The 227,953-nt window shown below is 60.9% G+C and carries 214 protein-coding genes, 4 tRNA genes and 2 pseudogenes (2 of these 220 running past the window's edge); 100 read left to right on the top strand and 120 right to left on the bottom strand.

What is annotated here, in order from left to right:
* The 4 genes from ACS3QZ_RS02740 to ACS3QZ_RS02725 form a co-directional block, all read left to right on the top strand.
* Positions 1-136 carry the 3' portion of a tyrosine-type recombinase/integrase gene (locus ACS3QZ_RS02740; protein WP_456036457.1) on the top strand. It extends 896 nt beyond the left edge of the window, so the window shows 136 of its 1,032 coding nt (coding positions 897-1,032); the start codon falls outside the window, past its left edge; it ends in the stop codon at positions 134-136.
* Entirely contained in the window at positions 133-555 is a 423-nt protein-coding gene (locus ACS3QZ_RS02735; RefSeq protein WP_456036456.1) for a hypothetical protein, read from the top strand. The genes ACS3QZ_RS02740 and ACS3QZ_RS02735 overlap by 4 nt, the downstream gene beginning before the upstream one ends.
* 76 nt (positions 556-631) lie before the next feature.
* Complete coding sequence (locus tag ACS3QZ_RS02730) at positions 632-886, top strand: hypothetical protein (RefSeq protein WP_456036455.1); 255 nt, start codon at positions 632-634, stop codon at positions 884-886.
* A 31-nt stretch (positions 887-917) separates the two neighbouring features.
* Positions 918-2,077 (top strand): IS3 family transposase gene (locus ACS3QZ_RS02725; protein WP_456035993.1). Its coding sequence is split into 2 segments (ribosomal slippage): positions 918-1,167 and positions 1,167-2,077, totalling 1,161 coding nucleotides; the frame shifts between segments, so codons are not numbered across the junction.
* 417 nt (positions 2,078-2,494) lie between these two features.
* On the opposite strand, the gene ACS3QZ_RS02720 is transcribed toward ACS3QZ_RS02725, so the two are convergent.
* Together ACS3QZ_RS02720 and ACS3QZ_RS02715 are read right to left on the bottom strand one after the other, a co-directional pair.
* Positions 2,495-3,529, bottom strand: coding sequence for a sugar-transfer associated ATP-grasp domain-containing protein (locus ACS3QZ_RS02720; RefSeq protein WP_456036454.1), 1,035 nt, complete (start codon positions 3,527-3,529; stop codon positions 2,495-2,497).
* Positions 3,530-3,782: 253 nt separating this feature from the next.
* Complete coding sequence (locus ACS3QZ_RS02715) at positions 3,783-4,817, bottom strand: sugar-transfer associated ATP-grasp domain-containing protein (RefSeq protein ID WP_456036453.1); 1,035 nt, start codon at positions 4,815-4,817, stop codon at positions 3,783-3,785.
* A 279-nt stretch (positions 4,818-5,096) separates the two neighbouring features.
* On the opposite strand from ACS3QZ_RS02715, the pseudogene ACS3QZ_RS02710 reads away from it, so the two are divergent.
* Positions 5,097-5,429, top strand: a pseudogene (locus ACS3QZ_RS02710) (transposase); the annotation flags it as partial.
* Here the strand turns inward: ACS3QZ_RS02710 and ACS3QZ_RS02705 are convergent.
* The 3 genes and pseudogenes from ACS3QZ_RS02705 to ACS3QZ_RS02695 form a co-directional block, all read right to left on the bottom strand.
* Positions 5,413-6,170 (bottom strand): IS5 family transposase gene (locus ACS3QZ_RS02705; RefSeq protein ID WP_456036452.1). Its coding sequence is split into 2 segments (ribosomal slippage): positions 5,413-5,849 and positions 5,849-6,170, totalling 759 coding nucleotides; the frame shifts between segments, so codons are not numbered across the junction. The pseudogene ACS3QZ_RS02710 and the gene ACS3QZ_RS02705 overlap by 17 nt on opposite strands.
* A 98-nt stretch (positions 6,171-6,268) precedes the next feature.
* The gene (locus tag ACS3QZ_RS02700; protein WP_456036451.1) at positions 6,269-7,186 is read right to left on the bottom strand and encodes an ATP-grasp fold amidoligase family protein; all 918 of its coding nucleotides are present in this window, start codon (positions 7,184-7,186) and stop codon (positions 6,269-6,271) included.
* Positions 7,187-7,499: 313 nt separating this feature from the next.
* Positions 7,500-7,742, bottom strand: a pseudogene (locus ACS3QZ_RS02695) (IS3 family transposase); the annotation flags it as partial.
* Positions 7,743-7,880: 138 nt separating this feature from the next.
* Here ACS3QZ_RS02695 and ACS3QZ_RS02690 point away from each other — a divergent pair.
* The 3 genes from ACS3QZ_RS02690 (at position 7,881) to ACS3QZ_RS02680 (ending at position 9,208) form a co-directional block, all read left to right on the top strand.
* The gene (locus tag ACS3QZ_RS02690) at positions 7,881-8,069 is read left to right on the top strand and encodes a hypothetical protein (RefSeq protein ID WP_456036450.1); all 189 of its coding nucleotides are present in this window, start codon (positions 7,881-7,883) and stop codon (positions 8,067-8,069) included.
* Positions 8,066-8,560, top strand: coding sequence for a hypothetical protein (locus ACS3QZ_RS02685; protein ID WP_456036449.1), 495 nt, complete (start codon positions 8,066-8,068; stop codon positions 8,558-8,560). Before ACS3QZ_RS02690 ends, ACS3QZ_RS02685 begins: the two co-directional genes overlap by 4 nt.
* A gap of 285 nt (positions 8,561-8,845) precedes the next feature.
* Positions 8,846-9,208 carry a hypothetical protein gene (locus ACS3QZ_RS02680; protein WP_456036448.1) on the top strand — a complete coding sequence of 121 codons (363 nt, stop codon included), beginning with the start codon at positions 8,846-8,848 and terminating at the stop codon, positions 9,206-9,208.
* A gap of 349 nt (positions 9,209-9,557) precedes the next feature.
* On the opposite strand, the gene ACS3QZ_RS02675 is transcribed toward ACS3QZ_RS02680, so the two are convergent.
* Complete coding sequence (locus ACS3QZ_RS02675) at positions 9,558-10,433, bottom strand: aminoglycoside phosphotransferase family protein (protein WP_456036447.1); 876 nt, start codon at positions 10,431-10,433, stop codon at positions 9,558-9,560.
* Between the two features lie 527 nt (positions 10,434-10,960).
* On the opposite strand from ACS3QZ_RS02675, the gene acs reads away from it, so the two are divergent.
* The 11 genes from acs (at position 10,961) to ACS3QZ_RS02620 (ending at position 23,451) form a co-directional block, all read left to right on the top strand.
* Complete coding sequence (acs, locus tag ACS3QZ_RS02670; RefSeq protein ID WP_456036446.1) at positions 10,961-12,925, top strand: acetate--CoA ligase; 1,965 nt, start codon at positions 10,961-10,963, stop codon at positions 12,923-12,925.
* 6 nt (positions 12,926-12,931) lie between these two features.
* Positions 12,932-13,615 carry an adenylate kinase gene (locus ACS3QZ_RS02665; RefSeq protein ID WP_456036445.1) on the top strand — a complete coding sequence of 228 codons (684 nt, stop codon included), beginning with the start codon at positions 12,932-12,934 and terminating at the stop codon, positions 13,613-13,615.
* Between the two features lie 73 nt (positions 13,616-13,688).
* A complete protein-coding gene (locus ACS3QZ_RS02660; protein ID WP_093092696.1) occupies positions 13,689-13,949 on the top strand; it encodes a DUF4212 domain-containing protein in 261 nt (86 codons plus the stop codon).
* 15 nt (positions 13,950-13,964) lie between these two features.
* Positions 13,965-15,749 (top strand): sodium:solute symporter family protein, encoded by a 1,785-nt coding sequence (locus ACS3QZ_RS02655; protein ID WP_456036444.1) that lies wholly within the window; start codon positions 13,965-13,967, stop codon positions 15,747-15,749.
* A 103-nt stretch (positions 15,750-15,852) separates the two neighbouring features.
* On the top strand, positions 15,853-17,682 hold the full coding sequence (locus ACS3QZ_RS02650; protein ID WP_456036443.1) for a DUF294 nucleotidyltransferase-like domain-containing protein: 1,830 nt from the start codon (positions 15,853-15,855) through the stop codon (positions 17,680-17,682).
* 67 nt (positions 17,683-17,749) lie between these two features.
* The gene (locus tag ACS3QZ_RS02645) at positions 17,750-18,268 is read left to right on the top strand and encodes a hypothetical protein (protein ID WP_456036442.1); all 519 of its coding nucleotides are present in this window, start codon (positions 17,750-17,752) and stop codon (positions 18,266-18,268) included.
* A 3-nt stretch (positions 18,269-18,271) separates the two neighbouring features.
* A complete protein-coding gene (locus ACS3QZ_RS02640; protein ID WP_456036441.1) occupies positions 18,272-19,684 on the top strand; it encodes a 3'-5' exonuclease in 1,413 nt (470 codons plus the stop codon).
* A gap of 185 nt (positions 19,685-19,869) precedes the next feature.
* Entirely contained in the window at positions 19,870-20,373 is a 504-nt protein-coding gene (locus ACS3QZ_RS02635; RefSeq protein ID WP_456036440.1) for a flavin reductase family protein, read from the top strand.
* Positions 20,312-21,397, top strand: coding sequence for a bifunctional enoyl-CoA hydratase/phosphate acetyltransferase (locus ACS3QZ_RS02630; protein ID WP_456036439.1), 1,086 nt, complete (start codon positions 20,312-20,314; stop codon positions 21,395-21,397). The genes ACS3QZ_RS02635 and ACS3QZ_RS02630 overlap by 62 nt, the downstream gene beginning before the upstream one ends.
* Entirely contained in the window at positions 21,394-22,551 is a 1,158-nt protein-coding gene (locus ACS3QZ_RS02625; protein WP_456036438.1) for an acetate/propionate family kinase, read from the top strand. Before ACS3QZ_RS02630 ends, ACS3QZ_RS02625 begins: the two co-directional genes overlap by 4 nt.
* An 84-nt stretch (positions 22,552-22,635) precedes the next feature.
* Positions 22,636-23,451: a universal stress protein gene (locus tag ACS3QZ_RS02620; protein WP_456036437.1), complete on the top strand. Its 816-nt coding sequence runs from the start codon at positions 22,636-22,638 to the stop codon at positions 23,449-23,451.
* A 68-nt stretch (positions 23,452-23,519) separates the two neighbouring features.
* Here ACS3QZ_RS02620 and ACS3QZ_RS02615 read toward each other — a convergent pair whose 3' ends face one another.
* The 9 genes from ACS3QZ_RS02615 to ACS3QZ_RS02575 all read right to left on the bottom strand — a co-directional run bounded on the left by ACS3QZ_RS02615 (position 23,520) and on the right by ACS3QZ_RS02575 (position 34,920).
* Positions 23,520-26,726, bottom strand: a complete 3,207-nt coding sequence (locus ACS3QZ_RS02615) for a 2Fe-2S iron-sulfur cluster-binding protein (RefSeq protein ID WP_456036436.1) — start codon at positions 26,724-26,726, stop codon at positions 23,520-23,522.
* Between the two features lie 58 nt (positions 26,727-26,784).
* On the bottom strand, positions 26,785-27,654 hold the full coding sequence (locus ACS3QZ_RS02610; protein WP_093092715.1) for an amidohydrolase family protein: 870 nt from the start codon (positions 27,652-27,654) through the stop codon (positions 26,785-26,787).
* 57 nt (positions 27,655-27,711) lie between these two features.
* Positions 27,712-29,529 (bottom strand): feruloyl-CoA synthase, encoded by a 1,818-nt coding sequence (locus ACS3QZ_RS02605; protein WP_456036435.1) that lies wholly within the window; start codon positions 29,527-29,529, stop codon positions 27,712-27,714.
* Positions 29,522-30,007, bottom strand: coding sequence for a MarR family winged helix-turn-helix transcriptional regulator (locus tag ACS3QZ_RS02600; RefSeq protein WP_456036434.1), 486 nt, complete (start codon positions 30,005-30,007; stop codon positions 29,522-29,524). The genes ACS3QZ_RS02605 and ACS3QZ_RS02600 overlap by 8 nt, the downstream gene beginning before the upstream one ends.
* A 4-nt stretch (positions 30,008-30,011) precedes the next feature.
* A complete protein-coding gene (locus tag ACS3QZ_RS02595) occupies positions 30,012-30,782 on the bottom strand; it encodes a crotonase/enoyl-CoA hydratase family protein (protein WP_456036433.1) in 771 nt (256 codons plus the stop codon).
* Between the two features lie 101 nt (positions 30,783-30,883).
* Positions 30,884-32,197, bottom strand: coding sequence for a TRAP transporter large permease (locus tag ACS3QZ_RS02590; protein WP_093092723.1), 1,314 nt, complete (start codon positions 32,195-32,197; stop codon positions 30,884-30,886).
* Positions 32,194-32,778: a TRAP transporter small permease gene (locus ACS3QZ_RS02585; RefSeq protein ID WP_456036432.1), complete on the bottom strand. Its 585-nt coding sequence runs from the start codon at positions 32,776-32,778 to the stop codon at positions 32,194-32,196. The genes ACS3QZ_RS02590 and ACS3QZ_RS02585 overlap by 4 nt, the downstream gene beginning before the upstream one ends.
* A gap of 409 nt (positions 32,779-33,187) precedes the next feature.
* Positions 33,188-33,886, bottom strand: a complete 699-nt coding sequence (locus ACS3QZ_RS02580) for a fumarylacetoacetate hydrolase family protein (RefSeq protein WP_456036431.1) — start codon at positions 33,884-33,886, stop codon at positions 33,188-33,190.
* Positions 33,883-34,920, bottom strand: coding sequence for a cupin domain-containing protein (locus ACS3QZ_RS02575; RefSeq protein ID WP_456036430.1), 1,038 nt, complete (start codon positions 34,918-34,920; stop codon positions 33,883-33,885). The genes ACS3QZ_RS02580 and ACS3QZ_RS02575 overlap by 4 nt, the downstream gene beginning before the upstream one ends.
* Before the next feature lie 98 nt (positions 34,921-35,018).
* Here ACS3QZ_RS02575 and ACS3QZ_RS02570 point away from each other — a divergent pair, with 98 nt between their 5' ends.
* The gene (locus ACS3QZ_RS02570) at positions 35,019-35,477 is read left to right on the top strand and encodes a MarR family winged helix-turn-helix transcriptional regulator (RefSeq protein WP_456036429.1); all 459 of its coding nucleotides are present in this window, start codon (positions 35,019-35,021) and stop codon (positions 35,475-35,477) included.
* Positions 35,478-35,592: 115 nt separating this feature from the next.
* On the opposite strand, the gene ACS3QZ_RS02565 is transcribed toward ACS3QZ_RS02570, so the two are convergent.
* From ACS3QZ_RS02565 to glnE, 5 genes are all read right to left on the bottom strand, one after another.
* Entirely contained in the window at positions 35,593-36,138 is a 546-nt protein-coding gene (locus ACS3QZ_RS02565; protein WP_456036428.1) for an RSP_2648 family PIN domain-containing protein, read from the bottom strand.
* Positions 36,135-37,331: an RSP_2647 family RNA methyltransferase gene (locus ACS3QZ_RS02560; protein WP_456036427.1), complete on the bottom strand. Its 1,197-nt coding sequence runs from the start codon at positions 37,329-37,331 to the stop codon at positions 36,135-36,137. The genes ACS3QZ_RS02565 and ACS3QZ_RS02560 overlap by 4 nt, the downstream gene beginning before the upstream one ends.
* A gap of 37 nt (positions 37,332-37,368) precedes the next feature.
* A complete protein-coding gene (locus ACS3QZ_RS02555) occupies positions 37,369-38,031 on the bottom strand; it encodes a DUF6778 family protein (RefSeq protein ID WP_093092734.1) in 663 nt (220 codons plus the stop codon).
* 132 nt (positions 38,032-38,163) lie between these two features.
* Complete coding sequence (locus tag ACS3QZ_RS02550) at positions 38,164-38,448, bottom strand: hypothetical protein (RefSeq protein WP_456036426.1); 285 nt, start codon at positions 38,446-38,448, stop codon at positions 38,164-38,166.
* Positions 38,414-41,221, bottom strand: a complete 2,808-nt coding sequence (gene glnE, locus ACS3QZ_RS02545) for a bifunctional [glutamate--ammonia ligase]-adenylyl-L-tyrosine phosphorylase/[glutamate--ammonia-ligase] adenylyltransferase (protein WP_456036425.1) — start codon at positions 41,219-41,221, stop codon at positions 38,414-38,416. Before glnE ends, ACS3QZ_RS02550 begins: the two co-directional genes overlap by 35 nt.
* Before the next feature lie 218 nt (positions 41,222-41,439).
* Here glnE and ACS3QZ_RS02540 point away from each other — a divergent pair, with 218 nt between their 5' ends.
* Positions 41,440-41,907, top strand: coding sequence for a YbaK/EbsC family protein (locus tag ACS3QZ_RS02540; RefSeq protein ID WP_456036424.1), 468 nt, complete (start codon positions 41,440-41,442; stop codon positions 41,905-41,907).
* Here ACS3QZ_RS02540 and ACS3QZ_RS02535 read toward each other — a convergent pair whose 3' ends face one another.
* Positions 41,908-42,294, bottom strand: coding sequence for a DUF302 domain-containing protein (locus tag ACS3QZ_RS02535; RefSeq protein WP_456036423.1), 387 nt, complete (start codon positions 42,292-42,294; stop codon positions 41,908-41,910).
* A 206-nt stretch (positions 42,295-42,500) separates the two neighbouring features.
* On the opposite strand from ACS3QZ_RS02535, the gene ACS3QZ_RS02530 reads away from it, so the two are divergent.
* The 3 genes from ACS3QZ_RS02530 to ACS3QZ_RS02520 all read left to right on the top strand — a co-directional run bounded on the left by ACS3QZ_RS02530 (position 42,501) and on the right by ACS3QZ_RS02520 (position 44,363).
* On the top strand, positions 42,501-42,923 hold the full coding sequence (locus tag ACS3QZ_RS02530; protein ID WP_456036422.1) for a DUF2852 domain-containing protein: 423 nt from the start codon (positions 42,501-42,503) through the stop codon (positions 42,921-42,923).
* A 66-nt stretch (positions 42,924-42,989) separates the two neighbouring features.
* Positions 42,990-43,451, top strand: coding sequence for an RDD family protein (locus ACS3QZ_RS02525; RefSeq protein ID WP_456036421.1), 462 nt, complete (start codon positions 42,990-42,992; stop codon positions 43,449-43,451).
* Between the two features lie 90 nt (positions 43,452-43,541).
* Positions 43,542-44,363, top strand: coding sequence for an arginyltransferase (locus ACS3QZ_RS02520; protein WP_456036420.1), 822 nt, complete (start codon positions 43,542-43,544; stop codon positions 44,361-44,363).
* A 42-nt stretch (positions 44,364-44,405) separates the two neighbouring features.
* On the opposite strand, the gene ACS3QZ_RS02515 is transcribed toward ACS3QZ_RS02520, so the two are convergent.
* A complete protein-coding gene (locus tag ACS3QZ_RS02515; protein ID WP_456036419.1) occupies positions 44,406-45,218 on the bottom strand; it encodes a helix-turn-helix transcriptional regulator in 813 nt (270 codons plus the stop codon).
* Positions 45,219-45,332: 114 nt separating this feature from the next.
* On the opposite strand from ACS3QZ_RS02515, the gene ACS3QZ_RS02510 reads away from it, so the two are divergent.
* Positions 45,333-46,421, top strand: coding sequence for an extracellular solute-binding protein (locus ACS3QZ_RS02510; RefSeq protein WP_456036418.1), 1,089 nt, complete (start codon positions 45,333-45,335; stop codon positions 46,419-46,421).
* An 84-nt stretch (positions 46,422-46,505) separates the two neighbouring features.
* A complete protein-coding gene (speB, locus tag ACS3QZ_RS02505; protein WP_456036417.1) occupies positions 46,506-47,450 on the top strand; it encodes an agmatinase in 945 nt (314 codons plus the stop codon).
* Positions 47,451-47,514: 64 nt separating this feature from the next.
* Here speB and ACS3QZ_RS02500 read toward each other — a convergent pair whose 3' ends face one another.
* The 3 genes from ACS3QZ_RS02500 to ACS3QZ_RS02490 all read right to left on the bottom strand — a co-directional run bounded on the left by ACS3QZ_RS02500 (position 47,515) and on the right by ACS3QZ_RS02490 (position 52,006).
* The gene (locus tag ACS3QZ_RS02500) at positions 47,515-49,869 is read right to left on the bottom strand and encodes a TRAP transporter large permease (RefSeq protein WP_456036416.1); all 2,355 of its coding nucleotides are present in this window, start codon (positions 49,867-49,869) and stop codon (positions 47,515-47,517) included.
* A gap of 17 nt (positions 49,870-49,886) precedes the next feature.
* Entirely contained in the window at positions 49,887-50,801 is a 915-nt protein-coding gene (locus ACS3QZ_RS02495) for a TRAP transporter small permease subunit (RefSeq protein WP_456036415.1), read from the bottom strand.
* A gap of 119 nt (positions 50,802-50,920) precedes the next feature.
* The gene (locus ACS3QZ_RS02490; RefSeq protein ID WP_456036414.1) at positions 50,921-52,006 is read right to left on the bottom strand and encodes a TRAP transporter substrate-binding protein; all 1,086 of its coding nucleotides are present in this window, start codon (positions 52,004-52,006) and stop codon (positions 50,921-50,923) included.
* A gap of 246 nt (positions 52,007-52,252) precedes the next feature.
* On the opposite strand from ACS3QZ_RS02490, the gene ACS3QZ_RS02485 reads away from it, so the two are divergent.
* Positions 52,253-53,683, top strand: coding sequence for a cache domain-containing protein (locus ACS3QZ_RS02485; protein ID WP_456036413.1), 1,431 nt, complete (start codon positions 52,253-52,255; stop codon positions 53,681-53,683).
* Complete coding sequence (locus ACS3QZ_RS02480) at positions 53,680-54,324, top strand: response regulator transcription factor (RefSeq protein WP_456036412.1); 645 nt, start codon at positions 53,680-53,682, stop codon at positions 54,322-54,324. Before ACS3QZ_RS02485 ends, ACS3QZ_RS02480 begins: the two co-directional genes overlap by 4 nt.
* Before the next feature lie 237 nt (positions 54,325-54,561).
* Here the strand turns inward: ACS3QZ_RS02480 and ispG are convergent, their stop codons facing one another.
* The 3 genes from ispG to hemA form a co-directional block, all read right to left on the bottom strand.
* Positions 54,562-55,683, bottom strand: a complete 1,122-nt coding sequence (gene ispG, locus ACS3QZ_RS02475; protein ID WP_456036411.1) for a flavodoxin-dependent (E)-4-hydroxy-3-methylbut-2-enyl-diphosphate synthase — start codon at positions 55,681-55,683, stop codon at positions 54,562-54,564.
* 93 nt (positions 55,684-55,776) lie between these two features.
* On the bottom strand, positions 55,777-56,976 hold the full coding sequence (locus ACS3QZ_RS02470; protein WP_456036410.1) for a helix-turn-helix domain-containing protein: 1,200 nt from the start codon (positions 56,974-56,976) through the stop codon (positions 55,777-55,779).
* Between the two features lie 110 nt (positions 56,977-57,086).
* Entirely contained in the window at positions 57,087-58,310 is a 1,224-nt protein-coding gene (gene hemA / locus ACS3QZ_RS02465; protein WP_456036409.1) for a 5-aminolevulinate synthase, read from the bottom strand.
* A gap of 228 nt (positions 58,311-58,538) precedes the next feature.
* Between hemA and ACS3QZ_RS02460 the strand changes: the two genes are divergently transcribed.
* Positions 58,539-59,915, top strand: a complete 1,377-nt coding sequence (locus tag ACS3QZ_RS02460; protein ID WP_456036408.1) for a dipeptidase — start codon at positions 58,539-58,541, stop codon at positions 59,913-59,915.
* A 28-nt stretch (positions 59,916-59,943) separates the two neighbouring features.
* On the top strand, positions 59,944-60,825 hold the full coding sequence (locus tag ACS3QZ_RS02455; protein WP_456036407.1) for an alpha/beta fold hydrolase: 882 nt from the start codon (positions 59,944-59,946) through the stop codon (positions 60,823-60,825).
* Here ACS3QZ_RS02455 and ACS3QZ_RS02450 read toward each other — a convergent pair.
* The 3 genes from ACS3QZ_RS02450 to ACS3QZ_RS02440 all read right to left on the bottom strand — a co-directional run bounded on the left by ACS3QZ_RS02450 (position 60,791) and on the right by ACS3QZ_RS02440 (position 61,277).
* Positions 60,791-61,012 carry an RND transporter gene (locus tag ACS3QZ_RS02450; protein WP_456036406.1) on the bottom strand — a complete coding sequence of 74 codons (222 nt, stop codon included), beginning with the start codon at positions 61,010-61,012 and terminating at the stop codon, positions 60,791-60,793. The two genes, ACS3QZ_RS02455 and ACS3QZ_RS02450, sit on opposite strands and share 35 nt — an antisense overlap.
* Positions 61,013-61,047: 35 nt before the next feature.
* Positions 61,048-61,124, bottom strand: a tRNA-Asp gene (locus ACS3QZ_RS02445).
* Positions 61,125-61,200: 76 nt separating this feature from the next.
* A tRNA-Asp gene (locus tag ACS3QZ_RS02440) sits at positions 61,201-61,277 on the bottom strand.
* Between the two features lie 214 nt (positions 61,278-61,491).
* Between ACS3QZ_RS02440 and ACS3QZ_RS02435 the strand changes: the two genes are divergently transcribed.
* Entirely contained in the window at positions 61,492-61,677 is a 186-nt protein-coding gene (locus tag ACS3QZ_RS02435; protein WP_093093300.1) for a hypothetical protein, read from the top strand.
* A 165-nt stretch (positions 61,678-61,842) separates the two neighbouring features.
* Here the strand turns inward: ACS3QZ_RS02435 and ACS3QZ_RS02430 are convergent.
* Positions 61,843-61,918, bottom strand: a tRNA-Val gene (locus ACS3QZ_RS02430).
* A 121-nt stretch (positions 61,919-62,039) separates the two neighbouring features.
* Between ACS3QZ_RS02430 and ACS3QZ_RS02425 the strand changes: the two genes are divergently transcribed.
* Positions 62,040-63,041 (top strand): GlxA family transcriptional regulator, encoded by a 1,002-nt coding sequence (locus ACS3QZ_RS02425; RefSeq protein ID WP_456036405.1) that lies wholly within the window; start codon positions 62,040-62,042, stop codon positions 63,039-63,041.
* 131 nt (positions 63,042-63,172) lie between these two features.
* Here the strand turns inward: ACS3QZ_RS02425 and ACS3QZ_RS02420 are convergent, their stop codons facing one another.
* From ACS3QZ_RS02420 to tgt, 6 genes are all read right to left on the bottom strand, one after another.
* On the bottom strand, positions 63,173-65,959 hold the full coding sequence (locus ACS3QZ_RS02420; protein WP_456036404.1) for a bifunctional aconitate hydratase 2/2-methylisocitrate dehydratase: 2,787 nt from the start codon (positions 65,957-65,959) through the stop codon (positions 63,173-63,175).
* A gap of 316 nt (positions 65,960-66,275) precedes the next feature.
* Positions 66,276-66,350: transfer RNA gene (locus ACS3QZ_RS02415), tRNA-Val, on the bottom strand.
* A gap of 19 nt (positions 66,351-66,369) precedes the next feature.
* The gene (locus tag ACS3QZ_RS02410) at positions 66,370-66,813 is read right to left on the bottom strand and encodes an HU family DNA-binding protein (protein WP_456036403.1); all 444 of its coding nucleotides are present in this window, start codon (positions 66,811-66,813) and stop codon (positions 66,370-66,372) included.
* Between the two features lie 184 nt (positions 66,814-66,997).
* Positions 66,998-69,400: an endopeptidase La gene (lon, locus tag ACS3QZ_RS02405; RefSeq protein WP_456036402.1), complete on the bottom strand. Its 2,403-nt coding sequence runs from the start codon at positions 69,398-69,400 to the stop codon at positions 66,998-67,000.
* Between the two features lie 545 nt (positions 69,401-69,945).
* Complete coding sequence (locus tag ACS3QZ_RS02400; RefSeq protein WP_456036401.1) at positions 69,946-70,149, bottom strand: hypothetical protein; 204 nt, start codon at positions 70,147-70,149, stop codon at positions 69,946-69,948.
* A gap of 183 nt (positions 70,150-70,332) precedes the next feature.
* Entirely contained in the window at positions 70,333-71,463 is a 1,131-nt protein-coding gene (tgt, locus tag ACS3QZ_RS02395; RefSeq protein WP_456036400.1) for a tRNA guanosine(34) transglycosylase Tgt, read from the bottom strand.
* A gap of 153 nt (positions 71,464-71,616) precedes the next feature.
* Here tgt and ACS3QZ_RS02390 point away from each other — a divergent pair, with 153 nt between their 5' ends.
* From ACS3QZ_RS02390 to ACS3QZ_RS02350, 9 genes are all read left to right on the top strand, one after another.
* Positions 71,617-72,807 (top strand): MFS transporter, encoded by a 1,191-nt coding sequence (locus ACS3QZ_RS02390; protein WP_456036399.1) that lies wholly within the window; start codon positions 71,617-71,619, stop codon positions 72,805-72,807.
* A 131-nt stretch (positions 72,808-72,938) separates the two neighbouring features.
* Positions 72,939-73,832, top strand: coding sequence for an SPFH domain-containing protein (locus ACS3QZ_RS02385; RefSeq protein ID WP_456036398.1), 894 nt, complete (start codon positions 72,939-72,941; stop codon positions 73,830-73,832).
* Positions 73,829-74,104 (top strand): NfeD family protein, encoded by a 276-nt coding sequence (locus ACS3QZ_RS02380; RefSeq protein WP_456036397.1) that lies wholly within the window; start codon positions 73,829-73,831, stop codon positions 74,102-74,104. The genes ACS3QZ_RS02385 and ACS3QZ_RS02380 overlap by 4 nt, the downstream gene beginning before the upstream one ends.
* Before the next feature lie 85 nt (positions 74,105-74,189).
* The gene (gene rimK / locus ACS3QZ_RS02375; protein ID WP_456036396.1) at positions 74,190-75,632 is read left to right on the top strand and encodes a 30S ribosomal protein S6--L-glutamate ligase; all 1,443 of its coding nucleotides are present in this window, start codon (positions 74,190-74,192) and stop codon (positions 75,630-75,632) included.
* 123 nt (positions 75,633-75,755) lie between these two features.
* Positions 75,756-76,118, top strand: coding sequence for an SUF system Fe-S cluster assembly protein (locus ACS3QZ_RS02370; protein WP_093092792.1), 363 nt, complete (start codon positions 75,756-75,758; stop codon positions 76,116-76,118).
* 104 nt (positions 76,119-76,222) lie between these two features.
* Positions 76,223-77,431 carry a glycerophosphodiester phosphodiesterase family protein gene (locus tag ACS3QZ_RS02365; protein ID WP_456036395.1) on the top strand — a complete coding sequence of 403 codons (1,209 nt, stop codon included), beginning with the start codon at positions 76,223-76,225 and terminating at the stop codon, positions 77,429-77,431.
* A 104-nt stretch (positions 77,432-77,535) separates the two neighbouring features.
* Positions 77,536-77,958 carry a HesB/IscA family protein gene (locus ACS3QZ_RS02360; RefSeq protein ID WP_456036394.1) on the top strand — a complete coding sequence of 141 codons (423 nt, stop codon included), beginning with the start codon at positions 77,536-77,538 and terminating at the stop codon, positions 77,956-77,958.
* 72 nt (positions 77,959-78,030) lie between these two features.
* Positions 78,031-78,780, top strand: a complete 750-nt coding sequence (gene tpiA / locus ACS3QZ_RS02355; RefSeq protein ID WP_456036393.1) for a triose-phosphate isomerase — start codon at positions 78,031-78,033, stop codon at positions 78,778-78,780.
* 95 nt (positions 78,781-78,875) lie between these two features.
* Positions 78,876-79,304 (top strand): GFA family protein, encoded by a 429-nt coding sequence (locus ACS3QZ_RS02350; RefSeq protein ID WP_456036392.1) that lies wholly within the window; start codon positions 78,876-78,878, stop codon positions 79,302-79,304.
* Between the two features lie 138 nt (positions 79,305-79,442).
* Here the strand turns inward: ACS3QZ_RS02350 and ACS3QZ_RS02345 are convergent, their stop codons facing one another.
* From ACS3QZ_RS02345 to ACS3QZ_RS02335, 3 genes are all read right to left on the bottom strand, one after another.
* Positions 79,443-80,822 carry a TRAP transporter large permease gene (locus ACS3QZ_RS02345; protein WP_093092800.1) on the bottom strand — a complete coding sequence of 460 codons (1,380 nt, stop codon included), beginning with the start codon at positions 80,820-80,822 and terminating at the stop codon, positions 79,443-79,445.
* Complete coding sequence (locus tag ACS3QZ_RS02340) at positions 80,822-81,487, bottom strand: TRAP transporter small permease (RefSeq protein ID WP_456036391.1); 666 nt, start codon at positions 81,485-81,487, stop codon at positions 80,822-80,824. Before ACS3QZ_RS02340 ends, ACS3QZ_RS02345 begins: the two co-directional genes overlap by 1 nt.
* A gap of 164 nt (positions 81,488-81,651) precedes the next feature.
* Entirely contained in the window at positions 81,652-82,656 is a 1,005-nt protein-coding gene (locus tag ACS3QZ_RS02335) for a DctP family TRAP transporter solute-binding subunit (RefSeq protein ID WP_456036390.1), read from the bottom strand.
* A 360-nt stretch (positions 82,657-83,016) separates the two neighbouring features.
* Between ACS3QZ_RS02335 and ACS3QZ_RS02330 the strand changes: the two genes are divergently transcribed.
* Positions 83,017-84,099, top strand: coding sequence for a fatty acid desaturase (locus tag ACS3QZ_RS02330; RefSeq protein WP_456036389.1), 1,083 nt, complete (start codon positions 83,017-83,019; stop codon positions 84,097-84,099).
* Here the strand turns inward: ACS3QZ_RS02330 and ACS3QZ_RS02325 are convergent.
* On the bottom strand, positions 84,089-85,723 hold the full coding sequence (locus ACS3QZ_RS02325; protein WP_456036388.1) for a L,D-transpeptidase family protein: 1,635 nt from the start codon (positions 85,721-85,723) through the stop codon (positions 84,089-84,091). The genes ACS3QZ_RS02330 and ACS3QZ_RS02325 overlap by 11 nt on opposite strands.
* Before the next feature lie 215 nt (positions 85,724-85,938).
* Between ACS3QZ_RS02325 and ACS3QZ_RS02320 the strand changes: the two genes are divergently transcribed.
* A complete protein-coding gene (locus ACS3QZ_RS02320) occupies positions 85,939-87,717 on the top strand; it encodes an SLC13 family permease (protein ID WP_456036387.1) in 1,779 nt (592 codons plus the stop codon).
* On the opposite strand, the gene ACS3QZ_RS02315 is transcribed toward ACS3QZ_RS02320, so the two are convergent.
* Together ACS3QZ_RS02315 and ACS3QZ_RS02310 are read right to left on the bottom strand one after the other, a co-directional pair.
* Positions 87,714-88,940 carry a sigma-54-dependent transcriptional regulator gene (locus tag ACS3QZ_RS02315; protein ID WP_456036386.1) on the bottom strand — a complete coding sequence of 409 codons (1,227 nt, stop codon included), beginning with the start codon at positions 88,938-88,940 and terminating at the stop codon, positions 87,714-87,716. The genes ACS3QZ_RS02320 and ACS3QZ_RS02315 overlap by 4 nt on opposite strands.
* Entirely contained in the window at positions 88,937-90,703 is a 1,767-nt protein-coding gene (locus ACS3QZ_RS02310) for a sensor histidine kinase (RefSeq protein ID WP_456036385.1), read from the bottom strand. The genes ACS3QZ_RS02315 and ACS3QZ_RS02310 overlap by 4 nt, the downstream gene beginning before the upstream one ends.
* Before the next feature lie 155 nt (positions 90,704-90,858).
* Between ACS3QZ_RS02310 and ACS3QZ_RS02305 the strand changes: the two genes are divergently transcribed.
* Positions 90,859-92,040 carry a cytochrome P450 gene (locus tag ACS3QZ_RS02305; RefSeq protein ID WP_456036384.1) on the top strand — a complete coding sequence of 394 codons (1,182 nt, stop codon included), beginning with the start codon at positions 90,859-90,861 and terminating at the stop codon, positions 92,038-92,040.
* A gap of 65 nt (positions 92,041-92,105) precedes the next feature.
* On the opposite strand, the gene ACS3QZ_RS02300 is transcribed toward ACS3QZ_RS02305, so the two are convergent.
* Entirely contained in the window at positions 92,106-92,408 is a 303-nt protein-coding gene (locus tag ACS3QZ_RS02300) for a DUF2293 domain-containing protein (RefSeq protein WP_456036383.1), read from the bottom strand.
* Between the two features lie 115 nt (positions 92,409-92,523).
* A complete protein-coding gene (locus ACS3QZ_RS02295; protein ID WP_093092816.1) occupies positions 92,524-92,985 on the bottom strand; it encodes an Lrp/AsnC family transcriptional regulator in 462 nt (153 codons plus the stop codon).
* A 141-nt stretch (positions 92,986-93,126) separates the two neighbouring features.
* On the opposite strand from ACS3QZ_RS02295, the gene ACS3QZ_RS02290 reads away from it, so the two are divergent.
* From ACS3QZ_RS02290 to ACS3QZ_RS02270, 5 genes are all read left to right on the top strand, one after another.
* Positions 93,127-93,435: a DUF2849 domain-containing protein gene (locus ACS3QZ_RS02290; protein ID WP_456036382.1), complete on the top strand. Its 309-nt coding sequence runs from the start codon at positions 93,127-93,129 to the stop codon at positions 93,433-93,435.
* On the top strand, positions 93,428-95,095 hold the full coding sequence (locus ACS3QZ_RS02285; protein WP_456036381.1) for a nitrite/sulfite reductase: 1,668 nt from the start codon (positions 93,428-93,430) through the stop codon (positions 95,093-95,095). The genes ACS3QZ_RS02290 and ACS3QZ_RS02285 overlap by 8 nt, the downstream gene beginning before the upstream one ends.
* A complete protein-coding gene (locus ACS3QZ_RS02280) occupies positions 95,085-95,882 on the top strand; it encodes a phosphoadenylyl-sulfate reductase (RefSeq protein ID WP_456036380.1) in 798 nt (265 codons plus the stop codon). The genes ACS3QZ_RS02285 and ACS3QZ_RS02280 overlap by 11 nt, the downstream gene beginning before the upstream one ends.
* The gene (locus ACS3QZ_RS02275) at positions 95,879-96,292 is read left to right on the top strand and encodes a DUF934 domain-containing protein (RefSeq protein WP_456036379.1); all 414 of its coding nucleotides are present in this window, start codon (positions 95,879-95,881) and stop codon (positions 96,290-96,292) included. Before ACS3QZ_RS02280 ends, ACS3QZ_RS02275 begins: the two co-directional genes overlap by 4 nt.
* Before the next feature lie 122 nt (positions 96,293-96,414).
* Entirely contained in the window at positions 96,415-97,272 is an 858-nt protein-coding gene (locus ACS3QZ_RS02270) for a ferredoxin--NADP reductase (protein WP_093092826.1), read from the top strand.
* Between the two features lie 130 nt (positions 97,273-97,402).
* On the opposite strand, the gene ACS3QZ_RS02265 is transcribed toward ACS3QZ_RS02270, so the two are convergent.
* Complete coding sequence (locus tag ACS3QZ_RS02265; RefSeq protein WP_456036378.1) at positions 97,403-97,855, bottom strand: cupin domain-containing protein; 453 nt, start codon at positions 97,853-97,855, stop codon at positions 97,403-97,405.
* Between the two features lie 112 nt (positions 97,856-97,967).
* Between ACS3QZ_RS02265 and ACS3QZ_RS02260 the strand changes: the two genes are divergently transcribed.
* On the top strand, positions 97,968-98,876 hold the full coding sequence (locus ACS3QZ_RS02260) for a LysR family transcriptional regulator (RefSeq protein ID WP_456036377.1): 909 nt from the start codon (positions 97,968-97,970) through the stop codon (positions 98,874-98,876).
* A gap of 189 nt (positions 98,877-99,065) precedes the next feature.
* On the opposite strand, the gene ACS3QZ_RS02255 is transcribed toward ACS3QZ_RS02260, so the two are convergent.
* Positions 99,066-99,485 carry a GFA family protein gene (locus tag ACS3QZ_RS02255; protein WP_456036376.1) on the bottom strand — a complete coding sequence of 140 codons (420 nt, stop codon included), beginning with the start codon at positions 99,483-99,485 and terminating at the stop codon, positions 99,066-99,068.
* 133 nt (positions 99,486-99,618) lie between these two features.
* On the bottom strand, positions 99,619-100,143 hold the full coding sequence (locus ACS3QZ_RS02250; protein WP_456036375.1) for a hypothetical protein: 525 nt from the start codon (positions 100,141-100,143) through the stop codon (positions 99,619-99,621).
* Positions 100,144-100,340: 197 nt separating this feature from the next.
* On the opposite strand from ACS3QZ_RS02250, the gene infC reads away from it, so the two are divergent.
* Positions 100,341-100,886, top strand: a complete 546-nt coding sequence (gene infC, locus ACS3QZ_RS02245) for a translation initiation factor IF-3 (protein ID WP_456039298.1) — start codon at positions 100,341-100,343, stop codon at positions 100,884-100,886.
* Positions 100,887-100,985: 99 nt separating this feature from the next.
* Positions 100,986-101,585, top strand: a complete 600-nt coding sequence (locus ACS3QZ_RS02240; protein ID WP_456036374.1) for an SAM-dependent methyltransferase — start codon at positions 100,986-100,988, stop codon at positions 101,583-101,585.
* A gap of 75 nt (positions 101,586-101,660) precedes the next feature.
* Here the strand turns inward: ACS3QZ_RS02240 and ACS3QZ_RS02235 are convergent, their stop codons facing one another.
* From ACS3QZ_RS02235 to ACS3QZ_RS02195, 9 genes are all read right to left on the bottom strand, one after another.
* Positions 101,661-102,446, bottom strand: coding sequence for an FAD binding domain-containing protein (locus tag ACS3QZ_RS02235; RefSeq protein ID WP_456036373.1), 786 nt, complete (start codon positions 102,444-102,446; stop codon positions 101,661-101,663).
* Positions 102,447-102,550: 104 nt separating this feature from the next.
* Positions 102,551-104,914: a xanthine dehydrogenase family protein molybdopterin-binding subunit gene (locus ACS3QZ_RS02230; RefSeq protein WP_456036372.1), complete on the bottom strand. Its 2,364-nt coding sequence runs from the start codon at positions 104,912-104,914 to the stop codon at positions 102,551-102,553.
* A 95-nt stretch (positions 104,915-105,009) separates the two neighbouring features.
* Complete coding sequence (locus tag ACS3QZ_RS02225; RefSeq protein WP_093092844.1) at positions 105,010-105,495, bottom strand: (2Fe-2S)-binding protein; 486 nt, start codon at positions 105,493-105,495, stop codon at positions 105,010-105,012.
* A gap of 109 nt (positions 105,496-105,604) precedes the next feature.
* Entirely contained in the window at positions 105,605-106,615 is a 1,011-nt protein-coding gene (locus tag ACS3QZ_RS02220; protein ID WP_456036371.1) for a molybdopterin-binding protein, read from the bottom strand.
* Positions 106,612-107,580 carry an XdhC family protein gene (locus tag ACS3QZ_RS02215; protein ID WP_456036370.1) on the bottom strand — a complete coding sequence of 323 codons (969 nt, stop codon included), beginning with the start codon at positions 107,578-107,580 and terminating at the stop codon, positions 106,612-106,614. Before ACS3QZ_RS02215 ends, ACS3QZ_RS02220 begins: the two co-directional genes overlap by 4 nt.
* Positions 107,581-107,724: 144 nt before the next feature.
* Positions 107,725-108,312, bottom strand: a complete 588-nt coding sequence (locus ACS3QZ_RS02210) for a DUF6691 family protein (protein ID WP_456036369.1) — start codon at positions 108,310-108,312, stop codon at positions 107,725-107,727.
* 4 nt (positions 108,313-108,316) lie between these two features.
* Entirely contained in the window at positions 108,317-108,871 is a 555-nt protein-coding gene (locus ACS3QZ_RS02205) for a YeeE/YedE thiosulfate transporter family protein (RefSeq protein WP_456036368.1), read from the bottom strand.
* Between the two features lie 78 nt (positions 108,872-108,949).
* Positions 108,950-110,209, bottom strand: a complete 1,260-nt coding sequence (locus ACS3QZ_RS02200) for a vWA domain-containing protein (protein WP_456039297.1) — start codon at positions 110,207-110,209, stop codon at positions 108,950-108,952.
* An 87-nt stretch (positions 110,210-110,296) separates the two neighbouring features.
* The gene (locus tag ACS3QZ_RS02195; RefSeq protein WP_456036367.1) at positions 110,297-111,205 is read right to left on the bottom strand and encodes an AAA family ATPase; all 909 of its coding nucleotides are present in this window, start codon (positions 111,203-111,205) and stop codon (positions 110,297-110,299) included.
* A 185-nt stretch (positions 111,206-111,390) separates the two neighbouring features.
* Here ACS3QZ_RS02195 and ACS3QZ_RS02190 point away from each other — a divergent pair, with 185 nt between their 5' ends.
* The 4 genes from ACS3QZ_RS02190 to ACS3QZ_RS02175 all read left to right on the top strand — a co-directional run bounded on the left by ACS3QZ_RS02190 (position 111,391) and on the right by ACS3QZ_RS02175 (position 115,859).
* Positions 111,391-112,335, top strand: coding sequence for a phosphoadenosine phosphosulfate reductase (locus ACS3QZ_RS02190; RefSeq protein ID WP_456036366.1), 945 nt, complete (start codon positions 111,391-111,393; stop codon positions 112,333-112,335).
* Between the two features lie 41 nt (positions 112,336-112,376).
* Entirely contained in the window at positions 112,377-113,417 is a 1,041-nt protein-coding gene (pyrC, locus tag ACS3QZ_RS02185; protein ID WP_456036365.1) for a dihydroorotase, read from the top strand.
* A 75-nt stretch (positions 113,418-113,492) separates the two neighbouring features.
* Positions 113,493-114,173: an orotate phosphoribosyltransferase gene (locus ACS3QZ_RS02180; protein WP_456036364.1), complete on the top strand. Its 681-nt coding sequence runs from the start codon at positions 113,493-113,495 to the stop codon at positions 114,171-114,173.
* Between the two features lie 198 nt (positions 114,174-114,371).
* A complete protein-coding gene (locus ACS3QZ_RS02175) occupies positions 114,372-115,859 on the top strand; it encodes a replicative DNA helicase (protein WP_456036363.1) in 1,488 nt (495 codons plus the stop codon).
* Positions 115,860-115,941: 82 nt separating this feature from the next.
* On the opposite strand, the gene ACS3QZ_RS02170 is transcribed toward ACS3QZ_RS02175, so the two are convergent.
* A complete protein-coding gene (locus tag ACS3QZ_RS02170) occupies positions 115,942-116,829 on the bottom strand; it encodes a hypothetical protein (protein ID WP_456036362.1) in 888 nt (295 codons plus the stop codon).
* A 262-nt stretch (positions 116,830-117,091) separates the two neighbouring features.
* Here ACS3QZ_RS02170 and ACS3QZ_RS02165 point away from each other — a divergent pair, with 262 nt between their 5' ends.
* The 16 genes from ACS3QZ_RS02165 (at position 117,092) to ACS3QZ_RS02090 (ending at position 131,045) form a co-directional block, all read left to right on the top strand.
* The gene (locus ACS3QZ_RS02165) at positions 117,092-117,520 is read left to right on the top strand and encodes a nuclear transport factor 2 family protein (protein ID WP_456036361.1); all 429 of its coding nucleotides are present in this window, start codon (positions 117,092-117,094) and stop codon (positions 117,518-117,520) included.
* A 38-nt stretch (positions 117,521-117,558) separates the two neighbouring features.
* Complete coding sequence (locus tag ACS3QZ_RS02160) at positions 117,559-118,044, top strand: GNAT family N-acetyltransferase (protein WP_456036360.1); 486 nt, start codon at positions 117,559-117,561, stop codon at positions 118,042-118,044.
* Positions 118,045-118,105: 61 nt separating this feature from the next.
* Positions 118,106-119,143 (top strand): alanine racemase, encoded by a 1,038-nt coding sequence (gene alr, locus ACS3QZ_RS02155; RefSeq protein WP_456036359.1) that lies wholly within the window; start codon positions 118,106-118,108, stop codon positions 119,141-119,143.
* On the top strand, positions 119,143-119,925 hold the full coding sequence (locus ACS3QZ_RS02150; protein WP_456036358.1) for an MlaE family ABC transporter permease: 783 nt from the start codon (positions 119,143-119,145) through the stop codon (positions 119,923-119,925). Before alr ends, ACS3QZ_RS02150 begins: the two co-directional genes overlap by 1 nt.
* Positions 119,922-120,668 carry an ABC transporter ATP-binding protein gene (locus ACS3QZ_RS02145; protein ID WP_456036357.1) on the top strand — a complete coding sequence of 249 codons (747 nt, stop codon included), beginning with the start codon at positions 119,922-119,924 and terminating at the stop codon, positions 120,666-120,668. The genes ACS3QZ_RS02150 and ACS3QZ_RS02145 overlap by 4 nt, the downstream gene beginning before the upstream one ends.
* A 57-nt stretch (positions 120,669-120,725) precedes the next feature.
* Positions 120,726-121,049, top strand: a complete 324-nt coding sequence (locus tag ACS3QZ_RS02140) for a hypothetical protein (protein ID WP_456036356.1) — start codon at positions 120,726-120,728, stop codon at positions 121,047-121,049.
* Between the two features lie 401 nt (positions 121,050-121,450).
* Positions 121,451-121,879, top strand: a complete 429-nt coding sequence (locus ACS3QZ_RS02135) for a paraquat-inducible protein A (RefSeq protein WP_456036355.1) — start codon at positions 121,451-121,453, stop codon at positions 121,877-121,879.
* 17 nt (positions 121,880-121,896) lie between these two features.
* Complete coding sequence (gene radA, locus ACS3QZ_RS02130) at positions 121,897-123,264, top strand: DNA repair protein RadA (protein ID WP_456036354.1); 1,368 nt, start codon at positions 121,897-121,899, stop codon at positions 123,262-123,264.
* A gap of 44 nt (positions 123,265-123,308) precedes the next feature.
* The gene (locus ACS3QZ_RS02125; RefSeq protein WP_456036353.1) at positions 123,309-123,863 is read left to right on the top strand and encodes a CvpA family protein; all 555 of its coding nucleotides are present in this window, start codon (positions 123,309-123,311) and stop codon (positions 123,861-123,863) included.
* Positions 123,864-124,015: 152 nt separating this feature from the next.
* Complete coding sequence (locus ACS3QZ_RS02120) at positions 124,016-125,287, top strand: TAXI family TRAP transporter solute-binding subunit (protein ID WP_456036352.1); 1,272 nt, start codon at positions 124,016-124,018, stop codon at positions 125,285-125,287.
* Positions 125,288-125,458: 171 nt separating this feature from the next.
* Entirely contained in the window at positions 125,459-126,940 is a 1,482-nt protein-coding gene (gene purF, locus ACS3QZ_RS02115) for an amidophosphoribosyltransferase (RefSeq protein WP_093092880.1), read from the top strand.
* Between the two features lie 176 nt (positions 126,941-127,116).
* A complete protein-coding gene (locus tag ACS3QZ_RS02110) occupies positions 127,117-127,374 on the top strand; it encodes a hypothetical protein (RefSeq protein WP_456036351.1) in 258 nt (85 codons plus the stop codon).
* A 128-nt stretch (positions 127,375-127,502) separates the two neighbouring features.
* Positions 127,503-128,162 (top strand): SDR family NAD(P)-dependent oxidoreductase, encoded by a 660-nt coding sequence (locus ACS3QZ_RS02105; RefSeq protein WP_456039296.1) that lies wholly within the window; start codon positions 127,503-127,505, stop codon positions 128,160-128,162.
* 96 nt (positions 128,163-128,258) lie between these two features.
* On the top strand, positions 128,259-129,041 hold the full coding sequence (surE, locus tag ACS3QZ_RS02100; protein ID WP_456036350.1) for a 5'/3'-nucleotidase SurE: 783 nt from the start codon (positions 128,259-128,261) through the stop codon (positions 129,039-129,041).
* Positions 129,038-129,694, top strand: coding sequence for a protein-L-isoaspartate(D-aspartate) O-methyltransferase (locus ACS3QZ_RS02095; protein ID WP_456036349.1), 657 nt, complete (start codon positions 129,038-129,040; stop codon positions 129,692-129,694). The genes surE and ACS3QZ_RS02095 overlap by 4 nt, the downstream gene beginning before the upstream one ends.
* Before the next feature lie 121 nt (positions 129,695-129,815).
* On the top strand, positions 129,816-131,045 hold the full coding sequence (locus ACS3QZ_RS02090) for a LysM peptidoglycan-binding domain-containing protein (RefSeq protein WP_456036348.1): 1,230 nt from the start codon (positions 129,816-129,818) through the stop codon (positions 131,043-131,045).
* Positions 131,046-131,132: 87 nt separating this feature from the next.
* Here ACS3QZ_RS02090 and ACS3QZ_RS02085 read toward each other — a convergent pair whose 3' ends face one another.
* The 4 genes from ACS3QZ_RS02085 to ACS3QZ_RS02070 form a co-directional block, all read right to left on the bottom strand.
* Positions 131,133-131,972, bottom strand: a complete 840-nt coding sequence (locus tag ACS3QZ_RS02085; RefSeq protein WP_456036347.1) for an ATP-binding protein — start codon at positions 131,970-131,972, stop codon at positions 131,133-131,135.
* Between the two features lie 123 nt (positions 131,973-132,095).
* The gene (gene tatC / locus ACS3QZ_RS02080) at positions 132,096-132,989 is read right to left on the bottom strand and encodes a twin-arginine translocase subunit TatC (protein WP_093092892.1); all 894 of its coding nucleotides are present in this window, start codon (positions 132,987-132,989) and stop codon (positions 132,096-132,098) included.
* Complete coding sequence (gene tatB / locus ACS3QZ_RS02075; protein ID WP_456036346.1) at positions 132,986-133,489, bottom strand: Sec-independent protein translocase protein TatB; 504 nt, start codon at positions 133,487-133,489, stop codon at positions 132,986-132,988. Before tatB ends, tatC begins: the two co-directional genes overlap by 4 nt.
* 18 nt (positions 133,490-133,507) lie before the next feature.
* A complete protein-coding gene (locus ACS3QZ_RS02070; protein WP_093092896.1) occupies positions 133,508-133,723 on the bottom strand; it encodes a twin-arginine translocase TatA/TatE family subunit in 216 nt (71 codons plus the stop codon).
* Positions 133,724-133,915: 192 nt separating this feature from the next.
* Between ACS3QZ_RS02070 and ACS3QZ_RS02065 the strand changes: the two genes are divergently transcribed.
* Together ACS3QZ_RS02065 and ACS3QZ_RS02060 are read left to right on the top strand one after the other, a co-directional pair.
* Positions 133,916-134,578 carry a helix-turn-helix transcriptional regulator gene (locus tag ACS3QZ_RS02065; RefSeq protein WP_456036345.1) on the top strand — a complete coding sequence of 221 codons (663 nt, stop codon included), beginning with the start codon at positions 133,916-133,918 and terminating at the stop codon, positions 134,576-134,578.
* Positions 134,579-134,643: 65 nt separating this feature from the next.
* Positions 134,644-135,189, top strand: coding sequence for an NADase-type glycan-binding domain-containing protein (locus ACS3QZ_RS02060; protein ID WP_456036344.1), 546 nt, complete (start codon positions 134,644-134,646; stop codon positions 135,187-135,189).
* A 9-nt stretch (positions 135,190-135,198) separates the two neighbouring features.
* Here ACS3QZ_RS02060 and ACS3QZ_RS02055 read toward each other — a convergent pair whose 3' ends face one another.
* The 3 genes from ACS3QZ_RS02055 to ACS3QZ_RS02045 all read right to left on the bottom strand — a co-directional run bounded on the left by ACS3QZ_RS02055 (position 135,199) and on the right by ACS3QZ_RS02045 (position 138,315).
* On the bottom strand, positions 135,199-136,299 hold the full coding sequence (locus ACS3QZ_RS02055) for an ABC transporter ATP-binding protein (protein ID WP_456036343.1): 1,101 nt from the start codon (positions 136,297-136,299) through the stop codon (positions 135,199-135,201).
* 101 nt (positions 136,300-136,400) lie between these two features.
* Positions 136,401-137,564: a YhaZ family DNA alkylation repair protein gene (locus ACS3QZ_RS02050; protein WP_456036342.1), complete on the bottom strand. Its 1,164-nt coding sequence runs from the start codon at positions 137,562-137,564 to the stop codon at positions 136,401-136,403.
* Positions 137,536-138,315, bottom strand: coding sequence for an SDR family oxidoreductase (locus tag ACS3QZ_RS02045; RefSeq protein WP_456036341.1), 780 nt, complete (start codon positions 138,313-138,315; stop codon positions 137,536-137,538). Before ACS3QZ_RS02045 ends, ACS3QZ_RS02050 begins: the two co-directional genes overlap by 29 nt.
* A 140-nt stretch (positions 138,316-138,455) precedes the next feature.
* On the opposite strand from ACS3QZ_RS02045, the gene ACS3QZ_RS02040 reads away from it, so the two are divergent.
* The 5 genes from ACS3QZ_RS02040 to ACS3QZ_RS02020 all read left to right on the top strand — a co-directional run bounded on the left by ACS3QZ_RS02040 (position 138,456) and on the right by ACS3QZ_RS02020 (position 144,470).
* Complete coding sequence (locus ACS3QZ_RS02040) at positions 138,456-139,466, top strand: Hint domain-containing protein (RefSeq protein ID WP_456036340.1); 1,011 nt, start codon at positions 138,456-138,458, stop codon at positions 139,464-139,466.
* A gap of 52 nt (positions 139,467-139,518) precedes the next feature.
* Positions 139,519-141,126: a peptide chain release factor 3 gene (locus tag ACS3QZ_RS02035; protein ID WP_456036339.1), complete on the top strand. Its 1,608-nt coding sequence runs from the start codon at positions 139,519-139,521 to the stop codon at positions 141,124-141,126.
* Positions 141,127-141,173: 47 nt separating this feature from the next.
* Positions 141,174-141,929 (top strand): hypothetical protein, encoded by a 756-nt coding sequence (locus tag ACS3QZ_RS02030; RefSeq protein ID WP_456036338.1) that lies wholly within the window; start codon positions 141,174-141,176, stop codon positions 141,927-141,929.
* A complete protein-coding gene (locus ACS3QZ_RS02025) occupies positions 141,926-142,885 on the top strand; it encodes a glycosyltransferase family 2 protein (RefSeq protein WP_456036337.1) in 960 nt (319 codons plus the stop codon). Before ACS3QZ_RS02030 ends, ACS3QZ_RS02025 begins: the two co-directional genes overlap by 4 nt.
* A 175-nt stretch (positions 142,886-143,060) precedes the next feature.
* Positions 143,061-144,470, top strand: coding sequence for a DEAD/DEAH box helicase (locus ACS3QZ_RS02020; protein ID WP_456036336.1), 1,410 nt, complete (start codon positions 143,061-143,063; stop codon positions 144,468-144,470).
* A 37-nt stretch (positions 144,471-144,507) separates the two neighbouring features.
* Here the strand turns inward: ACS3QZ_RS02020 and ACS3QZ_RS02015 are convergent, their stop codons facing one another.
* The 30 genes from ACS3QZ_RS02015 to ACS3QZ_RS01870 form a co-directional block, all read right to left on the bottom strand.
* Positions 144,508-145,377 (bottom strand): HalD/BesD family halogenase, encoded by an 870-nt coding sequence (locus ACS3QZ_RS02015; RefSeq protein WP_456036335.1) that lies wholly within the window; start codon positions 145,375-145,377, stop codon positions 144,508-144,510.
* A gap of 63 nt (positions 145,378-145,440) precedes the next feature.
* Positions 145,441-147,108: a ribonuclease J gene (locus tag ACS3QZ_RS02010; RefSeq protein ID WP_456036334.1), complete on the bottom strand. Its 1,668-nt coding sequence runs from the start codon at positions 147,106-147,108 to the stop codon at positions 145,441-145,443.
* A complete protein-coding gene (locus ACS3QZ_RS02005; protein WP_093092916.1) occupies positions 147,105-147,881 on the bottom strand; it encodes a type III pantothenate kinase in 777 nt (258 codons plus the stop codon). The genes ACS3QZ_RS02010 and ACS3QZ_RS02005 overlap by 4 nt, the downstream gene beginning before the upstream one ends.
* 20 nt (positions 147,882-147,901) lie before the next feature.
* Complete coding sequence (locus ACS3QZ_RS02000) at positions 147,902-148,660, bottom strand: biotin--[acetyl-CoA-carboxylase] ligase (protein ID WP_456036333.1); 759 nt, start codon at positions 148,658-148,660, stop codon at positions 147,902-147,904.
* A 100-nt stretch (positions 148,661-148,760) separates the two neighbouring features.
* A complete protein-coding gene (gene nuoN / locus ACS3QZ_RS01995; RefSeq protein ID WP_456036332.1) occupies positions 148,761-150,200 on the bottom strand; it encodes an NADH-quinone oxidoreductase subunit NuoN in 1,440 nt (479 codons plus the stop codon).
* Between the two features lie 14 nt (positions 150,201-150,214).
* Positions 150,215-151,759: an NADH-quinone oxidoreductase subunit M gene (locus tag ACS3QZ_RS01990; protein ID WP_456036331.1), complete on the bottom strand. Its 1,545-nt coding sequence runs from the start codon at positions 151,757-151,759 to the stop codon at positions 150,215-150,217.
* A complete protein-coding gene (gene nuoL, locus ACS3QZ_RS01985; protein WP_456036330.1) occupies positions 151,759-153,876 on the bottom strand; it encodes an NADH-quinone oxidoreductase subunit L in 2,118 nt (705 codons plus the stop codon). Before nuoL ends, ACS3QZ_RS01990 begins: the two co-directional genes overlap by 1 nt.
* 6 nt (positions 153,877-153,882) lie before the next feature.
* Positions 153,883-154,188, bottom strand: coding sequence for an NADH-quinone oxidoreductase subunit NuoK (gene nuoK, locus ACS3QZ_RS01980; RefSeq protein WP_093092926.1), 306 nt, complete (start codon positions 154,186-154,188; stop codon positions 153,883-153,885).
* Between the two features lie 125 nt (positions 154,189-154,313).
* Positions 154,314-154,922 carry an NADH-quinone oxidoreductase subunit J gene (locus tag ACS3QZ_RS01975; protein WP_093092928.1) on the bottom strand — a complete coding sequence of 203 codons (609 nt, stop codon included), beginning with the start codon at positions 154,920-154,922 and terminating at the stop codon, positions 154,314-154,316.
* Entirely contained in the window at positions 154,919-155,326 is a 408-nt protein-coding gene (locus tag ACS3QZ_RS01970; RefSeq protein ID WP_093092930.1) for a carboxymuconolactone decarboxylase family protein, read from the bottom strand. Before ACS3QZ_RS01970 ends, ACS3QZ_RS01975 begins: the two co-directional genes overlap by 4 nt.
* Entirely contained in the window at positions 155,323-155,817 is a 495-nt protein-coding gene (gene nuoI / locus ACS3QZ_RS01965; protein WP_456036329.1) for an NADH-quinone oxidoreductase subunit NuoI, read from the bottom strand. The genes ACS3QZ_RS01970 and nuoI overlap by 4 nt, the downstream gene beginning before the upstream one ends.
* A gap of 1 nt (position 155,818) precedes the next feature.
* The gene (gene nuoH / locus ACS3QZ_RS01960; RefSeq protein WP_093092934.1) at positions 155,819-156,859 is read right to left on the bottom strand and encodes an NADH-quinone oxidoreductase subunit NuoH; all 1,041 of its coding nucleotides are present in this window, start codon (positions 156,857-156,859) and stop codon (positions 155,819-155,821) included.
* Between the two features lie 6 nt (positions 156,860-156,865).
* Entirely contained in the window at positions 156,866-157,282 is a 417-nt protein-coding gene (locus ACS3QZ_RS01955; RefSeq protein WP_456036328.1) for a YNQ4 family lipoprotein, read from the bottom strand.
* Between the two features lie 8 nt (positions 157,283-157,290).
* The gene (nuoG, locus tag ACS3QZ_RS01950; protein WP_456036327.1) at positions 157,291-159,303 is read right to left on the bottom strand and encodes an NADH-quinone oxidoreductase subunit NuoG; all 2,013 of its coding nucleotides are present in this window, start codon (positions 159,301-159,303) and stop codon (positions 157,291-157,293) included.
* Between the two features lie 3 nt (positions 159,304-159,306).
* Positions 159,307-159,717 carry a DUF5333 domain-containing protein gene (locus tag ACS3QZ_RS01945; RefSeq protein ID WP_456036326.1) on the bottom strand — a complete coding sequence of 137 codons (411 nt, stop codon included), beginning with the start codon at positions 159,715-159,717 and terminating at the stop codon, positions 159,307-159,309.
* Between the two features lie 103 nt (positions 159,718-159,820).
* On the bottom strand, positions 159,821-160,186 hold the full coding sequence (locus tag ACS3QZ_RS01940; RefSeq protein ID WP_456036325.1) for a hypothetical protein: 366 nt from the start codon (positions 160,184-160,186) through the stop codon (positions 159,821-159,823).
* 4 nt (positions 160,187-160,190) lie between these two features.
* Positions 160,191-161,486: an NADH-quinone oxidoreductase subunit NuoF gene (gene nuoF, locus ACS3QZ_RS01935; RefSeq protein WP_456036324.1), complete on the bottom strand. Its 1,296-nt coding sequence runs from the start codon at positions 161,484-161,486 to the stop codon at positions 160,191-160,193.
* A gap of 4 nt (positions 161,487-161,490) precedes the next feature.
* On the bottom strand, positions 161,491-161,718 hold the full coding sequence (locus ACS3QZ_RS01930) for a DUF5337 domain-containing protein (protein WP_456036323.1): 228 nt from the start codon (positions 161,716-161,718) through the stop codon (positions 161,491-161,493).
* A gap of 3 nt (positions 161,719-161,721) precedes the next feature.
* Positions 161,722-162,936, bottom strand: a complete 1,215-nt coding sequence (locus ACS3QZ_RS01925; protein ID WP_456036322.1) for an NADH-quinone oxidoreductase subunit E — start codon at positions 162,934-162,936, stop codon at positions 161,722-161,724.
* A complete protein-coding gene (locus ACS3QZ_RS01920) occupies positions 162,936-164,159 on the bottom strand; it encodes an NADH-quinone oxidoreductase subunit D (RefSeq protein ID WP_093093327.1) in 1,224 nt (407 codons plus the stop codon). Before ACS3QZ_RS01920 ends, ACS3QZ_RS01925 begins: the two co-directional genes overlap by 1 nt.
* Positions 164,159-164,764, bottom strand: a complete 606-nt coding sequence (locus ACS3QZ_RS01915) for an NADH-quinone oxidoreductase subunit C (protein WP_456036321.1) — start codon at positions 164,762-164,764, stop codon at positions 164,159-164,161. The genes ACS3QZ_RS01920 and ACS3QZ_RS01915 overlap by 1 nt, the downstream gene beginning before the upstream one ends.
* Complete coding sequence (locus tag ACS3QZ_RS01910; protein WP_278247135.1) at positions 164,761-165,294, bottom strand: NuoB/complex I 20 kDa subunit family protein; 534 nt, start codon at positions 165,292-165,294, stop codon at positions 164,761-164,763. The genes ACS3QZ_RS01915 and ACS3QZ_RS01910 overlap by 4 nt, the downstream gene beginning before the upstream one ends.
* The gene (locus ACS3QZ_RS01905; RefSeq protein WP_456036320.1) at positions 165,285-165,650 is read right to left on the bottom strand and encodes an NADH-quinone oxidoreductase subunit A; all 366 of its coding nucleotides are present in this window, start codon (positions 165,648-165,650) and stop codon (positions 165,285-165,287) included. The genes ACS3QZ_RS01910 and ACS3QZ_RS01905 overlap by 10 nt, the downstream gene beginning before the upstream one ends.
* Before the next feature lie 363 nt (positions 165,651-166,013).
* On the bottom strand, positions 166,014-166,793 hold the full coding sequence (locus ACS3QZ_RS01900) for a crotonase/enoyl-CoA hydratase family protein (RefSeq protein WP_456036319.1): 780 nt from the start codon (positions 166,791-166,793) through the stop codon (positions 166,014-166,016).
* A 29-nt stretch (positions 166,794-166,822) separates the two neighbouring features.
* On the bottom strand, positions 166,823-167,677 hold the full coding sequence (locus ACS3QZ_RS01895; protein WP_456036318.1) for a hydroxymethylglutaryl-CoA lyase: 855 nt from the start codon (positions 167,675-167,677) through the stop codon (positions 166,823-166,825).
* Positions 167,670-168,329, bottom strand: coding sequence for a glutathione S-transferase family protein (locus ACS3QZ_RS01890; protein ID WP_456036317.1), 660 nt, complete (start codon positions 168,327-168,329; stop codon positions 167,670-167,672). The genes ACS3QZ_RS01895 and ACS3QZ_RS01890 overlap by 8 nt, the downstream gene beginning before the upstream one ends.
* Complete coding sequence (locus ACS3QZ_RS01885) at positions 168,326-170,284, bottom strand: acetyl/propionyl/methylcrotonyl-CoA carboxylase subunit alpha (protein WP_456036316.1); 1,959 nt, start codon at positions 170,282-170,284, stop codon at positions 168,326-168,328. The genes ACS3QZ_RS01890 and ACS3QZ_RS01885 overlap by 4 nt, the downstream gene beginning before the upstream one ends.
* Before the next feature lie 102 nt (positions 170,285-170,386).
* Positions 170,387-171,994, bottom strand: a complete 1,608-nt coding sequence (locus ACS3QZ_RS01880) for a carboxyl transferase domain-containing protein (protein WP_456036315.1) — start codon at positions 171,992-171,994, stop codon at positions 170,387-170,389.
* Between the two features lie 15 nt (positions 171,995-172,009).
* Positions 172,010-172,507: a lysozyme inhibitor LprI family protein gene (locus ACS3QZ_RS01875; RefSeq protein WP_456036314.1), complete on the bottom strand. Its 498-nt coding sequence runs from the start codon at positions 172,505-172,507 to the stop codon at positions 172,010-172,012.
* On the bottom strand, positions 172,504-173,667 hold the full coding sequence (locus ACS3QZ_RS01870) for an isovaleryl-CoA dehydrogenase (protein ID WP_093092964.1): 1,164 nt from the start codon (positions 173,665-173,667) through the stop codon (positions 172,504-172,506). The genes ACS3QZ_RS01875 and ACS3QZ_RS01870 overlap by 4 nt, the downstream gene beginning before the upstream one ends.
* 102 nt (positions 173,668-173,769) lie before the next feature.
* Between ACS3QZ_RS01870 and ACS3QZ_RS01865 the strand changes: the two genes are divergently transcribed.
* Positions 173,770-175,071, top strand: a complete 1,302-nt coding sequence (locus ACS3QZ_RS01865; RefSeq protein WP_456036313.1) for an APC family permease — start codon at positions 173,770-173,772, stop codon at positions 175,069-175,071.
* 64 nt (positions 175,072-175,135) lie between these two features.
* Here ACS3QZ_RS01865 and ACS3QZ_RS01860 read toward each other — a convergent pair whose 3' ends face one another.
* Complete coding sequence (locus ACS3QZ_RS01860; protein WP_456039295.1) at positions 175,136-176,344, bottom strand: DegT/DnrJ/EryC1/StrS family aminotransferase; 1,209 nt, start codon at positions 176,342-176,344, stop codon at positions 175,136-175,138.
* 161 nt (positions 176,345-176,505) lie between these two features.
* On the opposite strand from ACS3QZ_RS01860, the gene ACS3QZ_RS01855 reads away from it, so the two are divergent.
* Positions 176,506-177,813 carry an MmgE/PrpD family protein gene (locus ACS3QZ_RS01855; protein WP_456036312.1) on the top strand — a complete coding sequence of 436 codons (1,308 nt, stop codon included), beginning with the start codon at positions 176,506-176,508 and terminating at the stop codon, positions 177,811-177,813.
* On the opposite strand, the gene ACS3QZ_RS01850 is transcribed toward ACS3QZ_RS01855, so the two are convergent.
* Positions 177,786-178,457 (bottom strand): HAD-IA family hydrolase, encoded by a 672-nt coding sequence (locus ACS3QZ_RS01850; protein WP_456036311.1) that lies wholly within the window; start codon positions 178,455-178,457, stop codon positions 177,786-177,788. The genes ACS3QZ_RS01855 and ACS3QZ_RS01850 overlap by 28 nt on opposite strands.
* Before the next feature lie 142 nt (positions 178,458-178,599).
* On the opposite strand from ACS3QZ_RS01850, the gene glmU reads away from it, so the two are divergent.
* Genes glmU through ACS3QZ_RS01835 form a run of 3 tightly spaced genes read left to right on the top strand, consistent with a single transcriptional unit; the run spans position 178,600 to position 182,472 of the window.
* Positions 178,600-179,952 carry a bifunctional UDP-N-acetylglucosamine diphosphorylase/glucosamine-1-phosphate N-acetyltransferase GlmU gene (glmU, locus tag ACS3QZ_RS01845; protein ID WP_456036310.1) on the top strand — a complete coding sequence of 451 codons (1,353 nt, stop codon included), beginning with the start codon at positions 178,600-178,602 and terminating at the stop codon, positions 179,950-179,952.
* A 1-nt stretch (position 179,953) separates the two neighbouring features.
* Positions 179,954-181,777: a glutamine--fructose-6-phosphate transaminase (isomerizing) gene (gene glmS / locus ACS3QZ_RS01840; protein WP_456036309.1), complete on the top strand. Its 1,824-nt coding sequence runs from the start codon at positions 179,954-179,956 to the stop codon at positions 181,775-181,777.
* Positions 181,777-182,472, top strand: a complete 696-nt coding sequence (locus tag ACS3QZ_RS01835) for a DNA alkylation repair protein (RefSeq protein ID WP_456036308.1) — start codon at positions 181,777-181,779, stop codon at positions 182,470-182,472. The genes glmS and ACS3QZ_RS01835 overlap by 1 nt, the downstream gene beginning before the upstream one ends.
* A 7-nt stretch (positions 182,473-182,479) precedes the next feature.
* On the opposite strand, the gene ACS3QZ_RS01830 is transcribed toward ACS3QZ_RS01835, so the two are convergent.
* A complete protein-coding gene (locus ACS3QZ_RS01830) occupies positions 182,480-182,890 on the bottom strand; it encodes a hypothetical protein (protein ID WP_456036307.1) in 411 nt (136 codons plus the stop codon).
* 110 nt (positions 182,891-183,000) lie between these two features.
* Between ACS3QZ_RS01830 and moaA the strand changes: the two genes are divergently transcribed.
* From moaA to ptsP, 3 genes are all read left to right on the top strand, one after another.
* Positions 183,001-184,008 carry a GTP 3',8-cyclase MoaA gene (gene moaA, locus ACS3QZ_RS01825; RefSeq protein WP_456036306.1) on the top strand — a complete coding sequence of 336 codons (1,008 nt, stop codon included), beginning with the start codon at positions 183,001-183,003 and terminating at the stop codon, positions 184,006-184,008.
* Between the two features lie 217 nt (positions 184,009-184,225).
* Positions 184,226-185,464 carry an aspartate kinase gene (locus ACS3QZ_RS01820; RefSeq protein ID WP_093092981.1) on the top strand — a complete coding sequence of 413 codons (1,239 nt, stop codon included), beginning with the start codon at positions 184,226-184,228 and terminating at the stop codon, positions 185,462-185,464.
* A gap of 215 nt (positions 185,465-185,679) precedes the next feature.
* The gene (gene ptsP / locus ACS3QZ_RS01815; RefSeq protein ID WP_456036305.1) at positions 185,680-187,923 is read left to right on the top strand and encodes a phosphoenolpyruvate--protein phosphotransferase; all 2,244 of its coding nucleotides are present in this window, start codon (positions 185,680-185,682) and stop codon (positions 187,921-187,923) included.
* 76 nt (positions 187,924-187,999) lie between these two features.
* Here the strand turns inward: ptsP and ACS3QZ_RS01810 are convergent, their stop codons facing one another.
* Both ACS3QZ_RS01810 and ACS3QZ_RS01805 read right to left on the bottom strand, forming a co-directional pair.
* A complete protein-coding gene (locus ACS3QZ_RS01810; RefSeq protein WP_456036304.1) occupies positions 188,000-188,776 on the bottom strand; it encodes an EcsC family protein in 777 nt (258 codons plus the stop codon).
* A 31-nt stretch (positions 188,777-188,807) separates the two neighbouring features.
* The gene (locus ACS3QZ_RS01805; RefSeq protein ID WP_456036303.1) at positions 188,808-189,311 is read right to left on the bottom strand and encodes a GNAT family N-acetyltransferase; all 504 of its coding nucleotides are present in this window, start codon (positions 189,309-189,311) and stop codon (positions 188,808-188,810) included.
* A gap of 88 nt (positions 189,312-189,399) precedes the next feature.
* On the opposite strand from ACS3QZ_RS01805, the gene ACS3QZ_RS01800 reads away from it, so the two are divergent.
* Complete coding sequence (locus ACS3QZ_RS01800; RefSeq protein WP_456036302.1) at positions 189,400-190,005, top strand: flavin reductase family protein; 606 nt, start codon at positions 189,400-189,402, stop codon at positions 190,003-190,005.
* Positions 190,005-190,649 (top strand): CatB-related O-acetyltransferase, encoded by a 645-nt coding sequence (locus tag ACS3QZ_RS01795; RefSeq protein ID WP_456036301.1) that lies wholly within the window; start codon positions 190,005-190,007, stop codon positions 190,647-190,649. Before ACS3QZ_RS01800 ends, ACS3QZ_RS01795 begins: the two co-directional genes overlap by 1 nt.
* Before the next feature lie 7 nt (positions 190,650-190,656).
* Here the strand turns inward: ACS3QZ_RS01795 and ACS3QZ_RS01790 are convergent, their stop codons facing one another.
* Both ACS3QZ_RS01790 and ACS3QZ_RS01785 read right to left on the bottom strand, forming a co-directional pair.
* Entirely contained in the window at positions 190,657-191,574 is a 918-nt protein-coding gene (locus ACS3QZ_RS01790; RefSeq protein ID WP_456036300.1) for an AEC family transporter, read from the bottom strand.
* 18 nt (positions 191,575-191,592) lie between these two features.
* Complete coding sequence (locus tag ACS3QZ_RS01785; RefSeq protein ID WP_456036299.1) at positions 191,593-193,227, bottom strand: SulP family inorganic anion transporter; 1,635 nt, start codon at positions 193,225-193,227, stop codon at positions 191,593-191,595.
* 204 nt (positions 193,228-193,431) lie between these two features.
* Between ACS3QZ_RS01785 and ACS3QZ_RS01780 the strand changes: the two genes are divergently transcribed.
* From ACS3QZ_RS01780 to ACS3QZ_RS01770, 3 genes are all read left to right on the top strand, one after another.
* Positions 193,432-193,989 (top strand): invasion associated locus B family protein, encoded by a 558-nt coding sequence (locus ACS3QZ_RS01780; protein WP_456036298.1) that lies wholly within the window; start codon positions 193,432-193,434, stop codon positions 193,987-193,989.
* A 246-nt stretch (positions 193,990-194,235) separates the two neighbouring features.
* Complete coding sequence (locus ACS3QZ_RS01775) at positions 194,236-195,114, top strand: S-methyl-5'-thioadenosine phosphorylase (protein ID WP_456036297.1); 879 nt, start codon at positions 194,236-194,238, stop codon at positions 195,112-195,114.
* Between the two features lie 18 nt (positions 195,115-195,132).
* Positions 195,133-195,762, top strand: coding sequence for a LysE family translocator (locus ACS3QZ_RS01770; protein WP_456036296.1), 630 nt, complete (start codon positions 195,133-195,135; stop codon positions 195,760-195,762).
* On the opposite strand, the gene ACS3QZ_RS01765 is transcribed toward ACS3QZ_RS01770, so the two are convergent.
* Positions 195,759-195,932, bottom strand: a complete 174-nt coding sequence (locus ACS3QZ_RS01765) for a hypothetical protein (protein ID WP_456036295.1) — start codon at positions 195,930-195,932, stop codon at positions 195,759-195,761. The genes ACS3QZ_RS01770 and ACS3QZ_RS01765 overlap by 4 nt on opposite strands.
* Before the next feature lie 334 nt (positions 195,933-196,266).
* On the opposite strand from ACS3QZ_RS01765, the gene ACS3QZ_RS01760 reads away from it, so the two are divergent.
* Positions 196,267-196,806 (top strand): adenine phosphoribosyltransferase, encoded by a 540-nt coding sequence (locus ACS3QZ_RS01760; protein ID WP_093093337.1) that lies wholly within the window; start codon positions 196,267-196,269, stop codon positions 196,804-196,806.
* Positions 196,807-196,860: 54 nt separating this feature from the next.
* Here ACS3QZ_RS01760 and ACS3QZ_RS01755 read toward each other — a convergent pair whose 3' ends face one another.
* From ACS3QZ_RS01755 to ACS3QZ_RS01725, 7 genes are all read right to left on the bottom strand, one after another.
* Positions 196,861-198,273 (bottom strand): FAD-binding oxidoreductase, encoded by a 1,413-nt coding sequence (locus tag ACS3QZ_RS01755; protein ID WP_456036294.1) that lies wholly within the window; start codon positions 198,271-198,273, stop codon positions 196,861-196,863.
* Between the two features lie 33 nt (positions 198,274-198,306).
* Positions 198,307-199,116 carry an MBL fold metallo-hydrolase gene (locus tag ACS3QZ_RS01750; RefSeq protein ID WP_456036293.1) on the bottom strand — a complete coding sequence of 270 codons (810 nt, stop codon included), beginning with the start codon at positions 199,114-199,116 and terminating at the stop codon, positions 198,307-198,309.
* Positions 199,117-199,343: 227 nt separating this feature from the next.
* Entirely contained in the window at positions 199,344-200,507 is a 1,164-nt protein-coding gene (locus ACS3QZ_RS01745; protein WP_456036292.1) for a M20 aminoacylase family protein, read from the bottom strand.
* Positions 200,508-200,533: 26 nt separating this feature from the next.
* Entirely contained in the window at positions 200,534-201,706 is a 1,173-nt protein-coding gene (locus tag ACS3QZ_RS01740; protein ID WP_456036291.1) for a M20 aminoacylase family protein, read from the bottom strand.
* A gap of 30 nt (positions 201,707-201,736) precedes the next feature.
* Entirely contained in the window at positions 201,737-203,083 is a 1,347-nt protein-coding gene (locus ACS3QZ_RS01735; RefSeq protein ID WP_456036290.1) for an NAD(P)/FAD-dependent oxidoreductase, read from the bottom strand.
* Between the two features lie 3 nt (positions 203,084-203,086).
* The gene (gene argE / locus ACS3QZ_RS01730) at positions 203,087-204,253 is read right to left on the bottom strand and encodes an acetylornithine deacetylase (RefSeq protein ID WP_456036289.1); all 1,167 of its coding nucleotides are present in this window, start codon (positions 204,251-204,253) and stop codon (positions 203,087-203,089) included.
* A 95-nt stretch (positions 204,254-204,348) separates the two neighbouring features.
* The gene (locus tag ACS3QZ_RS01725) at positions 204,349-206,169 is read right to left on the bottom strand and encodes an ABC transporter ATP-binding protein (protein WP_456036288.1); all 1,821 of its coding nucleotides are present in this window, start codon (positions 206,167-206,169) and stop codon (positions 204,349-204,351) included.
* Positions 206,170-206,470: 301 nt separating this feature from the next.
* On the opposite strand from ACS3QZ_RS01725, the gene ACS3QZ_RS01720 reads away from it, so the two are divergent.
* From ACS3QZ_RS01720 to ACS3QZ_RS01705, 4 genes are all read left to right on the top strand, one after another.
* Positions 206,471-208,171 (top strand): peptide ABC transporter substrate-binding protein, encoded by a 1,701-nt coding sequence (locus tag ACS3QZ_RS01720; protein ID WP_456036287.1) that lies wholly within the window; start codon positions 206,471-206,473, stop codon positions 208,169-208,171.
* A gap of 111 nt (positions 208,172-208,282) precedes the next feature.
* Positions 208,283-209,290 (top strand): ABC transporter permease, encoded by a 1,008-nt coding sequence (locus tag ACS3QZ_RS01715; protein WP_456036286.1) that lies wholly within the window; start codon positions 208,283-208,285, stop codon positions 209,288-209,290.
* The gene (locus ACS3QZ_RS01710; RefSeq protein ID WP_456036285.1) at positions 209,283-210,194 is read left to right on the top strand and encodes an ABC transporter permease; all 912 of its coding nucleotides are present in this window, start codon (positions 209,283-209,285) and stop codon (positions 210,192-210,194) included. Before ACS3QZ_RS01715 ends, ACS3QZ_RS01710 begins: the two co-directional genes overlap by 8 nt.
* Positions 210,195-210,397: 203 nt before the next feature.
* Complete coding sequence (locus tag ACS3QZ_RS01705) at positions 210,398-211,459, top strand: YeeE/YedE family protein (protein WP_456036284.1); 1,062 nt, start codon at positions 210,398-210,400, stop codon at positions 211,457-211,459.
* On the opposite strand, the gene ACS3QZ_RS01700 is transcribed toward ACS3QZ_RS01705, so the two are convergent.
* The 6 genes from ACS3QZ_RS01700 to ACS3QZ_RS01675 all read right to left on the bottom strand — a co-directional run bounded on the left by ACS3QZ_RS01700 (position 211,395) and on the right by ACS3QZ_RS01675 (position 218,175).
* On the bottom strand, positions 211,395-212,675 hold the full coding sequence (locus ACS3QZ_RS01700) for a DUF3422 family protein (RefSeq protein WP_456036283.1): 1,281 nt from the start codon (positions 212,673-212,675) through the stop codon (positions 211,395-211,397). The genes ACS3QZ_RS01705 and ACS3QZ_RS01700 overlap by 65 nt on opposite strands.
* Before the next feature lie 112 nt (positions 212,676-212,787).
* Positions 212,788-213,189, bottom strand: coding sequence for a PaaI family thioesterase (locus ACS3QZ_RS01695; RefSeq protein WP_456036282.1), 402 nt, complete (start codon positions 213,187-213,189; stop codon positions 212,788-212,790).
* Positions 213,190-213,432: 243 nt separating this feature from the next.
* Entirely contained in the window at positions 213,433-214,866 is a 1,434-nt protein-coding gene (locus tag ACS3QZ_RS01690; protein WP_456036281.1) for an NAD(P)(+) transhydrogenase (Re/Si-specific) subunit beta, read from the bottom strand.
* 13 nt (positions 214,867-214,879) lie between these two features.
* Positions 214,880-216,451 (bottom strand): Re/Si-specific NAD(P)(+) transhydrogenase subunit alpha, encoded by a 1,572-nt coding sequence (locus ACS3QZ_RS01685; RefSeq protein ID WP_456036280.1) that lies wholly within the window; start codon positions 216,449-216,451, stop codon positions 214,880-214,882.
* A 133-nt stretch (positions 216,452-216,584) separates the two neighbouring features.
* On the bottom strand, positions 216,585-217,037 hold the full coding sequence (locus tag ACS3QZ_RS01680; RefSeq protein ID WP_456036279.1) for a methyltransferase family protein: 453 nt from the start codon (positions 217,035-217,037) through the stop codon (positions 216,585-216,587).
* Positions 217,038-217,215: 178 nt separating this feature from the next.
* The gene (locus ACS3QZ_RS01675) at positions 217,216-218,175 is read right to left on the bottom strand and encodes an MBL fold metallo-hydrolase (RefSeq protein ID WP_456036278.1); all 960 of its coding nucleotides are present in this window, start codon (positions 218,173-218,175) and stop codon (positions 217,216-217,218) included.
* 151 nt (positions 218,176-218,326) lie between these two features.
* On the opposite strand from ACS3QZ_RS01675, the gene ACS3QZ_RS01670 reads away from it, so the two are divergent.
* Together ACS3QZ_RS01670 and ACS3QZ_RS01665 are read left to right on the top strand one after the other, a co-directional pair.
* The gene (locus ACS3QZ_RS01670) at positions 218,327-219,085 is read left to right on the top strand and encodes an SDR family NAD(P)-dependent oxidoreductase (RefSeq protein ID WP_456036277.1); all 759 of its coding nucleotides are present in this window, start codon (positions 218,327-218,329) and stop codon (positions 219,083-219,085) included.
* Positions 219,086-219,549: 464 nt separating this feature from the next.
* Complete coding sequence (locus ACS3QZ_RS01665; protein ID WP_456036276.1) at positions 219,550-221,847, top strand: Hint domain-containing protein; 2,298 nt, start codon at positions 219,550-219,552, stop codon at positions 221,845-221,847.
* Here the strand turns inward: ACS3QZ_RS01665 and ACS3QZ_RS01660 are convergent.
* The 3 genes from ACS3QZ_RS01660 to ACS3QZ_RS01650 form a co-directional block, all read right to left on the bottom strand.
* Positions 221,834-222,613, bottom strand: a complete 780-nt coding sequence (locus tag ACS3QZ_RS01660; protein ID WP_456036275.1) for a gamma-glutamyl-gamma-aminobutyrate hydrolase family protein — start codon at positions 222,611-222,613, stop codon at positions 221,834-221,836. The genes ACS3QZ_RS01665 and ACS3QZ_RS01660 overlap by 14 nt on opposite strands.
* A 69-nt stretch (positions 222,614-222,682) precedes the next feature.
* Positions 222,683-223,108 (bottom strand): GlcG/HbpS family heme-binding protein, encoded by a 426-nt coding sequence (locus ACS3QZ_RS01655; protein WP_456036274.1) that lies wholly within the window; start codon positions 223,106-223,108, stop codon positions 222,683-222,685.
* 71 nt (positions 223,109-223,179) lie between these two features.
* Positions 223,180-225,318: a malate synthase G gene (locus tag ACS3QZ_RS01650; protein ID WP_456036273.1), complete on the bottom strand. Its 2,139-nt coding sequence runs from the start codon at positions 225,316-225,318 to the stop codon at positions 223,180-223,182.
* 218 nt (positions 225,319-225,536) lie between these two features.
* On the opposite strand from ACS3QZ_RS01650, the gene pepN reads away from it, so the two are divergent.
* Positions 225,537-227,953: the 5' portion of an aminopeptidase N gene (pepN, locus tag ACS3QZ_RS01645; protein ID WP_456036272.1), read on the top strand. Its footprint extends 190 nt past the window's final position; 2,417 of the gene's 2,607 nt are visible here — the first part of the coding sequence; the start codon lies at positions 225,537-225,539; its stop codon lies off the right edge, out of view.

Raw genomic sequence — 227,953 nt, 5'->3', positions numbered from 1 at the left:
TCTGCGACACGACGGCGTGTCCCGGCTCTTTGAAGCCGGATACCGGATTGAACAGGTTTCCCTTGTTTCGGGTCATCAGGATTGGAGCATGTTGCGCAGATACACGCAGATCAAGCCGGAGACGTTGCACCGATGACTCCCGTCGTCTGGGGTCCGGTGTCGTGGTTGGTCGATCCCCCCGATCAGGAGACCGTTGACCACCTCATAGCTGAACATGCTCACCAGCTTTGGTTCGCCGACGTGTCCGCATACTGGGACGCCGTACAGGCCGGAAATCGGGCCGTTGATGGCGACGACATGGCCGCGCTTGCGATCCATTACATCGAACGTGATCGCGCCCGTGTGGCCCAGTCTCGGGCCGCTGCGGGCAGTGTGAGGCGTGGCAAGTGGGATGCGGTCCGGGGTGAGGCTTTGGACCTTGCCGTCAAGATCACGGCGCGCCGGCGCGATCTGACCTTGTCTGCAGTTGCCGATCTGGTCTTGGTGCGCCTATCCGATGATCACGACGAATTGCCCGACAAACGGACCGTTTTGCGCTGGATGAAGAAAGTCTGACACTAGCGCCGCTAGCGCGACGACTCGGGCCGAATCTGTGCATATGAGGGGAGTCACCAAACGAAAGGTGACTCCAATGTCAGAACCCAAATACATGACCGAAGCAGGTGCAGACCTGCCCGATTACAACGACGGAACCCATACCGCTTGGCAGGGTTTGAACGTCCAGACCCGCGCCGACCTGTTGTTGCAGGGTGTTCCCTTCCCGTCCGAAACGGCGACGGAAACCCGGTGCCGCTTGAAGCGCGATCTTCAACTCTACAACGACGACGATCTTGCCGCGCTCTTGGACAATGACCTGCCCCCCAAATTCTCCCTCGTTCTGATGTAGAGTTTGCTCAACCTTTCGAAGGAGCAAACAGATGCGAAAGAGCCGTTTCACGGAAGCGCAAATCATTGGGATGATCAAAGAGCAGGAAGCAGGCATGCCGACAGCGGAGGTGTGCCGCAAGCACGGTCTCAGCCAGGGCACGTTCTACAAGTACAAATCGAAGTATGGCGGCATGGAGGTGTCGGATGTCGCTAAGCTGAGGGCGATGGAAGACGAGAACGCCAGGCTCAAGCGCCTTCTGGCAGATACGATGCTGGACAATGCCGTTCTGAAAGACTTGCTGGGAAAGAACTGACGACGCCAACCGAACGGCGGGATGCAGCGCTCAAGGCGATGCGGGATCATGACATCTCGCAGCGCCGAGCGTGCAGGCTCGTTGGTGTCGATCCCAAAACTGTCAGGCGTGAACGCCCGCCCGACAATCCTGAGATCAGGGAGGAGATGAAAGCCGTCGCAGTCCAGCGGCGCCGGTTCGGCTATCGGCGGATCGGCGTTATGCTGGAGCGCAAGGGGATGATCATGAACCACAAGAAGCTGTACCGCCTCTACACGGAGGAGAAGCTGGGCGTCAGGCGACGAAGGGGTCGCAAACGGGCGCGGGGATCGCGGACGCCAATGCCCGAGGCTCTGAGGCCCGGCGAACGCTGGTCTCTGGACTTCCTGTCCGACACGTTCGGGGCATCGCGACGGTTCCGCATTCTGGCGGTGAACGATGATTGCTGCCGCGAGAACCTGTGTCTGATGGCCGATACCAGCATCTCGGGTGCCCGTGTGGCGCGGGAACTGGATGCGCTTGTCCGGGTCTATGGTAGGCCCGCCAGCATAGTCAGTGACAACGGCACCGAGTTCACCAGTCGGGCGATCCTGAAATGGGCGAACAACAACGGCGTCGATTGGCATTACATCGATCCGGGCAAGCCCCAGCAGAACGCCTTCATCGAGTCCTTCAACGGCAGCCTCCGGGACGAGTTGCTGAACGAGGAGATGTTCGACAGCTTGGAAGATGCACGGCGAATTCTGGCCCTCTGGCGCTACGACTACAACAACGTCAGGCCGCACTCATCGCTCGGCAATCAAACACCCGCGGAAGCGCGCCGGGCGCTTGAGCCAAATGAGGGCTCCGCGCCCGGCGCGCTTGCCCAAACCGAAACCGAAGAATATGAAAACCAGACCCGCAGACTCTCGTTTTGAATGAGGGACCATCGGGGGGCAGGTCAGGACCTTTGCCGCCATGGCCAGATGGCGACCCGGAACGCGCCGTTTTCTTCGCGTGTTGGATTTGCGAGCGACTTGAAGCGGCATATGGCTGGGAAAAGGTCTTCGGCGCGCAAATGATGGGCGGGTTTGGCGACCGGCAATTCAACGACCGAATGCAATCCGCACTGAAAAACCTCGCCCGCAACAATTCCCGGCAACTCGCATCCGGCGGGGAAACAGGACTTGCTCCCATCGTCCGCGAGGGACTGCATCCGTGAACCATTTCAGCGCCCGGTCATGCACGATAGCGCCGACCCGCGTTCAATCTTGAAGGCATTAGGATTGAATGAGGAGAAAGACCGATGGCAACAGACCAAGCCGGTTTCCTCTGACGACGCCAAAAGCTCCCATCTACCAGCCAAGCCCAATGAAACAAGGACCCTGCGTGGATTCTTGAAATTGGATACCGTTCAGGTGCCCATTCCATTCCATTATATTAATTTTCCCAGTGTTATCGAGAACAGCGTCCCAGCCTATGCATTTGATGAATGGCATACGCTCGTGCAGTCTGCTTACAGTTTCGACGGCTTCTTTGAACATCGGGTACTCAAATCCGGAGAATTTCTTCTTACTATCCGGATGTTCGGAAACTTCGACCCATTGATGGGTGAAGCCGGCATCATTGAGAAGACCGGTTCTTAAACATACTGGAACGCGAATTTGCGATGCGCCACTCACATGTTTATCTGCACCAGTTCCAAACCTCAAATTCGCGCTCCTAAGCTCCGCGTTGCCGCGTTCATTGATAACGGTGGTCAACCTTAATGTCGAAACGGCTGAAGAAAAAAATGATGCTAGACTTTCTTCCTGATCGACAAATCTTTGAAAGACACCGCTGCCAAATCCAAGCAACGCCTCTCTGTCAAAAGTATCTTTGTCGAATATCTTGATTCCCCTCCCCTGCCATGAATTATCTGGCTTGAAAATTATGCGGTCGCCTGAAGAAAACAGGGCATCTTTGACATGAGCGGCTTGGACCATATTACCGGTGGGGGTGATGAAAGTTCTGTTTGCGTACGATAGCAGATCAGGAAATGTGTCTGACCCAACCAGGAGGTAATTCATTGATTTAAATTCAGATACCCTACCATGCTCTCCCTGGATTTTGGGGACAACAAAACTACTCCAATAGTTCCAGGGGATCCATCCCTCATGGAAGCCGCCCCTCACCGCAGAATAAACATATAACCATGGCGCATAGCAGATGTCATTAAAAACACTTACCGCATAGTCATCACATTTCTTTTTTATATCGTCCGATAAAGGCCCTCTTTGTTTCTCCACAAAACCAAGCTGGCGAGCTGCCCTTCTGTTTTGGTCCAAATGATACCGGCGCGTTCTTCGTATCCTGTTCAGCTTGAACAGCGGTTCTAACAGACCTGTCATGGTAGACGATTTCCTTCCATCAAAAGTTCAAAAACATTATCAGCCAGTTTCTCTGCGCTCCAAACCTTTCAAAGAAACTCCGTTTTCCGTCGTCCACAACTGCTCTGCATCCAAGGACATCCGTCGCTATTGGTGGGCGTGCCATCGCCGCCGCGTCGATCGTCGGACGCACATCATCCACGCCCTAAGACATTCGATGTTGCCATCCTGTTTCCAGCTATTTTTAGATCAATAGCCGTTCGGTTCTCGATATCTACCAGCCGAGCCCAGTGTAGCACGGACCCTGCGTGGCTTCAGGGAATTGAATGTCGTTCTGTCGCCCATTCCATTCCATTATATTAATTTTCCCAGTGTTATCGAGAACAGCGTCCCAGCCTATGCATTTGATGAATGGCATACGCTCGTGCAGTCTGCTTACAGTTTCGACGGCTTCTTTGAACATCGGGTACTCAAATCCGGAGAATTTCTTCTTACTATCCGGATGCTTGGAAACTTCGGCCCATTGATAGGTGAAACCGGCATCATTGAGAAGACCGGTTCTTAAACATACTGGAACGCGAATTTGCGATGCGCTACTCACATGTTTATCTACACCAGTTCCAAACCTCAAATTCGCGCTCCTAAGCTCCGCGTTGCCGCGCTCATTGATAACGGTGTTCAACCTTAATGTCGAAACGGCTAAAGGAAAAAATGATGCTAGACTTTCTTCCTGATCGATAAATCTTTGAAAGACACCGCTGCCAAATCCAAGCAACGCCTCTCTGTCAAAAGTATCTTTGTCGAATATCTTGATTCCCTTTCCCTGCAATGAATTATCTGGCTTGAAAATGATACGGTCGCCTGAAGAAAACAGGGCATCTTTGACATGAGCGGCTTGGACCATATTACCGGTGGGGGTGAAGAAGGTGCTGTTTGCGTACGATAGCAGATCAGGAAATGTGTCAGATCCAACCATGAGGTAATTCATTGATTTAATTCCAGATACCCTACCGTGCTCTCCCTGGATTTTGGGGACAACAACACGGCCCCAATAATTCGAGGGGATCCATCCCTCATGGAAGCCGCCCCTCACTGCAGAATAAAAATATAACCATGGCGCATAGCAGATGTCATTCAAAACACTTACCGCATAGTCATCACATTTCTTTTTTACCTCAGCCGATAAAGGCCCTCTTTGTTTCTCCACCAAGCCGAGTTTGCGAGCAGCAGCTTTATTGCTGTTCAAATGATACTGGCGCGTTCTTCGGATTCTATTCAGCTTGAACAGTGGTTCTAACAGACCTGTCATGGTAGACGATGTCCCTTGTATAAAAAGCTAAAAAGCATAGCATGATCATGTATAGATCAGCTTAAATCGACATTCCCCAAGTGGCATGCCACTTGATGCCAAGATCACCTGATTTCGCTTGCAGATCAAGCGTTTTGGGTGCCTTGTTGCACAAATCGGGCAGGGGATTCACTGCATGAATATAGCATGATAGATGGTAGGGATGAGCAGTTGGGCCCCTACGAAGTACAAGACCACGAACTGGTCGGCTTACAATGACGCGTTGAAGCGGCGCGGATCGCCGACGGCTCCTACGACACCCGAAAGTGCCATGAAGCAATCGCCGCTCGAAACGCCGCCGCGGTCATCCCGCCCCGCAAGAACGCGAAACCCTGCAAGCTGACGAGCGCAGGCGCGGCGGCAAGGAAAGAAGCCGTGCGCGCCTCCAGATACCTCGGCCGCGCCATCTGGCGACGATGGTCTGGCTACCACCGCCGGTGCCGCGTCAAGAACAAGATGAATTTTATCAAACTGCTCGGCCAATCCCTGATGGCCCGCGACTTCGATCGCCAAGTTGCCGAGTTGCAGGTCCGTATCGCCGTCCTAGGGTCAGGACTCATAGCCAGAAAATGACGAGTGCCGCCAGCGCGATGGCTGACAGGAATACCTTTGGGGATCTGTCGTAACGGGTCGCGACCCGCCGCCAATCCTTGAGCCTGCCGAACATGATTTCTATGCGGTTGCGCCGTTTGTAGCGGCGCTTGTCGTACTTCACCGTTTTCTTCCGCTGTTTTCGACCGGGGATGCAGGCGCGTATCCCTTTGTCTTTCAAAGCTTCTCTGAACCAATCGGCGTCGTAACCACGATCTCCGAGCAGCCAATCTACTTTTGGCAGGCTGCCAACGAGAACCCGTGCGCCGGTGTAATCACTGACCTGACCGGCTGTCACAAAGAGGTTCAGAGGACGTCCTTGGCTGTCGCAAATGGCGTGCAGCTTTGTGTTCATGCCGCCCTTGGTGCGCCCAATCAGACGCCCACGCCCCCCTTTTTCACGCCCAGACTGGACGCCGTGCGATGAGCCTTCAGATAGGTGGCGTCGATCATGACCGTTTTCTCTTCACCATGATCAGCAGCCAAACCAATCAGCATCTCGGCGAAGATGCCCTTGTCGCTCCAACGCTTCCAGCGATTGTAGAGTGTCTTGTGCGGGCCGTATTCCTTGGGAGCATCACGCCATCGTAACCCGTTGCGATTGATGAAGATAATGCCGCTCAGCACCCGGCGATCATCCACACGAGGTTTGCCATGGGACTTGGGGAAGAAGGGCTCAAGGCGCGCCATCTGCGCGTCGCTCAACCAGAAAAGATCAGACATGTTTACCGCTCGTTTTTCGAGTCGTGAATCATGCCGCCAACCGGAAATCAATGGGTCCTGACCCTAGCTATCACTTTGGAAATATCGAACTCAGTCAATCAAGGGATATAAACCTCATCAACACTTTCAATTAGACGCGCTTCTGCTTCTTCCCACATTATTCCAAGCTTTTCATCCCACTCAGGATTAAATAGAGAAGACGCTTTCCTTTTCCAAAGACTCCCTGGCCGCAAAGTCGCTTCGCCGAAGTAAACCCCTTCGTCTGCCTCGTAAAGATCAACCCTAACAAACGGCGTCGTGATTCCGATTGAAATTTTTTTAGCTGCCTCCAATATTCCTGCCATATCCTTCGGCGGAGGCAAGGAGGAGTCATATCTTGCATCGTGACCATCGATTTTCCCCAAATCTTGACCATCCGGGGACCAAAACTTGTATCTCTTGTCCGGCTTATCGAGGTTCCGTTGCCCAAAGAATCCTACCTCGTCAATTTGCCTTATGAACGCCACTTCGCCATAAAACGCAAAAACCTTCCAGTTCATTGTCGGGGAACCGTCAAGTTCCAGCAACTCTTCCGTTATAAGTGGAACACCATCAAATCTGTCTAGGCCAGCTTTGCGAAGAACAGCCAGATCATTCGGATAAGCATCGCCGGTAAGGATGTTGAGGAGACCATCTTCTTGCTTCCTCAAAAAGAAAATCCCATTAACGCCAGAGCCTACTATTGGCTTCAGAACAAATTTTGACGGCAAGGCCTCCAAATCAAATTCAGAAATCGAGTCAACTGGCCCCTGAAGAACGCTTGCGGTCCTGACTCCACACTTCTCGGCGATGCGTTTGTGGCCGATTTTCGTTTCAATTTGATATATTGGTTCGTCGCCAATACCTCGAAGAGCACGAACACGGTCGGCTACTCGTTTTCTTTCCGCTAGCCTCCTGCGAAAGCTAGGTCGGCTAAGATTGCGAAGCCTGTAATCTTCCTTAACTCCGGCTATCCTATTTACAATTTTCGCATACATTATTGCTACTCTAGGCTTAAGATCGGACAAAATTGGTCGCTGCGCGGCACTTAGTGTACCGAACTGTTGTGGGTAAAACTTGCTCGGAAACGAAGTTGGAAACAAGTGATTTCTTTGTCATTTTGGCATCATCGTTAGAGCGATCACAGACAATAATGGCCTTGCCCCACAATCCGGACGCAGTCGCGTTTTTTGCCACTGACTTCTCCGAAAGGAAAGCCGCCGTTAGCATCGTGACCGGTCTATCGGTCCAGTGCACGAAAAAGTCAGCGGGCAGGGGCTGCTCATTTCTGCGCCTCCCCTTCTTCGGTTATTTTGCTGGAACCTTCAGCCCCTCTCGTCGCCAGAGCCGTTCGATACGACCATCACTGACAGACCAACCTGCATCTCTCAGCAACACCGCAATCCGGCGATAACCGTATCGACCGTACTGCCTGGCCAGCTCGACCATGTCAGCAACTAACCGGCCCTCATCTGCACGACCTCTCGGAGCATGCCTCTGTGTCGAACGATGTTGCCCCAACACGCGGCAGGCCTTGCGCCCAGATACTTTCAACTGCTACGCACATGGTCAGGCCAAGGTCGGCACGGATCGGCACTGCCTTGTCTGCGACACGACAATTCCAGCAACGACACACGCGCGCCGTAAATATTGCTCTACTCGCTGCCGGGTCGCGGCACATCGGGGAAAGAAATGACCGACAACGTCCATTACCTGCCCAACTACGAGCCGCCCCAGGAGCCGCCCGAGCTGCCCGTGGTCCGCGTGGTCCTCGTGCCAGCCCCTGCCCCGCCCGTGCCGCTGGTGACGCCCATGGGGCTTGTCGTGGCGGTGTTGTGCGGGGTGGTTTCGTTCGCGCTGGTATCGGCGGTGCTATCATGACCGATTGGAAAGAACTGTTGCCTCGCCCCTGTTACCAACGACCGTTTGTGTGCGATGGCTTTCCACAGGATCAGGATGTGATTGTAATCGGCGAAAACCCCGCAACGGTGATGGATGCGGACTGGTGGGGATATTGGGACGAAACTTCGGGATTTGATCGGGCGCGATTTATGGCTGACTATGCGCGCAAGCGGTCAATCTCGGGCACCCGCGCACGGCTGGAACGGATGCGGACCGTGCATGGCCTCAAGGTTCTGGAAGCGAACGTGGCTTCCAACGAAAAGATCGACGGCGCGGGGAGCGGTGCAATAGACAATTCCGCTTTGCTGCGTGTGCTGCTGGATTCCCGTCCGACGATCATCCACGGACGAAAGGCCGCTACGGCCCTAGATCGGCTTGGACTAAGACCAGATCACGCGATTGAAGTCGGTCACTTTTCCCGAATGTCTTATCGGACACTGGACGAACTGTGTCACCCGTATCGGCGCTGATCGGGTGAATGTACCAACACGCGCCGAACGACCATCAGGTCGAAAGCCCGCCCCCCTAGGTCATTGATATTGCAGGATAAACACCGAAATCCAAGTGGCCCGCTACGGCCCCTAAGTCATTGATATTGCATGATAAATTTGACGCCATGATCTAAGCGGGCCGTGTCGCCCGTATCGGGCCGGTGCGTGACGTAGGGTCAAGCGTGCTGTAACGATATTGTATCCGCCGTTTTTAGCGTTACATGCCGTCTTGTAACGGCAACTATCAACGGATGTTTTAGCGTAATGAACGACGACAACCAATTCGACCACATTGACTTCGGTAGCACGATTGCGTGGGCCATGATTTGCAGTGAAATCGAACTACGCGAACAGGGCAAAACAAACCTGTTCCTGACCGACGCGGAACTGCGCGACAAGATTGACGGCTTCGAGCGGGACGCCAAGGAAGCTATTCGCATCATGATGCAGTACACCCGACACCGGCTGGATATGGTCGCCGTGCAACCGACTTGCCAGCACTGTGGCGAACCGTTCGAACCGATACGCCGCACCGGCAAGTATTGCTCAACCCGCTGCCGTGTCGCGGCGCATCGGGTGAATGCAAACAAACCTGCAAACGCAAGCCCGACCGATTCGTCTAAGTAACTGAAAACGGGCCGCGATGTGCCGTTCCGTGCCTTCAATCCATCATGGGTGCCACGCTCAACCGGGCTGCCTTTTCTACGCTTTGTTTCAAGTGGCCAAACTCTCATGCCCCAAGGTTCCATGCCGCACGACGTTCCGGGTTTCACGTTGCTTCCGGGGAAATTCGAATCGCGCGCTCTAGGGTGTAACACATCCGGAAAGCGCAAACAGCGATCCGGGAAAGGGGCTATTGCACAGGTCCTTCGCATTGTTCAAGCAATTGACAACTCCGACACTGCCGCTCTGCGCGATCAGTTGCCACTGCACCATACGCAATCTGTTTGATTGATCCGTCAATGTGGCGACAGGGTTACTGCCACGAGATCAGTTGCGCCCCGCGCCCGTCGGCCATGGCGCGCGCCGTATAGAGAATACGGGACACCACATTCAGCTCCTCGACGATCAGGGCCCCCTTGTGCGCCCGTGAGAAGCCCGCCGAATATGCTTCGAGCACGGCCCCCGTGTTCTCGGGAAACTGTTCGATCAGCCCGATATATCCCAACACGTAGTCCCAGCCGCGCGGCCGCATCTGCGCCCGCTCGAAATCACAGCCCATCAGATGACCTTCCGCGCTGTCCAGGAAACTTGTCAGCGCGGTATCGTTGCGCGACATGGCCCGCCCGCAAAGCGGGATCTCGGACAGCATGTCCCGCGCAATGCGGATGCGTTCCATGTCAAACACGCCGCTGAACTGTTGCAGATAGGTGTACCAGTTGCCACAGGCATCCTCGCCCGGCACCACGCTGTCCAACTCTGCCAGCCAAACGCCGAGCTTTTCTGCGAACTGGGTCGGGCTGAGGGACGCGTTGCCTTCGGTCTCTGCCGCCGCGCCGGACCATTCGCACAAAAGGAACCGCGGCTTGTCCGCGTAGGCGAGAATGCGCGGCACGAGCCCGCTTTCCCGCAGGGCGCACAATGCGGCCTTTTCCCGCTGGTAGGCATAATCTGTATGGGCCGGATCAAACAGTTTTAGATAGGCGCGACGACCGCCCGCGCGCACTTCCAGCGACATCGCAGAGCTGCCATAGCGGATCAGGTCGAATTCAAGCGCCGCGCCAGATTTGCGCCCGGAAACGATCCGCGCGATGCCTTCGAACCGGCCCGCCAGGCGCGACCGCACGACCGCATGCCACTGCGCGCCCTGCGGTTTGACCCGCACTCCTGCCTTGTCCTGCATCAGTTCCAAAGCGCTGCCCTCCGGGACAGACGAAACCCTACACGTTCGCCTCAATCTTATAGTCACGATCGCCCCGACAGTTTTGGGGCTCAATGAACCGTATTCAGGCAATCGGGTCATCTTTGGGTAGAATCGCGATAAGATTGGGGCAACTCGGGGGCGCTCGGGGACAAGGATGGGCGGCGTTTCATCGTTTCGAATCCTGCCGCGACAAGACCGTGACGCGATTTGTCACACCTCACCAGTAGTGGGTATGAGCGCTAACAGCTTCCGCTTGGTAAACAGCCACGCCCATACGCCTCCTAAAGGCGCGTCACCAAACCATTGCAAATACAGTGAATTTTCATTGAAACGAAATATTTTTACAGATCTTCAGTGAAAAATGGAAAATACTTTACAAAAACTTTGTTATGTTTCCGTAGCTTATTCCCTTATTTTCAGTCTGCAATATGATCCTCTGGCAACTGGATAATGCTCTGCCACCTGTCAGGGCCCTTTTTCCAGATCCGCATTCTTGTACCGAGGGAGGAGCCTCTATGTCGTCTGAATCCACCGAAAACCGCACCTACCCGCCGTCATCTGCACTTGTTGCGCACGCGCATGCGGATGGGGCGACTTATGATGCGATGTATGCCGCGTCGATTGCCGATCCGGAGGCGTTCTGGGCCGAGCATGGCAAGCGGATCGACTGGATCAAGCCGTTCACCAAGGTCAAGAGCACGTCCTTCGCGCCCGGTGAGATCGACATCAAGTGGTTCGAGGACGGCACGCTGAATGTCAGCGCCAACTGCATCGACCGGCATCTGGAGACCCGCGCCGATCAGACCGCGATCATCTTTGAGCCCGACGATCCCAACGAGGCGGCGCAGCACATCACCTATAAACAGCTGCACACCCGCGTCTGCCGTTTTGCCAACATTCTCGAGGAACTGGGCGTGCGCAAGGGCGACCGCGTCGTCATTTACCTGCCGATGATCCCCGAGGCCGCCTATGCCATGCTGGCCTGTGCCCGCATCGGCGCGATCCATTCGATCGTGTTTGCCGGCTTCAGCCCGGACGCGCTCGCGGCCCGCATCAACGGCTGTGACGCCAAGGTCGTGATCACCGCCGACACCGCGCCGCGCGGCGGGCGCAAGACCGCGCTCAAATCCAATGCCGACGCGGCACTGCTGCACTGTAAGGACTCTGTTAAGTGCCTGGTGGTAAAACGGACCGGCGATCAGACCACGTGGATTGCCGATCGCGATTTTGACTATAACGAAATGGCGCTGGAGGCGAACGACTACTGCAAACCGGCCGAGATGAGTGCCGAGGATCCGCTCTTCATCCTCTACACCTCCGGCTCGACGGGACAGCCCAAGGGCGTGGTGCACTGCTCGGGCGGCTATCTTGTCTATGCGGCGATGACGCATCAATACACCTTCGATTATCACGAGGGCGACATCTTCTGGTGTACGGCGGATGTGGGCTGGGTCACGGGCCACAGCTACATCGTCTATGGCCCGCTCGCCAATGGCGCCACCACCGTAATGTTCGAAGGCGTGCCGACCTACCCGGATGCCTCGCGCTTCTGGCAGGTCTGCGAAAAGCACAAGGTGAACCAGTTCTACACCGCGCCGACCGCGATCCGCGCGCTGATGGGCCAGGGCAACGAGTTCGTCGAGAAATGCGATCTTTCCGATCTGCGCATCCTCGGCACCGTGGGCGAACCGATCAACCCCGAGGCCTGGAACTGGTACAATGACGTGGTTGGCAAGGGGCGCTGCCCGATCGTCGACACCTGGTGGCAGACCGAGACCGGCGGCCACATGATGACGCCCCTGCCCGGCGCCCATGCGACCAAACCCGGTTCGGCGATGAAGCCGTTCTTTGGCGTGCACCCGGTGGTGCTCGACCCGCAGTCGGGCGAGCGGATCGAGGGCAACGGGGTTGAGGGCGTGCTCTGCATCGCCGACAGCTGGCCGGGCCAGATGCGCACCGTCTGGGGCGATCACGAGCGCTTCGAGAAGACCTATTTCTCGGATTACAAGGGCTATTACTTTGCCGGTGACGGGTGTCGCCGCGACGCCGATGGCGATTACTGGATCACGGGACGCGTCGATGACGTGATCAACGTCTCGGGCCACCGCATGGGCACCGCCGAGGTCGAAAGCGCGCTGGTGGCGCATGCCGCCGTGGCCGAGGCCGCCGTGGTGGGCTATCCGCATGACATCAAGGGCCAGGGCATCTATTGCTACGTGACGCTCATGAACGACGTGGCGCCCTCGGACGAACTCATGAAAGAGCTGCGCACCTGGGTGCGCACCGAGATCGGCCCGATCGCCTCGCCCGACCTGATCCAGTGGGCCCCCGGCCTGCCGAAAACCCGCTCGGGCAAGATCATGCGCCGCATCCTGCGCAAGATCGCGGAAAACGACTACGGCGCATTGGGCGACACATCCACACTCGCTGACCCCTCCGTCGTCGACGACCTCATCGAAAACCGCATGAACAAGGGGTAAGGGCGGATGCTGGACACCAACAAAACCACCGCCCCCGTTCTGATCCTTCTCGGCCCTCCGGGCGCCGGGAAGGGCACACAAGCCCGCATGCTCGAAGAGAAATTCGGCCTTGTGCAGCTTTCGACCGGCGACCTTCTGCGCGCCGCCGTGGCCGCAGGAACCGAGGCAGGCAAGGCCGCCAAGGCCGTCATGGAGGCCGGTGATCTCGTCAGTGACGAGATCGTCATCGCCATCCTGCGTGACCGCCTTGGGGATGAAGACTGCGCGAAGGGCGTGATCCTCGACGGGTTCCCGCGCACCACGGTGCAGGCCGAGGCGTTGGACGCGCTGCTCGCGGAATCGGGCCAGAAAATCAACGCCGCCATCAGCCTTGATGTGGAAGACGCCGCCATGGTGACACGCATCTCGGGCCGCTACACCTGCGGCGCATGTGGCGAAGGTTATCACGACGAATTCAAGCAGCCCGCCAAGGATGGCGTCTGCGACAAATGCGGCGGCACGGAAATGAAACGCCGTGCCGACGACAATGCCGAAACCGTGGCCAGCAGACTTGAGGCTTACCACGCGCAGACGGCACCGCTCATTGCCTACTACGACGGCAAGGGCACCCTGCAACGGGTCGACGCCATGGGCGATATCGACGCGATCGCAGGAAATCTGAGCGCGATCGTCGCATCGGCGACCGCGTAAAGGGGAAGTGCAAGGGCGCGCGGGGGGACCCGCGCAAACTTGTGGAGGAAACGGAAACGAGGGAGGAGCCATAATGGCCGACAACTCATCCAACACTGCATACTGGTCCGCGAACGTGCGGATCATTCTGATCAGCCTCGTCATCTGGGCGCTGGTCTCTTTCGGGTTCGGCATCCTGCTGCGTCCGATGCTGTCCGGCATCGCCGTTGGCGGCACTGACCTGGGCTTCTGGTTTGCCCAGCAAGGGTCGATCCTGGTCTTCTTGGCGCTGATTTTCTTCTACGCCTGGCGGATGAACAAACTCGACGCCGAGCATGGCGTTGAGGAAGAGTAAAGGGACACACAAACAATGAGTCAGTTTGCAATCAACCTGCTGTTTGTTGGCGCGTCCTTTGCGCTCTACATCGGCATCGCGATCTGGGCCCGCGCGGGTTCCACATCTGAATTTTACGCTGCAGGCCGCGGCGTTCACCCTGTAACCAACGGTATGGCCACCGCCGCTGACTGGATGTCGGCTGCGTCGTTCATCTCGATGGCGGGCCTCATCGCCTTCACCGGCTATGACAACTCGTCCTTCCTGATGGGCTGGACCGGTGGTTACGTGCTTCTGGCACTGCTGCTCGCGCCCTACCTGCGCAAGTTCGGCAAGTTCACCGTGTCGGAATTCATCGGCGATCGTTTCTACAGCCAGACCGCACGTATCGTGGCGGTTGTCTGTCTGATCGTTGCCTCGACCACCTACGTGATCGGTCAGATGACCGGCGTGGGCGTGGCCTTTGGCCGCTTCCTCGAAGTCAGCAACACTGCTGGCCTGCTGATCGGCGCCTGTGTGGTGTTCGCCTATGCCGTTTTCGGCGGCATGAAGGGCGTGACCTACACCCAGGTGGCTCAGTACGTCGTGCTGATCATGGCCTACACCATCCCGGCCATCTTCATCTCGCTGCAGCTGACGGGCAACCCGATCCCTGCACTGGGTCTGTTTGGCGACCACGCTGCCTCGGGCGAACCACTGCTGGCCAAGCTGGACGCGATTGTTCAGGAACTGGGCTTCAACGAGTACACCGCACACCACGCCGACACCTTCAATATGGTGCTCTTCACCCTGTCGCTGATGATCGGTACCGCGGGTCTGCCCCACGTGATCATGCGCTTCTTCACCGTACCGCGCGTTGCTGACGCACGCTGGTCGGCTGGCTGGGCGCTGGTGTTCATTGCTCTGCTGTATCTGACTGCTCCGGCAGTGGGTGCCATGGCGCGTCTGAACATCACCGACATGATGTGGCCCAACGGCACCAACGGCGAAGCGGTTTCGGTTGAACAGATCGAAAACGAGGCCCGTTACGACTGGATGGCCACCTGGCAGAAAACCGGTCTGCTGGACTGGGAAGACAAGAACGGCGACGGCAAAATTCAGTATTACAACGATCAAAATGCTGAAATGCAGGCCAAAGCGGCTGAAAAAGGCTGGGAAGGCAACGAGCTGACCAAGTTCAACCGTGACATCCTGGTTCTGGCCAACCCTGAAATCGCCAACCTGCCCTCCTGGGTGATCGGTCTGGTGGCTGCGGGTGGTCTTGCTGCTGCTCTGTCGACGGCTGCCGGCCTTCTGCTGGCAATCTCCTCGGCCGTGTCGCACGACCTCATCAAGGGCGCCATCAACCCGAACATCTCGGAAAAAGGCGAACTTCTGTCGGCACGTGTAGCCATGGCTGTGGCCATCGCGGTTGCAACCTATCTCGGTCTGAACCCTCCGGGCTTCGCCGCGCAAACCGTGGCTCTGGCCTTCGGTCTGGCTGCTGCGTCGATCTTCCCGGCGCTGATGATGGGTATCTTCTCGACCAAGATCAACAACACCGGCGCCGTTGCTGGTATGCTGGCTGGTCTGAGTGTTACCCTCGTCTACATCTTCCTGCACAAAGGCTGGTTCTTTGTTCCCGGCACCAACAGCTTCACGGATGCTGATCCGCTGCTGGGCACCGTCAAGTCGACCTCGTTCGGCGCCATCGGTGCAGCCGTCAACTTTGCTGTCGCCTACCTCGTTGCAGGCGCCACCAAAGAGACCCCGCAGGAAATCAAGGACCTGGTGGAAAGCGTTCGTATCCCCAAAGGGGCCGGCGCGGCTCAGGACCACTGATAGCGGCTATGCGAGGGGTGCAACTGCGACCCCCCGCCCTCTTGCTAAACCTGTCCCGCCCGGTGCATTCCGGGCGGGACTTTTCTTTTCAAAGGTGTGCGCCATGCCGCTGACTCAGGACCAGATTTCCCGCTTTCTTCATTCGGTTCATCCCTATGACTCGCTGCCGCCCGAAGTGCTCCCCGAGCTTGCCACCAAGTTCGAGGCCTGGGAGGTCGAACAGGGGTTTTCGGTCTATGAACTGGGCGAAAAGCTGCGCGGCCTGTTCCTGATCTACGAGGGCGCCATCGAGGTGTCCGACGAAAATGGCGTGGTCGTCTCGCACCTTGGCCTGCGCAACTCGTTTGGCGAACGTGGGTTGATGCGCGACGGTGTTGCCGTCACCAGCGCCACGGCGGACGCCCATTCGATCCTGTTGATGCTCCCCGCAGAAGAATTCCACGCGCTCGTGGAAACCTACCCGTCTGCCAAGCGTTTCTTTGACCGTTCGCGCGGCTCTCGGAAAGAAGAACAAAACGACCTCGCCACCAGCCGCGTTGACACGCTCATGGCGCATGACCCGGTCACGATCGCGGCCAATGACACCGCCCAGCACGCGGCACAGATGATGCGCGAACACCGGATTTCTTCGCTCTGCATCGCACAGGACGGCGCGCTTCAGGGCATCGTGACCAACCGCGACCTGGTGTCCAAGGTCATGGCCCCAGCCCTGCCCTATGACACCGCCATCTCCGAGATCATGACCCGGTCTCCCCTGACGCTGCCGTCTTCGGCCATCGGCTCCGACGTATTGCACGCGATGATGGAACACCGCATCGGCCATGTGCCGATCGTTGATGCCGGGCAGCTTGTCGGCATCGTCACCCAGACCGACCTGACCCGTTTTCAGGCCGTGTCCTCTGCCGAACTCGTATCCGAAATCGCCCGTGCCGACACCGCCGAGGAAATGGCCGAAGTCACCGCCCGCATTCCCCAGCTTCTCGTGCAGCTTGTCGCGGGCGGCAACCGCCACGAGATCGTCACCCGCCTGATCACCGACATCGCCGATACCGCGACGCGGCGGTTGCTGGCGCTGGCCGAAGCAAAACTCGGCCCCGCACCCGTGCCCTACCTCTGGCTGGCCTGCGGTTCGCAAGGGCGTCAGGAACAGACCGGCGTTTCAGATCAGGACAATTGCCTGATCCTTGACGACAGCGTCACCGACGAGATGCGCACCGGCTATTTCGCAGAGCTTGCCAAATTCGTCTCGGATGGTCTGGATGTATGTGGCTATTTCTACTGCCCCGGCGACATGATGGCGACCAACCCGCGCTGGTGTCAGCCGGTCCGCGTCTGGAAAGACTATTTCAACGGCTGGATCAACAAACCCGATCCAGAAGCCCAGATGCTCGCCTCGGTGATGTTCGATCTGCGCCCCATCGGTGGCCATGTCGACCTGTTCGAAAACCTTCAGGAAAGCACGCTCGACGCGGCAGCCAGGAACTCGATCTTCGTGGCCCACATGGTATCGAACTCGCTCAAGCACCAGCCCCCGCTAAGCTTGTTGCGCGGCTTTGCCACGATCCGCTCCGGCGAGCACAAGAACCAGCTCGACCTCAAGGCCAACGGTGTCGTTCCCATCGTCGACCTCGGCCGAGTCTATGCGCTTCAAGGCCGCCTGACCGCCGTCAACACTCGCGCCCGCCTTGAAGCCGCCGAAAGCGCCGGCGTGCTCAGCAGCTCAGGCGCGGCCGATCTTCTGGATGCCTATGACCTGATTGCCGAAACCCGGCTCGAACATCAGGTGGCCCTCGTCAAAAAGGGCCAGAAACCCGACAATTATCTCAGCCCCTCGGACCTTTCCGATTTCGAACGCAGCCACCTGCGCGACGCCTTCGTCGTCGTGAAATCGCTGCAATCCGCCATCGGTCATGGCCGCGGCATGCTGAGCTGACACTTTCCGCGCGGCCCCGGTACGAGGAGACAACCGGGGCCGCGCCAACCCAAAAGGGAGGACGACCATGTTCCTGGAACTCGTCGCCACGTTCATCGCGGGTCTTGCCGGCGCTGGCCTGATGATGCTGATAAACCGCCTGACCGGGCGCCGCCTGCCCAAATGGCTGACCCCGGTCGCCGCCGGTGCCGCCATGATCGCAGCCACCATCTCGAGCGAATATGGCTGGTACGACCGCACCCGGGACACGCTGCCTGAAGGGTTCTCCGTGGTGCAAACCGTGGAAAGCAAGGCATTCTATCGCCCTTGGACCTATGCCTGGCCCTATACCGAACGCTTCGTCGCACTCGATACCGCCTCTGTCCGCACCAACCAGAACCTGCCTGACATGCGCATGGCAGACCTGTTCTTCTATGGCCGCTGGTCGCCGCTCAACCGCATGACCGTGATGGTCGACTGCGTCGAGAAACGCCGCGCGCCGCTTGTGGACGCCATCGAATTTACCGATACTGGCGAAGTCATCGGCGCGGACTGGATACCGGTGGCCGAAACCGACCCGTTGCTGACATCCATCTGCGAGGTCTGAGCCATGTTCCAGCACCTTTCCCTGCGCATTCGCATCCTGCTCTTCTTTGCCCTGATCGGGATCGGCGGAACGATAATCGTGGGCCTGGCGCTCTATTTCGGCTATCGCAGCGCCCTGAACGACGGGGTTGCCTCGGGGTTCCTGCTGGCCGGTATCCTTGCCGGGTTCGGGCTTCTGGGTCTCTCGGTGGGCATCTGGCTCCTGTTTGACGAAAACGTCGCCAAACCGATCGAACGGCTCGCCGCCGCCATGCGCACCCGCGCCCATGCCGGGGTCAACGCCGATATGGACAAGCACGCCGCCCGTTACCTTGGCGATCTCGCCCCCGCGGCCGAGGCGGTCTCGACCCAGCTCAACGAAACCGCGCTGAGCACGGCGCAGATGGTGGCGCTTGAAACCGAGCGGCTGACACTCGAGAAACAGCGCCTTACCGCCCTGTTGACCGAGGTGCCCGTGGCCATGATCCTGGTCAGCCCCACCAACCAGATCGTGCTTTACGACGGACAGGCCGCCGAGGTGCTGCGCCAGATCGCAACACCGCGTCTCAACGCGTCGATCTTTGACTATTTCAAACAGGAAACGCTGGAACGCGCCTACCAGAAACTGGTCAAGACAGGGATGGACGTGTCTTTCACCGCCGAAGGCGCCGCCAACAAGCTCACTTTCGATGCGCGGCTCAAACCGATGGGCGCGGCCAAGGGCTACATGATCCTGATCGACGACGAACACGCCAAGATCACACCGGATGCCGAGCGCCCGCTGGTCTATGATTTCGACCTGCTCGATCAGCAGCCCGCAGACGACATCATGGTCACGGCGATCACCGACATGACCTATGTCGTGTTCGACAGCGAAACCACGGGGTTGCTGCCGCACAAGGACGAGGTGGTGCAGCTGGGCGCGGTGCGCGTGGTCAAGGGGCGGATCGTGCCCGGTGAAAAGATCGACCAACTGGTCGATCCCGGCATCAAGATCCCGCCCGCCTCGACCAAGGTGCACCACATCACCGACGCCATGGTGGCCGGGGCACCCAACATCGAACAGGTCTCACGCGAGTTCCACCATTTTTCGCGCGGTGCGGTGATCGTCGCCCACAATGCCCCTTTCGACATGGCCTTCCTGCGCCGTCAGGCCAAGAGCATGGACATCGAATGGGACCACCCGATCCTCGACACCGTGCTTCTGTCGGCGGTCCTGTTCGGCGCCTCGGAAACCCACACTCTGGATGCGCTCTGCGACCGGCTCGGAGTGACCATCCCCGACCACCTGCGCCACACCGCCCTGGGGGATGCGCAGGCCACCGCCGAAGTGCTCTGCCGGATGCTGCCCATGCTGGCCTCGCGCGGCTATGACACGTTCGGCAAGGTCCTCGAACAGACCCGCAAACATGGCCGCCTGCTCGAAGACCTGAACTGACGCGGGACCGCCTCTTCATTTTGCCGGAAATACTCCGGGGGGAGTCGCCCCCGGGCGACGGGGGCAGCGCCCCCCGGTCCAAACCGCGCTCTTCGACCCACACCTGGCGACCGATTTTCCCCGCCCCCTTGCAACCCTGGCCAAATCGTCGCACATGAGGGTGAGAGGCGCGACGCAGGACAAACATGGATATGGCTCCCGAATTCGATCCCACGGCGGAAAACCAGCGCATTTATCGCGACGCGCTGGGGTGCTTTGCCACCGGTGTGACCGTGATCACCGCGCCGACCGCCTCGGGACCGATCGGCATGACGGCCAATTCCTTTTCCTCGATCTCGCTTGATCCGCCGCTGGTGCTCTGGTCGGCGGCCAAGAACTCGCAGCGATATCCGTTTTTTGCCGCCGCGACCCGTTTTGCCATCCACGTGATGCGCGACGACCAAAAGGCGCTGGCTCTGGAATTTGCTCGTCGCGGTGACGCGTTTGATCAGACCAAATGGCATTCCGGCGCCCATGACGTGCCGCTGATCGACAGCTGCCTTGCGCGGTTCGAATGCCGTACGCAGGCGGTGCATGACGGAGGCGATCACGCCATCGTGGTGGGCGAAGTCACCCATGTCACGTTGAATGACGGCGCACCGCTGGTTTTTGCCCAACGCGCCTTTGGCGGCTTCACCCCCGAAGCCTGAGCCGCCCCGATGTCATAGCGATGACACGGACCACCGGCACCTTGCCAGCAAGCGAACCCACAAATACAGCAGGAGAGACGTTTTGGACGATCTGAAAGCACAGAAAGACAGCTTCGCAAAGATGCTCGAAGCCACCGCTCCGCTTGATCCCATTGCCACCGCCGTCGTGCATCCCTGTGACTTGGCCTCCCTGACCGGCGCGCTCGCCGCCCGTGACAATGGGCTGATCACACCGATTCTCGTAGGCCCCTCCGAACGTATCAAGGCTGTCGCCGCAGAGGGAAATCTCTCCCTCGACGGGCTCGAAATTGTCCCGTCCAAACATAGCCATGACAGCGCCGAAAAGGCCGTTTGCCTCGTACGCGAGGGGCGCGCTCAGGCGCTGATGAAGGGCGCGCTGCACACGGACGAGGTCATGCAGGCCGCCATCGACAAGACCAAGGGGCTGCGTACCGAACGCCGCATGAGCCATGTCTTTGTGCTTGATGTGCCGAGCTATCCCAAGCCGCTGCTGATCTCGGACGCGGCAATCAACATCTTTCCCGACCTGCAGTGCAAGGCCGATATCGTGCAGAACGCCATCGAACTGGCCCATGCCATCGGCGTGGATCAGCCCAAGGTGGCGATCCTTTCGGCGCTGGAAACGGTCTATCCCAAGATCCCTTCCACGGTCGAAGCTGCCGCGCTCTGCAAGATGGCCGACCGGGGCCAGATCACTGGCGGTCTGCTCGACGGCCCGCTCGCCTTTGACAACGCAATTTCGAAACGCGCGGCCAAAGCCAAGGGCATCGTGTCCGACGTAGCCGGCGACGCCGACATCCTGATCGCCCCCGATCTCGAAGCCGGCAACATGATCGCCAAGCAGCTGATGTATCTGGCAGGGGCCGACAGTGCCGGACTGGTCCTAGGGGCGCGGGTGCCGATCATGCTAACCTCGCGTGCCGACGGCACGCTTTCGCGGCTGGTTTCGGCGGCACTGGCACAGCTTCTTGTGCATGATCGGCTTGGAAAGGACCTGATGTGAGCGACGCGATCCTCGTTCTCAACTCCGGAAGTTCATCCATAAAATACGCGCTCTACGGCACTTCGCCCAATCTGCCTCGCCTGCTGCATGGTCAGATCGACCGCATCGGCCTTGGGCCGGAACATGCCTGCAACGGGGTGGACACGCCCCTGCCCCTGCCGGGCGACGCCACCCATGCCGACATTCTCGACTGGTTACTGGCCCACCTTCAACAAGAACACGGCGCGCTCTCGATCATCGCGGCGGGCCATCGCGTGGTCCATGGCGGACGCGAATTCGCCGAACCGGCCCAGATCACCGAAGACGCGATCGCCCGAATGGAACGCTTGGCTCCACTGGCACCGGCCCATCAACCGCACAACCTTGCCGGCATTGCCGCCGTGGCCCGCCGCTGGTCAGAGGTTCCACAGGTTGCCTGTTTTGACACCGCCTTTCACCGCACCCAGTCTCGCATTGCCCAGCTCTTTGCGATTCCAAGACAATTCAGCGATGACGGCGTGCTGCGCTATGGCTTTCACGGGCTGAGCTATCACTATATCTCGACCCGCCTGCCCGACCTGCTGGACACGCCCGATGGCAAAGTAATCGTCGCACATCTGGGCAATGGCGCCTCGATGTGCGCCATGGAAAACCGCCAGAGCGTTGCCACCACCATGGGCTTCACCGCGCTGGACGGGCTGGTCATGGGGCGGCGCTGTGGCGAGCTTGATCCCGGCGTGATCTTTCACATGCTGCGCGACCGCGGCATGACCGTTGCCGAGGTCGAAGACATGCTGGGCTCGGACTCGGGCCTCATGGGTGTCTCGGGGATCAGCTCGGACATGCGCGACCTTCTCGGCTCCGACGCCCCCGCCGCCAGCGAGGCGATCGACCTTTTTGTCTACCAGGCCTGCAAGAAGATCGGCGCCCTTGCCGCCACGCTGGGCGGGCTGGACGCGCTCGTCTTTACCGGTGGCATCGGTGAAAACAGCGCCCAGATACGGGCCCGTATCCTTGAGGGCTGCACGTGGCTTGGGGCCGTGACGGACACAGGCGCCAATGCCGCCAATGCTTCCCGGATCACCACTCCCGACAGCCGCCTTGCAGCGCATGTGATCCCGACCGACGAAGAGGGCATCATCGCTATGGAAACCCGCAAATTGCTCCACAATTAGGTGCCCCAACGGCAAGTCCTGACTTGCAAGTTACATTTTCCGGTGCTTCCCTTTCCGGAACACCTACGCATTCGGGGAAAACTGATGAGCATCAAGAACATATTGGTCGCCTATGGCGGCGAGTCCACGCGCAGTGCCGCACTCAAATACGCCATCAACGTCACCAAGTATCACGACGGATTTTTGACGGGTGTCGTGCGCCACGGCACCCCCGCCATTCAGCGCCGCTTTGCCGGCCAGGTTCCACCGGACGTCATGGAGATGTTCGCCAAGGCTGATGCCGACCGCATGGCCGAAATCAACGAAGTCTTCACCACAAAGGCAGCGCAGGCCGGGCTTGAGGCGCGGGTTGATTTCATCGGCCTGGAAGCCGCCGACGGACAGTCGCTCTCGGCCTTTGCCCGCCATTTCGACCTGATCGTAACGGCCATCGCCCCCGAAACCGGCGAAGAGCACCTCGCCGCGGACCCGGATTCGCTTACGCTTTATTCGGGACGCCCGGTTCTCGCCGTGCCGGACGCGTTCGAGGCCAAGAAACTCTCCGATCACGCGCTGATCGCGTGGGACGGCAAACGCTGCGCCGCCCGCGCGCTTGGGGACGCGATGGATGTGCTCGAAGACAAGGCCCGCGTCAGCGTCCTTGAGGTGGGCAAGGAAGAGGTCCCGGGCACCGACATCCTGCTGCGCAACCTCAAGCGCCACGGCATCGACGCCGAACTCGTCCGCCGCCCCCGTCATCGCTCGATTGCGCAGACGGTTCTGGAAACCACAGAAGAGGTCGGCGCCCAGTTGATCGTCATGGGCGCATTTGAACATTCGCGGTTCCAGCACAACCTGATTGGTGGTGTGACCACAGACGTGATGGCGCAATCCAAGGTGCCGGTGTTCCTGTCGCACTGACCGGAAAACCGACACCGACGCGATACCGATAGAATACCGACGTTATACCGACGTCGGTATTTTCGTGTTCAAAGGTCGATTTCGATCACGCCGCCCGGTTCCGCTGCGCGACTCTGGCAAAGGATGATCGCACTTTCGCGCTGTTTCTTTGACAGCACGAAATCGCGGTGCTCAACCTCGCCTGACACCAGCCCGCACTTGCAGACACCGCAAATCCCGTCCGCGCATTTCACATCCACGTGGATGCCATTCTCCGCCAACACGTCCGTCGCGATTTTATCAGCAGGTACAACAAGGTCCCGGCCATCCTTCAGCCGAATCTTGAAATCATGGTTCTCATAATCGGGCTGTTCCGGTACGCTGAAATACTCCAGATGCCGCGCCTCTTCGGGAAAGCCCTGCCGCTCCGCCGCCGCCATCACCCCGTCCATGAACCGGTCCGGGCCACAGGTGTAGACATGCCATCCAGCTTGATACCCGCTCAGCACCGCGTCCAGATCGGCGCGAGTGCCCTTGTCAGAGAAGTGCAGATGCACTTTATCTTTCCACGGCATCTCATTGAGATCATTGAGATACCCAGCCCCATCTTCCCGGCTGGCGGAATAATGCAGTTCGAAATCCTTGCCCAGATCGTACAGGCGATGGGCAAAGGCGATCATCGGCGTGATCCCGATCCCGCCCCCCATCAGGAAGGTCTTTGTCGCACTTTCCTCCAGTTCGAAATGGTTGATCGGTTTGCTTACGAAAACTTTACGACCTTCGTTGAAAATGCGGTGCATCAACAACGACCCGCCGCGCCCTTCATCCTCGCGTAACACCCCGATCTGGTATTTGCTGCGGTCCTTGGGATCGCCCGACATCGAGTATTGACGCAGGAACTCCGGCGCAACCAACACGTCCAGATGTGCCCCCGCGGTCCATTGCGGCAGCGGCGCCCCGTCCAGCGAAGAGAACTCGAATTTGGTCACATCCGCCGTCATCTTCTCGACCTTGGAAAGCGTCACCCGCACCACCGGCGCATCCCCGGCCACTGCATAGCGATGCACGACAGTCATGTCGCCAGCGGCTATCCGCCTTTTATACTCTTCGGCGGAAACCATTGATTCATAGGCTTTAATCCCGGCCTCGCGATCCATCGGGAAAGGGTATGGCCACGGATGCGGCGCGATCGGCGCCGGATAAACGGCCAGCGTCTGATCCTCGTATTTCAGGTCCAGATCGGTCTGCAATCCGCGACGGTTCACCTCGTGCTGGGTCGGATGATACCCCCCGTCAGCGCCCAGTTCGAGGTCCCACCACCATTTTTTGACCTCGTTCAACCCGCCATTGCCCACCATGTCATCCAGCTTGGCCAAGGGGCGCGCCAATGATGGCATATGCGAGGCCGCCCAACGGAATGGCGCCTCGGCAAACAGCCCTTCAAGATTCCACGGGCAGGTTTTCATACACCGCCCGCACATCGCGCCCCCCTGGGTGGTGATCCGGTAGGTGGCGCATTTTTGGCTGTCCGATTTCCAGATCTCATAGCCGTTGAACATCAGTTTCGGCCCGGCGGTGATCGCCCCGCTCGGACACTCCCGCGCACACTTGTTGCAGTTTTCACAGAAGTTTTGCAGCCCAAAATCAATGGGTTGGTCGTGATCCATCGGCATGTCCGTGGTCACAACCCCCGATTTCAGCCGTGGCCCCAGATAGGGATTCAGGATGACCTCCCCGATCCGGCTTACCTCGCCCAGACCACTCAGCAGCAACAAGGGCGGCTGCAACACTTCGCCATCCATGACAGTGTGCGCCTTGGCCTTGTAGCCAAGGTTGCGGATCTGCTGCGCGATCACGCCACCAAGCAGCGAAAACCGCAGGTACGCGCGCATCGATTGTGCGACGGAAATCCAGTCATCCCCGCTGGCGCCTTCCATGGTCTCATAGCCCTGGTCGACGATCATGCTCACGGCCTGATCATGCGGCGGCGTGATCTCTTCGCCGGTCGCATCATGGCTGTACCACGCCCAGTCCGGACACCGGCTCAGCCCGACCGCATCCACACCTAGGAAATAGGTCGCCGCTTTGAGGTTCGCCGCGTTACGCTCTGAATCCGTTTGTTTTTTTACGTTCGTGCTCTCACCATCCTGCAACAAAACAAAGGCCCCGAGTGCCCGCCTCTGCGCGAAACTCGGCGCGGCCTTGCGGGCGTAATACCCGCCCTTGGCATTGTCCTGCAGCGTCTTGCCCATGTCGCCAAACTGCGCCCGGGCAAACATGTCCGCCCGCTTTGGTACCCGCGCCACGCGCGCCTCATCGATAAAAGTCGTGGGCTCCTCGACCCGCTTCAGCCGCTCAAACGGATGCGCCCCCTTTGCATAGTCACGATTACGGAACGGGTCATGGTTCAACGCCGACTTGGCAAAGCCCTTGCCGAGCCACCACGCCGGCCCCAACGTGCGAAACCATGGTTGTTCTGCCATCGGTTTCAGGGGCGCATCATGAGCCAGCGCCATGTCTGTCGTCACCACGGCCAGCCCGAAACGCCGCCCCAGCCAAGGCGCCACCAGCGCGTCGCCTTCGACGCTGAGCAACCCCGCTGCCACCCCCAAGCGCCCCAGGTCCACGTCGCTCGACGTGGCCGTATGCGCCTTGGCATTGAAGCCTAACAGCCTGATATAGTTGGCAATCACCACCGCTGTTTCCGTGGCCCGCAAACAGGCGCGATGATCCTGCGCATCCAGAATCCAATCGCTGCCCGGCTCACCACGTTCGGGGTCGCGCCAATGTTCGACAAGGAAAACGATGCAATTCTCCTGCCCCTCTATCCCCGAGGGCGGCGCCTCCATGCTGTCCTTGAGATCGGCCATGATCACGTCGATGCCGCTGGCCAGCGTTTTGGTCTGACGGGTTTTGAGCGCCTCGGCCAGCCGATCAATATCCGGGTTGCGGCGGGGCGTTTCCAACACCGCCGCAGACGGCACAGGCCCCACGCCCACCATCGACGTGTCGTTGAAATACCCAAAGGCTTTCAGATGGTTGGACCTTTCCACAGGATCGGACGGCACGCCGGATGGCACCGGATTGACCAGCCCGTCCCGGATGGCATCCATCATCGCCTGGAATTCCCCCATGGCGTTGACGATACTTTCTGGCTGCGCGGGGCGATGAAAGCTCAAAGGCGCGTCCAACGGCGCCGTCGCGAGGTCCGGCATCGTCCCTCGCGCCAAGCGTTCAAGCGGATACGGCCCCATATGCACGGGCCGCGCCTTGTCCGAGAAAAACCGTAACCCCATGTGCCCCTCCCCGTTTTGCCGCCATGATGCAGCCTTAACAGGTTAAGCACAAGGGCGCCTAGAACCCCAAGAGCCGCGCCGCGTTGCCCTTGATGATGTCGGGGCGGATCTCGTCCTTGATGTTGATTTTCTCAAAATCGCTCAGCCAGCGTTCGGGTGTGATCATCGGCCAGTCCGAGCCGAAAAGCACCTTCTTGCGCAGAATCGAGTTGCAGTAACGCACGAGAATTTCAGGGAAATACTTGGGCGACCAGCCCGAGAGGTCGATATAGACATTGGGCTTGTGCTGGGCCACGGCAAGCGCCTCTTCCTGCCAAGGGAAGCTGGGATGGGCGAGGATGATCTTAAGGTCCGGGAAATCCACGGCCACATCATCCATGTACATCGGGTTCGAGTATTTGAGCCGCATCCCGTTGCCCCCCGGCATGCCAGAACCGACACCCGTTTGGCCGGTATGGAACAGGGCAATGCCGCCCTCGTCCTGAATCGCCTCGTAAAGCGCATAGGCCATGCGATCGTTGGGATAAAACCCCTGCATCGTGGGATGGAACTTGAACCCCTTGATGCCGAATTCCCGCATCAGCCGCCGCGCCTCGCGTACGCCCATCTTGCCCTTCCACGGATCGATCGAGGCAAAGGGGATCAGCACGTCATCATTTTCCGCGGCCAGTTCCGCCACTTCTTCGTTGGCATAGCGGCGATAGCCGGTCTCGCGCTCGGCATCGACGGGAAAGATCACAGCAGCGATATTCTGTTCGCGGTAATGCTGGGCAGTTTCCGGCACCGTGGGCGGGTGTTTCCAGGGCGCGCCGAAATAGGACGCCATGGTGGACTGCAGATCGTCATAGCCGTCGTCAGGATGACAGCCACAGGGCTCTTCTGCATGGGTGTGAATGTCGATCGCGCGGACCTTGGTGATGTCGACCATGTTTTCTTTCCTTGTCTCTCGCGCAGGCACCCGTCCGGTCGGACAGGCGGCCCTGCCTCAAAGTCTCACAACAGCCGCGTCGTCGGCGGCATAGAGCCGATCAAGAAGCGCCTTGCGACGCTCCAGAACCCGGCGGTAATTCAGATTGCCCTTGGCGGTCATTTCGCTCTCGGCCATCGAGGCCGGTTCGGCCAGTACGATGGCGCGTGTGACCCGGCTCGAACTGCCCGACACTTCGCGGTCCCGTGCCGCCAGACGCCGCCGGCATTCACCCAGCAACAAGGCATCGGACAGCGCACCATCCGCCTCGGCCATGCCAAAGCCTTCGGCTTGCAGCTCGGCCAAATTGGGGAAAATCATCACGCCAATTTCGTCGCGATCCGCCCCCGTGATCACCAGATCGGCCGCCAGCGGTGCAAGGCAGGTCAGCATGTCCAGCCGCAATTGCGCGGCGCGCACCCATGTGCCGGTCGACAGTTTGAAGTCTTCCGAAATGCGCCCGTCAAACCGCATGCCTCGCGAGGGGTCCTCCGGGTCTACGAAACGCATTGCGTCTCCGGTTAGGAAAAATCCCTCTTCATCAAAGGCTTCCTGCGTCTTCTCAGTGTTGCGAAAGTAACCGGGCATCACGTTTGGCCCCTTCACCCGCACTTCACAGCGCATCTCTTCATCCGGCACGAGCTTGAGCGTCACCCCCGTCATCGGCACACCCACGACGCCGGAGCGTTCGGTCGGCTCGTGCTGGATCATGGTCGCCGGGGCGGTCTCGGTCAGGCCCCAAGACGAGGTCATCAACGGCACATCACCCCGCACCTCACGCGCCATGCCCTGCAACCCATCCCAGATGTCCTGCGGCAGCGACGCGCCGGCATAGAAAATCAGGTCAAGATCCTCGAAAAACCGTTGGCGCAGCCCGGCGTCGCCCTCCAGCGCCTTGAGCAAGAGGCCGAACCCGACCGGCACGTTGAAACTCAGCGTTCCGGTTTTCAGGCGTAGGTTCTCGACCGTGCGTTCAAACAGGCCCTTCACCGGCTTGCCTTCGTCGATATACAACGAGCCGCCGTTGGCCAGCATCATGTTGAAATTATGCGATCCGCCAAAGACGTGGTTCCACGGCAGCCAGTCCACGATCACCGGAGGACGTGTTTTGAGAAAGGGCAGCGCATCGGCAATCATCGCCTGATTGGCGCACATCATGCCATGTGTAGTCATCACCCCCTTGGGGGCCGAGGTTGACCCGCTGGTCATCAGAATCTTGACCACGCTCTCGGGCCTCAGCGCGTCAAACGCCCCGTCCACATCGACGCCACGATCCCCACGCAGCAGGTCGTCAAAGGCCGTGACACCGGGCCGGCCATGCGTGCGGCTGGCGACGATCTCGATCCCCTCGAACGCGTCCAGCGCCAGCGCCTCACCATATTGGTCCGCATCGACTGTATAGGCCATCTTTGGGCGGATCAGCTCGATCGCGTGGCGCAGTCGCCCATGTGCGCCATGGATCAGCGAATATTGCTCGGCCACCGGCACTGTAGGAATGCCCGCGTACTGCCCTGCCAAGGACAGCAACCCATGGTCAACGCCATTCCCCGACAGGATCAGGATCGGCGTCTCGGAGTTCAGCCCCCGCGCCAGGAGCGCCTCGGCAAGTGCGCGCACCTTGTCGAGCACGGCGCCATAGCGCTCCTCGCGCCAGCCGGCGCCGCTGCGTTCGGCAAGAAAGACACGCTCGGGCGCTTCCTTCGCCCAGCGATGCAGCCAGTCTCCCGTCCGGCGCACGCTGTCGCCCATGTCATATCCCGACCGATAGAGCATCGTCCCGTCGTCCCGGGTCTCCAGCGTGACCTTGTGGGGCTGGTATTTCGACAGCTCAGCCATGTTCCTCTCCTCCCTTGCCATGCCGGATCGCACCAAGCACGCGCAGCACGGCCGCGCGATCCTCTGCACTCACCCCGGCCAGCATCCGCGCTTCATGCGCCGCCACCGCCGCCGTGGCCTCCTCGTAGAGTGTGCGCCCCGCCAATGTCGGCATCAGCGCATAGGCCCGCCGGTCGGTGGGCACTCGATCCCGCGAGATCAACCCGCGTTCCTCCAGATCGTCCAGGATCACCACCAGGTTGGGCCGTTCGATCGCCAGCGCGTCCGCCAGATGGGATTGGCGCAAACCCGGGTTTTCCGCTACCATAGCCAATGCCGAATAGGTGATCATGCGCAGCCCCAGCGGGGCAATCGCGGCGTTCATGTCGCCCATCAACACCGTTTGCGCCCGTTTGAGATGATATCCAAGAAACCGTGCCAGCGCCGCATCTGACACTGCAACCGGTTCCGCCTCTTCCCTGACCTGCCGCTTTGCCATGGGACTATCCGAATTTCGGCGCGCGTTTTTGCAGGAAAGCCTGCAGTCCCTCCACCGCATCGGGGCTCGTATGGGTCAGCGCCGCACACAGGCTTTCGGTGAACAGCCCGCCCGCCTTGTCCATGTCCTCGATGCGGCTCAGCGCCTGGATCATGATATAATTCGACAGCGGCGCATTCCCGGCAATCTGGCGCGCCATGGCTTGCGCACGCGCCAGCGCTTCGCCTTCGCCCACAACATAATGGGTCAGCCCAAGCGCCTGCCCGTCCTCAGCGCCATATTTGCGCCCGGTCAACATCATCTCGATCATCCGGTCGGCGCCAAGAATTCGCCCCACCCGCACCGACGCGCCCCCGCCCACATAAATCCCGCGCCGCCCCTCGGGCAGTTGAAAGATCGTCGAAGGCTCGGCAAAGCGCACATGGGTCGAGGTGGCAATCTCCAGCCCGCCACCGATCACCGCACCCATCATGGCCGACACCACCGGCAGCCCGCCATATTGCACCTTGTCCAGAACTGTGTGCCAGTTGCGGGAATGGCGCATGGTCCCTTCGGCGTCCCGCGACACGTGTTCGCTCAGATCCAGCCCGGAACAGTAATGCCCCCCGCTCCCGGTCAGCACCACCGCCTTCACACCTTCGGGCACGTTGGAAAAGAACGCGTCAATCTCGCCAAAAAGCTGATCACACATAGCGTTGCGTTTCTCGGGCCGGTTCATAGTCAGCGTGGCGATGCCATCGTCACTGATCTCGACCTTCAGCATGTCCCCGGTCATATGCGGCTCCTCACTCGTGCTTTATTATAATAATTATACTTCATAACTAATATGTCAAAAAGAAAGAGAGGCAGCGCCTCTCTTTCCATGTTTTCAGCCTGTTACGGGATGAGGAACAACGTGATTGCCGGGAACAGTACCAGAATCACCACCCGCAGCAGGTCGCTTGTCACGAACCACATCACCGCCTTGTAGGTCTCGGACATGGGCGTCGTGCGATCCATGGCGTTGATGATGAACAGGTTCATCCCCACAGGTGGCGTGATTAGCCCCACCTCGACCACGATGAGTACAAGGATACCGAACCAGATCGCGACGTGTTCCGGCGTCATGCCAAAGTCCAGCGCGCTGATGATCGGGAAGAAGATCGGGATCGTCAGCAGGATCATCGACAGGCTGTCCATCAGGCACCCAAAGACAAGGTAGAAGGCCAGGATAATGACCAGCACCGTCCAGGGGGAAAGCCCCAGACCAACGATCCAGCCCGCCAGTTCCTGTGGGACTTGCGAAAGCGCGAGGAACGAGTTGTAGAACCCTGCCCCCAGCACGATGAAAAAGATCATCGCGGTGCTCATCGCCGTTGCGATGATGCTGTCGACAAAAACCTTCCAGCTCAGGTTGCCCGAGATCAGCGCAATCACGCCCGTGCCCGCCGCGCCAACAGCCGCGCCCTCGGTCGGGGTGAACCAGCCAAGATAGATCCCGCCAACGACCAGCCCAAAGACCAAAAGAACCGGCCACACATCAATCAGCGCCTTGATCCGCTCGGCATAAGGGATCGGTGCGCGGGTGCCAGCCGCCTTGGGATTGACACGTACATAGATCGAGATGGTGAGGATATAACCAATCGCCGCCAGGATACCCGGCACAAAGGCGGCCAGGAACAGCTTGGCGATGTTCTGCTCGGTCAGGATCGCATAGATCACGAGGATCACCGACGGCGGGATCAGGATGCCCAGCGTCCCCCCGGCGGCCAGCGTCGCGGTGGAAAAGCCCCCGGCATAGCCGTACTGACGCAGTTCCGGCAGCGCCACGCGGCTCATCGTGGCCGCGGTTGCCAATGACGAGCCACAGATTGCGCCAAACCCGGCACAGGCCCCGACCGAGGCCATCGCTACGCCGCCCTTCTTGTGCCCAAGCCAGCTTTCGGCGGCCTTGAACAACGACGAGGACATGCCCGACAGGGTCGCGAACTGGCCCATCAACAGGAACATCGGGATGATTGTCAGCGAATAGCTCGAAAAGGTTGAATAGGTTTCGCTTTTCAGCTTGGCCATGAACATGTTCGGCCCGCCCATGGCAAAGTAAAGCCCGCCAAGGCCACAAAGCATCATCGCAAGCCCGATGGGCGCGCGCAGGAAGATCATGACCAGCAGTACGGGGAAGGACATGTAGCCCAGTTCAAGCATACTCAATGGACCGCTCCTTCTGACATGGGCAGGTATTTGCGCCCGGTGACAAGTTCGAGAACCCGTGCAATGGCGCAGTAGATGGCTGTGATCGAGGCTACGACAGCCGCCGAAAAACTCAGCGCATAAGCCCACCAGACCGGAAACTGCAGCAGGAACGAGGTCTCGCCATAGCTCATCTTGTTCATCATGCCTTCATAAAGGCGTGCCGTGATCAGAATGATCACCGCACTCAGGATCACGTCCCAGAAGGTGATCAGAACCTTGTTGACCCTGCGCGACATCATCGATGTGAACACGTCCACCGTGGCGTGCCCGTTATAAAGCTGGCAGACCGGCAGGAAGGCAAAGATCGCAAATGCGACGCCCGCTTCGACCAGCTCGAAATCGCCATTGATCGGGCCCACGCCGGTTGCCAACAACCCGTCGGCAAGCCCTTGTGACAGGCCGGTCAACCAGTCGGAATGACCAATCGTGTTCAGGCTGCGCCCCAGAATGCTCAGGCATGTCAGGATCACCAGCGCCGTCAGCACGATCCCCCCGAATATCGCCATGAGCCGGGCCAGCCGCTCCATGAGTTTCAACATATCGTCTCCTCCACAACCGGGTCTCTGTCCCGGCGCCACTCCTGATTCCCAGGTTACCCACCCTTTTGGGGTCGGGGCGTCCGCGCAATTCCTATTTATGACCGACCAGTCGGTCAATGTCCTTTTTGTGCCGGAAGCATCCCTGCGTTCAAACGCCGCTACCCAGACCACGCTGCAATGGCGCCCGGTTTCATTCGCTCCGCGCAATGTCCCTTTCCGACCGGAAATGAACCGACACTTAACAATGCAATTAATTGCACTGCGCCCGAATTATTAGTTGATTTTGTAACTATCAAGCGCGTTTCCACGCTTTTTTGGATCGGCGCCTGCCGTTGCGGCCCGCGCTTAAGCCAAGGCGCGGGCGGGCGGCCACGGCTTGACCCGCCCCGCTCGCCCTCTTTGCCAAATTTTACTCAGGTGCGCTGATCTCAAGCCTGATCGGGTCCAGCCCATCGATCCCGCCCGTAATGGTCTGCCCGACCTCAACCGGGCCGACCCCGGCCGGTGTACCGGTCAGGATCACGTCGCCGGGACGCAGGTGGTAATAGCGCGACAGGTGCTTGACCACCTCGACACAGGACCAGACCATCTCGCTCAGACGCGCGTCCTGCCTGGTCTCGCCATCCACTTCGAGATGTATCCGCTGATCCGCCACGGCGCCAAAGTCGGCGGCGCGGGTCATGGGGGCGAACACGGCAGACCCCTCGACATCCTTGCCAAGATCCCAGGGGCGGCGGTTGTCCTTGCCATCCTGCTGGCGATCGCGCCGCGTCATGTCAAGCGCGCACCCATAAGCATAAATCGCCCTTTCAGCTTCTTGCGCGCTGGCCCGAAACACCGGCGCGCCAATGGCAAAGGCCAACTCCATCTCATAATGGAAATTGGACGTTCCCGGCGGATAGGGCACGCTGGCCCCGCTCAACACGCCATGTTGCGCCGCCTTTGTGAAATACCACGGCGCCTCGCGATCCACCTCGCCGCCCATCTCGGCGGCATGGGCGGCATAGTTGCGCCCCACGCAAAAAATGCGCCCAACCGGATAAGAAGCCGTTTCCTCGCGGACCGGGATCGAGAACACCCTTGCCGGGTCGAACAGATAGTCGCTCATTTCGCACGCTCCTCGAAATATCCAAGCTTTTCCTGCAGCGGACGATCATGCACCCGCACCATGTAACACGTCTCGCTCGCCACGATCCGAATATCGGCAAACACCGGCGCCGTGAACGTCGCCTTGGGTCCAAATTCAAAACGGGCCCCGTCGATCTCAGCCACGCCCTGCCCCGCGATGACATGATACGCGCTCGAAGATGAACGCAGGAGCGGGCTGTCCACCTGCCCGGCTTCGATCCGCATGGCCGTAAACCCCATCGTCGGCAAGACATCCGCGCCGGTTTCTGGGTTTACATAGTCCAGTTCGGCGATGCCTCCGTCGCCATGTGCCGCCATCGCGTCAAGCGCCGCCCTGGTGCGCCCCCACGGGTAGCGCATCATCGGATAACGCCGCACCGCGCCATCCGCCCTGCGGCTCGGCGCCAGCCCCGACGCAAGGTATTCCACCTGGCTGGCGTCCGGGCGATTCCGTTGCGCCTGCAAGGCGCCCTCGGTCGCATATGAGCCTTCAAGATAGTGGAACAGAGGCAGGTCCAGCGCATCAAGCCAGACCACGGGTCCGCTGTCGTCATGTCCATGGTCATGCCATTCGCCCCCCGGCGTCAGCACGAGATCGCCCTCCTCCATCGGCAGTTTTTCCCCGTCAACCACCGTATAGCCGCCCGTGCCCTCGATGACGATCCGCACCGCCGAAGGCGTGTGCACATGCGCAGGCGCCGTTTCCCCCGGCAAAAGAAGCTGCAGGCCAAGATAGATCGAAGCCGTGGCCTGCATCGCCCCCACGCCGCGCCCCGGATCGGAGAGGACCAGAACCCGGCGTTCGGCCTTTTCCACTGGGGTCAGTTCTCCGGCCTGTAACAGCAAGGGTCGGATCACGGTGTAATCCCAAAACCCCGGCTGGGTCACGGCATTGGGCCGCCCGTGTGGAAGCACATTGCGCATCATCGGCCAAAGCGGCGCCACCCCGGCTTCCGCCAATTCGCTACGATAATCCTCCGGCAGGTCTTCGAGCGTTCCAAGCGATTGCGGCATGTCTTCCTCCCCGGCTCTTTAATATGCATGCTGATTATTGGCATGCTTGTCAATCGCGTGGTTTTGGTGTCTCCTTTCGGAAAGAAGGAACCAACTCGATGGCGGAACTCTACAATATGGCCGGTCATCTGATCCGGCGCCTCAACCAGATATCCGTGGCCGTCTTCACCGATCATATGGCAGCCGCCGGGATCGACCTGACGCAGGTTCAATTCGCAGCCCTGTCCGCCATTGCCAGCCGGCCCGGGATGACTCAGGCAGAACTTGCCGGCGCTATCGCCTATGATGTCACGACACTTGGCGGCGTCGTGGACCGCCTTGCCTCCAAGGGGCACATCCGGCGTGATATCAGCCCCCGGGACCGCCGCGCGCGGGTGCTTTTTGTCACGCCCGACGGAGACCATCTGCTCGCCCGCGCCCGCCCCGTGGTACGCGCATTGCAGGACGACATCCTCGGCGGCCTCGACGCCGAAGAACGCGCGCAATTGCTTGGCCTGCTGCGCAAGACCACGGATGCGGGAAACAGCAAAAGCCGTGCCCCGCTGCGCACGCCCTGAAACGCCAGACAGGGGCAAGGGCATTTGTAACCCCCGAGAAGTGATTAAGGATTGGGCATTTCAACGGTCCCGAATACGCAGTCCCGGTATCCCGGCATTCGACCGCGCCGCCGGATCAGCGACTGACCGCCTTGGCCAGTCGCGGCAGGCGGGCCTTCTTGAGAAGCGAGCGCATCGGCCAATCTTCTCCGGATAGCCGTTCGGCCTCCTGACGCACCGCTTCGCACACGGCCTCGACCGCACCGGGTGCATCTTCCCAACAGGCGCGCAACAACGTGTCGGGGTCGATCCGCTCCAAACCCTCCTCGGCAAGGACATGGCGGGGAAAATCCTTGGCATTCATGGTCACGATCGCATCTGCCGATCCGGCAATAGCTGCCGCCAGCACATGGGCATCCGCCACGTCCGGCAACCAAAGGCGGTCTTCCAGCGACGGTTTCCACGTCACCTCGGCCTCGGGCCATGCCGCACGCACCAGCGCAATCTCGCCCCGCGCCTGTGCCTCTCCGGTCGGGCCCAGTTTGCGCGCCGCGCGTGCCCATTCTTCAAGGATGCGCGCCGACCACAGGGGGCGAAACGCGCCTGTGCGTGCCACCCCGAGCAACACTTCGCGCATCACCGTCGGATAGAGCACGCATGTATCCAGAAGCAGCCGTTTCACAGGCGGAAGAACAGGGATTTGAGATACCCGCTTTCCGCCAATTGCGGCATCAACGGGTGATCCGGCCCCGCAAAGCCGGTATGGATCAGCTGCGCCTGTCGACCAGCCCGCCCGATCCCGCGTACCGAGGCGCCGCGAAACCGCGCAAGGTCTGCCGCGTGCGAGCAGGAACACAGGCCAAGATAACCGCCCTCGGCCACGAGCGGCGCAGCAAGCCGCGCGACACGTTCATAGGCACGCAGCCCTTTTTCCAGAGCGGGTTTTGACGGTGCGAAGGCGGGCGGGTCACAGATCACGACATCGAATTCTGCGCCTTCCTCGCCAAGGGCCGTCAGCACGTCAAAGGCATCCCCGCGCCGTGTCGCAAAGCGATCCGCCACGCCTGCCGCTGCCGCCCCCGCTTCGGCCAGCTCCAGCGCCGCCGCCGATCCGTCCACCGCCAGTGCGTTTTTGGCGCCACCCGCCAGCGCGGCAAGGGAAAACCCGCCGACATGGCTGAACACGTCCAGCACGCGCGCCCCGTTGCAAAGCTGTGCCGCAAATCCGTGATTGGGGCGCTGATCGAAGAACAGCCCGGTTTTCTGACCCCCGGTGAGGTCCGCCATATAGGTCGCCCCGTTCATGACCACTGGTACCGGTGCTTCGGGGGCCTCGCCCACCAACACGGCGCTGTCCTCGTCCAGTCCCTCAAGCGCCCGCGCCCGGCCCGAGCCGTTCTTGATCACGCAGGACACGCCCGTCACCGCGACCAGCGCCGCCACCAAGGGTTCCAGAAGGGTTTCGGCCCACGCTGCGTTGGGCTGTATCACAGCCACCTCGCCGAACCGGTCCACCACCACACCGGGCAACCCGTCGGCCTCGGCATGGATCAGGCGGTAATACGGCGTCTCATAAAGACGTTCCCGCATCGCCAGCGCGCGCGCAAACTTGGTCTCGAACCATGCCAGGTCAATCACTGCCTCGGGATCACGGTCCAGCATCCGGCAGAAGATCCGCGAATTCGGGTTGGTTGCCACCACCCCCATCGGGCGGCGTTCGCCGTCTTCCAGCACCGCCAATGCGCCGGGGGTCAATCCCTTGGTGCGACGGTCCGTGACCAGTTCATTATCATAGACCCAAGGGAACCCGTGCCGAATGGCGCGGGCATTGGCTTTGGGTTTCAGGCGGACAAAAGGCAAAGAGGACGGCATCATGCCGTCCTCCTAAAGCTTTCCTTGGGCGGTGAAAAGATCAGAGTGGTTTCACCGGTGTCAGCGGGGTGATCCGCGCGGTCACACCCTTGGGCGGCGCCAGGAACCCTTCGGCAAGGCTCATCTCGTCACGCACCACGCGGGCCAGATGCTGGGTAATCCGGTATTTCTGGGTCAGGCCGCGGGCCTCGGCCTGAAGCGCCTTGGATCCACCATAACCAACAAGGTCGGCCTTGATGAACTTGGGACCGCGCAGAACAGCGCCCGTTTGCGGGTCGCGGATCGTCATCACGAACTCAAGCGAATGGATGCCACCCACGCTGTAGCGGGTCTTCTCGGTCAGAGCATGGAAGCGCTTGACTTCGATCTCGACGACCACGGGCATTTCGCCTTGCAGAGGACCCCCACCAATCTGGATGGCTTCTTCAAAGATGGCCTGCACCTGCTGGTAGCGATTTCCATAGGCATCCCCGCGCCATACAATGTCACCACCGGGGTAATACATGTTGGCTTCGGAAACCTTCAGCGTCGTCGGCACGTTCACATTCATGCCTGCCAATTGGAAAGACGGGGCCGGAGCTGCAATCTGGCTCGGCGTGGTTTCATAAGGCGCGTTCCGCGTCGCGGTATCCACCGTGCCACAGGCTGCCACACCCAGTCCAAGCGCCAAAGCTGCAATCAGTCGAACATGTTTCACGTTCATCTCCTCGGGCCGTTCTGACCTCTTCCGTTCAGGAAGGTTTTGATGGCCAAATGAGGCGAGAATGCGACATGAGCGGTTCCATTTCGGGGAGATTGCAGCCAATCGCCCCCCTTCGAATCCCGCCGATACCCCTTAGTTTCTTGACCGGGAGCGCCAGCCTCCGCGACGACGCGGGGCTTGCATTCTGACCAGCCCCTGCCGCATCACATCGGTCATGGGATGATCCTCATTGCCCGCCGCGTAGCGGTCCAGAAGGGCCGAAAGAACCTCCTGAACCTCCTGCCCGTCGGGCAAGGACAGGGCCCAGTCAAGGAAGATGGAGCGGCATTCGCCTTCGGTGATGCCGTCGATCCGATAGCTTTCCCGGATCAGCCCCTTGGGGTCATGTTTGTCCTTTTCCACCCTGATCTCCCACATGGGCGGGCCGCGCCAGGGCCGCCGAGATAATCTCCCCGGCGCGCTCCGCGCGATCCTGCATGTCCGCCTCCAGCACCTCAACGCTCTCATCTCCGGTTTCGCGCAGCAGAAAGGCCCGCCCCCCTGCCCCGATCTCCTCGGGCTTGATCGTCGCCCCCGAGAGCAGCTTGGACGCCAGCTGCACCTGCCAGAAAAGCCCATAAGTGGTCGCCAGTTCTGTCGCCTCGGCGGCGTCCAGCCAACCGATTGCGACACCGGCCTCCAACCCCTCGGCCACGCTGCGCCCCTTGGCACCCGCCAGAAGCGCCCCGGACTGGCTCAGCAGCTCGACATCCTGCAACCGTCCCGCACCAATCTTGGCATCCCAAGGCCCGTCTGGCGCCTTGGCCGCCGCGATGCGGGCGCGCATTTCGGCCACGTCAGCGCATAGCTTGGACGCGTCTCGGGGCCGCGCCAGGATCTCCTGCCGGAAGGTCTCGACCTCGTCCATAAGCGATGCTTCACCCGCCACCGGGCGGGCACGCGTCAGGGCCAGGTGCTCCCATGTCCAGGCTTCGTTTTCCTGGTAATTGCGGAACGACGCCAGCGAGGTCGCCACCGGGCCTTGCGTCCCCGAGGGGCGCAGCCGCATGTCCACTTCGAACAACCGTCCCTGCGCCATCGGCGCGCTCAGCGCCGTGACCATGGCCTGAGTCAGGCGCGCATAATAGGCCCGCGCCGCCAGCGGACGCCGTCCCTCCGACGCCTCGACACCGGCAGCATCATAGATCACGATCAGATCAAGGTCCGAAGACGCGTTGAGCCGCTGCGCCCCAAGCGAGCCCATGCCCAGCATCATCGCGCCGCGCCCCGGCTGGGGGCCGTGCTTTTGGCTGAACTTCTCCACCACGACCGGCCAGAGCCCGGACACGCAGGCCGTTGCCAGATCGGCATAATGCCGCCCGGCCTCCTCTGCCGAGATCACGCCGCGCAGGTGGTGCACCCCGACCCGGAACCGCCATTCCTTGGCCCAGCGGCGTGCGCTGTCGAGCTTGAGTTCGTAGTCATCGCCTTCCCGCGCCAGTACCGCGGCGAGGTCCTCGCGCAGCCCGTCTTCGCCCGGCCACGGAGTAAAGAACGTGCCGCCGATCACCGCGTCGAACACACCCGAGTTGCGCGACAGGTGGCGTGCCAGTTCGGGCGCCGTGCCCACGATATCGACCAGCAGGTCGATCAACTGCGGATTGGCGTCGAACAGGGAAAACAACTGTACCCCGGCGGGCAACCCCTTGAGAAACCCGTCCAGCGCCAACAACGCCTCGTCCGGGCGCGCCGTCTCGGACAGACGGCGCAGAATTTCCGGGCGCAGGCGGTGAAAAATCTCCACCGCGCGCTGCGAGCGCAACGCCGGGTAGGTCTGCCAGCGCTCGATCACTTCGGGGTCAAAGGCGTGATCCTGAAGCGGCTTGCGATCCTCGGGGGCAAAGAACCCTTCGGTCAGCTCGTGCACCTCGGTCAGCCGTTCCCGCAACTCTTTTTCCAGACCGGGTAAATCCCGACCCATCAGGCAGGCGATCCGCTCCAGCCCTTCTTCGCTCTTGGGCAAAAGATGGGTCTGGGCATCGTTCACCATCTGAATGCGATGCTCGACCTCGCGGTGAAAGCGATAGTGATCGGCCAGCGTGTCGGCCACGTCCTCGGGCACCCAGCCCTTGCCAGCCAGCTTGCGCAGCGCGGGCACCGTATGGCGGTCGCGTAGATAGGGATCGCGCCCCCCGGCGATCAACTGCCGGGTCTGGGTAAAAAACTCGATCTCGCGAATGCCCCCCCGCCCGAGCTTCATGTTGTGCCCCGGTAGGGTGATGTCACCCCCCAGCCCCTTATGCTCGCGAATGCGCAGGCGCATGTCATGGGCGTCCTGAATCGCGGCGAAATCCAGATGCTTGCGCCACACAAAGGGGCGCAGGGTCTCGAGAAACCGCGCCCCGGCCTCCAAATCACCTGCAGACGGGCGCGCCTTGATATAGGCCGCGCGCTCCCATGTGCGCCCGACACTCTCGTAATAGCGCTCAGCCGCCTCCATCGCGAGGCAGACCGGCGTCACCGCCGGGTCTGGACGCAGACGCAGATCGGTGCGGAACACGTAACCCTCGCCGGTGATGTCATTCAGCATCGCCGCCATCTTGCGCGTGGCCCTGATAAAGCTGGCCCGCGCGTCGTGATAATCGTCCGGGTCAAAGCGGGTTTCATCAAACAGGCAGATCAGGTCGATATCCGAACTGTAGTTCAGCTCGTGTGCCCCCATCTTGCCCATGGCAAGGCTGACCATGCCGCCCGCATCCGGAATGTCATCCTCGGTTGCACCGGGCAGCTTCTTGCGCCGGATCTCTGCCCCGATCGTGGCTTCAAGCGCCAGTTGGCTGGCAAGGTCGGCAAAATCCGTTAGGGTCCCGGTCACCTTTTCCAGTTGCCAAGCCCCCGACAGGTCTGCCAGCGCAGTGATCAGCGCCACCTTGCGTTTGCCCCCGCGCAGCGCAGAGGGCAGCCGATCCGGTGCGGTTTCGCGCAGCTCCCGAAAAAGCGCGGCGAGTGCTGATTCAGGATCGGAGAGGGCCTCGGGGAGCCAGTCACGCTCTTTCTCTATCAGGGACTTGAGGTAAGGGCTGGAGCCGCCGGTACCCTCGACAAGCCGGGCAAGGTCACCGTTGAGACCGGGCACAACGGCCAGCGCCTCTGCGCCGCGTTCGGGATCAAAGGCACGGGGAAGTCGGGTGATACGCTGTTCAAATGTCATGGCGCGACTTTGTGACCGGGCGCGGACAAGGTCAATGTTCGTTCCGGTCGCAGGGTCGGTCGCGCACTCGCCCTAAGCGGGGGCCAGCCCCCGCACACAGGATAAAGCGGGGGCCAGCCCCCGCACCCCCGGGGTATTTCCGGAAAAAGAAAGATCAGAAGGTTTACAAACTGTCTGACGCGGGGCTTTCTTGCCCTTCTTCAATGCCGGGGGGACACATGAGCAAAAGCCTGAAACGCGTGCGCGCTGCGCTTGAGAGGGCCGGGCTGGCCGGTGACATCCGTGAAACCGGGGGGGCGCGCACCGCACAGATGGCGGCAGATGCGGTGGGATGCCAGTTGGATCAGATCGCCAAGTCGATCATCTTTCGCGGAGAGACCAGCGGCGCAGCGATCCTGTTCCTGACGGCGGGCGGTAATCAGGTCGACGAGACCAAAGCCAGCGCGATTGCAGGCGAGCCGCTGGGCAAAGCCGATGCCGCGTTGGTACGGGCGCAGACGGGATTTGCCATCGGCGGGGTCTCCCCGGTGGGCCACCTCTCCCCGATCCGTGCCTTCATCGACGCGCGCCTGCTGGAGTTCGATCGGATCTGGGCCGCTGCGGGCACCCCCAATCACGTCTTTCCCATCGACGCACATCTTCTGCCCGATCTGACCGGGGCCAAGGTGGCGGATTTTGTCGCCTGATCAGATATCGGCCACCACGCCAGCCAGCATGTCTCGCACCTGTCCGGCAACGGCGTGCAGATCGGGATTGTCGATGGCGCTCATCGAGGCCACAGGGTCAATCGCGCTGACCTCGGTGCCCCCGTCCACCTCGCGCAGGATGACATTGCAGGGCAGCATTGCCCCCACTCGCGGCTCAAGGCCAATTGCCTCGAACGCCATACCGGGATTGCAGGCCCCGAGAATGCGGTACCCGGGCATATCCTTGCCCAGCTTGGCCTGCATCGTGGCCTGAACATCAATCTCGGTCAGCACACCAAATCCGGCCCGACCCAGCGCCGCGCGCGTGCGCGCATCCACGCTCTCCAAATCCGCGTCCGGAACGGTCCGATCAATCGTATACCCCATGATTTTCCTCCTGAAATTGTATCTTTTCTTCAGTATCGAGAGTTTTCGCCACCGATCAATGGGAATTTTAACACACAATTTCAGCCTCTTATCCGAAAAATGTAAAAAACGTTCACATTCACCCTTGCACCAAGCCCCCCAAATGCCAATCTTGGTAATGTAAACGAGTTTTACATTGTCAGTAAACGCCAACAACGGAGCACCACATGACACCTGTAGCCGCCACCCCCACTGCCACCCCCATGGGATGGTTTTCGCGCGCAGAGGCCTGGCTCGACAGCAAGGGTAAAGGCGCCTGGATCGCTCTGATGGTCCTGAGCTTCGTCTTCTTCTGGCCCGTCGGACTCGCGCTTGTTTTCTACATCACCTACACCAACCGCTGGAGCAAAGACATGTTCAAGAAATCCTCCTGCAGCCGCCATTCCCGCCGCATGCACATGATGGCCCCGACCGGCAACTCGGCGTTTGACGCCTATCGCGAAGACACGCTGCGCCGTCTGGAAGAAGAGCAGAAGAGCTTTGAGGACTTCCTCGAACGTCTGCGCGCCGCCAAGGACAAGTCGGAATTCGACCAGTTCATGGACGAACGTGCCCGCAAGGCTGGCGAAGACACCACCGCGGACGCCTGATCCCAAACCAAGGCGACCTTTCCCGGAGCGGCCCCTCCTCCCGCTGCTCCGGGTGCCCTTTTGTCAATGAGTGAGACCATGTCCTTTCGCAGCTTTGCCCTGCCCGACCCTGAAACCCAGTCCGAGTTCTATGCCGATGTCCCGACCAAGCGCCTGATCGCTTGGGTCGTGGATGTTGTGCTGATTGCGTTGGTCTGTGTGGTCATCCTGCCCTTTACCGCCTTTACCGGCATCTTCTTCTTTCCCGCCCTGATGGCGGTGGTCGGATTTGTCTACAGGGTGGTCACGCTGGCCAGCGGGTCGGCGACCTGGGGCATGCGCCTCGTGTCGATCGAAATGCGTCGCCAGACCGGGGACAAGTTCGATTTCGCCAGCGCACTTTTGCACACGATCGGGTTCTATTTTTCGGTTGCCATGGCGCCGCTTCAGCTCATTTCGATCGTGCTGATGCTGACCTCGGCCCGCGCGCAGGGTCTGACCGATCACGTCATGGGCAGCGTCGCCATCAACCGCGCCGCCCGGTATTGATCCGCCGACCGCCCCCGGACACCCAATCCGGGGGCTTGGCCAATGCAATTCGTGTTGCTATCGTCGGGCTTGAATTACTGACGAAACGACATGCGCCACACGCTTCCCCTCGCGCCCCAGTTTTATGTGACGGCTCCCCAGCCCTGCCCCTATCTTGACGGGCGCATGGAGCGCAAACTGTTCACCGCCCTGCAGGGCGACAATGCCACTGCGCTCAACGATGCCCTGTCCCACCAGGGCTTCCGCCGTTCGCAGAACGTGCTTTACCGGCCCTCTTGCGCCGATTGCAGCGCCTGCCTGTCCGCGCGTATCGACGTGGCCCGATTCCGCCCTTCCAAAAGCCAGAAACGCACGTTGCGTCGCAATGCGCATCTGCAACGGCGCGCCACTTCACCCTGGGCCACCGAAGACCAGTACGACCTGTTCCGCCGCTATCTCGACAGCCGCCACGCGGATGGCGGCATGGCGGACATGGATGTGTTTGAATTCGCCGCGATGATCGAGGAAACGCCGATCCGCAGCCGGGTGGTGGAATACAGCAATTCGCGCACGCAGGACCTCATTGGGGTCAGCCTGACCGACATGCTCGAGGATGGGCTGAGTATGGTCTATTCCTTCTACGAACCCGGCCTGCCACGCAACAGCCTTGGCACCTACCTCATCCTCGACCATATCGAGATCGCACGCGAAGCGGGATTGCCTTATGTCTATCTCGGCTACTGGGTGCCCGGCAGCCCAAAGATGGGCTACAAGGCCGGCTTTTCCGGGCTCGAAGTCTACGCAGGTGGCCAATGGCAGCCCATGCACACCCCCGAGGATTTTGACGCCGAGCTGCACCCGCTTTCGACCGATCCGATTGCCGAACAGGTGGCCAATATCTCGTTGCCGGACATACGCGCGCCGCGCCCCTGAGGCACGTCACCATCGAAAGGCGCCAGCTGGCATCCAACAGCATCAGGACTGTTTAGATGCAAGGTAGCGGGTCGCAACAGCAAACAATTCGGCCTGCGAACTGACCCCAAGCTTGCCATAGGCATTGTGCCTGTGCACCTTGACCGTCCCCTCGGTGATCCCGAGAAAGGCCGAAGCCGAACCGGCCGTATGCCCCTGAAGAATAAGCCGAATGACCTCGGCCTCGCGTGGACTCAACCGATCGGCGCCAAAAGTTGCCAGCCGTTCTTCGACATCATGGCCGTCGTCCTGAGACCTGACGGTTTCGCCCAGTTTCCAATGCCGGATGACCGCTGCGGAAAGAGTCCTGTGGATGGCATTGATGCGTGCCACATCCTCGGGGTCGAACCGGGGCTGACGGGCACCCCGGGACAGGGAAATGACAACCCAATCGCCGGGTGCATGGCGGATCAGGATACCCAACTCATCGCTGATACGGACCTTTCGGTAAAAGGTCCGGTAATACTCCGACCGAAAGAACGACTCGTTGACCAGATCGCTCAACCGATAGGCCGCCGGCATGGCATCCGGCCGACAGGCCTGGGCAAAGGGATCAAGAAGATATGGTCCGGTGGCATAGAACTGGATCGAGATCGCCGCCTGCACGTCATCAAGGTCGTGATAGAGCGACACCGGCGGGGCCTGATCCTGATAGCGCGTCACCACCATGGATTCGATCCCGACATGCAGCTCGATCAGTTTCCGAAGCGCCCCGGGGAAAAAATCCGTCCCCAACCGCTCCAGCAAACGCGCAAATGCCTCATCCCATTTCGGCGGCCAGCTTGGGTCCGTTCGGGGGGTGGTTTCCGAAGACATCTCAACTCATCCTATACTTTTAGATATATATCTCTACGCAAATTTACAGGCGAATCCCTCTCGGTCCAAGGTCAAACGCACTTCTTGCATGTCCCGCGACCGAAAGGATGAACCATGAAACTGCACCTTGGACGTGTCGCCACAGCCGTGGCTCTGATCAACGCCCCCTTGCCCACCCTGGCTCAGGGCCTCTCGATCTATAACTGGGCCGATTATTTCGGCGAGACGACGATCGAAGATTACACCCGTGAAACCGGCACCTCGGTTGTCCTGGACTATTTTGACTCGAACGAGGTGTTGGAAACCAAGCTTCTGACCGGCGCGACCGGCTATGACCTTGTCTTCCCCGCCGCTTCGAACGCGCAGCGGGCCTTCCGTGCGGGGGCGTTGCACCCGATCGACCCTTCGCGGTTAGGCAATTACGGCAATCTGAACCCTGACATTCTGGCAAGGCTCGACGCCCTGCCCGGCGGGCGCGCCATGGGGGTGCCTTATACCTGGGGCACGATCGGCATCGCCTATGACCCCGCCAAGATCATGGAGCGGCTCGGCACCGATCAGATCACCTCGTGGGACGTGGTATTCGATCCGGCAATCGCCGCCAAGCTGGCGGATTGCGGCATCGCCATGCTGGATTCCCCGGTCGAGATGGTGTCGGTCGGCTTGAATTACATAGGCGCCGATCCCTATTCCGAAGATGCCGCCGATCTTGAAAAGGTGCGCGATCTGTTCACCGCCATGGCGCCCTCGGTCAAGTACTTCCACAACCAGAAACCCTCGACCGACCTGCCCGGCGGCCAGGTTTGCCTCGCGGTGATGTATTCCGGCGATGCCGGGATAGCACAGGCGCGCGCCATGGAGGCCGATACCGGGCTCGACATCCTTTATGCGATCCCCACCGAAGGCACGCTGATGTGGATCGACCTGATGTCGATCCCGGCCGACGCCACGAATGTGGACGAGGCCTATCGCTTCATCGACTACATGCTGCGCCCCGAGGTCATCGCACAGGTCTCGAATTTCGTCTATTTTGCCAACGCCAACGCGGCAGCGGACAGTTTTGTCGACGAAGCGATCCTGACCGATCCCGGCATCTATCCCGACGCGGACACGCTGGACCGCCTGTTTCCCGACCGCAGCATTGACGCAAGAACCCTACGCAGCCGCAACCGCCTGTGGACCAGCGTAAAATCCGGCACCTGACCAGACAACGACACACTCACGGATCAACCAAGCCCCCATGCCCGCCCGGCATGGGGCACCCAGTTCAAGATATGGAGCCAGAACATGGACAATACGACCGACCGCGCCTTCATGACACGTGACGCGAGGGGCATGGGCAACGAGGCCACTTATAGCGGCGCTTTGAGCCTGTTTCGCCGCAAGTATTCGCGTGACCTGCGAGGCGTCGATATGGTGACTTGGGGCGTTCCCTACGATCTGGCGGTCACGAACCGCCCCGGCTGCCGGTTCGGGCCGCGCGCCATCCGGGCGGTGTCGTCAAACCTCGCGTGGGATGGCGGTCCATGGCCATGGGGGTTCGACCCGTTCCAGACCCTGAACATGGTCGATTATGGCGATTGCGACATCGATCCGGGATACCCGCATCAGATCCCCGAGCAGATCTTTGAGCAGGCGCGCGCGATTTTGACGTCAGGTGCGTTCCTGTTGACCATGGGCGGCGATCATTCCATCACTTATCCCCTCCTGAAGGCGCAGGCCGAACGGCACGGGCCGATCTCGCTGATCCAGATCGACGCCCATTCCGACACGTGGGAAGAACCCACCAAGCGGATCGACCACGGCACCATGTTCTATCACGCCGCCGCCGAGGGCATTCTCGCGCCCGAAGCCTCGGTTCAGGCCGGGATGCGCACCATGAATGATGACACGCATGGCTTCACGGTGCTCGATGCGAACTGGGTGCATGAAAATGGCATCGACGCCACCGTCGCTCGGATCAAGGACGTGGTGGGCGACCGCCCGACCTATCTCAGCTTCGACATCGACGCGCTTGACCCTGCTTTTGCACCGGGCACGGGCACGCCGGTCTGCGGCGGTTTGTCGACCCACCAGGCGCAGTCGCTGATCCGCAAGCTTCAGGGCGTGAACCTCGTGGGGGCCGACCTCGTCGAGGTCTCTCCCCCTTATGACCACGCCGAGATCACTGCGCTCGCGGGCGCTTCGCTCCTTCTGGACATGATCTGCCTTGTCGCCAATGACCGGATGTAGCCGCACGAGGCGCAAATGCAAACGGGGGCCCAGAGGCCCCCGTTTTTCCTTATCGGTCCTGTGATCAGTGCCCGATCAGGGCTGGCAGGATCGTCACCACCGACGGGAAGGCCCAGAGCAGCCCCAGCCCGACGACCTGGATCAACACGAACGGAATGATCCCCTGGTAGATATGGCCCGTCGTGACCTCTTTCGGTGCCACGCCGCGCAGGTAGAACAGCGCGAAGCCAAAGGGCGGTGTCAGGAACGAGGTCTGCAGGTTGACCGCGATCATGATCGTCACCCACTTCGGATCGAAGGTACCGCCATAGATCACCGGCCCGACGATCGGGATCACGATGTAGATGATCTCGAGGAAGTCGAGCACGAAGCCCAGCACGAAAAGCACCAGCATTACGATCAGGAACACCGTGAACTCGTTGTCAAACGACTTCAGGAATTGCTGGATGTAATGCTCACCGCCAAAGCTGATCACCACGAGGTTCAAGAGCTGCGAGCCGATCAGAATGGTGAAGACCATCGACGTCACCTTGGCGGTTTCTCGCACAATCGGCGTCAGCACCTTGCCCCGCATCAGCACCCAGCACCCGTAAAGGATGCCGAACATGGCAAAGAGATAGGCCCCCTTGGCCACAGCAAAGGCGATGATGTTCTCAACCGCAACATCCTGCTGGTTCATCCGCAGATCAAAGTTCACCCCGACAAGGATCATGATGATGATCGCAAAGGTCGCCCAGATGATGATCGCCCCGGATTTCTCCTGATCCTTCAGCTTGCGGTAAGCCGCCAGCATGATCGCACCACCGGCCCCAAGCGCCGCTGCCGGCGTCGGGTTGGTGATCCCACCAAGGATCGAGCCCAGCACCGCCACGATGAGCACGAGCGGCGGGAATACAACGCGCAACAGCTCGTTCTTGCCCAACAGCCCGGCCGCATAGCGACAGGCATAAAGCGTCATCGCCAGCGGGATCGCAAGATAGATCAGGGTCCAGCCCGGCGTCGTTGTCGGCGTGATCAGCAGGATATCGACCAGCAGACCCAGCACGATCCCGGCCCCACCAATCAACAGCGGCGTGGTGTTCGCACTCGGCGACACGCCCCGTGCAGTGGTCAGGATCAGACCCAGCAGCAGGAAGCCGATGGCAATGCCCGACCCGATCGGCGCCGCGGCGGCAACCTTCTCGGCAAAGACCTCTGCCCGTTCTTCCTCGGTCAGCTTGTGCGCCTGTTCAACGCCCCCCGCCTCGTCAATCGCCTGTTGCTCGGCCACAGCCGTATCCCAGGCGCTTTGACCATGCAGTTCGATCATCGATGCGGCACATTCCTCGCTCACATTGGTGCGCAGGCTTGCGGTCTGTCCGGCATCCGAGAAGCTGTCCACGACGATGTTCTGGTTGCCGATCACGTTGACCTGACCCAACAGGATCACGGCCGCGATCAGCGCCACAGGAACGCCAAGGAACCAAGTGAAGGCTTCGCCACGGGTGATCGCTTCGCCGTTCGAGGCGCCCAGTTCCACGGCAGGTGCCTTGGACGGGTTAAACAGCGCATACCCAAAGGCATAAAGCCCGTAGAGAATGGCCAGCATGATCCCCGGCAGCAGAGCCGCCTGGAACAGCGTGCCCACCGATACAACTGCCGGTTCCCCGAGATAGGTCAGCGCGTCCGAACACCCTGCCACCTGCGCACGCGTTTCCTGCGCCGCCGAGTAGAGGTCGCCCGCGAGCGTGCCCAGAAGAACGATCACGATCGACGGCGGAATGATCTGCCCCAGCGTGCCTGACGCGGCAATCACACCGGTGGCCAGCTGCGGCGAATACCCGGCGCGCAGCATGGTGGGCAGCGACAGAAGACCCATGGTCACAACTGTTGCGCCAACGATCCCGGTCGAGGCTGCAAGGAAGGCCCCCACGACAACAACCGACACCGCCAGACCACCGGGCAGCGGGCCAAAGACGCGCGCCATCGTGGTCAGAAGGTCGTTTGCGATCTTTGAGCGTTCCAGCGTGATCCCCATCAGGACGAACATCACAACCGCGAGCAGCGTTTCGATCGACTGACCGGCCAATACGCGCTCGTTCATGCGGTTCACGATGAACGACAGATTGCGGTCCATGGCCTGTTCCCAGCCACCAACGAACACCGGCTCGGCGACCCTTGGCAAATCCGGGTATCGGAATATGGATATCGTGTCCGCCTTGATCCCTTGCGATATCAGGTCGGCATACATGGCCGATCCCGTGTCAATCGCCTGGTGGATCAGGATGCCGGCACTGTCCAGTGCGGCAATGATCCCGAACGAGATGACCCCGGCGCCACCGATGGCGAACGCCACCGGGAAGCCCGACAAGATGCCTCCGAAAAGGCAGAGAAAGACGATAATCAGGCCGATCTCGACCCCATCAAGTCCAAATAGCATTGTTTCTGCCCCTTAGATTAGTGCGTGCCTTCGTAGGCTTCTTCACCTTCGCCCAGCGTGTCGCGGTCGAGGTATTTGCCTACGCTGGCTTCGCCTTCCTTGAATTCAAGGTACGAGCGATAGAAGAACGCAATGGCTTGCAGGAACACCATGCCTGCAAAGGCGACAAGCAGCACCTTGAACAGGAAATAGGCGTTGAAGCCGTTGGGTGAGAAGCCGATGGTTTCCACGTTCCATTTCAGGATACGCGCCTTTTTCATCAGCAGTTCGACCTTGTCGCTGGCTGATACCTTCGGCGTCACGAGGTGACGCCACATGAAGAACCAGCCATACATCCAGGTCAGAACCGCGGCCGGCATCATGAAGATCAGCGAGCCGAACATGTCGATCACACGCTTGGCGCGATGGCTGATCGTCGAATAGACAAGGTCCACCCGCACATGGCCGCCCTGCACGAACGTGTAGGTGGCACAGAGGCTCACGATCATGGCGTTGTAAAGCTTGAGCTCTTCGGCCCACCAGCTCACATCCGCCGTCAGGAAATCCACGTTCCAGATCAGACTGATCTCGGCGACGGTGAAGATCCGCTGCAGGAAGACGATCACGATCTGCTGGATCACCATCAACAGGCCTGCCCATGCAAAGAACCGTCCAACCGTGTTGGCAAACCCTTCCAGCACCCGCACACAGCCCCACATGAAGCTGTTGCGCCAAAGCCCGATGGCCGTGATGATCAAGAACGTGGTGAACACCACAAAGAAAAATTCGGTCGAGCCACCATAATAGACAAAGCGCATCAGCGCCTGCTTGTCCTCCGTGGTTTCAAGACCACCAATCCAGCTCAGCCACTGACCGGGATGCGTGATTGCATACCCCGTATTCACGAAGGCTTGGCCGATATTGGAAAAGAACCAGACCAGAGCGTCCAGCATTGTCCCCCATCCCCTTTTTGTCGAAAACATGGGACGACACCGCCAATCCGTCCCGTCTTTTTGCAAAAGGCCCCCCGGGTTTCGGTCCGGGGGGCCAGTTTGCTTAGCGATACAAGGCCTTAGCCCATCACACGGTCACGCTGGGCGCGGTATACGCCCTCGGACTTGACCAGCCAGCCCGACGATGCGCGCATCGAGGTTTCCACCGAGGCGCGGATCTTGGCGAACAGCTCGTCGTCCATGTAGCTGTCCATGGTTTCCTTGGCTGCGGCGCCCATTGCGTCCCAGACGCTGTCGGGGAATTCCAGGGTTTTCACGCCACCGGCCTGCAGACGCTGAAGCGCGGCACCGTTGTTGTTGAGGAACTGTGCAAGGTTCCACTGGTGCGCGGCGGCGGCTGCGGTTTCGATGATCTTCTGATGCGCCGGCGACAGCGAGTCATAGACTTCGCGGTTGGTGGCCAGCGACAGGCCCGCACCCGGCTCGTGGAAGCCAGCGGTGTAGTAGAACTTGGTGATTTCCTGGAAACCGGCTTTTTCGTCGGCCCAGGGACCAATCCACTCGGTGCCGTCAATCGCACCCGATGCCAGCGCCTGATACACTTCCGAACCCGGAAGGTTCTGCACCGACGCACCCATTTTACCCAGCGCCTGGCCACCCAGACCCGGCATGCGGAACTTCAGACCCTGGAAGTCTTCGGGGCCCGAGATTTCCTTGCTGAACCAGCCGCCTGCCTGCGCACCGGTGTTACCGGCAAGGAAGGATTTCAGGCCGAAGATTTCGCCCAGCTCGTCATGCAGCGCATGGCCTTCGCCATGGTAGTACCAGTTCACCAGTTCCTGCGCGGTCATGCCGAACGGCACGGCGGTGAAATAGGCGTAGCCGGGGTGCTGGCTGACAAAGTAATAGTCGGCAGCGTGATACATGTCGGCCTGACCTGCAGTCACGGCGTCGAACACTTCGAACGCGCCCACGAGTTCGCCAGCCGCCTTGATGTCCACGGTCAGGTCGCCGTCCGACATCGCGGTGATGGTGTCAGCCGCGTACTGCGCCGCGTCGAACACGCCCGCAAGGCCACGGCCCCACGAGGTCACCATGGTCAGGGTGCGCTTGCCCTGCGCATACGCCGGTGCTGCCAGGGTGGTGCTGGCTGCGGCTGCGGCGCCGCCAAGAGCAGAAGTTTTCAGAAAAGAACGACGATCCATTAGGTTCTTCCTCCCAGAATTGGTTCAGTCCGGGCAGTCTTTCGCTCCCCGGACGGATCGTTGAAGTAGGCCAAGCCTAGCGACGCGCCTTGAAACTTGGAATACCTAGTAATGCGTAGAATTCCGCCAACTGGGTAAAAAACTTCACCAATTTGATCCCCAAAACTGCGTAGCGCGGCATTGGCACAGCGACTTTTTTCGAATCGAGCCTATGATTCGAAGCCGAAGCAACGTAGCGAATCAACCATGCGCCGCCTTCTTTCGCAGATGCGCCTTTCTTATGGGCAAAAGCTCTTCCTGCTGGCCACCGTACCGCTGATTCTGGCGGTTGCGGCCATTTCTGTCTTGGTGGCCTCTCAGTCGCGCCAACTGGCCGAGCGCGAGATTCGCGCGCTTGAAAACCAACTCATCGAAGCCAAGAAGGCCGAGCTCAAGAACTACCTGTCGATTGCGCGGACTGCCTTTGTCAACATCTACGGCCGCGCCGCGCCCGATGATGACAGGGCCAAACTCGCCGTGACCCAGATCCTGTCCTCGATGCTTTACGGGCAGGACGGGTATTTCTTTGTGTTCGACTACGAAGGCAACAACCTCGTAAGCCCGCGCCAGACCTACCTCATTGGCAAGAACTGGCGTGGTATGACCGATCTGCACGGCACACCGATCACGGACGAGCTGATCAAGATCGCCCGCTCGGGCGGCGGCTATCACAGCTTTGACTGGACCAAACCCAGCAGCCGGGAAACCGCGCGCATGGTGACATACACGATCGGCCTTCAGGACTGGCGCTGGGTGGTGGGCACGGGGATCTTCATCGACGATGTGCTCGACACCGTCGCCATGGCCCGCGCCGAGGTCGAGGCACGGGTACAGCGCACCTCTTTCTACATTCTCGCCATCACGGTGGCCGCCCTGCTCCTCGTATTCCTGTCCGGCATGGTGATCACCGTGCGCGAACGCCGCCTCGCCGATGCCAAGCTCAAGGCACTGACCCAACGCGTGTTCGACGCCCAGGAAGAGGAACGCGGCCGCGTGGCGCGCGAATTGCATGACGGCATCAGCCAGCTTCTCGTGGGCGTGCGCTATGCGCTCGACACGGCGCGTCGCCGGTTTGCCAGCGGTGACGAGCGTGCGCCCGAGATGCTCGACAAGGGCATCGACCACCTGTCCGGCGCCATTCAGGAGGTGCGCCGCATCTCGCGCGATCTGCGCCCCGGCGTGCTCGACGATCTTGGCCTTGGTCCCGCGCTCAAGGCCCTGACCGAAGATTTCAGCGCCCGCACCGGGATCGAAACCCGGTTCGAAACCGTCGTGTTCCGAAACCGGCTGGACCAGGAAGCCAAGATCGCGCTCTATCGCATCGCCCAGGAGGCGCTGACCAATATCGAGCGCCACGCCAACGCCACCGAGGTGTCCGTGGATGTGCGCGGGCACAAACGGGGCGCCACGCTGCGCATTGCCGATAATGGACAGGGCCTGCCGCTTGATCGCAAGGGCAATGCCACCAAGGGTGGGTTGGGTCTGCGCAACATGCAGGAGCGCGTCGAACAGCTTGATGGCACGCTGCGCCTCTTCACCAGCCGCTCTGGAACCGTGATCGTGGCCGAGGTGCCCTTGACTCACATGCTCACGCCGCAGGAAGACGGCCCTGACAAACGCAGAAAGGCCAGTGCATGACCGATATCGTCCGCGTCGCCATTGTCGACGACCACCCGATGGTGGCCGAAGGCATCCAGTCGATCCTTGAAAGCTATGACGACCTGACCGTGATCGCGACCCTCGCCAATGGACGCGAGGCGCTCGACACCCTGCCCGGTCTCAAACCCGACGTCATCCTGATGGACCTGAACATGCCCGAGATCGGCGGCCTGACAGCAACCGAGATGCTTCTGGAACGCGACCCCGACCTGCGCATACTGGTGCTGTCGATGCATGACAGCCCGGAATACATCTCGACCGCTCTGAGCCATGGGGCGATGGGTTATGTGCTCAAGGATGTGCCGACCGACGAGATAAAGACCGCTATCGACGCCGTGATGCGCGGCGAGCGCTACCTGTGCACCGGCGCGCAAGGCTCGCTGGAACCGCCGGAGGGCGGTGCGCGCGAACAGCTCACCAGCCGCGAGCAGACGGTGCTTTTGCAACTGGCGCAGGGCAAGTCCAACAAGGAAGTCGCGCAGGTGCTCAATATCTCGGTGCGCACGGTGGAAACCCACCGCAAGAACATAAAGCGCAAGCTTGGGATCTCCTCGACCGCGGGGCTGACCCGCTATGCGATGGAACATGGTGTTCTGCAGGGCACCGGCGCCGATCTTTGAAGCTCTGAGGGGGGGGGCTCCCGCCCTCTTCGGGGCCTTGCGGCCCCTGCCAGAGGTTGGGCGTGGCTCAGCAGAGCTGAGCCTACTTTGAGTATTTCCGGCAAAATGAAGGAATGGTTGCGCGCGCAAGCTTAACGAAGCGGTTTCGCGTCCTGCCCCGTGCGGAATACCGACGCAATACCGACGTATTACCGACACGAAACCGATCGCAGGTATTATTTCTTTTCAGGCGTTTACCTATGATTCGGTCGCATTTGCGGCTTCGATCTCTGCCGCCTTCTTTTCGACCTGCTCAACGATGTGGTCGATCATCTCGTCATTGGAGAGTTTGTGGCTCTGTTTTCCGGCGAGATAGACCATGCCCGAACCGGCCCCGCCACCGGTAAACCCGACATCGGTCATCAGCGCCTCACCGGGGCCGTTCACCACGCAGCCGATGATCGACAGGCTCATCGGCGTGTGGATATGGGCCAGCCGGTTTTCCAGGGCTTCCACGGTCTTGATCACGTCGAACCCCTGCCGGGCACAGCTTGGGCAGGAGATGATATTCACGCCGCGATGGCGCAGGCCAAGTGACTTGAGAATTTCGAAGCCGACCTTGATCTCTTCCACCGGATCCGCACTCAGGCTGACACGCATCGTGTCGCCGATGCCCATCCACAACAGCTGCCCCAGCCCGATGGCGGATTTGATCGTGCCACTTACAAAGCCGCCGGCCTCGGTCACACCGAGGTAAATCGGCGCGTCTGTGGCCTCGGCCAGCATCTGGTAGGCGGCGGCCGTCATGAAGACGTCGCTGGCTTTCACGCTGATCTTGAACTCATGAAAATCGTTGTCCTGCAGGATCTTGATGTGTTCCAGTCCGCTTTCGACCATGGCGTCGGGACAGGGTTCACCATACTTGTCCAGCAGGTGTTTTTCCAGGGAACCGGCATTCACGCCGATCCGGATCGAACAGCCGTTATCCTTGGCCGCCCGGATCACCTCGGCCACCCGTTTCTGATCGCCGATATTGCCGGGATTGATCCGGAGGCACGCTGCGCCTGCCTCGGCGGCCTCGATCGCGCGTTTGTAGTGGAAATGGATGTCCGCCACGATCGGCACCGGGCTTTCGCGGGTGATTTCCCTGAGCGCCGCCGTCGCCGCCGCATCCGGAGTCGAGACCCGTACGATATCCGCCCCGGCCTCGGCCGCCGCCATAACCTGTGCCAGCGTGGCCTTGACGTCGCCGCTGTCGGTATTGGTCATGGTCTGCACGGCAATCGGGGCATCCCCGCCGACGGGCACATTACCCACCATGATCTGACGCGACTTGCGCCGCTCGATATTGCGCCACGGACGGATGTGGTTCATGGACATGAAAAAGCCCCTCGCCGAATTGGTTCAGGGCCTTATCTAGTCGTCATCTTGAGCGGGGGCAATGCGCCAGAGCGCCCGAAAGCCCGATCCGGCTCAATCCTGCGAAACCACTACGTTCTGCGCCGCAGCAAGCGCCACGATCCGCGCCAATTCGGGATCATCGTCCAGATTGGCAACGGTGTAGGCTTCCTTGAGCGCTCCGGTATCCAGAGCCAGGTCACGCACCGTGTTGGTGCCGCTTCCGGCAGGGCCGAACAACTCGCCATTCAGCTTGAAATAGACCGATCCCGACATGCCCGCACGCAAGGTCGGCGGCTCCTCGGTGGTGGGAAGAACATACTCCTCTCCCGCATCGAGGATTTTCTCGAAAATCACAGTGCCATCCGCGGCACGCACCCGCACCCAAGCCGGGCGCACGGCCATCAGAACGATTTCGGGGGCGTCATCCGCGACCACCTTGGGCGCGACAGGTGTTTGCGCAGGCGGCTGGATCGCCGCCAATGTCGGAGCCGTGGGCGTAAAGACGCCATTGGCGTTCGGATCAAGCTGCGAGATCGGTGCATCGCGCGCCACCAGAACGGGCACATCCAGCGCCTGTGGGCGATAAAGCCGGTCAAGGGCATCGCTGGGCGGAGCAAACACGCCCGCCGAAGCCACGATATCCTCAAATTCCTCAGATGCCGCGCCTTCCTGTGCGGCCGTGACCGGATCAAGATCCGAGAGCACGACCGGCTTCTGCTCCACCGGGGCGAGCGTGACCCGCTGAATTTCATTCAGCACGCTCCAGCCGCCATAGCCGATCGCAGCAATCAGCGCGACCAGCACCAGCGACGACCCAATGGCACGTGGTTCGATCCGTGACAGGATGGATTCCTGTACCGGTGTGAACGCCATGTTGGAAGACGAAAAGGGATCCTGTCCCGCCGGCTTGGCGATGGCCTCCGGCTTGCGGACGCTCGACGCTTCGGCAGACATGCCATGCGCGGTCGAAAAGCCGCTTTCCTCGCAGAATGTGGCGAATGCCTCGTCCGGGTTCATGCCCAGATAACGCGCGTAAGAGCGGACGTAACCGGCAATGAAGCCGGGGGTTTCAAACGCGCTTGGATCGGAATTCTCGATCGCTGCGATATAGGAGGCCCGGATGCGCAACTCGCGCTGAACGTCCAAAAGGGACTTGCCCATCGTCGCCCGTTCGCCCCGCATCGTGTCACCAAGACGCAGGTCGAAATCGTCAAAGCCCTTGGGCCTTTCCTCTACTGCTTCGGTCTTACGCTGTCCCTTGCGCCCGATCATGCCATACGCCCCATGTTCACGCCGACCCGCTACCGTCCCACGATTCGGATCGGTCCCTTTGTTAGTGGCATCCTAGCACAAGGCAACGCTTTTTGCACCCGGGGCGCGGTTCACCCCGCCAGTTCGGCACGATTCAGCGCACAGTGGCTCCAAAGCTTATCCATGGCCGCGACCAGACGGTCCATCTCCTCGGGCCCGTGCACCGGCGACGGCGTAAAGCGCAGACGCTCGGTGCCGCGCGGCACGGTCGGGAAGTTGATCGGCTGTACGTAAATACCGAATTGTTCCAGCAACATATCGCTCAGCGCCTTGGTGTGCACCGGGTCGCCAACGATCACCGGAACGATGTGGCTGCCGTGATCAATGATCGGCAGGCCCAACCCCTTGAGCCGCAGTTTGAGCACCTTGGCCTGTTCCTGATGACGGTCACGGCGCGCCTGATCTGTCTTGAGATGAGCCACCGATGCGGCCGCCCCTGCTGCCACAGCCGGCGGCAGCGAGGTGGTGAAGATAAAGCCCGGCGCATAGGAGCGCACGGCATCGCACATCTTGGCTGAGGCGGCGATATAGCCTCCCATCACGCCATAGGCCTTGGCCAGCGTGCCGTTGATGATGTCGATCCGGTGCGCAAGGCGATCCCGTTCGGTCACACCACCGCCGCGCGGCCCATACATGCCAACCGCATGCACTTCGTCGATATAGGTCAGCGCGCCAAATTCGTCGGCAACGTCGCAAATTTCTTCGATCGGGCCGAAATCGCCATCCATCGAATACACCGATTCAAAGGCGATCAGCTTGGGGGCCTTCGGATCGTCCGCAGCGATCAGCTCGCGCAGATGGGCCACGTCATTGTGGCGGAAGATGCGCTTGGCACCACCGTTGCGGCGCACGCCTTCGATCATCGACGCATGGTTCAACTCGTCAGAATAGATGATCAGGCCGGGGAACAGCTTGGGCAGCGTCGACAATGTCGCATCATTGGCAATGTAGGCGCTCGTGAAAAGCAGCGCAGCTTCCTTGCCGTGCAGATCGGCCAGTTCGGCCTCAAGACGCTTGTGATAGGCCGTGGTGCCCGAGATATTGCGCGTACCGCCCGATCCGGCGCCGGTGGCATCAATGGCTTCGTGCATGGCATTCATCACAACCGGATGCTGCCCCATGCCCAGATAATCATTGCCACACCACACCGTCACTGGCGCAGTGGTGCCGTCGGGCTTGTTCCAGACCGCGTGCGGGAAATTCCCCCGTTCCCGTTCGATGTCGATGAAGGTCCGGTAACGTCCTTCGTCATGCAGTCGCTGGATGGCAACATCTAGCTGAGCAGTATAGTCCACGCGGTTTCCTCCACTTCAAACTGCAGGCCCGGAGGATGCGCGTTTCCGGCCTGCACTTATTCACGTTCGTGAATACATATATCGTACGCACCTTTGAGACAACAGGTAACAAATTGTCCCTGCGCCTCACATTGACTCATGTCAAGGGATTCAGGCCCAGTTTTGCCCCCTCTGGACACCAACCAAGCCAATGCTAGGGTCTGACCAAACGTCAAAGCAGGAGACCCCATGTCGCTTGATTCCGTACTCGCCCGTATCGACCAGGAAATGCCACAGGCGTTGGACCGTCTGATGGAACTCCTACGCATTCCCTCAATCTCCACCGATCCCGCCTTCAAGGCCGATTGCCAGAACGCCGCCGATTGGCTCGTGGCCGATCTGCAAAGCCTTGGCGTGGATGCCTCCAAACGGGAAACCCCGGGGCACCCGATGGTCGTCGGCCATGTCGACGGAGACGGCCCACACCTCTTGTTTTATGGGCATTATGACGTGCAACCAGTGGATCCGCTGGAGCTTTGGGATCGTGATCCGTTTGATCCCGCACTTGAGGACACCCCCACCGGAAAAGTGATCCGGGGCCGCGGATCGTCGGACGACAAGGGGCAGTTGATGACCTTTGTCGAAGCCTGCCGCGCATGGAAAGCCGTACATGGCACCCTGCCCTGCAAGATCACCTTCTTCTTCGAAGGCGAAGAGGAATCCGGATCGCCTTCGCTGATTCCCTTCCTCGAAGAGCACAAGGATGAGCTTTCCGCCGATATCGCACTCGTCTGTGACACCTCCATGGTTTCACGCGGCGTGCCCTCCATCGCCTCGCAACTGCGCGGAATGCTCAAGGATGAATTCACCCTGACCGGCCCCCGAATCGACCTGCATTCCGGCCATTACGGCGGTCCCGGCCTCAACCCGCTCCGCGAACTGGCCCGTATCGTGGACAGCTTTTATGACGCCGAAACAGGCCGCGTCGCGGTCGAGGGTTTCTACGAAGGCGTACACGAAGTGCCCGACGAACAACTGCGCCAATGGCAAAATTGCGGCTTTGACGAAGGCGACTACCTCGGCACCGTGGGGTACAGCCAAGCCCACGGCGAAAAGGCCTATTCCACCCTCGAGCAGCAGTGGGCCCGCCCCACGCTCGAAGTCAACGGCCTTTGGGGCGGCTATAACGGCGTTGGCTCCAAAACCGTGATTCCCTCCAAGGCCCATTGCAAGATCACCTGCCGCCTCGTGGGAGACATGGATCCCGATGCCCTTCGCGACAAGATCCGGAAACACGTACAAGACCGGCTGGCACCTGATCTCAGCGTCGAGTGGGACAATGATCTCGAGGGTTCCCGTGCCTCGGTCATGAACATCGCGCGCCCCGAATTCGAATCCGCCCGCCAGGCCTTGTCGGATGAATGGAACCGCGAGGCGGTCTTTACCGGCATGGGCGGCTCGATCCCGGTTGTCGGCTTTTTCAAGTCGATCCTCGAACTGGATGCGATGCTGGTCGGCTATGCCAACGAAGACGATCAGATCCACTCACCCAACGAAAAATACGACCTTGAGAGCTTCCACAAGGGGATTCGCAGCTGGGCGCGCATCCTTGACGCCCTGACCTGAAAACCTTTCCCAAGGAGGGACACTGTACATGTTTGAAGACGTTTCCCTCCAATTCGCCCAGGTCAACGAACAGAGCATCGCCTATCGCAGGATGGGCGATGGCCCGCCTGTGCTCTTGCTGCACGGTTATCCGCAAACTCACGCGCTCTGGGCTCAGATCGCACCGCTTCTGGCGAACCGCTTCACAATTGTGATGGCGGACCTGCGCGGCTATGGGGACAGTTCCAAACCCGAAGACTTCAACACCTACACCTTCCGTCACATCGGTGCCGACCAACTGGCGCTGATGGCCCATCTTGGGTTTGAGCGTTTCCACCTCGTTGGTCACGACCGGGGCGCGCGCACTGCACATCGCATGGCGCTGGACGCACCCGAGCGGATCGAAACCCTGACCCTGATGGACATTGTCCCCACGCACCATCTGCTCGCCGACCTGCGGCGCGACGTGGCCCGGGCCTACTACCACTGGTTCTTTCTGGCCCAACCCGGGCCGTTTCCCGAAAACCTGATCCTGTCGAACCCGGATCGCTATTACGAAACCTGCCTGACCGGATGGGGCCATGCGGCGCTGTCTGACTTTGATGCGGATCAGCTTGCCGCCTACCGCGCGGCGTGGCGCGATCCGGACACGACCCGGGCCATGTGCGATGACTACCGCGCAACACTGGATCTGGATTTCGAACTGGATGCAGCGGATCTGGACCGGCAGGTGTCCTGCCCGGCCCTTGTCCTCTGGGGCGCCGATGGCGCAATGGGCAAGATGTACGACGTGGCCGCCACCTGGTTCCCGCGCCTTGCCAACATGACAGCGCGGTCTGTTCCCGGCGGGCATTTCTTCCTGGATCAATACCCCTTAGAAACGGCCGATGCGCTGCTCAGCTTCCTGCCCGGACCTGCCGCAGGCCCTTGAGCGCCACCAGCGCAACCGGGGCGCCGTGCATCAACAGATCAAACCAGTCGATCGGCCTCACCAGCGTCCCTGAAACAAGCATTTTGAGTTTTTCCCAGAGATGCGGCTCGGGCGAAAACGGCGCCAGCCCGAGAATCACGGCCACCAGCAGCAACGTTGTCCATGAAATCCTGTCGAGAAACGCCATTTCCTTACCTTGTCTATTGAACTGAGGGAGAAAAGTGGCGCGGTTGACGGGGCTCGAACCCGCGACCCCCGGCGTGACAGGCCGGTACTCTAACCAACTGAGCTACAACCGCGCATTTTCGTCTTTCGACATGATCCGTTTCCGAGAGGTTTCTCCCATCTGGAACCCCGGATCGGGGCTGGCAGCGGTGGCGCGGTTGACGGGGCTCGAACCCGCGACCCCCGGCGTGACAGGCCGGTACTCTAACCAACTGAGCTACAACCGCTCACTGCCCGCTTCCGGACGGTGCCCGTCAGCGTGAGCCGTGGTTTATGCCGCTCATCGGGGTACGTCAAGCGGATATGCCGCCCAAAAAGCAAGAAAATTTGCAGCAGAGACACACCGACCCGCCGGCCATTTCGAACGGGCTTTGTTTCCTCCCGAATTTGTGTTCATATACCCTCATCAACTTTTTGATACCTGGAAAGGACAATGCCGATATGAAACCTCTTTACGCCGCCCTTTGCATCGCTGGCATCACTCTCGCAGCTTGTGGCCAGCAGGAAGAACCGACCCCGGTTTACATGCAGCCCAACTTTGACAAACGCGGCAACGCAAGCTGTGACATGGGTTACACTCTGATCACCACCGAATCCGGCTCGGTTGCCTGTGCACCGGCCAGCTGATCTTTAGACCATCTCAAGATCACGCGTTTGAAACGGGCGGGAATCATCCTGCCCGTTTTCTTTTGGGACGGTGCAACTGGCCTGTTCGCGCAAGGCAAAAGCAATTCACCCCACGGGCGCACGTGTTCACGTCGCTCCGGGCGTTAGAATTGCATAGGCGGGAAATGGTGGGTCGTGAGAGGCTCGAACTCCCGACATCTTCGGTGTAAACGAAGCGCTCTACCAACTGAGCTAACGACCCGGTGACGGTGGATTTAGCGATTGTTCTGCGGGCTTGCAACCGCTTTTTTTCCGTATTGCACACCCTTTTTCTACGCTATTATGCCAACGATCCAAAAAGCCTTTCCTGTACAGGTGCCGACTTGCCAGATGCCATTGTCCCAAAGGGAGTCGCCCACGTCCCGCTTCCCCCCGTTGCCGCTGCAGAACCGATCGTTTTTGCCCTGTTGCCGAACCTGTCGATGCTCGCCTTTACCTCGGCCGTGGAAACCCTGCGCATTGCCAATCAGCTGACCGGACAAAGCCTCTACAGCTGGACGACAGTGTCCGAAACCGGTGAAAACGTGCGCTGTTCGAACGGGATCGAAATCGGCATTGACGCTCCCATCGGCGACACCCCCTCAAACGCCCGCATCTTCGTGTGTTCCGGCGTACAGCCCGAGCGCTCGATAAGCCCGCGCACCTCAGACTGGATTCGCCGCCAATGGCGTTTGGGGCGCACTGTTGGCGGTCTCTGCACTGGGGCCTATACGCTTGCGCGCGCCGGGATTCTCGCGGGGCGTACCTTTACCCTTCACTGGGAAAACATCGCACCTTTTCGCGAGCATTTTCCCGGTCTGGACCCGGTTGAACAGCTCTACGCCATCGATGATCGCATTCTCACCTGTGGGGGCGGCGCTGCGGCGACGGACCTTTTCATCAAGCTGATCTATGAACGTCACGGCACCGATCTGGCCCGCGCGGTGCTCAACATGTGTCTGCACTCTGTACAGCGTCTGGAAACCGACCGGCAGCAGGCGTCCACCTCGGCAAGCCTTGGCACCCGCAACGAGAAACTCCTCGCGATCATCGCCCATTTCGAAGAGAACCTTGATGGCGAGATCGACCTTGGCGCCCTCACCCGCGACCTTGGTGTCTCGCGCCGCCAGATCGAACGGTTGTTTCGCACGCATCTCAATACGACCCCGAAACGTTATCTTCAGGATCTGCGCCTTCACCGTGCCCGGATCCTTCTTGCAGAAACCGATATGCCCGTGGTCGAAGTGGCCATTGCCTGTGGCTACGAAACCGCCGGAAACTTCTCTAAACGCTTCCGCGAAGCCTTTGGCATGTCGCCCTACAAGTTTTCGACCGGAAAAGGGTAGTCCGATCCTGCCCGACAGGGTCTTCTCCGGCACCTGAACGACGCGCCTGTTATCGAAGGAAAAGGGCGGCACCCATGTGCCGCCCTTCCCGAACTTGTTCTGCCCGGCGCGCAATGGCGCCGGAACATGCCTTAGAAGTGCACCGAACGCGCGCCTGCGGGTTTTTCCATCGGCGGCGCAAACTTGGTCAGGTCAATGCCTTCCACGGCCTGCTTGTATTCGTCCAGCGTCGGTGTACGGCCAAGAATGGCCGAAAGCACCACAACCGGGGTCGAGGCCAGAAGCGATTCACCTTTCTTGTCCGGCAGGTCCGCAACAACACGGCCCTGGAACAGGCGGGTCGAGGTGGCCAGAACGGTGTCGCCCTTTTCGGCCTTTTCCTGGTTGCCCATGCAGAGGCTACAGCCGGGGCGCTCGAGATAGAGAATGTTCTCATACTCGGTGCGGGCTTTGCTCTTGGGCATCAGATCGTCGAACTCGAAGCCCGAGTACTTCTGCAGGATGTCCCAGTCGCCCTCTTCTTTGAGCTCGTCGATGATGTTGTAGGTCGGAGCGGCCACAACCAGCGGCGCCTTGAACTCGACACTGCCCTGGGCTTTCTCGATGTTCTTCAGCATCTGGGCAACGATCTTGATGTCACCCTTGTGCACCATGCACGAGCCGACAAAGCCGAGATCGACCTGCTTGTCGCCGCCATAGAAGGAGACCGGGCGAATGGTGTCGTGGGTATAACGCTTGGACACGTCGGCGTTGTTCACGTCGGGATCGGCGATCATCGGCTCGTCAATGACGTCCAGATCAACCACAACTTCTGCGAAATACTTGGCGTTGTCATCCGGAGTCAGCGCAGGTTTTTCACCCGACTTGATTTCCGCGATACGCTTGTCCGCCTTGTCGATCAGGCCCTGCAGGGTCTTGGCTTCGTTGTCCATGCCCTTGTCGATCATGATCTGAATGCGCGACTTGGCCAGTTCCAGCGAACCGATCAGCGTGTCATCATTCGAGATACAGATCGAGGCTTTCGCCTTCATCTCTGCGGTCCAGTCAGTGAAGGTAAAGGCCTGGTCCGCCAGCAGTGTGCCGATATGAACTTCGATCACGCGGCCCTGGAACACGTTGTCGCCATGCTGCTTGAGCATCTGCGCCTGTGTGGCATGCACAACATCACGGAAGTCCATGTGGTCCTTCATGGTGCCCTTGAAAGTCACCTTGACCGATTCCGGGATCGGCATGGTGGCTTCGCCAGTGGCCAGCGCCAGAGCAACCGTGCCCGAGTCCGCGCCAAAGGCAACGCCCTTGGACATACGGGTGTGGCTATCGCCGCCGATGATGATGTCCCAATCCGACACGGTCAGGTCGTTCAGAACCTTGTGGATCACGTCGGTCATCGAGTGATACCGGTCCTTGGGGTCACGCGCGGTGATCAGGCCGAACTTGTTCATGAACGCCATCAGCTTGGGCGTGTTGGCCTGTGCCTTGAGATCCCAGACCGACGCGGTGTGACAGCCCGACTGATACGCTCCATCAACCGACGGCGAAATCACGGTGGCGGCCATTGCTTCGAGTTCCTGCGACGTCATCAGGCCGGTGGTGTCCTGCGAGCCAACGATGTTGACCTTCACACGCACGTCCGATCCGGCGTGCAAGGTCTTGCCCGGGGTGGCGCCACGCGCGTTCTTGTTGAAGATCTTTTCAACAGCGGTCAGGCCCTGCCCTTCGTGGCTGATCTCTTTCGACGGCGCAAAGGCCGATTTCAGTTCCTGGCCAAGGGTTTCTGCGGCAAATGTCTGCAGCTTCTTACCAAAGACCACGGCATAAGAACCGCCTGCCTTCATGAACTCGACCTTCTGCGGCGTGAAGGCGGCCGACACGTCAACCAGTTCCGTGTCACCTTCATAAAGCTTCTTGGTCTTGGTGTTGATGGTGAGAACCTTGCCGGTTTCCACCGAGTAGGCCTGCTCCAGAACCGGATCGCCGTTCTCGTCCGTCACTACATTGCCGTCAGCGTCGGTTTTCTTGACCCAGTTCTTGAGGTCGATACCGATACCACCGGTCACGCCGACGGTGGTCAGGAAGATCGGCGAGATACCGTTTGTGCCGGCCACGATCGGAGCATAGTTCACGAAGGGCACATAGGGGCTGGCCTGCTTACCAGTCCAGAGAGCCACGTTGTTGATGCCCGACATACGCGACGAACCCACACCCATCGTGCCTTTTTCCGCGATCAGCATCACGTGCTTGTCGGGATGCTGTGTTTTCAGCGCCTCGATCTCGGCCTGCGCGGTCTCGGAGATAAAGCACTTGCCGTGAAGCTCACGGTCGGAACGCGAATGCGCCTCGGCCCCGGGCGACAGAAGGTCGGTCGAGATATCGCCTTCGGCGGCGATATAGGTCACAACCTTGATCTCTTCATCAATGTCAGGAAGCTCGGTGAAGAACTCTGCCTTGGCATAGCTCTCCAGGATGTCCGTCGCGACGGCGTTGCCCGCTTTATGCGCGTCCGACAGACGGTCCATATCGGCTTCGTAGAGGAACACCTGGGTCTTCAGAACGGCGGCGGCCTGCGCAGCAATCGCCGCATCGTCACCAAGAGCCAGATCAAGCAGTACCTCGATCGACGGGCCACCTTTCATGTGTGACAGCAGCTCAAACGCGAATTCCGGGGTGATTTCCGCAACCACGGCGTCGCCCAGAATGATTTCTTTCAGAAAGGCCGCCTTTTCGCCTGCAGCACTCGTGGTGCCGGGCAGCGTGTTATAGATAAAGAAGTTCAGCGAGGCTGCGCGGTGCTCGTTCGCTTCATCCTTGATCTGGGCCACAAGCTCTTTGACAAGCGCGCCGTCATCAATCGGCTTCGGGTGCAGTCCCTGCTCTTTACGAGCGTCAATTTCTTTAAGGTAGTCGGTATACAAGCTCATGGCGTTCCCAGCGATTTTGAGTTGGCTTTTGCGAGAGCGCCGGGACAGAGATTCCCCCCAAAAACCCGGCACTCACTGTATTTGTATGCCGCGGTATACTAAAAAAGGACACATTGCAAGTACGACGACCCGTGCGTAATGCCCCACCTTACAACCGGACACTCTCGATCCCTGTGCTTGGTAAGCTATTAAGGTGCGCTTGGCATGCCCAATTAGCGCCAATAAGGTGTGAGAAAACGTCCCATCCTCCGAAGGGAAAGTTTCGGAAAATGAAAACGGGCGCTCAACCTTTTCAGGGAGCGCCCGCTGGAAATGATGGTGGGTGATAAGAGATTTGAACTCCTGACATCTTCGATGTGAACGAAGCGCTCTACCACTGAGCTAATCACCCGATGACGGGCTGTTTAGCGTTACTCCGCTGCGTCTGCAAGAGGGGCGGACGCACTTTCTTGGACGGCATCTAGGGATGCATTGTCCTTGCGCCGCACCCGCGTGATCAGAACTTTTCCACCGGAAATTTCCTTTTGTTTGTGCACTTTGACCTTGCCCAACGGCTGCAGGTTCAACGGGCGTCCATCCGCAAGCGCCTCGCCCAAAACCGCAAGCATCGCTTCGATCGTCGGTTTCGCAAAGCGTTTCTTGATGCCGGAACGATCCACCACGGCCTCGATAAGCTCTTTCTTCTTGAGCTCTGCCCCGGCAACAACGACCGTCGGCTCAGAAGCGACCACAGTTGCGTCTGGCGCGGCTTTGGGTGCCGTCGTCGCTTTCTTCGCACGGCTCGTGGTGCTGCGGGTTGTTTTCTTGGCGGTTGCCGGTTTGCGAGTCGTGCTCGACTTGCGAGTGGTGGCCATGGGTGCCTCTGATCTATTGCTTCGTTTGTTGCTCGATTGGAAACAGCCTAGCAGTGTGCCGCTGACAAAGCCACCCTAGCCCGCAAAATCTTGCCAAGATGGTAACAAGAGCCACAATATGTGCGCAAAGAAAAGGCGCGCACCAATCCCTTGATGCACGCCTCCGCATGAGTTCATATTCGGATCAATGCGCCGTGGCGCCGGCCCCCTTGTCCGATGCCATTGCGGCAGCGGCGGCTTCCTCGGCGGCTTCGTCCCATTCCACCGGCTCCGGCTCTGCCACCAGCGCCAGCTTCAGGACTTCGGAGACATGCGTGACGGGAATGATCTTAAGACCGTCCTTCACGTTGTCCGGGATATCGGCCAGATCCTTTTCGTTTTCTTCCGGGATCAGCACCGTCTTGATACCTCCACGTAGCGCCGCCAGCAGCTTTTCCTTCAGACCGCCAATTGGCATCGCGTTGCCGCGCAAGGACACCTCGCCCGTCATCGCAATATCCTTGCGTACCGGAATGCCGGTCAGGACCGAGACAATCGACGTCACCATGGCAAGACCTGCCGAGGGACCATCCTTGGGCGTCGCGCCATCGGGCACGTGCACGTGGATGTCGATCTTGTCGAACAACGGCGGCTTCACCCCGATCTGCGGGCTGATCGAACGCACATAGGAAGACGCCGCATCAATCGACTCTTTCATGACGTCGCCCAGCTTGCCGGTGGTCTTCATCCGCCCCTTGCCGGGCAGCTTCAGCGCCTCGATATGAAGCAGGTCGCCGCCGACGCTGGTCCATGCCAGCCCGGTGACAACGCCCACCTGGTCCGATTGCTCGGCCAACCCGTAGCGGAATTTCTTCACGCCCAGGAAATCGTCGAGGTTTTCCTCGGTCACAACCACCTTTTCCACGTCCCCGCGCACGATCTGCGTCACCGCTTTACGGGTCAGCTTGGCAATCTCGCGCTCAAGGTTACGCACCCCGGCTTCGCGGGTATAGCGGCGGATCATTTCCGTCAGCGCCCCATCGGTCAGCTCGAATTCGCCCTTTTTCAGGCCGTGGTTTTTGACCTGTTTATCCAGCAGATGCTGCTTGGCGATCTCAAGCTTTTCATCCTCGGTGTAACCGGCGAGCGAAATGATCTCCATCCGGTCCAGAAGCGGGCCCGGCATGTTGTAGCTGTTCGCCGTGGTCAGGAACATCACGTTCGACAGGTCGTATTCCACCTCAAGATAGTGGTCCACGAACGTGCCGTTCTGTTCCGGGTCCAGCACTTCAAGCATGGCCGAGGCCGGATCGCCGCGGAAGTCCTGCCCCATCTTGTCGATCTCGTCGAGCAGGATGAGCGGGTTCGTGGTCTTGGCCTTTTTCAGCGCCTGAATGATCTTGCCGGGCATCGAGCCGATATAGGTCCGGCGGTGGCCGCGAATTTCGCTTTCATCCCGCACGCCGCCAAGGCTGATCCGGATGAACTCGCGCCCCGTCGCCTTGGCCACGGATTTGCCCAGCGAGGTCTTACCCACGCCCGGAGGGCCAACAAGGCAAAGGATCGGGCCCTTGAGCTTGGCCGAGCGCTGCTGCACCGCGAGGTATTCGACAATGCGTTCCTTGACCTTCTCCAGACCATAATGATCCGCATCCAGCACGCCCTGCGCCTTGTTCAGGTCCTTCTTGACCCGGCCTTTCTTGCCCCACGGAATGCTCAACATCCAGTCGAGGTAGTTGCGCACAACCGTGGCCTCGGCGCTCATCGGCGACATGTTCTTGAGCTTCTTCAGCTCGGCGTCGGCCTTTTCCTTGGCTTCTTTTGAAAGCTTGGTCTTGGCGATTTTTTCTTCGAGTTCGGCAATTTCGCCTTCGCCCTCTTCGCCGTCACCCAGCTCCTTCTGAATGGCCTTCATCTGCTCATTCAGGTAATATTCGCGCTGGGTCTTCTCCATCTGGGACTTGACCCGTGTCTTGATCTTTTTCTCGACCTGCAGAACGCTCATTTCGCCCTGCATCAGGCCATAGACCTTCTCAAGACGTTCGCTCACGGACAGCGTTTCCAGAAGCTCCTGCTTCTGCGCCACTTCGATGCCCAGATGCCCGGCCACAAGGTCCGCCAGCCGTGCAGGTTCGGTGGTCTCCGCCACGGCGCTCAGCGCCTCTTCCGGGATGTTCTTCTTGACCTTGGCGTAACGCTCGAACTCGTCTGACACGGTGCGCAGCAGCGCTTCGATCGTGGCCGCATCCCCCGGAAGTTCCGACAGGTACTCCGCACGCGCCTCGAAATAAGACTCGTTTTCGATGAATTCGGTGATCTGCACGCGGCTCTGACCCTCGACCAACACTTTCACCGTGCCGTCGGGCAGCTTCAAAAGCTGCAGCACATTGGCCAGAACGCCCGAAGTATAGATGCTTTCGGCATCCGGATCGTCTTCGCTGGGGTCAATCTGGCTCGACAGCAGGATCTGCTTGTCGTCACCCATGACCTCTTCCAACGCCCGCACCGATTTTTCGCGCCCTACGAAAAGCGGCACGATCATGTGCGGAAATACCACGATATCCCGCAAAGGCAGGACCGGGTAGGAAGTGTTGAGAGGCTCTTGCATGCTCTGTCCTTGTTCTTGGCAAAACGGCACTGGTCCCGCTTGGCGGCAACCCATGGGCCGTTTCCGTTTCCTGGTAACCAAAGCTGGGGTGGCGAAGCCTGTTTTTCAACCGTACCACTGCTTTGACAAACCGTGGCAACAAACATACTGGCCCCGTCAGGCGCTGCAAGGCACGATTGCGCCGAATTGCACATGTCGCGCCCGCCGCGCTTGCCAAACACGACTGTCTCCAATTGATGACGCGTGCCCTCGCCAAGGGGATGTCAAAACGCGCACTGTCGGCATTCCTGCGCTTTCACAATTGGTTGAAAACACCGTTGTTCGCTGAATTGGGCACCGTCCTGCCACGCGTGCGTTCGATCCAGCGAACCATGCCACCGAGACATTATGATGCCCGGAACAGCGCAGAGGATCTCAAGGCACAGCGCGACACCATTCACGTTACTGCGCGGCAGACCGATCTGACCATCACGATTCGCGCGCAGCGAGTCGCCGAAGCGCGGGCCATGAATGCCTCTCACCACCTACTCCGAATGCGTCGCAACCTAATCTGCGTTCCGCTCCCGGGCTTCACGTCTGGCCCAATACACTGCCAACACCATGGCCAGCACGCCAAAGACGAAGAAGATCATACTGGTGCCCTGAACACCCATCCACGAAGTGATCGCCATCACGACAAAGAAGAACGCCGAAAAGATGATCATGCGGAACTTCATTTCCCGCGCCGAAGTCTTTCGGAATACCGCCATGTTGGCCTCCTGCTATCCTGATCGCCGGGACAGGTTATTCCCTTGATTTGGTCCTGTCATGCTCCGTTGGGACTCTCTCTGGGGATCATGCCGAAGAAACGAACGCTCAGGCAGGCCATCGGCCCTGAAACACGTTGGTCCAATCAATCAGTCCAATTGGGGATTGCGCTCCCGCTGTCAGAGTTACAGTGGCTCAATATCGCCCTCTGCCCGCCGAGCGTGGAAATCCGCCTCCCAGGCATCAAAAGAATCGGCTGCAATCGCCTCTCTCATCCCAGCCATGATTTCCTGGAAATAATGCAGGTTGTGCCACGTCAGAAGCATGCCTGAAATCATCTCGTTGGCCCGAAATACATGATGCAGATAGGCGCGCGAATAATTGGCACAGGCCGGACAGGTGCAGGCCTCATCCAAGGGGCGCGGATCATCGGCATGGCGTGCATTCTTGATGTTGACCACCCCGTGCCGCGTGAACACCTGTCCCGTACGCCCCGAACGGGAGGGCAGCACGCAATCCATCATGTCGATACCGCGTTTGACCGCGCCGACGATGTCGTCGGGCTTGCCCACCCCCATCAGGTAGCGCGGCTTGTCTTCGGGCAGGAAACCGGGCGCATAATCGAGACAGTCGAACATGGCCGTCTGCCCTTCCCCAACGGCCAGACCACCCACTGCGTAGCCCTCGAATCCGATCGCCTTGAGCGCCTCCGCACTTTCTTCGCGCAGGTCTTTTTCAAGACCACCCTGCATGATCCCGAAGAGCGCGTGCCCCGGTCGATCCCCAAAGGCCTCCCGCGAGCGTTCCGCCCAGCGCATTGACAGGCGCATCGAGTCCGCGATGCGATCCCGATCGGCAGGCAATGCCGGACATTCGTCAAAGCACATGACGATGTCGCTGCCCAAAAGCCGCTGGATCTCCATTGAACGTTCCGGGGTCAGTTCGTGCTTGGACCCGTCGATATGCGATTTGAAGGTCACGCCCTTCTCGGTGAGCTTGCGCAACCCGGCAAGCGACATCACCTGAAAGCCCCCGGAATCGGTCAGGATCGGACGCTCCCAGTTCATGAACTTGTGCAGCCCTCCAAGCCGGTCGATCCGTTCGGCCGTAGGGCGCAGCATCAGGTGATAGGTATTTCCCAAAAGGATATCCGCCCCAGTTGCCCGCACACTTTCAGGCATCATCGCCTTGACCGTCGCCGCTGTACCTACAGGCATGAAAGCCGGGGTACGCACTTCGCCACGGGGCGTGGAAATCACACCGGTTCGGGCCTTGCCATCGGTGGCCTTGAGTTCAAAGGAGATCTTGACCGACATCGCGTTCCCGCCCTGCATCTTTCGTTGATCGCAGCCTTTTGCGCCAATTGCCGTCTTTTGCCAAGCCCGCCTGCCGCCAAATTCATGCCGCTTTCGGGCGCGAACCTCCCTGCGCCATGGCATTCGCTGGACATCTTGGATATTGATCTCACCATGAATTCCACGCTCCGTTTCTCAGTGTTTGCCATCTTCCTGCTGTGGACGTCAGGACTGGCGGCCGCGGCGCAGTTCGCAAAGATCGCAGTCCCTTTCGATATCCTTCAGGCAACGACCTACCCGCAGGCGGGCAACGCCGCTGGGTGGCTCTTGACCCTGATCAGCGCGCTTGGGGCCGTCTTGGGTATGGTCGCGGGAACTCTGGTCGGGCAAATTGGCAGCTTGCGCATACTCGTTGCATCCTTGGCTCTGGGAGCAGCCTGTTCGGTCTGGCAGGCGACCTTGCCTTCCCTTCCGGTCATGATGTTGTCGCGTCTGGTCGAAGGTCTCTCCCACCTGGGCATCGTCGTAGCAGCACCAACCCTCATCGCCGAGCTCAGCCCCGACCGAATACGTGGGGCAGCGCTGTCGCTCTGGAGCACGTTCTTTGGTGTTAGTTTTGCACTTACCGCATGGTTCGGCTTGCCACTGGTTCAATCGGCCGGAATCGAAGCGCTGTTTTTGGTGCACTCTGCGATCATGGCACTGCTCGCCATTGGCCTGTTCCTGATCCTGAAGCGCGTCGTTCCCCAGGCGGGGATCCGTCCATCGCTGTCCCTGCGCCGCATCATGCGGGAGCACGCACAATCCTATGGCTCCCCCTATATCTCCGCCGCCTCGCTTGGATGGATCTTCTATACGCTCACCTTTGTCTCGCTCCTGACCCTGTTGCCGCCACTCCTGCCTTTCGAAACGCGTGCGGCAATCACGGGCGCAATGCCACTGGCAAGCATCACCGTGTCGCTTCTGTGCGTCCCCTTACTGCTCACGCGGATCGCAGCCACTCGTCTGGTTTCACTCGGCTTCTTGCTTGCCGTGCTGGTGTTGGTCCTTTTGCCACTTGGCGTACCAGTCGGGGCGGTGGCCATTGCCCTCTTTGCCATGCTTGGTCTGGTACAGGGGGCAACCTTTGCCTCTGTTCCCCAGTTGAACGCCTCTTTGGAAACCCGTGCTCTTGCCAATGGAACGCTCGCCCAAATGGGAAATATCGGAAATCTTTTCGGAACACCGATCCTGCTGACCGTCTTGATCCAAGGTGGCGCCCCCCTCGCCTTCACCTGCATCGCCGTCATTTATGCTTTGGGTGCAGCGGTTCACGCTTATCTTGGCCTGATCCGCCGCAGGCAGGGCAGAACTCAAGGCCCCTGAACCTGCCAAGGCTCATGCTGGCCCTATCAGAAAACACGAGACAGTCAGGCCATTTCGCGCCATACCGGCTTGAAGATGATGGCCTCATCCCTCATTTGCCTATTGGCGTGTACGACAGTGGAGAGCAAATTATGCCCGAAGACCTTTTCCTTGACCTTCTGTCCGGCAATCTCGTTCTGATCCTCGGGGCTGTTTTCCTCATCCTGATCGTCCTCAAGGGCGTGAAGATCGTGCCGCAATCCGAAAAATTCGTGATCGAACGCTTTGGACGGCTGCACGCGGTGCTTGGGCCGGGCATTAACTTTATCGTTCCATTTCTGGATGTTGCACGTCACAAAATTTCGATTCTCGAACGCCAGCTGCCCACAATGAGCCAGGACGCGATCACCTCGGACAACGTGCTCTTACAGGTGGACACTTCGGTCTTCTACCGCATCATCCAACCGGAAAAGACGGTTTACCGTATCCGCGACGTGGACGCGGCAATTGCAACCACCGTTGCCGGGATCGTGCGGGCCGAGATCGGCAAGATGGAACTGGACGAGGTGCAATCGAACCGCGCACAGCTGACCTCTGCCATCAAAGCCTCTGTCGAAGACGCCGTGGATGACTGGGGGATCGAGGTGACGCGCTCGGAAATCCTTGATGTAAATCTCGACGCCGCCACCCGCGAAGCGATGCTGCAACAGCTGAACGCCGAACGCGCCCGCCGCGCGCAAGTGACCGAGGCCGAGGGCTCCAAGCGTGCCGTGGAACTAAACGCCGACGCCCAACTTTATGCCGCCGAACAGATTGCCAAGGCGCGTCGCATTCAGGCCGACGCAGAAGCCTATGCGACCGAGGTTGTGGCCAAGGCGATCCGTGAAAACGGCATCGAGGCCGCGCAATACCAGGTGGCCCTGAAACAGGTCGAGGCACTGAACAGCCTTGGTGCCGGACAGGGGCAGCAAACCATCATTGTTCCCGCACAGGCGCTTGAAGCGTTTGGCGACGCGTTCAAAATGCTGAAGGGAACCGGCAAATGAATGAACTCCTTTCAACCTGGTGGGTGTGGCTGGCCTTTGCGCTGGTGCTCGCGATTCTCGAAGTCCTCGTGCCGGGCTTTGTGTTTCTGGGCTTTGCGATTGCGGCGGCGATTGTCGGCCTGATGGTGTTGGGGCCTGCGTCCCTTTTGTCCATTCCCATGCTGCTCCTGATCTTTGCGGCGCTTTCGCTTGCCGCTTGGCTGCTGCTACGCCGCTTTTTTGCGTTACCAAAAGGGCAGGTCAAAACCTTCGATCACGATATCAACGATTGAACCGGACATTCCCGCACGACAAAGCCTATAAAAGGACCTCGCTCCACAAGGGGTGATTCTGCCTGTCAGCCAAGGAAACCGTTTGATGAGCGATACCGATCAAAGCCAGTACGACCCGGAAGCCCCCACCGCCGACGGCGGCAGCCAGATATTGCGCTTTGGTTGGGAGGAATGGGTCGGCCTGCCGGATCTCGGTCTGCCCGCGCTCAAGTGCAAGGTCGATACCGGCGCACGCACCTCTTCCCTGCACGCCTTTGACATTGAGACATTTGGTCCCAAGAACGCGCCGAAAGTCCGTTTTGCCGTGCACCCCATTCCGGGGCGCGACGATCTCGTGATCCCCTGTTCCGCCGATATCATTGACCGGCGCACCGTCACATCCTCCAATGGCGAGAGCGAAGAGCGCTACGTGATCAGCTCGACCCTCGTCGTCGGCCACGAAGCCTGGCCGATCGAACTGACCCTGACCAACCGCCTGGGCATGGCCAGCCACATGCTTTTGGGCCGCGAGGCGTTGCGCGATCACATCTCGATTGTTGCCACGGACCGGTTCTGCCAGCCGGAACTGAGCTATGACGTCTACCATTCCACCTCCATGCGCAAGGACGCCCCCAAACGCGCCCTGCGCATCGCCGTGCTGTCACGTGAAGACAACTACTCGACCCGCCGCCTTGTGGAAGAAGGGGAAAAGCGGGGCCATTCCGTCGAGGTGATCGACACCACCCGTTGTTATATGGCGATCAACTCGAAGAACCCCGAAGTGCATTACGACGGCAAGCGCCTGCCCCGTTATGACGCCGTGATCCCGCGTATCGGGGCGTCGATCACGCCCTATGGCACCGCGGTGATCCGCCAGTTCGAGACCATCGGAACCTATTGTGTGAACGGTTCCGCAGGCATCACCGCCAGCCGTGACAAACTGCACGCCCATCAGGTTCTATCGCGCCACCGCATCGACATGCCGGTCACGGCCTTTGCCAACTCGCCCAAGGACACGCGCAACCTGATCGACCTCGTCGGGTCCGCCCCGCTGATCGTCAAGCTTCTGGAAAGCACCCAGGGCAAAGGGGTCGTGCTCGCCGAAACCAAGAAGGCCGCCGAATCCGTGATCTCCGCGTTTCGTGGTCTCAAGGCCAACTTCCTTGTACAGCAATTCGTCAAGGAAGCAGCTGGCGAAGACCTGCGCTGCCTCGTGATCGGCAACAAGGTTGTCGGCGCCATGCTGCGCACCGGGGCCGAGGGCGATTTCCGCTCGAACCTGCATCAGGGCGGCACAGCGCGCGCCGCGCGCATCTCCAAGGCCGAACGCGACGCCGCGCTTAAGGCGGCCAAGGCGTTTGGACTGAACCTTGCCGGGGTCGACCTGCTGCGCAGCTCCGAAGGACCCAAAGTGCTCGAGGTGAACTCATCCCCCGGGTTGGAAGGCATCGAGAAAGCGACCAAGCGCAACCAGGTGGAAAAACTCTACGAAGAGATCGAGCTGCGCGTCCGCCCCGCCCCGGTGCGCCGCCGCAAGTCCGCCAAATGACTGCGAGCAGGTCTCGCCCGGAATACGCACAAGGGTGTCATCGGCAAAATGCCTCGTTTCGGCCTCTGGACCTCGCCCGGCATATTCCCTATATGAACACTCAGGAATGACGCAGGACATGACATGACCCAGGCACCAGACCCCGTAGAAGGCACTCCCCTGATTGCCCCCTCCAGCACGGATCACCCCCTGCACGAGCAGGCGGTCGAAGCCTGTCGGAGCGTCTATGACCCTGAGATTCCGGTCAATATCTATGACCTTGGGCTTGTCTACACGATCGAGATTTCCGAAGAAAACGATGTGCACATCATCATGACCCTCACCGCGCCGGGTTGTCCGGTGGCGGGCGAAATGCCCGGCTGGGTTCAAGAAGCCGTGGCAGGCGTGGCCGGCGTGCGCAACGTCACGGTTGAACTGGTCTGGTCGCCTCCGTGGGGCATGGAGATGATGTCCGACGAAGCCCGGCTTGAACTCGGCTTTATGTAAAACCGTTACCCAAGCATCATCATTCCTTTACCGGGCTGCCAAGGCCCCGTCATATTGGCACGACAAGACACGGACATTATTCCAACTTATGGGAGTGTCCGCAGATGTTGCGCACTATTCTTCTCACTGGCCTTGCCATCGCCCCGATCCCGGCGCTTGCTGCCGAGGTCGAACTGGGCCCCCGCCCCTATTACCTGATTGACCAGATGCAGGACGGCCCGCTGAAACAGCGGCTGGAATCCTGCAAGGACATGACGATGAAGCCGCACCCCTTTTCCATCGGGCACCGTGGTGCGCCGCTGATGTTCCCCGAACACACCATCGAATCCAATCGTGCGGCGGCCCGCATGGGGGCCGGCATTCTCGAATGCGATGTAACGTTCACCAAGGACAAAGAACTGGTCTGCCGTCACGCCCAGAACGACCTGCACACCACCACCAATATCCTTGCCACCGATCTGGCCGACAAATGCACCGCAGAGTTCTCTCCAGCCAATGGTGACAGCAAGGCCAGCGCCGAATGCCGCACCTCGGACATCACCTTGGCCGAGTTTCGTAGCCTGAACGGCAAGATGGACGCCGCCGACAAATCGGCCACCACCGTCACGGCCTACCTTGACGGCACAGCTGGCTGGCGCACCGATCTTTACGCCACCAAAGGCACGCTGATGACCCACGCCGAATCGATCGCCCTGTTCCGCGATCTCGGCGCCAAATTCACGCCCGAACTGAAAAGCCCCTCGGTCGAAATGCCTTTCGATGGCTTCACCCAGGCCGACTATGCCCAGAAGCTGATCGACGAATACAAGGCCGCTGGCATTCCCGCCTCGGATGTCTGGGCCCAGTCGTTCAACCTTGAAGACGTGCTATACTGGATTGAAAACGAACCGGAATTCGGAAAACAGGCCGTCTTTCTGGACGCATCCTACAATCTCGAAGGCTTCAATCCCAACGACGCCGCGACCTTCCCCTATGACTTTGCCGACCTCAAGGCCAAGGGCGTCAATTACATCGCTCCGCCAATGTGGATGCTGGTCGCCGTCGAACATGACAGGATTGTCCCCTCGGCCTATGCAAAGGCCGCCAACGACGCCGGCCTCAAGCTGATCACCTGGACCCTTGAACGCTCCGGTCCGCTCGCCAATGGCGGCGGCTGGTACTTCCAGTCGCTCAAGGATGTCACCAGCAACGACGCGATGTATTTCGAACTGCTGCATGTTCTGACACAGGACGTCGGCATCGAAGGCATGTTCTCGGACTGGCCCGCCACCGTGACCTACTACGCCAACTGCCTCCTTTCCGACGCCTCCTAACCTGGAAACACGGCAAACACGCCCCGCCGCATTTTCGGCGGGGCGACCTTGATACCTCCGCAATCCTGACCTATTTTGTCATGGAAACGCGAGGAAATAACCCCATGTTCGGTATCCCCGGAAAACAGGCCGTTACCATCACCCCGGCCGCCGCTGCGCAAATCCGCAAGCTGATGGACAAGGACGGACATGCCGGCCTGCGCATCGGTGTGAAAAAGGGCGGCTGTGCGGGCATGGAATACACCATGGACTACGTCAACGAGACCGACCCTCATGACGAGGTGGTCGAACAGGACGGCGCCCGCGTGATGATCGCCCCCATGGCCCAGATGTTTCTTTTCGGGACCGAGATCGACTACCACGTATCCCTGCTGGAATCCGGGTTCAAGTTCAACAACCCGAACGTGGCCGATGCCTGCGGTTGCGGTGAATCGATCAAGTTCAAGGACGTCGACGAACTGGCCGAGGAACAGGCCGCCGAACAGGCCACCGAACAGGCCACGGGCGCCCCGCCCCGTCTGGGCTGATCCACCCCCTTGACCTCGTTCACATCAGCACTCAAAACCGTTCAAACAATATTTGAACGATGAGGGTTGAACATGCGTCGCAAACTGGCCGCCGGGAACTGGAAAATGAACGGTCTGGGCGATGCCCTCGTCGAATTGCGCACCTTGGCCGACGCTCCCGCGCCAAACGAGACTGATATCCTGATCTGCCCCCCGGCGACGCTTCTCTCCCGCGCTGCCGACGCTGTCCGCGATAGCGCCATTGCCCTTGGTGGACAGGATTGCCACGCCAATGGGTCGGGGGCGCATACCGGCGAGATTTCCGCCGAAATGCTGCGCGACGCCGGAGCCAGCGCGGTGATCCTCGGCCATTCCGAACGCCGCGAAGACCACGACGAACACGACGAAGACGTACGCGCCAAGGCCCGCGCCGCCTGGGCGGCCGGACTGACCGCGATTGTTTGCATGGGCGAAAGCCTTGCCCAACGCGAGGCCGACAACACGCTCGACATCATCGGCGGCCAGCTGGCCGGGTCGATCCCCGACAACGCAACCGGCGAAAATCTCGTTGTCGCCTATGAACCGATCTGGGCGATTGGCACGGGCCGGGTTCCGACGATCGCCCAGATCGGCGAAGTGCATGATTTCATCCGCGCCCGCCTCGAACGCCGCTTCGGCCCCGGCGTGGGGCGATCCGTGCGCCTGCTCTATGGCGGTTCGGTCAAGCCGGACAATGCCTCCGAAATCTTCTCGGTGCCGAATGTCGACGGCGCCCTCGTGGGCGGCGCCAGCCTGAAAGCGAACGATTTCCGCGCCATCATTGACGCGCTCTCCGCCGCCTGACCCCCAATAGGTCGTTTTTTTTCCCGTTTCCGTCCCGCCCGGACATGCACCGGGCCTCGAGGTTCCGCAGGCTGTTGCCGACCACCGGGGGAAACATGACAACAAACGGACATTGCTTGTGCGGTCAAACCCTCTGGGAATTTGACGGCGACGCGACTTGGTCCTGCTATTGCCATTGCGACGACTGCCGTCGCAATTGTGCGGCACCGCTCGTCGCCTGGGTCGGCGTTCCGCTTTGTCAGTTCCGCTGGACCGGCGCGGCGCCCAAAACACGGGAAAGCTCTCCTGGCGTCTACCGCCACTTCTGCGCTTCCTGCGGCTCACCGATGGCATTCGAAGCCGACCACTACGCGGGCGGCATGCATCTCTACGCGGCCTCTCTGGAAGACCCCGAGCACTTCTCCCCGACATTCCATGTCAACTATCAAAGCAAACTGCCCTGGCTGGAGATCTCGGACAGCTTGCCGAAATACGAAGGCACCCTCCTCCACGCTCCCAAGGATCTTGGTGAGCTTTCTTGCTGACCCGCAATTTCCTTTTGCCAGAAATATCCCGGGGGAGTTGTCGCTTGCGACGACGGGGGCAGCGCCCCCAACCTCCACGGCAAAAAAACGGCCCCCGCAAATCTGCAGGGGCCGCTTCTTTTTCGCTCATCACCAACGCTAGTTGGTTATGATCTCTGGTCCCATGAACGTATTGGGCAGGAAGGTCGAGATCGCCGGGATGTAGGTCACCATGATCAGGAACACGAAGAGCACGGCGAGGAACGGCAGCGCGGCGCGCACAACCCCCATCATCGGCATCCCCGCAACCCCCGAGGTCACAAAGAGGTTGAGACCCACAGGTGGCGTGATCATCCCGATCTCCATGTTCACCACCATGATGATACCCAGGTGGATCGGGTCGATGCCCAGCTGGATCGCGATCGGGAACACCAGCGGCGCCACGATCACCAGAAGGCCCGACGGCTCCATGAACTGACCACCGATCAGCAGGATGACGTTGACCACGATCAGGAACATCACCGGACCAAAGCCCGCGCTCAGCATCGCACCGGCGATGTGCTGTGGCACCTGCTGTTCGGTCAGAACATGTTTGAGGATCAGCGCGTTCGCGATCACGAACAACAGCGTCACAGTCAGCTTGCCCGCCTCGAACAGCGTGTGCTTGGTGTCGCCATGGAAGAAGGCCGTGATCAGCGCATAAGGCTTGCGCAGCAGGCTCGACTTCTCACCGCCATTGGCCTCCTCCGAGAGCGGTCCCATGTCCTTGTAGATGAAGGACGCGATCAGGAAGGAATAGACGGCGGCCACGGCGGCGGCTTCGGTCGGCGTGAAGATGCCCCCGTAGATCCCGCCAAGGATGATCACGATCAGGAACAGACCCCAGCCCGCCTCGCGGCCCGCGGTAAAGATCTCGCCCCAGCCCAGCCAGTCACCCTTGGGCAGGTTCTTGACCTTGGCCATCACGTAAATCGTCACCATCAGCATGACACCCGCCATCAGGCCCGGAATAACCCCGGCAAGGAACATCCGCCCCACCGACACTTCCACGGCGGCGGCGTAAACCACCATCACGATCGACGGCGGGATCAGGATGCCCAGCGTACCCGCGTTACAGATCACACCGGCGGCGAATTCCTTGGAATAGCCCACCTGCCGCATGCCCGCGATCACGATCGACCCGATCGCCACAACGGTTGCCGGGGACGACCCAGACAGGGCTGCGAACATCATACAGGCAAACACGCCCGCAATCGCCAGACCGCCCGGAAGATGGCCCACACAGGCAATCGAGAACCGGATGATGCGGCGCGCCACGCCCCCGGTCGTCATGAAAGACGACGCAAGGATGAAGAACGGGATCGCAAGAAGGGTGAAATGTCCTTCAAAAGCTTCGAACAGGGTCCCCGCAACCGACGCCAGCGTCGCGTCCGAGAACAACAGCAAGAACATGATCGAGCTCAGACCAAGGGAAACCGCAATCGGCACCCCGATCAGCAAGAGGCCGATCACCATCGCAAACAAGAGAACCACTTCCATCAGTCATGCTCCCCCTGCTGAGCGCGTACTTCTTCAATCTCGTCTTCCACCTCATGGCTTGCCACCAGACGGTCGGTCTCACCGCGCCAGATCTGAAGGGCCGCCTGGAAAAAGCGGAAAGTCAAAAGGAACATCGACACCGGCAACACGAGATACGGCACCACCTTGGGCAGCTTCTCGTATTCCTCGCCATAGTTGATCCAGTCTTCAAGGAAGCTCAGGAAGCCGACCATGGGCACGTCCTGCACTTCATAGAAGGACTGGCTGCGGAACTTGTCCTCGAACCCGGTCGGGAACCAGCGCCCGGAGGTCGGCGGCAAGTCGGCAAAAACGGCCCAGTAGTCATACGCCCCCTTGAGCAGCAACATCGAGAACACGAGGCAACATGCCACCGATACCATGCCCATGACGCGCGCCACTCCCGGCGACACCATGTTCAGAATGGCGTCCACCCCAAGGTGGCTGTGTTTCTTGACCGCATAAGAGGCGCCCAAGAGCACCAGCCAGCCGAACATGAACACTGTGAGTTCCAGCGCCCAGAGAATATTAGAGTTGAAGCCGAACCGGGCGATCACGTTGGCGAAGGTCACCGCCGTCATGAGCCCAAGGAGTATCGCGATCAGCGTCTCCTCGATCCGGTCCACAAAGCTATGTTTGTGATGCATTGTTCCCGTGTCCCGTGGTTTTGGAGCAAATCGGCCATTCCCTGTTCAAGCAAGGTCTTTGGGGGCCTGATTTCACTCTCTTGATACAAGTCGGGCGGACCATTCGCGGCCCGCCCGCCTCATTTTCACTGTCCCGTGAAAGTTTTCCTGTCAGTCAAGCTGACTTACATCGCCGCGTTGATGGCCTGTGCCGCGTCGATGTTTTCCTGCCCTACGTCATCCGAGAACTTGTCCCAGACGGGCTTCATCACGTCGACCCATTCCTGACGCTGTTCTGCGGTCAGGCTGCGGATCGTGCCGCCGGCGTCGATGATCGACTGCTTGGCCGCGTTGTTCACCGCAGTCGACTCGGCGTTACGCACTTCGGTCACTTCCGACAGAATGGTCAGGAACTGGTCACGCACGTCGGGCTCCAGGCTGTCCAGCCAGTCAACAGAGGTCACGACGAGATAGTCGATGATGCCGTGGTTGGTTTCGGTTACGCCGTCCTGAACTTCAAAGAACTTCTTGCCGTAGATGTTCGACCAGGTGTTCTCCTGTCCGTCCACAACGCCCTGCTGCAGCGCGCCATAGACTTCCGAGAAGGCCATCTTCTGGGGCGAACCGCCAATGGCTTCCATCTGGGCAACCAGCACGTCCGACGACTGCACGCGGAACTTGAGTCCGTTTGCATCGGTCGGCGAAACCAGCGGCACGTTGGCCGACATCTGCTTCATGCCGTTGTGCCAGTAGGCCAGACCCTGCAGGCCGCGGCGCTGCATGCTGTCCAGAAGACCCTGACCTGCGTCCGATGCCTGAAATGCGTCAACCGCGTTCACATCCTTGAACATGAAGGGCAGATCGAAGATGCGGAATTTCTTGGTGAACTTTTCGAATTTCGACAGCGACGGCGCGGCAAGCTGCACATCGCCCTGCAACATGGCTTCGAGAACCTTGTTGTCATTGTACAGCGTCGAGTTCGGGAAAACTTCCATGCAGGCCTTGCCGTTCATCTCTTCGTTCACGCGCTGTTCAAGCAGCGACGCGGCGATCCCCTTGGGGTGCTTGTCGGTGTTGGTCACGTGGCTGAACTTGATGACGATCTCGCCGTCATCACAGGCGGCTTGCGCGGCGGTTCCGGCGGTCACGGCCAGTGCGAGCGCTGTTGCGGCGGTGGTCAGAAATTTCATGTGGGCTCCTCCCCAGGTTTTCTTTTCAGTCCATGGTTTCCGCCCGACGGGGCGGCACAGGAAAACTGTGACGCCTTCAAGAGCGCGCCTCAACAGTTTGTTTGCGCGGTGGGCGCCGTGGTTATTTTTCAAGCAATTTCAAGGAAATGTGACGGAAAACCGACATAATCCATAGTGCGCATCTTTCCTTTCGTGCGAATTTCCGCACGAGGTCGAGGGAGTTTGTGCGAAAATCCGCACAAACCATGCGCTCAGCGGCAGGCGGCCATGCGCCTGCGTCAACCTGTTTCGATTCGGCTTGTTGACCCGCCTTTTCACGGCGATAGACTGCGCCCAACTTTTTCAGCGCATTGCACTCCCATGACCGAAACAACCACCCGCAACCGCATCTCTCCGCAATCGCGTCGTCACAACGACATGCGCCGCGAAGCCGTCCGGGCACATCCCGAGCTGGCCGATCTTTCGGGCACCCAACCGCTCACGGTGCTGGCCCTGCCCGTCCTGCTTGCGGTCCACTGGGGCATTGCCTGGTTGGTGTCGGGACAAAGCATTCTCGTGATCGGTCTCACGGCTTTCCTCATCGGGCAGATTGTCTATCACTCGGCGGCATCGCTGATCCACGAAACCTGCCACAAGCTGATCTTCCGCGCCCCGGCTGCCAAGCTCGGCTTTGATCTCGGGCTCGAATTCATCCTGACGACCTATGGCAAGCAGCTGGTCTACCAGCATCAGCACATCACGAGCCACCACCCCTTCATTGGCGACTATGCGAGGGATTATGAACACGAGGACCTCTGCGCCCTGCAAGCGCGCCAGTATATCGGGGAAACCTCGCCGGGGCTGCAGAATATCCTCACCGGTCTTACCCTGTTTATCCACGCCCTGCCGCTGGGAACGCTGGTCCTGAATGACCTGATCCTGCCGCGCGTTTATGAATGGGCATCCGGCAAACCCCAGCACGACCCGGTCGAACGCTACACCGGCACCCGCCCCACCTCACGCGAAATGGCCCCGTTCATTGGGGTGTCGATCCTTTCCAATGTGGTGATGCTCATTGTTCTGGGTCCGTGGGCCCTTATCTATCATCTCTGGACCGCGTCTTTCTTCCTGGGCAAGCTGGGCATCTCCAACCTTGGTCAATCGCTCTCGGAACATCCCGGCATGGACATGGAGAACCCGACCCGCTCCACCTATGGGCCGATCAACTGGCTGTTGTTCAACACCGGCTATCACAACGAACATCACAGTTTCCCCAACGTGCCATGGACCCGCCTGCCCGCCCTGCACAAAGGCGCGCCCGAGGTGTTCCATGCCGAGGCCGAGAAGTCCTATTTCGGCTGCTGGCTGGACCACGTGAAAGGCGATTTTACACCCTCACGGGATCTCGAACTGCACCAGCATGACCAAAGCGCACGCTGCGCCGGAAAGACGCTCAACGATTAAGCGCCTCAAGCACTGCGGCGTCGCGTCCATACAGGTCCTCGCGAAACTGCACCGCACCCGCCTCGACCCACGCCGTCCAATAGGTCAGCAGCACCGGCACCGGGCGCGGCAGGTCGATGCGCGTGGTCTTTCCGCTGTCAAGAATGGCCTGCAACTGCGCCCGATTCCAATCCGGCGCGCCCTCCATCAGGAAATTGGCAAATTCGAAAGGATGCTCAAGACGCACACAGCCTGAACTCAGGTTGCGCTCATTGCGCTGGAACAGGGCCGGGTTGTCGGTGTCATGAAGATAGACCGCGTGCTTGTTGGGGAACATGAACTTGACCCGCCCCAGCGCATTCTTCGGCCCCGGCATCTGCATCAGCGTCACCCCCGGATTGTCCGCCGCCCAGTTGACAGTCTCCGCCGGGATCACCCGCCCCTCGGCGTTCTTGACGACATAGCCTCCCCGCTCCAGATACCCCGGATCCTCCCGGATACGCGCAAGCTTGTCCTTCAGGAAAATCGACCGGGGCACCGTCCATGTCGGATTGATCTCCATGTACTGGATATTGTCGCGGAACACCGGGGTCTGACGATATTGCGATCCCGTCACCGACCGCGTGGTCCAAACATCGTCCCCCTTGATGTAATAGGTCCGCCCACCCGCGATATTGACCAGAACGTATTCCGCACCAAGGTCACGCATGATCCAGCGCGCCCGTTCAAGGCTGAGCCGGATCTGGTCCACGCGCTCCGCGGCAGTACGGTTAAGGGCCTGAAAGGTCTTCTCCCCGATCACCCCGTCCGCCTCAAGCCCGTGACGCGCCTGAAAAACCTTCACATCCTCTTGCAGGTTCGCATCGTAAAGCCACGCCGCAGGCTCGCCGGTCTCCGGGGCCTCAGGCAGGATCTGCCCCGCATTGAGCGCAGCTTCCGCCGCCAGCCGATAGCGCAAAGCTTCGACCGCCGCGGCCACGTCACCGGGTTTCAGAACATCTTCCGAGGGCACCTGCGGCCAGCCTCCTGCAGCGGCAATCTCGCGATAGCGTGCCAGGGCCGTGACCAGATCACGGTATTGCGCGGCCCCCAACGTGACCCGCGCCATCAGCGCGCCGAACCCCTCTGCCGCAAGATAAGCATTTACCACCTCTGCCGGATCCTGCTGCAGGACAAGGCGGTCAAAGTTCCAGTCCTTGTCAAAGGCGGTGGGATCAACCTTGCCAAAAATCACAAAGCTCAGCAGACGCGCCGCCGCATCACTGGCCAGAAATTCGTAGGCGGCGATGTCTTCGGGCGCGCCGCGCTCGCGCGCGCGCTCATAAAACGCCCGCAACTCGGCCAGTCGGAAATCCTGTTCCTGAAAACCCTGCGCAACCCCACGCTCCAGTTCCCGAAACAGCGCTGTGGCCGAATCCGGCGCCATCCATGCAGGGGCGAACCCCCTCAGCGCATAAAACCTTGGCACGAACGCCTCGGTTTCGATTTCACGCTGCCCTGTTTCACTCTGCGCTGTACTGCCCAGCGCCAGCGCCATCGCCTCTATTTCGCGCTCAACAGGTCCAGCCATGGCCCCGCCGAAGCCCATCACCGCGACAGAAACCAACACCGCCGCCGCCACCCGCTTCACACCGGTTCTCATCATACCCTGCCCCTTCATGCCCATCCTGCGTTTTCATCGTTTTCACACACAATAAGCACGCAACACCCCTACCCCAAACATGGTTGCTCAGGAAACGCGCCAAGCGCCGCAAAAAGTTATCAAAATTCATCTCCCCCCATTCCCAGACGGGCCGGTGACCGCTTACATTCAAAGTCACCTCCGCGCCCACGCGCCCTTTTTGGACACCGATTTCGCCCATGTTCGATTTTCTGACAAACGGACACTCCGACGCCATCGTTGCGCTGATCATCCTTTTCGCGATGTTCACCCTGTTCGTTCTCGAACGCTGGCCTGCCGAAGTCGTTGCCCTCGGTGCGGTCGCGGCTCTGCTATTGACCGGGGTGCTGCCCTATGGCGCCGCGCTGGGGGCGCTTTCCAACCCGGCCCCCTGGACAATCGGCGCGATGTTCATCGTTGCGGGCGCGCTGGTGCGTACCGGTGCGCTTGAAAAGTTCACCAAGCTGGCCGAAGAACGGGCCGACGGCAACCCGGCCATGGCCGTGGGCGTGCTGATCGGTTTTGCCGTGATCGCCTCGGCCTTTGTCAACAACACGCCTGTCGTTTTGGTGATGATCCCGGTCTTTATCCAACTGTCCCGCAAGCTGAACCTCCCGGCGAGCAAGCTTCTGATCCCGCTCTCATACGCGTCGATCCTTGGGGGCACCCTGACCCTCTTGGGCACCTCGACCAATCTGCTTGTCGCCGGCGTTGCCACCACCCACGGCCTCAAACCCTTTTCCATCTTCGAGGTCACCCCGCTTGCCATCATCCTCGTGATCTGGGGCATGGTGTATCTCCGACTTGTCGGCGCGCGCCTGCTTCCCGAACGCGCGAGCATGGCTGCGTTGTTTACCGATCAATCCAAAAAGAAGTTCCTCGCCGAGGTCGCCATCCCCGATGACAGCAAACTGATCGGTCAGAAAGTTGCCGAAATCGACCTTTTCAAGGGCGCGGGCATGCGCGTTGTCGATGTGCTGCGCGGCGATGCCTCTCTGCGCCGCGATCTGGCCGCTGTCACGCTTGAGGCCGGGGATCGCGTCGTGATCCGCACCCAGATGGAAGACCTGCTCGGGCTTCAGGGTGATCCCACTGTGCGGCAGGTCGACAAACTGTCGTCGCGCCGGACCATCACCGTCGAAGTGCTGATCGCGCCCAATTCGGCCCTGCTGGGCAAGTCCATGGGCCAGCTGCGCCTGCGACGGCGTTACGGCATCTACCCGATTGCCCTGCACCGTCGCGACCGCAACATCAGCGGCCAGCTCGATCAGCAAGTGCTCGAGGTCGGGGATACGTTGCTTCTCGAAGGCGCGCCGGAAGACCTCGCCCGTCTTGCCAGCGATGCCGGAGCCGTCAACATCAGCCAGCCCACCGCCCGTGCCTACCGTCGCGCACATGCGCCGCTGGCGGTTGCCGCACTCTTGGGGATCGTCGTTTTAGCAGCCCTCGGGGTGGCCCCGATCCTGTTCCTTGCCATCATCGCCGTCGCCTTTGTCCTTCTGGCCGGATGCATCGACGCGGACGAAGCCTTTTCGCTCGTCGATGGCCGCCTTCTTGTGCTGATCTTTTCGATGCTCGCGATTGGCGTCGCGCTGGAATCCTCGGGCGCCGTGCTGCTGATCGTCGACCTTGCCAAACCCTGGCTCGAAATCATGCCCCCCTTCCTGATCGTCTGGTCGCTCTACCTGCTGACCTCGATCCTGACCGAATTGATTTCCAACAACGCTGTTGCGGTGGTGATCACCCCGCTGGCCATCTCGCTGGGCGCCGCCCTTGGGATTGATCCTCGCCCGCTGGTGATTGCCGTGATGATTGCCGCCTCGGCCAGCTTTGCCACACCCATCGGCTATCAGACCAACATGATGGTCTACGGCCCCGGCGGCTATCGCTTCACGGATTTCCTTCGCATCGGAATCCCATTGAACCTCTCGGTCGGCCTGCTCGCCTCTGCCCTGATCCCCGTGTTCTGGCCGCTTTAACGAAACTCCTCGGGCTTCAGCCCGTATTTCGCCAGCTTGTCATACATGGTCTTGCGCGGCAGCTTGAGCGCCTCTGCGGCGACCGCCGCGCGCCCGCCATGCCGCCTGAGCGCCTCGACCAGAAGCGCGCGCTCGACCTGCGCCATCTGTTCTGCAAGCCCCTGACCGCCGCCCTGCGTCTCTTCGCCGGGAAGCCCCAGCACAAAGCGCATCGCCACCGACATCAGCGCGCGCGCATTACCCGGCCAGTCCCGCGCCATCAGCCCCGTGATCACCTCGGGTGTGATTTCCGGCGCCTTCACTCCGGATTGTTCTGCGGCCTGCGCCACGTAATGCCGAAACAGAACCGGGATATCCTCGGGTCGCTCGGAAAGTGCCGGAATGCGCACCTGCAGCGCGTCCAGACGGTAATAGAGATCGGCATGTAACGCGCCGGTTTCGACCGCGCTGTCAAGTTCCGCCGCGCTACCGAAAATCAGCCGCGGATGCCCGCCCTGTTCCAGCATCTCCATCAGTGCAAACTGGGTGTCCATCGGCATCGCCTGGATCTCGTCCAGAAACAGGCTCCCGCCCTGAGCTTCTTCAACCACCTCTGCGAACCGCTCCGGCACCATGCCAGCCGCCGTGTGCTTGCCAAATGGCCCCGTGCTCAAAGGCGAACACAGGTGGATCACTTCGGCCACCTTGGAAATCCCGGTCCCCGGTGCGCCCGTCACCAGCACCTCGGTGCCGATCCTTGCCACGTTGCGAACCTGCGCGCGCAACCGCTCGGCCTGCTTGGACACACCAAAAAGCCAGCGCGCCGCCGCATCGCCGCTTTCCAGCTGCGCCTTCAACTCCCGGTTTTCCAGCGCCATGTCGCGCGCTTTTTGCGCCCGCGCGATGACGGCCGTCAATTCCGAGGGCGCACAGGGTTTCTCAAGGAACCCGAACGCGCCCTGCGTCATGGCGCGCACCGCCATGGGGATGTCCCCTTCTCCGGTCAACAGGATCACCGGCAACTCGCCGTCCACGCCCTGCGTGTAATCCAGAAGATGAAACCCGTCCCGCCCCGGCATCCGCATGTCCGACAGGATCACGCCTTTGAAACCGGGCACGATGTGATCCTTGGCCTCGACAAACGAACCTGCCGCAATCACCGGGAAATCCGCCAGTTCGAGCGTCTGCGTCAGCGCCTCGCGCACCATCGGATCGTCATCCACCACCAGAACGGGTGCACTCATGCCACCTTGTCCTCTTTCCAATAGTCAAGTTCCACCGTGAACACCGCCCCCCCATCGGGCGCGTTTGTGCCCCGGATATTGCCGCCAAAGCTTTGCACCAGGCCATAGGAAATGGACAGGCCAAGCCCCATCCCCTCGGAACTGCCCACCGCCTTGGTCGAATAGAAGGGGTCGAAGATGCGGTCCGGTTCAGCAATGCCCGGTCCCGTATCACGCACCGCCACCGACAGGCGCGGCCCCACCTCGAGCGAAATCTCGATCTGCTTGCGCGGGGCATCCGCCATCGCGTCCACCGCGTTGTTGATCAGGTTCACGAAGACCTGTCCAAGCCTTACCTCCCCCCCCAGCGCGAAAACGCCCGCGGGTGCCTGATCTGCGTCCCAACGCAGGGTCACACCCGCCTGTCGCACGCGCGGCTCGGTCAACTCGACCGCCTGATTGATCACCGACACAAGATCGACCTTGCCCATCGGTTCACTTTCATTGCGGGCAAAGGCCCGCAGGTTCTTGATGATCCGTGCCATGCGCGTGGCCATCTGCGCAATCTTCCCGAGGTTCTCCTCAGCCTTCTCCGGGTTGCCCCGCTCCATGAACCGCGCACCGTTCTCGGCAAAGCTCTGGATCGCCATCAGGGGCTGGTTCAACTCGTGACTGATCCCGGCACTCATCTGCCCAAGCGCGCTCAGCTTGCCCGCCTGCACAAGATCGGCCTGCGCCTTCTTGAGCGCGGCCTCGGCTTCCTCGCGTTCGGTGATCTCGTGGCGCAGGGCAATGTTGGTCTCGCTCAGCTCCGCTGTACGTTCTTCGACCCGCTCTTCCAGAACCGCATTCGCTTCGGCCAGCACCCGCCGCCGCTCGATCGCCTGCCACAGGAACAGGCCGAACACCATCATCGCCGCCCCCACCGCCGCCGCCTGCAAACCGGCAAGCCGAAGCGCCGGCGCCACATCGACAAGCGCCTCGCCCCGCATCTCGATCACAGGCAGATCCTGCACGATATGAATCCCGCGTTGCGGCAGATAAGGCCCCCAATCAAGCCGCCACAATTCGTGCCCGGCACGAAAGAACTGCACAAATGGCGGCGCGTAGCCTTCGGGCGGAACAAGGCCCACGTCCCCACCCCGCCGCTGCCAGAACAACAGCTCGGACCGGTTCGAGATGAACACCTCCCCTGCCTCGTCGACAAAGAACACCGCTGGGCGATCCCCGCGCCAGTTCTCTTCGACATTCTCGATATCGACCACCACGATCAGAACGCCCGTGACCCGTCCGTCCGGGCCGAAATTCGGTGAGGCGAAATAGAAGGCACGACGGCCAAAGCGCGGGTCCACCTCATGGTGCGCGCCCAAGGCGCCCTGCAGCGCACGCTCGAAATAGGGCGCCCCGTTGATCCGGCCATCCTGCTCGAAACGCCCATGGGCCGAGGTGATCACGCGTCCGTCCGCAGCAGCATAGACCAGATCAAGCGCAGCCGTCTTGTCCGCGGCCTCCAAAAGCAGCGCCTTTGCGGTTCCCACGTCCCCCTGCCCCCAACTGAGCGCTACAAGATACGGATGCTCGGACAGCAGCACCGCCAACTCCTGATAGCGTTGAAGCTGCGCTGTCAGGCGATCGGCAGCAAGCGCGAGGTCCGCCTCGCCCCGCCGCGCCAACTGGTCCAGCGCCTGGCCATAGCCGAACCGCCAGACACCGCCGGCCACCACCGCCAATGCCAGAAGGAAAAGCGCCAGAATCGCCGCCCGATGCCGTATCCACGTTCTCATGGCGTCACCCTACCTTCATATTCCGCGCCCCGCGAGTCGCCCCACTCACCTTCATCTCGGGATGCGTCGCCCTGCCGTTCCCGAAATCAACGCGCACAAGCACATAATCGGATGACGCCCCTTGCCAATCCGAATAACGCAGGCAAATTGACGCCATGGAACGTGTGACTCAATCCCCGACCGACCCGGCCTTCGTGCAAGACCCCTATGCCTTCTACGACCGGGCCCGCGACCATGGTTCCATGGTGTTCTGGGAAGAGTACGGCATGCCCGCCGCGCTCTCCAACGCGACGGTTTCGATGATCTTCAAGGACCGCCGCTTCGGGCGCGAGGTGCCACCGGAAATGGCCGCCGAAGTCCCGCCCCATCTCGAACCCTTTTACGCGGTCGAGGCCCATTCCATGCTCGAGCTTGAACCGCCCCGCCACACTCGCCTGCGGTCCCTCGTGCTGCGCGCCTTCACCACCCGCGCCATCACCGACCTGCGTCCGGGTATCGAAACCCTGTGTCACGACATGATCGACAGGTTCCCGGACGCGTCTTTCAACCTGCTCGACGGATTCTGTGATCAGGTGCCGGTCATCACGATTGCCCGGCTACTCGGCGTCCCCGACGACATGGCGCCCCAATTCCTGAACTGGTCGCACGCCATGGTGGCCATGTACATGGCAGGCCGCTCCCGCGCGCACGAAGACGCCGCCGCGGCGGCCGCAACGGAATTCACCGCCTTTCTCAAGGACTATATCGACACCCGCCGCAAAACCCCGTCGGACGATCTCATCACCCGGCTGATTCAAGCCGAAGAGGCCGGCGACAAGCTGTCGACAGAAGAATTGATCACCACTTGCATCCTGATCCTCAATGCGGGTCACGAGGCCACGGTACATTCGCTCGGCAATGGCGTGAAAACTCTGCTCGAACAAAACACCGACCGCGCTTGCCTCTTGCCCGATGCCATCGACGGCACGGTCGAGGAAATCCTGCGCTTTGACCCGCCTTTGCACATGTTCACACGCCACGCGTATGAAGATATCGAGGTCGGCCGCCATACATTCCGGCGGGGCGATCAGGTTGCGCTGCTGCTCGGCGCGGCCAACCGTGATCCCGGCGTTTGGGAAGATCCGCAAGTCTTCAACCCGCGCCGCCCTGTGCAAACCAATGTCAGCTTCGGCGGGGGCCTTCATTTCTGCGTCGGCGCACCGCTCGCGCGGCTCGAGATGCAGATTGCCCTGCCGATCCTGTTCGACCGTTGCCCTGACCTGCTCCTGACCGAACCACCCCGCTATGCGAACACGTATCACTTCCACGGGCTGGAAAAGCTGATGGTCGAGGTTTGACACGTCGCAAATGCAAAATCATGCATGTCCGATCGAAACAAATAGGCGATTTTCTGTTTGCTACTTCAAAATGAAACGTCTGTCGGAGAAGAAAGTTTTCTCCATTGTTCGAAGATGTCTTTGACAGCATTGGATTCGGCAATCCGGGCTTCAGCTCGTGTGAGCCCGTGTTTATCCATCAACTTTTCGTACTGAGTGAGGTTGTGACGAATATAACAAGTGGCCGTGATGCCAACAGCTTTTCCAAGAGTGACACCGCGCCACTTTTTTTGCACAACTCTCTGCGTAATTTTTTCCCGGTGTCGCATCGCGCATCCAGGAAGGTTCTTTTTGATGTGATTTCGTACAGACTTGCGTTCAAACCGCATTGGCAAACAATCGCTTTTGGAGCATTTCCACTTTCCCCGCCGCCCCAAGTTGATACCATGCCACGGGCGAAAATGCGAGTTATCGAAACTATCGCGAGAAGCTGTTCTGCTACCCTCAAAGCGGCAGCATCGTCGTCGACTTGATCTCTTCCATCGACAAGAGTGCCGTCACGTTGTGCACCTTCACCTCTGAAATCAGCGCCTGATAGAATGTGTCATAAGCCCGCGCATTCTGGACCTGCACCTTGAGGATATAGTCGATATCCCCCGCCAGCCGGTGCGCCTCGAGCACTTCGGGGCGGTCCTGCAGCGCCTGCAGGAACTTGGCCTGCCAATCCGCTTCATGCTCGGACGTGCGGATCAGAACAAAGAAACAGGCCTCGAACCCAAGCGCCTCGGCATCGAGCAGAACCGTCTGCCTTCGGATCACCCCGGCTTCGCGCAACTTGCGAATCCGATTCCACACCGGCGTCTTCGAAGACCCCACCCGCTTGGCAATTTCATCCAGCGATTGCGCCGCATCGCGCTGCAACTCACCAAGGATTTTCCGGTCCATCTCGTCGATCCGCAATGCCATCCCATTTTCTCCAGCTATCCGGGAAATTCGCGCTGCATGGCGACACAACCGGAACAAACGTTTCTATTTTTTCCACCATCTGGCGCGATATGGGGAATATTTCCTATATCTACACCCAAGTCAAACCAATGGAGTCCGGTCATGCCCCGCGCATTCACGCCCAAAGTCATCACCGCCAACGCCCTGATCGAGGGCGACGTGATCTATCTTGCCGCAGATGACAGCTGGACCCGTGACATGTGCAAGGCCGAAACGATCACCGACGAGGCCCACGCTCAACTGCGCCTGCTCGAAGCTGAGCAACGCGCCAGCGAAGCGGTCGGCGTCTATCTCGCAGACGTCACGCCCGGCGCCACTGGCCCCGAACCGACCCATTTCCGCGAGGATTTTCGCCGCACCGGCCCCTCGAACTATTTCCACGGCAAGCAGGAAGAGGCAAACCATGTATAAGTACACCGATTTCGACGCCGCTTTCCTCGCAGAGCGCAACCGCCAGTTTCGTGCCCAGGTCGAGCGCCGCATCGCCGGCAACCTGACCGAGGACGAGTTCAAGCCGCTGCGCCTGATGAATGGTCTCTACCTGCAACTGCACGCCTATATGCTACGTGTCGCCATCCCCTATGGCACGCTATCGTCCGCGCAGATGGACCAGCTCGCGCTGCTCGCTGACAAGTGGGACAAGGGCTATGGCCATTTCACCACCCGCCAGAACATCCAGTACAACTGGCCCAAGCTCTCCGACGTGCCGGACATGCTCGACGCACTGGCCGAGGTGAACCTGCACGCCATCCAGACATCGGGCAACACCATCCGCAACGTGACCGCGGACCACTTCGCCGGGGCCGCCGCGGACGAGATCGCAGACCCGCGCCCCGTCGCGGAACTGATCCGCCAGTGGTCCACCGACCACCCGGAATTTCAGTTCATGGGCCGCAAGTTCAAGATCGCCGTGTCCGGAGCCGAGAATGACCGCGCCGTGCTCAAGGCCCATGACCTGGCCGTGCGGATCGTGAAAAACGACGAGGGCGAAACTGGATACCAGATCCTCGTTGGCGGCGGTTTGGGCCGCACTCCGATGATTGGCAAGGTCCTGCGCGACTTTCTCCCCAGCGCCGACCTACTGGCATATATCGAGAGTGTGGTCTCGGTCTGGAACCAGATCGGCCGCCGCGATAACAAGTACAAGGCGCGGATCAAGATCACCGTGCACGAACATGGTCTCGATGATATCCGCGCCCGTGTCGACGCGCGTTTCCAGCAGATCCGCCCCACCTTCGGCGGCTTCGATCAGGCGCTTCTGACCGAAATCGAGGAGCACTTTGCCGCGCCCGCCTTTCGCGATGCGCCCACGGACGCCTTTGACCGGTCCTATGATGCCGACCCGATGTTCCGCAGCTGGGTCGACGCCAACCTGAGCGCACACCGCGCTCCGGGCTATGCCATTGTCACGGTTTCGCTCAAGAAGCACGGCGCAACCCCCGGCGATGCGACCTCCGACCAGATGCGCGTCCTCGCGGATGTTGCCCGTCAATACGGCCACGACGAGCTGCGCATCAGCCACGAGCAGAACGTGATCCTGCCGCATGTGCACAAATCCGACCTGCCCGGCGTGTATGCAGCCCTGCGCGACGCCGATCTGCACACCGCCAATATCGGCATGATTTCCGACATCATCGCCTGCCCGGGCATGGATTACTGCGCACTGGCCACGGCCCGCTCGATCCCTGTTGCCCAGCAGATCGCGACCCGCTTCGATGAACTCAAGCTGGAGCACGATATCGGCCACCTGCAGATCAAGATTTCTGGCTGCATCAACGCCTGCGGTCACCACCATGTCGGTCATATCGGCATTCTGGGCCTCGACCGCGCTGGTGTGGAAAACTACCAGATCACGCTGGGCGGCGACGCCACGTGGGACGCGGCGATCGGTGAACGCGCCGGCCCCGGCTTTGCCTATGACGAGATCGTTCCGGCGATCGAACGGCTGGTCGAGGGCTATCTCGAACTGCGCACCGGCCCCGAGGAAACCTTCCTCGCCGCCTATCGCCGGCTGGGTCTCGCCCCGTTCAAGGCCTATCTCTACCCCGAGGCGCGGGCCAATGCGGCATAACACGGTTTCCCCCCTGGCTTCGCCGCTGAACACGGCGGCGAACCTGTCGGAGCTGCCCGCCGATCCGCTCAGGGCCAAGGTCGACGCGCTCAATGCACGGTATCGGCACCATTCGGCGACCGCAGTGATCGAGGCAGCCTTGCGCGACCCGCAGGCGGGCAGGATCGCGCTAGTGTCCTCGTTCGGGGCCGAGTCGGTGGTGCTCCTGCACCTCGCGTCCATGGTGGATCGCAATATCCCCGTGCTCTTCGTAGACACGGAGATGCTGTTTGCCGAAACGCTGGTTTATCAACAGGAGCTGGCCGAGCGCCTGCATCTGCAGAATATCCAGATCATCCGCGCCTCGGACGCGACGCTGGCCGCCGAAGACCCGGACGGCACGCTGCACCAGCACGACACCGACTCCTGCTGTGCCCTGCGCAAGACCCGGCCCCTGCAAAAGGCCCTGCGCGACTTTGACGGCTGGATCACCGGGCGCAAGCGGTTCCAGTCCGGCACCCGTGCCGCGCTCGATTTCTTCGAAGTCGAGGACTTCACCGGCCGGATCAAGGTCAACCCGCTGGCCCATTGGGCGCCCGAGGACGTGCGCGCTTACATGGAAGAAAACCGCCTTCCCCGTCACCCGATGGTGGCCAAGGGGTATCCGTCGATCGGCTGCGCCCCCTGCACCAGCCCGGTTGCCGAAGGCGAAGACCCCCGCTCGGGCCGCTGGCGCGGTCAGGACAAGGAAGAATGCGGCATCCATTTCGTGAATGGCAAAATGGTGCGCCAAGGAGAAAAGACATGACTGTACTCGTGACCGATTCCGGCTTTCAGGCCGATGACTTCACCAAACCTTTCGTGCCCGTGAACGAAGCCGCCAACGACGTTGTTGCACTCGATGTGCCCTCCGATTTCGACCCGGCCGAGCTGCTCACACACCTCTCGGGTGTCGAGATGATCCGCGTCGATTTCCCGTCCTTTGCCGACGGGCGCGGTTTCACCATCGCACGCCAGCTCCGGCTGAGCGGGTACAAGGGGCGCCTGCGCGCCCGCGGCCATGTGATCTCGGATCAATACGCGATGGCGCGGCGCTGCGGTTTTGACGAAGTCGAGATCTCCGACGATCTCGCTGCACGTCAGCCCGAAGGTGAATGGGTCTTCCGCGCCGACTGGCAGGCTCATGACTACCAGTCCCGGATGCGCGGGCAGCACTGACGCCCCGTTACCCCCTGTCAAAGATAGCCAATTTGCGATATGTCAAAGACATCTCGCAGATACACCTTCAAATCCCATGCAGAACTGATAGATGGGGGACAGCCTCCCCCGCCCCTTTTGATATGACCGAGCAAAAACCAGTGACCGAAGCCCAAGCCACCGCCGTACCCAAGGTACCCACCCTGCCCGACGCGCAAACCGTGACCGAGGTGCAGCACTACACCGACCGCCTGTTTTCCTTCAAATGCACGCGGCCCGCGACGTTGCGGTTCCGCTCAGGCGAATTCGTCATGATCGGCCTGATGGGCGACCCGGACCCCAAGACCGGCAAGCAGAAACCGCTTCTGCGTGCCTATTCCATCGCCTCGCCCAGCTGGGACGAGGAACTGGAATTCTATTCGATTAAAGTCCAGGACGGCCCGCTGACCTCCAAGCTCCAGCATATCAAACCGGGCGACGAAATCATCCTGCGCCCCAAACCCGTCGGCACGCTGGTGCATGACGCGCTTCTGCCCGGCAAACGCATCTGGTTCTTTGCCACCGGCACTGGCTTTGCGCCCTTCGCCTCACTGCTGCGCGAACCACAGACCTACGAGGACTACGACGAGGTGATCATCACCCACACCTGCCGTGAGGCGGGCGAGCTGACCTATGGGCGCAACATCATCGACTCCCTCAAGGACGACGAACTGCTGAACGAAGTGATCGGCGAAGGCTTCTGGAAAAAGATCAAGTACTACCCGACCACCACCCGCGAAGAGAGCGCCAAAATGGGCCGGATCACCGACCTGATCAACTCGGGCGAAGCCTACAAGGATCTCGGTGTCGAGCCGCTCTGCCCGCAGAACGACCGCGCCATGATCTGCGGCAACCTCGCTTTCAATCTGGAACTCAAGGACATGCTCGAGGCCGCCGGCCTTGAAGAGGGTGCCAACTCAAAGCCTGCGCAATACGTGGTCGAAAAGGCGTTTCTGGATTGAACAATCCACACATCTGAACCGTCAAAAACCCCGGCTTGATCGCCGGGGTTTCTTTTTCGAAAGAGCGCCGGAAGCCCCCTACGCCGCACCGCCCTACCCTTGGGAATACGCGATGAAGGGCAGTGTGTGGTCACTGGGCTGCGGAAAACCTGTACTCGATATCGGAAAAGGCATCCTCACCAAACCCGTAGGCAAAGGCCAAACCTTCCGGCCCGGCAGTCACCCCATGTTCCGCGTTGGACGGGATAAAAACAGCCACCCCGGGAAAAATTTCAACGGGCTGCCCGTCCAGCATGACGGTCCCCGATCCGCTCAGGCCAAAGTAAAACTCGGGCGGCGTGTGGCGATGCAGGTGCAACACGCCATGTGCGGGAAAGTTCGCAACGCCCAGAACCACCCCGTTCGACGGTGTCCTGTCACGTGAAATCAGCGTCTGCCAGGTCACGTCACCGAAGGCGGGATCAAATCCCCCTTCAATCGGCTGATCATCCAACGCGACAACAAAGCCTGCTGGATTGTCATTTGCGGCTGCTGGCGCAAAGTCCTGTTGGACGACATAGTCGTTGAGCTGGGTCATGGGCATGGTGCGTTTCCTCAAATAGGGTATCCTGTCAGGCCGAGATTTCTACGACTTGCCCGCAAAGTAGAAGCGACTTAAACAGGAAGTTATCGGCAATTTTTTTTGGTGGTGGCCTGTGCTCAAAAACAAGATCAACCTGACTTGGCTGCGCACTTTCGAAGCCGCCTCTCGCCACCTGAACTTCACCGCAACGGCAACGGAACTGGGCCTCACCCAGACGGCGGTCAGCCTTCATATCCGAACGCTGGAAGAGCAACTGGGAAGCCGCTTGTTTCACCGAAGGGCGCGCCATCTGTCCCTGACGGATATCGGGCAGGCCTATGTCGCAACGGTCCGGCAGGCCTTGGCGGACATTGATGTGGCCACGGCCAGCCTGTTCGGCGCGACGCGCAACGAAACCATTACGGTCAAGGCACCGATCTCGACCTCTGCCCTGTGGCTGGCGCCGCGACTTCCCGAGTTCAAGCTCGCTCACCCCGACATTGATGTCCGCCTCGTCTCGAACATCTGGACAGATGCCACGGGTTTTGACCACGTAGACGTGGAGCTGCGTGTCGGAAGGGGCGATTGGACCGACACCGCCTCTGAGCGCTTGTCCGATGATGTCATGGTCCCGGTAGGGCCTTTAGCGGCGGGAAAGACCACCTTCGCCCCGGATGCGTTGTTGACGGGCCCATTCATTCGGATTCTGGGGCAGGAAGCCGATTGGATCAGGTATTTGGCGGCCCACGATCTGGCCTTGCCCGAAAACCCGGACGAACTCTACGTCGACACCATGACGGCCGCAATCGAGCTGACCGCGAATGGCGGCGGCTATGCAGTCGTTCTGAAACGCCTGGTGGAAATGGCAAACGCAACCGCACCGCGTGTCGCCGTAATCGGCGCTGACGTCCCCACGCCAAACGGGCACTACCTCATGCGCCCCAGATCAAAGAGGTCAAAAAGGTCGGTGGTCCTGCTGTTCGAAGACTGGCTCCGAGAGCAGTTTTCGGACGGCGGGGCCTTCGAAAACGATTCGGAATGACGTCATTGGGCGACCAGCCATCCGACATGCGGGATTGATCACCTACGGCCTCTAAGACGGCTCTGACGCGCACCCAAAGCAAAGCGTGTTCAATGGCCTTGCTTGTCTGATCCGTGCGACAGGCCATCTCAGAACAGGCAAGCCGCCGTTTCCGGCGCGATCAGTGTCATGGTTTTCAGCTGTTCGGCGTCACGTATCGAAATAGCTCGGAAACCCATCAAAGGTTTCGGCTGGCGCCCGCCCAAGGCCCCAGTCCGCACGCTCACAGGTAAACACCTCGGCCCGCTTTGCGACCTCCGGCTCTCCATCCAGTGCCCCGGCAGGCACGATCACGAAACGCCCCGATGCGCCCTGGAAAGGCAGGGCGCTTCCACATTGGTTGCAGAACGCGCGGGAAAACTGACGGTCCGGGTGGCGGAAATGGGTCACATGCCCTTCCCCCCTGACCCAGATCAGGCTCCGGGTCGTGGAAAACAGGTTGGCGGCCATCGCAGAACCGCTCAGCTTGCGGCACTGCTCACAGTGGCAGAACAGCAGAAACGCAAAATCGTTTTCGATTTCGAAGCTCGTCGCACCACACAGGCACCCGCCCTCGATCATCCCGGTCATGTCTCCAACTCCCCGATCCGCTTGCAACATCATAGCACAGGGGCCACGACGCAGAAGCGCGCACGACGCAAAAAGGGCCGCCCATCCGGGCGACCCCTGACATGTCCGTCTCTAGCAAACCGCCAGACGCAGCTTAGTTGCCACTTTCACTGTCGGGAAGTTTCGGCTCGGCGCCTTCCGTGGCCCCTTCAAGCGATTTGGTCATGTCGCTGACCGCATCCGTTGCCGCCTCAGTGCCCCCGTCAATCAGCTCCTGCGCAGCATCCACAGCGTCCGAAGCCTGTTCGCTGACTTCCTCAACGGTATCAGTCACAACTTCCTGTGCTGCGTCAGATGCCTCTTCGGCGGCCTCGGTTGCTGTATCCATCGCGCCTTCAACGGCGTCTGCGGTGCCCTCGACGGCCTCTTCCATGGCGTCCTTGGCCGTATCCACGGCCTCGTCCACGTCTTCTTTCGCGGCTTCAGCTGCCTCTTCCACCGCCTCTTCCACGTCTTCAATCGACTGCTCGACAGGGTTTTCCTCTGTCACAGGGGTTGTTTCGGTCGGCGCGCTGACTTCCGGTTCAGGTGTCGCCACCTCTTCCGGCGCCTTGAAAAACGCAAAATACCCGCCAACCACAACTGCTGCGGCGACCACGATCCCAATCACATACTTCATCGGGGAATTCTCCTTGTTTCAATCTCCGCCCTGACGGGCATATCTCACATGTTGCGGCAATGTGGCCATCCCTCGTCTGCCCACAAGGGGGAAAGCCGCGCGATTAGGCTCATAATCGCGCATTCGGCTGTTGTGTCGGCACGAAACCGCGAATAAATTACCGCCCGAACAACGACAGCTATTGAAGGAACAAAACCATAGCCCGCAGACCTCACAACGCGCCCCCGCAGCGCGACACCGGCCCCCGCATCAACGGACGTATTCGCGCACCTGAAATCCGCCTGATTGGCGCAGATGGCGAAAATATCGGGGTCGTCCACCCTGCCAAAGGCATGGCACTGGCCGAAGAGGCCGGGCTTGATCTGGTCGAGATCTCGCCCAACGCGAACCCGCCCGTCTGCAAGATCATGGATTTCGGCAAGTTCAAGTACGAACAGCAAAAACGCGAATCCGAAGCCCGCAAGAAGCAGAAGGTCATCGAGGTCAAAGAGGTCAAGTTCCGCCCGAACACCGACACCCATGACTACGAAGTGAAAATGCGCAACGTGGTCAAATTCCTTGAGAAAGGCGACAAGGTCAAAGTCACCCTGCGCTTCCGCGGCCGCGAAATGGCCCACCAGAACCTGGGCCGTGAGCTTCTCGAACGCGTGGCCGAAGACATCAAGGAAATCGGCAAGGTCGAAAACATGCCCAAGATGGAAGGCCGCCAGATGATCATGATGATCGGCCCCCTGTCCAAGTAAGTCCGGCCCAGAATGCCGGATACGGGAACCCCTCGCTTCGTGAACAAGCGGGGGGTTTCTTTTTTGGGGCAGCTCGCCCCCGTCAGAAAGGACCATGCCATGTGGGAAAACCGCTTTGCCACCTCCCCCGACTATGTCTTCGGCACCGCGCCGGCGCAGTTCATGGTCGATCACCGTGATGTTCTGGTTGCAGGCGCCACTGCGCTTGCCGTGGCGGACGGAGAGGGGCGCAACTCGGTCTACATGGCCGAACAGGGCATGGATGTCACCGCGCTCGAATTCGCCCCGAGCGCCATTGCCCGCGCGCACAAGCTGGCCTCGGAACGCGGCGTGTCGGTCGAATTTCTCCAGCGCGACATCATGAACGAACCGTGGCCCGCCAGAACCTATGATCTCGTGGCCGGCATCTTCATCCAGTTCGTCGGCCCCGATGGCCGCCGCCAGCAATTTCAACGCATGAAAGACGCCACCAGGCCGGGCGGGCTGATCATGCTGCACGGCTATCGCCCCGAACAGCTGGACTATGGCACGGGCGGCCCTCCCAATGCCGAGAACATGTACACCGAAGTCATCCTGCGCGCCGCCTTTGTCGGCTGGGACATCCTCGTCCTCAAGGAATATGACCGCGAGGTGCAGGAAGGGCGCGGACACTCCGGCATGTCCGCCCTGATCGACCTGATCGCCCGCAAGCCCGCCTGAAAAAAAGGGGCGCCGCAATACCACGACGCCCCCTCTTCATTTTGCCAAAAATACGCCCGCCGGAGGCGATCCGGCCTATCCGCAGGCGGCCACGGCCCGCTTGGTCAGAACCGCAATCAGATGCGCGCGATAGGCCGCCGTGCCGTGCAGGTCGTTGATCATCCCGTCCGCGCTCGGCGCAGCGGGCACCGCATCGGCCGAGAAATTCCCGGACAGCGCCTCCTCCGCAGCACTCCAGCGGAAGACACCTTCCTCGGACGCCCCGGTCACGGCCACACGGACACCATCGGCGTACTTGGCGACGAACACACCCACCAGCGCAAAGCGCGACGCGGGCTGTTCGAACTTCTGGTAATTTGCCGCCTCCGGCACCGGAAAGCGTACCTCGGTGATGATCTCGCCCTCTTCCAGCGCCGTAGCGAACATGCCCTGGAAATAATCATCCGCTGCGATCTCGCGGGCGTTGGTGACAATCGTCGCCCCCGAAGCCAGCGCCGCCGACGGGTAACAGGCCGACGGGTCGTTATTTGCAAGCGAGCCGCCAATCGTGCCGCGTGCCCGCACCGCCGGGTCCCCGATATTGCCCGCGAGCGCTGCCAGCGCCGGGTAGCTTCCTGCATTGACCGCAACGTCCGCATGCACGGTCGCCCCGCCCACGCAGACCTGTCCGTCATCGCTCATGCAGACACCCTTGATATCGGCAATCCCTGCGAGGCTGACCAGCTTGGACGGGCTGGCGAGGCGCTGCTTCAGCGTCGGGATCAGGGTCTGCCCCCCGCCCAGCGCCTGCGCATCTTCCCCGGCCAGCGCGGCCACCGCGTCGGCCACCGATGTCGGCTTTTCAAAGTCAAAATTGTACATCTCTCTTTTCCTTCCCAAGGAAGCCGGGTCCAACCCCTCTTCCTTTTGCCAGAAATATCCTCGGGGGTCCGGGGGCAGACAGCCCCCGGACCGACCCTCTCATCCTATCCCTGCATCGCAGCCCAGACGCGCGACGGCGACACGGGCATGTCGATATGGGTCACGTCATGACCGCCCGACTGCAACGCGTCGATCACCGCGTTCACCACGGAAGGCGGCGAGCCGATGGCCCCGGCCTCACCACAGCCCTTCACCCCAAGCGGGTTATGGGTACAGGGCGTCTGGCTGGAATGATCGACATTGTAGAACGGCACATCATCGGCACGCGGCATGGCGTAATCCATGTAGGACGCGCTCAGAAGCTGACCGTCCGCGTCATAAACACAACCTTCCAGCAGCGCCTGACCAATGCCCTGTCCAATGCCACCATGCACCTGACCATCCACGATCATCGGGTTGACGATATTGCCAAAGTCATCCGCCGCCGAGAACCGCTCGATCGTGACCTTCCCGGTCTCCGGGTCCACCTCGACCTCACAACAATAGGCGCCCGAGGGATAGGTGAAGTTCGCCGGGTCATAAAACGCGGTTTCCTCCAGCCCCGGCTCGATGTCTTCCAGCGGATAGTTATGCGGGACGTAAGCGGCAAGGGTCACATCACCCCAGGCCACAGACTTGTCGGTCCCGGCGACGCTGAACTGACCATCCTTCAACTCGATATCGGCCTCTGCGGCCTCCATCAGGTGGGCCGCGATCTTCTTGGCCTTGTTGATGATCTTTTCCGTGGCCCGCACCATGGCCGAGCCGCCCACCGCCAACGAGCGCGAGCCATAGGTGCCCATGCCCATCGGTGTGTTCGCGGTATCGCCATGCACGATTTCCACCATGCTTTCATCGATCCCGATCATCTCGGCAATGACCTGCGGAAAGCTGGTTTCGTGCCCCTGACCGTGGCTGTGGCTGCCGGTCATGACCACGAGGCCACCCGTGGCGTTCACCCGCACCGTGGCGCTCTCATAAAGACCGGCCCGTGCGCCCAACTGCCCGACAAGGTTCGACGGCGCGATGCCGCAGGCCTCGATATAACAGTTCACACCCAGCCCACGCAGCTTGCCCCTGGCTTCGCTTTCCTTGCGCCGGGCTTCAAAGCCCGACAGGTCCGCGATCTTCTCCAGCGCATCCATCGTGCCGTGATAATCCCCGGTGTCATATTCCACCGCCACGGGCGTGGCATAGGGGAATTCGGTGATGAAGTTCTGACGGCGCAGCGCAATCGGATCAACGCCCAGTTCACGCGCGGCCTTGTCGATCACACGCTCCAGCTGGAATGTCGCCTCGGGGCGCCCGGCCCCGCGATAGGCGTCTACCGGAACCGTGTTGGTGAACACCGCCTTGACGTTCACATAGATCACCGGCGTGCGGTAGTTCCCCGCCATCAGCGTGCCATGCAGCCATGTCGGAACGCTCGGCGCAAAGGTCGACAGATACGCACCCATATTGGCATAGGTCTCGGTGCGCACCGCGGTAAAGTTGTTGTCCTTGTCCAGCGCCAGCTCGATCTTGGTCACGTGGTCACGACCATGCGCATCTGACATGAACGCTTCCGAGCGCGACGCGGTCCACTTGACCGGACGGTTGAGCGCCTTGGCGGCAAAGGTACAGAACGCTTCTTCCGCGTAGTGGAAGATCTTGGTGCCGAAACCGCCGCCCACATCCGGCGCAATCACGCGCAGCTTGTGTTCCGGGATGCCCAGCACAAAAGCGCCCATCAACAGGCGGATCACATGCGGGTTCTGGCTGGTGGTGTAAAGCGTGCTGTCATCTGTGGCGCGGTTGTAATCGCCAATGGCCACGCGTGGCTCCATCGGGTTGGCAATCAGGCGGTTGTTGACCAGTTCCAGCGTCGTCACATGCGCCGCGTCCTTGATCGCCTGATCAACAGCATCCTTGTTTTCCTCGACAAACCCCCAGTCATAACAAAGGTTGTTTTCAAGGTCGTCATGCACCTTGGTGGCCCCATCGGCCAACGCCGCCTTCATATCGACCACGGCGGGAAGCTCTTCGATATCAAGCTCGATCGCCTCGGCCGCATCGCGCGCCTGCTCATAGGTGTCGGCCACCACGGCGGCAATCGGATCGCCCACATGGCGCACCTTGCCCTGCGCGAGCACCGGGTGTGCCGGCTCCTGCATGGGGTTGCCATGGCGGTCCGTCACCTGCCAACCGCAGGGAATACCCCCCACGCCCTCGAAATCGGCGCCAGTGAAAATCCGCACCACGCCCGGCATCGCCGCAGCCACATCGGTACCGATCCCGTTGATCTTCCCATGCGCCACATCCGAGCGCAGGAAATGCACATAGGCCTGACCGTTTACATTGATGTCGTCCGTATAGTTCCCCGTCCCGGTCAGAAACCGGACGTCTTCGCGCCGCTTCGGGCTGGCGCCAATGCCATGATCTTTCGGCATCTCATATCCTCCCATTGATCGGTGCGTGAAATCACGCACCCTACATCCCGGTGTCACTGCTAGGGTGCGTGTTCACACGCACCGTTCGTCCTGTGTCACTCGGCGGCAATCGCGCTCACGTCCTGTCCGGACGCGGCCATGATCGCCTTGACGATGTTGTGATACCCGGTGCAGCGGCAGATATTGCCTTCAAGGTAATCCCGGATTTCCGCTTCGCTCGGCTTCGGGTTCTCTTTCAAAAGCGCAGCCGCCGACATCACCATACCCGGCGTGCAGAACCCGCACTGAAGACCGTGGTGATCCTGGAATGCCTGTTGAATGGTGTTCAGCGTGCCATCCGGCGCCGCCTGCCCTTCGATGGTTTCCACCTCGGCCCCATCGGCTTCCATCGCCAGCATGGTGCAGCTTTTGACGGCCTGCCCGTTGACATGCACCACGCAGGCGCCGCATTGGCTGGTGTCGCAACCGACATGCGTGCCGGTCAGGTTGAGGGTTTCCCGCAAGAATTGGCTGAGCAAGGTACGTCCTTCGGCATCGCCGGACATCTCCTTGCCATTCACGGTCATGGTGACCTGTGACATTGGCTCCTCCCAGAGTTGTTGAACTTTTTTCTGTTCTTGATGTGCGGAAAGTAAAACACGGGTTCCCAAGTCTGAGAAGGCGCTTTTTTCCCGTCAGCCGCCCATGCGGTTAGACATTGGTCGTAGGTCGCCGCCGCTCGCGTGGCATGGGCCGGGTCGGGATCTCCTTCAGGAGACCGCCAACCCCCATGCCCGCAATGTCGCCGTGGCTGACCTCGATCCCACAGGCCACCCGCGACAGAACCCAGTCCGCCCCGTTCAAGGCAGGTGAGCGTGCACAGCCCGGCAGGCCAATCACCGGGCGCGTCCCGACACAGCCCAGAAACAACAGGTTGCCCGGATCAACCGGCATCCCGAACCGCTCAACGCGCCCACCGGCCACACGCACCGCTTCGGGCGCGACATCATTGGGATCCGAGGTCGCGGACCCAGTCAGGATCAACACCAAATCCCCCTTGGCCGCTGCCACCGCCCCGGCTAACTCGTCGACCCGATGCGGCACCATCACCACCTCACTCAAATCCATCCCCAGCGCCTCAAGTCGCCCTTCGATGGCCTTGCGCCCCTTGTCTCCGACCCCACCGGGGATCTCGGTAATGATCAATGACGCGGTCTCATGCACGACCGGAGCCAGCCGCATCGCCGCCGCCCCCAATTCTGCCGCATGGGCCAAATCTGCCTCGGGCACGCCATAGGAAATGATCTTGACCGTCCCCACCATCTGCCCGGTGCCCACCTGTTGAAACGGCGGCACTGTGGCCAGCGTGATCATCGGATGCACCGCATTGAGCGCATCCAAGGCGGCCACATCCAGCACCGCCACCCCCGGACAGGCCGCCACGAGGTTCACCCGCCCGGTAAAGGCCCTTGTCCGCTCCAACTGCGCCGCCGCCTCATCCGGCACCAGCGCCCGCGCCAACCGCTCTGCGGCGACATCCTCGTACAAATCCTCGGGGTCCAGCGCGGCCACCGTGACCTCACCAATCCCCGCCCCACGCAACGCCTCGATATGCGCCGCGCCCAGCACCAACCCCTTGCGCAGCTTCTCCGACCCGGCTTGGACCGAATGGGCAAGGATCGCCCCTTCGGCGTCCAGGATGGGAACGGATCCGAACCTCACGCGCCTTTCCTCAGCACCTGCACCATCTCGGCCAAGATCGACACAGCAATCTCAGACGGCCCCGCCGCCCCGATATCAAGCCCGATCGGTCCGTGAATGCGTGCGATCTCGTTTTCCGTGAACCCGGCCTCCTGCAACCGCGCCACCCGGCTTGCGTGGGTGCGCTTGCTGCCCAGCGCGCCGATGTAAAACACGTCCGAGCGCAGCGCCACATGCAGCGCCGGATCATCCAGCTTGGGATCATGGGTCAACAAAACCAGCGCCGTGCGCCCATCCAGCCCAATCGCGTCCAGCGCCTCGTCCGGCCAGTCCTCGACAATGGTTTCGCCGGGAAACCGCGCTTCGGACCCGAACGCACTGCGCGGATCGACAAGGATCGGATCAAACCCCGCCACCCGCGCCATCGGAACAAGGGCTTGCGCGATATGCACCGCGCCCACGATCACCAGACGCAAGGGCGGGTTGTGAATGGCCACGAACCGACCATCCTCCTCCAACCCCGAACGGTCCATGCGGAACCGATCCTCGAACCCCTCTTCGCTGAGCAAACCGCCCCCGGCCTCTGCATCACAGACATAGGCCACCGGACGCCGCTCGGCCCGCGCCGTGACCAGTGCATCAAGCACAACTTCGCTCAAAACCGCCCCCACCGGTTCCACCAACACCCGGATCGTGCCACCACAGGCCAACCCCACGGCAAACGCATCCCCGTCGCTGACGCCGAATTCCAAGAGACGCCCCTTGCCCTCTTCCAGCGCCTCCAGCGCCTCGACCATCACCGCGCCTTCGACACAGCCGCCCGAGACCGAGCCTTCGATCTGACCATCGCCGGACACGACCATCTGCGCCCCCACACGGCGCGGCGCACTGCCCCAGGTCTCGACCACGGTGGCCAAGGCCGCCCCGCGCCCCGCGCGATGCCATTCCAACGCCAGTTCCGGCGCGCCCTGCAATCTGTCGCTCATGAAATCCCCCCGGCGCATTGCTGCCCTTTGCGCAAAAGATGTGGCATCCCCATCCAAAGCGCAAGTTCGACCAAATGGTACATGCCAAACAAAAAAAGGCCGGGCACCCGGCCCGGCCTTCTTCCCATCCATTTCAACAGCGGATTATTCGGCGGCTACCGGCGCAGCCCCTTCCCCGACCAGCCGCTCGGGCAACAGGAACGCCACCAGCACGAACACCGCGCCCAGAACAATGCCCAACACGTCGCCTGACATACCAACAAGACCTTCGTATTCGGCGCCCGGAACGGCGCCCAAAGTCACCTTGCCCCCGGCGATCTTGTCGAGCAGGCCACTGCCTTTCCACGCCGGATACGTCACCATGTAGGCCGCCGCGCCCAACAGGCCTCCGGCGATAAAGAACAGCGCGTCCTTGCGCCCCGAGGCCGCCGCACAGACCCCGGTACCGGGGCAATAGCCCGACGCGGCCCAACCCGCGCCCAGCATCAGCCCACCAAGGAAAACACCCACATAGGCGGTCTTGACCGACATGTGGCCGACATCCACGAGGCCCAGCATCTGGCCACCGAACATCAGGATCGACCCGGTGCCAATCGCCAGCAGGATGGTCTTCATCAGGTGCAGGTTGCGCAAGGACAACATGCGAATGATCCAGTTCGGGCTGGTTGCCCCGATCCGGTCCAGCGTCGCGCCAAAGGCGGCGCCAATCAGCAAAGCAAGAAGGATATTCATCTGATCAGGTCTCCCGTCCATACATGATCATCGCCACCGGAACGGCAGCAGCAAAGGCACCGGCGGCAAAGATGTACCCGCTCAGCGCGGTCTGCATCATGCCCGACATCATGTGCCCCGAGGTACAGCCCCCCGCCAGTCGCGCGCCGTAAAGCACGATAAAGCCGCCCAGAAAGGCCACCATGTAGCGTTTCACCGGCGTATCCCCGTAATTGGCCCGCCAGATCGCCGGCAAGCGGCGTTCATCGGCACGGATGCCGCCCCGCGCCATGGCCGACAGAAACGCGCCCACCATCATCGCCAGCACGAAGACAAAGCTGTAGTTGAGCGGATTGGCCGCGTTCTTGGCGTATTTGCCGTTGGATTTCGCAAGATAGGCGTTGCTTGACGTATAGGCGCCGTCATCGGTCTGCGTGATCAACTCGGCATTCACGGTGTTGCCGATAATCGCGTCCAGAATGACGAACTGTGTCGACACCCCGATGGGCTTGACCAGCAGCACCGCCAGAAAGAACACGAAGCCCAGCAGCACGCCGCCGGTTTTCCAGTTCAAAGGCATTGGGTGACCCTCCATATATTCGATTTGATTAATATATGGATTTTGGAATTCGAATGTCTTGATCTGGATCAAACCAGCTCAGGGGGCACCCAAGGCGGCCATCAGGCGGGCTTTTTCACCCAGATCGTCAGGACGTGAAATGGCCTCTGCAAGCTCTTCGAGCGTGGCGATCGAATGCCCCGCGCGAAAACTGTCAACATGCGGCAGCATGGCGCGAATGCCTTGGGCTTTGGGCGCGAACCCGTCCCAGCGCAGCAACGGATTGAGCCAGATCAGCCGCCGCGCACTCAGTTGCAGCCGCATCACCTCATGCGCCAGCGCCTCCGGGTCCCCCCGGTCAAGCCCGTCCGTGATCAGCAGCACCACCGCGCCCTGCCCCATCACCCGGCGCGACCAGTCGCGGTTGAAGTCATGCAGGCAATCGCCAATCCGCGTGCCGCCTTCCCAGTCCTGCGCCTCAGCCCCCGCCGCAGCCAGTGCGGAATCCACGTCGCGGGTCGCCAGATGGCGGGTGATATTGGTCAGCCGCGTGCCAAAAGTGAACCCGTGCACCTTGGCCCAGCCTGCCCCCTTGTGATTGGCGACCGCATGGAGAAAATGCAAAACCATCCGGCTGTACTGGCTCATTGAGCCTGAAATATCGCAAAGTACAACGAGGTTGGGCCAGCGGATACGCGGGCTCTTACGGGCCAGCATCTGCACCTCCCCCCCCTGCCGCATGGCTAGGCGCAGCGTGCGCCGCCAATCGGCACGCGCACCCAACGGATCAGGCTTGCCCCGGCGCGACGCAATGGGCTGGACCGGCAACGACATCCGCGCCAGCATCCGTTTCGCCGCTGCCACTTCTTCGGTGCTCATCTGTTCGAAATCGAGCGTACGCAGGCGTTCTTCGGTCGACATGGTCAACGAGGCATCCACCTCGATCTCTGTGCCTTCCTCCTCGAACTCCATGTTCGGCACATCCGTCTGCGCCCCGTCGAGCAACGCCTCGGCGGCGCGTTTTTCTCCGGCCTGCCCGCCCCGCTCTTCCTGCACACCGCGCACCGCGGGCAGCATCATCGCCATCATGTGTTCCATGAACCGCGGATCGCGCCAATAAAGGCGAAAGACCTGCGCAAACACCGTGCGATGCTCGGGTCGGGACACGAAACAGGCATGCAACGTCCAGTAGAAATCCCGTTTTTCAGAGAACCCTGCCGCCTCGACCGCACGGATCGCGTCGATCACCCGACCGGGGCCAATCGGCAACCCCGCCTTGCGCAACGCCCGGGCAAACCACGTGATATTGTGGGTCAGCTTGGGGTTTTCGGGGATCTCCAGCGGCGCGTATTCAGGCATGGCACACAGTGGGGGGCCAGCCCCCTCGTTCGAAAATGCCCGCATTTTCGAACTTCACCCCCGGGGTATTTCCGGAAAAAGAAAGCATCAGGCCGGCTCCAAGGCCGCGCGCGCCTCGTCCAGAAGGCGCTTTGCCTCGGAACCTTGCAGCTTGGCGATATCATCCTGGTATTTCAGCACCGCGCCCAGCGTGTCGGCAATGACCTGCGGCGACAATTCCAGCACATCCAGCGCCAGCAGGCATTTCGCCCAGTCGATCGTTTCCGCCACGCCGGGTTTCTTGAACAGATCCTCGGTGCGCAACCGCTGGACAAATGCCACCACTTCCCGGCTCAGCGCTTCGGAGGCTTCCGGGGCGCGTTTGGCAAGGATTTCCAGTTCGCGCGTGAAATCGGGATAATCGACCCAATGGTAAAGACAACGCCGCTTCAGCGCATCATGCACTTCGCGGGTGCGGTTCGAGGTGACAATCACGATGGGCGGCTCAGGGGCCACAATGGTCCCGATCTCGGGGATCGTGACCTGAAAATCACTGAGCGCCTCGAGCAAAAACGCCTCAAACGGCTCATCCGTGCGATCCAGCTCATCGATGAGCAACACGGGCGCACCGGCCGGATCGGGCCGCATGGCCTGCAAAAGCGGGCGTTCGACAAGGTAATCCGGGCCAAACAACTCCCGTTGCAGCACCTCGCGATCGGCATTGCCGCCCGCCTCGGCCGTGCGAATGGCCACCATCTGTGCCGCGAAGTTCCACTCGTAGACCGCGCTCGACGCATCCAGCCCCTCGTAACACTGCAACCGGATCAACCTGCGCCCCAACCCCGCGGCAATCGCCTTGGCGATTTCGGTCTTGCCGACCCCGGCCTCGCCCTCAAGGAAAATCGGCCGTCCCAGCCGCAGCGACAGGAACACAACCGTCGCCAGCGCCCGCCCGCAGACATAGCCCTGCCCGCCCAGCATCTCCTGAACCGCGTCGATACTCTCGAGATCCTGCATGGCACCCCTCCTTTGCCCCGCGTCAGGCTGCACGAGCCCCGCCCACCCCGTCAACCGCTCCGACACGCGACAAAAGTTGTAGATTGGGGCGACCTTCCCAATTTTTGCCGCAAATGGCGTGTATTTCTCCGTTCAAGAGCGCAAAAAGCGTCGGTATGATGTGGTCGGTTTCGAGGATTGAGCAGATGCAGGATTCCCCAAATGGCTTTGATGCCCCCATGCTGGGGCTCAAGCGCAAGGCGTGGCTGGCCAAGCTGGAAGAGATCGCCGAGGAGCACGGGTATTTTCAACCGCTCGGCGCGAAACACTGCGCCACGCTGATCGAGGACAAGCCGGTCCTTTTGATCACCTTCGAAACCATGCAAAGCATCCAGGACCGCGGCGATACCGGCCAGCCCCTTGGCTGGGAACTGGTGCGCGAATTGGGGTGGTCGCATCTCTGCCTTCTGTCGGACGGGGACACCTGGTTCCGCGATCCGGCGGTCTATGCCTATTTTGACCGCCTGTCCGATGATGGGTTCTTCGAGGATTTCGACCGGATCGTGGTCTATGGTGCCGGGTCCTGCGGCTATGCCGCCGCCGCCTTTTCCGCCGCCGCACCCGGTTCCACCGTGGTTGCGCTCCAACCGCAGGCCACGCTGGACCCGGACCTTACCGGCTGGGACCGCCGCTTTCCCGAGGCGCGCCGCCTCTGTTTCACGGATCGCTACGGCTATGCCCCGGACATGCTCGACGCCGCCGAAGATGCCTTTGTGATCCACGATCCGCGCCAGGATCTCGACGCCATGCATGCGGCCCTCTTCGCACGCGAAAACGTGACACGTCTGACGACCCCCTTTCTTGGCGACGACATCGAAGCCGACCTTCTCGAAATGCAGATCCTGTTCCGCATCCTAGCCAAGGCTGGCGCGGGCAAGCTCACGCCCCACGCCTTTCACCGTCTCTACCGCGCACGGCGCAATCACCGCCCCTATCTCAACGCGCTCCTGCACGAGATCGAGCGTCAGAAACGCCCCTTCATCAAGGCGCTGCTCTGCGCCAATGTTGCCCGCCGCCTGAAAGAGCCGCGCTTCATGCGCAAGCTCAACATGCTGGTGCAGGCCGCCGACAAGGGCCGCCTGGCAAGCTGAATCCACTGGATTGCCTCGCGGGTTTTGTGTAAGCGGCCCCCATGACCCAAAGCCTGATCCTTGCCCGCCCCGATGACTGGCATCTGCACCTGCGCGATGGCGCGATGCTCGCTGCCGTTCTGCCCGAAACCGCGCGCCATTTCGCCCGTGCGATCATCATGCCCAACCTCGTGCCCCCCGTCGTCACCGGCGCACAGGCCGCCGCCTATCGCGACCGCATCCTGACCGCCCTGCCCAACGGTATGGCCTTCGAACCGCTGATGACGCTCTACCTCACCGAGGACACCGATCCCGCAGACGTCGCTGCCGCCCATGCCAGCGGTCTGGTCAAGGCGGTGAAACTCTATCCGGCGGGCGCCACCACCAATTCAGCCTCCGGGGTCTCGGATTTCACCAAGGTGCGCGCCGTTCTCGAGAAAATGGCCGAGATCGGCCTGCCGCTCTGCGTTCATGGCGAAGTCACCGACCGCGACATCGACATCTTCGACCGCGAAGCCGTGTTCATCGACCGCGTGCTCGACCCGATCCGCAAGGCCACACCGGGTCTGCGCGTGGTGATGGAACACATCACCACCAAAAACGGCGCCGACTATGTGTTGGCCAATGACGCGGATCTGGGCGCAACGATCACCGTTCAGCACCTGATCCTTGATCGCAATGACATGCTCGTGGGCGGCATGCGCCCACATTATTACTGCCTGCCGATCCTGAAACGTGGCGAACACCGCGAGGCGCTGCTGACCGCCGCCATTTCCGGCGATGAACGGTTTTTCCTCGGCACCGACAGCGCTCCCCACCCGACCCACGCGAAAGAGGCCGAATGCTGTTCGGCCGGGTGCTTCACCGCGCCCAACGCCCTGCCCATCCTTGCCCAGACCTTCGAAACAGCCGGGGCATTGGACAAGCTCGAAGGCTTCATCTCGCGCCACGGTCCCGCCTTCTACGGACTTCCGGTCAACAGTGACACGATCACTCTCACCAAATCCGACGCCCCCACGACCTTCCCCGCCAAGATCGACGCAGGTGACCACACCGTCACCGTCTTCGATCCCGGCTTCCCGGTCTACTGGAGCGTGACCTGATCTTCATTTTGCCAGAAATACTCCCGCCGGAGGCATCCCGACCCCGCCCCCGGCGCAAACTCCAAGGATAATCCGATGATCCCCACCTCCTATCCCTCGCAAGAGGAAATCGCTCGCCTCACCGCCCGGATGCTGCTTGAAATCGGCGCGGTGAACTTCAACACGGACGAGCCCTACACGCTCGCCTCCGGCCTGCCCTCGCCAAGCTATATCGACTGCCGCAAGCTGATCTCCTTCCCGCGTATCCGCGCGACCCTGATGGATTTCCTCACCGTCACCGTCATGCGCAACGCGGGCTTTGAAGCCTTCGACAATATCGCGGGCGGCGAAACTGCCGGCATCCCCTTTGCCGCGCTGGTGGCCGAACGCATGGCCCTGCCGATGACCTATGTGCGCAAGAAGCCCAAGGGTTATGGCAGGAATGCCCGCATCGAAGGCGCAATGCGCGAAGGCGAACGCGTGCTGCTGGTCGAGGACCTCACCACAGACGGTGGCTCGAAACTCTCCTTCGTGGACGCGATCCGTGACACCGGTGCCACCTGCGGTCACACGGCGGTGATCTTCTACTACGACATCTTCCCCGAGACGACCAAGACGCTCGGGGACCACGGGGTCACGCTGCACCACCTCTGTACCTGGTGGGACGTGCTGGCCGAAGCCAAAGCCCAGGGTGCCTTTTCCGAAGAAACCCTTACGGAAGTCGAATCCTTCCTGCGCGACCCGCGCGCGTGGCAAGAGGCCCGCATGAAGGGCTGACCGCTGTTCGACAAGAAAATCTTGGCATGCGCCCGCCCATCCGGCGGGCGTTTTGCGCTATATGTTGACCCTGGGCCCTAGAACCTGCCAAGATAAGGTAGAGACAGGTTATCCACAGCCCATCCACATAAACATACAATTTGCGGACAGCCCGGCCTCTGGTCTAGAACCCCGTCACACGGGGAAATGGGGACAGACATGAACGAGATCGCAACCATCAATGCGACCGGAACCGAGGCAGCCGATACCGATCCGATGCCGCATTCGATTGAGGCTGAACAACAGCTTCTCGGCGCCATCCTGACCAACAACGACATCTTTGACCGGGTGGCGTCGATCATCGACTCCTCCCATTTCTACGATCCGGTGCATGCCCGCATCTATGAAGTGGCCGCCGCCCGCATCGCCAAGAACAACCTCGCCTCGCCGGTGACGCTCAAGGCGTTTCTCGAAGACGACGAGGGCCTGAAGGAACTCGGTGGTCCCGCCTATCTCGCCCGCCTCGCCGGGGCGGCGATCTCGGCCTTTGCCGCGCGCGATTACGCCCAGATGATCTATGACATGGCGATCCGCCGTGAACTCATTGGCCTTGGCAACAACATCGCCACCAAGGCCAAGAAGGTCGACGTGCAACTGGAACCCAAGGAACAGATCGTCGAGGCCGAACAGGCGCTCTACAAGCTGTCCGAGCAGGGCCAGACCGAACGCGGCTTCGTCTCCTTCCTAAAAGCGGTCACCGAGGCCGTGAACACCGCCAACGCCGCCTACCAGCGCGAAGGCGGGCTTGCGGGCATCTCCACCGGCCTGATCGACATGGACAAGAAACTCGGCGGGTTGCACCCGTCGGACCTCCTGATTCTCGCCGGGCGCCCCTCGATGGGGAAAACCTCGCTGGCCACCAACATCGCCTTCAACGTCGCCAAGGCCTACAAGAAAGGCACCAAGCCTGACGGCTCCGAAGGTGCCATCGAGGGCGGCGTTGTCGGCTTCTACTCGCTCGAAATGAGCGCCGAACAGCTTGCCGCGCGGATTCTCTCAGAGGCCGCCGAAGTGCCGTCCGAGCAGATCCGGCGCGGCGACATGACGGAGCAGGAATTCCGCCGCTTCGTCGATGCCGCCAAGGCGCTCGAAGCTTGCCCGCTCTATATCGACGACACGCCCGCCCTGCCCATCGCACAGCTTGCGGCCCGCGCCCGCCGCCTCAAGCGGACCCACGGGCTGGACTTGCTGATCATCGACTACCTGCAGCTCTGCCGCGGCACGGCCGAGAACCGGGTTCAGGAGATCGGCGAAATCTCGATGGGCATGAAGGCCATCGCCAAGGAACTCAACATCCCAGTCATTGCGCTCTCGCAGCTCAGCCGGACCGTGGAAAGCCGCGACGACAAACGCCCACAGCTTTCAGACCTGCGTGAATCCGGTTCGATCGAACAGGACGCCGATGTTGTGATGTTCGTGTTCCGTGAAGAATACTATGTCGAACGGGAAAAACCGTCCGACGAAAAGCTCGAGGAAATGGCCGTCTGGCAGGACCGCATGGAACGTCTGCACGGCAAGGCCGAGGTCATCGTCGGCAAACAACGCCACGGCCCCATCGGCACGGTCGAGCTCAGCTTCGAAGGCCGTTTCACCCGCTTTGGCAACCTCGTCAAACCCTGGCAGCAAGGCAGCGAAGGCGACTTCTAAAAGGCGCCCAAATGCACAAGGGCCGCGCATTTCCCGCCCCAAGGGGACAAGGAAAGGCGCGGCCCTCTCTTTTTCTGCGACCTCAGATCAGTTCGACCTCAAGGTCTTCGTCGTCATCTTCGACAACGGGGTCATCTTCCTCGCCGCCATCGTCGATGCTTAGCGCAGCCATCAACTCCAACCCGCTGTCGCCGCCATAACCTTCCAGCGCACCGTCTTCCAGCGCCGCATAATACGCTTCCAGTACCTCATCCGCGCTCTGGAACCCGCCCTCGGGCGCCTCGATATTGAACAGTTCAACCGGCCAGCCCTGCTCACCGAACTCATAGAAGGTGATGTTGGTCAGCGTACCGATATTGTAGTCCTCGTCGGCGATGTTCTCTTCGAAATACGCAAGGTAGTTCTCGAAAGTCGGCTCCACATCCTCGCCCAGCGCGTGACCATAGCCTTCGCGCTCTTCATCCACGACATACACACCATTGATCGGTCCGCCCTCGACAGTGGTCTCGAAAAAGACTTTCTCGATCAGCGGCTCTTCGGGCTCTTCCGGCTCCTCCGGCTCATCGGAAACGGCCTTGATCGACCCTTCCGGCGTCGTCGTCGACGTGGCGCGGATGCCAAAGACATCGATATCGTCAAGGCTCGTGATATCAAGCTGAACCGTCAGCGTATCGCCTTCCCCAACATAGGTTTCCTTGTCGGTTCCCTCCGGGCCAAGCCCCGGATCGCTCAGCTTGGCGGCCGAATCCCACTGGACCTTCTCGCCGTCCAGCCGCGCGCCGTTCATATTGAGCGGCCCGCTCAGACTTTCGCTCTTACCCGAGAAATCATCGTCGCCGAAATAGATGGCATTGACGTCCATGCCACCTTCTTCAACCGTGATATCGGCAAAAAACTCACCATTTTCTTCATAAATAACAACAGAGTATGTCAGCCCTTCGGCCTCATATGTAAAAATCTTCTCGGGCATGACATCCCCCTTTCAAGATGACTACAGGCGATGAAGTCTCCTTCCCGCCACCCAGCGCCCCCACCGGCATATCCTCATGAACACGCCCGTGTTTAACACAAATTCGCCGTAATTTTGCCGCAAATGCGCTCGCCCAACGGAAACACTCCGTTTCCGATACACGCCTACGGTGATCGGCCCCACTGATGGCGGGCGGGATCACGTCTGTCTTGACCCCGCCTCTTTTTGCCCCGACCCTGCGCCCAGGAAAGAGGGGAACGTTTTGACAATTCACGATTTCATGGCCGCCTATCACCGCGTCTGGACCAACCGCGACCCCGAAGGCTTTACCAATCTGTTCACACCCGACGGGCGCTATCACAACACGCCTTTCCAGGTGCAGACGGGGCGCGCCGAGCTGATCGAATACTGGAACCGCATCCTGCTTCAGGAAGACATCCGCATGTCGGTCAAGGTGCTGGCGGAAACCGAAACCGGCGGCATCGGCCATTGGCACGTGGATTACCAGGTCGCCTCCGAAGAGCTTTTCGAGATCTGGGCCAAATCCACCGGCACCGGCCTGCCCGATCGCAAACCCGGCGATCCCCTGCCGCGTCTGACTCTGGACGGCACGCTTCTGGCAGAATTTGCCCCCGACGGACTGGCCCGCGAGGTTCGTATCTGGTGGCACTCCAACGCCTACATGCCCTGAGACTGGCGATCCGGCCACGATCAGGCTAGCGTCGTCTCATGCAGACACTCAGACCCGCCCGCCTTTCCGACGCAAACCGCTGTTTCGCGCTTGAAACCGCCGCCTATGGCGGCCCCGAGGCCGCCTCACTTGAACGCATTTCCAAGCGGATTGCCAACTATCCCCAAGGGTTCCTTGTGCTGGAGATCGACGGCAACGTGGTGGGGTTCATCAATTCTGGCTGCGCCCGTGACGTCGAAATGTCCGACGACGCGTTCAAGGAACTGATCGGCCATGACCCAGACGCTCCGAACGTGGTTATCCTGTCGGTTGTTGTTGACCCTGCACATCAGGGAACGGGCCTGTCGCGCGCCCTCATGGTCGAGTTCATCGCCCGGATGCAGGCGATGGGCAAAGAGACGATCCATCTCATCTGCAAGGAACACCACGTTCCGCTCTACGAGAGGTTCGGCTATGCCTATGACCGCCCCTCGGCCTCAAACCATGGCGGCAAAACGTGGCACGAGATGTCCATGCAGCTGTGATCCCTGCGCGTCCGTGGCTTTCCGCTTGACCTCCGCGCCTCACCCGACAACAAACGCACCCATGGCAACAGCAACTCTGAATATTGACCTCGACGCGCTCATTTCCAACTGGCGGGCGCTGGATGCCGAAACCGCGTGCGAAACCGCCGCCGTGGTCAAGGCGAACGGCTATGGTCTGGGGGCCGACCGCGTGGCGCGCACCCTGATGAAAATCGGCGTGCGCAAGTTCTTTGTCGCCGTCGCCGAAGAAGGGGCCGCCCTGCGTCAGGCCATCGGCCCCGATCCCGAGATCAACGTCTTTTCCGGGCACATGTCAGGCGACACCGACATGATCTCCGACATGGGCCTGACCCCCATGCTCAACTCCGTTGACCAGATCGTGCGCCATGTCGAGGCGCTGCCCGCCCATCCGTTTGGCATCCAGCTTGATACCGGCATGAACCGGCTTGGCCTTGAACCGGCGGAATGGGCCGCCGTGCGCGACCTCGTGATCGAGCGCAACCCGACGCTGATCATGTCGCATCTGGCCTGCGCCGATGAACCCGAACACCCGATGAACCCGCGCCAACTCGCCGCCTTCCGCGAGATGACAGACGGGCTGAACGTGCCGCGCTCCCTCGCGGCCACGGGCGGTATACTCCTTGGGTCGGACTATCATTTCGACCTCACCCGCGCCGGCGTCGGCCTTTACGGCGGCATGCCCTTTGTCGAGGCCACCCCGGTGGCGGGCCTCTCGATCCCGGTCATTCAAATCCGCGATGTCGCGATTGGCGAAACCGTCGGCTACTCAAACACATGGATCGCCGAACGCCCCAGCCGCGTCGCCACCATTTCGGCGGGCTATGCCGACGGCATCCTCCGCGCCATGGGCCCCGAGATTTCCGTCTTCGCAGGCGAGGCCCGCTGCAAGGTGATCGGCCGCATCTCGATGGACCTGATCGCTGTCGATGTCACCGACCTTGACGAAACCCCAACCCATGTCGAACTGCTCGGGCAACACCAGTCGGTCGACACCGTGGCCGAGGCCGCCGGCACTATCGGCTACGAAATCCTCACCTCGCTCGGGCATCGCTATGCCCGCCGCTACCGGGGCGGCTGATGCTCCTGCTCCATCCCCTCGCCGCCATAGGGCGGCGCACGCTGGCGCTCCTCGCAATGTTGGGCAACGTCACGCTCTTCGTGATCGGCGCCATCACCCATATCTTCCGCCCGCCCTTCTATGGGCGCGAGTTTCTCAATGCGCTTTTGCATATCGGCTGGCTGTCGCTGCCTGTCGTGGGCATGACCGCGATCTTCACCGGCGGCGCGCTGGCCCTGCAGATCTATGACGGCTCCTCACGCTTTTCAGCCGAAGCCGTTGTGCCCCAGATCGTCGCCATCGGCATGGTGCGCGAGTTGGGGCCTGTGCTCGTCGGCCTCATGGTGGCCGCCCGCGTGACCTCGTCCATCGCGGCCGAGATCGCCACGATGAAGGTCACCGAACAGATCGACGCGCTGACCACGCTCTCGACCCACCCGATGAAATACCTCACTGCCCCGCGCGTGCTGGCAGCCCTTCTGGTCGTGCCCGTGCTGGTCGGGATCGGCGATATCATCGGCATCTACGGCGGCTTTCTGGTCTCCACCGGACAGCTCGGCTTCAACCCGGCCAATTACATCCGCAACACCGCCGATTTCCTTGAAGCTTCCGACGTGATCTCTTCGCTGATCAAGGGCTCTGCCTTTGGCGGCATCGCCGCCGTGATGGGCTGCTATTTCGGCATGAACTCGGGCCGCGGCGCGCAAGGCGTCGGACAGGCCACCAAAAGCTCGGTTCAGGCCGCCGCCGTGCTGATCCTTGCCGCCAATTTCCTGCTCACATCTCTGTTCTTTGCCTCATGATCACCTTTCAGGACGTCCATAAATCCTTCGGCCCCAAGAAGGTGCTGCGCGGGGTTAACCTCGATATCCCCAAGGGCACGTCCATGGTGATCATCGGCGGCTCCGGCACCGGCAAATCCGTGGCGCTGAAATGCGTTCTCGGACTGATCACGCCGGATGCGGGTACCATCATGGTCGATGGCAAAGACGCCACCATGGGCGACCGCGACGCCTTTCTCGCCCGCTTTGGCATGCTGTTTCAGGGCGGCGCGCTGTTTGACTCGCTCACCGTCTGGCAAAACGTCGCCTTCCGCCTCCTGCGCGGTTCCCTGAAACGCCCAAAACACGAGGCGCGCGAGATCGCCATCGAGAAGCTGCGCCGCGTCGGCCTCACTCCGGACGTCGCCGATCTCTTCCCGTCCGAGCTTTCGGGCGGCATGCAGAAACGTGTCGGCCTCGCCCGCGCCATCGCCGCCGAGCCCGAGATCATCTTCTTTGACGAGCCCACCACCGGGCTTGATCCGATCATGTCCGGCGTCATCAACGACCTGATCCGCGAGATCGTCGTGGAAATGGGCGCCACCGCCATGACCATCACCCACGACATGACCTCCGTGCGCGCGATTGCCGACAATGTCGCCATGCTGCATGACGGCGTGATCCAATGGACCGGCCCGGTAGGCGAGATGGACACTTCCGGCGACCCCTACCTGACCCAGTTCATTTCAGGCAGTGCAGACGGGCCGATCGAGGCGGTGCGCTAAGGCGAAAGACCTCTCGAAATGCTCCCAGTCCTCCCCCAAGCCTACGCGACCGCGACCATGATCTTCTTGGTTTGGAGCTTTTTGCGCGAAGGTTTCAAAACCAATCCCAGTGGTTCAGTTGCGCAGAATTGGAGACCCGTTTGGGTTCCTATGGTACTTGGCGCGATTGCCGGGTTCATTGTCCATGTCGCGCTGTTGGTCGTGAAAGCACCTCAATCGGACCTTTCACAATTTCCCCCTCAAATCGCGACAGCGATTATTGGCGTCGGCTTTCATTACTTTTTGACAAGAAGGATGAAACGCCCATTTTTCGTGAGTCTCGGAGTTCTGAGTGCGACGGGGATCTTTGCCATGATGTTGAGCTCGATCCCCAGCCAGTGATCCTCATCTGTGGCCGCGAAGCAAAGCCCGGAATCGAGGCATGCTTTTGCACGCCGCCGGGCAGCGCCCGACCGCCCCATGGGCGGGCGCTTTTGCAACACCTCCACTCCGCACCACCGTCAAAAGTACTCGGCACCATAAACCACCCAGCCAAAATCGTTGGAACGCCCACCCGCGGTCGGGCGCCACCCGGCCAATCCACAACAAACCCCTGCGCACTCTCCCTTAACACCCCCCCCAAAACGCGATCCGCGAAATCCATACCGACGCAATACCGACGTGATACCGACGCAATACCGCGCCCCAATTTCCCACAAAATCAGCATCTTAAACCTGATTCGCCCCATCCCACCGCACGCTCCCCGTTGCGCACTCCCCCAAAACCCCCTAGCTGACACAACATGACCCTGCGCCTTGCCAACCTCGCCCTGCTGATCCTGTTCCCCATCGCGTGGTTCGCCCCGCTCCTGCGCGCCGGGTTCCTGCCGATCTTTGGCCTCTCGGAAATCTCGATCATCTCCGGCCTGCAATCGCTCTGGGACAGCGACCCGGTACTTGCTCTGCTCGTCACCTTCCTCGCCATCTTCGCGCCCTACATGAAGGTGATCGGCGTCGCCCTGATCCAATTCGGCTACCTGCGCCGCAAAACCCTTACCGTACTGGAATTCCTTGGAAAACTCGCCATGGCCGACGTCTTCCTGATCGCGCTTTACGTGGTGATCGTCAAAGGCGCGGGCCGGGTTACCGTCGAAACCGGCTGGGGCCTCTACCTCTTCACCGGCTGCGTTCTGGCCTCGATCGCGATTAGCCATTTGACGCGCAAGCGGTAGTGGTCCAAAACAAGAACATGGCCAAGTCAAAAACCCAGTTCACCTGCACCGCCTGCGGCAATGTCACCACCAAATGGGCCGGGCGCTGCGAAGCCTGCGGCGAATGGAATTCCATTGTCGAAGAGGCCCCGCTCTCCTCCGGTCCCTCCGCCGCCACCCTTGGCACGGCGCGGGGTCGGCGCATCGAACTGACCGATCTGCGGACCGAGGAAACCCCGCCCCCCCGCACGGTCTCTGGCGTGGCTGAACTTGACCGCGTTCTTGGCGGTGGTCTGGTCCCGGCCAGCGCCATTCTCGTCGGCGGTGATCCGGGTATCGGCAAGTCCACCCTGCTCCTGCAGGCCGCTGCAAGATTTGCCCGTATGGGTTTGAAAACAATCTATGTTTCCGGCGAGGAGGCCAGCGCACAGGTGCGCATGCGCGCGCAACGTCTGGGCCTCACCCAGTCGCCGGTACAGCTCGCCGCCGAAACCAACCTGCGCGACATCCTCACCACGCTGGACGAAGAACGCCCGCAGCTTGCCATCATCGATTCAATCCAGACCATGTGGTCGGACAGCATCGGTTCCGCCCCTGGTTCCGTGTCACAGGTCCGCGCCGCCGCCCACGAACTCACCGCCTTTGCCAAGCGCAAGGGCATGGCCGTCATCCTCGTCGGCCACGTCACCAAAGAAGGCCAGATCGCAGGCCCCCGCGTCGTCGAACACATGGTCGACACGGTGCTCTATTTCGAGGGCGAACGCGGCCACCAGTTCCGCGTTCTGCGCGCCGTTAAAAACCGCTTTGGCCCTGCCGATGAAATCGGCGTCTTCGAGATGACCGGCAAGGGGCTCGCCGAAGTTACCAACCCCTCGGCCCTGTTCCTGTCGGATCGTGGCCAGCCCACGCCGGGCAGCGTGGTCTTTGCCGGGATCGAAGGCACCCGTCCCGTGCTGATCGAGCTTCAGGCGCTGGTCGCCCCCTCGCCCCATTCTCAGCCGCGCCGCACGGTTGTCGGGTGGGATGGCGGACGTCTGGCGATGATTCTCGCCGTACTCGAAGCGCGCTGCGGCATCCCTTTCGCCGGACTTGATGTCTATCTGAACGTCGCAGGCGGCATGAAAATCTCCGAACCCGCCGCCGATCTCGCCGTCGCCGCCGCTTTGCTCTCTGCGCGGGAAGACGCCGCCCTGCCCGCAGATACGGTGGTTTTTGGCGAAATTAGCCTCTCCGGCGCCCTTCGCGCGGTCGGTCAGACAGAAAACAGGTTGAAAGAAGCCCAAAAACTTGGTTTTTCATCAGCCATTGCTCCGAAAGGCGGCAAATCCCTGACCGTGGATGGCATCAAGCTGAACCGGATCACGGATCTGGCCAGCTTTGTGGGCGAAACATTCGGAGCGGGTTAACCTGCCCTCCGTCACGAAAAACGGCCCAGAGGGAACGGGAATACATGGACGGTTTCACCATCATCGACGGCGTCGTCGCAGGCGTCATCATCATCTCTGCGCTGCTGGCCTATAGCCGCGGCCTCGTACGCGAAGCCATGGCCATTGCAGGATGGGTGGCTGCGGCCATCCTTGCCTTCATGTTCGCGCCGCAGGTGCAACCGCTGGTCAAGGAAATCCCGGTTGTCGGCGATTATCTCTCGGATAGCTGCGAGCTGTCGATCATCGCCAGCTTTGCCGTGGTCTTTGCCCTGTCTCTCGTGGTCGTGTCGCTGTTCACACCACTCTTTTCCACGCTCGTCCAGCGCTCGGCACTGGGTGGTCTGGATCAGGGCATGGGCTTCATCTTCGGAGTTCTGCGCGGCATTCTGCTCGTGGCGATTGCGTTCTTTGTCTATGAAACCGTGATCACCTCGCAAAGCATCGCCATGGTCGATGACAGCCGCTCGGCTCAGGTGTTCTCACGCATGACACAACAGATCGAGGATCGCGATCCCGAACAGGCGCTTGGTTGGATCACCACTCAGTACGAACAACTGGTCGGTATGTGCGAGAAATAAGCACGCCAGACTCCCAATTCCTGAAGGCCCGCGGTGTTCACGCGGGCCTTTTTGCATCGCAAAGAGCGTCCCACCGGCTTCCGGCTGCTTTCGCTTGTTCACCTGCGCCCTGCAAGCTAGCGTTCCTCAACTTGAACAAACAGGCTTGAACAATGCGGCTTTGGATTGCAGCCCTTCTTTTCACGGCGTTTCTGGTCCCTGCCGTTATCCTGATCGTCCTGCTTCCTCCCAACACGCTTACCTTCGCTGCTGGCCCCAAGGGAGGCGCCTATGCCCAAGTGGCCGAACGCTATCGTGACATCCTCGCACGCGACGGAATCGAACTCGAAATCCTCTACACCAACGGTTCGGTCGACAACGCCGCGCTGCTCTCTGGCGGAGAAGCCGACGTGGCCCTGCTTCAGGGGGGCGTCGAAATAGAAGAACACGCCGCCGAAGCCATTGCAGGCGTCTTCTATGAACCCATGCTGTTCCTCGTACAGACCAAGCGCAACATTCCGACAAACCCGGCCCTCTGGCGCGGCATGCGGATCACCAGCGGCCAGATCGGATCGGGCACGCATGTCGCTTTCCAGGATTTCCAGGCCGCCGCGGGCATCGCCCCCGACAGCAACGCCAACGCTTACCTCTCGTATGATGCCGCGCTTGAGGCGCTGCAAACGGGTGAGGTGGACATGGCCGTCTTCGTGACCACGATTGATGCGCCTTACCTTGCCCGTGCCTATGCCTCGGACAATATCGCCTTTTTGTCGATCGACTATGTCGAAACCATCTCGCGGCGTCTCGAATATGCTACCGTGGCCACCATCCCGAGCGGCGCCATATCGCTCCTGCCGGTGGTGCCGCGCGCCGCGCAACAGGTGCTCGCACTCGAGGCCCGCCTGATCATGACCCCCAACCTGCATCCCGCACTCATCAACCGGCTGACCATGGCGGCCAAGGAACTGCACTCGGCGCGCGATATCATCACCGGGCGCAACACCTTCCCCTCTGTCGAAGGCACCGGAATGACGGTCAACACGGTTGCCCGCCAACTGATTCAGGAGGGCCCGTCGACCTGGCATCAATGGCTGCCCTACTGGATGGCCGCCCAGCTCAATCGCCTGCTGCTCCTGACCCTTCCCATATTGCTTATCCTGGTTCCCTTGCTGCGCGTGTTCCCGGCAATCTACGCCTATTTCATGGGGTGGCGGGTCTGGCAGCACTATCCGCATATCCGCCAGATCGAAGATGAACTGACCGTGAAACAGGACGCCGGCACGCTGCAGACCATGGATCAGCAGCTCGAAGACATGGACAGCCGGATCGCCAGCCTGCGCCTGCCCGCCGCCTATCGCCCCGCCGCCTATCACGCCCGGATGCATATCGACCTCGTTCGCAAACGCATCGAGGACAAATACGCCCGCGAACATCCTGAAACGTGATCAGGCAGAGACCACCCGCCCCTTGATGCATCGCGCCCCGCCCCCTATCTGCGGCACACACGCGCGGGGCCAAGACTTTTGTGATCCTTTCGTGACATACTGCCCCCGACCCCTTAAGAGGGGCGCAAGCCTGCCAAATCGGATTCGGAGCCACTCGCCTTGTCCAAGCATATGCCGCCCGCCCATCCCTTCGACTTTGACGCCATGCGCCCGTTCGCGGACGACGACAAACTGAAAGAGGAGTGCGGCGTCTTCGGCGTCATCGGCCTCGCCGACGCGGCCAATTTCGTGGCCCTCGGCCTGCATGCGCTGCAACACCGTGGACAAGAGGCGGGTGGTATCGTCTGCCATCACCCGGAACACGGCTTCAACAGTGCCCGCCGTTTCGGCTATGTGCGTGACAACTTCACCAAGGCCAGCCTGATGGAAACCCTGCCCGGTCCGCTTGCGATCGGGCATGTGCGCTATTCCACCGCCGGCTCCAAGGGCGCGGCCATCCGCGACGTCCAACCCTTCTTTGGCGAGTTTTCCATGGGCGGCGCGGCCATCGCCCATAACGGCAACATCACCAATGCCAACGCCCTGCGCAAGGAACTGATCGAGCGCGGCTCGATCTTCCAGAGCAGCTCGGACAGTGAATGCATCATCCATCTGATGGCCCGCTCACTTCAGCGCAACATCCCCGAACGCATGCAAGACGCCCTGCGCCGGGTCGAAGGCGCCTTCTCGGTCGTGGCCATGACACGCACCAAACTGATCGGCGTGCGCGACCCGCATGGCGTGCGTCCTCTGGTGCTCGGGCGCCTTGGCGATGGTTGGGTCCTCAGCTCGGAAACCTGCGGCCTCGACATCATCGGCGCCGAATACATCCGCGAAATCGAACCCGGTGAAATGGTGGTCATTACAGAGGAAGACGGAGTCGAAAGCTCGTTCCCCTTCCGCCCTCAACCCAGCAAGTTCTGCATCTTCGAACACGTCTATTTCTCGCGCCCCGATTCGATCATCGGTGGGCGCTCCGTCTATGAAACCCGCCGCCAGATCGGCGTGGAACTGGCCCGCGAGAACCCGGTCGAGGCCGATCTCGTCTGCGCCGTTCCCGACAGTGGCACCCCCGCCGCCATCGGCTTCAGCCAGGAAAGCGGCATTCCCTTTGCCATGGGCATCATCCGCAACCAGTACATGGGGCGTACCTTCATCGAACCCACCGAGCAGATCCGGAACATGGGTGTGCGGCTTAAACTGAATGTTAACCGCGCCCTGATAAAAGGAAAGCGCGTGATCCTGGTGGATGATTCGGTTGTCCGCGGCACTACCAGCCGCAAGATCAAGGAAATGATCCTTGATGCCGGCGCGAAAGAGGTGCATTTCCGCATCGCCTCACCGCCGACGGCATGGCCCTGCTTCTACGGCGTCGATACGCCGCAACGCGAGAAACTGCTTGCGGCCACCATGTCCGAGGATGAAATGGCAGAGCACCTCGCGGTGGACAGCCTGAAATTCATCTCGCTCGACGGGCTTTATCGCGCCGTGGGCGAAGCGACAGGCCGCTCCAAGGACTGCCCGCAATACTGCGACGCCTGCTTCTCGGGCGAATACCCGGTCACGCCCTCCGACATGCTCGAAAAGGGTTTCGAAATGAAGGCGGCGGAATAGCCACCGCCTCCACGCGCTCGCGCCCGGGCAGCCCGCACTCCCCCGTGACTGGCGAGGCAATGCTGCAGTGCGGCAAAAACCTGCCGAGCGGTCCCCGACCGCTCTTTTCTTCCCGACTGCCCCCTGATACCTGCCGTCCTCGTGCCCGCCAAAGGGGCAAGGAACACAGGTATCTCATGACCGCCAAAACCCCCGACGCCGTGGCCGCGACGGCCACCACCCCGGGCGTGCTCAAGAACCGCACGCGCCTGACGCTGATCGGCCTGATGGGCACCACCGAGAATCCCTCGGCGCTCCTGCTCACCCCGTCCGGGCGCACGCTCAAGGTCGGCCTCGGAGACCGGACCCCGGGCGGCAAGGTGGTCGGTATCGACAATACCAGCATTGTCCTGCAATCCGGTTCACGCGAAACCCGGCTGACCATGCCGAACTGACCCCCAACTTTCTTTTTCCCAAAATACCCCGGGGTGAAGCCTGAAAATCCTGCAGGATTTTCAGGCTGAGGGGCTGGCCCCTCACCCTCCCTCTTGACCTCCTGCGCCCAAGGGCGCACATGAAGCGCATGACTGACAGCACTTCTTCCGAGAAAATCGCGCTGGTGACAGGCGCATCGCGCGGCCTTGGCGCCGCTTTCGCCGAAGCCCTCAGCCCGGCTTATCACGTCGTCGCCGTGGCCCGCACCACTGGCGGGCTCGAGGAACTGGATGACCGCATCCAGGCCAAGGGTGGCAAGGCGACGCTGGCCCCGATGGACATCACCAATGTCGACGCCATGGCCCAGCTCTGCCGCTCGATCCACGACCGCTGGGGCAAGATCGACCTCTGGGTGCACACCGCCATCCACGGCGCCCCGCTCACCCCGGCAGGACATATCGACCCCAAGGACTGGGACAAGTCGGTCAAGATCAATCTCGACGCCACCGGCCGCCTGATCCCCTTCCTGACGCCTTTGCTGAGCGAAGACGGCCATGCCGTGTTCTTCGATGATCCGCATGGCGGCGAGAAGTTCTTCGGCAGCTACGGCGCAACCAAGACCGGTCAGATTGCCCTCGCCAAAAGCTGGCAGGTGGAAAACACGAATATTGGCCCCAAGGTCTCGATCCTGTCGCCCAACCCCATGCCCACGGGTCTGCGCGCCCGCTTCCATCCCGGTGAAGACCGCGCACCCCTTGCCCATCCGCGCGACGAAGCGGCCCGGCTTCTGACAGAACTGGGTCTCTGACGCCTCTTACCGGCGCGAACACGGGGTTGCGATACTTGCCCCCCGCCCATGGCTCCACTAGACAGGAGCCAAGAGGCGGTTAGGGGCAGGCAAAACATGCGTATTCTCATCACCAATGACGACGGTATCAACGCGCCCGGACTGGCCGTGCTGTACAAGATCGCCGCAGAGGTGGCAGGCAAAGATGGCGAAGTCTGGACCGTCGCACCGGCGTTCGAACAATCCGGCGTGGCCCACTGCATCAGCTACACCCACCCCACGATGATCGCCAAAATGGGCGACCGCAGCTTTGCCGCCGAAGGAAGCCCCGCAGACTGCGTGCTTGCGGGCGTGCATGACGTGATGAAGGGCCGCCGCCCCGACCTGATCCTGTCCGGCGTGAACCGGGGCAACAACTCCGCCGAGAACGCGCTTTATTCGGGTACGCTCGGCGGCGCCATGGAAGGCGCGTTGCAGGGCATCCCCTCCATGGCCCTGTCGCAATATCTTGGCCCCGCGAACTACACCGCGGAAGACCCGTTCGACGCCGCCGGACAATTCGGGGCCGACGTGGTGCGCAAGATATTGGCCGCAACACCCGATAACCCATCGGCCTACCATCTGTTTTACAACATCAATTTCCCACCGGTCATGGCCGATGACGTCAAGGGCGTTCGGGTCACGACCCAGGGCATGCGCCAGGGTACAAACTTCTCGGTCGAACCCCACGCCTCGCCCTCTGGGCGGCGGTTTCTCTGGGCCAAGGGCGGCAACCAGCAGATCCAGACCGAGGCAGGCAGCGACGCTGCCGCCAACCTTGACGGATACATTTCCGTCACGCCGATGCGCGCCGACCTGACCGCGCATGATGCGCTTGCGGCGCTGAAGGGGATCGAATGAGCCTCGAAGACGACGCCACCGCCGAACGCAAGATGCAGTTCCTCTTTGCGCTGCGCTCAAAGGGGGTCATGGATCCGGCGGTCCTGACGGCCATGGAACGCATTGACCGGGGCCGCTTCGTGCGTGGCCTCTTTGCCGAACGCGCCTACGAGGACACGCCGCTTCCCATCGCCTGTGGCCAGACCATTTCCCAACCCAGTGTCGTGGCGCTCATGACGCAGGCGCTCGAGGTCAGCGCACGCGACAAGGTGCTCGAAGTGGGCACCGGTTCCGGCTATCAGGCCGCGATCCTGAGCCTTCTGGCGCGGCGCGTCTACACCGTGGACCGGCACAAACGATTGGTGCGCGAGGCGCGCGAGGTCTTCGAAGAACTGGACCTCGTGAATATTACCGCCTTCACCTCGGACGGCAGCTTCGGTCTGCCCGATCAGGCCCCCTTTGATCGCATCATCGTGACCGCCGCCGCCGAGGACCCGCCCGGCCCCCTCTTGGCCCAATTGAAGATCGGCGGTATCATGGTGCTGCCCGTGGGCCAGTCGGACACGGTGCAAAGCCTGATCCGCGTGCGGCGGACTGAGACCGGGTTTGATTATGATGAACTGCGCCCGGTGCGCTTTGTGCCCTTGATCGAAGGCATCGCGCGCGATAATTGAGCATTTTGGGCCGGGTTTCCCCTTGGAAACAGAGAAATCCGCGCCATTTTGAAATTGACGAGTGACAAACGCGGCCCCGGCGCAAGACCAACCAACAAGGGGCGCATGCGAGGGCATCGAGATGGGAATTTCTCCGGGTAAACCTGCACGACTGGCGATGGCCGGGTTGTGCCTGGCGCTGGTCGTCGCCTGCGACGACGGATTTGACGTGGACCTGCGCGGCGGATTAGGCGCCGAGCTTGACACCACCACCGCCGCCAAGACCGCGACCGCCAAACGCCCCCGACCCGACAATCGCGGCATAATCTCCTATCCCGGCTACCAGGTGGCCGTGGCCAGACGTGGCGATACGCTGAGCGATGTTTCGGCCCGCGTCGGCATCCCGGCAGCCGAGCTGGCCAAATACAATGGCATTCAGCCCGACGCCCGGTTGCGCGACGGCGAAATCGTCGCGCTGCCTTACAAGGTGGCTGAACCTTCCGCGGCAACCGGCGGCACCGGTGTTGTGCAGCCCCCGCAAAGCGATGTCGACATTGCCGCTATTGCCGGAAGCGCCATCGACAAGGCCGAGCCCGAAGTGGCCACGGAAACGCTCGCTCCGGCGGCAGCCCCCGCACCCAATACCCAGACGGGCTATGAGCCGATCCGCCACAAGGTCAAACGCGGCGAAACCGCCTTTACCATCTCGCGGCTCTACAATGTCTCGGTGCGCGCCCTTGCCGAATGGAACGGGCTGGGCAGCGACTTCACCATTCGCGAAAACCAGATCCTGCTGATCCCCCCGGCCGACCCTGTGGCCGAGAAAAAGGCAAAGAGCACATCCTCGTCCTCTGCAGCGGCTCCCGCCACGGCAGCCGCCGCCGCGGCAACGACCACGCTGCCTGGTCAGGGATCACCGACGCCGACGCCGCCCAGCTCGACGAAGCCGCTGCCCCCGGATGACACCAAGGCCAAAGTTGCCACGCCGCAATCTCCGGATCTCGGCAAGACGCAGTCCGCCAGCAGCGCGCGCATGAGCTATCCGGTCGACGGCAAGATCATCCGCCCCTATTCCAAGGGCAAGAACAACGGCATTGATATCGCAGGCAAGGCTGGCACCCCGGTCAAGGCAGCTGCCGATGGCAAGGTTGCCGCAATCACCACGGATGCAGACGATGTCAAGATTGTCGTCCTGCGCCACAGCGACAATCTCATGACGGTCTATTACAACGTCGATACGGTGAAAGTGTCCAAGGGGGCCAGCGTCAAAAGGGGAGAGACCCTTGCCGTCCTTCCCGCCAAAGACAGTTTCGTGCATTTCGAGGTTCGCAAGGGCTTCGACAGTGTCGACCCGATGCCCTATTTGAAGTAACGCGCCGCAGGGGCTCTGCCCCGTCTCAGCAAGCTGAGACTCCCCGGGGTATTTTTGGAAAAAGAAAGTAAAGCGTGGCGTCCGGGGTCAGAGCGCCACGCCACGACGCCCGGCCAGATCCGTAAAGTATTGCCACGCCACCCGGCCCGACCGCGCCCCGCGCGTGGCCTGCCATTCAATCGCCTCTGCGCGCAGGGTCTCATCGTCAACTTCGACGCCGTGGGCATCACAATAGCCGCGGATCATGGCAAGGTAGTCGTCCTGCGTGCAGGGGTGGAAGCCGAGCCAGAGGCCAAAGCGGTCCGAAAGGGAGACTTTTTCCTCGACCGCCTCGGAGGGATTGATCGCGCTCGAGCGTTCATTTTCGATCATGTCCCGCGGCATCAGGTGTCGGCGGTTTGAAGTGGCATAAAAGACCACGTTGTCCGGGCGGCCTTCGATACCGCCATCCAGAACCGCCTTGAGCGATTTATAATGCTGGTCATCATGGCTGAACGAGAGGTCGTCACAAAACAGCAGGAACCGCTCATCGCGCCCGCGCAACAGGTTCAACAGCCGCGCGACACTGGGCAGGTCTTCGCGTTGCAACTCCACGATCTTGAGCGGCAGCCCCTGTTTGAGCACTTCTGCATGCACCGCCTTGACCAGCGACGATTTCCCCATGCCGCGCGCGCCCCACAACAACGCATTGTTGGCCGGAAGACCGCGCGCGAACTGCAACGTGTTCTCCAGCAGCGTATCGCGCGAGCGGTCCACCCCGATCAGAAGGTCGATCTCCACACGGTTGATCCGCGCCACTGCCTCAAGCCGGTCCGGGTCCACGTGCCAGACAAAGCCATCGGCCGCCGAGAAATCCGGCGCCGCCAGCGGAGCGGGTGACATGCGTTCAAGGGCCTCGGCAATGCGGCTCAGCGTGGCGTCTGTCATGGCGGCTCTCCTGTCTTGGTTCGCGGCCCAGAAACCACGATCAGAAGACAGCGGCAAGGGGGAGATACGCAAGCGGCGCGCGGATGATCCCGCGCGCCCTTTCCGACCTTCGGTGGGTCTGGGTCATTTCGAAGCTTCGTCGTCCTCGTCGAACTCTTTCATCAGAGGATCGTCAAATTCTTCTTCGTCGTCATAATAGCCATCCGCGCGCAGCTGTGCCTCGCGTTTGGCTTCCACACGGCGCACGAGGAAGATCGAAATCTCGTATAGCCCGTAAACCACGACAAACAGGATCACCTGCGTGATCACGTCCGGCGGCGTGACCAGCGCGGCCAAAACCAGAATGCCCACGACCGCGTATTTGCGCACGGTGCCCAATCCCTCGGCGCTGACCAGACCGGCCTTGCCCATCAGGGTCAGAAGCACCGGAAGCTGGAAACACAGACCAAAGGCGACGATGAACTTGATGGTCAGGTTCAGGTATTCCTGAGCAGAGCCCTGGAACACAACCGACAGGGGCGCCGCATTCATGCCGCCTTCTACAACCGCTTCTCCTTCTCCGCCAAACTGCTGAAACCCGAGGAAAAAGTCATAGGCCAGCGGTGTGACAACGAAGAACGCGAACGACGCGCCCAGAAGGAACATGAAAGGCGAGGCGATCAGAAACGGCAGGAACGCGCCCTTCTCGTTCTTGTAAAGCCCCGGCGCCACGAAACGCCACATCTGCAGGGCGATATAGGGAAAGGCGAGGATCAGACCACCCAGCAACGACACCTTGATTGCCACGAAGAAGCCTTCCTGCGGCGAAATGAAGATCAGGTCGCAATCCTGTCCCCGCTCGGCCAGAACCGAGCACAAGGGCGCAGTCAGGAAGTTGAAGATCGGGGTGGCCACCGTGAAACAGATGATCATGCCGATCAGGAAGGCAACCACCGAGTGAATCAGGCGGTTGCGCAGTTCGGCCAGATGCTCGATCAACGGGGCCGAGCTGTCGTCGATCTCGTCAGTGCTGCTCATGCTTTGGAGTCCTCGGCGGAATCAGTGGTTTGCGTGGCCTCGCGCGCCGCTTCGGCTCGGGCCTTGGCTTCGGCGGCCGCTTCCTTGGCTGCCTTGGCCTCGGCATCCAGACGATCCTGAGCCTTCTTCGCTGTCGCTTCCTGGATCTTCCGGACATCCTCGGCACGCTGCGCGGCCAGTTTGCCCGTTTCACTCTCGGGATCAAGGTTCAGGTCCGTGACCGACTTGGCCGTCTCCTTGACCGCATCTGTTGCAGCCTTGACCGGGTTCGTGACCTTGTTCAGCCCATCCGTGGCGCTCCGGAATGTGTCGGTCACATCCTTCACGCCAGCCTGATCCGCAGCCTGGTTCATGGCCGTCGAAAACTCACGCGCCATCCCCTTGGCCTTGCCCACGAACCGCCCTACCGAGCGGAACAGCACAGGCAAATCCTTGGGGCCGACGACGATCAGCGCGACGATGCCGATCACCAGCAGTTCAGTCCAACCCAGATCGAACATCTATCAGGCGCCTCCGGCTCAGACTTTGTCTTTTTCGTCTTCGGGGGTAACGTCCTTGGCCGTGTTGGCGGCTTCTTTTTCAAGCTCTTCCTGGCCTTCGTTGATGCCGCGCTTGAACGAGGTGATGCCCTTGCCAACTTCGCCCATGAGCGAGCTGATCTTGCCACGGCCAAACAGCACGAGCACGACAACGGCGATCAGAAGAAGGCCCGGCAGACCGATATTGTTCAACATGTCTTTATCTCCCTAGCATCGGGCGCCGCGCGGGCGTCCCGGTAAATGACGCCTCAGTCGTAGCGCCTTGTTGATCGGTGGAAAAGCGCCAAACACCATGTCAGATGCGCCGATTGGGGGTGTTTGTGCACTTGTTTTGTCATTATCCTGTCAGTTGTCAGCTTTTTGTCAGTTGAAGGGTAAATCAGCGCCATGAAACGAGCGGATCGGCTCTATGCCCTGATCGAGATATTGAAGGATGGCCGCCTGCACCGGGCCGAGGACATGGCCAAGCGGCTTGGGGTTTCCATGCGTACGATATACCGCGACATGGAAACCCTCGCGGCAAGCGGTGTGCCCGTCGAAGGCGAACGTGGGCTGGGATATGCCGCGCGCGCCGCAATCACCCTGCCCCCCCTGAACCTGACAGAAACGGAACTCGAGGCGCTTCACATCGGCTTGGCTGCGGTGGGCGGCGGAATGGAAGGTGATCTGCGCGAAGCCGCCGAATCGCTCAGCGCCAAGATCGACGCCGTACTGCCCGAAGACAGCCGCGCCGCGCCCAAGAGCTTTGGTTTTGCCGTTTATCCCTTTGCCGACGCCGCGCAGGGGTTCCGTCATCTGACCCCCTTGCGCACGGCCATTCGTGCGCGTCAAAAGCTGCGCCTCACCCTGACCGACGGGCGCATTTGCGACGTGCGACCGCTCAAGATGGATTATTGGGGGCGCGTGTGGACTTGCGTCGTCTGGAGCGAAACCGGGGACGGGTTTGAAACACTCCGGGTTGATCAGATCGACACCGTCACCATCCTGCCCGGCCTGTTCGTCGACGAACCGGGCAAGCGTCTTCAGGATTTTCAGCTCCAAACCCTTTGAGGCGTATCATGGCGCAAGTCATGGGATCGTCCTACACTCCAAGCGTTCCGACAAAGGAGGTTCACATGAAGCGCCCGATTTACGCCTTTTCTGCGCTGGTCGCTCTGGCGTCACCCCTCGCGGCTCAGCCCTTGTGCGAAACAATGCACGGAATGCAAGCCTTCGACTATCAGTCCGTTTGCGTCAGCAGCGCCTTGGCCCCGCAGTCAGGCAACCGGTACGACATCGGCTCGATGCGCGACGCAAATGATTACACCGCCTGGTGCGAGGGTGTTCCGGGACCCGGGATCGGAGAACAGATCACGCTGAGCTATCGGTTTGCCGGTCCTCTTGAACGGATCTGGATCAGCAATGGCTACGCCAAGTCGCCCAAGTCATTTGCGGACAATGGACGCATTCGCGACATCACGGTGCATTTCTGGGCCGTGGACGATCCCCAACGCCGGACAATGCAATATCGCCTCGAGGATCACGGTGTGGAACAACCCATCCCGATCCCTTGGACCACTTTACAACCTCGGGTGATCGAAATCGTGATCAACAGCGTCTATCCCGGCGCCCGCTGGCAGGATACCTGCGTCAACGAGCTCTGGCCGGATTTCGGTATGTGAAACGACAGTTCAATCCTTGGCCGGAAACACGAAACACCGGTCGCGCCGGATGGTCAGCCACAGCGGCGTCCCCTCGCCCGGCAGGAACACGTTTGGCACCGTGACCTTGAGCTCGGATCCGTCATAGTCCATGCGGAATTCAACAAGGCTTTCATTGCCCATGAATCGTGCACGCTTCACGATACCCCGCGCCGCCACGCCGTCGCTGGCGGTCGGCAATGGCCCTTTGCCATCACGGTCAAAGTCGAGCTTGAGATGCTGCGGGCGGATCACGATGTCCACCTTGGCGCCGTCCGCCAGCCCCGGCGTCAGGAACTGGCCAAAGGGCGTGTCGGTCAGTGCACCTTTGGAAACACCCCGGATCACGTTGATATCGCTAAAGAAACCAACCGCCTCACGATCCACGGGCGCGTTGTAGATATTGTAGGGCGCGCCTTGTTGAACGATCTTTCCGTGCCGCATCAGCGCAATTTCATCTGCCATGCGCATCGCCTCTTCCGGCTCATGCGTCACCAGCATCACCGCCGTGTCCTCTTCTTTGAGAAGGCTCAACGTCTGATCCCTGATCTCGTCGCGCAGGCGGTTGTCGAGCCCGGAAAACGGCTCGTCCATCAACATGATCCGCGGCCGTGGCGCCAGAGCGCGCGCCAGTGCGATCCGCTGCTGTTCCCCCCCCGAAAGGACATGCGGAAATTCGTCGATCGCCCAGCCCAGATTGACCTTCGCCAAGAGCGCCTCGACACGCGCGCGTTTCTCATCCTTGCTGGTCTTGAGGCCAAAGGCCACGTTGTCCGCCACGCTCAGATGCGGGAACAGGGCAAAGTCCTGAAACATCAGGCCGATATGGCGCCGCTCGGGCGGGATGCGGAACACCGTGTCACAGATCAGCTTGCCGTCGACATAGATTTCGCCGCTGTCCTGCATATCGACCCCGGCAATCATGCGCAGCGTCGTTGATTTGCCGCAGCCAGACGGCCCCAGCAGGCAAAGCACCTGTCCCGGTTGGATGGTCAGTGAAACGTCGTCGACCACCTGTCGGTCACCAAAGGCGCGGCGCAGGTGGCGAACTTCCAGCCGGGGCGGAGGAGAAGATTGAGTCTGCGACTGCACGGGTGCCTCTTGCAATCCCCGAGGGAAATCATCGGGTTTGCCCGAGATGTACCAGCCCCCCCGCCCCGCTTCAACCCTGCGAACGCATCTCAAAAAAACGCTTACACGGTCAGATCAAAGCCGATCTCGTCCATCACCTTGCCGTTGACCTGAATGGCAACCCTGTGCGGCCCCGGATGCAGCGTAAAGGTGGTGGCATTGCCCTTGAGCCGGTGCGCCTTGGTCATCCGCAGCCCCCCCCCGGCAGGGACGAGCCCTTGTTTGAGCTTGAACACTTTCCTGCCCTGCCGCCCACTGGGGCGATGGAACGTAATCACATAGTCAACCAGAACCGGCACGGGCGTTTCGCCCCGCGTTTCCAGAACCACGGACAGGTCCAGCGTTTCGCCGATCGCCAACTCATCCCGCGCCAAGGTCAGCTCCGCGACCGCGATTGGCGCGTCGTGGTGATAGCCCAGCAGCGCCATCGCACCGGGTTCGCCGTGTTTGACCAATGTCCGCAGCCCGTGGCGCGTCATCCAGTCCAGCTCTCGTTTGTCCTGCCGATCGGCTTCGTGCCAATCGTTCAGACGAGAGATGACCTGGTCCGGCGCAATCTTGGCTATGTCGTTGAGATGATTGGCCACTGAGCGCGTCACATACCGTGTCGGATCGGCGTGGAGCGTGTCCAGAAGGGGCAGCGACTCCGTTGGATCAAGGTCGATCTTCTTCGCCCAAGGCAACTTGGGCCGCGTGCCTTCACTTACCAAACGGCGCACATGGTAATTCTCGTCCTCGGCCCAACGGCGCAACCGCGCCATTGTCTCGTCGGGCCAGCGATTGAGAAACGGACGGATGTAGAATTCCATTGAAAACCGCTGCGTCGCCGCGTGCAGCAGGTCAAGCGCCCGCTCGCGTTGGTGCTCCAACCCGTGCCGCACCGCCAGTATTCCCGGCACCGCATGAATGAACCGCCCGAAATCATCATCACGCAGCGTCGGATCCAAGGGCGCGGGCATCGCCGCTTCCAGCTGCGCGGCCATGGTCACGAAATCGGGTGCAAGACGTTTTTCAACGCAATCCGCGATCCACTCCAGTCGCTCCAGAAGTTCACGCCCCTCGAGGCCCGCCACCACTTCGCGGTGAAAATCATCGGCGTCAAAACCGGGAATGGCGGCAGAATACTCTGCCGCCAGATCCCCAAGGCTGTCCGCGTTGAACAGCTGATCTTTCAGAGAAAACCCCTGTGCCAAGGGTTCAGAGCGTCGCGTTGATGTTGCCGCCATCCAGAAGGACGTTCTGCCCCACCATGAAGGCCGCATATTGCGAGCACATGAACGCGCAAGTGGCACCGAAATCGCGCGGATTGCCATCCTTGCCGGCCGGAATTGTCGCCTGCCGCGCCGCGCGTGCCTCTTCGACGCTTTGCCCGCTTTTTTCGGCATTGCCCTTGTCGAGCGCCGCGATCCGGTCAGTGTCATGACTGCCGGGCAACAGGTTGTTGATGTTCACTCCGAAAGGCGCGACCTGACGCGACGTGCCCGCCACATAGCCCGTCAGCCCGGCCCGTGCCGAATTCGACAGGCCCAGAACCGCGATTGGCGCCTTGACCGATTGCGAGGTGATATTGACCACCCGTCCCCAGCCCCTGTCGATCATGCCCGGCACCAAAGCCTTCATCAGGGCAATCGGCGTCAGCATATTGGCCTCGAGCGCGGCAAGGAAATCCTCGCGCTCCCAGTCGGTCCACATACCCGGCGGCGGACCACCCGCGTTGTTGACCAGGATATCGACCCCCTGCGCCGCTTCGATCAGCGCCGCCTGCCCGTCCTGCGAAGTCACGTCACAGGCAATAGTCACGACATCAACACCGAATTCCTTGCGGATCGCCTCGGCCGACGCCTCAAGCGCCTCGGCCCCGCGCGCATTCATGATCAGGTCCACGCCCTCAGCCGCAAGCGCCCGCGCACAGGCCAAACCCAATCCCTTGGACGACGCACATACCAAGGCACGCTTGCCCTTGATTCCCAAATCCATGCGATTCTCCCCTTATTGATGCGGACAGAAAACACCCATCAGCCCAAGGATGCCAGCATATTGCCTGTGCTCAGGCGTCATGCTGCCACAATGTTTCTTTACCTCTTGAACATATTTTACCGGCAAGAGAATCTGAGCGTATGTCGCCGCAAATGCACAATTCAGCCCTGCCCTCGCAACGTCTGCCTGTTTATCAGGCCGATATGTTGCGGGTCATCAATGGCGCCAATCTGGGCGATGGCTTGTCCTATTCCGAAGAATTGGTGCCGGACGATACCTATGTGCTCACGTCCGAGGCCGAACCACACAGCCTGTTACTCGAAGCAGACGACAAGGGTCAGTTCCTGATCGCGGGCGACGCGACACTTGGCAGCCCCGGCGCGCGTGTTTTCCTTGATTGCGTGGCAACCTTCATGCCGCCCTCCGGCGACACAATCGAAGTGCTTGTTCTTGTCGAGGTGGACGAAGACGGCAACATCGCCGAAATCTACGGCGCCCCGCTGGCCCCTCTGGCACATAAGACCGAGTATTCGCTTGTGGGTGTCGACCGCGACATCGCCGTCACCCGGCTTGCGCAACTGGCTTGCGTGAGCTTCACTCGGGGTACGCGCATCACCACAGCCACGGGCGAACAGAAACCGATCGAGGACCTGCGCGTCGGCGACCGCGTGCTGACCCGCGATGACGGTCCACAGGAACTGCGCTGGATCGGGCATTCGACACAGCGCGCCATGGGTGAATTTGCCCCCATCGTGATCACCGCAGGGACGCTCAATAATACAAACGACCTCAAGGTCAGCCCGGAACACCGCCTGTTCATCTACCAGCGCCATGACCAGATTGGCGCGGGGCGATCCGAATTGCTGGTCAAGGCACGCCATCTTGTGAACGGCGACACGGTTTTTGTGCAGGAAGGCGGGTTTGTCGATTATTTTCAGCTGATGTTCGATAGTCACCAGATCATCTTTGCCGAAGGCATCTCCGCCGAAACCATGCAGATTGACACGCGCACCCGCGCCGTGCTGCCCCAGGACATGAAAGAAGACCTGCCCGGTCACGAACGGCGCCGTCACCACGAATACGAAGTGCATGAAAGCCTGCTTGATCGCCCGGATGCGGCCGCCCTTCTGAAACGCGCCTCTTCCAAGTAATCAAGCGCGCTTTTCCTTGCGATTTGACGCGCACGCACCTATACGCGCGCACATGTTGGATGACCGTACAAACCGCCCCGAATTGCCGCCCGAGATTGCGCGCCGCCGCACCTTTGCGATCATCTCGCACCCGGATGCCGGCAAGACCACGCTGACCGAAAAGTTCCTGCTTTACGGTGGCGCGATCCAGATGGCCGGACAGGTCCGCGCCAAGGGCGAAGCGCGTCGCACACGCTCGGACTTCATGAAGATGGAGCAGGACCGCGGTATCTCGGTCTCGGCCTCGGCCATGTCGTTTGATTTTGGCCCCTATCGGTTCAACCTCGTCGACACGCCGGGCCACTCGGATTTCTCCGAGGACACCTATCGCACGCTGACGGCCGTGGATGCCGCCGTGATGGTGATTGACGGCGCCAAAGGTGTGGAAAGCCAGACGCAAAAACTGTTTGAAGTCTGCCGGTTGCGCGACCTTCCTATCCTGACTTTCTGTAACAAGATGGACCGGGAAAGCCGCGATACATTCGACATCATCGACGAGATTCAGGAAAACCTTGCAATCGACGTGACCCCGGCAAGTTGGCCGATCGGCATGGGACGCGAATTCATGGGGTGTTATGACCTTCTCAATGACCGTCTGGAGCTGATGGACCGCGCCGACCGGAACGTCGTTGCCGAATCCATCCAGATTGAAGGTCTGGACGATCCCAAACTGGCAGAGCATGTCCCTGCGCACCTGCTCGAGCAGTTCCTGGAAGAGGTCGAAATGGCCCGCGAACTGCTGCCCGCGCTTGATCCGCAATCCGTGCTCGAAGGTCACATGACCCCGATTTGGTTCGGCTCGGCTATCAACTCTTTCGGGGTTCAGGAACTGATGCAGGGCATCGGCAATTACGGCCCCGAGCCGCAGGTACAAACCGCACAACCGCGCGAGATTTCACCCGAAGAAACAAAGGTTTCCGGGTTTGTCTTCAAAGTGCAGGCCAACATGGATCCCAAGCACCGTGACCGGGTGGCGTTCGTGCGCATGGCCTCCGGCCATTTCAAGCGCGGCATGAAACTGACCCATGTGCGTACCAAGAAACCAATGGCGATTTCCAACCCGGTTCTGTTCCTTGCCTCGGACCGCGAATTGGCGGATGAGGCTTGGGCCGGGGACATCATCGGCATTCCAAACCACGGGCAACTGCGTATCGGCGATACTTTGACCGAAGGCGAAGCGCTGCGCGTGACGGGCATTCCCTCTTTTGCGCCGGAACTCCTGCAAGGCATCCGCGCGGGCGATCCAATGAAGGCCAAACACCTCGAAAAGGCGCTCATGCAATTTGCCGAGGAAGGCGCGGCCAAGGTCTTCAAACCGATGATCGGCTCGGGTTTCATTGTCGGCGTCGTCGGCCAGTTGCAGTTCGAGGTTCTTGCCAGCCGGATCGAGCTTGAATACGGCCTTCCCGTGCGCTTTGAGCAAAGCCAGTTCACCAGCGCACGGTGGGTGAGCGGCGACAGACAAGCCGTTGACAAGTTTGCCAATTCCAACAAACAGCACATCAGCTATGACCATGACGGCGACGTGGTTTACCTTACGCGCTTGCAATGGGACATCGACCGTGTGGAACGCGACTATCCGGAGGTCAAACTGACCGCCACCAAGGAAATGATGGTCTGATCCGATCTGCAATTGCATGGGGTTTTGCCCCATGCAATCATGCCGCCATGACGGATGACGACCTGACCTATCCCGGCGGCCTGCCGGCCCTTCTCGACCGTTACGAAGGGCGGCGCGATCCGTTTAACTTCGGCCCCGAATCCCTGCCCCCTCTTGATTGCGATCTGACCGCCCTGACATCGGCCATTGTTCCGCAATCGAAATCCGAAAAGAATCCTGACGACCCGCGCACGTCCTGGGTGTGGAAGCGTCGGGACATCGCGCGCGAATTTATCGGCAATTCCGAACTGGCCTATCTTAACGGCCTCCTGATCTCGAACCTGCGCAAGCGCGATTTCCCGGAACATACTCCGGCCCTGTTCCGCCGCATCTGGAAGGAAGAAGCGGACCACCTGATCGGCGCGTTGAACCTGCGCTGGCTGGTGTCCTCGGTACAGACCTTTGCCGATCATGGCGACACGCCCACACAGCGCGAAGTTGGCCACGCGCTGCGCATGTTGTTTGGCATGATGAAACTCTACGAGTTCGAACGCACGTTCAGCGGCAAAGCCCCGGACGACGCATTTGGCTTTGGGCGCCGCGTCAAGGCTCGCCTGCCCCTGGATATGGAAAGTTTTTCTTTGAAATCCGGGGGCTTGGACATCAATCTTATTGCGCCGATCTGGGAGCAGGCACAGGGGGACCCCGTGATCGGACCCCTCGCCTGTCACCTACTGGAAGAGTTGAACCGCGAACAGGGCGGCGTGTTTCGACGTCTGCGGATCATGCGCGAACGCCGCGAACGGCAGATGGCCCGCAAATGAGCCGCTGGGGAATCGTTTCGACCATCAAGGCACCCCCCTCCGAGATTTTGGACTTTGTCGCCTATCACCTCGATCTGGGCGCGGACCACTTGTTCGTCTACCTAGACAACCAGAACCCCACGGCCGAAGCGGCCTTGCAGGATCACCCAAAGGTAACGGTGACACGCACAGACGGCGACTACTGGAAAGCGCGGAACATCAAGAAGCCCGCCCGCCATCAGCCACGCCAGACCGTCAATGCCAGCCACGCCTACCGGCAGGCGCACGGGCTGGACTGGTTGGCGCATATCGACGTGGACGAGTTCCTTTGCCCGACCGACCGCCCGGTGGGCGCCCTTCTGGGCGCCCTGCCAAGAAACATGGTCTGCGCCCGCGTCCGACCCGCCGAAGCCCTGGCCACGGACGGGGTTGCCGGGCTGGACCCGGACGCCACCTATTGCAAGGCGTGGATGCCCGGAGATGAAAGCCGCATTACCCTTGAAAAAGAGCTCTACCCCAATTTTGGTGGCTATATCCGCAGCGGCTTCGTCAGCCATGTCGTCGGCAAGATATTCATCCGCACCGGGCTGGAAAATCTCGATTTCCGCATTCACCGCGGCATGCAGGGCAAGCAGGAAATCGGTCCGCGCACGGTGCTTGCTGGGATCGACTTGTGCCACCGGCACATTCCGAGTTGGCACGCCTGGCAGAAGATCATGGATTACCGTATGAGCAAAGGGTCCTACCGCAGCGAGCTCAAACCCACCCGCAAACCCGAGCTTGGCGGACTGTCCCTCAACGAATTGTTTTCCTTCCTTCAACAGGACGGCGGCAAGGACGCGCTCAGGGCATTCTTCGACGAGGTTTGCCTTGCCCGCCCGGAACTCCTGCAAAAACTGCGTGAAAATAGTCTGTTGCGGGTCTATCACCTTGACGCCGAGATCAAGAGAAAGAAACATTTCCCCGAATTTGAATAAATTGTTGCCCAATTAGCAACAGCCTACCCAAGCCATGTCGGCTTTGTTGACCAACTGCCAACAGTCGGATAGAAGACGCGCGTGGATCATTGACGCTCTGCCAGGCGAGGCCATCCGGGCCTGATCCAATCCTAGCCGCTACGGGCCGAGACGTGTCCGTAAATCACGGATACACATGACAAAATTTTCCGACCTGAACCTTAACCCGAAGGTGCTGAAAGCGATCAGCGAAGCGGGCTATGAAACCCCCACCCCCATTCAGGCAGGCGCCATTCCGCCCGCACTCGAAGGCAAGGACGTTCTTGGCATCGCCCAGACCGGTACCGGCAAAACGGCAAGCTTCACGCTGCCGATGCTGTCTTTGCTGGCCCGTGGACGTGCCCGCGCGCGCATGCCGCGCAGCCTCGTGCTCTGCCCCACGCGCGAACTCGCTGCGCAGGTGGCCGAAAACTTCGACACCTATTCCAAGCATCTGAAACTGACCAAGGCGCTGCTTATCGGCGGGGTCAGCTTCAAGGAACAGGACGCGCTGATCGACAAGGGTGTCGATGTTCTGATTGCTACGCCGGGGCGTCTGCTGGACCATTTCGAACGCGGCAAACTTCTGTTGACCGGCGTTCAGGTCATGGTCGTGGACGAAGCCGACCGGATGCTCGACATGGGCTTCATCCCCGATATCGAACGTATCTTCTCGCTGACGCCATTCACCCGCCAGACCCTGTTCTTCTCGGCCACGATGGCGCCGGAAATCGAGCGGATCACCAACACTTTCCTCTCCGCCCCTGCGCGGATCGAAGTCGCCCGCCAAGCCACTGCCTCGGAGACCATCGAACAGGGCGTGGTGATGTTCAAAGCCTCCCGCCGCGACCGTGAAGGCAGCGAAAAACGCCGGGTCCTGCGGGGTCTGATCGACATGGAAGGCGATGCCTGCACCAACGCGATCATCTTCTGCAACCGCAAGACGGATGTGGATATCACCGCGAAATCGCTCAAGAAATACGGCTATGACGCTGCTCCGATCCATGGTGATCTGGACCAGTCGCAGCGGACCCGCACATTGGATTCTTTCCGCAACGGCGAACTGCGTATCCTCGTCGCCTCGGACGTTGCCGCACGCGGCCTTGACGTTCCCAGCGTCAGCCATGTGTTCAATTTCGACGTTCCCGGCCACGCCGAAGATTACGTGCACCGCATTGGCCGCACTGGGCGCGCCGGGCGCGAAGGCAAGGCATTCACCATTTGCACGCCGCGCGATGAAAAGGCTTTCGACGCCGTAGAAGCGCTGATCCAAAAGGAAATTCCGCGCGTTGAGAACCCTGCCAAACCCGAGGAACGCAAATCGCGCCGCAAGAGCGACAAGCCTGTCCCTGAAAAGGAACAGGCAGAGGCAGATCAGCCCCACAAGGCACAGCCAGCTCCCAAGGCGGAAAGCGAAAAGCCAAGTCGTGATCGCTCGGACAAGTCCAGCAGCCGGGGCCGCTCGCGCGGGCGCTCGGGAAGGGATCGCGACGACAACGTTGTCGGCATGGGAGATCACATGCCCTCGTTCATCGCACTCAGCTTTGAAGAGCGTTACGCGGGCTGAATAGAATGCGTTCGGGCAGTTTCGCCCGAACGTCTCCCTAATCCAAAAGCGTATCACCGCGCAGACCGGCGCGCTCCAGATGCACAGGCAAGACCCGTCCATACAGTTGCCGCGTGCGCTCCGGGGCGCCGACCATATCGGGCTTTTCAACGTACGAGAAAATCGCCACGTAGCGTCGCCGTTTCCCTTTGAGCGGGGCCACTCGATGCAATGAGTAACGTCCCCGAAACAGTTGCAAGTCACCCGGTTCCAGTTCCAGAATCGTCACCTGGTCAGATGTGCCATCAAGCACCTTGCTTACTTCTTCAAAGTTTTCATGTTCCTCCCGAATACCCGGCGCATATTCGAAAGCCCCACCGCTTTCAGAGTTCTGGAGGGCAAGCGTCACAGTGAAATTGTTCGTATCAAAATGCCAGGGGAACCCGTTGCCTTCTTCGGCCATATTTACGATGACATCCGCCAGCGGGTCGGCATAGCGAAAGAACGCCGTTTCCTGCAGGCAAGCCTGAATGAACGCATCAAAACCATCACTGTCGTGAATGCGGCGCAGCGGTCCATCGCGGTCAAAACAATCTGCGGCAATGAAGCTGTTTGACCGGTCAAAGAACTGCCTGCGCGGGTCATCAATGGGCAATGTCGGATCATCCGCGGTGAAATACGGATTGGTCCGGCTGAAACTGCGGTGCCCACGATGCGCGACAGAGTCCGCTTCCCTCACCAAGGGCCCAATCGCCTCAGGTCGCAGAAATCCCTTAATCACGGCACAGCCGTCTTTTGCAAGATCGTAACGCACACGCTCCAAAAGCGCATCGCGCGCCGAACCGTCCTCATGAATGGGATAGCGGTCGAGATTGATCAGGTCATTGGCGACATGCGGCAAAGGGGCATCCTCCGATCCATGCCCCAATTAGCCCCCCTTGCCGACCCCGGTTCTAACAAGGAACCGACATCGACAAGGTCGCGAACCGACTTAGCTCAGGCGGCTGACGATCACCGTTACTTCCGGTTTCTTGCCGATCTCATCCCGACACGTATTGCGCGCGATCCGACGCAGCTCCCCTTCAAGCTTGTCATCATCGCCCAGCGTCTTGGCCTTGGCGCGTCCGAGGAACTGGGTCAGATCCTCCTCAAGCACATCCAAAAGCGGCGCATCTGAGCGTCCCATCTCGGGCAAGCCCTTCAATTCGCACCACGCTTCACCCAGCGGTTCGTCATCCTCATCCAGGATAACCGTCACAACCACATGCCCGTTCAGCGCCATGCGAATCCGGTCCCGCACGATCCCGTCCAGCGCCCCGATCTGCACCGCACCATCCAGATAGGTCCGCCCGGTTTCGACAAAGCCCGCGATCGACGGAGCCGATCCGCTCAGATCCAGCATGGTGCCATTGACCGCCACGATCGAGGCTCGCCCCCCGTCCGCTGCCAACTTAGCGTGTTCGCGCAAATGACGATGTTCGCCGTGATTGGGAATGACCATTTCCGGGTTCACGATATCATGCAGCCGCTTGAGATCAGGGCGATTGGCGTGGCCGGACACATGATACTTCCCGGTGCTATCATCCACCACGTCCACTCCCATTTCCGAGAATTGGTTGATGATACGAATGACGCCCCGCTCATTGCCCGGAATGGTCTTCGAGCTGAATAGGAACAGATCGCCCTCTTTCAGGGTGATGCCGTTGTACTTGCCCTGCGCCAATTGTGCGCTGGCCGCCCGCCGCTCGCCCTGCGATCCTGTCACCAGCAGCATCAGGTTTTCGCGCGGCACCGTTGCCGCGTCTTCCGGGCTGATCACCTTCGGAAAATTCTGCAAAACGCCCGTTGTAATGGCCGCTTCGATCATCCGCCGCATCGCGCGCCCCATGAGACAGATCGACCGCCCGGCGCGCTCACCGGCCTCGGCCAAGGTCTTTACACGCGCCACGTTTGACGCAAAGGTCGTTGCCACCACCATGTTCGGCGCCGCCGAAACCAGCGCCTCGATCTCGGGGCCGACGCTGGCCTCTGACCGCCCGGGATGGTCGGAAAACACGTTGGTCGAGTCACAGATCAGCGCCTTGACGCCCCCCTTGGACACATCGGCCCACAAGTCGGGATCAAAGGGTTCGCCCACCACCGGCGTCTCGTCGAGCTTGAAGTCCCCCGAATGGATCACCCGTCCCGCCGGGCTGTCAATGACAAGCCCCGCACTCTCGGGGATCGAATGGCTGATCGGCAGGAACCCAACCCGAAACGGGCCAGCCTCTGTCATCTCGGGCCATGCCGACACCGTGCGAACCGCCTCTTCCGGCTGCCCGCGATCGGCCATCTTGTGACGCGCAAGGTTGGCCGTGAAAGCGCGCGCATAGACCGGCACGCCCAGTTTTTCCCAGTAATGCCCGACGGCGCCAATGTGATCTTCATGCCCATGGGTGATGAACACCGCCTCAAGCCGATCCTTGTTTTCCTGCAACCACCTGACATCCGGAAAGATCAGATCAACCCCGGGGCTACCATCCATGTCCGAAAACGTGACCCCAAGATCCACCAGGATCAGGCGCTCGGCGTCCGCGGGCCCATAGCCATACACATAGGCATTCATGCCAATTTCACCTGCCCCGCCAAGGGGCAGATAGATCAGTCGTTCACTGCTCACGCGGCAATTTCCTTGTTATAGTTGTGAATGACCGTAAGGCCGTGCATGGTCAGGTCGTCTTCGAAACTGTCGAAAAGCTCGACCGATTGCTGGAACAACGGTGCCAACCCGCCCGTGGCGATGATCTTCATCGGCCGCTCCCGTTCTGCCTTGATCCGGTCACAGATCTCCCGCACCAGCCCGACATAACCCCAGAAGATCCCCGACTGGATGCAGGCCACCGTGTTGGTCCCGATCACCGACTGCGGTTTGGCGATATCGACATGCGGCAGCGCGGCGGCGGCATTGTGCAGCGCCTCAAGGCTCAGGTTCACCCCGGGCGCAATCACGCCCCCGATATAAGCCCCATCCGCCGAGACCACGTCAAACGTGGTCGCCGTTCCGAAATCCACCACGATCAGATCACCACCATGGCGTTCGAAGGCCCCCGCCGTGTTGACGAGCCGGTCCGGACCGACAATGGTTCCCTCATCAACCCGCGGCTCAGTCGGCAATGCACATTCCGGGCGTCCAACAACAAGCGGTCTACAGTTGAAAAAGCGGTCCGCAAAGACGCGAAGGTTGAACACCACGCGCGGCACGGTGGACGAGATGATGACATCGGTGATGTCCGTTTCGATCCCGTAATGCTTGATCAATGTCGAGAACCACGTGAAATAGGCATCCGCCGTACGTGCATGATGTGTCGACGTCCTCAGCGTGCAGAGAAACTTCTCCCCGTCCCAGATCGAAAAAACCGTGTTCGTGTTTCCGCAGTCAATCGCCAGAAGCATCGCGCGCGTTCCCCTGCTGCCTAAAAGTAGATTTCCGCCGCCGGGATGGCGACACGCCCTTCTGCGGTGTTCAACACCAGATTGCCCGACGAGTCCACCGTTTCAAAAACGCCCGTCGTTTCCTCACGCGACGTACGCGCGGTGATCACTTCGCCCAGACGCGCTGCACGCGCCAGCCATGCCGTGCGGATCGGTTCAAACCCAAAGGTGCGGAACTGCGTCTCATAGCGGGCAAAGGCCGCCGCGACCAGGTCCAGAAACGCCTCCGGTGTGATCTCGGTGCCGGTCTCAGATAGAAGCGACACGGGTCGCGTGGCCCCGGCCTCGACCTCGCCAATCGCGGGGGCGTGTTTCAGGTTCACACCAATTCCGATTGCAACGTGGTTGACCGCGCCCCCGGCCATGCCAGCCGTTTCCAGAAGAATCCCGGCAACCTTGCCCCCATTCAGCAAAACATCATTGGGCCACTTGAGCGCAAAGGGCGTCTCGGTCTCGGCTGCCGCGGCAAAGGCGTCATAAAGCGCCAGCGAGGCAATAAACGAACGCAGCGCCACCCGCTCCGGCGCCTCCCCCGGCTGCAGAACCAGCGTCGCCGCGAAATTGCCCACGGGATCGGCCCAGGGGCGCCCCCGACGCCCCCGCCCTTGGGTCTGGCGCAATCCCAATATCCACTCCGGCCCTCTCAGCTCCGGCGCAATCCGCGCGGCTTCGGCATTGGTGCTGTCCACTTCGGCCAGAACACGCCGCCCATATCCTTCGGGCCAGTTCCCAGTCTCCATTTTGCCCCAAATACTCCCGCGCCGGAGGCGCTAAAAAACAAAGCGACGCGCCCCACTGGGGGCGCGTCTCAATTTGATCAGAGAGCGGTCAATCGCAAGGTCAGTTGACCAGCGCAACCGAGGCGGCCTGTGCAACACCTTCGATCCCGAAAAGGTTCACGACCCCCAGCAGCATCACGGCGGCAGAGACCATCAGGAACACGTACTGTACCGAGCTGCGCCCCTTGTCGAGCGCTTCGCCTTCTTCGCCGAAATACATGAAGTACACGATCCGCAGATAATAGAACGCGCCGATAACCGATGCGACCACACCAAGCACCGCAAGCCATGCCAACCCGGCTTCGTAAGCGGCTTTCAACACATAGAACTTACCAAAGAAACCCACCAGCGGCGGCACACCGGCCAGCGAGAACAGCAGAACCAGCATGGCCAGAGCCTTGGCCGGTTCGCGCTTGGCATACATGTTCAGCGCGGTGATGTCTGTCACCGGTTGTCCGTCCTTTTCCATGGACAGGATAAAGGCAAACGTCCCGATATTCATGGTCACGTAGATCGCCATGTAGACCAGCATCGCCTGCACGCCAAAGGCGGTGCCGGCGGCAAGACCCATCAGCGCATAACCCATATGCGCGATCGACGAATAGGCCATCAGGCGCTTGATATTGCGCTGCCCGATCGCAGCCACGGCGCCAAGGAACATGGACAACACCGACAGAAGCGCGATGATCTGCTGCCAGTCTCCGACCACACCGCCAAAGGCGTCGTGCAGCACGCGGGCCAAAAGACCCATCGCGGCGATTTTCGGCGCGGTGGCAAAAAAAGCTGTCACAGGAGTGGGCGACCCTTCGTACACGTCAGGCGTCCACATGTGGAACGGCACTGCTGACACTTTGAATGCCAGACCAGCGGTGACGAAAGTCAGACCAAAGAGTAGCCCCAGCGGCGTATGATCATGTCCCGCGGCCTCGATGACACCGGCAAAGTTGGTGGTCCCGGCAAAACCGTAAACCAGCGACGAACCATAAAGCAGAAGGCCCGAGCTCAGCGCGCCCAGCACGAAGTATTTCATACCCGCTTCGGTCGATTTCACACTGTCACGGCGCAACGACGCAACTACGTAGAGCGCCAGCGACTGCAGTTCCAGCCCCATGTAAAGAGCCATCAGGTCGCCTGCCGAAACCATCACCATCATGCCGACTGCGGCCAGCGTGATCAGCATCGGATATTCGAACCGCAGCATGCCGCGACGCGACATGTAGTCCTGCCCCATCACCAGAACGGCGGCGGCCGAGAACAGGATCGCTACCTTGGCAAAACGCGAGAAGCCGTCATCGTGGAACATGCCGTTGAAGGCGATATTTTCACCCGAACCGGTCATACCGATCCACGCGCCCACCAGCACAAAGACAACCGCTGTCAGCCAGGTCAGCATCGGCGCAAGCTTGTCCTTGCCGGTGTAGACCGCAAAGACCAGAGCCAACATGGCATAAACCGCCAGCAGGATCTCCGGAAGGATGATATTCAGATCAGCCTGGATCATGTCTCAAGCTCTCCTTAGTGCGATGCCATCTGGTTGCCCGTGGGGGCATGGGCCAGAGCGGTTTCATAGTTGGAAATCAGGTTCTCGACCGAGGGTCCGATGATGTCTGTCACCAGCGCCGGATAGACGCCGAGGATCAGGGTCATTGCCACCAGCGGTGCAAAGATCCATTTCTCGCGGGCGGTCATGTCCTTGATCGTCTTCAGGCTTTCCTTGATCAGGTCGCCGAACACGACGCGGCGATACAGCCACAGCGCATAGGCCGCCGAGAAAATCACACCCGATGCCGCGACCAGCGCCACCCAGGTGTTGACCTGGAAGATGCCCATCAGCACGAGGAATTCGCCGATAAAGCCCGAGGTCCCCGGCAGGCCGACATTGGCCATGGTGAAGAACATGAAGATCAGCGCATAGGCCGGCATCCGGTTCACGAGGCCACCATAGGCGTCAATCTCGCGGGTGTGCATCCGGTCATAGATCACGCCAACGCAGAGGAAGAGCGCGCCCGAGATGAAACCGTGGCTCAGCATCTGGAAAATCGCGCCGTCGATACCCTGCTGGTTCGCAGCAAAGATACCCATGGTCACATAGCCCATATGCGCCACCGACGAATAGGCGATCAGCTTCTTCATGTCTTCCTGAACAAGGGCCACCAGCGAGGTGTAGACAATTGCGATGGCCGACATCCAGAGAACCAGCGGCGTCAGGATTTCCGCGCCGATCGGGAACATCGGCAGGCTGAAGCGGAGGAAGCCGTAGCCCCCCATCTTCAATAGGATCGCCGCCAGAACAACCGAACCTGCGGTCGGCGCCTGCACGTGGGCATCCGGCAACCAGGTGTGCACCGGCCACATCGGCATCTTCACCGCGAAGCTGGCAAAGAAGGCGAGGAACATCAGCGTCTGAAGACCACCGATCACCTGGAAGCCCAGAACATTCAGCGTCTCGGAAGCGAACGTGTGGTTCATCAGGGTCGGAATGTCCGTGGTCCCCGCGTCGACATACATGCCTACCATCGCAACCAGCATCAGCACCGAGCCGAGGAAGGTATAGAGGAAGAACTTGAACGAGGCGTAGATGCGCTCCTTGCCACCCCAGATACCGATGATCAGGAACATCGGGATCAGACCCGCTTCGAAGAACAGGTAGAACAGCACGAGATCCAGCGCCATGAACACGCCAAGCATCAGCGTTTCCAGAAGCAGGAACGCAATCATGTATTCCTTGACGCGGGTGTTCACATCCCACGACGACCAGATCACCAGCGGCATCATGAACGTCGTCAGCATGACGAAGAGGATCGAGATACCGTCCACGCCCAGCTTGTATTTCAGCCCCATCAGCCAGTCGCGTTCTTCGACGAACTGCATACCGGTGTCAGAGGGATCGAACCCGGCCAGGACGAACAGCGACACCAGGAAGGTGATCACCGTCGCAACCAGCGCCACCCATTTGGCGTTGCGCTGCGCCGCGGCCTCTTCCCCGCGCAGGAAGATGGCGAGGATCGCCGCTGCCAGCGCAGGGATAAAGGTAACGAGAGAGAGCAGGCTATCGTTCATTAGTGCGCTCCTCCGCTGAGCGTCATCCAGGTGATGAGGGCAACGATGCCGATCACCATGGCAAAGGCGTATGTGAAGATGTAACCGGACTGCGCACGACCCGCGAGACGCGTGACCCAGGGAATAAAGCCCATCGCCACACCGTTGATCGACCCGTCAATGACATTGCCGTCGCCGCGCTTCCACAGGAAACGACCGATGGCAAAGGCGGGGCGCACGAACAGGAAGTCGTAGATTTCGTCAAAGTACCACTTGTTCAGCAGGAACAGGTAGAGCGGACGCTGGCTGGCCGCCGTTTTCGCGGGCATGGTCGGGTTCCAGATGTAGAACCACATCGCCACGATCAGGCCAATAACCATGGCCACGAAGGGGCTGACCTTGACCCATTTCGGGGCGTGGTGCGCCTCGTCCATGACGTGGTTGTCCGGCGCCATGAAGATCGCCCCCTTCGGCGCCTCGCCATGGCTTGCAACCTCGTGGTCATCCGCCTTGGCGTGATCATCTGCCTTGGCGTGATCGTCGGACGCTGCGTGATCGTCTGCCTTGGCTTGTTCATCGCCATGCGCCGCGTCTGCGGACACGTGATGATCCGGGATGCCAAAGAAGGCATTGACCTGCTCGTGCTTGCCGAAGAACGACCCGTACCAGATCATCCCCGCAAAGATCGATCCCATCGCCAGAACACCCAGCGGGATCAACATGACTTTCGGGCTTTCATGTGCATGGTCATGCGTATGCTTGTTGCCACGCGCCTCGCCGAAGAAGGTGAGGAACATCAGGCGCCAGCTGTAGAAACTGGTGAACAGCGCCGCCACGACCAGCATCCAGAAGGCATAGCCGCCCGCGGTGCCTGCATAGGCGCTCTCGATGATCGCGTCTTTCGAAAGGAACCCGGCGAACCCAATCGTGGTCAGCGGAATGCCGACACCGGTGATGGCCAGCGTGCCGATCATCATCGCCCAGTAGGTATAGGGGATCTTCTTGCGCAGGCCGCCATAGTTGCGCATGTCCTGCTCGTGATGCATCGCATGGATCACCGAACCGGCGCCAAGGAACAGCATCGCTTTGAAGAAGGCGTGCGTGAAAAGGTGGAACATGGCAGCCGAATAGACCCCCACACCGGCCGCCACGAACATGTAGCCGAGCTGGGACATGGTCGAATAGGCGATCACGCGTTTGATGTCGTTCTGCACCAGGCCGATGGTGGCGGCGACAAAGGCGGTCGAGGCTCCAAGGAAGGTGATGAACGCCGTGGCCTCGGGTGCGTATTCCATCAGCGGCGACATGCGGCAGACAAGGAACACACCCGCGGTCACCATGGTCGCGGCGTGGATCAGCGCGGACACCGGTGTCGGGCCTTCCATCGCGTCCGGCAACCAGGTGTGCAGGAAGAGCTGCGCCGACTTACCCATCGCACCGATGAACAGCAGGAAGGCCAGAAGGTTCGCCGCGTTCCATTCGGTCCACAGGAAATGCAGTTGCGTGTCGGCCAGAGCCGGGGCCGCAGCAAAAATGTCGTCGAAATTGATGCTGTCGGTCAGGAAGAACAGGCCGAAGATGCCAAGCGCAAAGCCGAAGTCACCCACACGGTTGACAACGAAGGCCTTGATCGCGGCCGCGTTGGCCGAAGGTTTCTTGTAGTAGAAACCGATCAGCAGGTACGAGGCAACGCCCACGCCTTCCCAGCCAAAGAACATCTGCACAAGGTTGTCCGACGTGACCAGCATCAACATGGCAAAGGTAAAGAACGACAGGTAGGCAAAGAAGCGTGCCTTGTAGTTCTCGCCCTCACCCCAATGCTCGTCATGGGCCATGTAGCCGAACGAATAGAGGTGCACCAATGCCGACACCGTTGTGACAACGATCAGCATGATCGCGGTCAGACGGTCCAGCCGGATCGACCATGCCGTGTCCAGCGTGCCGGATTGAATGAAATCAAGAATGTGGATGTGCTGGGTTTCGCTGCCCAGCCCAAGGAACACGACCCAGCTCAGGAAGCAGGACAGGAACAACAGGCCGGTCGTGACCCACTGGGCGCCCCGCTCGCCAATGATACGCCAGCCGAAGCCGCCGATCAGGCTGCCGAGAAGCGGCGCGAATAGGATGATCTTTTCCATGGTCGCTTAGCCTTTCATCACGTTGACGTCTTCGACCGCGATCGTGCCGCGGTTGCGGAAGAACGAGACCAGGATCGCCAGGCCGATGGCCGCCTCTGCCGCCGCAACGGTCAGCACGAACAGGGTGAACACCTGCCCGACAAGGTCGCCAAGGAAGCTGGAGAAAGCCACCAGGTTGATGTTGACCGAGAGCAGGATCAGCTCGATCGACATCAACAGGATGATCACGTTCTTCCGGTTCAGGAAGAGGCCGAATATGCCGATGACGAACAGCGTCGCCGCCACGCCCAGGTAATGTTCAAGTCCAATCATGTCGTCCCTCAGGGTTGCCCCGTTCGTCTTTCATTTTCACGCCCCGGATTTGCTCCGGGACTATTTGTTGTCATGGTCCCGCGGCGTTCCGCAGGCCCCGGATCAACTCCGGGTCGGACAGTGGCTCAGAGCCCCTGCCCCGGTTTGATGTCTTTCAGTTCCATCGACTTGGCGGGGTCGCGCCACATCTGCTCAAGCACGTTCTGGCGCTTGATGTCCTTGCGGTGGCGCAGGGTCAGAACGATGGCGCCGATCATGGCGACCAGCAGGATCAGACCGGCCAGTTGGAACAGAAGGAAATATTGGTCGTAGATGATCACACCAAGCGCGGCGGTGTTCTGCACGTCCGTCGGGGTGACGGCGGCACGCAGCGCCTCGGCCTGCTCCGACGCTTCCCAGACACCGAACACCATGCCCAGCTGCATCAGCAGCACTACACCGATCAGCAGGGCCAGCGGCATGTATTGCGCCATGCTGCCCTTGAGTTCGGCGAAATCGACATCCAGCATCATCACCACGAACAGGAACAGCACCGCGACAGCCCCCACGTAGACAATGATCAGGAGCATGGCGACGAATTCCGCGCCCAGCAGCACGAAAAGCCCCGCCGAGCTCAGGAATGCAAGAATGAGCCAGAGCACCGAATGCACCGGGTTCCGGCTGATGACGGTGAAAAGCCCGCCAGCAATCACGCAGATCGCAAACAGGTAAAATGCAATTGCCGCGACGGTCATGTGTCACTTCCCTCTTTATCCGCCAGAACATCCTGCGCCAATTCCATGGCGCGGGTGCTAGCGGGAATGCCGGCGAACATCGACATCTGGCCGATGGTCTCGACGATTTCCTGTTTCGTTGCCCCCGCTTCCAGCAGATGCCGGACCGTGAGGCGGATTTGTGCGTCGGCCTGGGCACCCAGAACGGTGAGCGCCCCCAGCGTCAGCAGAAGACGGGTCTTGGCATCAAGCCCGTCCTTGTTGATCGTGTTGCCAAAGAACATCTCCATGACGTCCTTGGGCATGGTCGGCCAAAGCGCCTCGAACCCTTTCGGGGTGAACGATTCCAGCGCAGGATTCATGGCCTTGGCCATTTCCTGATATTGCGCAAACATCGCTTCGAATGGGTTCTTTGCGTCGGTCATCGGTACGGCGCGTCCAGTTCGAGGTTGCGGGCGATCTCGGCTTCCCAGCGTTCCCCGTTGTCAAGCAGCTTTGCCTTGTCATAGAAAAGCTCTTCGCGGGTCTCGGTGGCGAATTCGAAATTCGGGCCTTCGACAATTGCGTCCACCGGGCAGGCTTCCTGGCAGAATCCGCAATAGATGCACTTGGTCATGTCGATGTCATAGCGCGTGGTGCGGCGGCTACCGTCTTCGCGGGGCTCCGCGTCGATGGTGATCGCCTGCGCCGGACAGATCGCTTCGCACAGCTTACAAGCGATGCAACGCTCTTCCCCGTTGGGATAGCGGCGCAGCGCATGTTCGCCACGGAAACGCGGGCTCAGCGGGCCTTTTTCGTGCGGATAGTTAATCGTGGCCTTGGGCTTGAAGAAGTACTTCATGCCCAGCTTGAACCCCAGGATGAAGTCTTTCAGCAGGAAAAAGCCAGCGGCACGTTTATAGTCGATTGCCGTCATATCAGCCTCCGATTGCCCAGCGGGCATAGGCACCGCCGAAGAGTTCGAATTTTGCGAAGAACGCGACCAGCACAACCCAGATCAGCGACATGGGCAGGAACACTTTCCAGCCAATGCGCATCAGCTGGTCATAGCGGTAGCGCGGTGCGATTGCCTTGACCATCGAGAACACGAAGAACACGAGGCAGATCTTGGCGAGCATCCAGACGATACCGTCCGGCAGGCCCGGAATGGGCGACAGCCAACCGCCAAGGAACAGAACCGATACCAGCGCACACATCAGAACGATGGCCACGTATTCGCCGATCATGAACAGCAGGAACGGGGTCGAGCTGTATTCCACCTGATAGCCCGCGACGAGTTCGGATTCCGCTTCGGGAAGGTCGAACGGCGGGCGGTTGGTTTCCGCCATGGCCGAGATCAGGAACAGGAACAGCATCGGGAAATGCGGCAACCAGTACCAGGAGAAGATGCCATAGGCCCCATCTTGTGCCCGCACAATGTCCCCAAAGTTCATCGAGCCGGTGGAGATGATGATGCCGATGATGATCAGACCGATCGACACCTCGTAGGAAATCATCTGCGCGGCAGAGCGTAGCGAGCCGAGGAACGGGTATTTCGAGTTGGACGCCCAGCCGCCCATGATCACGCCGTAAACTTCGAGCGAGGACACCGCGAAGACATAGAGAATGGCAACGTTGATATCCGAAACGACCCAGCCGTCATTGAAAGGGATCACCGCCCAGGCGATCACCGCCATGACAAGGCTGATCATCGGCGCCAGCAGGAAGACAACCTTGTCCGCCCCCGCCGGATAGACGATTTCCTTCACGATGTACTTGATGAAGTCCGCAAAGGACTGCAACAGGCCGAAGGTGCCCACAACGTTGGGACCCCGGCGCAGCTGAACAGCGGCCCAGATCTTGCGGTCGGCATAAAGCAGGAAGGCCAGCGCCACCAGCAGCGGCACGACGACCAAAAGCACCTGCCCCAGTGTGAGCAGGAAAATCCCGAGATAGGTGGTGGTAAAGAATTCAGTCATGGGTCCTCACACCGTGGGTATTCCGTTATCTTCGCAGCTCGAAACAATGACTTCTGCGTCAATCGTCCTGAGTCCACGCGGCAGGGCTGGCGAGATGGTGTAAACCGCATCCCCCCGCCAGACACCACCCTGAAAATCAACAGTTGTGCGCACATGCCGCGCAAAACCAAAACCGCGGATCAGCGCATACTGGGCAGCGGCGCATTCCGCATATTCGTGAACGTCCTGATCATCCCGCGCGCCGGTCATCGACACGTGAAAATTGACCAGGTCGCCTTCCAGAAGGCGGGTGTCCACCCCCTGGTAAACCGGTTCAAACACCACCTCGTCCCGCGACACGCGCCCGTCCTGCGGCTTGGCGCAGGCCGACAGCCCGGCGCTGGCCGCCAGGCAGATCATCGGGATGAGGACGCGGGGGTTCATCTGGTGTCTTACTCCGCCGCGATCTTCTGCTCGGCGCGCGCCTTGGCGTTTGCCGACAATTCCGCCATCAGCTCCGATGCGCGGGCGATCGGGTTGCTCAGGTAGAAATCGCTGATCGCCACCTTGAACGCACCCTTGCCAAGTTCCTTGACCTCCAGCGGCTCCCAGCCATTGTCGCGCACCTGGTCGATCTGCGCGAGATGCGGAACCTCTGCAACAAGCGCCTGCCGCAACTGGGCGAGCGTGTCGTAGGACAGCGTCGCATCAAGTTCCGCGCTCAGCGCACGCATGATGGCCCAGTTTTCCTTGGCCTCGCCCGGCGCAAACCCGGCGCGCATCGCCAGTTGCGGACGGCCTTCGGTGTTCACGAACAGACCGTTTTCTTCGGTGTATGCGGCGGCTGGCAGGATCACGTCCGCACGGTGTGCGCCGCGATCACCATGGCTGCCCTGATAGATCACAAAGGCACCTTCGCCGATCTCGATCTCGTCCGCGCCGAGGTTGTAGACGACTTCCGCACCTTCCAGCGCCACGTCCAAGCCACCTTCGGTAACGGCGCCAACGTCCATCGCTCCAACACGGCTCGCTGCGGTGTGCAACACCAGCATCTTGCCACCCAGTTTCTCGGTCAGCGCCATCGCCTGCCCCAGAACCGCTATGCCGTCGCCTTCACAGATCGCGCCCTGCCCGACGATGACAATCGCATCGTCCTGCGCGACGGCTTCGGCCACCAGCTTGTTCAGCGGCATCCGACCCGGCCCGGCATAGGAGTAATCATAGGTCAGGTCCATGCCCTTGGTGCCAAAAACAGTCACTTTGGCGCCCTTGGTCCAGGCCTTGCGAATCCGCGCGTTCAGAACCGGCGCCTCGACCCGCGGGTTGGACCCGACAAGGTAGATTTTTTTCGCAGTATCAATATCTTCGATGGAAGCGTTGCCAACATAAGCTGACCGATTGCCAGCCGGCAGAACCGCGCCATTGGTGCGGCACTCGATGTTGCCTTCGAGACCGTCAACGATCTGCTTCAGGGCAAAGACCGCCTCGACCGGGGCCAGATCCCCGACCAGCGCGGCAACCTTCTTGCCCTTCATTGCGCCTGCAGCGGCGGCCAGAGCCTCGCCCCAGGTTGCCGGCTTCAGCTTGCCATCGACACGCACGTAAGGCTTGTCCAGACGCTGGCGACGCAGGCCATCCCAGACAAAGCGCGTCTTGTCCGAAATCCACTCTTCGTTCACGCCATCATGGTTACGCGGCAGAATGCGCATCACTTCACGGCCCTTCGTGTCCACGCGGATGTTGCTGCCAAGCGCGTCCATCACGTCGATGGACTCGGTCTTGGTCAGTTCCCACGGACGTGCGGTAAAGGCGTAGGGTTTCGACGTCAGCGCGCCCACCGGGCACAGGTCGATGATATTGCCCTGCAGGTTGCTGTCCAGTGTCTGGTTCAGATAGCTGGTGATTTCCGCATCTTCACCCCGGCCGGTCTGGCCCATCTGGGTGATCCCGGCAACTTCGGTGGTGAAACGCACACAACGCGTACAGCTGATGCAGCGGGTCATCGTGGTCGACACAAGCGGACCAAGGTTCAGGTCGTCCACAGCGCGCTTGGCTTCCTTGAACCGCGTGTCAGAGATGCCATAGGCCATGGCCTGGTCCTGAAGATCACACTCGCCGCCCTGGTCACAGATCGGGCAATCCAGTGGGTGGTTGATGAGCATGAACTCCATCACACCTTCGCGGGCCTTCTTCACCATGGGCGAGTTGGTCTTGACCACCGGCGGCTGGCCTTCCGGGCCGGGACGCAGGTCGCGCACCTGCATGGCGCAGGATGCGGCGGGTTTGGGCGGACCGCCCACAACCTCGACCAGACACATGCGGCAGTTGCCCGCAATCGAGAGACGTTCGTGGTAGCAGAAACGCGGAATTTCCACGCCGGCCTCTTCACAGGCCTGGATCAGCGTCATTGCGCCGTCCACTTCCACCTCGGTCTCGTCGATGATGATCTTGCGTAGGTCAGACATGACTTAGTTCGCCCTCAAATACACGCCGATCGCGCTGTTTCGTTCGATTTCTGCACGCCCCAGCGCACAGACTGCTTCTTGGTCGTCCAGAGAGACGCCCTTTGACTTCAGCCAGGCATCCCCACGCGCACGCATGCGCGCTTTCTCGTCTTTCGAGCGGATGTAGGCCTTGATTTCTTCGTCGCTGTAGCCCAGCTCACGCGCACGCCGTCCCAGCGTCCAGAGATCATTGATCCCCTTCAGCTTGCGGGCCGACAGGCTGTCGCATTCTTCAGCCAGAACATAGGCAACCAGTCCGTAATAGATCTTGTCGTCGATCTCGCGCACTTCGCGCAGCGGCGGTTTGGCAGAGGCAAAGCCCGCGCTGGTTGCAATGGCAGTTGCGATCACGATGGCGGTTGCAAATCGGGTCATGACGTCTCTCCTTTCAGACAGGCAGACAAAATGTCTGCGCTGGTCCAAAAGGGGATTCGAGCCCCTGATAGGCAATAACACCCACGATATGCGCGCAAGGGGGTCATGGCCGGCAATACCCCTCAAGCGTGATCATGTCGTCGGCGGGCACGATATTCTCGGAATCCGGGCCAATCACCCAGTCCATCTTCGACGTCCCGTATTCCTTGATGCAATACCGGATTGCCTCGTAACGGCCCGCTTCCTTGGCTGCGGCGATATCCTGAAACGCGCGGCGCACTTCGACAATGAAGTGGTCACGCTCTTCCTTGGAAACTTTTTCGGCCTTGGACGCAAAATACTTGCCGTTGAACGAGATCTTGTCCTCTTTCCGCTTGCCACAAGCCGACAGCGCCAACGCTGCGCCGAGCAACAGCACGACACCGCCGCGCGCGGTCGATTTGGCAAAGGAAGAAGAGGCGACCGACATGTTCTTACTCCGCCGCCATCGCGCCCATGCGGCCCGTTTTCTGGGCCTTGATGCGGTCTTCGATCTCTTCACGGAAGTTGCGGATCAGGCCCTGGATCGGCCAGGCCGCTGCGTCGCCAAGTGCACAGATCGTGTGGCCCTCGACCTGCTTGGTTACATCAAACAGCATGTCGATCTCTTCGAACTCCGCCTCGCCCTTCACAAGACGATCCATCACCCGCATCATCCAGCCGGTACCTTCACGGCACGGCGTACACTGGCCACAGCTTTCGTGCTTGTAGAACTTGGAAAGACGCCAGATCGCCTTGATCGGGTCTACGCTCTTGTCCATGACGATCACGGCGGCGGTCCCAAGCGACGAGCCGACCTCGCGCAGCGCGTCAAAGTCCATCACCGCGTCGCGCATGTTCTCGCCACGCACACAAGGCACGGACGAGCCGCCGGGGATCACGGCCAGAAGGTTGTCCCAGCCGCCGCGGATCCCGCCGCAATGCTTCTCGATCAGTTCTTCAAAGCTGATCGACATCTCTTCTTCGACAACGCAGGGGTTGTTGACGTGGCCCGAGATGCCAAAAATTTTGGTGCCCGCGTTGTTGGGGCGGCCAAAGCCCGCGAACCATTCCGGCCCACGGCGCAGGATGGTCGGCACAACAGCAATCGATTCCACGTTGTTCACGGTGGTCGGGCAGCCATAAAGACCCGCCCCCGCCGGGAACGGCGGCTTCATGCGCGGCATGCCCTTCTTGCCTTCAAGGCTTTCCAGAAGCGCGGTTTCTTCCCCACAGATATAGGCCCCTGCCCCGTGATGCAGGAACAGGTCGAAATCCCAGCCCGAGCCAGCGGCGTTCTTGCCCAGCAGGCCCGCGTCATAGGCTTCGTCGATGGCGTTCTGCAGCGCTTCGCGCTCGCGGATGTATTCGCCGCGGATGTAGATATAGGACGTATGCGCCCCCATGGCGAAAGACGCGATCAGCGCCCCTTCGATCAGCGTATGCGGATCGTGGCGCATGATTTCACGGTCTTTACATGTGCCCGGCTCGGATTCGTCGGCGTTGATCACAAGGTAGGCCGGACGACCGTCGCTTTCCTTGGGCATGAACGACCACTTGAGACCCGTCGGGAAGCCCGCGCCGCCACGACCACGCAGACCCGAAGCCTTCATCTGGTCGATGATGGTATCCCGCCCGCGCTGGATGATCTCGGCCGTGCCGTCCCAATGGCCGCGCGCCTGCGCACCTTTGAGCGTACGGTCATGCATGCCGTAGAGGTTGGTAAAGATACGGTCCTGATCTTTGAGCATCCCGTTACCCTTTGCTTGCCTGACGCGCGCGCCAGATCTGATAGATGTTCACCAGCGCCCAGATCAGCGCGGCGATTGCGGCAAAGTCGAACAAAAGCGCGTAACGCCCCGGCAACCCTGCCATTTTTCCGATCCACTGGGCCGCCAGCCAGATCAGCATGGTCCCGGCGATGACAAGGGACACCATGCGTCCCTTGCGTGCCTGTTGCTGATCATCGTGCCCCGTGGTCATGTCTTAGTCCTCGTAGACGTCACCCTTGGCGACGCGTTTCGAAAACTCGGTGTCTCCACCCGCAGCCAGCGTCTTGGCCTGTTCGACCCAGCCATCGCGCTCGATGCGGCCCTTGAACGACAGCTTGTCGTCCATCTCGGCAATATCATCCGCGTTCCATGCTGCGATCTGGGCAAAGGTGGTCACACCCGCTTCGTGCAGTTTCTTCTCCAGCGCCGGGCCAACGCCCTTGAGCTGTTTCAGGTCATCCGGGCCTTCCGAAGCAGCAGGGGCAGCCGCAGGCGCGTCTTCCGACTTGCCTTCGTACTTCCACTCGCCCTTCTTCTCGGCCAGTTCCTTCTGACCGGCCAATTCCTTGGACGGCTTGATCGGGGCTTCAGCGGCTTTTTCAGGTGCGGCTTCGGCCTTCTTGGCCTTTTTCGCCTCTTCGGCCTGTTTCACCGCCGGTTTCGGCGCAGGCGCTTCTGCGGGCGGGTTTGCCGCCGCCGCACGCCCTGCAACAGTGCCATCTTCACCCACCCAAGGGGTGCGCAGCGGCACTTCGGTCCCGTCGATCCGCTTGATCGTGTCGCCAATGTCGGTCGCCAGCTGCGCGCTCGCATTGTACTGCGTGCGCCCACTGTCATATTCCTTGAGGCTGGTCAGACCCGAGAGCGGTTCAGACGCGTAACGCCCATTCAGCGGACCCGGCGTCGGCACCTTGCCTGCGGCCATGTCGTCCAGAAGCTGTGCAAAGCTCTCGGCGGTCATGTCCTCGTAATAATCCTTGCCGATCTGCGCCATCGGCGCGTTGGTGCAGGCCCCAAGGCACTCGACCTCTTCCCAGCTGAACTTGCCATCGGCGCTCAGCGTGTGGGGCTTCTCGGCGATCTTTTCCTTGCAGACCGCGATCAGGTCTTCCGCGCCGCAGATCATGCAGGACAGCGTCCCGCAGATCTGGATATGCGCCACCGACCCGACGGGTTGCAGCTGGAACATGAAGTAGAACGACGCCACTTCCAAAACGCGGATATAGGCCATGCCCAGCATGTCCGCGACATATTCCAGCGCCGGCTTGCTCAGCCAGCCTTCCTGCTCCTGTGCCCGCCACAGAAGCGGGATCACGGCGCTGGCCTGACGGCCTTCGGGATACTTGGTGATCTGCCCTTCGGCCCAGGCCTGGTTGGCCGGCGAAAAAGCAAAGCTTTCGGGTTGTTCGTGATACAGACGGCGCAGCATTAGCGGTCAATCTCCCCAAACACGATGTCGATCGTGCCGATGATGGCGGCGACGTCGGCCAGCTGGTGGCCGCAGGTGATGTGATCCAGCGATTGCAGGTGCATATAGCCCGGCGCGCGCATCTTGCAGCGATACGGACGGTTGGTGCCATCGCCCATGATATAGACGCCAAACTCACCCTTGGGCGCTTCCACGGCGGCATAGACCTCGCCTTCCGGCACGTGGAACCCTTCGGTGTAAAGCTTGAAGTGGTGGATCAGCGCTTCCATCGAGGTTTTCATGTCACCACGCTTGGGCGGAGTGATCTTGCCCCGTGCCATCACGTCGCCGGTGGCTTCGCGCAGCTTCACAATGGCCTGACGGATGATCGAGGTCGACTCGCGCATCTCGGCCAGACGCATCAGGTAGCGGTCATAGCAGTCGCCATTCTTGCCAACCGGGATCTTGAACTCGAACTCGTCATAGCACTCATAGGGCTGCGCACGACGCAGGTCCCATGCCATGCCCGCCGAGCGCAGCATCACGCCGGAATAGCCATGTTCCAGAGCGGTATCGGCATCGACAATCGCGATATCCACGTTCCGCTGCTTGAACACGCGGTTCTCGGTCAGCAGGGTCTCGATGTCATCCAGAACCTGCGGGAACCCAAGCGCCCATTCCTCGATATCGTCGAGCAACGCATCGGGCAGGTCCTGATGCACGCCGCCGGGGCGGAAATAGTTGGCATGCAGACGCGCGCCACAGGCACGCTCGTAGAAGATCATCAGCTTTTCGCGCTCTTCAAAGCCCCAGAGGTTCGGGGTCAGCGCGCCGACGTCCATCGCCTGCGAACATACGTTCATCAGGTGGTTCAGGACACGGCCGATCTCGCTGTAAAGCACGCGGATCAGCTGCCCACGGCGCGGCACTTCCACACCGGTCAGCTTTTCAATCGCAAGGCAATACGCATGTTCCTGGTTCATCGGCGCCACGTAATCGAGGCGGTCGAGATACGGCAGGTTCTGCAGGTAGGTGCGGCTTTCCATCAACTTTTCGGTGCCGCGATGCAGCAGGCCGACATGCGGGTCGCAGCGCTCTACGATCTCGCCGTCCAGCTCCAGCACAAGACGCAGCACGCCGTGCGCCGCCGGGTGCTGAGGCCCGAAGTTGATGTTGAAGTTGCGGATTTTCTGTTCGCCGGCCAGCGCGTCGGTGCTGCCATCGTCAAACTTGGAGCCGTCCATCATTTCGCCCCCTCTTTCTCGTCACCCGGAAGGATGTATTCCGCGCCTTCCCATGGGGACATAAAGTCAAACTGGCGGTAATCCTGCGGCAGCTGTACCGGTTCATAGACAACGCGCTTTTGCACTTCGTCGTAACGCACTTCGGTATAGCCGGTCGTCGGGAAGTCCTTGCGCAGCGGATGTCCACGGAAACCGTAATCGGTCAGCAGACGGCGCAGGTCCGGGTGATCGCTGAAGATGATCCCGAACATGTCAAATGTCTCACGTTCCGGCCAGTTGGCGCAGGGGTGGATCTCGGTGATCGTCGGCACCATCTCGTCTTCGCGCACAGCCACGCGCAAACGAACGCGCGCGTTCTGTGTCATGGACAGCAGGTGATAGACCACGGTGAACCGCTTGGGACGGTCCGGAAAGTCCAGCGCGGTGATATCGACCAGCGTGGCGAACTTGCAGTTCGGATCGGCCTTCAGAAACTCGACGAACCCGGCAATGTTTGCCGGGGCCACGTCCACGTTCAACTCGCCAAAGCTGACATCCCAGCCCAGCACGCAGTCGGGGCGCTTCAGCTCGATATGGACGCCCAGTTCGTTCAGTGCTTCGCTCATCTCTCAATCGTCCCCGTGCGGCGGATTTTGCGTTGCAGCTGCATGATGCCATACATCAGAGCTTCGGCAGTCGGCGGGCAGCCCGGCACATAGATGTCCACCGGCACGATCCGGTCACAGCCACGCACGACGCTGTAGGAGTAGTGGTAATAACCGCCACCGTTGGCGCAGGAGCCCATCGAGATCACATAACGCGGCTCGGGCATCTGGTCGTAAACCTTGCGAAGCGCCGGGGCCATCTTGTTGGTCAGCGTTCCGGCCACGATCATCACGTCCGACTGACGCGGAGAGGCTCGCGGCGCAGTGCCGAAACGCTCAAGGTCATAGCGCGGCATCGAGGTATGGATCATCTCGACAGCGCAGCAGGCGAGACCAAAGGTCATCCAGTGCAAGCTGCCCGTGCGGCCCCAGTTGATCAGGTCTTCCGCCGTGGTCAGCAGGAAACCTTTGTCCTGCAACTCGGCATTCAGCGCCTGGGTGGCAACCTCACGATCGGCGCCGGCCGTATTGGCTCCGGTCATCACTCCCATTCGAGGGCCCCTTTCTTCCATTCATACGCAAAGCCGATGGTCAGCACTGCGAGGAAAACCATCATCGACCAGAAGCCGACCATGGAGACGTCCTTGAACGCCACGGCCCAGGGAAACAGCATCGCGATTTCCAGGTCGAAAATGATGAACAGGATCGACACGAGGTAGAACCTCACGTCAAATTTCATGCGCGCGTCGTCGAAGGCATTGAAACCGCACTCGTAAGCACTCACCTTCTCAGGGTCGGGATTACGAACGGCAAGAACGACGGCTGCGAGGATGAAGACAAGACCGAGCGCGATGGCAACGGCCAAGAAGACGATAATTGGGAAGTATTCCCTGAGCATCTCTTCCACGGGGTAGCTCCTTTCATGCACGAAAATCACGTGCAGTCAGCTGGCTGTACAGACTAAGCGGGGTTTACCCCTGCCCCATGGCGGGGTCAACCGACCGAAAACACATTCAGTTTTCTGATTTCAACAAGTTTTTCCTTTGTACACAAAGGTATGCACTCCCTGATCGCCCCCATGCGGCAATCGGTCGGCCCCCTTGAACAGGGGATCTTTCACGAATTCGTCATGATGCCCGGGATGATTCCTGATCCGGCAAAAAACCCATCAAATCAATCAGGATAACAAATAGCGAAGACAGGGCGCGCCCCGGCGACCCTGCCTCCAACCCTTTCTCGGTGCCCGGCACATGGCCTTAACCGGTTGTTCTCAGGTCCAGCTCGGCTTTTCCTTGGCAAAAAACGCCCGGATGCCCTCGCGGGCTTCCTCGCCTTCCCAGCAGGCGACAAGTTCACCAATCGTATGGTCGATCACCGCGTCATTGATCGGTGCGCCAAGCGTGCGGGTCAGCGCCTTGGCGCGGGCCACGGCACCGGGGGCCACCGCAAGATAGGGTGTGATCTCCGCCTCGACGGCCGCATCAAGCGCGTCGGCAGGCACCACTTTCGAAAGGATATCCAGCGCGGCTGCTTCCTCGGCCTGGAACAGGCGCGCTGACATGAACACCCGTCGCGCCTTACCCTCGCCCATGCGTGCCACCACATAAGGGCCGATGGTTGCGGGAATCAGCCCCAGACGCGTTTCGGTCAGCCCCATCGTCAGGCTGTCCACGCCAATGGTCACGTCACAGACACAGGCCATGCCGACACCGCCGCCAAAGGCGTTGCCCTGCACCCGCCCGATCAGCGGCTTGGGCAGTGTATTGAGCGCCTGTAGCATCTCGGCCAGCTTGCGCGCTTCCTTGCCGCGCGCCTCGGGCGCCAGGTCCCGCTGCTTCTGCATCCACCCCAGATCACCCCCGGCGCAGAACGACTTGCCCGCCCCTGTCAGCACGACCACACGCACACTGTCATCCTTTGCAAGCTGCTCGGCCGCCGCCTTCAGCTCGGTCAGCATCTCGCCGGACATGGCGTTGTGCTTTTCAGGGCGGTTCAACATCAGCGTCGCAACACCGCGCGCATCGACCTCTACGGAAATTGTCTCAAACATACCCTCTCCTCTCGCGCCAAAATTCTTTATCACCCGGCCCGCATCGCGCGCGCCATCTCCGCCGCAGCGTCCAGCACCGCCCGGTCAAGCCCGGTTTCATACCCCAGCGACACCAGCAGATCGTTGACTGCCTCGGTTGCCACATTGCCCTTGGCCCCCGGTGCATAGGGACATCCCCCCAATCCACCGACAGCGGCGTCAAACACCCGAACACCCAGCGCAAGAGAGGCTTCGATATTCACCAGCGCGCGCCCTGCGGTGTCATGGTAATGCCCGGCCAGTTTCGCCGCAGGTACTTCCTGCAAAACCGCTTCCAGCATCGCGGTAATGCTCTCGGGCGTACCCTGCCCGATCGTGTCCCCCAACGAGATCTCGTAGCAGCCCGCATCGCGCAGATGCGCGGCCACTTCGGCCACTTTTTCCGGTGGCGTCGGCCCGTCATAGGGACAATCTGTCACGCAGGAGATATAGCCCCGTACCGGCAAATCCACATCTTTGGCCGCCTCGACCACCGGCGCAAACCGCTCCAGCGATTCGGCAATCGTCGCGTTGATATTGGCCTTGGAGAACCCTTCCGAGGCCGACCCGAAAATGGCGATCTCGTCGGCCTGCGCCATGACCGCACGGTTGAACCCCTGCATGTTCGGCGTCAGCGCGGCATAGGACACGCCCGGTGCCCGCTTGATATTGGCCAGAACCTGCGCCGAGTCCGCCATCTGCGGCACCCATTTCGGACTCACGAAACTCGCCACCTCGATCCGCTTGAACCCGGCCTGGCTTAGGCAATCCACCAGCGCGATCTTTTCCTCGGTCGGGATCTGGCGCTTTTCGTTTTGAAGCCCGTCGCGCGGCCCCATCTCGAAAATCTCAACAAATTCAGCCATTGGGCACCTCGTAGAAGTCCTTCTTGTAGAATTCCTGCGGCCCGTCCAACTCGCGCGCACGCTGATAGGCGGGTCGCGCCTCGATGCGCTTCACATAGGCGCGCAGGTTTTCGAACTTGTCCATGTGAACATAGTAAGGCGCCGAGAACAGGTTGAACCCCATCATCGTATCCGCAGCCGAGAAGCCTGACGGCAACAACCATTCCCGATCTGCAAGGGCGCGGTCCATCGCCTTCAGGGTCGCCGCCAACCGGGCCGCTTCAAGCTTCAAAACCACCGGCGACGCAGGCGTCGGATCGCCCATGAACAGATGCTGCATGTTGAGCGAGGCCAGAATGCTGGCCTGCGTTTCCGCAAAGCCCAGCCATTCCAGATACGCAACCCGCTCCGCATCCCCCGGCAACCGGCCCAAACCATGTTCGGGCCGGGTTTCGGTCAGGTATTCGACAATCGCCGCACTTTCATAGATCGTCACCCCGTCAATCTCGAGCGCAGGCACCCGCCCCACGGGCGAAATCGCCTTGAACTCAGAGGCGCGCAACGAGCCGTCCGTGATCGAATACAACCGCAGATCCGCCTCCAGCCCCATTTCCTGCAAAAGCCACAGGATGCGGAACGACCGCGAAAACGGGATATGGTGCAGCACGGTCATGCCGCGGCCTCGTCCTCGTCTTCCAGCCGGATCAGCGCCGCCCCTTCCTCGACCTGCTGGCCTTCACTGGCCAGCACCTCGGCGACAACACCATCGCGCGCCGCCAAAAGCGAATGCTCCATCTTCATCGCTTCAAGGATCGCCAGACGATCGCCCTGTGCCACCGTCTGTCCGGCCTTGGCGAACACGGCCTTGACCAGCCCCGGCATCGGCGCCGCGATCAGGTTGCCGCCTGCCGCAGCCTCGTCTTCCCGCTCCAGCGGGTCGACGACGTGGAAACGATAGCCATTGCCCCAGAACACGGTGAGATCATCACCCTGCCGCGCCGTGCGGGCCTGAACCTTGGTCTGGTCCACCCACCATGCGCCTTCGCCATAGCGCACGACATGCTGCACTTCACCCAGATCGACATGGTATTCCCCGGTCCCGTTTACCGTGACCCGTGCATCGATCTGCTCCTCGTGATGCACCAGCGACACCGCATGGGTCAGCGGCGTCCAGACCACCAGCGACGGCGCTGGCGCGCGATCCGGTGCAGGCATGAGGCCCAGCGCCGTGACCGCCGCCACCGAGCGGGCCTTGCTGCAGGCCACGGGCGCAACCGAAAGGTCATCGATATGCCGCGCGATCAGCCCGGTATCCACGTCCCCCTTCACGAAATCTTCCTGCGCCGACAACAGGCTGAGGAACGAGACGTTGGTCACGGTCCCGGCCACATCCGTATGCCGCAGCGCGGTTTCCAGCTGCTTGAGCGCGATCGAGCGCGTCGGCGCGTGCACGATCAGCTTGGCGATCATCGGGTCATACCACGGGCTGATCGTATCGCCCGCCCTTACACCGCTGTCGATCCGCGCGCTGTCAGGGAAATCCAGATGGCTGAGCGTTCCCGTCGCGGGCAGGAACCCCTTGGGAACATCCTCGGCATAGATCCGCGCTTCGAACGCATGACCGGTGATGGTCAGCTCGTCCTGCGACTTGGGCAGCCCCTCGCCTGAGGCAACCCGCAATTGCCACTCCACAAGGTCCACGCCGGTGATGGCTTCGGATACAGGGTGCTCCACTTGCAGACGGGTGTTCATCTCCATGAACCAGAAGCCATCCGTGCGCAGCCCGTCCGAACCATCCACGATGAATTCGATTGTGCCTGCACCCTTGTAGTTGATCGCCTCGGCGGCCCGCACGGCGGCGGCGCCCATCGCGGCGCGCATCTCGGGCGTCATGCCCGGCGCGGGCGCCTCTTCGATCACCTTCTGGTGGCGACGCTGCAGCGAACAATCCCGCTCAAAGAGGTGCACCGCCTTTTCGCCGTCGCCAAACACCTGCAACTCGATGTGGCGTGGCTGCTGGATATATTTCTCGATCAGAACATCCGGGTTGCCAAAGGCGGTCTGAGCCTCGCCCTGCGCCGATTTCAGCGCGTCCATGAAGTCCTTGGGCTGCTCGACAAGACGCATCCCCTTGCCGCCACCCCCCGCCACGGCTTTGATCAGCACCGGGTAGCCGATGGCATCCGCCGCGCCCGACAAGTGCTCGGGGTCCTGGTTCTTGCCGTGATAGCCGGGCACAACCGGCACCTTGGCCTCCTCCATCAGCGCCTTGGCCGCATCCTTGAGCCCCATCTTGCGGATCGCCTCCGCCGACGGGCCAATGAACACCAGCCCCGCCGCCTCGACCGCATCCACGAATTCGGGGTTTTCCGACAGGAAACCATAGCCCGGGTGGATCGCCTGCGCCCCACTGTCCAGCGCCGCCTGAATGATCACGTCACCGCGCAGATAGCTGTCCGCCGGGGCAGGCCCACCAATATGCACCGCCATGTCCGCCATCGCCACATGCTTGGCATGCGCGTCCGCGTCCGAATAGACGGCCACGGTCTTCACACCCATCTTGCGGGCGCTCTCCATCACCCGGCAAGCGATCTCGCCACGGTTGGCAATCAGGATCTTGTTAAACATCTCTCGGCCTCCCGACCTCGTTCTTCATTTTGCCGTAAATACTCCGGGGGTGTGGGGGCTGGCCCCCACTTGGACCGGTGTGTGGGGGCTGCCCCCCAGACATCACATCCGGAATACGCCAAACTTCGTTTCTTCAATCGGCGCGTTCAGCGCAGCCGACAGGCTCAGGTACAGCACGTCGCGGGTTTTGCGCGGATCAATGATCCCGTCATCCCAAAGCCGTGCCGACGCATAAAGCGGGTGCGACTGGTGCTCGAACATATCGAGCGTCGGCTGCTTGAACGCGGCTTCCTCCTCGGTCGACCATTCCTGCCCAGCGCGCTCGATCGCGTCCCGTTTCACGGTCGCCAGCACGCCTGCCGCCTGTTCGCCGCCCATCACCGAGATCCGGCTGTTGGGCCATGTCCACAGGAAGCGGGGCGAATAGGCGCGCCCGGCCATGCCATAGTTGCCGGCACCAAACGAGCCCCCGACCAGCATGGTGATCTTCGGCACCTTGGTCGTCGCCACCGCCGTCACCAGCTTGGCGCCATGACGGGCAATGCCCTCGGCTTCGTATTTCTGGCCCACCATGAACCCGGTGATGTTCTGCAGGAACACCAGCGGAATGCCGCGCTGCGAACACAGCTCGACGAAATGCGCGCCCTTCGAGGCACTTTCGGAATAGAGCACGCCGTTATTGGCGATGATCCCGATCGGGCAACCCTTCACATGGGCAAACCCACAGACCAGCGTCTCACCAAAGCGCCGCTTGAACTCGTCAAAACGCGACCCGTCCACGATCCGCGCAATCACTTCGCGGATGTCATAGGGCGTGCGCAGCCCCGCAGGCACCACGCCAAGGATCTCTTCCGGGTCATAGGCCGGGTCTTCCGGGCTGGCCCATTCCACCGTTCTGGGCTTGCCGCGATTGAGGTTGGCCACCGCCTCACGCGCCAGCGCCAGCGCGTGCGCGTCGTTGTCTGCAAGGTAATCCGCCACGCCCGACAGACGCGTGTGCACATCGCCACCGCCAAGGTCCTCGGCGCTCACCACCTCACCCGTCGCGGCCTTGACGAGCGGCGGACCGGCAAGGAAGATCGTCCCCTGCTCCTTCACGATGATCGTCACGTCCGACATCGCGGGCACATAGGCGCCGCCCGCCGTACAGGATCCCATCACCACGGCAATCTGGGGAATGCCCTTGGCCGACATATTCGCCTGATTGTAAAAAATCCGGCCAAAGTGGTCGCGATCAGGGAACACCTCGTCCTGCTGGGGCAGGTTCGCCCCGCCAGAGTCGACCAGATAGACACACGGCAGATGGTTCTGCTCTGCTATCTCCTGTGCCCGCAGGTGCTTTTTCACCGTCATCGGGAAATAGGTACCGCCCTTTACGGTGGCGTCGTTGCACACCACCATGACTTCCTGCCCCTTCACAAGGCCGATCCCGGCCACAACACCGGCACCCGGCGCGGCGTTGCCATACATGTCATGCGCCGCCGTCGCACCAACCTCAAGGAAAGGCGAGCCCGGATCAAGCAGGTCCGCCACCCGGTCACGCGGCAGCATCTTGCCCCGGCTGACATGGCGCGCGCGCGATTTCTCGCCGCCCCCCTGCGCAGCAGCCCCAGCCGCCGCGCGAATGGTTTCGATCATGTCCAGATGTGCCGCGCGGTTGGCGGCAAAATCCTCGGATCCGGTCATGATCTTCGATTGAAGCTTGCTCATCTTCCTACTCCAAACTCACTCGCCCAAACCGGCGTTTTCAAGATACCGCGCTTGTGCGGCAGTCATATACATGTGGCAGGACACCGTGGCCGGGCCACCGCCCGTCCCGCCGCCCCACAGCGAACGTTCATAATCACAGGTGGCATCGCGATAGCCGATCCACGCGCGCTGCATGTCGCGCAACGCATCCGCCTGGCTTGGCGCCGACGAGCCGATCTCCAGCATCTCAGCGTCTATCTTCTTGGCTTCGGTCCGCACCCGGCCATAGGCGGCATTCAACCGGGCGTCCCAGTAAAGCCGTTCCTGCTCGTAGCAGCCGCTCATGCCCACCGTGGACCAGCCGCCCTGCGTGGCTTCCATGCAAAGATTGGCCGACGTTCCGACGCAGGTCACTGGGTCCTGCCCTGCGACCAGACCCGCAAGGCAGGACTCGGTCGCTTCGGGCGAAAACACCAGATCCTGCGCCGCCACGGAAAGCGGCGCAAGCATCAGGGCGACGGCTGCGCGGATCATGCCTGCGCGCTCATCAGCTCGCGTCCGATCAGCATCCGGCGGATTTCCGAGGTGCCCGCGCCGATTTCCATCAGCTTGGCGTCGCGGAAAATGCGCCCCACCGGGTTGTCGCTCAGATAGCCTGCGCCGCCCATGGCCTGCACCGCCTGGTGCGCCTGGGTCATGGCCACTTCGCTGGCATAAAGACAGCAGGCCGCGGCATCCTGACGGGTGATCCGGCCACTGTCACAGGCTTTCGCACATTCATAAACATAGGCCCGCGCCGAGTTCATCGCCGTGTACATGTCGGCAATCTTGCCCTGCATCAGCTGGAAGTTCCCGATCGACTGACCAAACTGCTTGCGCTCGACCATGTAGGGCATGATCTCGTCCAGGCAGGCGGCCATGATGCCCGTGCCGATCCCGGCCAGCACCACGCGCTCGTAATCCAGCCCCGACATCAGCACCTTGACGCCTTTGCCCTCTTCGCCCAGCACGTTTTCAAACGGCACTTCCACGTCTTCAAAGATCAGCTCGGCAGTGTTCGACCCACGCATGCCCAGCTTGTCGAAATGGGGCGAGGTCGAGAACCCCTTCATTTCCTTCTCGATCAGGAACGCGGTGATGCCACGCGGCCCGGCATCCATGTCGGTCTTGGCGTAGACTACCAGCGTATCCGCATCCGGGCCGTTGGTAATCCAGTACTTGTTACCGTTCAGGACATAGCGGTCGTTCTTTTTGTCCGCGCGCAGCTTCATGCTCACCACGTCCGACCCGGCAGAGGGTTCCGACATGGCCAGCGCACCGACATGTTCACCCGAAATCAGGCGCGGCAGATATTTTTGCTTCTGCTCTTCGTTCCCGTTGAGCTTGATCTGGTTCACGCAGAGGTTCGAATGCGCGCCATAGCTGAGCGAGATCGAAGCCGACGCCCGCGCGATCTCTTCCACCGCAATCACATGTGCGAGATAGGACATCCCCGCCCCGCCATATTCCTCGGGCGTGGTAATGCCCAAAAGACCAAGCTCGCCGAACTCTTTCCAAAGCTCGTTCGGAAACTCGTTCTTCAGGTCGACTTCCGCCGCGATCGGCTTGATCCGCTCCTGAGCGAAGCGGTGGACCATCTCGCGCATCGCGTTGACGTCTTCGCCGAGGTCAAATTCCATCGTGTGCATGAACATCGCACCAGTTCTCCCGTTATTGAACGCTTGTTCATATAATTACGGCATGTCATTTCTCCGATCAAGAAAAACTTGTCACCCCAACCAAAAACAGGACCAGCCATGCGCCCCGACCGCCATCCCGACACGCCCCCTCTGGGGCTGGCCGAGCTGATCGCCATCGCCTTGGGCGGCATGGTGGGGGGCGGCATCTTCACCATCCTCGGATTGAGCGTGGCCCAGATCGGCCTCTGGACCCCGCTGGCCATCGCGCTCGGGGGCCTCTTCGCGCTTCTCGCCGCTTATTCCTATGTAAAGCTTGCCCTTTTCTACCGCGACGAAGGCGCAACTTACGCCTTTTTCAAACGCAGTTTTCCGGGCCATGACTTTGCCGCCGCCCTGATCGGCTGGTGGGTGGTGTTCGGCTACATCGCCACGATCGCACTTTATGCCTTCACCTTCGCCTCCTATGCGATCTCAGGCTTCGACATTGCCGAAAACGACACCGCGCGCCGCCTCGTCGCCATGGCCGTGATCGCCGGATTTGCCGCTGTGAACATCTGGTCCACCCGTGGCATGGGCCGGACCGAGGACCTTCTCGTCTACTCCAAGATCGTGATTCTCCTGATCGTGGCTGGCGTGCTCTGGGGCAATGCCCAACCCGAATTGCCCCAGCTCAACGGGCACGGCCCGGAGGCCAGCCTCTTCGCCGTGCTGACCATAGCCGCAGTGACCTTCGTCGCCTATGAAGGCTTCCAACTGGTGATCCACGCCATGGACGAAATGCGCGATCCGGTCCGCAAAATCCCGCGTGCCATCTATGCCGCTGTCGGACTGGCCACCACTGTCTACGTGGTCATCGCTATCGGCGCCGTGCTCGCCATCCCGTTCGAAGACATCATCACCCATCAGGAACACGCGCTGGCCGCGGGCGCGGCCGATGTGCTCGGGCCCGTCGGGCGTCACCTGGTGATCGCAGGCGCCCTGCTGGCCACCATGAGCGCCATCTCCGGGACGCTTTTCGGCGCCTCCCGCCTGATGCGCGTGATTGCGCGCGACGGGTTTTTTCCGGCGCCGTTGGCCCGGCGCACCGACACCATCCCGCGCAACGCGGTGCTGGCCATGGCCGGTCTGGCCGCGCTCCTGATCCTGATCGGTGATCTGCGCCTGATCCTCGAATTCGGCTCGATCACCTTCCTTCTGGTCTCGATCCTCATGGCCGTCGCCAACCACAAACACCGCGCCGCCACCGGCTCGCACCCGCTCATGACCCTGTCCGCCATTCTCGGCCTCGGCCTCGGAGCCCTGCTGATCCTGATCTTCGAAGCCCGCCACGCCCCCGCACAACTGGCCTTCGTTCTCGCCCTCTACGCCGCCCTCACCCTCGGCGCCTGGGTATTTACCCGACTCAACCGCGCGCCCTGATCTTTCTTTTTCCGCAAATACCCCGGGGGAATCGCCCCTCGGGGCGATGGGGGCAGCGCCCCCTTTATCCGCTGGCCTGCCATACCGCCCCCACCTCGGCCCGGATGATCCGCGCAATCAAAGCGCAATCCTCCAGCGAGAAGGTCAGCGGAATACGCATATCCACGATCCCCTTCAGCACCCGGTCGGTGGCAGGCATCGCGGCGCTGGGGGCATAGCGCCAACTGTCATAGCGCGAGGTAAAGGCCACCGGCTCCGCCCCCCCGAACCACTTCAACTCCACCCCCCGCGCTGCGCAGCGCGCCAGAACGGCCTCTATCTGCGCCGTATCCCAATCCAGCAACAGGAACTGGATCGACGACCCGACAAACCCTTCCCCGTCCGGCCGCTCGACCACCTGCAAGCCGGGCGTGCCCCGCACCCCCTCTTCCAGCACGCCATAGCGCGCGTTCCACGCCGCCACCTGTTCGGGCAGCTTGCGCAACTGTGGCCTCAGGATCGCCGCACGCAAATTGTCCATCCGCCCGGAAACGTTCGGCGTGTCGTATTTCACCTGCTCGAACACCTCCGGCGCCGGGGCCGCCAGATGCCGCTCATAAAGCATGTAGGATCCCGACAGCATCACCGCCCGCGCCATCAGCTCCGCATCATCCGAGATCAGCAATCCCCCCTCTCCCGAATTCACGTGCTTGTAGGTCTGGGTCGAATAACAGGCCATCACGCCATGCCGCCCCGACGGCACGCCACGCCAGCCCCCGCCCATTGTATGTGCACAATCCTCGATCACCCGGATTCCATGCGTGTCACACAGCGCCATCAACGCGTCCATATCCACGATATGCCCGCGCATATGGCTCAGCATCAGCACATCCGCCTGACCGGCCTTGGCCGCCAGATCGTCAAGGTCGATCACCAGCCCCTCGGTTACCCCCACGAACACCGGCACCGCGCCCACACTGGCAATCGCCCCGGGCACCGGGGCCAGCGTGAAGGCGTTGGTCAACACCCTGTCCCCCGGCCCGACCCCCAGCGCCCGCAGGGCACAGCCCATCGCGTACCCGCCCGAGGCCACCGCAAGGCAAAATCTCGCCCCGGTCAACGCTGCGAACTCCTGTTCCAAAAGCGCCGCTTCGCCCGCCTCTCCGGGCGCCACGTTGTACCGGTGCAGCCGCCCCGACCGCATCACCGCCACCGCAGCCGCGATCGCCGCGTCCGGGATCGGTTCCTGCTGGGTGAAATTGCCCGTGAATTTTTCCGTGGAACGCTCGCCCATCACCCGCCTCGCTTCAAACACCTGCCCAAGGGTTACGCCATGCCCGCCTGCCCCGCAATTGCGGATCCGCAGGCCAAAACGCGACATCAGGCGTCGGCATCACCCCTTTTTGCCGTCAATCCCTTGCTAGGCTGGTCCCATCCCACAAGGAGACCCCACCCATGCCCGCCGCGCTCGACTTCATCCACTCCCTCAACCTTTCCGACATTCCCGCTCCGGTGCGCGCGCAGGCCGAACTCAGCCTGCTCGACCTGATCGGAGTCGCCGCTGGCGGGATCGGCACACGGCTTTCCCAAATCATCCGCGACCACGCCCACACCGAATTCGGTGGACATCTCCCCATGTTGTTTGACGGGCGTACCACCTCTGCCACCGGCGGCGCACTTGCCGCCGGCATGACCATCGACGCACTGGATGGGCATGACGGGTTCAATCCGGCCAAGGGCCATATCGGGTGCCCGCTCTTTCCCGCGGCTCTCATGCTGGGTCACGAAGCGAATGTGTCAGGGCGCGATTTCCTGACCGCGATCGTACTCGGTTACGAATTCGGCGCCCGCGCCGCCATGGCCCAGCATGCCACGGTCCCCGACTATCACACCTCGGGCAGCTGGGGCGCGGTCACCGCCGCCGCCGCGGGCGCGCGCCTCCTGCTGCTTGACCCCGACACCACCCGCCACGCGCTCGGCATCGCCGAATACCACGGTCCCCGCTCCCAGATGATGCGCTGCATCGATACCCCCACCATGGTCAAGGACGGCTCCGGCTGGGGATCCATGGCGGGCGTTTCTGCTGTGAAACTGGCCCAATCTGGCTTTACAGGAGCCCCGGCCATCACCGTCGAAGAGGCTCCCGCCTTCTGGACCGATCTCGGCAGCCGCTGGTACATGCTGGAACAGTATTACAAACCCTATCCGGTCTGCCGCTGGGCACAGGCCCCGATCGAAGCCGCCCTGCATCTGCGCCAGAGCCACAGCCTTTCCCCTGACGAAATCACCGGCATCGAAATTCACACGTTCCACGAATCCGTGCGCCTTGCCATGCCCACCCCAGACAGCACCGAAGCCGCGCAATATTCTACGTCTTTCCCGGTTGCTGTCGCGCTTGCCCGCGGCACAGTCACCCCTTCGGACATCTCCGACGCCGCCGTCACCGACCCGGCGATCCTGACCCTCGCGGGCAAGATCACCATGATCGAAAGCGACCACGCCAATGCCCATTTCCCCCTGAAACGCTTTGCCCGCGTGGCCATCACCACGCCGCGCGGACACTTTGAAAGCGACTGGCACGAACCGCTCTGGGATCACACCGCGCCGCCCTCCGAAGCCGATCTGCGCATGAAATTCCAAACGCTTGCCAACCCCATTTTGGGCCGCGACCGGGCCGCCCGGATCGAAGAAAGCCTGTCCACGCTCGACAAGAGCCCCCTTTCACAGCTCTCCGATCAGCTGTTGCGGCCGATCAGTTCCTGAATCAGATCCGGTAGCTCGGCATAGTCGTGCAAAAGCGCCTCCGGCTCCAACGCGGCCATGTCCTCGCCACTTGGTCCGAAGGTCACCAGCACCGACGGCACCCCCGCCGCCCGCGCCGTATTGCGGTCCGTGTCACTATCCCCGATCAAAACGGTTCTGGCCGGGTCCCCACCCAACCGCCGCGCGGTTTCCACGAGCGGCGCCGGGTCCGGCTTTCGTACGGGCAATGTATCCGCCCCGACCAGCGCCCCAAATGCCTCACGCGCACCCAATGCGGTCATCAACTGTTCCGCCAGCGCTTCGGGCTTGTTGGTGCATATCCCGACGCCGTAGCCACGCGCCGACAATTCCCCGACCGCTTCCAGCGCGCCGGGGTAAAACACCGTATGCTCGGCAATTGCGTCGCCATAGGCCTCTAGAAGCATCGGGTAATACTGCTCCACCAACGCCGCATCCATCCGCCCAAGGCGGGTCAGCCCCTCGGTCAGCATCCGCTTCCCACCGCGCAGGGCAATGCCCGCATCCGTTGCCGCGTCCAGAAGGTCGCCCGCCCCCATATCCCGAAAACAGGCATTTGCCGCCGCGATAAGGTCGCCGCTCGTATCCGCCAACGTCCCGTCCAGATCAAAAACCACCGTTCGCATCGCGCGCTCCCCCACCCATATGTTGGCGCGTTTCCGCGCATCGCTGTTACAGCGCGCAATCAGTTTTGATGGCTCACGGCCTTGCGCCCTTGCCGCAACCGGATAAAACGGGAGCAATCAGAATACAAAGAGAATTCGCTACATGAGCACCGCACTTGTCATCCTCGCCGCAGGCAAAGGTACACGGATGAAGTCCGACAAACCAAAGGTTCTGCACGAGATCGCCAATGCGCCACTGCTGATCCACGCCATGCAGGCCGGCGCATCGCTGGAGCCGCAGCGCACCGTGATCGTCGCCGGTCACGGCTACGAAGAGGTCCGCCAGACCGTGGTCGATCATGATCCCGATGCCATTGTTGTGCTTCAGGAAGAGCAGAACGGCACCGGTCATGCCGTCAGCATGTGCCGCGACGCACTTGAAGATTTCGACGGTGACGTGATCGTTCTCTTCGGCGACACCCCGTTTGTCAGCGCGCAGACGCTGGAAAGAATGGTGGCGGCCCGCGCAGACAATGCCGTGGTCGTGCTTGGTTTCACCGCGGCCGATCCGGGCAAGTACGGACGGTTGATCATGCAGGGCGACAGCCTCGAAAAGATCGTCGAATTTGCCGATGCATCACCAGAAGAACGCGCCGTAACCTTCTGTAATTCTGGCGCAATGCTAGCCAAGCGGGATCAGCTCTTTGGCCTGCTTGACGCCGTTAAACCGCACAATGCCCAGGGCGAATACTATCTTACCGACATCGTCGGTATTGCCCGCGACAGGGGCCTTCCCGTCACCGCGGTGGCCTGCGACGAGGCCGAAACGCTGGGCATCAATTCGCGTGCACACCTGGCCGAGGCCGAGGCGATTTTCCAGACCCGCGCCCGCGCAGACCTCATGGACCTCGGCGTGACCCTGCAACAGCCCGACACCGTCATGCTGTCATTTGATACGGTGATCGGGCGCGACACCGTGATCGAACCCAACGTCTATTTCGGCCCCGGCGTCACCGTCGAAAGCGGCACCCGCATCCGCGCCTTTTCCCATCTCGAGGGATGCCACGTGGCGCGCGGCAGTTCCGTGGGGCCTTATGCCCGACTGCGTCCCGGTGCCGAGCTCAGCGAACACACCCACATCGGCAATTTTGTCGAGATCAAGAACGCCACTATCGGCGAGGGCAGCAAGGTCAATCATCTCTCCTATATCGGAGATGCCGCGATTGGTGAGGGCACCAATATCGGCGCCGGCACCATCACCTGCAATTATGATGGCGTCATGAAGCACCACACCGCCATTGGCGATCGGGCATTCATCGGTTCAAACACGATGCTGGTGGCGCCGGTTTCCATCGGTCACGGGGCCATGACGGGATCGGGCTCGGTGATCACCAAGGACGTGCCTGATGCCGCGCTGGCGCTGGCGCGCGCCGACCAGGTCAATAAACCGGGTCTGGCGCGCAAATTGTTCGAAATTCTTAAATCCAAGAAACAAAAACGCGACGGAGTGGCTTGAAATGTGCGGAATTGTAGGGGTACTCGGAAACCACGAGGCCGCGCCGATCCTCGTCGAAGCGCTGAAACGGCTGGAATATCGCGGCTATGACAGTGCCGGGATCGCCACCGTCAACGACGGGATTCTCGACCGCCGCCGCGCGGTTGGAAAACTCGTCAATCTCTCGGATCTTCTTGTACATGAGCCCCTGCGCGGCAAGTCCGGAATCGGGCACACCCGCTGGGCCACGCATGGCGCGCCTTCGATCCTCAATGCCCACCCGCATCAGGCCGGTCAGGTGGCCGTCGTGCATAATGGCATCATCGAGAATTTCCGGGAACTGCGCGAAGAGCTTGCGACTGCCGGGATTTCCTTTGTCACGGAAACCGACACGGAAACCGTGGCCTTGATGACTCAGCGGTATATGGACGAGGGGCTTGGCCCGGTTGACGCCGCCCGCAAGACACTTTCACGCTTGGACGGCGCTTTCGCTCTGGCATTTCTGTTTCAGGGTGAGGAAGACCTGATCGTCGCTGCGCGAAAAGGCTCCCCCCTTGCCATCGGCCACGGACAGGGCGAAATGTTTGTCGGGTCCGACGCGATTGCCCTTGCCCCCCTCACCGATCGCATCACCTATCTCGAAGAGGGAGACAGCGCGGTCCTGACCCGCACCAGCCTCGAGATCCGCAATGCCGATGGAGAACTGGCCAACCGCCCCGTTAAACGGATCCGCACCGATCAGGCCCGCGTGGACAAGGGCGGACATAAACATTTCATGGCCAAGGAAATTGCCGAACAGCCAACCGTCACCGGCGAAGCCATAGATCACTATCTTTCCCACGACGGAAGAACCATCACCCTGCCTGAGCCGGGGCTGGATTTCACCAAGATCGACCGCCTGAGTATGGTTGCCTGTGGTACGGCCTACTATGCCTGCCTCACGGCAAAATACTGGTTCGAACAACTGGCAGGCATTCCGGTGGACGTGGATGTCGCGAGTGAGTTCCGCTACCGCGAACCACCGATCCCGGCACGCACCGTGGCACTTTTCGTGTCGCAATCGGGTGAAACAGCCGACACGCTGGCGGCTCTGCGCTATTGCGAGGGAAAGGCGGACCGTATCGTCTCGGTGGTCAACGTCCCTGAAAGTTCCATCGCCCGGGAAAGTGATCTGGCCCTGCCGATCCTTGCCGGAACCGAGATTGGCGTGGCGTCGACCAAGGCATTTACCTGCCAGTTGTCCGTACTCCTGATGCTGGCCCTCAAGGCCGCTTCAGACCGGGATATGATCGACCCCGAGCAGCTTGCCGATCTTTTGTCGGCATTTCGCAATCTGCCCGCCCAACTCGACGCCGCACTCGAAGCAGAGCCGCAGATTGCCAAGGTTGCGCACAAACTTTCAGAGGCACGCGATATTCTGTTCCTCGGGCGGGGACTCATGTATCCACTCGCCCTGGAAGGCGCTCTTAAATTGAAAGAAATCAGCTATATACATGCTGAAGCTTATGCATCAGGCGAACTGAAACACGGCCCCATTGCACTTGTTGACAAACATGTGCCCGTGGTCGTTCTGGCCCCCCGCGACGACCTGTTCGACAAAACGGTTTCCAATATGCAGGAGGTCATGGCACGCAACGGAAAGGTGCTGCTGATCACGGATTCCGACGGCGCTTCCGAGGGTGGAGAAGGCACTTGGGATATCGTCAGGCTTCCCGCCGTGCACCCCGTCTTGTCCCCGATCCTTTACGCGATCCCGGCACAGCTTCTGGCCTATCACACCGCCGTGGCCAAGGGCACCGATGTCGACCAGCCGCGCAACCTCGCCAAATCCGTGACCGTGGAATAATGGCCCCCGATGCCCCAGTGAACGTCTCCGAGGCCCTGACCCAACTGCGCGCCTATGCCGAGCCGGGGCGCGCCGAGCAGATGGCGGCCTATCACAAACAGACCCGTCCCGTGATCGGCGTTCCCAACACGGCCACCAACGATCTGACCAAGCACTGGCGGCAAGTTCTGAGCGTCCCGGACCGCGTCGCGCTGGCCGATGCGCTCTGGCAGACGGACATTTTCGAAGCCCGCATCGCCGCCGCCAAGCTGCTGACACAGGCGCGCCTGCGCCCTGATGATGCGGCCTGGGCGCTGATTCAAGGCTGGGTGGCCGATTTTGACAGCTGGGCCATTGCCGATCACGCCTGCATGGCCGGTCAGAAACGCCTGACCGCGGACCCTTCGCGTGTCGACGCGGTCGAGACCTGGACACAAAGCCCCCACATGTGGACCCGCCGCGCCGCGCTGGTGATCACCCTGCCCTGGACCAAGCAGAATTTTCCCAAACCCCGGGAACTTGAGGTTCGCGACCGCGTTCTGGGATGGGCTGCGGGTTATGTCGATGACCCGGAATGGTTCATTCAGAAGGCCGTCGCCTGGTGGCTGCGTGACCTGTCCAAACATGATCCCGACCGCACTCGCGCCTTTCTGGAGACGCACGGCGACAGGATGAAGCCCTTCGCCCGCAAGGAAGCCGCAAAACACCTTCCCTGACAACCACTTAGTCGGCCGAGACCTGTACCTCGGTCAACTCGGTCAACGGCATACCCAACGCCTGCATCGCCTGAAGCGAGATCCGGCTTCCCGCGCTGCTTTCCCCTTCGATCGGGATCAGCGAGACCGCCACGCTCTTGCCGCTCCAGCTGACCTTGCCGGGCCGCGTCCGGGCCACCAGCGGCGTCTTGAGCCACATGCCAGGTTCGGTCGCCGTGCCCAGCGACACAATGGTTACGCCAAGCGGGCCGGACCGTGCCTCGGGGCGATCCTCGACCACCACCTCCGCCAAATTGTCCGGGCGCGGCACGGGACGCACCGTGCCATCAGGCAGGGACGCACTTTCGGGGCGGGCCGTTTCTTTGGGTTGCAACAGATCAAGATTGACCCTGTCGCACCCGACCAGGCCCCCAGCCATCAGAACTACCAGAACTGCTCGTTTCATGGCGCGATATTGCACCTGATTGTGACCATCTACAACCTTTGCCCCACTTGCCCCGCACGGCAATCGCCACTACCACTGAGCGCATGACTGCACCACTGATCGACCCATTCCAGCGCGCCGTGAACTACCTGCGGGTCTCCGTGACCGACCGCTGCGATTTCCGCTGTGTTTATTGCATGGCGGAAAACATGACCTTTCTGCCCAAGAAAGAGCTTCTGACGCTCGAAGAGCTCGACCGCATGTGTTCGACCTTCATCCGCCTGGGCGTCGAGAAACTGCGCATCACAGGGGGCGAACCGCTCGTCCGACGCGAAATCATGACCTTCTTCCGCGCCATGAAGCGCCATCTGGACAGCGGCGACTTGCGCGAACTTACCCTGACCACCAACGGCTCCCAGCTCGAACGCTTCGCGGGTGAGCTTTATGATTGTGGCGTGCGACGTGTGAACATCTCGCTCGACACGATCGACGAGGCCAAGTTTGCCGACATCACCCGCTGGGGCCGCCTGCCCCAGGTCATGCGCGGCATCGACGCCGCTCAAGAGGCGGGCCTGCGCATCAAGATCAACGCCGTTGCCCTCAAGGGCTTCAACGAAGACGAATTGTTCACGCTGGCCGAATGGTGTCATGACCGCGACATGGACATGACCTGGATCGAGGTCATGCCGATGGGCGATCTCGGAAACGAAGACCGGCTCGATCAATACTGGCCGCTCAGCGACCTGCGCAAACAGCTGGCCACCCGCTACACGCTCACCGATCTGGCCGAGCGCACTGGCGGCCCGGCGCGCTACGTGCGGCTCGAAGAGACAGGGCAGAAAATCGGCTTCATCACGCCCCTGACCCATAATTTCTGCGAAAGCTGCAACCGCGTCCGCCTGACCTGCACCGGGCAGCTCTTCATGTGCCTTGGTCAGGAAGACATGGCCGACCTGCGCGCGCCCTTGCGCGACAGCAGCGAGGGCGAAGGCAAGCTCGAAGAGGCGATCCGCGCCGCCATCCGTCTCAAGCCCAAGGGCCACGACTTTGACTATTCGCGCCAGAAAGTCGACGGCCAGATGTCCCGCCACATGAGTCACACGGGCGGCTAAACCGACCCCCCATCTTCCTTTTGCCAGAAATATCCTGGGGGGTGAGCGCTGTCCCGGAATCGGTCCAGTGGACCGATTCAGGCGCGAACGGGCGGCGCCAAAGCCCCGCTGCTGTGACGGGGGCAACGCCCCCCGCCCCCCTGCGACACCCGACCCCGCTTGCACCGACGCGCCATCCCGCGTAAACCCCGCTCAACCAAAGCCCAAGGAAACGAGAATGCCCGTTCTTGTGATGAAATTCGGCGGCACCTCGGTCGCCAACCTCGACCGCATCCGCCGCGCCGCCAAACGGATCGGCGTCGAAGTCGCCAAAGGCTATGACGTGATCGTCATCGTCTCGGCCATGTCCGGCCAGACCAACAAGCTGGTCGGCTATGTCGAAGAAACCTCGCCCCTGTTTGATGCGCGCGAATACGACGCCGTGGTCTCCTCGGGCGAAAACGTGACCGCCGGCCTGATGGCGCTCACCTTGCAGGAAATGGATATCCCGGCACGCAGCTGGCAGGGCTGGCAGGTGCCGCTTCTGACCACCTCGGCCCATTCCCAGGCGCGGATCGAGGAAATCCCGACCGACAATATCAACGCCAAGTTCGGCGAAGGCATGCGTGTCGCCGTGGTTGCCGGGTTCCAGGGCATCAGCCCCGAAGGCCGCATCACCACGCTGGGCCGGGGCGGCTCGGACACCACCGCCGTCGCCTTTGCCGCCGCTTTCGATGCGGAACGCTGCGACATCTACACTGACGTGGACGGGGTCTACACCACCGATCCGCGTATCTGCAGCAAGGCCCGCAAACTCGACCGGATCGCGTTCGAGGAAATGCTGGAACTGGCCTCGCTGGGGGCCAAGGTGCTGCAAACCCGCTCGGTCGAACTGGCCATGCGTTACAAGGTCAAACTGCGGGTGCTGAGCTCGTTTGAAGAACAATCCGACGAGGCCGGAACCCTGGTCTGCGATGAGGAGGAAATCATGGAAAGCAATGTTGTTTCTGGCGTCGCCTATAGCCGCGACGAAGCCAAGATGACCCTTCTGTCGGTCGCCGACCGTCCGGGCATCGCCTCGATCATCTTCGGATGTCTCTCCGATGCGGGCGTGAACGTGGACATGATCGTTCAGAACATCTCCGAGGAAGGGCGCACCGACATGACCTTCTCGCTGCCCACCGACCAAGTGAAGCGCGCCGAGAAAGCCCTTGCCGAACTCAAGGCCTCGGGCGGTCTGAACTTCTCCGACCTCATCACCGACATGGATGTCGCCAAGATTTCGGTCGTCGGCATCGGGATGCGCTCGCAATCTGGGGTTGCAGCCAAGATGTTCAAGGTCCTCTCTGACGAGGGCATCAACATCAAGGTCATCACCACGTCGGAAATCAAGATTTCCGTCCTGATCGACCGCAAGTATCTCGAACTGGCGGTACAGGCGCTGCACGACGCCTTTGATCTCGACAAGGCGGCCTGATCACGCCCGATCCCCGCATCTGCAAGGACTGGCCCTGCCCCCGTCCCGGTCAAAGTCCGGGGCGGCATTATTTCTGACGTCCTGCAAACGGTCGGATGCTTTATTGGGCATTCCTCTGCCACACGCCCCCGTTTGGGGCAAAAACGCGTTTCGCTTCGCCGCCGCATGTGATCTATTCAGGGTGAAATGCAACCAGACGGGGAACCCAACCGCGCATGTCTGAAAGAACCGAATCCGAGAGCCGCAAGCTGCTGGGCCGGTTGCGCGATGCACTGGCCGAAGACACGGCCGGTCAGGAACGCCTGGACCGCATCACCCACCTGATTGCCTCATCGATGGGCACCGAAGTGTGCTCGATCTACCTGTTTCGCGACGATGAAACGCTTGAACTCTGCGCCACTGAGGGTCTGAACCCGGAATCGGTGCACCAGACCCGCCTGCGCGTGGGCGAAGGCCTCGTGGGCCGCGTCGCCCGCAGTTCGCGCGTGATCAACTCCGACAATGCCCCCTCCGAAAAGGGGTTCCGCTACATGCCGGAAACCGGAGAAGAGATCTATTCCAGCTTCTGCGGCGTGCCGATTCAGCGGCTGGGTGACAATCTCGGCGTGCTCGTGGTCCAGTCCAAGGACGCGCGCACCTATTCCGCGGACGAGGTCTATGCGCTGGAAGTGGTGGCCATGGTGCTGGCCGAGATGACCGAACTGGGCGCCTTTGTCGGCGAAGGCGCGGCCATGACCGCCCGCCATCAGCAGCCGGTCGCCTTCAAGGGCACCGGTGCCCAGGAAGGCGCCGCCGAGGGCCATGTCTGGCTGCACGAACCGCGCGTGGTTGTCACCAACCCCGTTGCCGACGATCCCGAAACCGAACTGGCCCGCCTCAGCGAAGCGGTCGAAACCCTGCGGGTCGGCGTCGACAAGATGCTGGCCACTGCAGCGCGTGGCGACAAGGAACAGCTCGACGTTCTCGAAGCCTACCGGATGTTTGCCAACTCCAAGGGCTGGATGAAGCGCATGGAAAGCGACATCGCGCGCGGTCTCTCTGCCGAAGCCGCTGTCGAAAAAGAACAATCTGCCGCCCGGACCCGCATGGAACAGGTGACAGATGCCTATCTGCGCGAACGTCTGCACGATCTGGACGACCTCTCGAACCGCCTGTTGCGCATCCTGACCGGCCAGGGCACCGAAACCGGCGCCGACCTGCCTGCCGACCCGATCCTCGTGGCGCGCAATATCGGCCCCGGTGAATTGCTCGAATATGGCCGCAATCTCAGGGGTATCGTGCTCGAAGAAGGCTCCGTGGGCAGCCACGCTGCGATTGTCGCCCGTGCGCTGGCCATCCCGCTGGTGATTCACGCCGACCGCATCACCACAGAGGCGCTCAATGGCGATCATATCATGCTCGACGGGGACCAGGGCGTCGTACATCTGCGCCCGGACGACACGGTCGTCGCCGCTTTCCGTGACAAGATCGCGATGGCCGCCGAGGCCCAGCAACGCTATGCCTCGATCCGCGACAAGCCCGCCACCACGCTCGATGGTACCACCATTTCACTGCACATGAATGCCGGCCTCATGGCCGACCTTCCCTCGCTGGAAAACTCGGGCGCCGAAGGGGTCGGCCTGTTCCGCACAGAGCTTCAGTTTCTCGTGCGCAACCAAATGCCCAAGCGGACCGAACTGGCACAGCTCTACAGCCACGTCATGGATGCAGCCAAGGGCATGCGGGTCGTGTTCCGCACGCTCGACATCGGGTCGGACAAGGTCCTGCCCTACATGACACCGCAGGACGAACCCAACCCGGCATTGGGCTGGCGCGCGGTGCGCGTGGCGCTGGACAAACCCGGCGTGATGCGCATGCAGCTACAGGCGCTCCTGCGTGCCGCCAACGGACGCCCGCTCACCGTCATGTTCCCCTTCGTGGCGCAATATGACGAATACACCGCCGCCCGCGCCGAAATGGACAAGGCGCTTGAGCGCGAACACATCCTCGGCCACCCCCTGCCCGAGAGCCTTGAAGTGGGCGCGATGCTGGAAACCCCCTCTCTGGCCTTTGCCCCGCAAAAGTTCTTTGAAGAGGTGGATTTCCTGTCGATTGGCGGCAATGACCTCAAGCAGTTCTTCTTTGCCGCCGACCGGGAAAACGAACGGGTGCGACGTCGCTATGACACGCTCAACGTCAGCTTCCTGACTTTCCTCGAAGGCATCGTGAACCGCTGTGTCACCACGAAGACTCCGCTCAGTTTCTGCGGCGAGGATGCCGGCCGTCCGATCGAAGCACTCTGCCTTGCGGCGATGGGGTTGCGGTCGCTGTCGATGCGCCCGGCCTCGATCGGCCCGGTCAAGAGCCTGTTGCGGCGCACCAATCTGGGCGAAGTGCGCGAAGTGATCGTGCAGGCGCGCGAACGCGGGGATCAGACGGTGCGCCCGGCATTGATGGAGTACCTGCGCAACACCGGCTAAGGGGGCGCTGCCCCCGCCGCCGCAAGCGGCGACTCCCCCGGGGTATTTCCGGAAAAAGAAAGATCAGGCCGCGCGTTCAGGCCGCGCGCGGCGGGCCCATCTGCGCCAGCATTTTTTCGACCAGCCGGTCATGGTCGATGTCAGCGTCAATCGCCAGGCGGCGCAGGCCAAAATGCACATGCGCGATTTCCTGATAGTAGCTGGTATAGGCATAATTCGTGGCCGCCCCAGCCACGGCGCCAAGCACCGGTACCGCCTGCGCGGCAAGCTTTTGGCCCAGCACGACTGCAAGACGCGGCGCAACCCGCGCAATCAGCGCCTGCATGGCGCCCCCGGTGAGCGCCAGACGCGTGCTGACAAAGGCAAGGTCCGCGCCATCATCACGCGCCAGCGGCCCGGCGGCTGAAAACACGCGGATGCAATCGAACTGCACGTTTTCCGCTTCGGGATCAAAGCCTTGTCGACGTGCCTCATCCTGAATGGCGCGCAACAGCACGGTCGTCGTGACCGGCAATTCCGCCAATGCCCCCGGCAATCCACCCGCGCCCCCTGCCGCGCCCAGCGCGGTGGCCACAGCCGTGTTCAACCATGACTTTTGTTCGCCCACTACCCGGCGCGAGCCCTGCGCCGCGCGCATCGCCTGCGAAAGCGCCAGCTCTGTGGCACCATCCAGCCGGTCGCGCACCTGTCTGGGCAGGCGATCCAACAACCCTTCGGCCTGTCCGCCCAAGAGGTTGAGAAGCTCGATCCCCAGCCCCCCCGCATTGCGGTAGCGTTTCGCAAGCCGTGCGATTTCTGCCTCGGGGTCGATCACGGCGATCTGTCGGATATCCAGCGGGTCACTCTCTGTCATATGTCAAAGATCAGCTTTGACACGCGCGAAATCAAGGGGACGGCGCGGCATCGGCAAAGCTTTGCACGGTGCCTGCGATCCCGTCCCAGGCCCCCGGCACCAGTTCACGCCCCAGAACACGGTCGGGGTTCGTGGGCGGCGGCATGATCACATCCGCAAGTTTTTCAAAGCCGAACCGTTTGTAATAGGGCGCATCCCCCACCAGCATCACCCGTTCCCAGCCCTGACCGCTGCCCTTGGCAAGGCTCTCTTCGATCAGCAAACCGCCCAGACCTTCGCCCTGATGAGTCGGGTGCACCGCCACCGGCCCCAAAAGCAGCGCCTCTGCCGCTCCGATCCGCACCGGCCAATACCGGATCGCCCCGGCCAGGATATTCTGGGCATCGCGCGCCACCAGCGACATCCCCGCCACCCGCGCCACGCCATCGCGCAGCCGGTAAGAACTCAGCGCCTCGCGCCCCGGCGCAAAGCACAGGTCATAGAGGGCTTCGACCTCCCACCAGTCTTCTTCGGTTTCCTGTGCAAGTGTGAACACCCGCTTCGCGCCTCGTCTGGTCTTTTTGCTGTGGAATCGGCCCTAGCATGGCGTTACCCCTTGGGCAAACCCAAAGGAAGCGCGATCCATGTTCTATCAGCCCAAAGACGGCCACGGCCTGCCCCACAACCCGTTCAATGCCCTGATCACCCCGCGCCCCATCGCGTGGGTCTCGACACGGGATGCGGACGGGCGGCGCAACCTCGCCCCCTATTCCTTCTTCAACGGCACCGCCTATGTGCCGCCACAGATCATGTTCGCCTCGACCGGGACCAAGCCGGATCAGGCCGAGGGCAAGGATTCGCTCTCAAACATCCGCGCCACCGGCGTGTTCTGCATCAACGTCGTCGAAGAGGCGATGCGTGACGCCATGAACGTATCGACCACCACGTTCGACAAGGATGTGGACGAGTTTGACCGGGCCGGGCTTGAGGCGGCGCAATGCGAAACCATCGACTGCCCCCGTCTTCTTGGCGCGCCCGCATCGCTGGAATGTCGGTTGACCCAGATCGTACCGCTTTTGGGTGAAAACAACTTCATGGTCATGGGCGAGGTTGTCGGCATTCACCTGCGCGACGATTGCATCGTGGACGGCATCTTTGACGTGACCACCTTCCGCCCGCTGGCGCGGCTGGGCTATCGCGACTACTCTGTCGTGGAGAACACTTTCACACTGGCAAGACCGGACGATTGATGCCCCTGCCCGACCCGGATCAGCCCTATCCGATCCATCTCCCTGATGGCAGCCCGCATCGCGGCACGGTGATGCTGCGGTCGGTGACGGATCATCCCTGCCTTGCGGTCGGGGCCTATACCTATGCCTCGGATTTTGATCCGCCCGGGGACTGGACCGCGCGGCTGGCACCTTATCTCTTTCCGTTCTCGCAGGAACGGCTGATCATCGGCAAATTCTGTCAGATCGCACATGGCGTGCGCTTTCTGACCGCCTCGGCCAACCACGCGACCGACGGACTAAGCTGTTATCCCTTTCCCATCTTCGACGGCACCGCGCGCGAAGGCTATCAACCGGATCAGCGCGATACGCTTGTGGGCAATGACGTGTGGTTCGGCCATGGGGCCACCATCCTGCCCGGCGCCTATATCGGCCATGGCGCGATCATCGGCGCGGGCGCCGTGGTGCGCGGCATCGTGCCGGATTACGCGATTGTCACGGGCAACCCCGGCACCGTGGCGCGTTATCGCTTTGCCCCGGATGTGATCGAACGCCTTCTGGCGCTGGCTTGGTGGGACTGGCCTGTGGAGGTCATCGAAGCCGCGATCCCGGCCATCATGGCCGGAGACGTCAACGCTTTGGAGAAGCTCGCCCCAGCGGGTTGATGCCGGGCTATCCCCCAAACAACGCAACGGCCACGGCGATCCACACCGGCAGAGATGCCGCCGCCAAAAGCGTCGTCTGCGCCACCAGCGTCGCCGACAGCACTCGATCCGCCCCGAACCCAGCCGCCAGCACATGCGCCCCCGACGCGGTGGGCAGTGCCGCCCAGACCACCACCACCACGGCAATGGCACCGGGCAATCCCAGCGCCAGCGCCACGGCCACCGCCGCCAGCGGCATCACGATCAGCTTTGTCGCGCAAATGATCCCGCTGAACCGGTCGAGCCGCGCCAGCGCGCCCCAGTTCATCGTTGCCCCCACCGAGATCAGCGCAATCGGGATTGCCGCCTCAGCCAGCATCGTCAACGGCGCCAGCACTGGTACCGGGATCTTCCAACCCGACAGCCCCACGGCCACGCCACTCAAAGACGCCAGCAAAAACGGGTTGAGCGCCACCTTACGCACCGTGCCCCACACCCCAAGGCTGCCTCCGCGCGACAGGGCCGAGACCGCGAAGACATTCGCCATCGGCACAGCCATCCCGATGCACACTGCCATCAATGCCGGGTCCGCCGCATCGGTCACGCCCACCGCGATAAAGGCCAGTGCCGAATTGAACCGCCAAGCGGTCTGCCATGCCCCGGCAAAATCAAGGAAACGTTCCGGCCCAAACCGCCGCGCCTGCCACGCTACAATCAGCGCGATAGCCATCAATCCCCAGACCACCGGAGCAATCGTGACAATCGCACCGGGGCGGATTTCCCGCGTCGACGCGGCCACGAACAACAGCGCCGGGAACAGGATTTCAAAGTTGAGCTTGTCCAGCCCCTGCCACGCATTGACCGACAGGCGATCCCGGATCAGCCCGCCCAACCCCACCAGAAGAAAGGACGGCAAAAGCCCGATCAGGATTGCCAGAAATGTCATGTCACAAGCCCGTGGTCATCAATGCCCGCCCAGAATACCCGTACGCACCGAATAATCGACCGCAACCTCGTATTCGGGGTCATCATCACTGTCGATCATCAGATGCCCGGCCCGGCTCAGCAACTGGTGACAGTCGCGGCTCAGATGGCGCAGCGCCACGGCCTTGCCAGCCGCCTCGTACTTGGCCGCCACCGCCTCGATCGCCTGCAAGGCCGACTGGTCGACAACCCGGCTGCGCTGGAAATCAATGATCACGTGATCCGGGTCATGGGCCACGTCGAACAGTTCGACAAACCCATCCGAAGACCCAAAGAACAACGGCCCTTCGATCTCATAGACCTTGGCACCGGGATCGCTCGCGCTTTCGCGGGTGATGGCGTGAATGCGCCGCGCGTTCTGCCAGCTATAGGCCAGCGCCGACACGATCACCCCGACAACAACCGCGACGGCAAGGTCTCCCATCACCGTTACCACCGTCACCAGAACGATCACGAAGGCATCCATCAGGGGCACCTTGCGCATGATCTTGAATGAGTTCCACGCAAAGGTGCCGATCACCACCATGAACATCACGCCCACAAGTGCGGCCAGAGGGATCTGCTCGATCAAAGGGCTTGCCGCAACGATGAACAACAACAGGAACAGCGCCGCCGTAATCCCGGCAATCCGCGTCCGTCCCCCCGATTTCACGTTGATCATCGACTGACCGATCATCGCACAGCCGCCCATGCCGCCAAAGAACCCGGTGGTCACGTTGGCTACACCCTGCGCGATACACTCTTGCGATGCACCGCCCCGCTTGCCGGTCATCTCACCGACAAGGTTCAGCGTCAGCAGGCTTTCAATCAACCCAATCGCCGCCAGAATGACCGCATAAGGCAGGATGATATAGAACGTCTCAAGAGTGAGCGGCACCGCCGGAATGTGGAACTGCGGCAGGCCCCCTTCGATCGAGGCCATATCGCCCACGCGCGGCACATCAAGACCAAAGGCAATCACCACAAATGCCGTGATCGCGATCCCCGCCAGCGGCGCCGGGATCACCTTGGTCACTTTCGGCAGCCCCCAGACGATCAGCATCGTCAGGCCCACAAGGCCCAGCATCGTATAAAGCTGCATCCCCGAGAGCCATTCCCCCCCCGACATGCCATGCCCGTCACTGACCATGGACCCGGGCACCTTGAACTGGCTCATCTGGGCAAGGAAAATCACGATCGCCAGCCCGTTGACAAAGCCAAGCATCACCGGATGCGGCACCAGCCGGATGAACTTGCCCCAATGCATTGCCCCCGCGATGAGCTGCAAAATGCCCATCAGCACCACGGTTGCAAACAGGTACTCGACCCCGTGTTCGGCAACCAAGGCCACCATTACCACGGCCAACGCCCCGGTCGCCCCCGAGATCATGCCCGGCCGTCCGCCGATCACCGCCGTGATCAGGCCCACAAGGAAGGCCGCATAAAGCCCGACCAGCGGATGCACCCCGGCAACAAAGGCAAAGGCCACCGCTTCGGGCACCAGCGCCAGCGCCACGGTCAGCCCCGAAAGCACCTCGGTCCGGATACGGCCGATGGTGAACCCCTCGTCCTGCATGATCGAAAGGTTGGGGGGAGAAATGTTTTTGGCCAGCATGGCCAGAGCCGCGCGTCGCATAGGCATCCTGTCTGATTGGGAGTGTTCGCTTGGCCCGTCCCTAACGGGTCTGCTGCGGTTCCACAATAGGAGTGGCAAGACTTCAATGCGCCGATGCGCCAAATCCACAGCATTTGCTCACGAAACCGTCGACGAACGTGACTGGACCGCGACACGCGCACCTTGCAAGCAGACCCTGATACATCACACCAGGGACCACATTTCATGCGCTGGATACTTCCCATCCTGCTCGCGGCAACCCCGCTCACGGCGCAGGATCGACAGGGCAACGACACGCCCGGCGACTGGATCGTGACCCACTTTGCCACGTTCGGCCTCTGGAGCAGCATTTGCGACGAGCGGATTGAAGACGGCACCCTGAGGCAACGCTGCTACATCCGCTGGGTGGACGTGTATTCTCCCCGCCCCGATTTTGCCGCCCAGTTCCTTTTCATCACGCCAGAGACAGACGGGCCAAGCGTCGAATTCGGCATCGAACCGGGAACCTTCTTTGCCCCCGACGGATTCCGCATCACCCACACGCCGGATGATGTCATCTGGTCCACCACGCGCGGTGGCTGTCTCACCGGGCTAAGCTGCGTCTTTTCCGGCCCAGAGGTCGAACCGCTCCTTTCTGCCATGCAAACGGGCACGGCCTTCCGCTTTACCTTCACCGACCGGCACGGCAGGGCGCAGGATCTGACATGGCCGCTCATCGGATTTGATGCCGCGTTTTCCGACTTCGAAACCCAGTCTCGCAGCCGAAACTTGCCATCGCGTTAACGCGCGGCTTGGAAACCGCGGTTTTTCAAAAAAATCACATCGCGCACCGACGCGATACCGACACAATACCGACGTGAAACCGAACGCCGTTTTCTTATGAAAAACAGAAGTTTCGCGCTCATTTCTTCGACAACGCACCGCCCGACCGCACCGCGCCTTCATCTTTCCTTCACCCCTGCCAAGCCGGTTGCATTTCCCCCGCCTCCGGCTCAACAATGCGCTGACCTAAAAAGAGAAGGCACCCCAATGAGTGACACCATGATTGCCGTGATCGGCGGTTCGGGCATTTACGAGATCGACGGGCTGGAAAATGCCGCGTGGCAAAGCGTCGAAACCCCTTGGGGGGCGCCCTCTGACCAGATCCTGACCGGCACGCTGGGTGGCGTCAAAATGGCCTTCCTGCCCCGCCACGGGCGCGGCCACGTGCACACGCCGACCTCGGTGCCCTACCGCGCCAATATCGACGCCCTTAAACGCCTCGGCGTGACCGACGTGATCTCGGTTTCCGCGGTCGGGTCGTTCCGTGAAGAAATGGCCCCCGGCGATTTTGTCGTTGTGGATCAGTTCATTGACCGCACATTCGCCCGCGAGAAATCCTTCTTCGGCCCCGGGCTCGTCGCCCATGTCAGCGTCGCCCACCCGACCTGCCCGCGCCTGTCCGAGGCGTGTTTCACCGCCGCCACCGACGCCGGGATAACTGTACACAAGGGTGGCACCTACCTTGCTATGGAAGGCCCACAATTCTCGACGCTGGCTGAATCCAAAATGTACCGCGAACATTGGGGCGCGGACGTGATCGGCATGACCAACATGCCCGAGGCCAAGCTCGCCCGCGAAGCCGAGCTCTGCTATGCCTCCGTGGCCATGGTCACGGATTACGACAGCTGGCATCCCGATCACGGCGAAGTGGATGTGGCCGAGATCATCGCCACCCTGACCGGCAACGCCCAGAAGGGCCGCGATCTCGTTGCACGCCTGCCCGCCCTGCTTGGCGCCTCGCGCGCGCCCTGCCCGCATGGCTGCGACCACGCACTGGAATTCGCCATCCTGACCGCCCCCGACGCACGCGACCCGGCCATGATCGCCAAGCTTGATGCCGTCGCGGGACGCATCCTAACCCCATAACAAAAAAGCGTTTTTCAAATGTCCTTCGATCTCTGGCTCACCTTTGTCGCCGCCTCAACCGCGCTTCTTCTGATCCCCGGCCCCACCATCCTTCTGGTCTTGTCCTACGCGCTCAGCCAGGGGCGGCAGGTGGCCGTGGCCACAGCCGCCGGGGTCGCGCTTGGCGACTTTGTCGCCATGACAGCCTCCCTGCTGGGTCTGGGCGCTCTCGTGCTCGCATCGGCCACGGCGTTTACGGTTTTGAAATGGGTTGGTGCTATCTATCTCGTCTGGCTCGGGTTCAAGATGCTGAAAAGCGCGCACCATGCGGAACTGGGCGATCTGATGTCCGCCCGTTTGCTGCCCGCGCGCGGCGTCTTCACCCATGCCGCCGCCGTCACCGCGCTCAACCCCAAGAGCATCGGCTTCTTCATCGCCTTCGTGCCGCAGTTCCTTGATCCAACACGGGCACTGCTGCCGCAATTTGCCATTCTGATTGCCACCTTCGTGACCCTCGCCGCGCTCAACGCACTGGCCTATGCGCTGTTGGCCGACCGCCTGCGCGCCCGCATCGAGCGCCCGGCGGTGATCCGCTGGCTGACCCGCGCCGGGGGCATCACATTGGTTGGAATGGGGATTCTGACGGCAACGCTGCGGCGCGCGGCCTAGTCGCTCTGATGCTCTTTCATGAAGCGCCGGATGAACCCCCGGATTTCCCGGGCCGCGCTCGTGTCCAGTTCCTTGCAAAGCTCGACAAATTCGTCGCGCTCCTGCTTGTCCAGCCGCAACACCAATTGGCTGTCCTTCTTGGACTTTGTTTTCCCGTCTTTCTTTCCCACGTGCGCCCCATGCCCCCGGGCACCCGACAAGGGCGCCTTGACGTTTTGTTAATGCAACGTATATACATTACCTATACAACAGCTACACAAACATATCCGAGGCAGTTCGGGAAAGGAATGGCAAAATGAACCTGATCGCGGCAAAAACAATCCTCGTGAATGACCGGATGGACTGGCACAAGCCCCATTGCAGCTGGTTCGGGCAGCGCATGTATCGGTCGCTGCGCCGTCGCTGGGACTGACCGCCCAAAATGCGACCACCCGCCCCTTGAATTGCGCCGCCGCATCAGCCAAACCATGGCCCGATGCCACAACCGCGCAAAAGGGGGCTATGATGGCCAAGAAAACCGAGGTCAAAGACTATATCCGCACCATCGTGGACTTCCCGCATGAGGGGATTCTGTTTCGCGACGTGACCACGCTTTTTGCGGATCCACGCGGTTTTCGCATGGCCATCGACCAGATGCTGCACCCCTATGCCGGCCAGCGGATCGACAAGGTGATCGGGCTCGAAGCGCGCGGTTTCATCCTTGGCGGCGCCATCGCCCACCAGCTCAGCGTCGGCTTTGTCCCCGTGCGCAAAAAGGGCAAGCTGCCCGGCACCACGATCTCCGAAGAATACAAGCTCGAATATGGCGAGGCGATCATGGAAATCCATGACGACGCCATTCAGCCCGGCGAAAAGATCCTTCTGGTCGATGACCTGCTGGCCACCGGCGGAACGGCCGAGGCCGGGATCAAGCTGGTCGAACGTCTGGGCGGCGAGATCATCGGCTGCGTCTTCATCGTTGACCTGCCTGAACTGGGCGGGCGAAAACGGCTCGAGGACATGGGCATGGATGTCACCGTCTTGTGTGAGTTCGAAGGTCTCTGAGGGGCGTAGCCCGTCGCAGCGAGACCGCTAATCCATTGGGATACCCCGGAAAGATCAACCCGGCGCCAGCACCGCGCCGGGGTTCATGATGCCCTGCGGGTCCAACGCCTGTTTGATCGCGCGCATCGCCATCAGTTTCGCCGGATCACCATACCGCTCCAGGTCTTCCACCTTGAGCCGCCCCACCCCGTGTTCCGCACTGAACGACCCGCCCAAAGCCATGACGAGATCATGCACCCGGCGTGACACGTCATGGCGCAGGTCATCGTATTCCGAACGATCATGCCCGGCGTGCGGAAACACGTTGAAATGCAGATTGCCATCGCCCAGATGGCCAAAACAGTTCACCCGGAATGGCCCCAGCGCCCGCACAGCCCCGGTCGCTTCTTCGATGAACCCCGCAAGCGCGCCCAGCGGCAGGGAAATGTCGTGGCTGGCCACGGACCCAACGATCTTGTTCGCTTCCGGGATCGCTTCGCGCAAACGCCAGAACGCCGCGCGTTGCTGATCGCTCTGGGCAATGACGCCATCGCTGACCAATCCCGCCTCCAGGCCCGCAGCGAAAACCGTTTCCAGCACATTGTCGGCCCCGCGTGACAGGCCAAGTTCCACAAGTACCATCCATTCGGGGGCCGGGGAAATCGGCTGACGCGTATCGGGCAGGTGTTCCGCAACAAACTCCAGCCCCTGCCGGTGGATCAGCTCAAAGGCCGAGACCCCTTCTCCGGCCTCGGCCCGCGCCAGCGCCAGCAACTCGAGCGCGGCTGATGGATCCCTGACCACCATCAGCGCCGTCCCCACCGAGGCCGGGCGCGCAAAAAGCTTGAGCGCCGCCGCCGTGATCACCCCAAGTGTCCCTTCGGCGCCAATCAAAAGGTTGCGCAGATCATAACCCGTGTTGTCCTTGCGCAGCCGCGTCAGCCCGTTCCAGATCTCGCCATTGGGCAGCACCGCTTCCAGCCCAAGGCACAGGTCACGCGCGTTGCCATAGCGCAGCACGTTCACGCCGCCGGCATTGGTCGACAAGTTGCCCCCGATCCGGGCTGACCCTTCCGAGCCAAGCGACAATGGGAAAAGCCGGTCTTCCGCTTCCGCCGCGCTCTGGAGATCGGCGAGGATCACACCCGCCTCCGCGACGATCACATTCTCCAGCGGATGGACCGCGCGCACCCGGTTCATCCGCTCCAGCGACAGTACAAGTGGCCGCGCCGTGCCGGGCATCACCTGCCCGCCGACAAGCCCCGTGCCGCCCCCATAAGGCACAACCCCAACCCGCGCGCGCCCGCAGGCCCGCAGGATCGTGGCCACCTCTTCGACTGTTCTGGGCAGGGCCAACACCCCGCCATCCCCGCGAAACCGCCCGCGCGGCTCTTCAAGGAAACGCGTCTCGACCGGGCGCAGGGTCTGTGGCGGCAACTCGGCGGCAAGCGCCGTGACAAAAGCATCTGAAACAGGATCAAGCGTCATGCTCCAAGGTCTAAGCGGCCTTGCGCCGCCCGTCTAGGGCTCGCGCAAATAGCGCGGTTGCAGCACCAGTATCGTCGGACGCCGCGGCAAGGACCGCAGACTCAGCTCGACGCTGCTGTCGCCCCGGTTGACCACCTCATACGCATCCGACATCCCCGCCAGAAAACCGGAAAGCGTATAATCTCCGAACCAATGCATCGGGATCACCACCTGTGCCTTCAGCCGCCGCAAAACCCGCATCATGGACGGCACATCCAGCGTCATCCCGCCATCCACCGCCGCCATCACCACGTCCATACGGCCAAGGGCGGCATATTGCGCGGCATTGGGCTCGTGATGCAGGTGGCCGAGATGCCCGATGCACAGGCCCGCCACTTCAAACACGAAGATCGAATTACCGTTTTCCTCGATCCCTCCAAAGGCACGGATGTCGGTCGATACATTGCGCACCAGCATCGACCCGAGGTCGAGGTGATGGGTGACCCCCTCACCGAAATCCCCCCACCCTGGCAATACATGCGGAATCTCGGGGTCGGGGTAAGGAGTCCAATGGGTGTCATGGGCATGGTTCATCGTCACCACGTCGGGCGTGAAATCCACGTTGCCGATGAAGCCGGTGAAATCCGTCACTGCCGACACGCCCTCGTGGCTCTGGATCAGAAAGGACGCATGCGCGATATAGCTGATCCGGACCGAGTGCTCCTCCAGCGGCGCTCGAAAAGACGCCTTTTGCACGTAGTCAAACCCGCCACGTTCTGCCAGAGCGATACAATGACTGGGCCGTCGCGCCTCGGCCTGCGCACTGCCCGCGATCAACAAACCTGCCAAAACCCAACGCCACATCGCCGCCTCCCCGTTTGCACATGCACGGACAGGCTACACGAAATTGCGCGTTTCGCGGGTCACGAAAATATCAGCCCCACTCCGTGCCCACTCTTTCTTTTTCCAGAAATACCCTGGGGGGTGAGCGCAGTCTTGGAAACGGTCCGGTGGACCGTTTCAGGCGTGAACGGGCGGAGCCCGGCCCAAAAGGGGCGACGGGGGGCAACGCCCCCCGCCTCCCTCAAGCCTCAGGCCGCCGGCATCCGCTTTTCCACGATCTCCGCCCACCAGCTGCATCCGGCCGGAATCGCCTCGTCGTTGAAGTTGTATTCCGGGTGATGCACCATCGCCGTGTCGCCATTGCCGACAAGGATATAGGCGCCGGGACGTTCCTCCAGCATGAAGGCGAAATCCTCGCCTCCCATGACCAGCGGCGCGTCATCACATTGCCCGCTGACCGATCGCGCCACCTCGGCGGCGAATTCGGTCTGCTCTTCGCTGTTCACCATCACCGGATAGCCGCGGTGATACTTGATATCCGCAGTTCCGCCGAAGGTCGCGCCAATCCCGGTGCAGATTTCCTTGATCCGCTTTTCGGCAAGATCGCGCATGGTGTTGGACATGGTACGGACCGTGCCCTTCAGATGCACGGTCTGTGGGATCACGTTGAACGCCTTGGACGAGGTTTCAAACGACGTGACCGAGACCACGATCTGATCCACAGGGTCCGCGTTGCGGCTGGTGATCGTCTGAAGCGCCAGCACCGCCTGCGCCGCCATCACCGTTGTATCCACCGTTTCCTGCGGTTTCGCGGCATGTCCCCCCTTGCCCTCGAACACGATATCGAACTGATCAGTGGCGGCAAAAAAGGCCCCCGGACGGATCGCGAAACTTCCGGTCGGTTTGCCCGGCCAGTTGTGCATCCCATAGACTTCCTGAATGCCCCAGCGCTCCATCATGCCGTCATCGCACATTTCCTTGCCGCCGCCGCCGCCTTCTTCGGCGGGCTGAAAGATCACCACCACGGTGCCGTCGAAATTGCGCGTCTCCGACAGGTACTTGGCCGCACCCAAGAGCATCGCCGTATGCCCGTCATGGCCGCAAGCATGCATCGCACCATCGGTCTTCGACGCATAGCCCAGCCCGGTTGCCTCGTGGATCGGCAGCGCATCCATGTCGGCGCGCAGGCCAATTACCTTGCCCGACCCGGTCGCCTTTCCCTTGATCACACCGACCACGCCAGTGCGGCCAATCCCGGTCACGACCTCGTCACACCCAAACGCCTTGAGCTTTTCGGCCACGATGGCACTGGTGCGATGGGTTTCAAACAGGATCTCGGGATGTTCATGGAAATCCCGGCGCCATTCGGTGATCTCGGCCTGCAACTCGGCAAATCTGTTCTTTACGGGCATCTTGTCTCGCTCCTTGTCGGTTTTGTTCAGCCCAGCGCCATTCGGCGCTCGACCAGCTCCGCGAACCAGCTACACCCAACCGGAATCGCGTCATCGTCAAATTGGTATTGCGGATGGTGGCACATCATCGTGTCCCCATTCCCGAGGAAGATATAGGCTCCCGGACGCTCTTCAAGCATGAACGAGAAATCCTCGGCGGGCATGATCGGGTCCACATCATCAAATACGTTCGCGGCCCCCGCCACGGCCCGCGCGGCCTCGATCGCATAGCCGGTCTCAACCTCGTGATTGACCGTCGGCGGATAGCCACCCTCCCATGTCATCTCGACCGTTGCCCCAAAGGCCGCCGCCGTGCCTTCTGCCACTTCGCGGATGCGCTGTTTGGCCAGAGCACGATTCTCTCCATCAAGTGTGCGCACCGTGCCCTTCATGCGCACCGTGTGTGCAATCACGTTCGACGCAACACTGTCGGTCTCGAACGTGCCCACCGTCACCACGACCCGGTGGATCGGGTTGACCGTGCGCGCCACGATGGATTGCAGTGACACGACCATCTGCGCCGCCGCCAGAGTGGTATCCACCGCCTCATGCGGGGCCGCGGCATGGCCGCCCTTGCCCGTGACCGTCAGCGTGAATTCATCTGCCGAAGCCAGAAGCGGTCCGGAGCGAATAGCAAACTGCCCCACTGGCAGCCCCGGCATATTGTGCAGCCCGTAAACCTCCTGAATGCCCCAGCGGTCCATCAGCCCGTCATCACACATCGCCTTGCCCCCGGCCCCGCCCTCTTCGGCCGGCTGGAAGATCAGCACGGCGGTGCCGTCAAAATTGCGGGTCTCGGCAAGGTACTTGGCCGCGCCCAAGAGGATCGCCGTGTGCCCGTCATGACCGCAGGCATGCATCTTGCCATCCACCTTTGACGCATAGTCCAGCCCTGTCGCCTCATGGATCGGCAAGGCATCCATATCCGCACGCAGGCCGATCACGCGCCCCTTGGTGTCCTGCCGCCCCTTGATCACGGCCACGACCCCGATCTGGCCGATCCCCGGCGTGATCTCGTCCACGCCGATCTCCTTGAGACGCGCTTCGACAAACGCCGCCGTCTCGGGCAGGTCATACATCAGCTCCGGGGTTTCATGCAGGTGCCTGCGCCATCCGGTGACTTCCTCGTGCATTTCTGCAAAACTATTCTTGGTCGGCATCTCTCTCCCCTTTGCTTTTCGCAAACCCCATCATAAATCCGGGCCCAGTTCCAACCGCGACCCGTCATTGAACCGCGACAGGCGGAAGCGGTTCAGATCATGCCCCACATCGCCCCCGCTCACCATATCCGCCATTACCCGGCCAAAGCCCGGCCCAATCCCGAACCCGTGCCCGCACATACCCGTACAGATGCTCAGCCCTTGCACGGGCGCACGATCCACCACCGGCACGATGTCAGGCATGGAATCGATCATCCCCGCCCAGCTCGCGGCGAGCTTCACCTCGCCCAGCGCGGGCAGAAGCGCCTGCAATGCGGTGCGCATCTCTTCGATCTTGGCCGCGTTCGGTTTGGGATCAAGAATGCGCATCCTCTCAAACGGAGTTTCTTCCGAACCGCTCCACCGCCTTTTCGTCGCCCAGCCGTCGGGATAGCCCTTGTCGGGCGCGGCCAGCTTGTAAGTACGGGCAAACGGCGCCCGGCGCAGTTGCGGGATATAGCTGCGCACGTGCCGGAATGCGTCCTGACCAAGGAAGAACTCATGGAACCCGGACGCCGCGATCGTGTACCCGCCATCCTGACGCCGCCGGAACGCCAGATGTTCCCCCACCGCTCCGCCGTCATGCACGTCCGGCAAGGGTACGGTTGCCGCGACGCTGGCCCGCACCGACAATTGCGGCATGGAAATGCCTTCGTTCTTCAGGAACAGCGCCGACCAAGCGCCCCCCGCCACGATCACCTCGGGCGTGCGGATCGATCCCTGTTCCGTGACCACGCCGCATACCCGGCCCGCTTCGCGATCCAGCACCCGCGCGGCGCAGTTCTCGACAATCACCGCCCCGTGCCGCACCGCGGCCCGTGCCAGCGCGGGCACAGCCACCCACGGTTCCGCCTTCATGTCGGACGGCGTGTGCAACGCCGCCGGATAGCTTTCTGTCATACCGGGGATCAGCGCATCCAGTTCGCGCGAGGACAACAGTTTGCTGTCCACCCCCATCGGCACGGCTTCCTCAAGCCACTCCTCATACCGCGCGGTCTCGGCCTCGCCACTTGAAAAATAGGTCAACCCGCAGGTCCTGAGGCCGATATCTTCGTCCAGATCGGCCTCGATCTCTTTCCAAAGCCGGTTGGCCTCGATCATGATCGGCAATTCGGCCAGATCCCGCCCCTGCTGGCGAATCCAGCCCCAGTTGCGCGCCGATTGTTCGCCCGCGATCCGTCCCTTTTCCAGCACGACGGGGCGCAGCCCCTTCTTTGCCAGAAAATAAGCGGCGCTCACACCAATGACACCACCGCCAATGATCACCACGTCCGCGTCCGCCGGAATCGGCCCCCGGTGCGCGACAGGGCTGTTCAGAGAAATCGGGAACCCGGCCATGTCTCAGCCTTTCAGCATATCCAGCAATTTCCGCATAAACTCCTGTCCGGCCTCGAACTGCGCCACGCTCAGGAATTCGTCCGGCTGGTGCGCCTGTGCAATGTCGCCGGGACCACAGATCACCGCCGAATAGCCCGCGTTCTGGAAATGCCCCGCCTCCGTTCCATAGCTCACCACGCGCGGAGCATTGTCCCCGGTCAGGCGACGCACAATCGCCTCGGCCTCACCCGCCTCTTCCGGCACCAGACCCGGCACACCGAAATACTCGGTCATCTCGATATGGGCGCTCGGCGCCACGGCCTGCATCTCGGCCTCGATCTCGGCCGCTTTTGCCCGCGCCCGCGCCTTCCAGTCCTCCGATGACTCGCCCGGCACAAAGCGGAAATCCAATCCGAACCGGCAATCCAGCGCCGTGATGTTATGCGCCGTGCCGCCCATGATCGTGCCCACATGCACCGTGGTCCAGGGAGGCTCGAACACCGCATCCACCGGACCCGGCACTTTGGCCTGGTTCTCGATATTCATCGCATTGGCCCAGTCGATCAGCTTGGCCCCGTACATGATCGCGTTGACCCCGGTATGCATGATCGAGCTGTGCACCTCGAAGCCACGCACATGCACGTGAAACCCCGTGCCGCCCTTGTGCCCTGTGACCGCGCCCATCATCGACGGCTCACCCACGATCACCGCGCTCCCCTTGGGGAGCACCTTGCCCATGCTCTCGATCAAGGGCGGCGCGCCTGTACAGCCGATTTCCTCGTCATAACTCAGCGCCAACTGCAACGGTCGGCTGACGCCCGCGTAATGCGCCTCGACCATGGCCCAGATCGCCAGCGCATCGAACCCCTTCATGTCACAGGTGCCCCGGCCAAACAGCTTTCCGTCCCTCTCAACCACCTCGAACGGATTCGTGCTCCAGGGCTGACCCTCGACCGGCACCACATCCGTATGCCCCGAGAGCACGACCGCCCCTTCCACATCCGGTCCCACATGGGCAAACACCGCCGCCTTGTCCGGCGCGGTTTCATGCGGGTGACGATGCGTGGCAATGCCGTGACTGCCCAGATAATCCTCGACCCAGTCGATCAACGGCAGATTGGTATCCGTGGACACCGTGGGGAACGCCACCAGCGTCTCCAGAATCGCACGGGGGGACAGGCGCTCTGTCATCACAGGCCTTCTTTCTTCGATCATGTGAACTCAGCCCGGTCACAGTGCCGGGAATTACTTAACGGTGCAAGCACCCCATTCGAGGTGCGTGCATCTCAGTAGCCGCTGTCCGTGATCAGAACCCTGTGGCCCGGCGCGACCTCTTTATAGACCGAAGGCTCCGGCTCATATCCCACCGGATGAATAGGCGACGGGATCGGCTTGAAATTAAGATCTTTTTCCGATTTTCGCTGGTTCGGATCGGCAATCGGAACCGCCTTCATCAGAGCCTGTGTATAGGGGTGCTGCGGGTTTTCAAACACCGCCCGGCGCGGACCGATCTCGACGATCCGCCCAAGATACATCACCCCGACATCGTGGCTCACCCGTTCCACCACGGCCATGTCGTGACTGATGAACAGGTAAGAGATTTCAAGCTCGGCCTGCAATTCCATCATCAGGTTCAGAACCTGCGCCTGAACCGACACGTCCAGCGCCGACACCGCCTCGTCCGCGACAATCAGCTTGGGGTTCAGAGCAAGGGCGCGGGCAATCGCGATCCGCTGGCGCTGCCCGCCCGACAATTCATGCGGATAGCGGTTCATGAAACTGCGCGGCAGTTCCACCCGATCAAACAGCATCGCCACGCGATCCATCATCGCGGACCCTTTATGGGTGCCGTAATTGCGCATCGGCTCGGCCACCTGATCCGACAGCTTCATCTGCGGATTGAGCGAGGCAAAGGGGTCCTGGAAAATCATCTGCATGTCCTGACGGACCTTGTGCAGTTCGCGGGAATTGAGCGCGATGACATCCTTGTCATCGAACTGCACATGTCCCGATTCCGGCTCGACAAGCCGCAGGATCGACCGCCCCGCCGTCGACTTGCCGCATCCAGACTCTCCCACCAGAGACAGCGTGCGCCCCTTGTTCACGGTGAAAGAAACATCCTCGACCGCGTGCACCTTGGCCACCGTGCGACGCAGCAGCCCGCCCTGCACCGGGAAGCGCGTCACAAGGTTCTTCACCTCGAGAATCGGCTCATCCGTGCCGGGAATCGGATCTGTCGAATGGGTCGTATCGCCAAAAAGCTTCATCGGGCGCGGCAGGTCGGTTCCCGACATGTCGCCCAGCTTGGGCACAGCCGCCAAAAGCGCCTTGGTGTAATCATGGGTCGGGTTTTCGAAAATCTCCTGAACCGTGCCCTCTTCGACCTTGTTGCCCCGGAACATGACCACCACGCGGTCCGCCATCTGCGCCACCACCGCCATGTCATGAGTGATGAACATCACCGCCGTACCGGTCTCGCGCTTCAGGCGGTCCATCAGGGCAAGAATTTCGGCCTGAATGGTCACGTCCAGCGCCGTGGTGGGTTCATCCGCGATCAACAGACGCGGTTCACAGGCCATCGCCATGGCGATCACCACCCGCTGACGCATCCCGCCCGACAATTCATGCGGATACTGGTGCAGACGCCGTTCGGGTTCGGGAATGCGGACCTGACGCAGCAACTCCAACGCGCGCGCCTCGGCATCCGCCTTGGACATATTCTTGTGCAGCCGCAGCCCTTCGGTCAGCTGGCGACCCACCGTAAACACGGGGTTGAGCGCGGTCATCGGCTCCTGAAAGATCATTCCGATCTCGTTTCCGCGAATCGTGCGCATCAGATCCTGGTCGGTTTTGGCGAGGTCCGCCGCGCCCGCGTCACGCCGGTTAAACACCAGCCGCCCCCCTGCGATTTCACCGCCGCCGAACTCGACAAGACGCATCAACGAGAGGCTTGAAACCGATTTGCCAGAGCCGGATTCACCAACAATACAGACGGTTTCGCCCGGAAACACCTTGAACGAAACATCCTCGACGCCAACGACCGGCCCGTCCTTGGTCTGAAATTCGACCCTCAGGTTCTCGATCGAGGCAATGGCATTGTCCAGCATTGCGATTTCGCTCCCCGCGTATGTTTTTCTGGTATCCCCAAATCCCGACGCTACAGACAGCGCCGCCGGAAAGTCAAACCCGTGCTTCCGATTTGATCACATCGCGCCACGTCACCCCAAAAGGAACGCTTGCAATTTCCGGATGACTGGTCTGAGATGACACGCAGTCGAGAGGGGAAACGGCGACAAGCTGCCAGAACGCGGGCACAGACCGGCGGGTCTTCTCTTTATGACAACCAAAAACCGGGTGCAGCCAATGCGCCCGACCAAGCACAGAAATGTGCCCAACAAGGAGTGTATGATGAAAGCAAAGACACTTATGCTCGGCGCTGCAGCCGCATTTGTTATGGCCCCCGCGGCCATGGCAGAGCGCGGCTCGGACGGCCACGTAAATATCATTTACTGGCAAGCGCCGTCGATCCTGAACCCGTTCCTGTCGAGCGGCACCAAGGATATCGAATCCGCCTCGCTGGTGATCGAACCGCTCGGTCGCTATGACCCCAACGGCAACCTCGTGCCCTACCTGGCCCAGGAAATTCCGACCGTCGCCAATGGCGGCGTGTCCGAGGATCTCAAGTCGATCACTTGGAAGCTGAAAGAGGGCCTGCTCTGGTCCGACGGCACCGCAGTGACCTCGGCTGACGTGAAATTCACCGCCGAATACTGCATGCACCCCGAAGGCGGCTGTGCGCAGCTGGCCAAGTTCGACGGCGTCGACAATGTCGAAATAATCGACGACCTGACCGTCAAGGTGAACTTCACCGAACCCAAGCCGAACCCCTATGGCCCCTTCATGGGTGGCCAGTCGCCAATTCTTCAGATGGCTCAGTTCAAGGACTGCATGGGCGCCAAGGCACCCGAGTGTACCGAAGCCAATTTTGGTCCCATCGGTACCGGGCCGTTTGTCGTGGACGAGTTCAAGACCAACGACGTGATCTCGCTGTCGGCCAACCCGAACTACCGTGATCCGGCAAAACCGGCCTTTGCCACCGTGACCTTCAAAGGTGGCGGCGATGCAACTGCGGCCGGTCGCGCGGTTCTGGAAACCGGCGAATTCGACTATGCGTGGAACCTGCAGCTGGCCCCCGACGTTCTTGCCAAGATGGCAGAAGGCGGCAAGGGCAAACCGATCGCGGCTTTCGGGTCGCTGGTTGAGCGTCTCGAAATGAACATGACCGACCCGAGCCCGGATCTGGACGCAGATACGCGCTCCACACGCAAGGCACCGCACCCGTTCCTGTCGGACATCAACGTGCGCAAGGCCCTGTCCATGGCGATCGACCGCAACCTGCTGGTGGAAATCGGCTACGGTCAGGCCGGTCGCCCGACCTGTAACCTGGTTCCCGGACCGGCGGTTTACGCGTCTGACAACACCGACTGTCTGACTCAGGACATCGCCGGTGCCAACGCGCTTCTGGACGAAGCCGGCTGGGTCAAGGGTGCCGATGGTGTACGCGCCAAGGATGGCGTGCGCCTGTCGATCCTCTACCAGACCTCGACCAACGCCGTACGTCAGGACTTCCAGGCCCTGATCAAGCAGTGGTGGAGCGAGATCGGTGTTGAAACCGAACTGCGCAACCTGAACGCCTCGGTGTTCTTCGGTGGCGATCCCGGTTCGCCCGACACCTTCCAGAAGTTCTATGCCGACGTGGAAATGTATGCCAACAACTTCGATGGCACCGATCCGCAGGCATATCTGTCGATGTATCGCTGCGGCAACGAGCCTCAGCCGTCGAACCAGTGGAACGGTGAAAACATCAACCGTTTCTGCGACCCGGCCTATGACGCTCTGATCGACGAGCTGGGCCGCACTTCCGATCTTGAAACGCGTTACGCGCTGGCCAAGAAGATGAACGAGATGCTGACCAAGGAAAGCTACGTGGTTGTGCCACTGGTCGACCGTGGCCGCGTCTCGGCGCACTCCAACAGCCTGGGCGGTGTTGTTCTCAACACCTGGGACTCCGAACTGTGGAACGCTGCCGATTGGCATCGCGTGAAATAAATCAACACGGGGCGGGCGTCATGCCCGCCCCGTTTCTATCCGGTGCCCGGCAGGCAGGTCGCTGTCCGGCATGAAAATCAACAATAAGACTGACGCATAAAGGCGCCGCACATGCTGACCTTCACCATCCGCCGTCTGATCCTTGCGATCCCGACGCTTTTATTCATCAGCCTCGTCATCTTCCTCTTGCTCGAGCTTGCTCCGGGTGACCCGATGGCACAGGTCCCGCTCACCGTGCCCCCCGAGGTCAAGGAAAAGATGCGCCTCGCCCTTGGCTTGGGCGAACCCGGCTATATCCGCTTCTGGAAATGGTTGGTTCAGTTCTTCTGGATCGAACCCCAGGTTCTTATCGACCACTATTTCGGAACCACACTCTCCGAGGGCAAACTCCGGGTCATCAGCTGGCAGCACCGCGCGCCGGTCATGGACGTGGTGGTTCAACGCCTGCCCCAGACACTCTGGGTTGTCGGCATGTCCTATGTCGTCGGTGTTCTGATCGCGCTGCCCATCGGCATCTACTCGGCCTATCGCCAATATTCGATGTTCGATCAGGCAGGGACATTCATCACCATGATCGGCTATTCGATCCCGCCCTTCTTCACCGGCCCGCTGGTGATCGTGATCTTCTCGGTCCAGCTCGGCTGGTTCCCCTTCATCTATGACACCACCCACAGGGTCACGGATTGGGACAGCTTCATCTACCAGCTGCGTCAGATGATCATGCCGGTGATGGTGCTTGCCCTGCAGACCACCGCCCAGATCAGCCGCTACATGCGTGCCTCGATGCTGGACAACCTCAACCAGGATTACGTCCGCACCGCCCGCGCCAAGGGCCTGTCGGAACGAGTCGTGGTGCTGGTGCACGTGCTCAGGAACTCGATGATCCCGGTTGTCACCGTGATCGCGCTTGGCCTGCCAGCCATCTTTGGCGGTGCCATCATCACCGAACAGGTGTTCTCCGTGAACGGGATCGGCGCCCAGCTGATCGGCGCCATCCAGGCCAACGACCTGCCCACGGTACAGACCCTGACCTTCATGTTTGCCTTCCTGATCGTCTTCTTCAACCTGATTGCAGACGTGCTTTATGGCATTCTTGACCCGAGGATCCGCTATGACTGACATGAGCAACATGGAACCGACCAAGCCGGAACGCAGCCAGTGGGTCGACGTCTGGGACCAGTTCAAGCATCACAAGGGCGCACTTCTGGGCGGGGTCATCTTCATCGTGATCGTCGTCGGCGTCTTCCTTGGTCCACTGGTCTGGCCCTATGACGCCCAGTTCATCGACATCCGCGCGCGCAACCAGGGCCCAAGCTGGGCGCATCCCTTTGGCACTGATCAGCTAGGCCGCGATACGCTCGCCCGAATGATGGCCGGGGGGCAGACCTCGATTGCCGTGGGCCTCACCGCCATGCTCCTTGCCCTCGGGCTGGGCAGCCTTGTGGGGATCACTGCCGGGTTCTTCAAACGGCTCGACGGGCCGCTGATGCGCCTCACGGACCTGTTCCTTGCCCTGCCGATCCTGCCGCTGCTGCTGGTGATGATGCTCCTCTTCCGCGAACCGCTCTCGGGCGCCGTTGGCCCGGAACGCGGCATCTTCATCCTGATCGTGGTCGCCATCGGCGTGACAAGCTGGATGCCCACCGCACGGATCGTGCGCGGCGATGTGCTGGCCCTCAAGGAACGCGAGTTCATCCTCGCCGCCCGCTCCATCGGCACCTCCAACACCAATATGATCAAGCGGCATATCCTGCCCAACGTGCTTTCGCCCATCATGGTGTCCGCCACGCTCGGCATTGCAAACGCGATCATCACGGAATCGGCGCTGTCCTTCCTTGGCCTCGGCTTTCCGCCAGACTTCCCCACATGGGGGCGCCTGCTGAACGACGCGACACAATACCTGCAGGACTACCCTGAGCGGGTGTTCTGGCCCGGTCTGGCGATTTCGCTGACCGTGCTCAGCGTGAACTACCTTGGCGACGGCCTGCGCGACGCGCTCGACCCGCGCATCCGGGGACGCTGAATAAGGACAAACCCACATCAAACCCCCAAAAGGCCGGATCAAACGATCCGGCCTTTTCCTTTTGCGTGAACAGCATCCCACGCCCGCGCCGCAAATGGGAAACTATCCCGCCGAAAAACTCATATTCACATGATCACATGCTTGAAACCGTGCATTTTTCCCGACAATTGGGAAAAAATTCTCATACGCGCGGAGAGACCTTCATGTTCGAGTCCCTTGGTTTCGAAAACTGGACCGCCCCACAGGTGGTTGTTCTTTTTGCCCTCGTCCTTGGCGGCGCCTTTGGTGTCTTTGCCGAGCGGTCGGCCTTTTGCTTCCGCCGCGCGCTTGTGGGCGACGACCGCCGCGCCGCGCTCGGCGTCTGGCTGACTGCACTGGCCATCGCCCTTCTGGGCACACAAGCCGCCGTGGCCCTCGAATGGATCACCTTCGCCGATCACCGCCTCATGAACAGCGATCTGCCGATCCTCGCCATCCTCATCGGCGGCGTGCTTTTTGGCGTCGGCATGGTGCTGGCCCGCGGCTGTGCCTCGCGCCTGACCGTGCTCTCGGGCACCGGTAACCTGCGCGCGCTCCTGGTGATGCTGGTCTTCGCCCTTACCGCCCACGCCACGCTCAAGGGCGTACTGGCCCCTGTGCGCACCTCGCTTGGCGCGTTTACCCTGCCGCTTGAAAACGCCGCCCTGCCCGGCAACGCCCTGCTCTGGACCGTGCTCATCGCGGCGACTGCTCTGGCCGTCGCCCTGCGCAGCGGCAATGGCTGGAAACCCCTCACCCTCGCCGCGCTCATTGGCGCGCTGGTGCCGCTGGGCTGGGTCGGCACCGGCTTCGTGCTCTATGACGATTTCGACCCCATCGCGATGGAGAGCCTGTCCTTCACCGCCCCCGCCGCCGACGCGCTGTTCTTCACCATCGCCTCCACGGCGATCTCCGCCAGCTTCGGCACCGGCCTCATCGGCGGCGTGCTCCTCGGCAGCCTCGCGGCTGCGCTCCTCTATGGCAGCTTCAAATGGCAAAGCTTCGACGGCCCCGCCCAGACCGGCCGCTACCTGCTTGGCGGTGCGCTCATGGGGTTGGGGGGCGTGCTCGCCGGTGGCTGCACCGTCGGCGCCGGCCTCTCCGGCCTGCCCACCCTGTCCATCGCCGCCTTGCTGGCCGTACTGGCCATGGCCTCAGGCGCCCTGGCCACTCACCGCCTGCTCAATGCACGTGCGACCGTATCCGGCGCACCATCAGCCACACGGCCAGTACAACCGGCAGAGTGACCCCGGCGGTCAGCAATCCCTTGCTGATCCCAAGCATCCCGGCCAGCGGATACAGCAGGTATGCCGCCAGAGAGACCGCATAGTAGCTGATTGCCACCACCGACAGCCCCTCGACGGTCTCCTGCAGGCGCAATTGCAGATCCGCGCGCCGGTCCATGCTTTCCAGCAAAGCCTGATTCTGGGCCGACCGCGCCACGTCCACCTTGGTGCGCAGCAACTCACCCGCCCGCATCGCCCGCTCCGCCAGCGCCTCAAGCCGCCCCTTGGTCGAGGCCACCGTGCGCATCGCCGGATCATAGCGGCGCATCATGAACTCGCCAAAGGTCTGACGCCCCTCAAAGCGTTCTTCGCGCAACACCTCGATCCGCTGGTTCACGATCGCTTCATAGGCCTCCGTAGCCCCAAACCGGAACGCATTCTTGGCCAACATGTTCTCGGCCTCTGCCGAGGTTTGCAGCAATTCGTCCAGCACCTCTTCGGCGGGGGTATCCCCCCCGGCGATTTCCGACATCATCCGGCTCAACCGGCCCTCGATCTCGGCCATCTGCCCGCCCATCTGGCGCACCCGCTCATAGCCGAGCATCGACATCGCCTTGTAGGTCTCGATTTCGCACAACCGCTGCACAACCCGTCCGACCCGGCGCGCGCCCGTGCCCGGAGACACCAGGGCGGCCATACGCATATGCCCCGCCGGATTGATGCGGAAATCGGTTGCCACCACCACATCGCCATCCAGCACTTCCGAGACAGCAAGACTCTCGGGCACGAACCACGACTTCAGGTTCTCGCGCAAAATCTCCGGCTCGGGGCGCTTCTCCACCCGGATCAGCGCCGAGGTGATGCGCCCCCCCGGCGCCCGCGCCAGCCAGTCCTCGGGAAACACTTCAAACTCGGCCGGATCAAACGGCCGCACGGACAGACCGTTGGTGAACACCGTATAGGTGACAAACTCGGCGTGCTGCTCCCACTTGAGATAATGCCGCCCGATCTCCCCGGAATAATGCGTGGCGCCGGGCCGCGGATGCGCCGCGCCATGCCGGTCCAGCAGTTCCAGCAAATGCGCAAGGTCCTTGGAGCGATCCCGCGACACGGCATTCTCCACCGCCTTGATGGCCAGGAACACAGCCGTTGAAGGCACTTCCAGCGACGGGAACGGGCGCGCGTGCAGCTCATTGGCCAGCTGATAGCGCATAGGATGGTCTTCAATCGGGGGCATCGCGGGTCTCCAAAACTGCCCGCACCATAGACATTTCGCCCAGCAAGTAAAGAAATCTTTTATTTCAAAGGGTTACAGGAATACCATTGCATACAAAGCCAGTGCAACCCCTTCATTCAACGGCCAAAATCGTCCCCTGCGCCGCCGCACACAGCTTTTCACCCTCTTCCGTCACGGCATAGACATCGCACCGGCACACCGCCTGCCGCTTGCCATGGGACAGCACTTCGGCCCGCGCCACCAACGCCTCCCCCATCGCCGGGCGCACGTAGTTCACCTTGATTTCCTGCGTCAGCACATTGCCCAGAACCGATCCCCCGGCATAGGTCATGGCATTGTCCGCAAGATAGGCCAGCACGCCACCATGCGCGAACCCGTGCTGCTGTTTCAGGGTGTCCGCCAACGCCACGCGCAACTCCGCCCGCCCTGGCTCAAACGAGATCAACTCCGCCCCCAACAACTGGCTGAACGGCTGTGATCTCAGGATCTCGCGCCCAAATTCCAGAATATCCAAACCCGTCCTCCCTTTTTCGCTGAACACAACCCATCACCCGCGCGCGCCCCTGTCAAAACCGACGTCGCGGCAGCCACATCGCCCCACCTGCAACCAGCCCCCGTCTTCCTTTTGCCAAAAATATCCTGGGGGAGTCGCAGCTTTGCTGCGGCGGGGGCAACGCCCCCCTGACCACGCCGCAAACAAGAAAGGCGCCCCAAAAATCGGAGCGCCTTCCCAAAGTCTTGCTCTGTGTCGCAGAGATCAGTCGATCATCGTCAACAGCTTGTCGAGGCTGGCCTTCGCGTCACCATAGAACATGCGCGTGTTCTCCTTGAAGAACAGCGGGTTCTCGATACCCGAATAACCGGTGCCCTGACCACGCTTGGACACGAAGACCTGCTTCGATTTCCAGCATTCCAGAACCGGCATCCCGGCGATCGGGCTGTTGGGGTCTTCCTGCGCGGCGGGGTTCACGATGTCGTTCGACCCGATCACGATGGAAACATCGGTTTCCGGGAAGTCCTCGTTGATCTCGTCCATTTCCAGAACGATGTCATACGGCACCTTGGCTTCAGCCAGAAGCACGTTCATGTGCCCCGGCAAACGGCCCGCAACCGGGTGGATTGCGAAACGCACGGTCTTGCCCTTGGCGCGCAGGCGACGGGTCAGTTCGGCGACGTTCTGCTGTGCCTGTGCCACGGCCATGCCATAGCCCGGAATGATGATGACACTGTCGGCATCCTCAAGCGCGGCGGCCACACCGTCGGCCTCGATGGCGATCTGCTCACCCTCTACTTCCATCTGCGGCCCGGCTGCACCGCCGAAACCTCCCAGGATCACCGATACGAACGACCGGTTCATCGCCTTGCACATGATGTAGGACAGGATTGCACCCGACGAGCCCACCAGCGCACCGACCACGATCAGGAGGTCGTTGCCCAAGGAGAAACCAATCGCGGCCGCGGCCCAACCCGAATACGAGTTCAGCATCGACACAACCACCGGCATGTCAGCCCCACCGATGCCCATGATCAGGTGGTACCCGATGAACAGCGCGGCAATGGTCAGGATCAAGAGCGGGAAGAAGCCGCCCGAGTTCAGGTACCAGATCAGGCAGACCAGCGAGATCAGCGCGGCACCCGCGTTCAGAGCATGCCCACCGGGCAGCTTGACCGCGTTCGAGGTGACCTTGCCCGAAAGCTTGCCATAGGCGATGACCGACCCGGTAAAGGTCACGGCACCGATCCAGATCCCAAGGCTGGCTTCAACACGCAGGATGTTGATTTCCACGCCATCCTTCTTGGCCAGCAGCGCGGCAAAGCCTTCGAGGGTTTTCTTGGCCGCGTCGTCCATGGCCATGACATTGCCCAGTTCGAAATGGGCGATATAGCCCACGAACACGGCGGCCAGACCCACGAGAGCATGCATCCCTGCGACCAGTTCCGGCATCTGGGTCATTTCGACCTTGCTGGCCAGCATGTAGCCGATGACGCCACCACAGGCGATCAGGATGATCGACAGCCACCACAGGCCCGCTCCGGGGCCGATGAGCGTGGCAAACACCGCCAGCGCCATGCCGACAATGCCGTACCACACGGCGCGTTTCGCGCTTTCCTGCCCCGAAAGGCCACCCAGCGAGAGGATGAAAAGAACAGCTGCTACAACGTAAGCTGCGGTCGTAAATCCGAATTCCATGATCCCGACCTCCTTAAGATTTCTGGAACATGGCGAGCATGCGCCGTGTCACGAGGAAGCCGCCGAAGATGTTGATCCCAGCCATGAAGACCGAAAGCGCGGCGAGCAGGATCACCAGGAACGAGCCGGACCCGATCTGCATCAGGGCGCCCAGAATGATGATCGACGAAATGGCGTTGGTCACGGCCATCAGCGGTGTGTGCAAGCTGTGCGACACGTTCCAGATCACCTGGAAGCCGACGAATACGGCCAGCACGAACACGATGAAGTGCTGCATGAAGCTCGCCGGAGCAACCAGCCCAACACCCAGCAACAGCGCGCCACCCACGGCAAGCAGGGTGACCTGCTGCTTGGTCTGCGCCTTGAACGCGGCCACTTCGGCGGCCCGTTTCTCTTCCGGGGTCAGTTCCTTGACCTCGGGCTTCTTCTGCGCCGCGATTGCCTGCACTTTTGGCGGCGGCGGCGGGAAGGTGATGTCACCCTCGAAGGTCACGGTCGCGCCGCGGATCACGTCGTCTTCCATGTCGTGGTTGATCTGACCGTCCTTTTCGGGGGTCAGGTCGGCCATCATGTGACGGATGTTGGTGGCATAAAGGCTCGACGACTGCGCCGCCATCCGGCTCGGGAAGTCGGTGTACCCGATGATGGTTACGCCATTCTCGGTCACGATCTTTTCGTCGGCCACGGTCAGCTTGCAGTTGCCGCCCTTTTCGGCGGCAAGGTCAACGATCACCGAACCCGGCTTCATCGCGTCGACCATGTCCTTGGTCCACAGCTCCGGCGCTTCGCGGTTCGGGATCAGCGCGGTGGTGATCACGATGTCCACTTCCGGCGCCAGTTCACGGAACTTCGCCAGCTGCGCGTTGCGGAACTCCTCGGACTGAACCGAGGCATAGCCGCCGGTGGCCGCGCCATCCTGCTGCTCTTCTTCGAAGTCGAGATAGACGAACTCGGCGCCCATCGATTCGACCTGTTCCGCCACTTCGGGGCGCACGTCGAACGCGTAGGTGATCGCGCCCAGAGAGGTCGACGTCCCGATCGCGGCCAGACCGGCCACACCGGCGCCGACAACCAGAACTTTCGCGGGTGGCACCTTACCGGCGGCCGTGATCTGCCCGGTGAAGAACCGGCCAAAGTTGTTGCCCGCCTCGATCACCGCGCGATAGCCCGCGATATTGGCCATCGACGACAGCGCGTCCATCTTCTGCGCACGGGAAATACGCGGCACCATTTCCATGGCGATCACGTTCGCGCCCTTGGCTTTGGCCGCTTCCATGCCCTCTTCATTGCCCGCAGGATTGAAGAATGAAATCAACGTCTTGCCCTTGGACAGACGCTTGAGCTCCGTTTCATTGGGCTGGCGCACCTTGGCTACGATGTCGCTCGCCTTCCAGAGCGCGGCGGCGGTCTTGATAATCTCGACGCCGGCCTCTTCATAAGCCGCGTCGGAAAAACCCGCATTGGCCCCCGCGCCGCTTTCGATGGCGCATTCATATCCCAGTTTCTGGAGCTGAATTGCAGAGTCGGGCGTCATCGCCACCCGGTTTTCGCCTGCAAACACCTCCTTTGGTGTTCCGATCTTCACGTTTCATTTCCCCCTTCGGTGAAAGAGCAAGATTGTTGCGCGCAGCAGATGCTGCACTTGCATAATGTTTTAACGCGCCCTTTTTTGCTGCACAAGCAAAGTGGACCATACCCCGTATTCTTACGCCGTAACGTCATACCCACCGCCGCACCTTCTGGCAGTAACGTGCAAAATCCGCACGAAACTTGCGGCGCAGCCGGTTTTCTTCGGGAATGATGAACCGCCGTTCGATCACCCAGACAAAGACCGGCACCAAAACCAGTGACAGAACCGCATCCCAGTACAGGATCAGCCCCATCAGGATCAGCGCATCCCCCACATAGATCGGATTTCGCGTCCGCGAGAAAATCCCGCTTTGCACCAACCGGTCTGCGTCCCTGTGTGGAATGATGGTGGTTTTCTGCCGCCGCATCTCGCTGGCCGCCAGCGCGATCAGGATCACGCCGCCGCCCACCAGGATACCACCGGCAAACTCTGCCCAGCGTCCTCCCAGGCTCAGCCCAAGCGAAAGCGCTTCGGCCTGCCACCAGGCCAGGGTCAGGAACAAGGCAAGCCAGACCGGCGGAATGTCCAACCAGCGCTTCATGTCATGCTCCACCCTGTATGCAGATGTATTCCATTTTGTCCGTGCCAATGGTGCGGCTCACAGGAACCGCCCATATTTTCGACACTTCGACAATCAAGAACATGCGACCGCTATGACGACCAATTGCCGCAATGGCAAGCTGTCATCACGCCGCACAACAAAAATCGTCAGGAATGTGCTATTCCCACTCCATTTCCTCGAACACGCGTCCCGCGTTCTTGGTGGCCAACTCCTCGAACGTATCGAGATTGCGCCAGCGCTCCTGATCCACGTAATAGGCTCCGGCCAGGTCGCCCCCTTCCTCGATATGCGCCCCGATCTTCTCACGCAGGTCGACAAGATAGTCGCGCGTATAACGACGCACCTGGGCAAGGTTGGTCGGATGGCCATGGCCCGGGATCACGTAGGTCGGGGCCAATGGCTCCATCTTCTCGTCCCATGTCTCGATCCAGCAGCTTGTGCAGATGCCTTCGAAAATCGGCAACATCCGCTCGTGAAAGGCGATGTCCCCGGCGATCAGCATGCCCCATTGCGGCAACCAGACCTGCGTATCACCCGGATCATGTGCCGGGCCCATATGCATCACCTCGATCTCCACCCCGCCAAGGGTCAGCTTGTATTCGTCTTCAAACGACAGGTTCGGCGTCACGATGCGCGTGCCTTCGGCCTTGTCCCGGTTGTACCGCTGCATGCCCTGATAGATGAAATCCGCGTCTTCGCTGAAGGCCTCGATCGCATCCACATGGGCAAGGATATCCACCCCCTGATCCACCCAATAGCTGTTGCCCAGCATGGCATGCCCCTGCCCATTCTCGTTGATCACCAGAACCACGGGCTGATCCGTCACGGTCTTGATCTCTTCATGCAGCGCTGCAGCAAGCCGCGCCGATGCGCCGCCATTGATCACAACGACGCCCTCATCGGTCACGATAAAGGACAGGTTGTTGTTATGACCCGAGTTTTCATAAGTCGGCGGGGCTGTCGCCCCGATGGCCGAGAACACGTGCGGAATCACCTCCACGGGTTTCGAATACAGCTCGGACTGCGGATACTGATCGGCAATGTCTTCGCTCGCAGTGGCCGCGCTGGACAAAACGCCCAATACGGCGACGGCGCAAAAGCTGGTGAAACGGGTCATGAAATCTCCTCCGGGAATGACTTGCCATGGGTTGTAAACAACAAATTCGCATTTGTGAATGCTATTTGCGACGCTACGGCGTTTTCCACTTCGCGCCTTGCCTGCCCCCGTCCGGGGCCTAATCTTGATCGCAACAGACAGGGAGAGAGACATGCATCTGAAAGGCAAACACGCGCTTGTCACCGGGGGTGGCACCGGCATCGGCCTCGCCATTGCGCGGTCGCTGGTCGAGGACGGCGCAGAAGTGACCATCACCGGACGCCGAGCCGAGGTCCTTGAGAAAGTCGCCGCCGAAACCCCCGGCCTGCATCCGCTGGTCATGGATGTGCGCGATGAAGACTCCATCGTTCAGGGTGTGGCGGATGCCGTGGCCGCCCGCGGGCCGATCCAGATCTGTATTGCGAATGCGGGCGTCGCCGAAGGCCGGGCGCTGCATAACACCGACATGGATTTCTGGAACAACATGATCGCCACCAACCTGACCGGGGCGTTCCTGACCATCCGGGAATCCTTCAACTCTATGTTCCAGACAGACTGGGGCCGCGTGATCATCATTTCATCCATCGCAGGCGTCCGAGGCCTCAAGGGCGGCATGGCCTATTCCGCGACCAAGCATGGCGTGATCGGCATGATGCGCGCCCTGTCCGAAGATTACCTTGGCACTCCCTTCACCTTCAACGCGATCTGCCCCGGATATGTCGAAACCGACATCATCACCCGCAACGTGGAGTCCATCAAGGATCGGGCCGGGGTGTCCGAAGAACAGGCGCTCAAGATCATGGTATCCGCAAACCGCCACAAGCGCCTGATTGCCCCGGAAGAGATCTCCGAGGCCGCCCGTTGGCTCTGTGGTCCCGGCTCTGGCAGCGTCAACGGACAGACCATCAAAATCGCTGGCGGCGACATTTGAAAATTCCCGCCCTTTTTTCACGGGCATCCCCTGCGCAGACTGTCTGCGCAGGGGAAAAGCGCGTTCAAACCCAGTTTCTGCGCTGCAGTACCGACGCAATACCGACGTAATACCGACGTAATACCGACGTGAAACCGACCCCGGTTTCCGCCCCGCACAAGGCGGTAGCGACGCGCGCTGCATACCCGCTCCAATCCGCGTGATCGCCGCGCAAAACGGACAAGTCCTCGGGACAGCGCATTGTGGCAAAACCGGGGCGCCCCTCGGCACTACGCGCCTCCGCCCACAGTTTATCCAAACCAATTCAGCAACTTAAAAGGAATTCCGACACTTCCTTTTGTTTCCGCTCACGGATCAATTGCTTCAAAAACAACTCATTTCGCTCAAATTACAGCCCCAACCACCTGCGATTGTTTCCACGTGCAGCCCCCGGGCGAAGAATCCGGGCCGAGCAGGAGCAGAAAATGCCGTTAGGCTACTTGGTGCAATTGGGCGATTACTCCCTGGATATCAGCGATTCCATCGTTGATCCCAGGGTGAGATTCGACACGGATTCCTATTTGGGATCAGGCACTTGGGAGTGGTCTGGCAGCTGGGGAAACTCAACCTATATCAACGAGATTGAACCGGGGGACTACTATCTCGCCACGGATGGAAACGTCTACTTTGTCCCATCATACGGCCCCGTAGCACACCTCGACGCTGCAACAGTCAACAGCGCCCCAAGCTATGCAACGTATGACGGCCTTGTCGAAGGCACCGCAGGCGACGACATAATCGACGCCAGTTTCACCGACATCAACGGCGACTCTGTTGATGGCGGCACCGGTACCGGCGCTTCAGGCTTGAACGACTCCATCCAGTCCGGCGCCGGGAACGACTCGATCCAGTCCGGCCTCGGCGACGACACCATCGACGCCGGCGCGGACAATGACACCGTCGAAGCCGGTGCCGGAAACGACGTGATCTATGGCGACGGGCTGGGTTCAGAAACTCTCGACTGGTCCGCGCAAGGCACTGATGGAACTGATGTTTTTTCCGGGTTCACCCAAAACACCGGCGACATCGACGTCACCCTGTCCTTCTCGAATGACGGCAACAACGCGGCCACGGCCAACCTTGAAACCACGGACACGATCTATCGTGGAGCGGATGAGGATTTCGACCCGAATTCCTCGCTTCTGCTGTTTGGCAATGGCGACGGGAGCACCTCGACAACCACCTTCGATTTTGCCGCTGCCGCCGGGGCGAATGTCGAAGACGAGGTTCTCAATGTCGCCTTCCGGATCTCGGATATCGACTGGGCCTCCGGTAACCACCAGGACATTGTCACGATCAACGCCTACGATGCTGATGGCAACCCCGTTGAGGTCGTTATCACGCCTGGCGCCAACGACACCGTCTCCGGCAACACCATTACCGCAGGAACCGCAGGAGAATCCGCCTCCGACGCCAGCGGCTCGGCCCTGATCGAAATCGCGGGCCCGGTCTCGCAGGTAGAAATCATCTATGCCAATGGGCTCGGTGGGACCCAGGGGATCTGGGTGTCCAACCTCGAGTTTCAGACCATGTCCACCACCGGCGGCAACGACAGCCTCGACGGTGGCGAGGGCGACGATGTGATCGTTGCCGGTGGTGGCGATGATACGATCATCGGTGGCGAAGGCGACGACCGGCTGATCGGCGGTACGGGCAACGACCTGATCTATGGAAATGGCGGGAATGACACGCTCGTGGGCGCCGCTGGGAACGACACGCTGGACGGCGGCGCTGACAACGACCTGCTGCGCGGCGGATCCGGAGAAGATGTCCTCTTCGGAGGAGCGGGCGCCGATACGTTGCGCGGCGGTAACGACAACGACACTCTCTATGTTGGCCAGGGAGATCAGGCAGACGGCGGTCAAGGCGACGATACTTTCATCATCACCGATACAGGCGACACCGGTGAAATCGTGATCGTTGGTGGCGAGAGCGGTGAGATCAACGGCGACACACTCAACCTCAATGGGTTGGCGGACCGCTCGACGCTGGTGATCACCAATCCCGATGACAGCGCTGGCGGGTTGAGCGGCACGGTTGAATTGCTGGACGGCACGCTTGTTCGCTTTTTCGAGATTGAGAACATCATCTGCTTTACTCCGGGCACGCGCATTCTCACAGAACACGGCGAACGCAATGTCGAAACCCTGCGCGCCGGGGATCTTGTGATGACCAAGGATGATGGGTTGCAACCCATTCGCTGGATCGGCAACCGCACCGTGCCCGCGGACGGAAAATTCGCCCCCGTCGCAGTCACGTCGGCCATGCTTCCCGATGCAAAGCGCACCCTGCTGGTCTCGCCTCAGCACCGGTTCCTGATCAGCGGATGGCGGGCCGAAATGCTGTTCGGAGAAGCCGAGGTCCTCGTGTCAGCCACGCATATGGACGACGGGGAACGTGCTTTCCGCTTGCCACGCAGCCATGTCACCTATGTTCACGTGATGCTGGATCGCCACCAGATCATCTATGCCGAAGGGGTGGAAACCGAAAGCTTCCACGCCGCCGACACCGGCGTCGCAGGGCTTGGCGAAGACGAGCGGGAAAGCATGTTCGAGACCTTCCCGCATTTGCGCGAAAACCTCAATGCCTACGGCCCAACTGCGCGCCGTTGCCTCAAAAAACACGAAGCAGATGCCCTGTTGGCCTCAAACGGTGGCGTAGCGCCGCGTTTGCCTCGCCGCCGGGCCACGCCCCAACGCGGGCCTGAACTTACGCTGATCTGAGAACGGGAACGGCCCGCCGTCCGTCGGCCCATGCCCGCACAGCCTCCCCAAACGCTTCGAACAAGGGGCGCGAAACCGGGTCATTGGCCGCATCCCATTCGGGATGCCATTGCACGGACAGCGTGAAACCCGGCGCGCCATCAATGTAGGTCGCCTCTGGCGTTCCGTCCGGCGCATGGCCGTCGATAACCACGCGTGCACCCGCACGTTTGATGCCCTGCCCGTGCAACGTATTGGTCATCACCGAGCGTGCGCCCATCAGCCGGTGAAACACACCATTTTCGCAGAATTCGACCCGATGGCGGAGCGCGAATTTTTCTTCGAGCGTCCCATCAGGCGGCATGCGGTGGTTGTCCCGCCCGGGCAGGTCGCGGATCTCCGGATAGAGAGATCCGCCCATTGCCACGTTGACCTCTTGGAACCCTCGACAGATGCCGAGAAACGGCTGACCGCTTTCGACGCAGGCACGTACCAACGGCAGCGTGATCGCATCGCGCGCCCGATCAAAAGCGCCGTGCGCTTCGGTGGCAGCTTCGCCATATTCCTCAGGGTGCACGTTGGGACGCCCGCCGGTCAAAAGAAACCCGTCACACCTTTCGATGAGTTCCGCCACCGAGACAAACCGCGGGTCCGCCGGGATCAACAACGGCATGCACCCGCTCACTCCCGAGACGGCCTCGGAGTTCATCGTGCCCCCGGCATGTGCCGGGTATTGGTCATTGATCAGGTACTGGTTTCCGATGATACCGACGACGGGGCGCGTCATTCAAAGTCTCTCGCTGGGTTTCCTTCCATCCCAGCATAGGCCCGCCCTACGCCAAGCTAAAGCCCAATTTCAGGCGACCCCAACCAACCCGGCCGCTTCGATCCCGGCGAGCGCCGCCGCAGCGTCGTTTTCGGACGTATCTCCTGTCACGCCAACGGCCCCAATGATGCCCCCCTTCTTGTCCTTGACAAGCACTCCACCCGGTACCGGAACGATGTGACCGCCATAGACGCCGCTCAGGGCCGCGCCAAAATGAGGACGCTCCTGCGCGATCTCTCCGATCACCGAACTTGGCGCCCCGAGCATGACCGCGCCATGGGCTTTACCATGGGCGATCTGAAAGCGCCCCGGCGAAGCCCCGTCTTCGCGTTCAAAGGCTTGAACGTGTCCGCCAGCGTCCAGAACCACAACGGAGAGCGGCTTCAATTCCAGCTCCCGTCCTTTCTCCAGCGCCTTGCGAATGATCGTGCGCGCATTTCTCAAGGAAATCGCCATCCGTTACCTCTTTCTTTTTGCAAAATACCCACGGGGGAGCGCGAGGGGGCCGTCCGCCGCCTCGCTTTCCCTTATCCGCGCAAAGACGCCTTCAATTCAAGACGCCGTGCATGCAAGACTGGTTCGGTATAGCCTGATGGCTGCATTCTTCCCTTGAATACAAGGTCACAAGCGGCCTGAAACGCCACTCCGTCAAAATCCGGGGCCATGGGGCGATAAAGCGGGTCGCCCGTGTTCTGACGATCCACCACGGCGGCCATTTTTTGCATGGCTTGAATAACCTGCGCCTCACTCACCACGCCATGATGCAGCCAATTGGCCAAGGCCTGGCTGGAAATCCTGCACGTTGCGCGGTCTTCCATCAGTCCAACGTCATGGATATCCGGCACCTTGGAGCAACCTACACCCTGATCGATCCAGCGCACCACGTATCCCAAGATGCCCTGTGCGTTGTTCTCGATTTCCCGGGTGATCGCCTCGTCGCTCAGGTTTTCCCCAGCGAGCACCGGGATCGAGAGCAGATCGTCAAGGGTGCCGCGCGCACCGCCTGCCTTGATCTCGTTCTGGCGGGACAGAACATCGACCGAATGATAATGCGTTGCATGAAGCGTTGCGGCGGTAGGGGACGGCACCCATGCGGTGTTGGCGCCGGATTTGGGATGCCCGATCTTCTGTTCCAGCATCGCCGCCATCATGTCCGGCATTGCCCACATGCCCTTGCCGATCTGCGCCTTGCCCTGCAGGCCGCAGGCCAGGCCGATATCCACGTTACGATCCTCGTAAGACAGTATCCACGGCGTCGTCTTCATGTCGCCCTTGCACAGGAATGGGCCAGCCTCCATTGACGTGTGGATCTCGTCGCCCGTGCGATCCAGGAAACCCGTGTTGATAAAGGCCACCCGTTCCTTTGCCGCCCGAATACACTCCTTCAGGTTGACGCTGGTGCGGCGTTCCTCATCCATGATACCCATTTTGACGGTGTTTCGCGGAAGACAGAGAATATCCTCGACACGGTCAAAGATTTCGACCGCAAAGGCCACCTCTTCCGGCCCGTGCATCTTGGGTTTCACGACATAGACCGACCCGGTAACAGAATTGCCGCCGTCGCGCTGCAGGTCATGCATCGCGATCAGCACTGTCACTAGGGCGTCCATCAACCCTTCCCCGATCTCGTTGCCATCCCTGTCAAGCACCGCCGGGTTCGTCATTAGGTGGCCGACATTGCGCACCAGCATGAGCGAGCGCCCTTTTAGCGTCGCCTCGTCACCACCCGGCAATTGATAGGACACGTCGTCGGCCAGCACCCTGTCAAAGACTTTACCGCCTTTCTCGACCTGCTCTTTCAGATCGCCCTTCATCAAACCCAGCCAGTTGGAATAGGCCAGCACCTTGTCCTCGGCGTCTACGCAAGCCACGGAATCTTCGCAGTCCATGATCGCCGTGAGTGCGCTTTCCAAAACGATGTCATTGATACCAGCGGCATCGCTGGCACCGATATTCCCTGACCCGTCGATTTCGAGAACAATGTGCAGGCCATGGTGCTTGAGCAGAATACGTGCGGGGGTTTCGGGGTTCCCCACGTATCCAGCGAAACATTCCGTCTCCTCAAGCGCGGGTGCAAGTTGGCCCCGCTCTACACTCAGAGATGTGACATCTGCCCAGGACCCTTTGGCCAGCGGAACGGCCTTGTCGAGGAAATCACGCCCCCATGCGATCACCCGCGCACCACGCGTGGGATCATACCCACCCCCGGTCGGCGCATCGCCAAGCGCGTCCGTACCGTAAAGTGCGTCATAAAGTGATCCCCATCGCGCGTTGGCCGCGTTGAGGGCAAAACGCGCATTGGTGATCGGTACCACGAGTTGCGGCCCCGGAATGGCGGCTATCTCGGGATCGACATTGGCGGTTTCAATCGCAAAGTCCCCGCCTTCAGCCACCAAATAGCCGATCTCTTCCAAATATGAGCGATACGCGGCCTCATCATGGTTCTGTCCCCTATGCGCAAGGTGCCAGGTGTCGAGCTTTTGTTGAAGCGCCTCGCGTTTTTCGAGAAGGGCGCGATTGCGCGGGCCAAGGTCATGTGCCAACGCACTCAGGCCGGACCAGAAGACTTCCGCCGCCACCCCTGTTCCCGGCAACGCTTGGTTTTCAACGAAATCCACCAGCTCGGACGCCACCTGAAGCCCATCTTTCTCGATCCGCACAGTCATCTCTCACCCTTCCTGTACACATATGTATGCGTTTCCAATTAGATCATGAGTTTCCTATAGGCAACAAAACTGGTTCGCTTTCTTGACCAAATACATCTTCTTGTTTTTCAAGAAACTGCGGATTCAGTTTCAGGATTTTCCGACTTGAGCCCGCACCCCTTGCGGGTTGGTGGTGATGCGCTACACCTTGGGCAACAGGAAATCACAGGATACGCCCGATGCCCGACGCAAGCCCGCAGACGATCTACCTCAAGGACTACAAACCGTTTGGCTGGATCATCGACGATGTGCACCTTACCTTCCGCCTGCATCCGACAGCGACCCGCGTGATTTCGCGCATCCGCTTCCGCCCGGACCATGAGGTGCATGACCGGCCCTTCTTTCTGCACGGCGAAGATCTGAAGACCATCTCGATCAGGGTCGATGGGCATGAACCCACGATCTATGAACAAAGCGGCGGGATCACCGTTGACGTGCCCGATGCACCGTTCAACTGGGAAGCGGAGGTTGAAATCAACCCGTCCGCGAATACCGCACTGGAAGGGCTCTACATGTCGAACGGCATGTATTGCACGCAATGCGAAGCCGAGGGGTTTCGCAAGATAACGTGGTATCCTGATCGCCCCGACGTGATGGCGAAATTCACCGTACGCATCGAAAGCGATGCCGAACATACGCCGGTCATGCTCTCCAACGGAAACGGGCTATATTATGAACAGGACAGCACGAAGACGCCCGCGCCGAACGTCACGATCTATCAGGATCCCTGGCCCAAGCCAGCCTACCTTTTTGCACTGGTTGCGGGTGATCTGGTCGCGCATGAGGACAGCTTCACCACCGTGTCAGGCAAGGAGGTGCATCTCGCCATATGGGTGCGCCCCGGTGACGAACACAAATGTGCCTTCGGAATGGAGGCGCTCAAGAAGTCGATGAAGTGGGACGAAGACGTTTACGGTCGTGAATACGACCTCGACGAGTTCAATATCGTCGCCGTCGATGACTTCAACATGGGCGCGATGGAAAACAAGGGATTGAACATCTTCAATTCTTCCTGCGTTCTGGCCAGCCCCGAAACCAGCACGGATGCCAATTTCGAGCGCATCGAAGCCATTATCGCACATGAGTATTTTCACAACTGGACCGGCAACCGCATCACCTGCCGGGACTGGTTTCAATTGTGCCTCAAGGAAGGGCTGACGGTTTTCCGCGATCAACAATTCACCTCCGACATGCGCTCGGCCCCCGTAGCGCGCATCTCAAATGTCCTGGCGCTGCGCGCCCGCCAGTTTCCCGAGGATCAGGGGCCGCTTTCGCATCCGGTACGTCCGGAAAGCTTTCAGGAAATCAACAACTTCTACACAGCCACAGTGTACGAAAAGGGTTCCGAAGTGATCGGGATGTTGAAGACACTTGTCGGAGATGAAGCTTATGCAAAGGCGTTGAACCTCTATTTCGATCGGCATGACGGGGACGCGGCCACGATCGAAGACTGGCTCAAGGTTTTCGAGGACGCCACCGGTCGCGATCTCTCACAGTTCAAACGCTGGTACTCCCAGTCCGGCACCCCGCGTGTCACAGTGCGCGAGGAGTATGCACAAGACACGCTGACCCTGCACATCTCGCAGAGAACCGCACCCACACCGGGACAAGAGACCAAGGAACCACAGGTTATCCCCATCGCGGTCGGACTGCTGAACCCGAATGGTGACGAAGTACAGGAGACCACCGTTTTGGAACTCCGAGACTCTGAGCAGAGTTTTTCCTTCCCCGGTCACGCAAGCCGACCTGTGCCCTCCATTCTGCGCGGTTTCTCGGCGCCGGTCCTGCTGGACCAGGAGATTGACGCGGATCGGCGCGCGTTTCTTCTGGCGCATGACACCGATCCCTTCAATCGCTGGGAATCCGGTAGGATGCTGGCAAAGGAGTCGCTCTTGTCTAGCGTGAAAGATGGCAGCGCGCCGAACGCCGCTTACCTTGACGGCCTGAAACTGGTGCTGCGCGATGACACGCTTGACCCGGCCTATCGCGCATTGATGCTGGGCCAGCCCTCGCAGTCTGAGCTTGCCGGATTGCTGCATGATGCCGGGCATGTCCCTGCCCCCGAGGCCATTCATGCAGCTTCCGAGGCCCTGCGGCAGGCCAAGGCCGATCACCTCTCAGATATCCTGCCTGGGCTCTACGCGGATCATCAGGTAGAGGAACCGTTTTCCGCAGAAGCCGGTCCGGCGGGGCAACGCGCCCTTGCCAACGCAGCTCTTGACCTCCTGACCCGTCTGGATGGCGGCGCCACGGCGGCCATGCAATACACCCGCGCGGACAACATGACCCAGCAGCTCGCCGCGTTGGGCGCGTTACTCGATGCCGATCAAGGACAGGAGGCGCTGACCGCATTCTACGATCAATGGCGGGACGACCGTCTTGTCATCGACAAGTGGTTCAGCCTGCAAGTCTTGCATGCCAAACCCGGGGACGCCGCCGATGTTGCGCGCCGCCTGACCAACCATATGGATTTCGACTGGAAGAACCCCAACCGATTCCGCGCATTGCTGGGCGCCTTGCAGATGCACCATGCCGGTTTCCACCACGAAAGTGGCGCAGCTTATGAGCTGCTCGCAGATTGGTTGATACGGCTTGA

The organism is Shimia sp. W99, from assembly GCF_053851455.3.
The sequence above is the reverse complement of the archived record's forward strand: the minus strand, read 5'-3'. Positions and strand labels throughout refer to the sequence as shown.

Bases quoted from the DNA above. Each gene is read 5' to 3' on its own strand.
- ACS3QZ_RS02735 (WP_456036456.1), top strand. From the start codon at position 133: ATGACTCCCGTCGTCTGGGGTCCGGTGTCGTGGTTGGTCGATCCCCCC.
- ACS3QZ_RS02730 (WP_456036455.1), top strand. From the start codon at position 632: ATGTCAGAACCCAAATACATGACCGAAGCAGGTGCAGACCTGCCCGAT.
- ACS3QZ_RS02720 (WP_456036454.1), bottom strand. From the start codon at position 3,529: ATGACAGGTCTGTTAGAACCGCTGTTCAAGCTGAACAGGATACGAAGA.
- ACS3QZ_RS02715 (WP_456036453.1), bottom strand. From the start codon at position 4,817: ATGACAGGTCTGTTAGAACCACTGTTCAAGCTGAATAGAATCCGAAGA.
- ACS3QZ_RS02700 (WP_456036451.1), bottom strand. From the start codon at position 7,186: ATGTATGCGAAAATTGTAAATAGGATAGCCGGAGTTAAGGAAGATTAC.
- ACS3QZ_RS02690 (WP_456036450.1), top strand. From the start codon at position 7,881: ATGACCGACAACGTCCATTACCTGCCCAACTACGAGCCGCCCCAGGAG.
- ACS3QZ_RS02685 (WP_456036449.1), top strand. From the start codon at position 8,066: ATGACCGATTGGAAAGAACTGTTGCCTCGCCCCTGTTACCAACGACCG.
- ACS3QZ_RS02680 (WP_456036448.1), top strand. From the start codon at position 8,846: ATGAACGACGACAACCAATTCGACCACATTGACTTCGGTAGCACGATT.
- acs (WP_456036446.1), top strand. From the start codon at position 10,961: ATGTCGTCTGAATCCACCGAAAACCGCACCTACCCGCCGTCATCTGCA.
- ACS3QZ_RS02665 (WP_456036445.1), top strand. From the start codon at position 12,932: ATGCTGGACACCAACAAAACCACCGCCCCCGTTCTGATCCTTCTCGGC.
- ACS3QZ_RS02660 (WP_093092696.1), top strand. From the start codon at position 13,689: ATGGCCGACAACTCATCCAACACTGCATACTGGTCCGCGAACGTGCGG.
- ACS3QZ_RS02655 (WP_456036444.1), top strand. From the start codon at position 13,965: ATGAGTCAGTTTGCAATCAACCTGCTGTTTGTTGGCGCGTCCTTTGCG.
- ACS3QZ_RS02650 (WP_456036443.1), top strand. From the start codon at position 15,853: ATGCCGCTGACTCAGGACCAGATTTCCCGCTTTCTTCATTCGGTTCAT.
- ACS3QZ_RS02645 (WP_456036442.1), top strand. From the start codon at position 17,750: ATGTTCCTGGAACTCGTCGCCACGTTCATCGCGGGTCTTGCCGGCGCT.
- ACS3QZ_RS02640 (WP_456036441.1), top strand. From the start codon at position 18,272: ATGTTCCAGCACCTTTCCCTGCGCATTCGCATCCTGCTCTTCTTTGCC.
- ACS3QZ_RS02635 (WP_456036440.1), top strand. From the start codon at position 19,870: ATGGATATGGCTCCCGAATTCGATCCCACGGCGGAAAACCAGCGCATT.
- ACS3QZ_RS02630 (WP_456036439.1), top strand. From the start codon at position 20,312: ATGACGGCGCACCGCTGGTTTTTGCCCAACGCGCCTTTGGCGGCTTCA.
- ACS3QZ_RS02620 (WP_456036437.1), top strand. From the start codon at position 22,636: ATGAGCATCAAGAACATATTGGTCGCCTATGGCGGCGAGTCCACGCGC.
- ACS3QZ_RS02615 (WP_456036436.1), bottom strand. From the start codon at position 26,726: ATGGGGTTACGGTTTTTCTCGGACAAGGCGCGGCCCGTGCATATGGGG.
- ACS3QZ_RS02610 (WP_093092715.1), bottom strand. From the start codon at position 27,654: ATGGTCGACATCACCAAGGTCCGCGCGATCGACATTCACACCCATGCA.
- ACS3QZ_RS02605 (WP_456036435.1), bottom strand. From the start codon at position 29,529: ATGGCTGAGCTGTCGAAATACCAGCCCCACAAGGTCACGCTGGAGACC.
- ACS3QZ_RS02600 (WP_456036434.1), bottom strand. From the start codon at position 30,007: ATGGCAAAGCGGCAGGTCAGGGAAGAGGCGGAACCGGTTGCAGTGTCA.
- ACS3QZ_RS02595 (WP_456036433.1), bottom strand. From the start codon at position 30,782: ATGACCGGGGACATGCTGAAGGTCGAGATCAGTGACGATGGCATCGCC.
- ACS3QZ_RS02585 (WP_456036432.1), bottom strand. From the start codon at position 32,778: ATGTTGAAACTCATGGAGCGGCTGGCCCGGCTCATGGCGATATTCGGG.
- ACS3QZ_RS02580 (WP_456036431.1), bottom strand. From the start codon at position 33,886: ATGAGCGACTATCTGTTCGACCCGGCAAGGGTGTTCTCGATCCCGGTC.
- ACS3QZ_RS02575 (WP_456036430.1), bottom strand. From the start codon at position 34,920: ATGCCGCAATCGCTTGGAACGCTCGAAGACCTGCCGGAGGATTATCGT.
- ACS3QZ_RS02570 (WP_456036429.1), top strand. From the start codon at position 35,019: ATGGCGGAACTCTACAATATGGCCGGTCATCTGATCCGGCGCCTCAAC.
- ACS3QZ_RS02560 (WP_456036427.1), bottom strand. From the start codon at position 37,331: ATGATGCCGTCCTCTTTGCCTTTTGTCCGCCTGAAACCCAAAGCCAAT.
- ACS3QZ_RS02555 (WP_093092734.1), bottom strand. From the start codon at position 38,031: ATGAACGTGAAACATGTTCGACTGATTGCAGCTTTGGCGCTTGGACTG.
- ACS3QZ_RS02550 (WP_456036426.1), bottom strand. From the start codon at position 38,448: ATGTGGGAGATCAGGGTGGAAAAGGACAAACATGACCCCAAGGGGCTG.
- glnE (WP_456036425.1), bottom strand. From the start codon at position 41,221: ATGACATTTGAACAGCGTATCACCCGACTTCCCCGTGCCTTTGATCCC.
- ACS3QZ_RS02540 (WP_456036424.1), top strand. From the start codon at position 41,440: ATGAGCAAAAGCCTGAAACGCGTGCGCGCTGCGCTTGAGAGGGCCGGG.
- ACS3QZ_RS02535 (WP_456036423.1), bottom strand. From the start codon at position 42,294: ATGGGGTATACGATTGATCGGACCGTTCCGGACGCGGATTTGGAGAGC.
- ACS3QZ_RS02530 (WP_456036422.1), top strand. From the start codon at position 42,501: ATGACACCTGTAGCCGCCACCCCCACTGCCACCCCCATGGGATGGTTT.
- ACS3QZ_RS02525 (WP_456036421.1), top strand. From the start codon at position 42,990: ATGAGTGAGACCATGTCCTTTCGCAGCTTTGCCCTGCCCGACCCTGAA.
- ACS3QZ_RS02520 (WP_456036420.1), top strand. From the start codon at position 43,542: ATGCGCCACACGCTTCCCCTCGCGCCCCAGTTTTATGTGACGGCTCCC.
- ACS3QZ_RS02515 (WP_456036419.1), bottom strand. From the start codon at position 45,218: ATGTCTTCGGAAACCACCCCCCGAACGGACCCAAGCTGGCCGCCGAAA.
- ACS3QZ_RS02510 (WP_456036418.1), top strand. From the start codon at position 45,333: ATGAAACTGCACCTTGGACGTGTCGCCACAGCCGTGGCTCTGATCAAC.
- speB (WP_456036417.1), top strand. From the start codon at position 46,506: ATGGACAATACGACCGACCGCGCCTTCATGACACGTGACGCGAGGGGC.
- ACS3QZ_RS02500 (WP_456036416.1), bottom strand. From the start codon at position 49,869: ATGCTATTTGGACTTGATGGGGTCGAGATCGGCCTGATTATCGTCTTT.
- ACS3QZ_RS02495 (WP_456036415.1), bottom strand. From the start codon at position 50,801: ATGCTGGACGCTCTGGTCTGGTTCTTTTCCAATATCGGCCAAGCCTTC.
- ACS3QZ_RS02490 (WP_456036414.1), bottom strand. From the start codon at position 52,006: ATGGATCGTCGTTCTTTTCTGAAAACTTCTGCTCTTGGCGGCGCCGCA.
- ACS3QZ_RS02485 (WP_456036413.1), top strand. From the start codon at position 52,253: ATGCGCCGCCTTCTTTCGCAGATGCGCCTTTCTTATGGGCAAAAGCTC.
- ACS3QZ_RS02480 (WP_456036412.1), top strand. From the start codon at position 53,680: ATGACCGATATCGTCCGCGTCGCCATTGTCGACGACCACCCGATGGTG.
- ispG (WP_456036411.1), bottom strand. From the start codon at position 55,683: ATGTCCATGAACCACATCCGTCCGTGGCGCAATATCGAGCGGCGCAAG.
- ACS3QZ_RS02470 (WP_456036410.1), bottom strand. From the start codon at position 56,976: ATGATCGGGCGCAAGGGACAGCGTAAGACCGAAGCAGTAGAGGAAAGG.
- ACS3QZ_RS02460 (WP_456036408.1), top strand. From the start codon at position 58,539: ATGTCGCTTGATTCCGTACTCGCCCGTATCGACCAGGAAATGCCACAG.
- ACS3QZ_RS02455 (WP_456036407.1), top strand. From the start codon at position 59,944: ATGTTTGAAGACGTTTCCCTCCAATTCGCCCAGGTCAACGAACAGAGC.
- ACS3QZ_RS02450 (WP_456036406.1), bottom strand. From the start codon at position 61,012: ATGGCGTTTCTCGACAGGATTTCATGGACAACGTTGCTGCTGGTGGCC.
- ACS3QZ_RS02435 (WP_093093300.1), top strand. From the start codon at position 61,492: ATGAAACCTCTTTACGCCGCCCTTTGCATCGCTGGCATCACTCTCGCA.
- ACS3QZ_RS02420 (WP_456036404.1), bottom strand. From the start codon at position 65,959: ATGAGCTTGTATACCGACTACCTTAAAGAAATTGACGCTCGTAAAGAG.
- ACS3QZ_RS02410 (WP_456036403.1), bottom strand. From the start codon at position 66,813: ATGGCCACCACTCGCAAGTCGAGCACGACTCGCAAACCGGCAACCGCC.
- lon (WP_456036402.1), bottom strand. From the start codon at position 69,400: ATGCAAGAGCCTCTCAACACTTCCTACCCGGTCCTGCCTTTGCGGGAT.
- ACS3QZ_RS02400 (WP_456036401.1), bottom strand. From the start codon at position 70,149: ATGGCGGTATTCCGAAAGACTTCGGCGCGGGAAATGAAGTTCCGCATG.
- tgt (WP_456036400.1), bottom strand. From the start codon at position 71,463: ATGTCGGTCAAGATCTCCTTTGAACTCAAGGCCACCGATGGCAAGGCC.
- ACS3QZ_RS02390 (WP_456036399.1), top strand. From the start codon at position 71,617: ATGAATTCCACGCTCCGTTTCTCAGTGTTTGCCATCTTCCTGCTGTGG.
- ACS3QZ_RS02385 (WP_456036398.1), top strand. From the start codon at position 72,939: ATGCCCGAAGACCTTTTCCTTGACCTTCTGTCCGGCAATCTCGTTCTG.
- ACS3QZ_RS02380 (WP_456036397.1), top strand. From the start codon at position 73,829: ATGAATGAACTCCTTTCAACCTGGTGGGTGTGGCTGGCCTTTGCGCTG.
- rimK (WP_456036396.1), top strand. From the start codon at position 74,190: ATGAGCGATACCGATCAAAGCCAGTACGACCCGGAAGCCCCCACCGCC.
- ACS3QZ_RS02370 (WP_093092792.1), top strand. From the start codon at position 75,756: ATGACCCAGGCACCAGACCCCGTAGAAGGCACTCCCCTGATTGCCCCC.
- ACS3QZ_RS02365 (WP_456036395.1), top strand. From the start codon at position 76,223: ATGTTGCGCACTATTCTTCTCACTGGCCTTGCCATCGCCCCGATCCCG.
- ACS3QZ_RS02360 (WP_456036394.1), top strand. From the start codon at position 77,536: ATGTTCGGTATCCCCGGAAAACAGGCCGTTACCATCACCCCGGCCGCC.
- tpiA (WP_456036393.1), top strand. From the start codon at position 78,031: ATGCGTCGCAAACTGGCCGCCGGGAACTGGAAAATGAACGGTCTGGGC.
- ACS3QZ_RS02350 (WP_456036392.1), top strand. From the start codon at position 78,876: ATGACAACAAACGGACATTGCTTGTGCGGTCAAACCCTCTGGGAATTT.
- ACS3QZ_RS02345 (WP_093092800.1), bottom strand. From the start codon at position 80,822: ATGGAAGTGGTTCTCTTGTTTGCGATGGTGATCGGCCTCTTGCTGATC.
- ACS3QZ_RS02340 (WP_456036391.1), bottom strand. From the start codon at position 81,487: ATGCATCACAAACATAGCTTTGTGGACCGGATCGAGGAGACGCTGATC.
- ACS3QZ_RS02335 (WP_456036390.1), bottom strand. From the start codon at position 82,656: ATGAAATTTCTGACCACCGCCGCAACAGCGCTCGCACTGGCCGTGACC.
- ACS3QZ_RS02330 (WP_456036389.1), top strand. From the start codon at position 83,017: ATGACCGAAACAACCACCCGCAACCGCATCTCTCCGCAATCGCGTCGT.
- ACS3QZ_RS02325 (WP_456036388.1), bottom strand. From the start codon at position 85,723: ATGATGAGAACCGGTGTGAAGCGGGTGGCGGCGGCGGTGTTGGTTTCT.
- ACS3QZ_RS02320 (WP_456036387.1), top strand. From the start codon at position 85,939: ATGTTCGATTTTCTGACAAACGGACACTCCGACGCCATCGTTGCGCTG.
- ACS3QZ_RS02315 (WP_456036386.1), bottom strand. From the start codon at position 88,940: ATGAGTGCACCCGTTCTGGTGGTGGATGACGATCCGATGGTGCGCGAG.
- ACS3QZ_RS02310 (WP_456036385.1), bottom strand. From the start codon at position 90,703: ATGAGAACGTGGATACGGCATCGGGCGGCGATTCTGGCGCTTTTCCTT.
- ACS3QZ_RS02305 (WP_456036384.1), top strand. From the start codon at position 90,859: ATGGAACGTGTGACTCAATCCCCGACCGACCCGGCCTTCGTGCAAGAC.
- ACS3QZ_RS02300 (WP_456036383.1), bottom strand. From the start codon at position 92,408: ATGCGGTTTGAACGCAAGTCTGTACGAAATCACATCAAAAAGAACCTT.
- ACS3QZ_RS02295 (WP_093092816.1), bottom strand. From the start codon at position 92,985: ATGGCATTGCGGATCGACGAGATGGACCGGAAAATCCTTGGTGAGTTG.
- ACS3QZ_RS02290 (WP_456036382.1), top strand. From the start codon at position 93,127: ATGCCCCGCGCATTCACGCCCAAAGTCATCACCGCCAACGCCCTGATC.
- ACS3QZ_RS02285 (WP_456036381.1), top strand. From the start codon at position 93,428: ATGTATAAGTACACCGATTTCGACGCCGCTTTCCTCGCAGAGCGCAAC.
- ACS3QZ_RS02280 (WP_456036380.1), top strand. From the start codon at position 95,085: ATGCGGCATAACACGGTTTCCCCCCTGGCTTCGCCGCTGAACACGGCG.
- ACS3QZ_RS02275 (WP_456036379.1), top strand. From the start codon at position 95,879: ATGACTGTACTCGTGACCGATTCCGGCTTTCAGGCCGATGACTTCACC.
- ACS3QZ_RS02270 (WP_093092826.1), top strand. From the start codon at position 96,415: ATGACCGAGCAAAAACCAGTGACCGAAGCCCAAGCCACCGCCGTACCC.
- ACS3QZ_RS02265 (WP_456036378.1), bottom strand. From the start codon at position 97,855: ATGCCCATGACCCAGCTCAACGACTATGTCGTCCAACAGGACTTTGCG.
- ACS3QZ_RS02255 (WP_456036376.1), bottom strand. From the start codon at position 99,485: ATGACCGGGATGATCGAGGGCGGGTGCCTGTGTGGTGCGACGAGCTTC.
- ACS3QZ_RS02250 (WP_456036375.1), bottom strand. From the start codon at position 100,143: ATGAAGTATGTGATTGGGATCGTGGTCGCCGCAGCAGTTGTGGTTGGC.
- ACS3QZ_RS02240 (WP_456036374.1), top strand. From the start codon at position 100,986: ATGTGGGAAAACCGCTTTGCCACCTCCCCCGACTATGTCTTCGGCACC.
- ACS3QZ_RS02235 (WP_456036373.1), bottom strand. From the start codon at position 102,446: ATGTACAATTTTGACTTTGAAAAGCCGACATCGGTGGCCGACGCGGTG.
- ACS3QZ_RS02230 (WP_456036372.1), bottom strand. From the start codon at position 104,914: ATGCCGAAAGATCATGGCATTGGCGCCAGCCCGAAGCGGCGCGAAGAC.
- ACS3QZ_RS02225 (WP_093092844.1), bottom strand. From the start codon at position 105,495: ATGTCACAGGTCACCATGACCGTGAATGGCAAGGAGATGTCCGGCGAT.
- ACS3QZ_RS02215 (WP_456036370.1), bottom strand. From the start codon at position 107,580: ATGAGCGACAGATTGCAGGGCGCGCCGGAACTGGCGTTGGAATGGCAT.
- ACS3QZ_RS02210 (WP_456036369.1), bottom strand. From the start codon at position 108,312: ATGAATATCCTTCTTGCTTTGCTGATTGGCGCCGCCTTTGGCGCGACG.
- ACS3QZ_RS02205 (WP_456036368.1), bottom strand. From the start codon at position 108,871: ATGCCTTTGAACTGGAAAACCGGCGGCGTGCTGCTGGGCTTCGTGTTC.
- ACS3QZ_RS02200 (WP_456039297.1), bottom strand. From the start codon at position 110,209: ATGCCTGAATACGCGCCGCTGGAGATCCCCGAAAACCCCAAGCTGACC.
- ACS3QZ_RS02195 (WP_456036367.1), bottom strand. From the start codon at position 111,205: ATGCAGGATCTCGAGAGTATCGACGCGGTTCAGGAGATGCTGGGCGGG.
- ACS3QZ_RS02190 (WP_456036366.1), top strand. From the start codon at position 111,391: ATGCAGGATTCCCCAAATGGCTTTGATGCCCCCATGCTGGGGCTCAAG.
- pyrC (WP_456036365.1), top strand. From the start codon at position 112,377: ATGACCCAAAGCCTGATCCTTGCCCGCCCCGATGACTGGCATCTGCAC.
- ACS3QZ_RS02180 (WP_456036364.1), top strand. From the start codon at position 113,493: ATGATCCCCACCTCCTATCCCTCGCAAGAGGAAATCGCTCGCCTCACC.
- ACS3QZ_RS02175 (WP_456036363.1), top strand. From the start codon at position 114,372: ATGAACGAGATCGCAACCATCAATGCGACCGGAACCGAGGCAGCCGAT.
- ACS3QZ_RS02170 (WP_456036362.1), bottom strand. From the start codon at position 116,829: ATGCCCGAGAAGATTTTTACATATGAGGCCGAAGGGCTGACATACTCT.
- ACS3QZ_RS02160 (WP_456036360.1), top strand. From the start codon at position 117,559: ATGCAGACACTCAGACCCGCCCGCCTTTCCGACGCAAACCGCTGTTTC.
- alr (WP_456036359.1), top strand. From the start codon at position 118,106: ATGGCAACAGCAACTCTGAATATTGACCTCGACGCGCTCATTTCCAAC.
- ACS3QZ_RS02150 (WP_456036358.1), top strand. From the start codon at position 119,143: ATGCTCCTGCTCCATCCCCTCGCCGCCATAGGGCGGCGCACGCTGGCG.
- ACS3QZ_RS02145 (WP_456036357.1), top strand. From the start codon at position 119,922: ATGATCACCTTTCAGGACGTCCATAAATCCTTCGGCCCCAAGAAGGTG.
- ACS3QZ_RS02140 (WP_456036356.1), top strand. From the start codon at position 120,726: ATGATCTTCTTGGTTTGGAGCTTTTTGCGCGAAGGTTTCAAAACCAAT.
- ACS3QZ_RS02135 (WP_456036355.1), top strand. From the start codon at position 121,451: ATGACCCTGCGCCTTGCCAACCTCGCCCTGCTGATCCTGTTCCCCATC.
- radA (WP_456036354.1), top strand. From the start codon at position 121,897: ATGGCCAAGTCAAAAACCCAGTTCACCTGCACCGCCTGCGGCAATGTC.
- ACS3QZ_RS02125 (WP_456036353.1), top strand. From the start codon at position 123,309: ATGGACGGTTTCACCATCATCGACGGCGTCGTCGCAGGCGTCATCATC.
- ACS3QZ_RS02120 (WP_456036352.1), top strand. From the start codon at position 124,016: ATGCGGCTTTGGATTGCAGCCCTTCTTTTCACGGCGTTTCTGGTCCCT.
- purF (WP_093092880.1), top strand. From the start codon at position 125,459: ATGCCGCCCGCCCATCCCTTCGACTTTGACGCCATGCGCCCGTTCGCG.
- ACS3QZ_RS02110 (WP_456036351.1), top strand. From the start codon at position 127,117: ATGACCGCCAAAACCCCCGACGCCGTGGCCGCGACGGCCACCACCCCG.
- ACS3QZ_RS02105 (WP_456039296.1), top strand. From the start codon at position 127,503: ATGACTGACAGCACTTCTTCCGAGAAAATCGCGCTGGTGACAGGCGCA.
- surE (WP_456036350.1), top strand. From the start codon at position 128,259: ATGCGTATTCTCATCACCAATGACGACGGTATCAACGCGCCCGGACTG.
- ACS3QZ_RS02095 (WP_456036349.1), top strand. From the start codon at position 129,038: ATGAGCCTCGAAGACGACGCCACCGCCGAACGCAAGATGCAGTTCCTC.
- ACS3QZ_RS02090 (WP_456036348.1), top strand. From the start codon at position 129,816: ATGGGAATTTCTCCGGGTAAACCTGCACGACTGGCGATGGCCGGGTTG.
- ACS3QZ_RS02085 (WP_456036347.1), bottom strand. From the start codon at position 131,972: ATGACAGACGCCACGCTGAGCCGCATTGCCGAGGCCCTTGAACGCATG.
- tatC (WP_093092892.1), bottom strand. From the start codon at position 132,989: ATGAGCAGCACTGACGAGATCGACGACAGCTCGGCCCCGTTGATCGAG.
- tatB (WP_456036346.1), bottom strand. From the start codon at position 133,489: ATGTTCGATCTGGGTTGGACTGAACTGCTGGTGATCGGCATCGTCGCG.
- ACS3QZ_RS02070 (WP_093092896.1), bottom strand. From the start codon at position 133,723: ATGTTGAACAATATCGGTCTGCCGGGCCTTCTTCTGATCGCCGTTGTC.
- ACS3QZ_RS02065 (WP_456036345.1), top strand. From the start codon at position 133,916: ATGAAACGAGCGGATCGGCTCTATGCCCTGATCGAGATATTGAAGGAT.
- ACS3QZ_RS02060 (WP_456036344.1), top strand. From the start codon at position 134,644: ATGAAGCGCCCGATTTACGCCTTTTCTGCGCTGGTCGCTCTGGCGTCA.
- ACS3QZ_RS02050 (WP_456036342.1), bottom strand. From the start codon at position 137,564: ATGGCGGCAACATCAACGCGACGCTCTGAACCCTTGGCACAGGGGTTT.
- ACS3QZ_RS02045 (WP_456036341.1), bottom strand. From the start codon at position 138,315: ATGGATTTGGGAATCAAGGGCAAGCGTGCCTTGGTATGTGCGTCGTCC.
- ACS3QZ_RS02040 (WP_456036340.1), top strand. From the start codon at position 138,456: ATGTCGCCGCAAATGCACAATTCAGCCCTGCCCTCGCAACGTCTGCCT.
- ACS3QZ_RS02035 (WP_456036339.1), top strand. From the start codon at position 139,519: ATGTTGGATGACCGTACAAACCGCCCCGAATTGCCGCCCGAGATTGCG.
- ACS3QZ_RS02030 (WP_456036338.1), top strand. From the start codon at position 141,174: ATGACGGATGACGACCTGACCTATCCCGGCGGCCTGCCGGCCCTTCTC.
- ACS3QZ_RS02025 (WP_456036337.1), top strand. From the start codon at position 141,926: ATGAGCCGCTGGGGAATCGTTTCGACCATCAAGGCACCCCCCTCCGAG.
- ACS3QZ_RS02020 (WP_456036336.1), top strand. From the start codon at position 143,061: ATGACAAAATTTTCCGACCTGAACCTTAACCCGAAGGTGCTGAAAGCG.
- ACS3QZ_RS02005 (WP_093092916.1), bottom strand. From the start codon at position 147,881: ATGCTTCTGGCGATTGACTGCGGAAACACGAACACGGTTTTTTCGATC.
- ACS3QZ_RS02000 (WP_456036333.1), bottom strand. From the start codon at position 148,660: ATGGAGACTGGGAACTGGCCCGAAGGATATGGGCGGCGTGTTCTGGCC.
- nuoN (WP_456036332.1), bottom strand. From the start codon at position 150,200: ATGATCCAGGCTGATCTGAATATCATCCTTCCGGAGATCCTGCTGGCG.
- ACS3QZ_RS01990 (WP_456036331.1), bottom strand. From the start codon at position 151,759: ATGAACGATAGCCTGCTCTCTCTCGTTACCTTTATCCCTGCGCTGGCA.
- nuoL (WP_456036330.1), bottom strand. From the start codon at position 153,876: ATGGAAAAGATCATCCTATTCGCGCCGCTTCTCGGCAGCCTGATCGGC.
- nuoK (WP_093092926.1), bottom strand. From the start codon at position 154,188: ATGATTGGACTTGAACATTACCTGGGCGTGGCGGCGACGCTGTTCGTC.
- ACS3QZ_RS01975 (WP_093092928.1), bottom strand. From the start codon at position 154,922: ATGACCGTCGCGGCAATTGCATTTTACCTGTTTGCGATCTGCGTGATT.
- ACS3QZ_RS01970 (WP_093092930.1), bottom strand. From the start codon at position 155,326: ATGACCGACGCAAAGAACCCATTCGAAGCGATGTTTGCGCAATATCAG.
- nuoI (WP_456036329.1), bottom strand. From the start codon at position 155,817: ATGACGGCAATCGACTATAAACGTGCCGCTGGCTTTTTCCTGCTGAAA.
- nuoH (WP_093092934.1), bottom strand. From the start codon at position 156,859: ATGACTGAATTCTTTACCACCACCTATCTCGGGATTTTCCTGCTCACA.
- ACS3QZ_RS01955 (WP_456036328.1), bottom strand. From the start codon at position 157,282: ATGAACCCCCGCGTCCTCATCCCGATGATCTGCCTGGCGGCCAGCGCC.
- nuoG (WP_456036327.1), bottom strand. From the start codon at position 159,303: ATGTCTGACCTACGCAAGATCATCATCGACGAGACCGAGGTGGAAGTG.
- ACS3QZ_RS01945 (WP_456036326.1), bottom strand. From the start codon at position 159,717: ATGACCCGATTTGCAACCGCCATCGTGATCGCAACTGCCATTGCAACC.
- ACS3QZ_RS01940 (WP_456036325.1), bottom strand. From the start codon at position 160,186: ATGTCGGTCGCCTCTTCTTCCTTTGCCAAATCGACCGCGCGCGGCGGT.
- nuoF (WP_456036324.1), bottom strand. From the start codon at position 161,486: ATGCTCAAAGATCAGGACCGTATCTTTACCAACCTCTACGGCATGCAT.
- ACS3QZ_RS01930 (WP_456036323.1), bottom strand. From the start codon at position 161,718: ATGACCACGGGGCACGATGATCAGCAACAGGCACGCAAGGGACGCATG.
- ACS3QZ_RS01925 (WP_456036322.1), bottom strand. From the start codon at position 162,936: ATGCTGCGCCGTCTGTATCACGAACAACCCGAAAGCTTTGCTTTTTCG.
- ACS3QZ_RS01920 (WP_093093327.1), bottom strand. From the start codon at position 164,159: ATGGACGGCTCCAAGTTTGACGATGGCAGCACCGACGCGCTGGCCGGC.
- ACS3QZ_RS01915 (WP_456036321.1), bottom strand. From the start codon at position 164,764: ATGAGCGAAGCACTGAACGAACTGGGCGTCCATATCGAGCTGAAGCGC.
- ACS3QZ_RS01910 (WP_278247135.1), bottom strand. From the start codon at position 165,294: ATGGGAGTGATGACCGGAGCCAATACGGCCGGCGCCGATCGTGAGGTT.
- ACS3QZ_RS01900 (WP_456036319.1), bottom strand. From the start codon at position 166,793: ATGTTTGAGACAATTTCCGTAGAGGTCGATGCGCGCGGTGTTGCGACG.
- ACS3QZ_RS01895 (WP_456036318.1), bottom strand. From the start codon at position 167,677: ATGGCTGAATTTGTTGAGATTTTCGAGATGGGGCCGCGCGACGGGCTT.
- ACS3QZ_RS01890 (WP_456036317.1), bottom strand. From the start codon at position 168,329: ATGACCGTGCTGCACCATATCCCGTTTTCGCGGTCGTTCCGCATCCTG.
- ACS3QZ_RS01885 (WP_456036316.1), bottom strand. From the start codon at position 170,284: ATGTTTAACAAGATCCTGATTGCCAACCGTGGCGAGATCGCTTGCCGG.
- ACS3QZ_RS01880 (WP_456036315.1), bottom strand. From the start codon at position 171,994: ATGAGCAAGCTTCAATCGAAGATCATGACCGGATCCGAGGATTTTGCC.
- ACS3QZ_RS01875 (WP_456036314.1), bottom strand. From the start codon at position 172,507: ATGATCCGCGCAGCCGTCGCCCTGATGCTTGCGCCGCTTTCCGTGGCG.
- ACS3QZ_RS01870 (WP_093092964.1), bottom strand. From the start codon at position 173,667: ATGTTCATGCACACGATGGAATTTGACCTCGGCGAAGACGTCAACGCG.
- ACS3QZ_RS01865 (WP_456036313.1), top strand. From the start codon at position 173,770: ATGCGCCCCGACCGCCATCCCGACACGCCCCCTCTGGGGCTGGCCGAG.
- ACS3QZ_RS01860 (WP_456039295.1), bottom strand. From the start codon at position 176,344: ATGGGCGAGCGTTCCACGGAAAAATTCACGGGCAATTTCACCCAGCAG.
- ACS3QZ_RS01855 (WP_456036312.1), top strand. From the start codon at position 176,506: ATGCCCGCCGCGCTCGACTTCATCCACTCCCTCAACCTTTCCGACATT.
- ACS3QZ_RS01850 (WP_456036311.1), bottom strand. From the start codon at position 178,457: ATGCGAACGGTGGTTTTTGATCTGGACGGGACGTTGGCGGATACGAGC.
- glmU (WP_456036310.1), top strand. From the start codon at position 178,600: ATGAGCACCGCACTTGTCATCCTCGCCGCAGGCAAAGGTACACGGATG.
- glmS (WP_456036309.1), top strand. From the start codon at position 179,954: ATGTGCGGAATTGTAGGGGTACTCGGAAACCACGAGGCCGCGCCGATC.
- ACS3QZ_RS01835 (WP_456036308.1), top strand. From the start codon at position 181,777: ATGGCCCCCGATGCCCCAGTGAACGTCTCCGAGGCCCTGACCCAACTG.
- ACS3QZ_RS01830 (WP_456036307.1), bottom strand. From the start codon at position 182,890: ATGGCTGGGGGCCTGGTCGGGTGCGACAGGGTCAATCTTGATCTGTTG.
- moaA (WP_456036306.1), top strand. From the start codon at position 183,001: ATGACTGCACCACTGATCGACCCATTCCAGCGCGCCGTGAACTACCTG.
- ACS3QZ_RS01820 (WP_093092981.1), top strand. From the start codon at position 184,226: ATGCCCGTTCTTGTGATGAAATTCGGCGGCACCTCGGTCGCCAACCTC.
- ptsP (WP_456036305.1), top strand. From the start codon at position 185,680: ATGTCTGAAAGAACCGAATCCGAGAGCCGCAAGCTGCTGGGCCGGTTG.
- ACS3QZ_RS01810 (WP_456036304.1), bottom strand. From the start codon at position 188,776: ATGACAGAGAGTGACCCGCTGGATATCCGACAGATCGCCGTGATCGAC.
- ACS3QZ_RS01800 (WP_456036302.1), top strand. From the start codon at position 189,400: ATGTTCTATCAGCCCAAAGACGGCCACGGCCTGCCCCACAACCCGTTC.
- ACS3QZ_RS01795 (WP_456036301.1), top strand. From the start codon at position 190,005: ATGCCCCTGCCCGACCCGGATCAGCCCTATCCGATCCATCTCCCTGAT.
- ACS3QZ_RS01790 (WP_456036300.1), bottom strand. From the start codon at position 191,574: ATGACATTTCTGGCAATCCTGATCGGGCTTTTGCCGTCCTTTCTTCTG.
- ACS3QZ_RS01785 (WP_456036299.1), bottom strand. From the start codon at position 193,227: ATGCGACGCGCGGCTCTGGCCATGCTGGCCAAAAACATTTCTCCCCCC.
- ACS3QZ_RS01780 (WP_456036298.1), top strand. From the start codon at position 193,432: ATGCGCTGGATACTTCCCATCCTGCTCGCGGCAACCCCGCTCACGGCG.
- ACS3QZ_RS01775 (WP_456036297.1), top strand. From the start codon at position 194,236: ATGAGTGACACCATGATTGCCGTGATCGGCGGTTCGGGCATTTACGAG.
- ACS3QZ_RS01770 (WP_456036296.1), top strand. From the start codon at position 195,133: ATGTCCTTCGATCTCTGGCTCACCTTTGTCGCCGCCTCAACCGCGCTT.
- ACS3QZ_RS01760 (WP_093093337.1), top strand. From the start codon at position 196,267: ATGGCCAAGAAAACCGAGGTCAAAGACTATATCCGCACCATCGTGGAC.
- ACS3QZ_RS01755 (WP_456036294.1), bottom strand. From the start codon at position 198,273: ATGACGCTTGATCCTGTTTCAGATGCTTTTGTCACGGCGCTTGCCGCC.
- ACS3QZ_RS01750 (WP_456036293.1), bottom strand. From the start codon at position 199,116: ATGTGGCGTTGGGTTTTGGCAGGTTTGTTGATCGCGGGCAGTGCGCAG.
- ACS3QZ_RS01745 (WP_456036292.1), bottom strand. From the start codon at position 200,507: ATGCCCGTAAAGAACAGATTTGCCGAGTTGCAGGCCGAGATCACCGAA.
- ACS3QZ_RS01740 (WP_456036291.1), bottom strand. From the start codon at position 201,706: ATGCCGACCAAGAATAGTTTTGCAGAAATGCACGAGGAAGTCACCGGA.
- ACS3QZ_RS01735 (WP_456036290.1), bottom strand. From the start codon at position 203,083: ATGGCCGGGTTCCCGATTTCTCTGAACAGCCCTGTCGCGCACCGGGGG.
- argE (WP_456036289.1), bottom strand. From the start codon at position 204,253: ATGACAGAGCGCCTGTCCCCCCGTGCGATTCTGGAGACGCTGGTGGCG.
- ACS3QZ_RS01725 (WP_456036288.1), bottom strand. From the start codon at position 206,169: ATGCTGGACAATGCCATTGCCTCGATCGAGAACCTGAGGGTCGAATTT.
- ACS3QZ_RS01720 (WP_456036287.1), top strand. From the start codon at position 206,471: ATGAAAGCAAAGACACTTATGCTCGGCGCTGCAGCCGCATTTGTTATG.
- ACS3QZ_RS01715 (WP_456036286.1), top strand. From the start codon at position 208,283: ATGCTGACCTTCACCATCCGCCGTCTGATCCTTGCGATCCCGACGCTT.
- ACS3QZ_RS01710 (WP_456036285.1), top strand. From the start codon at position 209,283: ATGACTGACATGAGCAACATGGAACCGACCAAGCCGGAACGCAGCCAG.
- ACS3QZ_RS01705 (WP_456036284.1), top strand. From the start codon at position 210,398: ATGTTCGAGTCCCTTGGTTTCGAAAACTGGACCGCCCCACAGGTGGTT.
- ACS3QZ_RS01700 (WP_456036283.1), bottom strand. From the start codon at position 212,675: ATGCCCCCGATTGAAGACCATCCTATGCGCTATCAGCTGGCCAATGAG.
- ACS3QZ_RS01690 (WP_456036281.1), bottom strand. From the start codon at position 214,866: ATGGAATTCGGATTTACGACCGCAGCTTACGTTGTAGCAGCTGTTCTT.
- ACS3QZ_RS01680 (WP_456036279.1), bottom strand. From the start codon at position 217,037: ATGAAGCGCTGGTTGGACATTCCGCCGGTCTGGCTTGCCTTGTTCCTG.
- ACS3QZ_RS01675 (WP_456036278.1), bottom strand. From the start codon at position 218,175: ATGACCCGTTTCACCAGCTTTTGCGCCGTCGCCGTATTGGGCGTTTTG.
- ACS3QZ_RS01670 (WP_456036277.1), top strand. From the start codon at position 218,327: ATGCATCTGAAAGGCAAACACGCGCTTGTCACCGGGGGTGGCACCGGC.
- ACS3QZ_RS01665 (WP_456036276.1), top strand. From the start codon at position 219,550: ATGCCGTTAGGCTACTTGGTGCAATTGGGCGATTACTCCCTGGATATC.
- ACS3QZ_RS01660 (WP_456036275.1), bottom strand. From the start codon at position 222,613: ATGACGCGCCCCGTCGTCGGTATCATCGGAAACCAGTACCTGATCAAT.
- ACS3QZ_RS01655 (WP_456036274.1), bottom strand. From the start codon at position 223,108: ATGGCGATTTCCTTGAGAAATGCGCGCACGATCATTCGCAAGGCGCTG.
- ACS3QZ_RS01650 (WP_456036273.1), bottom strand. From the start codon at position 225,318: ATGACTGTGCGGATCGAGAAAGATGGGCTTCAGGTGGCGTCCGAGCTG.